212 protein-coding genes and 2 pseudogenes (1 of these 214 running past the window's edge) are annotated in these 228533 nt (G+C 72.2%); 66 read left to right on the plus strand and 148 right to left on the minus strand.

The window, feature by feature from the left end; all coding sequences use genetic code 11:
* Positions 1 to 365 precede the first annotated feature (365 nt).
* On the minus strand, positions 366 to 1529 hold the full coding sequence (locus HHX33_RS07380; RefSeq protein WP_111698244.1) for an acyl-CoA dehydrogenase family protein: 1164 nt from the start codon (positions 1527 to 1529) through the stop codon (positions 366 to 368).
* Between the two features lie 233 nt (positions 1530 to 1762).
* Here HHX33_RS07380 and HHX33_RS07385 point away from each other — a divergent pair, with 233 nt between their 5' ends.
* Positions 1763 to 3076, plus strand: a complete 1314-nt coding sequence (locus HHX33_RS07385; protein ID WP_182873958.1) for a UDP-glucose dehydrogenase family protein — start codon at positions 1763 to 1765, stop codon at positions 3074 to 3076.
* Positions 3077 to 3132: 56 nt separating this feature from the next.
* Here HHX33_RS07385 and purE read toward each other — a convergent pair whose 3' ends face one another.
* From purE to HHX33_RS07400, 3 genes are all read right to left on the minus strand, one after another.
* Complete coding sequence (gene purE, locus HHX33_RS07390; RefSeq protein ID WP_182873959.1) at positions 3133 to 3660, minus strand: 5-(carboxyamino)imidazole ribonucleotide mutase; 528 nt, start codon at positions 3658 to 3660, stop codon at positions 3133 to 3135.
* Complete coding sequence (locus HHX33_RS07395) at positions 3653 to 4798, minus strand: 5-(carboxyamino)imidazole ribonucleotide synthase (protein WP_182873960.1); 1146 nt, start codon at positions 4796 to 4798, stop codon at positions 3653 to 3655. Before HHX33_RS07395 ends, purE begins: the two co-directional genes overlap by 8 nt.
* A 142-nt stretch (positions 4799 to 4940) precedes the next feature.
* A complete protein-coding gene (locus HHX33_RS07400; protein ID WP_182873961.1) occupies positions 4941 to 5912 on the minus strand; it encodes a hypothetical protein in 972 nt (323 codons plus the stop codon).
* A gap of 238 nt (positions 5913 to 6150) precedes the next feature.
* Here HHX33_RS07400 and HHX33_RS07405 point away from each other — a divergent pair, with 238 nt between their 5' ends.
* Positions 6151 to 6822 carry a GtrA family protein gene (locus HHX33_RS07405; protein ID WP_182873962.1) on the plus strand — a complete coding sequence of 224 codons (672 nt, stop codon included), beginning with the start codon at positions 6151 to 6153 and terminating at the stop codon, positions 6820 to 6822.
* Between the two features lie 127 nt (positions 6823 to 6949).
* On the opposite strand, the gene HHX33_RS07410 is transcribed toward HHX33_RS07405, so the two are convergent.
* The 8 genes from HHX33_RS07410 to HHX33_RS07445 form a co-directional block, all read right to left on the minus strand.
* Positions 6950 to 8218 (minus strand): HAMP domain-containing histidine kinase, encoded by a 1269-nt coding sequence (locus HHX33_RS07410; RefSeq protein ID WP_182873963.1) that lies wholly within the window; start codon positions 8216 to 8218, stop codon positions 6950 to 6952.
* A gap of 36 nt (positions 8219 to 8254) precedes the next feature.
* Positions 8255 to 8923 (minus strand): response regulator transcription factor, encoded by a 669-nt coding sequence (locus HHX33_RS07415; RefSeq protein WP_030451323.1) that lies wholly within the window; start codon positions 8921 to 8923, stop codon positions 8255 to 8257.
* 274 nt (positions 8924 to 9197) lie between these two features.
* Positions 9198 to 9680, minus strand: a complete 483-nt coding sequence (gene bfr, locus HHX33_RS07420) for a bacterioferritin (protein ID WP_111698256.1) — start codon at positions 9678 to 9680, stop codon at positions 9198 to 9200.
* A 13-nt stretch (positions 9681 to 9693) separates the two neighbouring features.
* Positions 9694 to 9873 (minus strand): (2Fe-2S)-binding protein, encoded by a 180-nt coding sequence (locus HHX33_RS07425; protein ID WP_111698258.1) that lies wholly within the window; start codon positions 9871 to 9873, stop codon positions 9694 to 9696.
* Between the two features lie 171 nt (positions 9874 to 10044).
* Positions 10045 to 11130 (minus strand): S-(hydroxymethyl)mycothiol dehydrogenase, encoded by a 1086-nt coding sequence (locus tag HHX33_RS07430; protein ID WP_111698454.1) that lies wholly within the window; start codon positions 11128 to 11130, stop codon positions 10045 to 10047.
* 10 nt (positions 11131 to 11140) lie between these two features.
* Complete coding sequence (locus HHX33_RS07435) at positions 11141 to 12151, minus strand: adenylate/guanylate cyclase domain-containing protein (RefSeq protein ID WP_310741260.1); 1011 nt, start codon at positions 12149 to 12151, stop codon at positions 11141 to 11143.
* 251 nt (positions 12152 to 12402) lie between these two features.
* Positions 12403 to 12915: a PH domain-containing protein gene (locus HHX33_RS07440; RefSeq protein WP_182873965.1), complete on the minus strand. Its 513-nt coding sequence runs from the start codon at positions 12913 to 12915 to the stop codon at positions 12403 to 12405.
* A gap of 109 nt (positions 12916 to 13024) precedes the next feature.
* The gene (locus HHX33_RS07445) at positions 13025 to 13849 is read right to left on the minus strand and encodes a biotin--[acetyl-CoA-carboxylase] ligase (protein ID WP_182873966.1); all 825 of its coding nucleotides are present in this window, start codon (positions 13847 to 13849) and stop codon (positions 13025 to 13027) included.
* 310 nt (positions 13850 to 14159) lie between these two features.
* Here HHX33_RS07445 and HHX33_RS07450 point away from each other — a divergent pair, with 310 nt between their 5' ends.
* The 3 genes from HHX33_RS07450 to fdhD all read left to right on the plus strand — a co-directional run bounded on the left by HHX33_RS07450 (position 14160) and on the right by fdhD (position 17495).
* Positions 14160 to 15458, plus strand: coding sequence for a glycosyltransferase family 4 protein (locus HHX33_RS07450; RefSeq protein ID WP_182873967.1), 1299 nt, complete (start codon positions 14160 to 14162; stop codon positions 15456 to 15458).
* Positions 15451 to 16527 carry a glycosyltransferase family 9 protein gene (locus HHX33_RS07455; RefSeq protein WP_182873968.1) on the plus strand — a complete coding sequence of 359 codons (1077 nt, stop codon included), beginning with the start codon at positions 15451 to 15453 and terminating at the stop codon, positions 16525 to 16527. The genes HHX33_RS07450 and HHX33_RS07455 overlap by 8 nt, the downstream gene beginning before the upstream one ends.
* 62 nt (positions 16528 to 16589) lie before the next feature.
* The gene (gene fdhD / locus HHX33_RS07460) at positions 16590 to 17495 is read left to right on the plus strand and encodes a formate dehydrogenase accessory sulfurtransferase FdhD (RefSeq protein WP_182873969.1); all 906 of its coding nucleotides are present in this window, start codon (positions 16590 to 16592) and stop codon (positions 17493 to 17495) included.
* 96 nt (positions 17496 to 17591) lie between these two features.
* On the opposite strand, the gene HHX33_RS07465 is transcribed toward fdhD, so the two are convergent.
* The 4 genes from HHX33_RS07465 to HHX33_RS07480 form a co-directional block, all read right to left on the minus strand.
* The gene (locus tag HHX33_RS07465; protein WP_182873970.1) at positions 17592 to 20228 is read right to left on the minus strand and encodes a phosphoenolpyruvate carboxylase; all 2637 of its coding nucleotides are present in this window, start codon (positions 20226 to 20228) and stop codon (positions 17592 to 17594) included.
* Positions 20229 to 20307: 79 nt separating this feature from the next.
* Positions 20308 to 20778: a hypothetical protein gene (locus HHX33_RS07470; protein ID WP_182873971.1), complete on the minus strand. Its 471-nt coding sequence runs from the start codon at positions 20776 to 20778 to the stop codon at positions 20308 to 20310.
* A gap of 110 nt (positions 20779 to 20888) precedes the next feature.
* Entirely contained in the window at positions 20889 to 22445 is a 1557-nt protein-coding gene (locus HHX33_RS07475) for a hypothetical protein (protein ID WP_182873972.1), read from the minus strand.
* A gap of 79 nt (positions 22446 to 22524) precedes the next feature.
* Positions 22525 to 23289, minus strand: a complete 765-nt coding sequence (locus HHX33_RS07480; protein ID WP_182873973.1) for an ABC transporter ATP-binding protein — start codon at positions 23287 to 23289, stop codon at positions 22525 to 22527.
* 269 nt (positions 23290 to 23558) lie between these two features.
* Between HHX33_RS07480 and HHX33_RS07485 the strand changes: the two genes are divergently transcribed.
* The 5 genes from HHX33_RS07485 (at position 23559) to HHX33_RS07505 (ending at position 28798) form a co-directional block, all read left to right on the plus strand.
* Positions 23559 to 25148: an acyl-CoA carboxylase subunit beta gene (locus HHX33_RS07485; protein WP_111698458.1), complete on the plus strand. Its 1590-nt coding sequence runs from the start codon at positions 23559 to 23561 to the stop codon at positions 25146 to 25148.
* Positions 25145 to 25369 carry an acyl-CoA carboxylase epsilon subunit gene (locus HHX33_RS07490; protein ID WP_182873974.1) on the plus strand — a complete coding sequence of 75 codons (225 nt, stop codon included), beginning with the start codon at positions 25145 to 25147 and terminating at the stop codon, positions 25367 to 25369. Before HHX33_RS07485 ends, HHX33_RS07490 begins: the two co-directional genes overlap by 4 nt.
* A gap of 173 nt (positions 25370 to 25542) precedes the next feature.
* On the plus strand, positions 25543 to 26478 hold the full coding sequence (locus HHX33_RS07495; RefSeq protein ID WP_111698282.1) for an NYN domain-containing protein: 936 nt from the start codon (positions 25543 to 25545) through the stop codon (positions 26476 to 26478).
* A gap of 161 nt (positions 26479 to 26639) precedes the next feature.
* On the plus strand, positions 26640 to 28304 hold the full coding sequence (locus tag HHX33_RS07500) for a DNA-3-methyladenine glycosylase 2 family protein (protein WP_182873975.1): 1665 nt from the start codon (positions 26640 to 26642) through the stop codon (positions 28302 to 28304).
* Entirely contained in the window at positions 28301 to 28798 is a 498-nt protein-coding gene (locus tag HHX33_RS07505) for a methylated-DNA--[protein]-cysteine S-methyltransferase (protein ID WP_138460610.1), read from the plus strand. The genes HHX33_RS07500 and HHX33_RS07505 overlap by 4 nt, the downstream gene beginning before the upstream one ends.
* A 44-nt stretch (positions 28799 to 28842) precedes the next feature.
* On the opposite strand, the gene HHX33_RS07510 is transcribed toward HHX33_RS07505, so the two are convergent.
* The 12 genes from HHX33_RS07510 to HHX33_RS07565 form a co-directional block, all read right to left on the minus strand.
* On the minus strand, positions 28843 to 29844 hold the full coding sequence (locus tag HHX33_RS07510) for a hypothetical protein (RefSeq protein WP_396784355.1): 1002 nt from the start codon (positions 29842 to 29844) through the stop codon (positions 28843 to 28845).
* Complete coding sequence (locus tag HHX33_RS07515; protein ID WP_182873977.1) at positions 29832 to 30521, minus strand: hypothetical protein; 690 nt, start codon at positions 30519 to 30521, stop codon at positions 29832 to 29834. Before HHX33_RS07515 ends, HHX33_RS07510 begins: the two co-directional genes overlap by 13 nt.
* 111 nt (positions 30522 to 30632) lie before the next feature.
* A complete protein-coding gene (locus HHX33_RS07520; protein WP_182873978.1) occupies positions 30633 to 34541 on the minus strand; it encodes a bacterial transcriptional activator domain-containing protein in 3909 nt (1302 codons plus the stop codon).
* Positions 34538 to 34939 carry a pilus assembly protein TadG-related protein gene (locus tag HHX33_RS07525; protein ID WP_111698292.1) on the minus strand — a complete coding sequence of 134 codons (402 nt, stop codon included), beginning with the start codon at positions 34937 to 34939 and terminating at the stop codon, positions 34538 to 34540. Before HHX33_RS07525 ends, HHX33_RS07520 begins: the two co-directional genes overlap by 4 nt.
* 287 nt (positions 34940 to 35226) lie before the next feature.
* Positions 35227 to 35610 carry a TadE/TadG family type IV pilus assembly protein gene (locus tag HHX33_RS07530; RefSeq protein WP_165900496.1) on the minus strand — a complete coding sequence of 128 codons (384 nt, stop codon included), beginning with the start codon at positions 35608 to 35610 and terminating at the stop codon, positions 35227 to 35229.
* A gap of 179 nt (positions 35611 to 35789) precedes the next feature.
* The gene (locus HHX33_RS35690; RefSeq protein ID WP_310741261.1) at positions 35790 to 36221 is read right to left on the minus strand and encodes a TadE/TadG family type IV pilus assembly protein; all 432 of its coding nucleotides are present in this window, start codon (positions 36219 to 36221) and stop codon (positions 35790 to 35792) included.
* Positions 36222 to 36550: 329 nt separating this feature from the next.
* On the minus strand, positions 36551 to 36796 hold the full coding sequence (locus HHX33_RS07540; RefSeq protein ID WP_182873979.1) for a hypothetical protein: 246 nt from the start codon (positions 36794 to 36796) through the stop codon (positions 36551 to 36553).
* On the minus strand, positions 36796 to 37842 hold the full coding sequence (locus tag HHX33_RS35695; RefSeq protein WP_310741262.1) for a type II secretion system protein: 1047 nt from the start codon (positions 37840 to 37842) through the stop codon (positions 36796 to 36798). The genes HHX33_RS07540 and HHX33_RS35695 overlap by 1 nt, the downstream gene beginning before the upstream one ends.
* Positions 37839 to 38810 (minus strand): type II secretion system F family protein, encoded by a 972-nt coding sequence (locus HHX33_RS07550; RefSeq protein WP_182873980.1) that lies wholly within the window; start codon positions 38808 to 38810, stop codon positions 37839 to 37841. The genes HHX33_RS35695 and HHX33_RS07550 overlap by 4 nt, the downstream gene beginning before the upstream one ends.
* Entirely contained in the window at positions 38807 to 40126 is a 1320-nt protein-coding gene (locus HHX33_RS07555; protein WP_182873981.1) for a CpaF family protein, read from the minus strand. The genes HHX33_RS07550 and HHX33_RS07555 overlap by 4 nt, the downstream gene beginning before the upstream one ends.
* Before the next feature lie 64 nt (positions 40127 to 40190).
* Positions 40191 to 40994 carry a MinD/ParA family ATP-binding protein gene (locus tag HHX33_RS07560; RefSeq protein WP_307801657.1) on the minus strand — a complete coding sequence of 268 codons (804 nt, stop codon included), beginning with the start codon at positions 40992 to 40994 and terminating at the stop codon, positions 40191 to 40193.
* A gap of 1 nt (position 40995) precedes the next feature.
* A complete protein-coding gene (locus HHX33_RS07565) occupies positions 40996 to 41679 on the minus strand; it encodes a hypothetical protein (protein WP_182873982.1) in 684 nt (227 codons plus the stop codon).
* A 526-nt stretch (positions 41680 to 42205) separates the two neighbouring features.
* Between HHX33_RS07565 and HHX33_RS07570 the strand changes: the two genes are divergently transcribed.
* Entirely contained in the window at positions 42206 to 47134 is a 4929-nt protein-coding gene (locus HHX33_RS07570; RefSeq protein ID WP_182873983.1) for an FtsK/SpoIIIE domain-containing protein, read from the plus strand.
* A gap of 201 nt (positions 47135 to 47335) precedes the next feature.
* On the opposite strand, the gene HHX33_RS07575 is transcribed toward HHX33_RS07570, so the two are convergent.
* The gene (locus HHX33_RS07575; protein ID WP_111698308.1) at positions 47336 to 47608 is read right to left on the minus strand and encodes a WXG100 family type VII secretion target; all 273 of its coding nucleotides are present in this window, start codon (positions 47606 to 47608) and stop codon (positions 47336 to 47338) included.
* A gap of 322 nt (positions 47609 to 47930) precedes the next feature.
* Between HHX33_RS07575 and HHX33_RS07580 the strand changes: the two genes are divergently transcribed.
* On the plus strand, positions 47931 to 49694 hold the full coding sequence (locus tag HHX33_RS07580) for a biotin carboxylase N-terminal domain-containing protein (protein WP_182873984.1): 1764 nt from the start codon (positions 47931 to 47933) through the stop codon (positions 49692 to 49694).
* Between the two features lie 149 nt (positions 49695 to 49843).
* Complete coding sequence (locus HHX33_RS07585; RefSeq protein ID WP_182874170.1) at positions 49844 to 51247, plus strand: hypothetical protein; 1404 nt, start codon at positions 49844 to 49846, stop codon at positions 51245 to 51247.
* Between the two features lie 98 nt (positions 51248 to 51345).
* On the opposite strand, the gene HHX33_RS07590 is transcribed toward HHX33_RS07585, so the two are convergent.
* The gene (locus HHX33_RS07590; protein ID WP_182874171.1) at positions 51346 to 52233 is read right to left on the minus strand and encodes a CDP-diacylglycerol diphosphatase; all 888 of its coding nucleotides are present in this window, start codon (positions 52231 to 52233) and stop codon (positions 51346 to 51348) included.
* A 334-nt stretch (positions 52234 to 52567) separates the two neighbouring features.
* On the opposite strand from HHX33_RS07590, the gene HHX33_RS07595 reads away from it, so the two are divergent.
* Complete coding sequence (locus HHX33_RS07595; protein WP_182873985.1) at positions 52568 to 53854, plus strand: pentapeptide repeat-containing protein; 1287 nt, start codon at positions 52568 to 52570, stop codon at positions 53852 to 53854.
* 28 nt (positions 53855 to 53882) lie between these two features.
* Here the strand turns inward: HHX33_RS07595 and HHX33_RS07600 are convergent, their stop codons facing one another.
* Entirely contained in the window at positions 53883 to 55274 is a 1392-nt protein-coding gene (locus HHX33_RS07600; protein WP_182873986.1) for an NAD(P)H-quinone dehydrogenase, read from the minus strand.
* Positions 55275 to 55413: 139 nt separating this feature from the next.
* Here HHX33_RS07600 and HHX33_RS07605 point away from each other — a divergent pair, with 139 nt between their 5' ends.
* The 3 genes from HHX33_RS07605 to HHX33_RS07615 all read left to right on the plus strand — a co-directional run bounded on the left by HHX33_RS07605 (position 55414) and on the right by HHX33_RS07615 (position 58391).
* Entirely contained in the window at positions 55414 to 55866 is a 453-nt protein-coding gene (locus HHX33_RS07605) for a gamma-glutamylcyclotransferase (RefSeq protein WP_138460432.1), read from the plus strand.
* A gap of 83 nt (positions 55867 to 55949) precedes the next feature.
* On the plus strand, positions 55950 to 56747 hold the full coding sequence (locus HHX33_RS07610; RefSeq protein ID WP_396784362.1) for a purine-nucleoside phosphorylase: 798 nt from the start codon (positions 55950 to 55952) through the stop codon (positions 56745 to 56747).
* A 9-nt stretch (positions 56748 to 56756) separates the two neighbouring features.
* Positions 56757 to 58391 carry a phospho-sugar mutase gene (locus tag HHX33_RS07615; protein WP_182873988.1) on the plus strand — a complete coding sequence of 545 codons (1635 nt, stop codon included), beginning with the start codon at positions 56757 to 56759 and terminating at the stop codon, positions 58389 to 58391.
* Between the two features lie 164 nt (positions 58392 to 58555).
* On the opposite strand, the gene HHX33_RS07620 is transcribed toward HHX33_RS07615, so the two are convergent.
* The gene (locus HHX33_RS07620) at positions 58556 to 60946 is read right to left on the minus strand and encodes an ABC transporter permease (RefSeq protein WP_182873989.1); all 2391 of its coding nucleotides are present in this window, start codon (positions 60944 to 60946) and stop codon (positions 58556 to 58558) included.
* A complete protein-coding gene (locus tag HHX33_RS07625) occupies positions 60943 to 61677 on the minus strand; it encodes an ABC transporter ATP-binding protein (protein WP_182873990.1) in 735 nt (244 codons plus the stop codon). Before HHX33_RS07625 ends, HHX33_RS07620 begins: the two co-directional genes overlap by 4 nt.
* A gap of 98 nt (positions 61678 to 61775) precedes the next feature.
* Between HHX33_RS07625 and HHX33_RS07630 the strand changes: the two genes are divergently transcribed.
* Positions 61776 to 62384 (plus strand): response regulator transcription factor, encoded by a 609-nt coding sequence (locus tag HHX33_RS07630; protein ID WP_182873991.1) that lies wholly within the window; start codon positions 61776 to 61778, stop codon positions 62382 to 62384.
* Between the two features lie 48 nt (positions 62385 to 62432).
* Here HHX33_RS07630 and HHX33_RS37075 read toward each other — a convergent pair whose 3' ends face one another.
* The 3 genes from HHX33_RS37075 to HHX33_RS07645 all read right to left on the minus strand — a co-directional run bounded on the left by HHX33_RS37075 (position 62433) and on the right by HHX33_RS07645 (position 66355).
* Entirely contained in the window at positions 62433 to 64571 is a 2139-nt protein-coding gene (locus HHX33_RS37075) for a histidine kinase (protein WP_220501608.1), read from the minus strand.
* 120 nt (positions 64572 to 64691) lie between these two features.
* Positions 64692 to 65270 carry a PH domain-containing protein gene (locus HHX33_RS07640; RefSeq protein WP_182873992.1) on the minus strand — a complete coding sequence of 193 codons (579 nt, stop codon included), beginning with the start codon at positions 65268 to 65270 and terminating at the stop codon, positions 64692 to 64694.
* Complete coding sequence (locus HHX33_RS07645; protein ID WP_182873993.1) at positions 65267 to 66355, minus strand: adenosine deaminase; 1089 nt, start codon at positions 66353 to 66355, stop codon at positions 65267 to 65269. The genes HHX33_RS07640 and HHX33_RS07645 overlap by 4 nt, the downstream gene beginning before the upstream one ends.
* 137 nt (positions 66356 to 66492) lie before the next feature.
* On the opposite strand from HHX33_RS07645, the pseudogene HHX33_RS07650 reads away from it, so the two are divergent.
* A pseudogene (locus HHX33_RS07650) lies at positions 66493 to 67263 on the plus strand (RNA-guided endonuclease TnpB family protein); the annotation flags it as partial.
* 122 nt (positions 67264 to 67385) lie between these two features.
* Here the strand turns inward: HHX33_RS07650 and HHX33_RS07655 are convergent.
* Positions 67386 to 67739, minus strand: coding sequence for a cupin domain-containing protein (locus HHX33_RS07655; RefSeq protein ID WP_182873995.1), 354 nt, complete (start codon positions 67737 to 67739; stop codon positions 67386 to 67388).
* Between the two features lie 79 nt (positions 67740 to 67818).
* Positions 67819 to 69234 (minus strand): MFS transporter, encoded by a 1416-nt coding sequence (locus tag HHX33_RS07660; RefSeq protein ID WP_182873996.1) that lies wholly within the window; start codon positions 69232 to 69234, stop codon positions 67819 to 67821.
* A 102-nt stretch (positions 69235 to 69336) separates the two neighbouring features.
* Here HHX33_RS07660 and HHX33_RS07665 point away from each other — a divergent pair, with 102 nt between their 5' ends.
* A complete protein-coding gene (locus HHX33_RS07665) occupies positions 69337 to 69810 on the plus strand; it encodes a MarR family winged helix-turn-helix transcriptional regulator (RefSeq protein ID WP_182873997.1) in 474 nt (157 codons plus the stop codon).
* Positions 69811 to 69828: 18 nt separating this feature from the next.
* Here HHX33_RS07665 and HHX33_RS07670 read toward each other — a convergent pair whose 3' ends face one another.
* Positions 69829 to 70650, minus strand: coding sequence for a VOC family protein (locus HHX33_RS07670; RefSeq protein ID WP_182873998.1), 822 nt, complete (start codon positions 70648 to 70650; stop codon positions 69829 to 69831).
* 55 nt (positions 70651 to 70705) lie between these two features.
* Positions 70706 to 71887 carry an MFS transporter gene (locus HHX33_RS07675; RefSeq protein WP_182873999.1) on the minus strand — a complete coding sequence of 394 codons (1182 nt, stop codon included), beginning with the start codon at positions 71885 to 71887 and terminating at the stop codon, positions 70706 to 70708.
* Between the two features lie 58 nt (positions 71888 to 71945).
* Here HHX33_RS07675 and HHX33_RS07680 point away from each other — a divergent pair, with 58 nt between their 5' ends.
* The 3 genes from HHX33_RS07680 to HHX33_RS07690 are packed head-to-tail and all read left to right on the plus strand — an operon-like array spanning position 71946 to position 74181.
* Entirely contained in the window at positions 71946 to 72923 is a 978-nt protein-coding gene (locus HHX33_RS07680; RefSeq protein ID WP_182874000.1) for an ArsR/SmtB family transcription factor, read from the plus strand.
* Between the two features lie 30 nt (positions 72924 to 72953).
* A complete protein-coding gene (locus HHX33_RS07685; RefSeq protein ID WP_220498737.1) occupies positions 72954 to 73499 on the plus strand; it encodes a helix-turn-helix domain-containing protein in 546 nt (181 codons plus the stop codon).
* 52 nt (positions 73500 to 73551) lie between these two features.
* Positions 73552 to 74181 carry a LysE family translocator gene (locus HHX33_RS07690; protein WP_182874001.1) on the plus strand — a complete coding sequence of 210 codons (630 nt, stop codon included), beginning with the start codon at positions 73552 to 73554 and terminating at the stop codon, positions 74179 to 74181.
* Positions 74182 to 74204: 23 nt separating this feature from the next.
* On the opposite strand, the gene HHX33_RS07695 is transcribed toward HHX33_RS07690, so the two are convergent.
* From HHX33_RS07695 to HHX33_RS07735, 9 genes are all read right to left on the minus strand, one after another.
* A complete protein-coding gene (locus HHX33_RS07695; RefSeq protein ID WP_182874002.1) occupies positions 74205 to 75491 on the minus strand; it encodes a thymidine phosphorylase in 1287 nt (428 codons plus the stop codon).
* A 10-nt stretch (positions 75492 to 75501) separates the two neighbouring features.
* Positions 75502 to 75891: a cytidine deaminase gene (locus tag HHX33_RS07700; protein WP_111698348.1), complete on the minus strand. Its 390-nt coding sequence runs from the start codon at positions 75889 to 75891 to the stop codon at positions 75502 to 75504.
* Entirely contained in the window at positions 75888 to 77159 is a 1272-nt protein-coding gene (locus HHX33_RS07705) for an ABC transporter permease (protein ID WP_182874003.1), read from the minus strand. The genes HHX33_RS07700 and HHX33_RS07705 overlap by 4 nt, the downstream gene beginning before the upstream one ends.
* Positions 77160 to 77208: 49 nt before the next feature.
* Complete coding sequence (locus tag HHX33_RS07710; protein WP_182874004.1) at positions 77209 to 78339, minus strand: ABC transporter permease; 1131 nt, start codon at positions 78337 to 78339, stop codon at positions 77209 to 77211.
* The gene (locus tag HHX33_RS07715) at positions 78336 to 79871 is read right to left on the minus strand and encodes an ABC transporter ATP-binding protein (RefSeq protein WP_182874174.1); all 1536 of its coding nucleotides are present in this window, start codon (positions 79869 to 79871) and stop codon (positions 78336 to 78338) included. The genes HHX33_RS07710 and HHX33_RS07715 overlap by 4 nt, the downstream gene beginning before the upstream one ends.
* A gap of 102 nt (positions 79872 to 79973) precedes the next feature.
* A complete protein-coding gene (locus HHX33_RS07720; protein ID WP_165900500.1) occupies positions 79974 to 80999 on the minus strand; it encodes a BMP family lipoprotein in 1026 nt (341 codons plus the stop codon).
* Positions 81000 to 81339: 340 nt separating this feature from the next.
* Positions 81340 to 82581, minus strand: coding sequence for an amidohydrolase (locus HHX33_RS07725; protein ID WP_396784369.1), 1242 nt, complete (start codon positions 82579 to 82581; stop codon positions 81340 to 81342).
* A gap of 242 nt (positions 82582 to 82823) precedes the next feature.
* Positions 82824 to 83996: a glutamate--cysteine ligase gene (locus HHX33_RS07730; protein WP_182874005.1), complete on the minus strand. Its 1173-nt coding sequence runs from the start codon at positions 83994 to 83996 to the stop codon at positions 82824 to 82826.
* Positions 83997 to 84034: 38 nt separating this feature from the next.
* The gene (locus HHX33_RS07735; protein ID WP_220498736.1) at positions 84035 to 84241 is read right to left on the minus strand and encodes an SCO4848 family membrane protein; all 207 of its coding nucleotides are present in this window, start codon (positions 84239 to 84241) and stop codon (positions 84035 to 84037) included.
* A 93-nt stretch (positions 84242 to 84334) separates the two neighbouring features.
* Here HHX33_RS07735 and HHX33_RS07740 point away from each other — a divergent pair, with 93 nt between their 5' ends.
* Complete coding sequence (locus tag HHX33_RS07740; RefSeq protein WP_182874006.1) at positions 84335 to 85624, plus strand: D-alanyl-D-alanine carboxypeptidase family protein; 1290 nt, start codon at positions 84335 to 84337, stop codon at positions 85622 to 85624.
* A 52-nt stretch (positions 85625 to 85676) separates the two neighbouring features.
* Here HHX33_RS07740 and HHX33_RS07745 read toward each other — a convergent pair whose 3' ends face one another.
* Complete coding sequence (locus HHX33_RS07745; RefSeq protein WP_182874007.1) at positions 85677 to 86537, minus strand: SDR family NAD(P)-dependent oxidoreductase; 861 nt, start codon at positions 86535 to 86537, stop codon at positions 85677 to 85679.
* 122 nt (positions 86538 to 86659) lie between these two features.
* Between HHX33_RS07745 and HHX33_RS07750 the strand changes: the two genes are divergently transcribed.
* Positions 86660 to 87265: a TetR/AcrR family transcriptional regulator gene (locus HHX33_RS07750; protein WP_111698365.1), complete on the plus strand. Its 606-nt coding sequence runs from the start codon at positions 86660 to 86662 to the stop codon at positions 87263 to 87265.
* A 10-nt stretch (positions 87266 to 87275) separates the two neighbouring features.
* On the opposite strand, the gene HHX33_RS07755 is transcribed toward HHX33_RS07750, so the two are convergent.
* The 3 genes from HHX33_RS07755 to HHX33_RS07765 form a co-directional block, all read right to left on the minus strand.
* Positions 87276 to 88238: a YihY/virulence factor BrkB family protein gene (locus tag HHX33_RS07755; RefSeq protein WP_182874008.1), complete on the minus strand. Its 963-nt coding sequence runs from the start codon at positions 88236 to 88238 to the stop codon at positions 87276 to 87278.
* A gap of 55 nt (positions 88239 to 88293) precedes the next feature.
* Positions 88294 to 89307, minus strand: a complete 1014-nt coding sequence (gene trpS, locus HHX33_RS07760) for a tryptophan--tRNA ligase (protein ID WP_182874009.1) — start codon at positions 89305 to 89307, stop codon at positions 88294 to 88296.
* Positions 89308 to 89369: 62 nt separating this feature from the next.
* A complete protein-coding gene (locus tag HHX33_RS07765; protein WP_182874010.1) occupies positions 89370 to 90695 on the minus strand; it encodes a hemolysin family protein in 1326 nt (441 codons plus the stop codon).
* 161 nt (positions 90696 to 90856) lie between these two features.
* Between HHX33_RS07765 and galE the strand changes: the two genes are divergently transcribed.
* A complete protein-coding gene (gene galE, locus HHX33_RS07770; RefSeq protein WP_182874011.1) occupies positions 90857 to 91810 on the plus strand; it encodes a UDP-glucose 4-epimerase GalE in 954 nt (317 codons plus the stop codon).
* 56 nt (positions 91811 to 91866) lie between these two features.
* On the opposite strand, the gene HHX33_RS07775 is transcribed toward galE, so the two are convergent.
* Both HHX33_RS07775 and HHX33_RS07780 read right to left on the minus strand, forming a co-directional pair.
* On the minus strand, positions 91867 to 92718 hold the full coding sequence (locus HHX33_RS07775; protein ID WP_182874012.1) for a CARDB domain-containing protein: 852 nt from the start codon (positions 92716 to 92718) through the stop codon (positions 91867 to 91869).
* 96 nt (positions 92719 to 92814) lie between these two features.
* Positions 92815 to 94245, minus strand: coding sequence for an MDR family MFS transporter (locus HHX33_RS07780; protein WP_111698376.1), 1431 nt, complete (start codon positions 94243 to 94245; stop codon positions 92815 to 92817).
* A gap of 55 nt (positions 94246 to 94300) precedes the next feature.
* On the opposite strand from HHX33_RS07780, the gene HHX33_RS07785 reads away from it, so the two are divergent.
* Complete coding sequence (locus HHX33_RS07785; RefSeq protein WP_182874013.1) at positions 94301 to 94837, plus strand: PadR family transcriptional regulator; 537 nt, start codon at positions 94301 to 94303, stop codon at positions 94835 to 94837.
* A gap of 36 nt (positions 94838 to 94873) precedes the next feature.
* Here HHX33_RS07785 and HHX33_RS07790 read toward each other — a convergent pair whose 3' ends face one another.
* From HHX33_RS07790 to HHX33_RS07810, 5 genes are all read right to left on the minus strand, one after another.
* Complete coding sequence (locus tag HHX33_RS07790; protein ID WP_182874014.1) at positions 94874 to 97261, minus strand: serine/threonine-protein kinase; 2388 nt, start codon at positions 97259 to 97261, stop codon at positions 94874 to 94876.
* Positions 97262 to 97469: 208 nt separating this feature from the next.
* Entirely contained in the window at positions 97470 to 98216 is a 747-nt protein-coding gene (locus tag HHX33_RS07795; RefSeq protein WP_182874015.1) for a YwqJ-related putative deaminase, read from the minus strand.
* 253 nt (positions 98217 to 98469) lie between these two features.
* Entirely contained in the window at positions 98470 to 99687 is a 1218-nt protein-coding gene (locus HHX33_RS07800; protein ID WP_150930663.1) for an NADP-dependent isocitrate dehydrogenase, read from the minus strand.
* Between the two features lie 107 nt (positions 99688 to 99794).
* Positions 99795 to 100079, minus strand: coding sequence for a DUF3017 domain-containing protein (locus HHX33_RS07805; RefSeq protein ID WP_182874016.1), 285 nt, complete (start codon positions 100077 to 100079; stop codon positions 99795 to 99797).
* A 34-nt stretch (positions 100080 to 100113) separates the two neighbouring features.
* On the minus strand, positions 100114 to 101289 hold the full coding sequence (locus HHX33_RS07810; RefSeq protein ID WP_182874017.1) for a citrate/2-methylcitrate synthase: 1176 nt from the start codon (positions 101287 to 101289) through the stop codon (positions 100114 to 100116).
* Positions 101290 to 101469: 180 nt separating this feature from the next.
* On the opposite strand from HHX33_RS07810, the gene HHX33_RS07815 reads away from it, so the two are divergent.
* On the plus strand, positions 101470 to 102123 hold the full coding sequence (locus HHX33_RS07815) for an FHA domain-containing protein (RefSeq protein WP_111698390.1): 654 nt from the start codon (positions 101470 to 101472) through the stop codon (positions 102121 to 102123).
* A gap of 121 nt (positions 102124 to 102244) precedes the next feature.
* Here HHX33_RS07815 and HHX33_RS07820 read toward each other — a convergent pair whose 3' ends face one another.
* Positions 102245 to 103219, minus strand: coding sequence for a helix-turn-helix transcriptional regulator (locus HHX33_RS07820; protein WP_182874018.1), 975 nt, complete (start codon positions 103217 to 103219; stop codon positions 102245 to 102247).
* A gap of 95 nt (positions 103220 to 103314) precedes the next feature.
* On the opposite strand from HHX33_RS07820, the gene HHX33_RS07825 reads away from it, so the two are divergent.
* Positions 103315 to 103866, plus strand: coding sequence for a DinB family protein (locus HHX33_RS07825; protein WP_182874019.1), 552 nt, complete (start codon positions 103315 to 103317; stop codon positions 103864 to 103866).
* Here HHX33_RS07825 and HHX33_RS07830 read toward each other — a convergent pair.
* From HHX33_RS07830 to purN, 5 genes are all read right to left on the minus strand, one after another.
* Positions 103826 to 105619: a phosphatidylglycerol lysyltransferase domain-containing protein gene (locus HHX33_RS07830; protein WP_220501610.1), complete on the minus strand. Its 1794-nt coding sequence runs from the start codon at positions 105617 to 105619 to the stop codon at positions 103826 to 103828. The two genes, HHX33_RS07825 and HHX33_RS07830, sit on opposite strands and share 41 nt — an antisense overlap.
* A 124-nt stretch (positions 105620 to 105743) precedes the next feature.
* On the minus strand, positions 105744 to 106589 hold the full coding sequence (locus tag HHX33_RS07835; RefSeq protein WP_111698398.1) for a bifunctional methylenetetrahydrofolate dehydrogenase/methenyltetrahydrofolate cyclohydrolase: 846 nt from the start codon (positions 106587 to 106589) through the stop codon (positions 105744 to 105746).
* Between the two features lie 27 nt (positions 106590 to 106616).
* A complete protein-coding gene (locus HHX33_RS07840) occupies positions 106617 to 106772 on the minus strand; it encodes a hypothetical protein (RefSeq protein WP_182874196.1) in 156 nt (51 codons plus the stop codon).
* A 145-nt stretch (positions 106773 to 106917) separates the two neighbouring features.
* Positions 106918 to 108459 carry a bifunctional phosphoribosylaminoimidazolecarboxamide formyltransferase/IMP cyclohydrolase gene (gene purH, locus HHX33_RS07845; protein WP_182874020.1) on the minus strand — a complete coding sequence of 514 codons (1542 nt, stop codon included), beginning with the start codon at positions 108457 to 108459 and terminating at the stop codon, positions 106918 to 106920.
* The gene (purN, locus tag HHX33_RS07850; protein ID WP_182874177.1) at positions 108456 to 109166 is read right to left on the minus strand and encodes a phosphoribosylglycinamide formyltransferase; all 711 of its coding nucleotides are present in this window, start codon (positions 109164 to 109166) and stop codon (positions 108456 to 108458) included. Before purN ends, purH begins: the two co-directional genes overlap by 4 nt.
* A 166-nt stretch (positions 109167 to 109332) precedes the next feature.
* Here purN and HHX33_RS07855 point away from each other — a divergent pair, with 166 nt between their 5' ends.
* From HHX33_RS07855 to HHX33_RS07865, 4 genes are all read left to right on the plus strand, one after another.
* Complete coding sequence (locus HHX33_RS07855; RefSeq protein WP_182874021.1) at positions 109333 to 109737, plus strand: hypothetical protein; 405 nt, start codon at positions 109333 to 109335, stop codon at positions 109735 to 109737.
* 124 nt (positions 109738 to 109861) lie between these two features.
* On the plus strand, positions 109862 to 110188 hold the full coding sequence (locus HHX33_RS34935; protein WP_220501611.1) for a hypothetical protein: 327 nt from the start codon (positions 109862 to 109864) through the stop codon (positions 110186 to 110188).
* 3 nt (positions 110189 to 110191) lie between these two features.
* Positions 110192 to 110878 (plus strand): zinc-binding dehydrogenase, encoded by a 687-nt coding sequence (locus HHX33_RS07860; RefSeq protein ID WP_220501612.1) that lies wholly within the window; start codon positions 110192 to 110194, stop codon positions 110876 to 110878.
* 296 nt (positions 110879 to 111174) lie between these two features.
* Complete coding sequence (locus tag HHX33_RS07865) at positions 111175 to 111597, plus strand: MerR family transcriptional regulator (protein ID WP_182874022.1); 423 nt, start codon at positions 111175 to 111177, stop codon at positions 111595 to 111597.
* Between the two features lie 111 nt (positions 111598 to 111708).
* On the opposite strand, the gene HHX33_RS07870 is transcribed toward HHX33_RS07865, so the two are convergent.
* From HHX33_RS07870 to HHX33_RS07890, 5 genes are all read right to left on the minus strand, one after another.
* Complete coding sequence (locus HHX33_RS07870) at positions 111709 to 113340, minus strand: DUF6350 family protein (protein WP_182874023.1); 1632 nt, start codon at positions 113338 to 113340, stop codon at positions 111709 to 111711.
* A 219-nt stretch (positions 113341 to 113559) separates the two neighbouring features.
* Positions 113560 to 114429 carry a succinate--CoA ligase subunit alpha gene (gene sucD, locus HHX33_RS07875; protein ID WP_111698408.1) on the minus strand — a complete coding sequence of 290 codons (870 nt, stop codon included), beginning with the start codon at positions 114427 to 114429 and terminating at the stop codon, positions 113560 to 113562.
* The gene (sucC, locus tag HHX33_RS07880) at positions 114429 to 115610 is read right to left on the minus strand and encodes an ADP-forming succinate--CoA ligase subunit beta (RefSeq protein ID WP_182874024.1); all 1182 of its coding nucleotides are present in this window, start codon (positions 115608 to 115610) and stop codon (positions 114429 to 114431) included. Before sucC ends, sucD begins: the two co-directional genes overlap by 1 nt.
* Positions 115611 to 115766: 156 nt before the next feature.
* Positions 115767 to 116168, minus strand: coding sequence for a cobalamin B12-binding domain-containing protein (locus HHX33_RS07885; RefSeq protein WP_111698412.1), 402 nt, complete (start codon positions 116166 to 116168; stop codon positions 115767 to 115769).
* Between the two features lie 78 nt (positions 116169 to 116246).
* Positions 116247 to 116696, minus strand: a complete 450-nt coding sequence (locus HHX33_RS07890; protein ID WP_182874025.1) for a MarR family transcriptional regulator — start codon at positions 116694 to 116696, stop codon at positions 116247 to 116249.
* A 158-nt stretch (positions 116697 to 116854) separates the two neighbouring features.
* On the opposite strand from HHX33_RS07890, the gene HHX33_RS07895 reads away from it, so the two are divergent.
* Entirely contained in the window at positions 116855 to 117748 is an 894-nt protein-coding gene (locus HHX33_RS07895) for a hypothetical protein (protein WP_182874026.1), read from the plus strand.
* Between the two features lie 88 nt (positions 117749 to 117836).
* Here HHX33_RS07895 and pcrA read toward each other — a convergent pair whose 3' ends face one another.
* A complete protein-coding gene (gene pcrA, locus HHX33_RS07900) occupies positions 117837 to 120095 on the minus strand; it encodes a DNA helicase PcrA (protein ID WP_182874178.1) in 2259 nt (752 codons plus the stop codon).
* Positions 120096 to 120199: 104 nt separating this feature from the next.
* Here pcrA and HHX33_RS07905 point away from each other — a divergent pair, with 104 nt between their 5' ends.
* The gene (locus HHX33_RS07905) at positions 120200 to 120934 is read left to right on the plus strand and encodes a PIG-L deacetylase family protein (protein WP_220498733.1); all 735 of its coding nucleotides are present in this window, start codon (positions 120200 to 120202) and stop codon (positions 120932 to 120934) included.
* Here HHX33_RS07905 and HHX33_RS07910 read toward each other — a convergent pair.
* From HHX33_RS07910 to HHX33_RS07925, 4 genes are all read right to left on the minus strand, one after another.
* A complete protein-coding gene (locus HHX33_RS07910; protein WP_182874027.1) occupies positions 120924 to 121673 on the minus strand; it encodes a type II CAAX prenyl endopeptidase Rce1 family protein in 750 nt (249 codons plus the stop codon). The genes HHX33_RS07905 and HHX33_RS07910 overlap by 11 nt on opposite strands.
* A 148-nt stretch (positions 121674 to 121821) precedes the next feature.
* On the minus strand, positions 121822 to 122511 hold the full coding sequence (locus HHX33_RS07915; protein ID WP_182874028.1) for a neutral zinc metallopeptidase: 690 nt from the start codon (positions 122509 to 122511) through the stop codon (positions 121822 to 121824).
* Positions 122512 to 122568: 57 nt separating this feature from the next.
* Positions 122569 to 124029 carry a glutamate-cysteine ligase family protein gene (locus tag HHX33_RS07920; protein WP_182874029.1) on the minus strand — a complete coding sequence of 487 codons (1461 nt, stop codon included), beginning with the start codon at positions 124027 to 124029 and terminating at the stop codon, positions 122569 to 122571.
* A gap of 57 nt (positions 124030 to 124086) precedes the next feature.
* Entirely contained in the window at positions 124087 to 124725 is a 639-nt protein-coding gene (locus tag HHX33_RS07925) for a response regulator (RefSeq protein ID WP_111698424.1), read from the minus strand.
* Between the two features lie 146 nt (positions 124726 to 124871).
* Here HHX33_RS07925 and HHX33_RS07930 point away from each other — a divergent pair.
* Positions 124872 to 126152 (plus strand): annotated as a pseudogene (locus tag HHX33_RS07930) (RNA-guided endonuclease InsQ/TnpB family protein).
* On the opposite strand, the gene HHX33_RS07935 reads toward HHX33_RS07930, so the two are convergent.
* On the minus strand, positions 126124 to 127299 hold the full coding sequence (locus HHX33_RS07935; RefSeq protein ID WP_396784454.1) for a PspC domain-containing protein: 1176 nt from the start codon (positions 127297 to 127299) through the stop codon (positions 126124 to 126126). The pseudogene HHX33_RS07930 and the gene HHX33_RS07935 overlap by 29 nt on opposite strands.
* 143 nt (positions 127300 to 127442) lie before the next feature.
* Between HHX33_RS07935 and HHX33_RS07940 the strand changes: the two genes are divergently transcribed.
* From HHX33_RS07940 to HHX33_RS07960, 5 genes are all read left to right on the plus strand, one after another.
* Complete coding sequence (locus HHX33_RS07940; RefSeq protein WP_182874032.1) at positions 127443 to 129332, plus strand: PspC domain-containing protein; 1890 nt, start codon at positions 127443 to 127445, stop codon at positions 129330 to 129332.
* On the plus strand, positions 129322 to 129540 hold the full coding sequence (locus HHX33_RS07945) for a hypothetical protein (protein WP_111698430.1): 219 nt from the start codon (positions 129322 to 129324) through the stop codon (positions 129538 to 129540). Before HHX33_RS07940 ends, HHX33_RS07945 begins: the two co-directional genes overlap by 11 nt.
* 124 nt (positions 129541 to 129664) lie before the next feature.
* Positions 129665 to 130207, plus strand: a complete 543-nt coding sequence (locus tag HHX33_RS07950) for a PadR family transcriptional regulator (protein ID WP_182874033.1) — start codon at positions 129665 to 129667, stop codon at positions 130205 to 130207.
* Between the two features lie 59 nt (positions 130208 to 130266).
* Positions 130267 to 130986: an ABC transporter ATP-binding protein gene (locus HHX33_RS07955; protein WP_310741273.1), complete on the plus strand. Its 720-nt coding sequence runs from the start codon at positions 130267 to 130269 to the stop codon at positions 130984 to 130986.
* Positions 130983 to 133616: an FtsX-like permease family protein gene (locus HHX33_RS07960; RefSeq protein WP_182874035.1), complete on the plus strand. Its 2634-nt coding sequence runs from the start codon at positions 130983 to 130985 to the stop codon at positions 133614 to 133616. Before HHX33_RS07955 ends, HHX33_RS07960 begins: the two co-directional genes overlap by 4 nt.
* Before the next feature lie 23 nt (positions 133617 to 133639).
* Here the strand turns inward: HHX33_RS07960 and HHX33_RS07965 are convergent, their stop codons facing one another.
* From HHX33_RS07965 to HHX33_RS07980, 4 genes are read right to left on the minus strand one after another with little or no spacing between them, the layout of a single operon-like run.
* Positions 133640 to 134485, minus strand: a complete 846-nt coding sequence (locus tag HHX33_RS07965) for a sugar phosphate isomerase/epimerase family protein (RefSeq protein ID WP_182874036.1) — start codon at positions 134483 to 134485, stop codon at positions 133640 to 133642.
* 32 nt (positions 134486 to 134517) lie between these two features.
* Complete coding sequence (locus HHX33_RS07970; protein WP_310741264.1) at positions 134518 to 135351, minus strand: carbohydrate ABC transporter permease; 834 nt, start codon at positions 135349 to 135351, stop codon at positions 134518 to 134520.
* The gene (locus HHX33_RS07975; protein WP_182874038.1) at positions 135348 to 136226 is read right to left on the minus strand and encodes a carbohydrate ABC transporter permease; all 879 of its coding nucleotides are present in this window, start codon (positions 136224 to 136226) and stop codon (positions 135348 to 135350) included. The genes HHX33_RS07970 and HHX33_RS07975 overlap by 4 nt, the downstream gene beginning before the upstream one ends.
* A 25-nt stretch (positions 136227 to 136251) precedes the next feature.
* The gene (locus HHX33_RS07980; protein ID WP_182874039.1) at positions 136252 to 137577 is read right to left on the minus strand and encodes an ABC transporter substrate-binding protein; all 1326 of its coding nucleotides are present in this window, start codon (positions 137575 to 137577) and stop codon (positions 136252 to 136254) included.
* 366 nt (positions 137578 to 137943) lie between these two features.
* On the opposite strand from HHX33_RS07980, the gene HHX33_RS07985 reads away from it, so the two are divergent.
* From HHX33_RS07985 to HHX33_RS07995, 3 genes are all read left to right on the plus strand, one after another.
* Positions 137944 to 138945 carry an SIS domain-containing protein gene (locus tag HHX33_RS07985; RefSeq protein WP_182874040.1) on the plus strand — a complete coding sequence of 334 codons (1002 nt, stop codon included), beginning with the start codon at positions 137944 to 137946 and terminating at the stop codon, positions 138943 to 138945.
* A 73-nt stretch (positions 138946 to 139018) separates the two neighbouring features.
* Positions 139019 to 139918: a PfkB family carbohydrate kinase gene (locus HHX33_RS07990; RefSeq protein WP_182874041.1), complete on the plus strand. Its 900-nt coding sequence runs from the start codon at positions 139019 to 139021 to the stop codon at positions 139916 to 139918.
* Between the two features lie 11 nt (positions 139919 to 139929).
* Positions 139930 to 141021 (plus strand): LacI family DNA-binding transcriptional regulator, encoded by a 1092-nt coding sequence (locus tag HHX33_RS07995; protein ID WP_182874042.1) that lies wholly within the window; start codon positions 139930 to 139932, stop codon positions 141019 to 141021.
* Positions 141022 to 141056: 35 nt separating this feature from the next.
* Here the strand turns inward: HHX33_RS07995 and HHX33_RS08000 are convergent, their stop codons facing one another.
* Complete coding sequence (locus HHX33_RS08000) at positions 141057 to 142097, minus strand: sulfotransferase family protein (protein WP_182874043.1); 1041 nt, start codon at positions 142095 to 142097, stop codon at positions 141057 to 141059.
* Between the two features lie 122 nt (positions 142098 to 142219).
* On the minus strand, positions 142220 to 143101 hold the full coding sequence (locus HHX33_RS08005; RefSeq protein ID WP_182874044.1) for a CDP-alcohol phosphatidyltransferase family protein: 882 nt from the start codon (positions 143099 to 143101) through the stop codon (positions 142220 to 142222).
* Positions 143102 to 143255: 154 nt separating this feature from the next.
* Here HHX33_RS08005 and HHX33_RS08010 point away from each other — a divergent pair, with 154 nt between their 5' ends.
* Positions 143256 to 144845, plus strand: a complete 1590-nt coding sequence (locus tag HHX33_RS08010) for a stealth family protein (RefSeq protein WP_182874045.1) — start codon at positions 143256 to 143258, stop codon at positions 144843 to 144845.
* Positions 144846 to 144876: 31 nt separating this feature from the next.
* Here HHX33_RS08010 and HHX33_RS08015 read toward each other — a convergent pair whose 3' ends face one another.
* From HHX33_RS08015 to HHX33_RS08035, 5 genes are all read right to left on the minus strand, one after another.
* The gene (locus HHX33_RS08015) at positions 144877 to 146502 is read right to left on the minus strand and encodes a hypothetical protein (protein WP_182874046.1); all 1626 of its coding nucleotides are present in this window, start codon (positions 146500 to 146502) and stop codon (positions 144877 to 144879) included.
* Positions 146499 to 149654: a bifunctional glycosyltransferase/CDP-glycerol:glycerophosphate glycerophosphotransferase gene (locus HHX33_RS37080; RefSeq protein WP_182874047.1), complete on the minus strand. Its 3156-nt coding sequence runs from the start codon at positions 149652 to 149654 to the stop codon at positions 146499 to 146501. The genes HHX33_RS08015 and HHX33_RS37080 overlap by 4 nt, the downstream gene beginning before the upstream one ends.
* A gap of 123 nt (positions 149655 to 149777) precedes the next feature.
* Positions 149778 to 153656, minus strand: a complete 3879-nt coding sequence (locus tag HHX33_RS08025; protein ID WP_182874048.1) for a bifunctional glycosyltransferase/CDP-glycerol:glycerophosphate glycerophosphotransferase — start codon at positions 153654 to 153656, stop codon at positions 149778 to 149780.
* Complete coding sequence (locus HHX33_RS34940; RefSeq protein ID WP_310741266.1) at positions 153638 to 155464, minus strand: glycosyltransferase; 1827 nt, start codon at positions 155462 to 155464, stop codon at positions 153638 to 153640. The genes HHX33_RS08025 and HHX33_RS34940 overlap by 19 nt, the downstream gene beginning before the upstream one ends.
* Complete coding sequence (locus tag HHX33_RS08035) at positions 155461 to 157464, minus strand: glycosyl transferase family 2 (protein ID WP_182874049.1); 2004 nt, start codon at positions 157462 to 157464, stop codon at positions 155461 to 155463. The genes HHX33_RS34940 and HHX33_RS08035 overlap by 4 nt, the downstream gene beginning before the upstream one ends.
* Positions 157465 to 157682: 218 nt before the next feature.
* On the opposite strand from HHX33_RS08035, the gene HHX33_RS08040 reads away from it, so the two are divergent.
* Positions 157683 to 158426: a polysaccharide deacetylase family protein gene (locus HHX33_RS08040; protein WP_182874050.1), complete on the plus strand. Its 744-nt coding sequence runs from the start codon at positions 157683 to 157685 to the stop codon at positions 158424 to 158426.
* Here HHX33_RS08040 and HHX33_RS08045 read toward each other — a convergent pair.
* The 6 genes from HHX33_RS08045 to HHX33_RS08070 all read right to left on the minus strand — a co-directional run bounded on the left by HHX33_RS08045 (position 158365) and on the right by HHX33_RS08070 (position 166245).
* The gene (locus tag HHX33_RS08045) at positions 158365 to 159642 is read right to left on the minus strand and encodes an acyltransferase (protein WP_310741267.1); all 1278 of its coding nucleotides are present in this window, start codon (positions 159640 to 159642) and stop codon (positions 158365 to 158367) included. The two genes, HHX33_RS08040 and HHX33_RS08045, sit on opposite strands and share 62 nt — an antisense overlap.
* A 47-nt stretch (positions 159643 to 159689) precedes the next feature.
* Positions 159690 to 161237: a glutamine-hydrolyzing GMP synthase gene (gene guaA, locus HHX33_RS08050; RefSeq protein WP_182874051.1), complete on the minus strand. Its 1548-nt coding sequence runs from the start codon at positions 161235 to 161237 to the stop codon at positions 159690 to 159692.
* A gap of 42 nt (positions 161238 to 161279) precedes the next feature.
* A complete protein-coding gene (locus tag HHX33_RS08055; protein WP_310741268.1) occupies positions 161280 to 163004 on the minus strand; it encodes a GMC family oxidoreductase in 1725 nt (574 codons plus the stop codon).
* Positions 163001 to 164557, minus strand: a complete 1557-nt coding sequence (locus HHX33_RS08060; RefSeq protein ID WP_182874052.1) for a succinic semialdehyde dehydrogenase — start codon at positions 164555 to 164557, stop codon at positions 163001 to 163003. Before HHX33_RS08060 ends, HHX33_RS08055 begins: the two co-directional genes overlap by 4 nt.
* 143 nt (positions 164558 to 164700) lie before the next feature.
* The gene (locus tag HHX33_RS08065) at positions 164701 to 165600 is read right to left on the minus strand and encodes an alpha/beta fold hydrolase (protein ID WP_182874053.1); all 900 of its coding nucleotides are present in this window, start codon (positions 165598 to 165600) and stop codon (positions 164701 to 164703) included.
* Between the two features lie 69 nt (positions 165601 to 165669).
* Positions 165670 to 166245 (minus strand): TetR/AcrR family transcriptional regulator, encoded by a 576-nt coding sequence (locus HHX33_RS08070; protein ID WP_182874054.1) that lies wholly within the window; start codon positions 166243 to 166245, stop codon positions 165670 to 165672.
* 124 nt (positions 166246 to 166369) lie between these two features.
* On the opposite strand from HHX33_RS08070, the gene HHX33_RS08075 reads away from it, so the two are divergent.
* Both HHX33_RS08075 and HHX33_RS08080 read left to right on the plus strand, forming a co-directional pair.
* A complete protein-coding gene (locus HHX33_RS08075) occupies positions 166370 to 168340 on the plus strand; it encodes a beta-propeller domain-containing protein (protein ID WP_182874055.1) in 1971 nt (656 codons plus the stop codon).
* Positions 168341 to 168402: 62 nt separating this feature from the next.
* Positions 168403 to 169881, plus strand: a complete 1479-nt coding sequence (locus HHX33_RS08080; protein WP_182874056.1) for an AAA family ATPase — start codon at positions 168403 to 168405, stop codon at positions 169879 to 169881.
* 99 nt (positions 169882 to 169980) lie between these two features.
* Here HHX33_RS08080 and HHX33_RS08085 read toward each other — a convergent pair whose 3' ends face one another.
* Complete coding sequence (locus HHX33_RS08085; protein ID WP_182874057.1) at positions 169981 to 171738, minus strand: glycerol-3-phosphate dehydrogenase/oxidase; 1758 nt, start codon at positions 171736 to 171738, stop codon at positions 169981 to 169983.
* Positions 171739 to 171905: 167 nt separating this feature from the next.
* On the opposite strand from HHX33_RS08085, the gene nagA reads away from it, so the two are divergent.
* Entirely contained in the window at positions 171906 to 173048 is a 1143-nt protein-coding gene (gene nagA, locus HHX33_RS08090) for an N-acetylglucosamine-6-phosphate deacetylase (RefSeq protein ID WP_396784401.1), read from the plus strand.
* Between the two features lie 85 nt (positions 173049 to 173133).
* On the opposite strand, the gene HHX33_RS08095 is transcribed toward nagA, so the two are convergent.
* The gene (locus tag HHX33_RS08095; protein WP_182874059.1) at positions 173134 to 174249 is read right to left on the minus strand and encodes a GuaB3 family IMP dehydrogenase-related protein; all 1116 of its coding nucleotides are present in this window, start codon (positions 174247 to 174249) and stop codon (positions 173134 to 173136) included.
* Between the two features lie 33 nt (positions 174250 to 174282).
* Entirely contained in the window at positions 174283 to 175767 is a 1485-nt protein-coding gene (gene guaB, locus HHX33_RS08100; protein ID WP_182874060.1) for an IMP dehydrogenase, read from the minus strand.
* Positions 175768 to 176240: 473 nt separating this feature from the next.
* Between guaB and HHX33_RS08105 the strand changes: the two genes are divergently transcribed.
* Positions 176241 to 177245: a helix-turn-helix transcriptional regulator gene (locus HHX33_RS08105; RefSeq protein WP_182874061.1), complete on the plus strand. Its 1005-nt coding sequence runs from the start codon at positions 176241 to 176243 to the stop codon at positions 177243 to 177245.
* A 108-nt stretch (positions 177246 to 177353) separates the two neighbouring features.
* Positions 177354 to 177731: a DUF5319 family protein gene (locus HHX33_RS08110; protein ID WP_111699860.1), complete on the plus strand. Its 378-nt coding sequence runs from the start codon at positions 177354 to 177356 to the stop codon at positions 177729 to 177731.
* Here the strand turns inward: HHX33_RS08110 and HHX33_RS08115 are convergent.
* The 6 genes from HHX33_RS08115 to HHX33_RS08140 all read right to left on the minus strand — a co-directional run bounded on the left by HHX33_RS08115 (position 177692) and on the right by HHX33_RS08140 (position 183309).
* Complete coding sequence (locus HHX33_RS08115; protein WP_117408103.1) at positions 177692 to 177907, minus strand: hypothetical protein; 216 nt, start codon at positions 177905 to 177907, stop codon at positions 177692 to 177694. The two genes, HHX33_RS08110 and HHX33_RS08115, sit on opposite strands and share 40 nt — an antisense overlap.
* Positions 177904 to 178530 carry a sigma-70 family RNA polymerase sigma factor gene (locus HHX33_RS08120; protein WP_111699861.1) on the minus strand — a complete coding sequence of 209 codons (627 nt, stop codon included), beginning with the start codon at positions 178528 to 178530 and terminating at the stop codon, positions 177904 to 177906. The genes HHX33_RS08115 and HHX33_RS08120 overlap by 4 nt, the downstream gene beginning before the upstream one ends.
* Positions 178531 to 178840: 310 nt before the next feature.
* Positions 178841 to 179986, minus strand: coding sequence for a hypothetical protein (locus HHX33_RS08125; protein ID WP_220501614.1), 1146 nt, complete (start codon positions 179984 to 179986; stop codon positions 178841 to 178843).
* A 186-nt stretch (positions 179987 to 180172) separates the two neighbouring features.
* Positions 180173 to 181798 carry a chaperonin GroEL gene (gene groL, locus HHX33_RS08130; RefSeq protein ID WP_182874062.1) on the minus strand — a complete coding sequence of 542 codons (1626 nt, stop codon included), beginning with the start codon at positions 181796 to 181798 and terminating at the stop codon, positions 180173 to 180175.
* A 72-nt stretch (positions 181799 to 181870) separates the two neighbouring features.
* Positions 181871 to 182185: a co-chaperone GroES gene (gene groES / locus HHX33_RS08135; RefSeq protein ID WP_111699864.1), complete on the minus strand. Its 315-nt coding sequence runs from the start codon at positions 182183 to 182185 to the stop codon at positions 181871 to 181873.
* 281 nt (positions 182186 to 182466) lie between these two features.
* The gene (locus tag HHX33_RS08140) at positions 182467 to 183309 is read right to left on the minus strand and encodes an NAD-dependent epimerase/dehydratase family protein (protein WP_182874063.1); all 843 of its coding nucleotides are present in this window, start codon (positions 183307 to 183309) and stop codon (positions 182467 to 182469) included.
* Positions 183310 to 183445: 136 nt separating this feature from the next.
* Between HHX33_RS08140 and HHX33_RS08145 the strand changes: the two genes are divergently transcribed.
* The 3 genes from HHX33_RS08145 to HHX33_RS08155 all read left to right on the plus strand — a co-directional run bounded on the left by HHX33_RS08145 (position 183446) and on the right by HHX33_RS08155 (position 186257).
* On the plus strand, positions 183446 to 184012 hold the full coding sequence (locus HHX33_RS08145) for a MarR family winged helix-turn-helix transcriptional regulator (protein ID WP_259402269.1): 567 nt from the start codon (positions 183446 to 183448) through the stop codon (positions 184010 to 184012).
* Positions 184013 to 184044: 32 nt separating this feature from the next.
* Positions 184045 to 185244, plus strand: a complete 1200-nt coding sequence (locus HHX33_RS08150) for a class I SAM-dependent methyltransferase (RefSeq protein ID WP_310741269.1) — start codon at positions 184045 to 184047, stop codon at positions 185242 to 185244.
* Positions 185245 to 185402: 158 nt separating this feature from the next.
* Positions 185403 to 186257 carry a hypothetical protein gene (locus tag HHX33_RS08155; protein ID WP_182874064.1) on the plus strand — a complete coding sequence of 285 codons (855 nt, stop codon included), beginning with the start codon at positions 185403 to 185405 and terminating at the stop codon, positions 186255 to 186257.
* 12 nt (positions 186258 to 186269) lie between these two features.
* Here the strand turns inward: HHX33_RS08155 and tsaD are convergent, their stop codons facing one another.
* From tsaD to HHX33_RS08205, 10 genes are all read right to left on the minus strand, one after another.
* Entirely contained in the window at positions 186270 to 187304 is a 1035-nt protein-coding gene (tsaD, locus tag HHX33_RS08160; RefSeq protein ID WP_182874065.1) for a tRNA (adenosine(37)-N6)-threonylcarbamoyltransferase complex transferase subunit TsaD, read from the minus strand.
* A 65-nt stretch (positions 187305 to 187369) separates the two neighbouring features.
* Entirely contained in the window at positions 187370 to 187837 is a 468-nt protein-coding gene (gene rimI / locus HHX33_RS08165) for a ribosomal protein S18-alanine N-acetyltransferase (protein WP_396699482.1), read from the minus strand.
* A gap of 19 nt (positions 187838 to 187856) precedes the next feature.
* Positions 187857 to 188579, minus strand: coding sequence for a tRNA (adenosine(37)-N6)-threonylcarbamoyltransferase complex dimerization subunit type 1 TsaB (gene tsaB, locus HHX33_RS08170; RefSeq protein WP_182874066.1), 723 nt, complete (start codon positions 188577 to 188579; stop codon positions 187857 to 187859).
* Positions 188580 to 188622: 43 nt separating this feature from the next.
* Positions 188623 to 189177 (minus strand): class F sortase, encoded by a 555-nt coding sequence (locus HHX33_RS08175; RefSeq protein ID WP_111699868.1) that lies wholly within the window; start codon positions 189175 to 189177, stop codon positions 188623 to 188625.
* 2 nt (positions 189178 to 189179) lie between these two features.
* On the minus strand, positions 189180 to 189827 hold the full coding sequence (locus HHX33_RS08180; protein ID WP_182874067.1) for a hypothetical protein: 648 nt from the start codon (positions 189825 to 189827) through the stop codon (positions 189180 to 189182).
* A 237-nt stretch (positions 189828 to 190064) separates the two neighbouring features.
* The gene (gene tsaE / locus HHX33_RS08185) at positions 190065 to 190502 is read right to left on the minus strand and encodes a tRNA (adenosine(37)-N6)-threonylcarbamoyltransferase complex ATPase subunit type 1 TsaE (RefSeq protein ID WP_111699976.1); all 438 of its coding nucleotides are present in this window, start codon (positions 190500 to 190502) and stop codon (positions 190065 to 190067) included.
* A gap of 80 nt (positions 190503 to 190582) precedes the next feature.
* The gene (locus HHX33_RS08190; protein WP_182874068.1) at positions 190583 to 191635 is read right to left on the minus strand and encodes an alpha/beta fold hydrolase; all 1053 of its coding nucleotides are present in this window, start codon (positions 191633 to 191635) and stop codon (positions 190583 to 190585) included.
* Positions 191636 to 191661: 26 nt separating this feature from the next.
* Positions 191662 to 192807, minus strand: a complete 1146-nt coding sequence (gene alr / locus HHX33_RS08195) for an alanine racemase (protein WP_182874069.1) — start codon at positions 192805 to 192807, stop codon at positions 191662 to 191664.
* Between the two features lie 52 nt (positions 192808 to 192859).
* Positions 192860 to 194383, minus strand: coding sequence for an NAD(P)H-hydrate dehydratase (locus tag HHX33_RS08200; RefSeq protein ID WP_182874070.1), 1524 nt, complete (start codon positions 194381 to 194383; stop codon positions 192860 to 192862).
* Between the two features lie 136 nt (positions 194384 to 194519).
* Positions 194520 to 195380 carry a haloalkane dehalogenase gene (locus tag HHX33_RS08205; protein ID WP_182874071.1) on the minus strand — a complete coding sequence of 287 codons (861 nt, stop codon included), beginning with the start codon at positions 195378 to 195380 and terminating at the stop codon, positions 194520 to 194522.
* Between the two features lie 92 nt (positions 195381 to 195472).
* Between HHX33_RS08205 and HHX33_RS08210 the strand changes: the two genes are divergently transcribed.
* Positions 195473 to 195970 (plus strand): MarR family winged helix-turn-helix transcriptional regulator, encoded by a 498-nt coding sequence (locus HHX33_RS08210; RefSeq protein WP_182874072.1) that lies wholly within the window; start codon positions 195473 to 195475, stop codon positions 195968 to 195970.
* A gap of 132 nt (positions 195971 to 196102) precedes the next feature.
* On the opposite strand, the gene HHX33_RS08215 is transcribed toward HHX33_RS08210, so the two are convergent.
* Positions 196103 to 196453 carry a holo-ACP synthase gene (locus HHX33_RS08215; RefSeq protein WP_111699875.1) on the minus strand — a complete coding sequence of 117 codons (351 nt, stop codon included), beginning with the start codon at positions 196451 to 196453 and terminating at the stop codon, positions 196103 to 196105.
* 124 nt (positions 196454 to 196577) lie between these two features.
* Here HHX33_RS08215 and coaA point away from each other — a divergent pair, with 124 nt between their 5' ends.
* From coaA to HHX33_RS08255, 8 genes are all read left to right on the plus strand, one after another.
* A complete protein-coding gene (gene coaA, locus HHX33_RS08220; protein ID WP_310740339.1) occupies positions 196578 to 197501 on the plus strand; it encodes a type I pantothenate kinase in 924 nt (307 codons plus the stop codon).
* A gap of 10 nt (positions 197502 to 197511) precedes the next feature.
* The gene (locus tag HHX33_RS08225; RefSeq protein WP_182874074.1) at positions 197512 to 198441 is read left to right on the plus strand and encodes a DUF389 domain-containing protein; all 930 of its coding nucleotides are present in this window, start codon (positions 197512 to 197514) and stop codon (positions 198439 to 198441) included.
* Between the two features lie 78 nt (positions 198442 to 198519).
* Positions 198520 to 199461, plus strand: a complete 942-nt coding sequence (locus HHX33_RS08230) for an ABC transporter ATP-binding protein (RefSeq protein ID WP_111699878.1) — start codon at positions 198520 to 198522, stop codon at positions 199459 to 199461.
* Positions 199458 to 200324, plus strand: a complete 867-nt coding sequence (locus tag HHX33_RS08235; RefSeq protein WP_182874075.1) for an ABC transporter permease subunit — start codon at positions 199458 to 199460, stop codon at positions 200322 to 200324. Before HHX33_RS08230 ends, HHX33_RS08235 begins: the two co-directional genes overlap by 4 nt.
* Positions 200321 to 201274, plus strand: coding sequence for an ABC transporter ATP-binding protein (locus HHX33_RS08240; protein WP_310741270.1), 954 nt, complete (start codon positions 200321 to 200323; stop codon positions 201272 to 201274). Before HHX33_RS08235 ends, HHX33_RS08240 begins: the two co-directional genes overlap by 4 nt.
* Positions 201271 to 201987, plus strand: coding sequence for an ABC transporter permease (locus HHX33_RS08245; RefSeq protein WP_111699880.1), 717 nt, complete (start codon positions 201271 to 201273; stop codon positions 201985 to 201987). The genes HHX33_RS08240 and HHX33_RS08245 overlap by 4 nt, the downstream gene beginning before the upstream one ends.
* Before the next feature lie 106 nt (positions 201988 to 202093).
* Positions 202094 to 202324 carry a FitA-like ribbon-helix-helix domain-containing protein gene (locus HHX33_RS08250; RefSeq protein WP_182874076.1) on the plus strand — a complete coding sequence of 77 codons (231 nt, stop codon included), beginning with the start codon at positions 202094 to 202096 and terminating at the stop codon, positions 202322 to 202324.
* A complete protein-coding gene (locus HHX33_RS08255) occupies positions 202321 to 202713 on the plus strand; it encodes a type II toxin-antitoxin system VapC family toxin (RefSeq protein ID WP_182874077.1) in 393 nt (130 codons plus the stop codon). The genes HHX33_RS08250 and HHX33_RS08255 overlap by 4 nt, the downstream gene beginning before the upstream one ends.
* A gap of 100 nt (positions 202714 to 202813) precedes the next feature.
* On the opposite strand, the gene glmM is transcribed toward HHX33_RS08255, so the two are convergent.
* From glmM to rplM, 3 genes are read right to left on the minus strand one after another with little or no spacing between them, the layout of a single operon-like run.
* Complete coding sequence (glmM, locus tag HHX33_RS08260; RefSeq protein WP_182874078.1) at positions 202814 to 204199, minus strand: phosphoglucosamine mutase; 1386 nt, start codon at positions 204197 to 204199, stop codon at positions 202814 to 202816.
* 1 nt (position 204200) lies between these two features.
* On the minus strand, positions 204201 to 204722 hold the full coding sequence (rpsI, locus tag HHX33_RS08265; protein ID WP_111699884.1) for a 30S ribosomal protein S9: 522 nt from the start codon (positions 204720 to 204722) through the stop codon (positions 204201 to 204203).
* Between the two features lie 30 nt (positions 204723 to 204752).
* Positions 204753 to 205196 carry a 50S ribosomal protein L13 gene (gene rplM, locus HHX33_RS08270; RefSeq protein ID WP_111699885.1) on the minus strand — a complete coding sequence of 148 codons (444 nt, stop codon included), beginning with the start codon at positions 205194 to 205196 and terminating at the stop codon, positions 204753 to 204755.
* A 338-nt stretch (positions 205197 to 205534) separates the two neighbouring features.
* On the opposite strand from rplM, the gene HHX33_RS08275 reads away from it, so the two are divergent.
* From HHX33_RS08275 to HHX33_RS08285, 3 genes are all read left to right on the plus strand, one after another.
* Positions 205535 to 206263: a CAP domain-containing protein gene (locus tag HHX33_RS08275; protein ID WP_182874079.1), complete on the plus strand. Its 729-nt coding sequence runs from the start codon at positions 205535 to 205537 to the stop codon at positions 206261 to 206263.
* A 41-nt stretch (positions 206264 to 206304) separates the two neighbouring features.
* Entirely contained in the window at positions 206305 to 207504 is a 1200-nt protein-coding gene (locus HHX33_RS08280; RefSeq protein WP_182874080.1) for a hypothetical protein, read from the plus strand.
* A 919-nt stretch (positions 207505 to 208423) separates the two neighbouring features.
* Positions 208424 to 211252 (plus strand): hypothetical protein, encoded by a 2829-nt coding sequence (locus tag HHX33_RS08285; RefSeq protein ID WP_182874081.1) that lies wholly within the window; start codon positions 208424 to 208426, stop codon positions 211250 to 211252.
* An 8-nt stretch (positions 211253 to 211260) separates the two neighbouring features.
* Here HHX33_RS08285 and truA read toward each other — a convergent pair whose 3' ends face one another.
* The 31 genes from truA to rplD form a co-directional block, all read right to left on the minus strand.
* Complete coding sequence (gene truA / locus HHX33_RS08290; RefSeq protein WP_182874082.1) at positions 211261 to 212151, minus strand: tRNA pseudouridine(38-40) synthase TruA; 891 nt, start codon at positions 212149 to 212151, stop codon at positions 211261 to 211263.
* An 87-nt stretch (positions 212152 to 212238) separates the two neighbouring features.
* Complete coding sequence (gene rplQ / locus HHX33_RS08295) at positions 212239 to 212775, minus strand: 50S ribosomal protein L17 (RefSeq protein ID WP_182874083.1); 537 nt, start codon at positions 212773 to 212775, stop codon at positions 212239 to 212241.
* A gap of 146 nt (positions 212776 to 212921) precedes the next feature.
* Entirely contained in the window at positions 212922 to 213938 is a 1017-nt protein-coding gene (locus HHX33_RS08300) for a DNA-directed RNA polymerase subunit alpha (RefSeq protein ID WP_030508347.1), read from the minus strand.
* Between the two features lie 157 nt (positions 213939 to 214095).
* The gene (rpsD, locus tag HHX33_RS08305; RefSeq protein ID WP_111699892.1) at positions 214096 to 214722 is read right to left on the minus strand and encodes a 30S ribosomal protein S4; all 627 of its coding nucleotides are present in this window, start codon (positions 214720 to 214722) and stop codon (positions 214096 to 214098) included.
* A gap of 20 nt (positions 214723 to 214742) precedes the next feature.
* Positions 214743 to 215147 (minus strand): 30S ribosomal protein S11, encoded by a 405-nt coding sequence (gene rpsK / locus HHX33_RS08310; RefSeq protein ID WP_020542285.1) that lies wholly within the window; start codon positions 215145 to 215147, stop codon positions 214743 to 214745.
* 94 nt (positions 215148 to 215241) lie between these two features.
* Positions 215242 to 215622: a 30S ribosomal protein S13 gene (gene rpsM / locus HHX33_RS08315; RefSeq protein WP_111699893.1), complete on the minus strand. Its 381-nt coding sequence runs from the start codon at positions 215620 to 215622 to the stop codon at positions 215242 to 215244.
* A gap of 224 nt (positions 215623 to 215846) precedes the next feature.
* Positions 215847 to 215960: a 50S ribosomal protein L36 gene (gene rpmJ / locus HHX33_RS08320; protein ID WP_003956441.1), complete on the minus strand. Its 114-nt coding sequence runs from the start codon at positions 215958 to 215960 to the stop codon at positions 215847 to 215849.
* A gap of 46 nt (positions 215961 to 216006) precedes the next feature.
* Positions 216007 to 216228, minus strand: coding sequence for a translation initiation factor IF-1 (gene infA / locus HHX33_RS08325; RefSeq protein ID WP_030508344.1), 222 nt, complete (start codon positions 216226 to 216228; stop codon positions 216007 to 216009).
* Positions 216229 to 216477: 249 nt separating this feature from the next.
* Positions 216478 to 216930, minus strand: a complete 453-nt coding sequence (locus HHX33_RS08330) for a DUF1707 SHOCT-like domain-containing protein (protein WP_111699894.1) — start codon at positions 216928 to 216930, stop codon at positions 216478 to 216480.
* Between the two features lie 65 nt (positions 216931 to 216995).
* Entirely contained in the window at positions 216996 to 217838 is an 843-nt protein-coding gene (gene map / locus HHX33_RS08335) for a type I methionyl aminopeptidase (protein WP_182874084.1), read from the minus strand.
* Between the two features lie 86 nt (positions 217839 to 217924).
* A complete protein-coding gene (locus HHX33_RS08340) occupies positions 217925 to 218578 on the minus strand; it encodes an adenylate kinase (RefSeq protein ID WP_111699895.1) in 654 nt (217 codons plus the stop codon).
* Positions 218578 to 219885, minus strand: coding sequence for a preprotein translocase subunit SecY (secY, locus tag HHX33_RS08345; protein ID WP_182874085.1), 1308 nt, complete (start codon positions 219883 to 219885; stop codon positions 218578 to 218580). Before secY ends, HHX33_RS08340 begins: the two co-directional genes overlap by 1 nt.
* Before the next feature lie 181 nt (positions 219886 to 220066).
* Positions 220067 to 220522 carry a 50S ribosomal protein L15 gene (gene rplO, locus HHX33_RS08350; protein WP_111699898.1) on the minus strand — a complete coding sequence of 152 codons (456 nt, stop codon included), beginning with the start codon at positions 220520 to 220522 and terminating at the stop codon, positions 220067 to 220069.
* 2 nt (positions 220523 to 220524) lie between these two features.
* Complete coding sequence (rpmD, locus tag HHX33_RS08355) at positions 220525 to 220707, minus strand: 50S ribosomal protein L30 (RefSeq protein ID WP_111699899.1); 183 nt, start codon at positions 220705 to 220707, stop codon at positions 220525 to 220527.
* Positions 220708 to 220709: 2 nt separating this feature from the next.
* Complete coding sequence (gene rpsE, locus HHX33_RS08360; protein WP_030508336.1) at positions 220710 to 221342, minus strand: 30S ribosomal protein S5; 633 nt, start codon at positions 221340 to 221342, stop codon at positions 220710 to 220712.
* Positions 221343 to 221406: 64 nt separating this feature from the next.
* Positions 221407 to 221790, minus strand: coding sequence for a 50S ribosomal protein L18 (rplR, locus tag HHX33_RS08365; RefSeq protein WP_111699900.1), 384 nt, complete (start codon positions 221788 to 221790; stop codon positions 221407 to 221409).
* Between the two features lie 2 nt (positions 221791 to 221792).
* On the minus strand, positions 221793 to 222335 hold the full coding sequence (gene rplF, locus HHX33_RS08370; RefSeq protein ID WP_111699901.1) for a 50S ribosomal protein L6: 543 nt from the start codon (positions 222333 to 222335) through the stop codon (positions 221793 to 221795).
* 18 nt (positions 222336 to 222353) lie between these two features.
* Positions 222354 to 222752 (minus strand): 30S ribosomal protein S8, encoded by a 399-nt coding sequence (gene rpsH, locus HHX33_RS08375; RefSeq protein ID WP_111699902.1) that lies wholly within the window; start codon positions 222750 to 222752, stop codon positions 222354 to 222356.
* Positions 222753 to 222863: 111 nt separating this feature from the next.
* Positions 222864 to 223049, minus strand: a complete 186-nt coding sequence (locus HHX33_RS08380; protein ID WP_030451489.1) for a type Z 30S ribosomal protein S14 — start codon at positions 223047 to 223049, stop codon at positions 222864 to 222866.
* 2 nt (positions 223050 to 223051) lie between these two features.
* A complete protein-coding gene (rplE, locus tag HHX33_RS08385; RefSeq protein ID WP_182874086.1) occupies positions 223052 to 223636 on the minus strand; it encodes a 50S ribosomal protein L5 in 585 nt (194 codons plus the stop codon).
* Positions 223636 to 223935, minus strand: coding sequence for a 50S ribosomal protein L24 (gene rplX, locus HHX33_RS08390; RefSeq protein WP_133305957.1), 300 nt, complete (start codon positions 223933 to 223935; stop codon positions 223636 to 223638). The genes rplE and rplX overlap by 1 nt, the downstream gene beginning before the upstream one ends.
* A gap of 8 nt (positions 223936 to 223943) precedes the next feature.
* On the minus strand, positions 223944 to 224312 hold the full coding sequence (rplN, locus tag HHX33_RS08395) for a 50S ribosomal protein L14 (RefSeq protein ID WP_030508330.1): 369 nt from the start codon (positions 224310 to 224312) through the stop codon (positions 223944 to 223946).
* Between the two features lie 187 nt (positions 224313 to 224499).
* On the minus strand, positions 224500 to 224805 hold the full coding sequence (gene rpsQ, locus HHX33_RS08400) for a 30S ribosomal protein S17 (RefSeq protein WP_111699905.1): 306 nt from the start codon (positions 224803 to 224805) through the stop codon (positions 224500 to 224502).
* Positions 224798 to 225034, minus strand: coding sequence for a 50S ribosomal protein L29 (rpmC, locus tag HHX33_RS08405; protein WP_030508328.1), 237 nt, complete (start codon positions 225032 to 225034; stop codon positions 224798 to 224800). The genes rpsQ and rpmC overlap by 8 nt, the downstream gene beginning before the upstream one ends.
* Complete coding sequence (rplP, locus tag HHX33_RS08410; protein ID WP_030508327.1) at positions 225034 to 225453, minus strand: 50S ribosomal protein L16; 420 nt, start codon at positions 225451 to 225453, stop codon at positions 225034 to 225036. The genes rpmC and rplP overlap by 1 nt, the downstream gene beginning before the upstream one ends.
* Positions 225454 to 225455: 2 nt before the next feature.
* Positions 225456 to 226304: a 30S ribosomal protein S3 gene (gene rpsC / locus HHX33_RS08415; RefSeq protein ID WP_111699906.1), complete on the minus strand. Its 849-nt coding sequence runs from the start codon at positions 226302 to 226304 to the stop codon at positions 225456 to 225458.
* Complete coding sequence (rplV, locus tag HHX33_RS08420; protein ID WP_111699907.1) at positions 226304 to 226657, minus strand: 50S ribosomal protein L22; 354 nt, start codon at positions 226655 to 226657, stop codon at positions 226304 to 226306. The genes rpsC and rplV overlap by 1 nt, the downstream gene beginning before the upstream one ends.
* A gap of 33 nt (positions 226658 to 226690) precedes the next feature.
* A complete protein-coding gene (gene rpsS, locus HHX33_RS08425) occupies positions 226691 to 226969 on the minus strand; it encodes a 30S ribosomal protein S19 (protein ID WP_055506384.1) in 279 nt (92 codons plus the stop codon).
* 11 nt (positions 226970 to 226980) lie between these two features.
* Entirely contained in the window at positions 226981 to 227817 is an 837-nt protein-coding gene (gene rplB, locus HHX33_RS08430; RefSeq protein WP_111699908.1) for a 50S ribosomal protein L2, read from the minus strand.
* 130 nt (positions 227818 to 227947) lie between these two features.
* A complete protein-coding gene (rplW, locus tag HHX33_RS08435) occupies positions 227948 to 228250 on the minus strand; it encodes a 50S ribosomal protein L23 (protein ID WP_111699909.1) in 303 nt (100 codons plus the stop codon).
* Positions 228250 to 228533 carry the final stretch of a 50S ribosomal protein L4 gene (gene rplD, locus HHX33_RS08440; protein ID WP_111699910.1) on the minus strand. The gene runs 367 nt beyond the window's last position, so 284 of the gene's 651 nt are visible here — the last part of the coding sequence; its start codon lies off the right edge, out of view; it ends in the stop codon at positions 228250 to 228252. Before rplD ends, rplW begins: the two co-directional genes overlap by 1 nt.

A 228533-nucleotide genomic window follows, 5' to 3' on the forward strand; every position in this document is an offset into this window, starting at 1 on the left:
TGCGATCGGCTACCACCGCATCAACGGCGAGACCAACATCGCCCGCGCCACCCGACGCGCCAACCGCCGCCCACACGACCTCATCACCGCCGTGACCAGCAGCTACCCCACAACGCAATGACCCTGGGGGGGACGCCACACGGCATTGCGCACCTGCATGGCCAGGTCGAATCCGAGCAGCGCCCAGTACCAGCCCGACGTGATGGGGGGCGGCGCGACGATCGGGAAGGCGAAGAGCTCGCCAGGCCGTAACGCGCGGTACACCCCGGCGAACAGCGGGGGCCGTCGACTTCGCCGAGTCGTGCCGTTATAGGTAACAGACCCGCCTACTCAAGAGAGGAGACGGGGTTTTCGCTGCTCAGGGGTTACTTGAGGAGCTGGCGGGCCATGACCATGCGCTGGATCTGGTTGGTGCCCTCGTAGATCTGGGTGATCTTGGCGTCGCGCATCATGCGCTCGACGGGGAAGTCGCGGGTGTAGCCGTACCCGCCGAGGAGCTGGACGGCGTCGGTGGTGATCTCCATGGCGGCGTCGGAGGCGGCGCACTTGGCGGCGCTGGAGAAGAACGTGAGGTCCTTGACCGGCGTGCCGTTCATGGCCAGTTCCGACTTGGCCGCGGCGGCGTAGGTGAGCTGGCGGGCGGCCTCCAGCTTCATCGCCATGTCGGCGACCATGAACTGCAGGCCCTGGAAGTCGGCGATCCGCTTGCCGAACTGCTTGCGCTCCTTGACGTACCCGATCGCGTGGTCCAGCGCGCCCTGGGCGATGCCGAGCGCCTGCGCGGCGATGGTGATGCGGGTGTGGTCCAGGGTGGCGAGGGCGGTCTTGAAGCCGGTGCCCGGCTCGCCGATCATCCGGGACTCGGGGATCCGCACGTTCTCCAGGATGACCTGGCGGGTGGGCGAGCCCTTGATGCCCAGCTTCTTCTCCTTCGGCCCGAACGAGACGCCCTCGTCGTCCTTCTCGACCACGAACGCGGAGATGCCGCGGGCGCCGGCCGACGGGTGGGTCACGGCCATGACCGTGTAGTACTCCGACACGCCCGCATTGGTGATCCACATCTTGGTGCCGTTGAGCACGTAGTGGTCGCCGTCGCGCTCGGCCCTGGTCTTCATCGCGGCGGCGTCGGAGCCGGCCTCCGGCTCCGACAGGGCGTAGGAGAACATCGCCTCCCCGGCCGCGACCGGCCGCAGGTAGCGTTGCTTGAGGTCCTCGGACGCCGACAGCAGCAGCGGCACGGTGCCCAGCTTGTTGACGGCAGGGATCAGGGAGGACGAGGCGCAGGCGCGGGCGACCTCCTCGATCACGATCACGGTGGCCAGGGCGTCGGCCCCCGCGCCGCCGTACGCCTCGGGGATGTGCACGGCCTGCAGGTCGGCCGCGACGAGGTCCTTGTAGACCTCCCAGGGGAACTCCTCGTTCTCGTCCGCCGCCGCGGCTCGCGGGGCGATCTTCTCGTCGGCGAGGGCCCGGACGGTCTCCCGGAGCATCTCGTGCTCCTCGGCGGGGGCGTAGAGAGGGAAGCTCATGACGCCGATACTAGGACGTCCGACTGGAAAGTTACCAGTCGGTACAACAGCCTTCCTGACAGAGTGATCTGACAGGGGCCGTAATGCCCGAAGCGCCCGGGACGCATCGACCACCTGGGCATTTGGCCGTACCGTTGGGGCCAAGGCCGCGGTTTGCCCAGGTGGCTGCTCGGGCAGATGACAGGGCCGGTACCATGCCAGATCACGAAGAGTCGGCAAGAGGGGAGCCTGCCGTGCCGTACCGCCTCACCGTGCTGGGGACCGGCTACCTGGGTGCCACGCACGCGGCCTGCATGGCGGAGCTGGGCTTCGAGGTGCTCGGTCTGGACGTGGACGAGAGCAAGATCGAACGACTGCGGCGCGGCGAGCTGCCGATCCACGAGCCCGGGCTCGAGGAGGTCCTGCGCCGCAACCTCGACTCGGGCAGGCTGCGCTTCACCACCTCCTACGAGGAGGTCGCGAAGTTCGGCGACGTCCACTTCGTCTGCGTGGGCACGCCGCAGAAGAAGGGCGAGCGCGCCGCCGACGTCTCCTATCTCGACGCGGTCGTCGAGTCGCTGGCCCCCCACCTGGACCGCGAGTGCCTGGTCGTGGGCAAGTCGACGGTCCCCGTCGGCACCGCCGAGCGCCTGGCCGAGAAGCTCGTACGGCTCGCGCCCGCCGGCACACAGGCCGAGCTGGCCTGGAACCCGGAGTTCCTGCGCGAGGGCTTCGCCGTGCAGGACACCCTCAAGCCGGACCGGATCGTGCTCGGAGTGACCTCCGAACGGGCCGAGAAGATCCTGCGGGACGTCTACGCCCCGCTCGGCGAGGTGCCGATCGTGGTGACCGACTTCCCCACGGCCGAACTGGTCAAGTCGGCCGCGAACGCGTTCCTGGCCACCAAGATCTCGTTCATCAACGCGATGGCGGAGGTCTGCGAGGCCGCCGGCGGCGACGTCACGCAGTTGTCGGCGGCCTTGTCGTACGACGACCGGATCGGCGGCAGGTACCTCAACCCCGGCCTCGGTTTCGGCGGCGGATGCCTGCCCAAGGACATCAGGGCGTTCACCGCCCGGGCGGACGAACTGGGCGCCGGCCACGCGCTCGCCTTCCTGCGGGAGGTCGACGAGATCAACCTGCGGCGCCGCGCCCGGATGGTCGGCCTCGCCGCTGAGGTCCTCGGCGGCTCGTTCGACGGCCGGAGGGTGGCGGTGCTGGGCGCGGCCTTCAAGCCCGACTCCGACGACATCCGCGACTCGCCCGCCCTGTACGTCGCGGTGAAGATCGCCGAGCAGGGCGGGCTGGTGACGCTCTACGACCCCGCGGCCCTGGCCAACGCGCGGGCCGCCCATCCCCACCTCGGGTACGCCGGGTCGGCCCTGGAGGCCGCGAGCGGAGCCGAGGCCGTGCTGCTGCTCACCGAGTGGCGGGAGTTCGTCGCGCTCGACCCCGAGGACCTGGGGGCGGTCGTCGCCGCCCGGGTCATCGTCGACGGCCGCAACGCCCTCGACGCGGAGACGTGGCGGGGCGCGGGCTGGGACTACCGGGCGCTCGGCCGCCCCTGATCAGGCTCCCCGTACAGGGTCAGACTCCCCGTACAGGGTCAGACTCTCCGTGTGGGTCAGGCTCCCTGTGTGGGGTCGGACTCTCCGTGAAGGGCCGCGGCCTCGGCGCGGAGGCGCTCGCCCTTGGCGTGCGCCTGGTCGCGCAGGGCGACCTGGAAGTCCTCCATCCGCCGCCGCAGTCCCTCGTCGGCCGCGGCCAGGATCCGTACGGCGAGCAGTCCCGCGTTCCGGGCGCCGCCGACGGCGACGGTCGCCACGGGCACCCCGGCCGGCATCTGGACGATCGACAGCAGCGAGTCCATCCCGTCGAGATACTTGAGCGGCACCGGGACCCCGATCACCGGCAGCGGGGTGACGGAGGCCAGCATCCCCGGCAGGTGGGCGGCGCCGCCCGCCCCGGCGATGATCACCTTCAGTCCGCGCCCGGCCGCGCGGGAGCCGTACTCGATCATCTCGGCCGGCATCCGGTGCGCGGAGACCACGTCGGCCTCGAAGGACACGCCGAACTCGGCGACCGCCTCGGCGGCCAGGCGCATCACCGGCCAGTCCGAGTCGCTCCCCATGACGATCCCGACGTCAGGCATCCACGGGTCCTCTCAGGCAGGTGACGGCGTGGTGGGCGCGGGCCCGCACCTCGTCGAGGTCGGTGCCGAGGGCCGTGACGTGCCCGATCTTGCGGCCGGGCCGCACGTCCTTGCCATAGAAATGGATCTTGATGCCCGGGTCGTTGGCCAGCACGTGCTCATACCGGGAGTACACGTCCGGGTCGGGCCCCCCGAGCAGGTTGGCCATGACGACGACCGGCGCGGTCATCGACGGCGACCCGAGCGGCAGGTTCAGCACGGCCCGCAGGTGCTGCTCGAACTGGGACGTACGCGCGCCCTCGATCGTCCAGTGGCCGCTGTTGTGGGGGCGCATGGCCAGCTCGTTGACCACGAGGCCGGTCTTCGTGACGAACATCTCGACCGCGAGGAGCCCGGTCACGCCGAGGTCGCGCGCGATGGTGAGCGCGACGCGCTGGGCGTACGCCGCCTCCTCCTCGCCGAGACCCGGCGCGGGGGCGATGACCTCGACGCAGATCCCGTCCTGCTGGACCGTCTCCACGACGGGGTAGCTGACGCCCTGGCCGTGCGGCGACCGGGCGACCAGCACGGCGATCTCCCGCTCGAACGGAACGAACGCCTCGGCCATCAGGTCCACGCCGGTGCCGAGCGCCGCTCGCGCCTCTTCCGGAGACGAGCAGACCCACACGCCCCGGCCGTCGTACCCGCCGCGGACCGCCTTCAGCACCACCGGCCAGCCGTGCTCCGCGGCGAACGCCTCGACGCCGGCCAGGTCGTCGACGCGGGCCCAGGCGGGACAGGGCGCGCCGATCGCGGTGAGCCGCTCGCGCATCACCGCCTTGTCCTGCGCGTGGACGAGCGCGTCGGCGCCGGGGTGTACGGCGTGCCCGTCGGCGGCCAGGGCCCGGATGTGCCCGGTCGGCACGTGCTCGTGGTCGAAGGTGACGGCGTCGCACCCCTTGGCGAACTCCCGCAGGTCCGCGAGGTCGCGGTAGTCGCCCAGGTGGGTGTCCACGATGACCTTGGCGGCGCTCTCGTCGCGGGCGTTCGCCAGCACGCGCAACTCGATGCCGAGCGCGATCGCGGCCTGCTGGGTCATCCGGGCGAGCTGACCCGCGCCGACCATGCCTACGACGGGGCCCGCAACAGGGTCTGCCACGGGCCGGGAAGGGGAATCCTTCGGGCTGTTCACGACAGGTCAGCCTACCTATTGCCCGCGCGTAAGCCCGCCACGGCCCAGGCGTCAGCCCGCCCGATCATCCCGCCCGATTTTTCAGTCCGCGCCGTCACGGCCCGCTCCGTCAGCCGGAGCCCTCGGTGATGTCGGCCAGGACCCGTCGCATGCCCACGGTCCTCATCCTGTTGTCCCCGGCCACCCTGGTGGCGAGCAGCACGATCTCCGCACCCGTCACGGTCTTCGGCGCGCCGCCGGTGAAGGCGCGCACGTCGGACGCACCGTATCGCCGATGGGCGAGGGAGGAGCGCCCCGGGCCGGGCTTCTGGGTGAAGACGAGGCGCAGCGCGTGGAACACCAGGGCCCCGCCGTCCGGCAGGGCCAGCGCGCGGGCCGGCCCCTCGATGCGTACGTCGGTGGACAGGCGGTCGGGACGGACCCTGCCGGGAGCCCGGACCAGTTCGCCGAGCAGGTCGCGCATGGGGTCGCCGGAGACGAAGCGGACCCCGCTCACCCCCGCGGGATCGGTCAGGAAGGCGACATGCCGGGTGGACACGAGCCGAGCCCCGACCCAGGCGGCGTCCACGATCTCGCCCTCCGCCTCGGGCGCGTCGCCCGCGAGCGGGATCGGCCCGGCGCCGAGCCGCCACGCGCCGTCCGTGCGGACAAAGACGAAGTAGGCCGGGGTGGGCTTGCGGGCCAGGACGGCGAACCAGGGGTCGTCCTCGCCGTCCTCATGCGCGGGGATCAGGAACTCCGGATCCCCGTACGTGCCGAGGCCGGGCGCGGAGCGATCCTTTCGGCCCGCCGCGCAGACACGGCTCCCGATCGTCTTCTCCGCCCACGTCGTGAACCGCTCGATCCCGGCGCAGTCGCCGTCCTTCCAGGCCGCGGCGAGCTCGCCGAGCCCGCCGAAGGCCGCCTCGGCGTCGGCCCGGGCGATCTCGACCGCCGCCGGGGAGGTCTCCCCGGGATCGGCCGGGGTCTGCCGGGCGCCCTCGGTTCCGCACCCTGCGAGCAGGATCGCGAGCAGGGCCGCAGGCAGGAGGCGGCGGCGGACGCGGCTCGGCAGCCGAGCCCCGAAGGTACGACGAACCACGTTGAAGGCCCCCTTTCCACAACGGCACGCCCCGCGCGAAGTGATCCAGTGGGGCGAGAGCGTAGTGCGAAGAGTGCCGTCAAATACCAGATGACGGGATTTTCCATGAAATGTTCTTCGGCGACCTGCGGCGGAGCGGGGAGAGGTTGTGCTACTACCCTTGTTTGTGCCACCGGCGGGTAGCCTGAGAGGACCTCGCCGCCGACCAGGCCGCAGATCAGGAAGGACCGAGCGGGACGTGCAGTTTCTACGACGCGCCTACGAGCGGTTCGCCACGCTCATCCATGAGTTGATCAAGTTCGGAGCGGTGGGCGCGATCGCGTTCGTCATCGACTTCTTCGGCGCCAACCTGCTGACCTTCGGCCTCGACGTCGGCCCGATGAAATCCAAGGTCATCTCCACGGTCGTCGCCACCACCTTCGCCTACGCGGGCAACCGCTTCTGGACCTACCGGCATCGCCAGCAGAGCGGCCTGAGGCGGGAGTACATCCTCTTCTTCCTGCTCAACGGCATCGCGCTGATCCCCCCGATGATCACCATCGGATTCCGGACCTACACGCTCGGCATGCACGACCTGCTGAGCTACAACGTCGCCCAGATCATCGGCGTGGTCATCGGCACGTTGTTCCGCTTCTGGTCGTACAAGAAGTGGGTGTTCCTCGCGGTCCCGGAGCCGGTCGAGAGCGAAGGGCCCGCCGTGGGCGCCGGGGCGCTGGTCGCATCCGGCATGAAGGCCGACTCTCAGAAGACCGGCCCCCAGAAGACCGCAGCCGAGAAGACCGGCCCTCTGAAGGCCGGCCCGCAGAAGACCGGAGCGAAGACCGGCAGGAAGGCCCGGGCGAAGGCGGGAGCGAGGGCGGCCGTCAAGGCGGACGTCCCGGCGCAGCCCGACCCGATCACCGCCCGCTGACCGGTCTCCTCTTCTCCGGCTCGACCCGCCGCACTTCGGCCTGCCGGGTCTGCCGTCCTCGGCTTCACGCCGCTCCGGCTCAGCGCGCGTCCCGGGACCGCCCCGCGCTCCAGGCGTACGGACGCGGTCAGGCCGGGCCGGAGACCACGCGGCGACGGTCGTTGTCGCGGTCGTGACGCAGGAAGATGGCGAAGGTCGCCGGGCGGCGCTTGACGAGTTCCAGCCGGCCGCCGTCCGCGGCGACGAGGGCGCGGGCGAGGGTCAGCCCCAGGCCGGTGCCACCACCGCCGCTCACGTTCCGCTCGAAGACGCGCTGGCCGAGGGCCTCGGGGATGCCCGGACCCTCGTCGCCCACCTCGATCACCACGGACTTGCCCGTACTCGACGTGTTGATCGTCAGCACGCCGTCGCCGTGCTTCAGGGAGTTCTCCAGCAGGGTGGCCAGCACCTGGCTGAGGCCGCCCGTCGTGCCGAGGGCGTGCAGGCCGCGGTCCCCCGCCAGCACCAGCGACCGATGGGCCCGGCGGAACGCGGGCTCCCACTCGACGATCTGCTGGCCCACCACGTCGTCCACGTCGAGCGGCCCGGCCTGGGCGTGGCGCTGCCTGCGGGCCGCGGCCAGCAACTCGTCGATGACCGCCGTCAGCCGCTCGACCTGCACGATGGCGGCCTCGACCTCCTCGCGGACCACCTCGGGCTGCCCGGCCGCGGCGACGATCTCCTCCAGGCGCATGGTCAGCCCGGTCAGCGGCGTACGCAGCTGGTGGGAGGCGTCGGTGGCGAACTCGCGCTCGCGGGCGAGCAGGTCGGAGATCCGCAGCGCGCTGCGGTCCAGCACCTCCGCCACGAGGTCGAGCTCCGGAACGCCGTAGCGGTGCCGGCTGGGCCTCGCGTCGCCCGAGCCGAGCCGCTCCGCGATCCTGGTGAGATCTTGGAGCGGCAGGCTCAGGCGGCGCGAGGTCACGGTGGCCAGGGCGATCGCGGCGCCGAGCGCAGCGATCGCGAGCGCGATGATCAGCACCAGCCGCGCCCGGGTCTCCCGCTGGATCTGGGCCGAGTCGCGGCTGACACGCACGTAACCGTTCTCGGAGCGAGCCTCCTCGGTCAGGTCACGGGCCTCCGGCGGAGGCGTGCCGACGATGATCGGCGGGTTCCCGCGGACGTACACCTGGAGGTATCTGTCCGGGTAGTTCCGTGCGAGTTGCTCCGGACTGATCGGCTGCTGCTGGCTGACGGAATACTCCACCCCGATCAGCAGCCGGTTCGCCTCCGCATGCAGCTCCTGGGCGGCCTCGTCGTTGATCAACCGTACGACGACCACGCCCAGGGGCACGCCTAACAGCAGGACCGCGATCACCGCGACGAGCAGCATGGAGGCAAGCAGGCGCCGGCGCATGCGGCTAGCTCCTCCCCCGAAACCGCCCCACGGCCGCTACTCGCGCTCGAAGCGGAAGCCGACCCCACGAACGGTGGTGATGTAGCGCGGCTTGGCCGCGTCGTCGCCCAGCTTCCGGCGCAGCCAGGAGATGTGCATGTCCAGTGTCTTGGTCGAACCCCACCAGTTGGTGTCCCACACCTCGCGCATGATCTGCTCGCGGGTGACGACCTTGCCGGCGTCCCGTACGAGCACGCGCAGCAGGTCGAACTCCTTGGTGGTGAGATGCAGCTCCTTGTCCCCCATCCAGGCCCGGCGGGAGTCGGCGTCGATGCGGACGCCCTGCACCACCGGGGTCTCCGACGTTCCGCGCCGGAGCAGCGCCCGCACGCGGGCGAGCAACTCCGCCAGCCGGAACGGCTTGGTCACGTAATCGTCGGCCCCCGCGTCGAGGCCGACGACGGTGTCGACTTCGTCGACACGTGCGGTGAGGATCAGGACCGGAGTCCCGTGTCCCTCCGCGCGAATGCGGCGCGCGACCTCCAGCCCGTCCATTTCCGGCAGGCCGAGGTCGAGAACAATCAGGTCGACGCCCCCCGACAAGGCCCTCTCCAGGGCCTGCGGGCCATCCGGGCTCACCTCCACCTGATAGCCCTCCCGGCGCAGTGCGCGCGCCAGTGGCTCGGATATCGAGGTGTCATCCTCGGCGAGAAGTACGCAGGTCATGGTGCGATCGTAGGACCTTAAGCGATCGTTTCCCGGCTACAGCTCGCAGTTTGACTTGTCGTTGACTCATCAATTGACCTGGGCAAACACTGATAAATCCGGGATAGTCAGTACGGAAGGGCCGTGATCTTTCATGGCATTCTCCGCCAATTCGAACAGCCTCGGATCAAGGCGGATAACGACATGAAAAACGCCCGCCGAACCGATGTCGACGGGCGTTGTCCATCTGAATTCGCGAGTTTCGGCCGAGTCGCCGGCCGGGCTTCGGGCGGCCTCAGGCGGGTGACGGCGGCTCCGCGTACCGCTGGAGGTAGAGCTGCTCGCCCAGACTCTCCAGGAGGCCGAGCTCGGTCTCCAGGTAGTCGATGTGGTGCTCCTCGTCGGCGAGGATCCGCTCGAACAACGTGGCGGAGGTGATGTCCCCCCGCTCCCGCATGAGGGCGATCCCCGGCCGCAGCCGCTTGACCACCTCCACCTCAAGCTCCAGGTCGGCCTGGAGCTGCTCCCTCACGGTCTGGCCGATGTGGAGGGTGTTGAGCTTCTGGTAGTTCGGCAGGCCCTCTAAGAAGAGGATCCGGTCGGTGAGCTCCTCCGCGTGCCGCATCTCGTCTATCGACTCCGCCCTCGTCAGGGCGGCGAGCTTGGTGTATCCCCAGTTCTCCTGCAGCTTGGCGTGCAGGAAGTATTGGTTGATGGCGGTGAGCTCGGAGGTGAGCTGCTCGTTGAGCAGCGCGATGATCTCCTTGTCGCCCTGCATCGCGTACCTCGATCTATGCGCTGGTGACCAGGTCGTCTGACCGTTTCAGGATGGCACAGATCTTCCGGACGCATGACGCGCAGTCCCCCCCTGCGCCGGTGGCGTCCCGCACCTGACGCGCCGTCCGCGCCCCGGCGGCGATGCAGTCGTGCACCTCGTTCTCGGTGACCGCGCGGCAGATGCACACGTACATGGGTCGCCCTCTCAGGGATCATCAGCAAGGTAAGGCATACCTAACATAACCCACTTTGGTAAGGCTTGCCTACGTGATCCAGCGCACAGAAAGGGGCGGCGACCGGCGAACCCACGAACCCGGGAGCCGGAACGCCGCCCCTGTCGCCGAGGCGGGCGTCGTCCGAAGAGGTCAGAGCACCACGACGGAGCGCAGCACCTCCCCGCGGTGCATCTTGCCGAACGCCTCCTCGACCTGGTCGAGGGCGATGGTCTCGGAGACGAACCCGTCGAGGTCGAGCCGTCCCTGCAGGTAGAGATCGATCAGCATCGGGAAGTCGCGGCTGGGCAGGCAGTCGCCGTACCAGGAGGACTTGAGCGCGCCGCCACGGCCGAACACGTCGAGCAGGGGGAGTTCGAGGGTCATCTCGGGCGTCGGCACGCCGACGAGCACGACGGTCCCGGCCAGGTCGCGGGCGTAGAAGGCCTGCTTGTAGGTCTCCGGGCGGCCCACCGCCTCGATCACCACGTCGGCGCCGAAACCACCGGTCAGGTCGCGGATCGCCGCCACGGCGTCGGCCTCCCGCGAGTTCACCGTGTGGGTGGCGCCGAAGCGGCGGGCCCAGTCGAGCTTGCGGTCGTCGACGTCCACCGCGATGATCGTGCGCGCCCCGGCGAGGTTCGACCCGAGGATCGCCGCGTTGCCCACGCCGCCGCAGCCGATCACCGCCACCGAGTCGCCGCGCGTGACGCCCCCGGTGTTGATCGCGGCGCCGAGGCCCGCCATCACGCCGCAGCCGAGGAGACCGGCGACGGCCGGGGCGGCCGCCTGGTCGACCTTCGTGCACTGGCCCGCGGCCACCAGGGTCTTCTCCGCGAACGCCCCGATGCCGAGCGCCGGGCTGAGCACGGTGCCGTCGGCCAGGCTCATCTTCTGGACGGCGTTGTGGGTGTTGAAGCAGTACCACGGCCGACCCCGCAGGCACGCCCGGCACTGCCCGCAGACCGCCCGCCAGTTGAGGATGACGTAGTCGCCGGGCGCGACCTCGGTCACGCCCTCGCCGACCGCCTCGACGACGCCCGCGGCCTCGTGGCCCAGCAGGAACGGGAACTCGTCGTTGATGCCGCCCTCGCGGTAGTGGAGATCGGTGTGGCAGACGCCGCAGGCCTGCACGTTCACGACCGCCTCGCCGGGCCCCGGGTCCGGGACGACGACCGTCTCCAGTGTCACCGCCTCTCCCTTGCCCCGTGCCACCACGCCCTGGACTTCGTACGGCATGCCCCGCACCTCAACTCTCTCTGCTGGATCTCCTCAGAACATACGGCTCCACGACGCCGAGCCCGCGTGCGGGGCGGCGGCGCAGTTTCACGAGATCGACACCGGCCGCACCGGTGAGCGCGGCCGCCATCTCGCTGTCGGCGAGGATCGTGCCCGGCCGGGCGATGGCGGTGAGCCTCGCCGCCAGGTTCACCGTCGTGCCGAAGACGTCGCCCATCGCGGGCAGCACCGGGCCGTACGCCACCCCGACCCGCACGTCCGGCCCCTCGGCGTCCCGCTTGAGCTCGTCGAGCAGGTCGAGCGCGATCAGGGCCGCGGTGCGCGGGCCCGGGGCCGTGAAGAGCACCTCGTCGCCGAGCGTCTTCACCAGCCGCCCGTCGTGGGCGGCGATCACGTCGGAGGCCCGCGACTCGAACCCCTCGACCAGGTCGGCCAGCGCCAGCTCGTCCAGCTCCCGGGACACCCGGGTGAAGGCGACGAGGTCGGCGAACCCGACCGCGAGCCTCGGGCGGGTCGGGGAGGCGTCCCCGCCCGGCTCGCCGGGCTCGGCGAGACTGACCAGCCGGCTCGCGGTCGCGGCGAGCTGCGAGCGCCAGACGTGCACCAGCGTCCGCTCGAAGTCGGGCAGCAGGCGGCTGACCGTGTCCATCACCTGCCGGAGTCGCTCCTCGCCCGGCCGCGCCCCGGGCTCGATCAGCGCGTCCACCATGATCTCGGCCTGCCACTGCGCGAGCCGCGCGGTGTTGCGGCCGAGCGCGCGGGCCATCCGGATCACGGACCGCTCGTCGAGCATCTCCGCGTCCAGCAGGTCGCGGATGCGGTGCAGGGCCTCCAGGTCGGCGTCCGTGAACGCCACCGCGTCGTCGGCGAACGTCGCGAAGCCCAGAGCCCGCCAGATCCGGGCGGCGAGGTCCTGCGGGATCCCCGCCGCGTCGGCGACCTGCCGCCGCGTGTACACCGGCGGCGGCCCCAGGAACAGCCGCCGCATGTCGTCGGCGCCGGGCCGCCCGCTTGTCTCCACGTCTCCCTCCCCCGTACGGCACGTGGTCCGCACCGCTTCAGGTCGTGCCTGACGAATCATGCCCTGCTACGCGTGGCCCAGGCGGCGCCTCGCTGCGTTGTCGCCCCACCCACGAAGCTTCCTCGCAGGCTCGGAATCTCCGCGGGGCCCGGAGTCGTCGCCCGTAGCCTCCGGCTACGAGCTCCTCCTCCGCCTTGCGATGCATCCACCTGGATCCCCGCTCGCGACGGACAGCATTCGTCAGACACTCCCTAGTCCCCGTCGATGTTCCCGTCGGCGGCGTCCTCCACCAGCCGGAACAGCTCGTGCCGTACGCGCTGGATCTGGGGGATGTCCCGGTAGTCGATGTCGCCCTTCTCCGAGGCCGACTCGACCCGGAGCGTGCCACAGCCCAGGATGCGCTCCACGAACCGCTGGTCGGAGCTCACGCTGCTGACCTTGGCCAGCGGGATGTCGTCCTCCGACTTGTTCAGCACTCCGGTGCTGATGGCGAAGCGGTGCGAGGTCAGCGTGTAGGAGGTCGTCACCCAGCGCAGGTAGGGGACGAGCGTCCACAGGACCAGCGCCACGAAGGCGACCACGGCCACCGCGCCGCGGACGAGCCCCGCGTACTCGTAGTCGCCGGGAATGAGGATGAAGGCCGCGACGGCGGCGGCGAGGACGACGACGAAGGCGAGAACCGGCAGGATGAGCCGCTTCCAGTGCGGATGGAACGATAGAACGACCCGCTCGCCTTCGGCCAGATAGTGATCCGGGAGACCCATGGCGCAAATCGTGACACGATCCCGGGTCGTTCGCATGCGTTCGCCAGGCTAGTGCCGCGACTCCCGAGAATTGCCCGGGCGGCGGGGGCGAAGATCGGCGGGAGGGGCACTAGGAAGATCCGGGCCTGACGTGGACGACGTCGCCGGCGCTGAGGGAGTGCTCCCCGTCCTCGCCGCGGACGAGCAGGTGGCCCGCGGGGTCGATGCCGGCGGCCCGGCCGGTGATCACCCGCTCGCCGGGCAGTTCGACCCGCACGTCCTGGCCCACGGTCGCCGACCAGGCGAGATAGGCCGCGCGCAGGCCCGAGGCGTCCGGGTCGCCGTCCGCCGCCACCCAGTCGCGGTAGTGCGACTCGACCTCCCGCAGGATCGCGCGCAGCAGCGGGTCGCGGTCGGTGCAGGCGGCGTTCTCCACCGCGAGGGACGTGGCCCGTTCGACGGGCAGTTCCTCCTGGCGCAGCGAGACGTTGAGGCCCATGCCGATGACGATCACCTGGTCCACCCGCTCGGCCAGGATGCCGGCCAGCTTGCGCTCCCCGATCATGAGGTCGTTGGGCCACTTGAGCCGTACGTCCAGCTCGGCGATCCGCCGTACGGCCGAGGCGGCGGCGAGGCCCACCAGCAGGGCCAGCCAGCCCTGCCGGGCGAGCGGCACCTCCGGCCGCAGCAGCATCGAGAAGGTCAGCCCCGAACGCGGCGGCGCGCTCCAGGGGCGGCCGAGCCGTCCACGGCCCGCGAACTGCGCCTCCGCGACCAGCACGGCACCCTCGCCGGGGGTGTCCCGCACGGTCTTGGCGAGGTCGGCGTTGGTGGAACCGGTCCGCTCGACCACGCGTACGGACGACCAGAGCGAGCCGGGGCGCACCAGCGCCCTGGTCAGCGCGGCCTCGGACAGCGGGGGCCGATCGAGGTCGGCGTACGGCGAGTCGGGCACGCGTCCAGGCTATCGGCCGGGGGGCCGCCTCCGCCTCCGGGAAGCCACATCGGCGGCCCGCGGCCCCGATCGGCCCCACCGCGGGGCGCCGGGCGGCTTCACAACGCCGCCAGGCGGCCATGGAGCGGGTTCGGGCCGGACTTTCCGCGCGGGTTCCCCAGTCCGCTCCAGCGGGGCCATGGGTGGCTGCGGGGGATGCCGCCGCGCCCGTACGGCGGACCCGGGACCCGGCCGTGACCTGCGCGTTTGGGGGTTTGCCGGGGAGAGCCGCCGGGCACCGTGACGGCACGCGCCGCCCGGGGAGGTGAGCATGGCGAGGGGGATCCGCGTGGCCGTGGTCCACGGCCCCGGGCCCGCGCACCGCGACGGCGTCGGCGACTACGTCGAGCGCCTCGTCGGCGCGCTGGGCGGGGCCGGAGTCGACGCGGTGGGGGTGCCGGTGGGCACGCCGGACACCCGCTCCCCCCGGCAGTGGCTGCCGGCGACGCTGGCGGCGGCCCGGCGGGTGCGGCGGCTGCGCCCCGACGTGGTCCACGTGCAGTTCGCCCCCTCGGCCTACCGGTTCTCCGGGCTGCCGGGACTGCTCCCGCCCCTGCTGCCGGCCGGGACGCCGCTGGTGACGACCCTGCACGAGTACGGCTGGTGGGCGGCCCCCGGATGGGTGCCGGACGCCGTCTGGTGGCCGCTGGAGCGGGCCCGCCTGTGGGACCGGGAGACCGGGCGGCTCGTGCCCGCCAGCGCCCTCGTGGTCGTGACGAACGCCGCCCACGCCCGGCAGGTCCACGGCCGCATCGGGACACCGGCGGTGGAGGTGCCGCTGGCGCCCAACGTGGTCGACCACGGCGGCGGCGCGCGGGCCCGCGCGCGGGTGCGGCGCGAACTCGGCGTACGGCCCGGCGACCCGCTGCTCGCGTTCTTCGGGTTCGTCCACCCGGTGAAGGGCGTGCGTCAGCTGGTCGAGGCCCTGCCAGCGCTCCGCAGCGGCCGTCCGGGGCTCCGCCTGCTGGTCGTGGGCGGCTTCACGTCCCAGGCGCTGCCCGAGGCGGAGGCGCGGGCCTTCCGCGCGGAACTGGAGGCGCTGGCCGCGCGGCACGGCGTGGCGGACACGGTGACGTTCACCGGGCACCTGCCCGCCTCCCGGGTGTCGGAGCTCCTGCACGCGGCCGACGCGGGCGTGCTGCCCTTCACCGCCGGGGTCACGACCAAGAGCGGCGCGCTGCTGACGATGCTGGCGCACGGCCTGCCGGTCGCGGTCACCGTGCCGGACGAGCCCGACCCGGCGCTTCCCCTCGGGGAGGCCGTCGCCGTGATCCGGGCCCGCCGCGACGCCGCCGCCGTCGCGCGTGCCGTCGGCGCGCTGCTGGACGATCCGGACCTGCGGCGGCGGATGGGCGGGGCGGCCCGGCGGCTCGCCGCCCGCCACTCCTGGCCGGAGGTGGCCACCGCTCACCGCGCCCTCTACGAGACCCTGACGGGCCCGCGCCCAGACCTCCCCCGCCGCCTCCGGACCCTGTGCGAAGCCCTGACCGGCCCGCGCGGAGATCTCTCCCACCGCCTCCGGTCCTCGTACGCAGACCCGCGCCGAGATCTCCCCGGCCACGATGGGTGAGCCGTACCGGGAGATCCTGGTCGTCGACCTCCTCGGCGGCATCGGCGACCTGATCATGGTGCTGCCCGCCGTGCACGCCCTCGCCCGCCGCAACCCCGGGGCGTCGCTGCGGGTGCTCACCCACGAGCCCGGCGCCGCCCTGCTGCGCGAGGACCCCGCCGTCACCCGGGTGCTCACCCCGCGCCACGGCGAAGCGGGCGCCGAGCGGGAGGCCGTGGCCGAGGCCCTCGCGGACCGCCGCCCGGACCTGGCCGTCACGACCACCCGCTACGACGGCATCCCCGATCTCCTCGCCGCCTCGGGCGCCCGGTGCGTCACCGATCTGTGGCGTCGCCCGCCCGCCGATGAGCTGGTCGGTGAGCGGTACCTGCGGATCCTGCTCGCCGAAGGGCTGGTGCGGCCGGACGACCTCCGTACGCGGCCGGTCGTGCGGCTGACGGCGGACGAGATCGCGGACGGCGAGAGCACGGTCGGGCGGTGTCTCCCGCCCGACGCGGCCCGCCCGCCGGTCGTGCTGGTCACCGAGGCGGGCATGGACGTGAAGCGCTGGCCCGCCGCGCACTGGCGGGCACTCGCCGCGCTGCTGGCCCGCCGGGGCCATCCCCTGCTCGCGCTCCACACGCCACGTGCGCACCCGCCCACGGCCCGCGGTCCGGCGCTCGATCCTCCGTGCCCGGAGGTGGCGGTGCTGCCGCCACGCGACCTGCGGGGGCTCGCCGCGTGCTTCGCCGCGGCGGCGCGAAGGGGCGCCGTGGTCGTGGGCGGCGACACCGGCCCGCTGCGCCTCGCCGCCGCGTCCGGCGCCGCCACGGTCGGACTGTTCGGGCCGACCTGGGCCGAGAGGTACGGCGTCGCCGGAACCCGCGCGGCGGACCTTCAGGGGCTGCCGGGGTGCCCGCACCGGAGGCCGGTCGCGATCACGGAACAGCCGTGCTGGTGGACCGCCGCGTGCCCGTTGTCCCCGGCGGGCCCCGCCTGCATGGCCGACGTCTCCGTGGCGTCCGTCGCCCGCGCCGTGACCCGCCTGTGCGGCGGCACGCCCGCGCGCCACCCGGCGGGCGACGCCTGAGACAAGGCGTGGCAGGCTGCGTACGGGAAAGAGCGGCAGCCATGCCGGCAAGGAGGAAGCAGATGCGACGGGACGGCGGGGAGGGGCTGTCTGCCCGTCCGGGGCCGGTCACGCGGTTCCGCGTCCGGAGGGTGTCGGGATCGGCCGTACGCGACCGGCGGGACGATCTCGCCACCGAGGAACCACTGGAGATCCGGCTGCTGGCCGCGGGCGGCGACGCCCGTACGGTGGCGGTCACGATGCGGACGCCGGGCGCGGACTTCGAACTCGCGGCGGGGTTCCTGCACGGCGAGGGGATCGTCGGCCCCGGCGGCATCGCCGCCATCGGCTACTGCACGGACGAGGACCTGGACCCCGAGGCGCGCTACAACACCGTGACCGTGCGGCTCACCGCGTCCGAACTGCCCGACATGACCGCTGTCCAGCGGAACTTCCTGACGTCGAGCGCGTGCGGCGTCTGCGGCACGGCCAGCCTGGACGCCCTGCGCGACCGCTGTCCGGCGCCGGCCGTCCGCCCGCCGCTCGCCGTGTCCGCCACGACCCTGTACGCCCTGCCGGACCGGCTGCGCGAGGCCCAGGGGGTGTTCGGCAGGACGGGCGGGCTGCACGCCGCCGGGCTGTTCACGCCTGAGGGCGCCCCCGTGGCCGTACGGGAGGACGTGGGGCGGCACAACGCGGTCGACAAACTGGTCGGCTGGGCGCTGATGGGCGGCACGCTGCCCCTCGACCGGCACGTCCTGCTGGTCAGCGGCCGCGTCAGCTACGAGATCATGCAGAAGGCCGCGAGCGCCGGGATCCAGATCGTCTGCGCCGTCTCCGCGCCCTCCTCGCTCGCCGTCGACCTCGCCCGCGAGTTCGGCGTCACGCTCGTGGGGTTCCTGCGCGACGAGCGCTTCAACGTCTACGCCTGCCCGGAGCGGATCGACGTCGAGCGGGAGCCGGCGGTCCCGGTCCCTCCCCCGCCCTGACACGCCGTGACACCCCGCGGCCGCGGCCGAAGCCGCGGCAGGCCGACCGGCGCGCGGGCGTCCGTTTCCACCACGCCCGCACGCCGGACCGGCCGGTCAGCCGGTGTTCTGGAGGCCGGCGGCGACGCCGTTCACGCTCAGCAGCAGCAGCGTGGACAGGCGCTCGCGCTCCTCCTCCGACAGGTCGCCGGACGCCCGCAGCGCCGACAGCGCGCGCAGTTGCAGGTGGCTGAGCGCGTCCACGTACGGATCGCGGAGCTGCACGGCCCGCGAGAGGACCCGCCGGTTCTCCAGCAGGCGGTCGTGGCCGGTCACCTCCAGCACCAGCCGCCTCGTCAGGTCGTACTCCTCCAGGACCTGCTCGGGGAAGTCGCTCCGCCCGCCCAGCCCCAGATAGCGCGACGCGATGGCGCGGTCGGTCTTGGCCAGCGACATCTCCGCGTTGTCCAGCATCGCGGCGAACAGCGGCCACTCCTGGTACGCCGCGCGCAGTTCGGCCATCCCGCCGTCGGTGACCACGGCGGCCAGGCCGCTGCCCAGGCCGTACCAGCCGGGGAGGTTGACCCGGGTCTGGGCCCACGAGAAGACCCAGGGGATGGCCCGCAGGTCGTCGAGCGAGCGGGGCGCGCCGAGACCGCGCCGTGCGGGCCGTGAGCCGAGCCGCAGCGAGCCCAGCTCCTCCAGCGGACTGACCAGCGCGAACCACTCGGGGAAGCCCGGGGCCTCGGTCAGCGCGCGGTACGCGCGTTCAGAGGCCGAGGCGACGAGGTCGGCGAGCCGGCGGAACTTGGCCGCCGCCTCGGCCGTGCTCGACTCCACCGCCGAGGTGGACGCCAGCAGCACGGCGTTGGTGACCTGCTCGATGTGGCGCTTGGCGATGGCCGAGTGGCCGTACCGGGCGAAGATGACCTCACCCTGCTCGGTGACCTTGAACCGTCCGGCCACCGACCCCGGGGCCTGGGCGAGCACGGCGCGGTTGGCCGGGCCGCCGCCGCGGCCGAGCGCGCCGCCGCGGCCGTGGAAGAGCGTGAGCCGGACGTCGTTGGCCGCCGCCCACGCGGTCAGCGCCGCCTGCGCGTCGTAGAGGCGCAGGGTGGCCGCCGCCGGGCCGAGTTCCTTGGCCGAGTCGGAGTAGCCGAGCATGACCTCCATGCGCCGCCCGTTGGCGGCGAGGCGCTTACGCACCGGCTCCAGCGCGGCCATGCCCTCCAGGACCCTGGTGGAGTTGTCGAGGTCCTCGCCCGACTCGAACAGCGGAACCACGTCGAGCACCGGGGCGCGGTCGCCCAGGGCGTGCCGGGCGAGCTCGTACACGGCGGCGATGTCGTCGGCCGAGCGGGTGAACGAGACGACGTACCGGGAGCAGGCGGTCACGCCGAAGCGCTCCTGGATCCAGCCGATCACCCGGATCGTGGCCAGGACCTCCTCGGTGCGCTCGGACAGCGTGCCGGAGGCGATCTCCTGCAGCGCCGCCGCGTGGACGGCCGAGTGCTGGCGCACCTCCAGCTCAGCCAGGTGGAACCCGAACGTCTCCACCTGCCAGACGAGGTGCTGCAACTCGCCGTACGCCTGCCGTACGGCGCCCGCGCCGCGCAGGGAGTCCTGCGCGAGCCGCAGGTCGGCGAGCAGCTCCGCCGGCGCGCGGTAGGCGAGATCGAGGTCGCGGCGGCGGGTCGCGGCGATCCTGGCCGCCACGAACATCAGCCACTGGCGGTGCGGCTCCATCGGCGAGCGGGTGGCCATCTCCGACACCAGGTCGGGGTGGTCGTCCTCGGCCTGGGCGAGCGCGGCGCGCAGGTCGGCGGACGGCGGCGTGTAGGCGGCGGCCAGGGTCAGCGACCTGCCGATCCTGGTGGTGGCGTTCTCCAGCGCGATGAGCACGTGCTCGGCCTGGATCTGCATGGCCTCCCTGGTCACCTTGGCGGTGACGTTGGGGTTGCCGTCGCGGTCGCCGCCGATCCAGCTGCCGTAGCGGATGTACGCCTTGGCCTGCGGCTCCCGCGTCCCGGTGCCCGGGCCGAGCGCCGCGTCGAGCGACCGGTAGATCAGCGGCACCGTGCGGAAGAGCGTCTCGTCGAACGCCGCCATCGCGGTGCGGACCTCGTCCAGGGGGTCGAGCTTGGTGTGCCGGAGCTGGGCGGTCCGCCAGAGGAGGTCGATCTCCTCCAGCAGCCGCCGGTGGGCCTCCTCGCGCTCGGCGGCACCCCGTCCCGGCAGGTTGTACGCGTCGAGCTGCGCGCTGATCCGCTGGATGGCGGTGACGATCGCGCGCCGCCGCGCCTCGGTCGGGTGCGCGGTCAGCACCGGCCGGAACTCCAGCCCGTCGATCAGTCCCTGGAGGCGGTCGTCCCCGCGCAGCCGCTGGACGGCCTCGGCGAGCGACTCGCGCAGCGGCACGTCGTCCTTGTCGCGCTGCCGGAGCGTACGGACCCGGTAGTGCTCCTCGGCGAGGTTGGCGAGGTGGAAGTAGCAGGTGAAGGCGCGGGCGATCTGCACGGCGCGGTCGACGGGCCATTCGGCGACCAGGGCCGCGACCTCGTCGGCCGTCGTCTCCTGACGGCGCGCCGCGATCACCGCCTTCCGGAGCCGTTCCACGTCGGCGAGGAGGTCGGGGCCGCCGTGTTCGGCGATCACCTGACCCAGCAGTCCACCCAGGAGGCGCACGTCGGCGCGGAGTTCATCCGGCATCTCCGCTACGGCGTTGTGTCGTTCGGCAGGAGCGATGGCGGCCATGGTTGGAAGGCTAGCGAATGACTCTTCGCGCCCCGAGGGCGGTCTCACTTATTGGACTAGACCACTGAAAAGGGACAGATCAGATTGTCCCGAGCGCCTCGGCGGGGGTGCTGTCGCCCGCCGGGAGCCGCCTGAAGCGGAGGGTGAGGTGCTGGGCGAGCAGGCCGTGGGCCACCACGGCGGCGGCGAAGGCGACGATCAGGACGGCGATCGTCGTCAACCGGCTCTCGTCGGCCAGCAGGATCGTCTTCGCGTCGCTGAGCCCCGTCCCCGCGGCCATCATCCCGGTGACCACGGTGGTCACCCACCGGCCGGCGTGCCTGACCACCGGGCGCGCGGTCGCGGTCACCGCCGCGGGCACGGCCAGCACGACGAAGACGACGATGATCGCCAAAGTGCTCACCAGGGAGAAACCGGTCAGTCCGCCGATGGCCAGCGTGATCCCCCGCATCAGGAGGCGCGCCACCGCCCCGATGACCAGGCCGCTCAGCGCCGCCGCGGCCAGCGGCGCCCAGATCACGCGGCCCAGCCGCCTGCGGTCGTGCATCATTCATCCCCTTAGAACGGTCCAGACCGTTATAGGGACAGCCCATAACGCCCGCAACACCGCAAGGACTTCGCGACCGCTCTGTTACGTGACAGACGGGGCAGAAGACGCAGTCAGGTGGGGCGGGATACGGCGGCGAGGAGTTCGGGGAGCCGGGCGAAGCCGATGCCGGACGCGAGCCGGCGGCCCGCCCAGGCGACCGCCACGCCGTACGGCACCGCGAGCACGGCGACCCAGGTCGTGCCGAGCAGGACCGGCAGCGCGACGGGCAGCGCGAGCGCGGCGACGGCGAGCATCGTGGCGAAGGACGAGACGAACGCCTGCCCGCCCTGCCCGGGTGCGGCGCCGCTGAAGGCGTTGAGCCGGTCGGGATAGGTGTACGGGACGGTCACACTGGTGAGCGCGCCGACTCCCATGCCGACGCCGAGCACGCCCCACGCGGTGAGCGCGGCGGCGGGGGCCCAGGTGGCGTCGCCCGCCACCAGGGCGGCGGCCAGCGACGCCAGCGCCAGCAGCGGCACCGCGATGACCGCCATGGCGAGGTGCCGCCCGGCCAGGTCGGTGCGCAGGTCGCGCGGGGTGCCGAAGGCCACCGCGTTCATCCACAGCGACCTGCCGTCGATGCCGAAGGAGTTGGCCGACTGCAGCCCGATCACCAGGGCGGCCAGGCAGGCGGGGCCGATCGCGGACGTGGGGCCCGCCGAGACGCCGGGCCCGTGCAGGGAGAACATGACGACCGCGCTCACGAAGATCGCGATTATCCAGTTCACCCGGCCGCGCGGCTCCCTCCGGGCGTACTTCAGCTCCTTGGCGACGACGGCGCCGATCATGCCGCCCGGCAGGAGTCCGCCTGCCCACGACCGGCGCACCGACCCGCCGCCCTGGTTGGAGGAGTCGGGCCGCACCAGCGCGTGCCGCAGTGCGGTGATCCACAACCATCCCAGCACGACCACCGTCACCGCGACGGCGACCAGGTCGGCCACGCCGGCGAGCCCGCCGTCGGCGATCGCGTGCGCGGCCAGGCCGGGCGGCGTCCAGCGCAGGACGTCCGCCGCCGACGCCAGCATCCCCGCGGGGTCGGCCGCGAGCCTCTGGTTGAGCAGCAGGTTAGGCAACTGGGCGAACAGCACGCCGAAGACGGCGGCGACCGCGAGCACGTCGCGTCCCCGCCGGGTGCGCAGCGCGCCGGACAACGCGGTGGTCACCAGGCGGGAGACCACGATGCAGAAGGCGAACTGGAGGACCACCGCGGGCACCCCGAGCAGCACGCCGCCCGGCCCGTGGGCGAGCGCGACCACGCCGCCGGAGAGCGCGACCAGCGAGGCGATCGGCCACGGCCCGGCGACGGACGCGGCGAACAGTCCGGTCGCGAGCTGCCGGGTGGTCAGCGGGAACAGGGCCAGCCGGGCCGGGTCGAGCGTCTCGTCCAGGCCGAAGGCCATCAGCGGCACGACGATCCACCCGGCGGCGAACATCGCGAACGCCACCGGCACGACGTCGAGGGCGACGTCGTGCGGCGCGAGCCGTACGAGTGCGAACAGCCCGAACCCCGCGACCGCCATGACGACGGCGGCGAGCAGCGAGAAGACGAACCCGAGCTGCCTGGCCAGCTCGCCGCGCAGGCCCCCGCGGACGAGGCTGAGCTTCATCCGGACGAACAGCCACGTCATGACGCGCTCCCCCGTCCGACGGGCCGCGCGGTCAGGAGGCCCGCGTGCGGGGCGGTCAGGATGCCGGTGATCCGCGCGGTCAAGGGGTCGAGGTGCCCAGCCACGACAGGCCCTCCTCCCCGTTTCCGCGTGCGCCGACGAGGTCGAGGAACGCCTCGTTGAGGGTGCGGCCCCGCCGTACGTCGTCGAGCGGGCCCTGCGCGACGACGAGCCCGCCGTTCATCACCGACACCCAGTCGCACAGCCGCTCGACCAGGTCCATCACGTGGCTGGAGAAGACGACGGTGGAGCCCGAGGCGGTGTATCTGCGCAGCACCTCGGCCAGGGTGTTGGCCGAGACCGGGTCGACGCCCTCGAACGGCTCGTCGAGGAACAGCACGCGCGGGTTGTGCAGCAGCGCCGCGGCGAGGCCGATCTTCTTGCGCATGCCGGTCGAGTAGTCGACCACCAGCTTGTCCTGGGCCTCGACCAGGTCCATGACCCTGAGCAGCTCGTCGGCGCGCCTGCCTGCCTCGTCCAGGGGGATGCCGCGCAACTGGCCGCCGTACAGCAGCAACTCGCGGCCGGACAGCCGTTCGAACAGCCGCAGGCCCTCGGGCAGCACGCCGATCCGCGCCTTGGCGGCGACGGGATCGGCCCACACGTCGTGGCCGTCGATCTCGATCCGCCCGCCGTCGGGGCGCAGCAACCCGGTGATCATGCTCAGCGTCGTCGTCTTGCCCGCGCCGTTCGGGCCGACCAGGCCGGCGAAACCGCCCTTCGGCACCACCAGGTCGACCCCGCCGACCGCCACCTGCCGCCCGAAGCGCTTGTACAGGCCCTGCGTGCGTACGGCGTCACCCATTGCGCCCCCTCCTCCGCCGATGGTCGTGCGGCCTGGTCGTGCAGGCCCGGTTCTGAAGGCCCGGTCGTATGGCCGAACGAACGACACGCGGCCTCCGTTCCTCCTGGGACTCCGCCCAGGACTCTCCCAGGGCTCCTCCCCGGCTCTTTCCGGCCGCGCCCCGGCGCGACCTCGCGGTGCGAGTCTCGTTAACCTGTCGGCCATGGATTCGACGCGGCCCGGACCGGATCGCGGGACCCGCTGAGCATGCGAGGAACGGCGAGGTGACGATGAGCGCGGAACGCGCCCACGAGATCGATATCCACACCACCGCGGGCAAGATCGCCGACCTGGAGCGGCGCCTCGGCGAGGCGGCCCACGCAGGCTCCGCGCGGGCGGTGGAGAAACAGCACGCCAAGGGAAAGATGACGGCCCGCGAGCGGGTCGCGGCCTTTCTCGACGAGGGCTCGTTCGTGGAGTTCGACGAACTGGCCAGGCACCGGGCGACCGCCTTCGGCCTGGACCGCGAACGCCCGTACGGCGACGGGGTCGTGACCGGGTACGGCACGGTGGACGGCCGTCCGGTCGCGGTGTTCGCGCAGGACTTCACCGTGTTCGGCGGCTCGCTGGGCGAGGTCTTCGGCGAGAAGATCGTCAAGGTGATGGACCACGCGCTCAAGACCGGCTGCCCGGTGATCGGGATCAACGACTCGGGCGGCGCGCGCATCCAGGAGGGCGTGGTCTCCCTCGGCCTGTACGCGGAGATCTTCAAGCGCAACGTGCACTCCTCCGGGGTGATCCCGCAGATCTCGTTGATCATGGGCCCGTGCGCCGGTGGCGCGGTCTACTCCCCCGCGCTGACCGACTTCGTGCTGATGGTCCGGGAGAAGTCGCACATGTTCATCACCGGCCCGGACGTGATCAAGACCGTCACCGGCGAGGAGGTGACGTTCGAGGAGCTGGGCGGGGCCCACACGCACAACTCCCGGAGCGGCGTGGCCCACTACGAGGCGTCCGACGAGCAGGACTGCCTCGACTTCGCCAGGGCGCTGCTGTCGTTCCTGCCGTCCAACAACATGGACGACCCGCCGGCCTTCGAGGCGGAGGCGGTCCTGGAGACGACCGAGGACGACCGCGTGCTCGACACGCTGATCCCCGACTCGGCCAACCAGCCGTACGACATGCACACGGTGATCGAGCACGTCCTCGACGACGGGGAGTTCCTGGAGATCCACGCGGGTTTCGCGCCGAACATCCTGGTCGGCTTCGGCCGGGTCGAGGGACGTTCGGTGGGCGTCGTCGCCAACCAGCCGATGAGCTACGCCGGGACGCTCGACATCGCCGCCTCCGAGAAGGCCGCCCGGTTCGTCCGCACCTGCGATGCCTTCAACATCCCGGTGCTGACCTTCGTCGACGTGCCGGGCTTCCTCCCGGGCACCGACCAGGAGTGGAACGGCATCATCCGGCGCGGCGCCAAGCTCCTCTACGCCTACGCCGAGGCGACCGTGCCGCTGGTCACCGTCATCACCCGCAAGGCGTACGGCGGGGCGTACGACGTCATGGGTTCCAAGCACCTCGGCGCGGACGTCAACCTGGCCTGGCCCACCGCCCAGATCGCGGTGATGGGGGCGCAGGGCGCCGTCAACATCCTCTACCGGCGTGAACTGGCCGCCGCCGACGACCCGGACACGGCGCGGGCGAACTTCGTCGCCGAGTACGAGGACGCGCTGGCGAACCCGTACCTGGCCGCCGAGCGCGGCTACGTGGACGCGGTGATCCGGCCCTCGGACACCCGGGTCCAGATCGTCCGCGCGCTGCGGGCACTGCGCAACAAGCGGGCCGCCCTGCCGCCGAAGAAGCATGGGAACATCCCGCTGTGAGCACTCGCGAGCCGTACCTGGAGATCATCCGGGGGGACGCCACCCCCGAGGAGACCGCCGCCCTGCTCGCCGCGCTGCTGGCCCGGGCGTCGGCGCACGCCCCACGGGAGGCCCCGCCCGCCACCAGCGGAAACTGGAGGTACGCGGGGCGCGGCATACGCCCGGCGCTGCGGCACGGCCCGGGGGCGTGGCGCTCCGCCTTCCTCCCCGGCGCCCGGTGACCGGCAGCCGGGATCAGCCGAGGATCAGCCGAGGATCAGCCGGGGATCAGCCGGGGACCACAGCCTGATTACATCGACGGAACCGGGTGTCAACTGGCCCAAGAGTTGGGACTATCTAGAAAGCGGGGGAATATAGTCGCCTGATCATCTAGTGACGAGTCCTGGAGGACACCATGGCCATCCCGGACTTCAGCGCACATGGGATCGCCGCAAAGTATGCCGTTCTGGTGGACGTCGGTTACCTTTACGCCGCTGCCGGTGAAGTTCTCTTAGGCGCCAAGGAGCGTAAGGAGTACCGCGTCGCCGCGGACGAGTTGATCCAGTCGCTGCAGAAGCATGCTGTGGACCGCATCTCGGGTGAACTGCTGCGGGTGTACTGGTACGATGCCGCACGCGACCGGGTGCCCACCGTGGACCAGCGGGTGATCGCCCAGCTGCCCTGGGTCAAGGTGCGGCTCGGCAACCTGAACGCCCGTGGCCAGCAGAAGGGCGTGGACGCGCAGATCCGCAGCGACCTGGAGGCGCTCGCCCGGCATCACGCCGTGAACGACACCGTGCTGATCGCCGGTGACGAGGACATGGTGCCCGCCGTGGAGGCCGCCCAGGCGTACGGCGTTCGCGTCCACCTGTGGGGCGTCGAGCCGCCGTTCGGGACGAACCAGGCCGAACGGCTCGTCTGGGAGTCGGACACTGTCGAGATCCTGAGCGCCGACTTCCTGCGTCCGTTCTTCACCCGCGCTCCCGTGCCGGTGCCCGTCACGCCCGCGCCGTCGCCCGCCCAGGTCTTCGCGGGCCGCGCCAAGCCGATGCCGCCGAAGACGCCGGTCGGCCAGACCTCCAAGCTGGGCCCGGGCCGGCCCCACGTGGAGGAGGTCGGCGAGCACGTCGCGCAGAAATGGATACTGACCCGCGGCCGGGACAACATCCGCGACCTGCTGCCCGGCCCGATCCTGCCCACGGTGATCGACACCGAACTGCTCATCGAGGCCGAGAAGGAACTCGGCCATTCCCTGCGGCCCTATCCCGAGGCGCGCGTGTGGCTGCGCGACGGCTTCTGGGCCCGGGTGTACCGCGAGTTCGACCTCGGGGTCGGCATCTCCAGCAAGTGACACCGACCTCCCGTCCCGCGCGAGAGCATGGCCCGGCGCCGCACCGCCCGGCCTCGCGCGAGCGCGACCACTCCTGAGCGTTCGGCCTCGATGATTCGGTGTGACGTCCACGTCCGATTTCCGCGAGCCCGCATCGGTGGCCTGGGCATAACGTCGTGTGCGTGACCACCACCCGACAGCTCGACTTCGACGCGTGCTACCTGGCCGTGTCCGCCCGGGACTCCCGTTTCGACGGGCGTTTCTACACGGCTGTCACGACCACCGGCATCTACTGCCGCCCGATCTGCCCGGCCCGCACGCCCGGACGGGGAAACGTCCGCTTCTACCGGCACGCCGCCGCGGCCGAGGCCGCCGGATTCCGGCCCTGCCGCCGCTGCCGCCCGGAGCTCAGCCCGGGTGACCCCGGCTGGGACGTACGCGCCGACCTGGTGGGACGCGCGCTGCGGCTGATCGACGACGGCGTCGCCGACGACTCCGGCGTCGCCGGGCTGGCCCGGCGCCTGCACGTGACCGAGCGCCATCTCCATCGCCTGTTCGCCGCCGAACTCGGCGCCGGACCCCTCGCCGTCGCCCGCACCCGGCGGCTGCTGCTCGCCAAGCAACTGCTCACCGAGACCACTCTGCCGATCACTGACGTCGCGTTCGCCGCCGGGTTCGGGAGCGTACGGCAGTTCAACGCGGCCATGAAGGAGTCGTACGGCTTCGCGCCGGGCGAGCTGCGCAAAGGCAACGGGCCGGTCGGCGGCGGGGCCCTCTGCTCCCCCGCGAGCGGCCTGACCCTGCGGCTCGGCCACCGGCAGCCGTACGACGCGCAGTCGGTCCTGCGCTTCCTCGCCGCCCGGGCGATCCCGGGAGTGGAGACGGTCCGCTGGTCCGGCACGGACGTCGCGGCGTACACCCGAGCCGTCCCGGGCGGCTCGATCACCCTGCGGCCCGCCGCGGACCACGTCAGGCTCACGGTGCGGACCACCGAGGCCCACCGCCTGTCGCCGCTGGTGGCGCGGTGCCGCCGGCTGCTCGACCTGGACGCCGACCCGGGGGCGGTGCGGGAGATCCTCGGCCGCACGTCGCTCGCGCCACTGGTCGAGGCCCGGCCGGGCCTGCGGGTGCCGGGGGCGTACGACGGGTTCGAGGCGGCCGTCCGCGCCGTCGTGGGGCAGCAGATCTCGGTGGCCGGGGCGCGCACGCTGCTCGGCCGCATCGCCACCCGCGCCGGAACCCCCGCCGTCACGGACCCGGACTCCGCCGGCTCGGGCGGAAAAGCCCCCGGCCCGGAGCAGAACCCTTCCCCCGCCACCCGGAACACCACCGCCGCGGACCGGAACCGCGCCGACGAGGAGCAGGACCTTTCCACCGCTCACCGGAAGTCCTCCCTCACGGATCGGGAGCCCACCCCGGAGGCGGTGAACGAGATCCCGCTGCTGTTTCCCACCGCCGACCGGCTGGCGGACGCCGATCTGGACGGCCTCGGGCTCACCACCCGCAGGACCGCCACGATCAGGGCGCTGGCCGAGGGGGTCGCCTCCGGCGAGATCGACCTCGACGGCGCCGGGGACCCGGCCGACACCACGGCCCGGCTGCTGGCGATCCCCGGCATCGGCCCGTGGACGGCGAGCTACATCGCGCTGCGCGCGCTGCGCGACCCGGACGCCTGGCCCGAGGGCGACCTCGTGTTGCGCAGGACCATGGACCGGCTCGGCATCACGACCGGCGAGACCGAGGGGTGGCGGCCCTGGCGCGCGTACGCGGCGGTCCACCTGTGGAGCCACGCCGCACAGCCTCAGCCCACGATTCGTACTCACCAGATGGACGTGACGAACCGATGATCCTCACGCAGATCGTGCCCACCCCGGTGGGCCCTCTCGCCCTGCTGGCCCACGACGGCGCACTCGTCGCCGCGGGCTTCACCGCCGATCCCCGCGAGATGTACGCGCGGCTCTCGCCGTCGCTACGGGCCCTCCCCCTGCGGGAGGACGACCTGGGCGACGCGGCGCTGGCCGTCCGCGAATACCTCGACGGGAAGATCGACGCCCTCGACCGGGTCCCGGCCCGGCAGCCGGGCACGCCCACCAGACAGCGCCTGTACGAGGCGCTGCGCGCCGTGCCCGCCGGCACCACCGTGTCGTACGCCGTGCTGGCCGAGCGGGCGGGACTGCCGAGGACCGCCGCGCGGGCCGCCGGGTCGGCCTGCGCGCAGAACCTCGTCGCCCCGTTCGTGCCGTGCCACCGTGTGCTGCCCTCGACCGGCGGCTACGGCGGGTACTACTACGGCACGCCGGTCAAGGAATGGCTGCTCGCCCACGAGTCCGGCGTGGCCTGACGAGCGAGTGGCCTGACGAGCCGCCCGGTGAGCCGGGCGGCCGGTCACTTCTGGACGACGCTCTGGACCTCCCCCACGGGCACGTCGCGCTGGGCGTTCACCTGGACCGGCGCGTAGTTGAGCGGCGCGTAGATGAACGGGTCGACCGCACCGCCGCCGAGGTTCTGGCCGTTGCCGACGACGTTCCAGGTGGTCGTCACGGTGAGGGTGTAGACCTTGCGCGGCTGGTCGATCGACGCGCGCTTGTAGCGGACTCCGCAGGTGAAATCGCCACCCTTGACGTACGGATGGCCGGTCTGGCCGCAGCCGGTGGTGACGACCTCAGCCCGGTCGGGCGACGTCCCCGGCTTGATCGTCATGCCGTTCTTGTCCGGCGTGGCCGTGACGGTGGCGGACATGACCCCGGGCAGCGTGGCGGTGACGGATCTGGGGGCCTGGTTGGCCTGGTCCAGCCAGACCCATGTCTCCAGGTTCACGTAGCTCTTGGCGTCCGGGCTCAGCTTGATGGTCGGCTGGGGGACGGTCAGCGCGGCCCGGGCGAGCTGCGCGAGCTGCTCGAACGTGATGCCTCCTGCGGGTGTGTCCCCCTCCGGCACCCACACGAGCGGATCACGCCCGGACGCGCACGCCTCCCCCTTGGGGTCGCCCGCGTTGTAGCCGACTCCCCACCACGAGCCCTTCTCGTCGAGTTTGCTCGAGAACTCGCCGAGGTCCGGCCGGTAGTCGCCGCCCGTCTCCACCGACTCCTTCTTCTCCCGCACCTTGAGGTCACGCGCCTCCTGCGCCGACATGCTCGGCTCGTACCAGCACGGATTGGGCATCTTGTAGCCGTCGCTCTTGCCCCTGAGCCCGCTGCCGGACAGCGTGATCTTCGAGTTGGTGAGCTTGACGCCGGCCTTCCTGCCGTGCTGGAAGGCCTCGCCGTGCGGCCCGGCGCCCGGGTCCGCCGAGGCGGGCGGCGTGGCAAGCGGCGTGAGCACCGCGAGCATGCCGCCCGCCAGCAGGGACGTCACCGCGATTGTCGGTCTTGTAGTCAACGGAGGCACTCCTTAGCGCGCTCGTCCGGATAGTCCGCGTGGTGATACATGGCGATTCGCCAGGCGCCGTCGTCCCCGCGGCGCAACCCGGCGGTCTGCAGGAAGACCGCACGCGGGCGTTTCAGCCAGGCGGGCTGACCTGCCAGCGGGGTGCCCTCCTGGTCGGTCAGCCGTACGCCGGTCAGATCGACGCAGGCGTCCGCCTCGGCTCCTCGCCCCATGATCGCGGGCACGGTCAGGGAGTAGACCTTGGCGACGCCCCGGGCCGACTGCCTGTCCTTGAGGAATCCGTGAACCCATCTGTCGGCGTCACGGAAGGCCGACGACCCCGGGTCGATCCCCTTGGTGTACGACCGGTCCTCGCCGAGGGTGCCGACGGCCCGCCACTGGGCGGTGAAGTCGTCGGCGAACGCCTTGACCACGGCCGACCGCACCGGGTCGAGCCCCTGCGGCCAATCGATCTCGATCCGCAGGCCGGGCGCCGCCGTGATCACGCCGTCACCCGTCCCGTCACCCGTCTCGTCGCCTGTCACACCGGTCGCCGCACCGGCCGCGGCGGGCGCGGCCGCGCCGCCACCGGGGGTGAAGCCGTGGTCCGCGTCCGGCGCCGCGCAGGCCGACGTGAGCAGCGCGCAGGCCGACACGAGCAGTGTGGCCGCCGCCGTGGCGAGTCCCGGACGCGTCAAGGGGGTCCTCCGCAGTACGCGATCCCCCGCCGGTCCCACCCTAGAAAGGGTCGCCGGTGATGATCCAGCGTCATGCTCGAATCGGCATGGGTCGGGCATCAGGCGCTCCGCTCAGGCGAGACGTTGGGTTCGGAGATCAGGTGAGAGGGTGCGGCGCCAGTCGGGCAGCAACTCGTCGATGAGCGCCTCGGTCTCCGGGGCCATCCCACCGCCGTAGGGGTGGGAGGCCGCGCGGCGCACCAGGCCGTCGACGACCGCCCGCAGCCGGACCGGCTCCCCGGTCGCGTGCGAGGCGCGGAGCAGGTCACGCCACAACCCCTCGTCGTCGGCCGCGAGCAGCAAGCCGGCGCGGGCCGCCGCGACCGCGCCGTACGGGTCGTCGCGCCGCAGCCTGATCTCGCACAGTTGGTGCGCCGCGTCCGCCACCCAGGCCGTCACGTCGTACTCCAGCGGGTCGGCCGCCAGCCAGGCGTACCGGTCCGGCGGCCTGCCGCTCAGCAGCGGCCCGCGCACCAGCCGCAACGCCCGGTTCAGCAGGTCCTCTTCGACCTCGCCCGAGGAGGATGTCCCGGCCCACTCGCTCGCCTGCCGTACGAGGTCCTGGAACAACCGCCAGTCCGTACGGATCTCCGGCCCGAGCCGCAACCGCCCGGACCGGTCGGCGAAGAGGTGGGGACGCCCCTCGGAGTCGCGGCCGAGCCATTCGGCGACCCGGGCGATGGTGGCGTCGCGGACCGCGGTCTGCACGCCGCGCGGCCACAGCACCCCGGCCAGGACGACCGGATGCACGCCGTCGGGATGCGTGGCGAGGTAGACGACGAGTTCGTGGGCGAGGGCGGCCCGGCCCTCTTCGAGCGGATTCACCGGGCTGATCTCGATCGGGCCGAGGACGCGCACCTCGATGGCCGGCGGCTCCTCGCTGAGCCGCTCCGTCACGGGGGTGAGCGGCTCGCTCTCCTGCCGCAACGCCGTCCGGAACAGGCCGACCACCGCGTCGTAGTGCCTGCGCGGCAGCAGGTGTGCCTCGATGTCCAGGCCCAGGGCGTCGACGCGGGTCCGCCCGCCGTCGGTGATGTCCCACTTCCAGGTGGCGTGCGGCACCGCGCCCGCGATCACGAAGCCGGTCGCCGTACGGGTGCCCTTGCCGAGCAGCGCCAGCCGGCGCGCCTCGTCCTCGTCGGGCCGGATGGCCGACAGCAGGTAGTGCGGGGTGTAGGCGGGATCGGCCACCCGGCTGTGCACACGGCCGGTGAGCACGTCGCCGTCGTGCCGGCCGCGCTCCTCGAACTCGGGCAGCACCTCGGCCAGGCTGCCCGCCGTCCTGATCCGCTCGGGCGCGAGCAGGGCGAGCTCCTCGCCGAAACCGACGAGCGTGAGGCGCATGTCGTCGGACCAGCGGTTGGTGGCGAGTTCCACGGCGAGCGCGGACAGGGCGGCGACGGTGTGCGCGCCGGTGATCGCGATGATGCCGTGGGCGGCCTCCAGGTCGACCAGGACCCGGCCGCCCTGACCGGTGCCGAGCGAGACCAGTCCGGGGTAGGGCGCGGGCACCCCGGCGAGCACGTGCTCGTCGATGCGGCGCCCCTCGTGGGCCGGGAGCCGCCAGACCTGCCCGCCGTCGCAGGCCTCCCACGGCTCGGGCGCGTCCTGCTCGGCCGGGTGGATCCACAGGTCGAGGCCCCGGCTGGACAGGTGGACGGCGTAGATGGTGGGCGGCCGCCTGCCGGAGTCGGCCAGCAGGCGGCCGAGCAGCCGCAGGCCGATGTCGAGCATCCGGCTGCCGGGGGCGTCGGCGCCGAGGCGGATGGCGACCTCGGCCTCGGCGGCGTCTCCGCGTGGCCGTGCGATCCGCCGCCCGAACGCCCTGCGCCACAGTTGCTCCCGCCGCCTGCGGCCGAGCAGGGCCAGCAGCCCGGCCGCCGCCAGTGACGACGCCGCGAGGTAGTCGGCGAGCACCGGCCCGCCCCGCTGCCCGTCCTCACCCCGCCCGTCCTCACCGGGCCCGTCCTTCTCGGGCCCGCTTCCGTCGTGGTCGCCGGCCGCCGCGGCGGGTGCGCCGTGGGCGTCGGCCGTGGCACCGGGCGAGGGGGCGGACGACGAGGCGGACGGGGACGCGGTTGCGTGGTGACCGGGCGCCGTGGCCTCGGCGACGGGCCGGACATGCGTCCGAGGCTGCCCCTCCTCCCGCGCGGACCCCGCGTCGGGCTGGTCGGCCGCTCGCCCGGACGCCTGCTCGCTCGGGTGCTCGGTGGGTCGTGCCTCTCCCACGGCGGCCGGCTGGGCGGTGGTGGTCGTGATCGGCCGTGGCGTCCGTGACCCCTCGCCCGTCGCGTGCGCGTCCGGCGTGGTGGCCTTGCCGGTGGCATGCGCGTCCGGCGTCGTGGCCTTGCCGGTGGCATGCGCGTCCGGCGTCGTGGCCTTGCCGCTGTGTCCCGGCGAGTGCGCGCCGGTGGGATCCTGCGGCATCGCGGGCGGTGGCAGCACGACCCCCGGCTTGCCCGGCTGAGGGGTCACCCTGCCGGGCTCGTGCCGTGCGTCGCCCTGATGCTGAGCGGTGCCCTCCGGCCTCGGGGTGGCGGGCCCGGCCGTCGGTGGAGTGTGCCGCACGTTCCCGCCCGGCCCGGCCGGGGTGTCTCCCGAGCCCTGGTCGGGCAGCGTCGTGTCCCTTTCGCCACCGGCCGAGCCGCCGTGGGAACCGGTTCCGCCGGCCGAGGCGCGCGGGTCGGGCGTGGCGTGCGAGCGCTCCTGGGCGCCGCCGGCCGTGTGGTGGGGAGTGGGGCGGGGATGCGCGCGGACGTCGCCCTTGGTGTCCGCCTCCCCGGCGCCGCCGCCGTAACGGGTGGTGCCGTCGAGTTCGGCGGGGGCGTTCCGGTGCTCCCCGAGGATCTCCGGCCGGTCCTCGTCGACGGGCACGACGTGGACGTTCCTCGCGTCGTCCGGCATGTCGAGCACCCAACCGGGGCGGATGAGGTCGGCCATGTGGAGGCGACTGCCGTCGGGCTGCTCCTTGTGCTGGTTCAGCCGGTAGATCTCCGGATAGCGGCGCCCGTCACCCAGGCACTTGTCCGCGATCTCCCAGAGGCTCTCGTGGTGACGCCCGTGCGGGGGCTGCACCACGTAGACCTTCTTGACCTCCCTGGCGTGCAGGGCCGGCCGGTCCGCTTCGGTCTGGGGCACCGGCGCGGACAACACGGCGGCGACCGTCTGCGGCTTGATCACGACGGGCGCGCCCGCGCGGGCGATGGGCACCACCGCGGCGGTCGCCGTGAACAGCAGCAGGACGGCGCCGACGAGGCGGTTCGCGAGCGCCTGGGTGCCGCCCGACAGCGGCACCCGGGCCGGCATGCCGACCCGGCGCAGCCCCGCGTACACCTCGACGACCACGCACAGGAACAACTGCAACCAGGCCAGCCACACCAGGAGGACCAGGATCGCGATGACCGTTTCCGGGCCGACGTGGTCGGTGAACAGGTCGAGGTTCAGCAGGTCGCCGCTGATCGGCGGCCCGGCCAGCCTGAGCAGCGCGTACGGCACGCCGCCCACCAGGCCCACGAGCGCGATGAACGCCCCGATGCCGGCGAACACGTCCTTCGCCCCACGCCTGGGCCGCGACCGCGCCGTCCGGTCGTCGCGCCAGTGCTCAGGCGCCCGCTGCGGTGCCAGCACGGACGGCATGCCCTCGGGACGCGGTCGCGGTCCCCGGCCCGGGTCCTGACGGACGGTTTGGTAGTAGTCCTGGCCGGGAGCGTAGCCGGACGACTGGCCGGGAACGTGGCCGGACGACTGACCGGGAACGTGGCCGGACGACTGGCCGGGAGCCTGGCCAGACGACGGGCCGGGAGCGTAGCCCGTACGGCCGGGCACGCCGCGCGACGGCGCGGCGGCGCGGTCCGGCCACTGCGTCTGCCCCTGCACCTGCGCCTGGGTCTGCCCCTGCGTCTGCGCCTGTGTCTGCCCTGGCTTCTGTCCGGGGGCTTCGCGGGCGGAGTGCCGGCCCTGCGGTGTGGACCTGTCCGTCATTCCTCCCCCGGATCCGGTGCGGCCGTGGCCTCGGCCTCCATGTCGGAGCCGGCGAAGCCGAGCGCGGACAGGAAGAAGGCGTCCCAGTGGACCGCCACCCCCACCGTCACCTCCGCCTGGCCACCACCCACCGTGCAGTCGGTCATGCGTACGCCCTCCGCGTCGCGGTCCGTGGTGATCTCCTCGGCCCGGCCGCACACCGCGCCGTCGTCGGCGAGCAGGCGCACCTGACCGGAGGCCCGCAGGGTCTCCTCGTCGATCTGGTCGGCGGCGGCGCGGGCGGCCTGCTCGGCGATGTCGGCCGCCTTCAGCCGGGCGTTGATGGCCGCCCCGCCGTCGACGAGCAACCCGGCCAGCAGGAACACCGCCCCCGAGAACAGGACCACGAACACCGACATGGAGCCCCGCTCCGCCGCTCTCCGCCGTACGGCCCGGCGTGCCCGGTGCGCACGACGCGCACCTCCACCCGGTGATCCCGGCCGCAGGGCGGCGCCCGGCGCCGGGCCGGAAGCCGGTGCCGAAGCGGAGCACGATGCCGGGGCACGGCCGGATGCCGAGGCGACAGCCGATGCGGGGACGACAGCCGATGCGTGGACGACAGCCAGTGCGGGGGCGACGGCCGGCGCCGGAACAACGCCTGGCGCGAGGGCGGCGGCCGGCGGGGCGGCGGGGCGGGAAAGAGGGATCATTCCTGCACCCTCCGGAACCGCTCCAGCGGCACGACCGAGGTGCCCGACATCCGCTTGGCCGCGCCGAAGCCGAGGACGGCCAGATCGAGCTCGCAGGTCACGGTGGCGCGGACGACCGCGAGATGGTCGTCGGTGCTCATCTCCCACTCGGTGCCCGACATGTCGACCTCCGGGGAGCACTCGCCGGAGAGGGCCGATTCGGCGGCCTCCTTGGCGGCCGACTCGGCCTCCGACCGCGTGCGCTGCACCGAGGCGGCCCGCGCGGCGTCACGCGCCGCCCCGTTGACCTCTCCCTGCGCCTCCACGATCCGGCCCGCCGCGACCAGGAACAGCAGGAACAGCAGGAAGAGCGGGGCGAGCATGACCGTCTCGGCCGTCATCGAGCCCCTCTCTCCTTTCCTGGCGAGACGTGGAGTCCGGACGAGTCCTGGGGCCGGGGTGGAGCGGGAAGCCCGAGCGGAGCGGAGAGACAGAGCAGAGCGGAGAGACAGAGCAGAGCGAGGAGTCAGGGCGGAGCGGGGAGCCGAGGCACGGTTGGCGGCCGGGGCGGAGCGGAGCGTCATTCGCACCCCTCCGAGCCGTCGTCCGGGCGGAAGCACTCGACGGGCCCGCCGAAGCGCGAGGTGATGTGGATGGCCATCTCGGGCAGCAGCGGCACCACCAGTACGGCGTCGCCGGTGACCTCGATGCCCCGCTGGTCGCCCTGCTCCCAGGCCTTCGCCTCGGCGTCGCGCAGCAGTTGCGGGCCGATCGCCTGCACGATCTGCCGGGCCTTGCCCTCCGCGGCGTCCTGCCAGCCGTCGGAGGAGCCCGCCGTCCTGGCGACGCGCGCGCCCTCCCGCGCGGCGGCGTCGGCGACCTGACGGCCGTGGAACCAGAGCGCGACCTGGACGATCAGGAAGACGACCACCAGCACGATCGGCATCAGGATGGCGAGCTCGATCACCGTCGCGCCCCGCTCACCCCGCCGCTCGCCCTGCCGCCGCGGCACGGAGCCGTGGGGTCCTTCGGCACGCGACCATGGAACGGAGCCGCATGGCCCGCCGCCACGCCGCCCGGGTACGGACCCGCACGACCCGCCACCGCACAACCCACCACCGCACAACCCGCCACCGCACAACCCGCCACAGTGCCGCCTGGGTACGGACCCGCACAGCCTGCCACCGCACAACTCGCCACCGCACAGCTCGATGCCACTCCGTCCGGGATCGGAGCCGCACGACACGTCACTCAGCCGTCCGGGACCGGGCCCGCACGGCTCAGTGGCACGCCGGGGACAGGGGCCGCGTGGCACGCGGCCGCGTCCGCCCTGCACCCTGGTCACCCGCCGCCGCCGGCACCACCGCCGCCACCGCCGCCACCGCCACCCCCGCCGAAGCTGTTCTGGATGTCGGCCTGCCGTCCCTCGACCACCGTCTTGATCAGCGTGGCCAGGCCGAGCGCGACCCCGGCGATGATGGCGGTGATGATCACCCATTCGACCGCCGAGGCTCCTCTGGACGGAGCGTTCCTGGCGCGGTCGAGCCGTACGTGGAGCACGGCGACCAGATAGTGAAACCAGAGCATCAGGCCCCCAACATCTTCATGGCTGCCGGAAAGGTGAGGAAGATCACGAAACCCGCGCACAGCAGGAGCTGGGCGACGAGCATCGACTGGGACCGCTCGCCCGCCTTGCCCTCGACCTCCGCGAGCTCGCGGCGGCGCAGGGTGGCGGCCCGTGCGGTGAGTGACGAGCGCACCTTGGCGCCGTCGTCGGCGACCAGCCCGAGGGCGGCCGAGAGGTCCCGCAGCTCGTCGACGTTGATCTCGTCGCCGAGCTGGCCGAGCGCCTGCCACGGGGTGATGCCGACGATCCGGGCGTTCGCCAGTGCCTCGCGGATGCGCTCCATGGCCCAGTTCGCGCCGGGGGCGGGCCCGGCCGCGTTCCCGGCGCCGCTCGCCCCACCGCTCACGGTGCCGGTCGAGGCGCCGGCGACCGCGCCGCTCGATGCGCCGTTGAGCGTCCCGTTGAGCGCGCCGGGCGCGGCGGCGGGGCTGCCGACGGAGACCGCCATCATCAGCGCCTCCGGGACGCCCCGGCCGCCCGCGAGGTTCATCGCCACGAGGTCGAGGAAGGCCCCGACCGCGTGCCGGAAGTCCCGGCGGCGTACGGCGGCGTCCCGCTTGAGCTGCACGTCGGGCAGCAGGAAGAAGATCACGCAGACGATCAGGGCCGACCACAGCGGCACCTGCAGCGAGACCCCCCACTCCATCAGCGCCAGCCAGCCGACGAGCAGCGGAAACGCCAGCAGGCCGGAGACGCCCAGCAGCAGCTTCGTCGCCAGGAAGCCCTCGAACGACCTGCCGAGCAGCGCGAGGTCGGCCTTGACCGAGCGCGCCTCCCAGCCGCGGCTCTCGTAGAACCGGGCGAGCCGGACGCCGAGCGTACGGCGGAACTCGCTGACGTCCTCCTCCGGCGCGATCAGGGGAGCCCGCGGCACGCCCGTGCCGTCGCGGGCCTGGTCGAGCGCGGCGAGCCGGGCGAGCAGGCCGGGCCGGGGCGGGAACAGCGCCCGCAGCAACAGGAAGATCCCGAGCCCGAGCACCACCCCGGCGAGCACGGTATTGATCACGGCGTCCTCCCTTCGGCCGCGAGACCACCGACGGTTCCCCCGGTGGGGACCGGCCGCGTCTGGGAGCGGGTCTGCGGCGGAGAGATCTCGGCCCGGGGGTGCGGGGCGAGGATCCGGGCGGGCTTGTCGAAGCGGGCGAGCCGCCGCATCCACGCGAAGCCCGCGCCGAACAGGCCGGCCACGATGACCAGCACGGCCTGGCCGAGCACGGAGTTGTACTCCTCCACGTAGGACCGGTTGAACACGACGAGGGCGCCGGCGAAGACGAGTGCGGTGCCGACGACGATCTGCACGCTCTTGCGGGTGGACCTGCGCTCGGCCTCCACCCGGCGGCGCATGTCCAGCTCCTCGCGGGCGGAGACCGCCAGGGCCGACAGCACGTCGCGCAGGCCCGGCCCGCGCAGCCGGGAGTTGAGGATCAGCGCCGCCACGACGAGGTCGGCCGAGGTGTCGTCCAGCTCGTCGGCGAAGATCCGCAGCGCGTCGGAGAGCGGCATCCTCATGTGCAGGCGGTCGACCATCGACCGCAGATGGGGTTGCAGCGTCGGCGACGCGGCCCGGATCGACGAGGGGATGGCCTGCTCCAGGCCGGCCGCGCCGGCGATCGTGTCCCGCAGCGACTCGGTCCAGGCCGCCAGGCCCTCAAGCCGTCGCATCGCGGCCCGCTCCTCCGCCGCGCCGCCGGTGAGTCCGCGCCAGGCGATGACCAGCAGTACGGCGCCTGCCGCGATGACCGGCCACCCCGTCACCACCAGGACCAGCACCCCCGTGATCAGGGCGACCGCCAGCCTGGTGGACAGCGTGCGCAGCAGCGCCGTCCGCTTCGCCCTGCCGTCGGGGGCGGCGGGCCGGGGACGCACGCCGTACAGGGCCAGGGCGAGCAGGAAGATCCCGCCGCCGGCCATGGCGCCGGGCAGCAGCACCAGCGGGTCGAGCAGGTCCGGGGGCACGGGCAGCAGGCCGCTCATCGCCACGCTCCCATCGCCGGGTCGTAGCCGTGGGCGGCCAGTTCGTCCGCGCAGGAGATCGGGGCGTGCGGCACCAGGTAGCCGCCCGCCATCGCGAACACCTCCGAGGACAGCACCCGCCCGTCGCAGCCGGTGACCTCGCGCACGCTGGACACGTAGCGGCGCAGCGTGCCGCCCCGGTGGTAGTCGTTGCGCTTCTCGATGAACACCACGAAGTCGATGGCCCCGGCGATGAGCATGTGGGTGGCCTCGATGGGCAGCCGCTCCACGGCCTGCAGCGCGTAGGTCGCGATGCGGTTGAACACCTCCATGCTGGAGTTGGCGTGGATCGTCGACAGCGACCCGTCGTTGCCCTGGGTCATCGCGTTCAGCATCGTGACGATCTCGTCGCCGAGCACCTCTCCCACGATCACCCGGGAGGGGTTCATGCGCAGCGAGCGGCGCACCAGCTCGGCCATCGTGATCTCCCCCTGCCCCTCGGAGTTGGGCAGGCGGTGCTCGAAGGCCACCACGTTAGGGTGCAGCTCGGGGAACTGGTCCAGCCCCAGCTCAAGGGCGCGTTCCACCGTGATGAGCCGCTCGGTCGGCGGGATCTCGTTGGCCAGCGCCCGCAGCAGCGTCGTCTTGCCGGCGTTCGTCGACCCGGCGAGCATGATGTTCTTGCGCGCCGCGACCGCGGCCGTGAGGAACCTGCCCACCTCGGGGGTGAGCGTGCCGTTCCCGACGAGGTCGGAGAGGAAGACCTTGCCGAGGCGGGACCGGCGGATCGACAGCGCGGGCCGCACGGTGACGTCCATGACCGCCGAGAGCCGCGAGCCGTCCGGCAGGCGCAGGTCGAGCTGCGGGTTCGCGGTGTCGAAGGGCCGCGACGAGAGGCCCGAGTAGGCCGCGAGGATCTGGATCAGCTCGACCAGCTCCTCGTCGGACTCCGCGACGGGATCGTGCATGATCTCCTGGCCGTCGGCGTAGCTGACGAACACCCGGTCGCACCCGTTGATGTCGATGTTCTCGACCTCGGGGTCGTCCAGCAGCGGCTGGAGACGGCCGACGCCGAAGAGCGCGGCATGGATGCCCGCCGCGAGCGCCTCCTCCTCCTCGGCGGTCGGCGGCGTGCGCCCCACGCCGATCTCGCCGCGCGCGAACTCCTCCAGCACCTGGGCGATCAGCGCCCGGGCGAACTGCCGCTCGTCCTCCCCCGACATGGGCGGCAGGCCGCTCGCCTGGTCCAGCCGCCGCTGGTGCGCCAGGCGGTCGCCGACCTCCTGCCGGAACCGCTTCACCAGGCCGTGGTCCACGGTCCGCCGCTGGGCGTTCATGCCGCCCCCTCGCCCGGCCCGCGGGAGCGTCCGGTCCGCCCGGCGTGCCCGGCGGTCCGCGCGATCATGACCGCACCTCCGGGGCCCGTCGCGTGAACCGGCCGCCCGGCTGCCGCCGCGCCGCCTGCGAGTCGTCCTCGCCGCCCGCGAGGTGCGTGGCGAGGCGGGTGGCCAGCTCCCGCGCCGTACGGATCAGCATGCTGCGGTCGAGTTTGCCGCCCCACTGGCCGCGCAGCAGTTCGGCGCCCTTCGGGTCGTGCGCCAGGCCGCCGACGAAGGCGACGTCCCAGCCGGACACGATGCGCCGGATCTCCTCCAGCGACGTGCGGTACGACCGGGGGTCGGCGATGACGACGACGCCGGCCTTGCGGCCGAGCAGCGACAGCCGTTCACGCAGGTGGGCGACATGGTCGAGGCTGGCCCGCGTGAACAGCACCACCAGGTCGGCCTCGGCCATCAGGTCGTTGATAGGGGCGTGCAGCCCGAGGCGGCCGCAGTCGGCGAGCACGTCGGCCTGCGGCAGGGCGGCGAACGCCCGGCCGAGCGGCCCCCACAGCCAGGTGAGGCCCGCCGCCTGCTCGCCGCTGGTCAGCCCGGCCAGCACGTCGAGACCGCCGACGAGCTTCTGCGTGTGCTCGTACACGAGATCGGTGTGGAGCCCGCGCCGCGCGACCGCGCCGAGGCTGAGCAGGCCGCGGCCGGGGTTGAGCACGCTCCCGTCGGCCCCGGGCAGGCGGTAGGCGAGGTCGCCGCCGGACGGGTCGCACTCGGCCAGCAACACCGGGCGGGGCCACACCGCGCCGAGGGCCGTCGCCGCGGTGGTCACACCGGGCGCCCCCTTGTCGGCCGCGAGCACGATCAGCGCCACGTCACTTGACCCCCGGAAGCGAGATGAGGGCGATTTCCCCGCTGGAGGCGTACTGGGCGATGGTCGGCGCGATCGTGGTGTCGACGACGATCGTGACCAGCCCGCCGCCGGACCGTCCGGAGGAGATGCTCCCCACGCGGGCGGCGGTGGTCAGCACCTTCTGCTGGGCGGTGACGGAGCCGCGGCCGGCCGTGGGCACGTAGACCACCTGGACGATCTCGCTCCACCTGAGGTCGCCGGGCATCTGTCCCGCCTTGAGCGAGAGGCCGACCTTGGCCTTGCCCGGCCCGACCTGGTCGCTCGAATTCGAAGTCATCTGCTGGGTGAGCAGCGTGCCCGGCAACAGCGTCACCGCGGCGTACGTCTTGGCCACCTCGTCCTTGTAGCGATAGGCGACGTAGTCGATGCCGGTGTCGGCGATCTGCACCTCTCTGAGGGCCGACGCCGGGATGCGCTGCCCGGCGCCCACCTGCTGGGTGATCTGCACGGCGGAGACGCGGTCGCCGCTGCGCATGACCAGAAGGGTGGTGGCCAGCGCGCCGCCCAGGATGAGGAGGACGGCGAGCGCGGCGAGGGCGGGCTTGCGCTCCCTCGGCGGGACGGGCAGTTTGCGGGAGGCCGGTCCGGACAGGCCGGGCCGGGCCGCCGCGCGAGCGTCCTGCGGCGTCTTCTCGCTGATCCTCATGGGTGGGGGACCCCCAGGATGACGGCGCCCCTTCTGTTTTCGGGCCGCTTGATTGTAATTACGGTCTTACCGTTGCTCCGAATTCACTCCATTATGGCCAGCTCCCGCTGCCATAAGTGGCGCGAAGTGGCGACCCATGCTTATCCGTTAGGAATACGCCTGTCAACGGGAGTCGATCTATCGCCATATCGACACAAGGCTTTACTATCCCGACATTTCGTGATAGTAACTGACCACTTCTTCCCCACTTGTCACATGGTTCACAGGGGCATCTCGGGAAGCACGGCCGGGTCCGCGCCGGGCATCTCTCCCGGTCCGTCACACGTCGCCGGATGACAGACGCTTTTACCTATTCCGGGAAACGCCCAGATGAGCGGCGGGCGCGCGGCTACGGTGTCCCGCGGGAGAGCGCCCGGACCCGAGGCGGCACCGGAGCGGACCTCGGGAAAGATCTTCACGGGACCGCCCCGGGATGAAACGCTTTCCGGAGTTCTCCGCCGCACCACCGCCGTCTGGGAGTCTGCGCATGCGGGTTACGCTCACCGTGGTCACCGAGCACGGCCGCCGGGACGTGCTGGTCGAGGGAGAAGGGACCGCCACGGTCGCCGCCCTCACCGGCGCGCTCACCGCCATGCTGGAGGGCGCGTCCGCCCGGCCCGCCAACGTCGTACGGCTGCCGCGCGCCCGCGCGCCGTACGACATGGACCGGGACCGGCCCGCCAGGCCCGCCGCCGGCCAGGAGACGAGGCTCTGGGTGGACGGCCGGCCGCTCGACCCCGACGCGGTCGTGTTCGGCCTGCTGCGCGACGGCGACCTGGTGGCCCTGGACGGTCACGCCGCGGCCGCCACGGTGACCGAGGAGCCCGGCGGCCCGGCGGAGTTGCGCGTGGTGGGCGGGCCCGGCGCGGGGGTGGTCCACCGGATCGGGCTCGGCGCGCACACGGTCGGCGCCGATCCCGCCTGCGCGATCTCCGTGCCCGACCCCGGGATGCCGCCGGTCGCGCTGGTCGTCAGGCTCGCCCTCGGAACGGCCACCGTGGAGCCCGCAGGACCGGCGTCCGCCCCCGGCGGCGAACCGGTCGCCCGGCTGGAGGGCGAACCGGTCACCGGGGCGGTCGAGTGGCCCGCGGGCGGCATGCTCTCCTGCGGCGGCTCCGTGCTGTCCCTGGGCCCCGTGCGGCCCCCGGACGCCCACCTCGACGCGCTGCAGGACGGCGGGCTCGCCTACAACCGGCCGCCGCGCCTGCAGCGGCCCGAGCGGCAGCGGCGGTTCACGGTCCCGGCCGAGCCGAAGCGGGGCGAGGGCATGCGGCTGCAGTTGCTGGCCGCGATGCTGCCGGCCGTCCTCGGGGTGGTCATGGCCCTCGTCACGCACACGTGGTACTACCTGCTGATCGCGTTCATGACGCCGCTCATCATGATCGGCCAGTGGGTGAGCGACCGCAGGCACGGCAGGAAGAAGCACCGCCAGGCGATCAAGGCGTACCGCGAGCGGATGGCCGCCTTCGAGGCGGAGGTGGCCCGCGCGGTGCGGCAGGACGAGGAGGCCCGCCGCCAGGGCGCTCCCGACCCCGCCGAGGTGCTGCTCACCGCGACCGGGCCGCGCCGCCGCCTCTGGGAGCGCCGCGTGCACGACCAGGACGCGCTGCGGCTGCGGATAGGGCTGGCCGACCTGCCCGCCGACCTGGAGTTCGAGCCGGAGACCGGCACTTCCCCCGACGCGGCCCGGCGGGAGCCGCCCGTCTGCCACGACGTGCCGGTCGCGCTCGTCATGCGCCGCCTCGGCGTCGCGGGCCTGACCGGGCCGCGGGAGGTGGCCCTCGGCTGCGCCCGGTGGCTCGTCGGCCAGGCCGCCGCCCTGCACAGCCCCCGCGACCTGGCCGTCGTGGTGCTGTCGGCCAACGCCGACGGCGCCGAGCAGTGGAGCTGGGTCCGCTGGCTGCCGCACTGCGCCCCGGACGCCGCCCGCGGGGGCGCCCTGTCGTCCGACTGCGCCGCGCTCGTCGGCGCCGACCCCGAGGCCGCCGCGCGCCGTGTCGCCGAACTCACCGCCCTGGTCGCCGAACGCCTCGACAGCGAGAACGGCTCCGGCCCCTACCCGGGGGCGCCACGCGGCGCCCGCCTGTCGGGCGGCCCGGCCGGCTGGGACGACCTGGGGCGCGGAGGCGGGAACCGGTCGGCCGAGCCGGCCTTCACGACCTACGACGAGCGGCCGTTCGACGTGCTCGTCGTGCTCGACGGCGCGCAGGTGCTGCGCGGCCTGCCCGGCATGCCGCAGGTGCTGAGGCAGGGACCCCGGGCAGGGGTCTACACGATCGCGATCGACGACGACGAGCGGCTGCTGCCCGAGGAGTGCGCGACGGTCGTGTCCTGCGACCCCGCCGGTGGCGTACGGCTCCACGGCGGCGGCCTCGACCCGATCACGGGCATCCGCGCCGACCGGGTCTCGCCGTCCTGGGCCGAGCGCCTGGCCCGCGCGCTCGCCCCGCTGCGCGACGTCAGCCGCGAGGACCCCTCGGCCGCCCTGCCCGACGCGGTCCGCCTGCTCGACCTGCTGGACGTCTCGCCCGACCCCGCCGCCCTCGCGGAGCGGCAGGGCCGTACGACCCGGGCCCTGATCGGCGTGGGACCGGAAGGGCCGTTCGAGGTGGACCTGAGCAGGGACGGCCCGCACGCCCTGGTCGCGGGCACGACCGGCGCGGGCAAGTCGGAGCTGCTGCAGACCCTGATCTGCTCGCTCGCCGTGGTCAACCGGCCCGACGAGATGACGTTCGTGCTGATCGACTACAAGGGCGGCGCCGCCTTCAAGGAGTGCGTACGGCTCCCGCACACGGTCGGCATGGTGAGCGACCTCGACGGCCACCTGACCCAGCGGGCCCTGTCGTCGCTGGCCGCCGAGATCCGGCGCAGGGAGCGCCTGCTGCTCGACGCGGGGGCCAAGGACATCGAGGACTACCAGCGGTCGCGCGGGGCCACCTGGGTCCTCGGCAGCGGCGGCGTCCGGCGGACGCGCGGCGGCGGGATCTTCGCCGCGCCGGTGCCGGAGAGCGCCGGCAGCAAGAGGGACCTGCCGCCGCTGCCCCGGCTCGTCCTGATCATCGACGAGTTCGCCGCGCTGGTGGCGGAGCTGCCCGACTTCGTGGACGGCCTGGTCGACATCGCCCGCCGGGGCCGTTCCCTCGGCATCCACCTGATCCTCGCCACCCAGCGGCCGGGCGGCGTGGTCACCGCCGACATCCAGGCCAACACCTCGCTCAGGATCGCGCTGCGGGTGACCGACGCCCGCGAGTCCGGGGACGTCATCGACGTGCCGGACGCCGCGCACATCTCCCGGGCCACGCCGGGCCGCTGTTACGTGCGGGCGGGCTCGGCCACGCCGGTCGCCGTGCAGACGGCCAGGATCGGCGGGCGGACCCCCCATGCCCGGGTCCGCGGCAACGGCGCGGCCGACGGCGGCGCCGAGGACGTGCGGGTGCTCGACCTGCCCTGGCCCGCGCTCGGCCACCCCCTGCCCGCCCCGCCCGCCCAGGCGGGGAGCGGCACCGACCTGGCCCTGCTCGTGGACGCGCTGCTGGAGGCCGGGAACGGGCTCCCTCGCCAGCCCAGTCCCTGGCTGCCGCCCCTTCCGGACCGGGTCGTGCTCGACGTCGAGGCCGCGGCGGCGGGACGGTCGGGGTCGTCCGTGAGGTACGAGGGGGGCGCCGGGGAGACCGGCTCCGGGAGCGACCCGCTCGACGGCGGGGCGCTGGCGGCGGCGCCGCCGTACCGGCCGGGGATCGAGGAGGTGCCGCCGCTGCCGTTCGGCGTGACGGACCTGCCCTGGCGGCAGGGCCGGCGGGCGCTCGCGCTCGACCCGCGCCACGGCGGCCACCTGCTGATCGCGGGCGGCGCGCGCAGCGGCAGGTCCAGCGCGCTGCGGACGATCGCGGGGTCGATCGCGGCCGGCGCCTCCCCCGAGGACGTGCACGTCCACGCCGTCGACTGCGGGTCGGGCGCGCTGCTGCCGCTCGTCGCGCTGCCGCACTGCGGCGCCGTGGTCACGCGCGACCAGATGGACCGGGTGGAGCGCCTGCTGACCCGGCTGCGCGCGGAGGTCGGGCGCCGTCAGCACCTGCTGGCCGAGGCGGGGTACGCCTCGCTCGCCGAGGCGCGGGCCGCCGCCAGGTCCCGGACCGACACCAGGCCGCTGGCGGCCCGGGACCGTTCGGGCGTGGGGGCGCTGCCCTGGATGGTGCTGCTGCTGGACCGCTGGGAGGGATACGTCGCGGCGTTCGAGAACTACGACTACGGGCGGCTGGTCGACGCGTTGCTGCAACTGCTGCGGGAAGGACCGGCCGTGGGGCTGCGCGCCGTGGTCACCGCCGACCGGTCGGGCCTGATCGGGCAGATCTCCACCGTCTTCGACGACCGGCTGGTGCTCCGGCTCGCCGACCCCGCCGACTACGGGCTCGCCGGGCTGCCCGTACGCAACCTGCCGACCTCCATGCCGCCGGGCCGGGCCCTGTCGGTCGGCGACCACGGCCTGGTGGAGAGCCAGGTCGCGCTGCTGGGCGACGACCCCTCCGGCCCCGCGCAGGTGGCGGTCCTGCAGGATCTCGCCCGTACGACCGCGGCCAGGTTCGGGGGCACGACCGGGGGCACGACGAGCGGCGGGACCGGCGGCGGGACGGACGACGGGGAGGCGGGCCGCGCCTGGGTCTGGCCGTCGGAGCCCCCGCTGCGGGTGGACGCCCTGCCGATGCGCATCACGGCGGAGCAGGCGATGGACCTCGCTCCGGCGTTCGAGCCGCCGTCGGCGCTGTGGGCGCTGCTCGGCGCGGGAGGCGACGCGCTCACGCCGCTGGGCGTGGACCTGCAGGGCCAGGGCCCGGCGGCGGTGATCGCCGGACCGCCCCGCTCGGGCAGGTCGTCCACACTGGTCACGGCGGCACGCTCACTGCTCGCCCGGGGCACGCCGGTGCTCGTCGTGACCCCGCGCCGCAGCCCGCTGCGCGACCTCGCCGGGGCGTCCGGAGTGCTCGCCGTGCTGGACGGCAACGCCAGAAGCGTGACCGGGGGCGGCGCCGACGAGTTCGGCGGCCTGCCCGGCGCGCTCGATCCGCTGGCCCTGGTCGCCGGGCACGAGCGTTACGTGGTGGTCGTGGACGACGCGGAACTGATCTCGCCCGACTCGCCGCTCGGGCTGGCCCTGGACGAGATCCTGCGCACCGGCCGGGACGGCGAGCACGGCCTGCTCGTCGCGGGGGCCACCGGCGACCTGGCGACGGCCTACCGGGGCTTCGCGGCCGAGGCGCGCAAGGGCAGGACCGGGCTGCTGCTCAACGTGCAGAGCCCGGCCGACGGGGACCTGTTCACCGTGCGGCTGCCGCGTGGCGCCGTGGGCGGGCCTCCCGGGCGGGGCCTGCTGGTCATCTCGGGCACCGCGACCCCTATCCAGTGCGCCGTCCCCCAGTGACCCCGTGCCGTGCGTGGCCCTGTGCCCGACCCTGTGCCGGACGTCGTGCCGGACGTCGTGCCGGACGTCGCGTGGGCGGCGTCCGGTGGTGTGACGAGGACGGCATTTCGGGTCTTTTCTGGCCCGAAGGCCGTCCTTTTTTCGCGAATCGCCGGGCGCCTCGTCAGCCGAGGCGCCCGGCGAGAGATCGTGCGGATTTCGTCAGCGGGTGGCGGACTCGATGTTGCCGCGGTAGGTGGTGATGACCCGGGAGGCCTCGTTGAGCTCTTCCGCCATTCGCTGGAACGCCGTGCGGTAGCTCTGCCAGGCGTCGTGGAAGCGCTGCGCGCCGGGGCCGGTCCAGGCGGTGCCGACCTTGGCCGCCTCGCGGTCGAGAGCGGCCATCGTGGTGCGAACCTGGTCCGCCTGCTGGCTGAACTGCGCGGCCATGCCCTGCATCTCCGCGGGGTCGCCGCCGAGCAAGCTGTTACTCATTCAGTCACTCCTCCATCGACAAAGGGGCCGCCCTCACCGTAAAACGCATGTCAATCCTGTGAAGACCTTATGCCGAGCGGCTATATCGGAAGGCCAGGAGAATGTGGCTTTTCTGGTAGTTATTCCTCTTGGGCCGGGTCTTGCCAGGAGGCCTGGCGGGAGCCTGTGCGGCCGCGCGCCCTCCGAAGGGGGACGACTCCGGCGCCCCCTGAAAATCCCTGCCCGGCGTAGGTCAGGGGTGCCCCTGGGGCCCCCGGCGACGAGGCGGCACCTCTACACTCCCAGGCAGGGTTCGCGAGCGCTGAAGGGAAGGGACATCCCGGTGCAAAAGGTCCTGATCGCCAATCGTGGCGAAATCGCCGTACGGATCGCCCGGGCGTGCCGGGACGCCGGCCTGGCCAGCGTGGCGGTGTACGCCGACCAGGATCTGGACGCGTTGCACGTGCGGGTGGCCGACGAGGCGCACGCGCTCGGCGGGCAGAGCCCCGCGGAGACGTACCTCGACATCGCCAAGATCCTGGCGGTGGCGGCGAAGACCGGCGCGGACGCCGTCCATCCCGGCTACGGCTTCCTGGCCGAGAACGCGGCCTTCGCCCAGGCCGTGCTCGACGCCGGTCTGATCTGGATCGGCCCGCCGCCCTCGGCGATCGACGCGCTCGGCGACAAGGTCCAGGCCCGGCACATCGCGCAGCGCGTCGGCGCCCCGCTCGTGGCGGGCACCCCCGACCCGGTGTCCGGTGTGGACGAGGTGGTCGAGTTCGCCGGGCGGCACGGCCTGCCGATCGCCATCAAGGCCGCCTTCGGCGGCGGCGGCCGCGGGCTCAAGGTCGCCCGGACGATGGAGGAGATCCCCGACCTCTACGAGTCGGCCGTACGTGAGGCGGTGACCGCCTTCGGGCGCGGCGAGTGCTTCGTCGAGCGCTACCTCGACCGGCCGCGCCACGTCGAGACCCAGTGCCTGGCCGACCGGCACGGCAACGTGGTCGTCGTCAGCACCCGCGACTGCTCGCTCCAGCGCCGTCACCAGAAGCTCGTGGAGGAGGCCCCGGCGCCGTTCCTCACCGACGAGCAGCTCGGCCTCCTCTACTCGTCGTCGAAGGCCATCCTGCGCGAGGCGGGGTACGTCGGCGCCGGCACCTGCGAGTTCCTCGTCGGCCAGGACGGCACGATCTCCTTCCTGGAGGTCAACACCCGTCTCCAGGTCGAGCACCCGGTGACCGAGGAGGTCTCCGGCATCGACCTCGTCCGCGAGATGTTCCGCATCGCCGACGGCGAGCCGCTGGGGTACGACGACCCGGTGCTGCGCGGCCACTCGATCGAGTTCCGGATCAACGCGGAGGACGCGGGCCGCAACTTCCTGCCCGCGCCCGGCACGCTGACCTCGATGCGCGTCCCGTCCGGGCCGGGCGTACGCCTGGACGGCGGCTACGAGACCGGGATGAGCGTCCCGCAGGCGTTCGACTCGCTCGTGGCCAAGCTGATCGTGACCGGGGCCACCCGCCGGCAGGCGCTGGAGCGGGCGCGGCGGGCGCTGGCCGAGTACGAGATCGGCGGCATGCCGACCGTGCTGCCGTTCCACCGGGCCGTGGTGGAGGACCCCGCCTTCGCCGGCGAGCCCTTCTCCGTCCACACCCGGTGGATCGAGACCGAGTTCGTGAACGACATCCCGCCGTACGAGGCGACGGCGGAGGCGTCCGGCGAGCCGGCGGGACGCGAGCGGATCACGGTCGAGGTCGGCGGCAAGCGACTGGAGGTCGTGCTGCCCGCGGGGCTGGGTTCGTCCGGCCTCGGGCCGGACCGGCCCGAGCCCAGGAAGGCGGCGCCCAGGCGGTCCGGCGGGAGCGGCGCGAAGAAGGCCGCGGCGAGCGGCGACGCACTCGTCAGCCCGATGCAGGGCACGATCGTGAAGGTCGTCGTCGCCGACGGGGACACCGTCGAGCCCGGCGACACGGTCATCGTCCTGGAGGCGATGAAGATGGAGCAGCCGCTGACCGCGCACAAGGGCGGCACGGTCACCGGCCTGGCGGCCGCCGTCGGCCAGACGGTCACCGCCGGGACCGCGCTCTGCGAGATCAAGGACGCCTGACCCGGCCCGCGATCACGGCGCGGAGCCGGGTGACGACCGTACGGTGACCGTGCGGTGTGGTGCGGCGATGGGGAACGATAGTTCCCTGTGGAGGAACCATCGCGCCCTGCCGTTCGTCCAGTAGGGCGAAGGAGGCTTAAGCCGTGACCATGAAATCACCGCTCGGACGGGCAGGGGCCGCCCTGGCGGCTCTGTTCGCCGGGCTCTTCATCTCGCTCGCGCTCGCTCCGGCCGCGAACGCGGCGGCTCCGCCGGACCCGGCCACGGTCGTGGCGTCATGGAAGAACAGCAGTAATCCGCTGTTCGTCCAGCCCGGGTCGCCGCTCTCGTCCGACCAGCAGAGCAAGATCCGCAAGGAGCTGGAGGACTCGAAGGCCAAGATCTACATGGTCGCGCTCCCGGACGGCACCGTGACCACGGCCCAGGTGAGCACGTACATCCCGCAGCTGATGACCGAGCTCGACAAGGCCGGGCGGTCGCGGGCGACCGTGGTCCTGCTGGACGGCATGAGCCTGTTCGCCGGCTCCAACGACCTGCCGAAGAACGCCGCGGGAGCGCTGGCCCGGCTGTCCACCAACGCCAACAGCGACGTGGTCAGCGGCATGCAGGACTTCGTCAACCGGGTGAACCTGGTGCACGAGGGTGATGTGAAGGGCGCCCGGGGCACTGGTTCCACCGTCGGTGGTGGAGGCGGCTCGGGCGTGCTCGTCGGCATCCTGGGCGTGGCCGTAGTGGGAGGTGCCGGTTTGTGGATCATCGGACGCCGCAACAAGCGCAAGCGTGAGGAGCGCGAGGCCGCCGAGCTGGCCGCCGTGAAGCAGACGGTCGAGGAGGACGTCACCAAGTTCGGTGAGGAGATCACCGCGCTCGACGTCGACGTCAAGATGCTGCCGCAGGCGGAGACGACGGGCGACTGGCAGCGCGCGCTCGACTCCTACGAGCGGGCCAAGACCGAGCTGGACGGGATCAAGCGGCCCGAGGACCTGCGTACGGTGACCTCGACGCTGGAGGACGGCCGCTACGCGCTGGCGTGCGTCAAGGCGCGGGTGAACAACCAGCCGCCGCCCGAGCGGCTCCCGCCGTGCTTCTTCAACCCCCAGCACGGCCCGTCGGTGCGCAACGTCCGCTGGGCGCCCCCCGGCGGCGCGGTGCGCGACGTCCCCGCCTGCGCGGCCGACGCCGAGGCGGTGGAGCGCGGCTTCGACCCGCAGATGCGCGAGGTCATGGTGAACGGCCACCGCAGGCCCTACTGGGACGCCGGGCCCGCCTACCAGCCCTACGCGTACGGCTACTACGGCGGCTTCGGCGGCGACCTGCTGACCGGCATGCTCGTCGGCACCATGCTCGGCAACGCCTTCGGCGGCTGGGGCTACGGCGGCTACGGCGCCGGCTACGACTCCGGATACGCGGCGGGCGTCGAGTCCGGCGGCGGCAACGACTGGGGCGGCGGCGACTGGGGTGGCGGCGGTGGCGGCGACTTCGGTGGCGGTGGCGACTGGGGCGGCGGCAGCGACTTCGGCGGAGGAGACTTCGGCGGCGGCGGCGACTGGTAACGCCTGACGCGACATCGGACACGACCTCGGAAGGGGGCGGACCACGACGGTCCGCCCCCTTCGTCGTCGGAGACGTCCGGGAAGCGAGCCGTGACGGGTCAGGGATGCATGAGGAGCAACGGGTCGCAGGTGTCGGTCCCCGTCAGGTGGGGGTTGTTCGGGTCGACCAGGCCCTTCTCGCTGTTGACGATGTAGTAGCCCCCGGCGGGCCGAGGGATCACGATCAGCGTCTGGTACTGCATGAGCGACTGGGCCTTGGCGGTCGTCCCGCCGTGGCCCAGAGAAGCGACCAGCATGGCCCTGAGCATGGCGAAGAGGTTGTCGTGGTTGAATCCCGGCCAGATGAGCACCCGGTAGGTGTGCGGGATGATCCCGAGCTTCTCACTGAGACCCCGTACCGCCACGCGCGAGTCCGCCCAGTTCGCCACGGTCCAGGCGGCCAGGTTGTCCTGCGCGGCGAGGTCGTTCCAGGACTCCCGGCGTGCCCGTGCCATATGGATGTGCAACTGGTCGAAATTCCTGATCGCCTTCGAGTTGATCCCCAGCCCCACCGGGGTGGGAACCACGGTGGGAGTCTGGGTGGCGTAGTAGTCGGCGGCGCTCCAATAGTTCGGCGCGCTGCTGCCGCAGATCCAGGAACACTCGATACCGCTGATCCGCTCGGTGGGGACGAGAATGTAGTTGACGTATCCCTTCTTGCTCTTGGCACCGCCCATCACCACGTAGTCGGCGTGGTTCTGCAGGCAGGTGTTGTTGCTGTGGCACTTCTGGCTGCGCTGCCAGAGAGAGTCCGAGTCGGAGGTCTTGCCGCACTCCTTGGGATCGGGCCCCTTCACCAGGCTCGGCGGAGGCACCGCCAGGGCGTGCCCGGCGTCGGCGAGAAGGCCCGCACCCGCCAGCACGCCGGCGCCCGCCAGGCCGGAGAACTGGATGAACCGGCGTCGAGTCAGCTCGCTCGCCTCGTCGCCCGCCCGGTTTTCATGCATTACTACCCCCGATGACCCGCACCTTCACTCGGCCGGGTTGATCCCCGCCGGGCCGGCCGATAAAAGCCCCTGGAACAGCCTTGGATTTCCACGGGAGACATCGGGAAACTGCGGGGCGGCCGAGCGGACGCCCATTAGAATGAACCGTCACGAAATACCATGCGATATAGGGCGAAAACGACAGAAGCGAATATGTGCGCCGATTATCGTGGTATGAACCCGCGTCCCGCCCGGGTCGAAGCGGCCGTGGTCGCCCGTGAGACACCGTCAGCGACTTGCAAGCGGACGTAAAGAGCGCGTGGGAGACTCGGGGCGTTCCCCCAGGAGGCCCCCCTTGCGCCGTTTCGCCCCCCTCTTCGTCGCCGTCCAGGTCCTGTCGCTCGCCTTCCTGCTCGCGGCCCTCTTCCCGTCCCCGGCGGACGCCGCACCCGTTCCGTACGCGGCTGGCGCGACGGCGACGGGTGCGCCGTGCACGCCGGGCAGCGGCGTCAAGCTCCGGGGCAGGGACCTCACCGAGGGCGGCACCCTCCCCGCCAACCTGCGGTGCGCCGACCTCACCGGCGCCAAGCTCGACGGGGTGGATCTCACCGCCAAGGACCTGACCGGAGCCGTCCTCCGCAAGGCGTCGCTGAAGGAGGCCGACCTCGGCCAGGTCCATCTCGACTACGCCGACCTGCGCGGGGCCGACCTGTCCGACGCGGACCTCGGTCAGTTGCGGGCGAGGAAGGCGGACCTGCGCGGGGCGATCCTCACCGACGCGGACGCCGTCCAGGCCGAGTTCCCGCACGCCGACCTGACCGGCGCCGTCCTCACCCGGGCCGTGCTCACGCAGGCCGACCTCACCGACGCCACGCTCGTGGACGCGGACCTCAGAGACGTGACGCTCGGCCAGGCCAAGGCCCGCAAGGCCGACCTCACCCGGGCCAAGGCCGGCGGGGCCAAGCTCGGCCAGGCCCACCTGGAGCACGCCGTGCTCAGGAACGCGGACCTGTCGGAGGCGGAGTTCACCCAGGCCGAGCTGGACGGCGCCGACTTCCGGGGAGCCGACGTCGGCAGGGCGTCCTTCATCCAGGCGAGCGACGTGAACCTCACCGGCGCCCGCGGCACGCCCGTGAACCTGCCGGACGACGCCGTGGCGCCCGGCCGGACCGGCGATGCGGAAGAGGACGCCCAAGTCGGCGTGGACGACGTCGTACGCGACGACACCGGCGACGATCCCACCGTGCGCCCGGGCGGCACGCGGGGCCCGTCACCGGCGGTGATCCTGGTCGTCGTGAGCGGGCTCGGGCTGATCCTGACGCTGGGCATGTGGGGCGTCGCGCACCGGCGCAGGCAGCGCTTCGCGGCGGAGATGGCGGTGGTCAGGCACGCGGCCGAGGAGGACGTGACCCGCTTCGGCGAGGAGATCGACGCCCTCGACTTCGAGATGAAGATCAACCAGATCAGCGGCCCGTCGCAGGAGTGGCGGGCGGCACTGGACGCCTACGAGGCGGCCAAGCAGGCGCTCGGCCTCGCCCGCACGCCGTACGAGCTGCGGGCGGCGGGCGTGACCGTGGCGCGGGGAAGGGAGGCCCTGCGGCAGGTGCGGTCCCGGCTGCCCCACACGGGCGGAAGCCACTGAGCCTCGACGCGCTCAGACGCCGGACCGGTCAGATGCCGGCGGTCAGGGGCGACATGAGGCGGCGGGCCGCCTCGGTGATCGAGCCGGACAGCGACGGATAGACGGCGAACGTGTGGGCGAGCTGGTCCACGGTCAGGCGGTGCTGCACGGCCACCGACACCGCGAGGATCAGCTCCGAGGCGCGCGGGGCGACCACGACGCCGCCGAGCACGATGCCGGTGTTGGGCCGGCAGAACAGCTTGACGAAACCGTCGTTGAAGCCCTGCATCTTGGCCCGGGCGTTGGTGGCGAGCGGCAGCTTGACCACGTTCGCCTCGATCTCGCCTGACTCGATCTGCCGCTGCGAGATACCCACCGCGGCGATCTCGGGGTCGGTGAAGATGTTCGCGGCGACCGTGGCCAGCCGGATCGGCTGCACGGCCTCGCCGAGCGCGTGCCAGACCGCGATCCTGCCCTGCATGGCGGCGACCGAGGCGAGCATCAGGACGCCCGTGCAGTCCCCCGCGGCGTACACGCCCGGGGCGGAGGTCCTGGAGACCTTGTCGACCTCGATGAAGCCGCCCCGGTCGAGCCGCACGCCGTTGTCCTCCAGCCCGAGCCCGGAGGTGTTGGGCACCATGCCGACGGTCATCAGACAGTGGGTGCCCTCGGCCGTGCGGCCGTCCTCCAGCGTGACGACGACCCCGTGCTCGGTGCGCTTGACGGAGGCGGCCCGCGAACGGCCCATGACGTTCATGCCGCGCCGCCGGTAGACCTCTTCGAGCACCTCGGCCGCGTCGGCGTCCTCGTTGGGCATCATCCGGTCGCGGGAGGAGACCAGCGTGACCTCCGACCCCAGCGACTGGTAGGCGCCGGCGAACTCCGCGCCGGTGACGCCGGAGCCGACCACGATCAGGTGCCCCGGCAGCTCCTCCAGGTCGTAGAGCTGCCGCCAGCTGAGGATGCGCTCGCCATCCGGCTCCGCCCCGGGCAGCACCCGGGGGTGGGCGCCGGTGGCCACGATGACCACGTCGGCCCGGATCGTACGGTCGCCCGCGCGGACCACCTGGGGATCGACCAGCCGGCCGCGGGCGCGGATGACCTCGACGCCCTCGGCGGCCAGCCGGGCGGCGATGTCGCCGGACTGCGCCAGCGCCAGTTCCTTGACGCGCTTGTTCACGTTGATCATGTCCACGGCGACGCCGCCCGCGTCACCGTCGAGGCCGCCGTCGAAGCGGACCCCCACGGAGGCCGCGTCGAGGAGCGCCTGCTTGCGGGCGGAGGTGGCGATCAGGGTCTTGGACGGCACGCAGTCGGTGAGAACGCACGCCCCGCCGGGCCCTTCCTCCTCCACCACGGTGACCCGCGCCCCCAGTTGCGCGGCGACCAGGGCCGCCTCGTATCCGCCGGGGCCGCCACCGATGATCACGATCCTTGTCACATGCTCCATTGTCCCGCATCCTGGCTACGTATTCCCGGCGAGGGCCGCGTAACGGGTCAACTACTCGTATTTCTCTCGCCACACCCCATGCGCGCGCTACCCGTCCAACTTCGGCGATCTTGGATTAGGCTTGGGTGCCGTGCCTGTTTACGCGGCCTACGGCAGCAACATGGACCCCAAGCAGATGGCGGAGTGGGCGCCCCACTCGCCCATGCGAGGAACGGGGTGGCTCCCGGGCTGGCGGCTCACCTTCGGCGGCGAGGACGTCAGCTGGGAGGGCGCTCTCGCCACGATAGTCGAGGATGCCGACGAGCAGGTATTCGTGGTCCTGTACGACGTGCCGGAGTGGGACGAGCCGTCCCTCGACCGGTGGACGGGCACCGACCTCGGCCTCTACCGCAAGGTGCGGCTCCGCGTCGCGACCCTGGAGGGCGACGTGCTCGCCTGGTCGCACGTGCTCGACTCCTACGAGGGCGGCCTGCCCTCGGCGCGCTACATCGGCATCCTCGCCGACGCCGCGGAGAAGGCGGGGGCTCCCGACGACTACGTCACGGGGCTGCGCAACCGCCCCTGCAAGTCCCTCGGCGACTGACTCCGTCCGCGGCGGCGACCCGAGCGACAGAACGGCAGGTGGAGCCGCCGGACTCCGTCATGCCCTTCTGTACGCTCAGCAAAGTGACCCCTTATGACCTGGCGGCCGAAGCCGCGACCACGTTGAGGAACCTCACCGGCATCCCCTCCTTCGACGCCGCCCTCGTCATGGGCTCGGGATGGGTGCCGGCCGCGGACGCGATCGGCGAGACGGTCGCCGAACTCCCGGTGACGAAGCTGCCCGGGTTCACCCCGCCTGCGGTCGCCGGGCACGCCGGCACGGTACGCGCGGTGCGGACGGCGGCCGGGCTCAACGGGCTGATCTTCCTGGGGCGCACGCACCTGTACGAGGGGCGCGGCGTGGACCCGGTGGTGCACGGCGTCCGTACGGCCGTCGCGGCCGGGGTGCGCACGGTCGTGCTGACCAACGCGGCGGGCGGGCTGCGCCCGGAGACCCAGAAGGTCGGCGACCCCGTGCTCATCGCCGACCACATCAACCTGACCGGGAGCAACCCTCTCGTCGGCGCGACGTTCGTGGACCTGACCGAGGTGTACTCCAGGCGGCTGCGGGACCTCGCCCGCGAGGTGGACCCCTCACTGGCCGAGGGCGTGTACGTGGCCTTCCGCGGCCCGACGTACGAGACGCCCGCGGAGATCCGCATGCTGCGCACGCTCGGCGGCGACCTGGTGGGCATGTCGACCGTGCTGGAGGCGATCGCCGCCCGGGAGGCCGGGGCCGAGGTGCTCGGGATCTCCCTGGTCACCAACCCCGGCGCGGGCCTGGCGGACGAGCCGCTCAACCACGAGGAGGTCCTGGAGGTCGGCCGCGTCACCGCCGCCCGGATGGGCGTCCTGCTCGCCCAGGTCGTCGACAAGCTGTAGGGAGCACCCGTGACCGATCTCGTACGGCTCGCCCGCGAATGGCGTGACCAGGACCCCGACCCCGACACGCGGGCGGAACTCGACGCGATCCTGGACCGGCAGGATCTCGACGCGCTGGAGGACCGCTTCGGCGCCAAGCTGGAGTTCGGCACGGCGGGCCTGCGCGGCGCGCTGGGAGCCGGACCGAACAGGATGAACCGGGTGACCGTGATGCGGGCCGCCGCCGGGCTGGCCCGCGTGCTCGGACCGGGACGCCACGTCGTGATCGGCTACGACGGGCGGCACAAGTCCGACGTGTTCGCCGCCGACACGGCCCGCGTGCTGACGGGCGCCGGGCTGCGCGCGTCGGTCATGGCCGGGAGGTGGCCGACGCCGGTGCTGGCGTTCGCCGTCCGCCACCTCGGCGCGGACGCGGGCGTGATGGTCACCGCCTCGCACAACCCTCCCCAGGACAACGGTTACAAGGTCTACTGGGGCGACGGCGCGCAGATCGTCCCGCCGATCGACCAGGACATCTCGGCCGCCATCGACGCGACCGGCCCGGTGGACGCCCTCCCGCTGGGCGACGCCTGGACGACCCTCGGCCACGACGACATCGTCACGCCGTACCTGCGGGCGCTGACGGCGCTGCCGCTGGGCGACGCCCGCGCGATCTCGGTCGCGTACACCCCGCTGCACGGCGTCGGCGGCGCGACCGTGTCCGAGGCGTTCCGCGCGGCGGGCTTCGAGGTGCCGGTCATGGTCGGCCGGCAGGCCATGCCCGACCCGAACTTCCCCACCGTGGCGTTCCCGAACCCGGAGGAGCCGGGCGCGATGGACCTCGCGCTCGAACTCGCCGCCGCCACCCGCGCCGACCTCGTCCTGGCGAACGACCCGGACGCCGACCGGTGCGCGGTCGGCACGCCGCTGCCCGGCGGCGGCTACCGGATGCTGACCGGCGACGAGGTGGGCGGGCTGCTCGCCGAGCACGTGCTGCGCCACACCTCGGGCGGCGACCGGCTGGTCGCCACGTCGATCGTGTCGTCCTCGCTGCTCGCGAAGATCGCCGCCGATCACGGCGTGCGGCACGCCGAGACGCTGACGGGCTTCAAGTGGATCATGAAGTCCGGGCCGGGGCTCGTCTTCGGGTACGAGGAGGCGCTGGGCTACAGCGTCGGGTCGGACACGGGCCTGCCGGTCCACGACAAGGACGGCGTCGGGGCCGCGCTCGCCGTCGCCGGGATGGCCGCCGCGGCCAGGCGGGAGGGCCGCTCGCTGCTCGACCTGCTGGACGACCAGGCCCGCCGGTACGGCCTGCACGCGACCACCCAGCTGTCGGTCCGGGTCGAGGACCTGTCCCTGATCGCGAAGGCGATGGAGCGCCTGCGGGCCAATCCTCCGGCGCGGCTGGCGGGCCGGGCGGTGGAGTCGGCCGAGGACCTGTCGCGAGGGGTGGCCGGGCTGCCGCCGACCGACGGCCTGCGCTACCGCCTCTCCGGCGACGCCCGGGTCATCGTCCGGCCCAGCGGCACCGAGCCCAAGCTCAAGTGCTACCTGGAGGTCGTCGTGCCGGTCGGAGACGAGGACGTCGCGGAGGCGAGGGCACGGGCCGCCGCGGACCTGGAGGCACTGAGACAGGACCTCGCCACCGCCCTGGCCCTCTGAAAGGCTCCGCGCCACTCGCGTCCCGGGCCGGCCGCGCACCGGTGACCGGCCGCGCGGGTTCCGCACGAGCACGTTGGACGGCCCAGGCCCCTGCGACGTGACCCCCACCGGCGCCTCCGCCGGTGGGGCCGGTAGGCGCAGGGGCCGGGGGTTGAACGGCCCGGCTACTGGCGGGCGCCGATGGCCTCGGCCGGGCGGGCGCGCAGGGCGAGACGCGCGGGGAGGCTCGTGGCGACCAGGGCGAGCGCGGCCACGGCGGCGATCACCAGCGCGTAGCCGGCCGGAGGGACGTGCGGCAGGGCCGACCCGGTCATCCCCCTGCTGAAGGCCGACAGCGTGACCAGCGCGATGCCGGTCCCGGCGAGCACCGAGACGACCAGCGCGGTCAGGGTCTCCAGGCGGAGCATGCGCAGCACCTGCCGCCGCGTCGCGCCGACCAGACGGAGCAGGGCCAGCTCCCGCGACCGGTCCATGGTGGACATGGCCAGCGTGTTGACCACGGCGATCGCGCCGAACGCGATGATCAGGCCCATGGCCACGTAGTCGACCTCGGCGTTCGGCGCCCGCGTCCCGGTCCCCTCCGCCGGCGACACCACCGGCGCCACGGCCGCCAGGGCCTCACGCCGGACCGAGGGCGCCTCGACGAGCAGGGTGCCCGAGGGATCGTCGACATGGCCGGCCACCAGCGCGTACGGGAGGGTCAGGTCGCCGAACCCGAGGCCGCGCGAGTAGATCGCCACGACCTTCAGCTCCGCCGGGGTGCCGTCGCCCAGGGTGAGCCTGACCGTCTCGCCGGTCGACAGCCCGAGCCTGGAAGCCGCCGACTCGCTCAGCGCGGCCGACCGGGCGCCGAATCCGTCGAGCGAGCCGGACACGACTCCCAGGTCCACGGCCTGACCGATCGGCCGCTCGCCACCGTCGACGCCCTGCGCGCCGTACCTGTCCAGCCCGACGCGCACGGAGGTGCGCACCACCGAGGCGACGGCCGTCACGCCCGGCACGCGGCGCATCGCGTCCGCCGTCACGCCGCTCACCGTGTAGTCGGCGTGGGCACCGGCGGCGGCCTGTGTGGCCGAGGCGTGTCCCATCGTGGTCTGGGTGAACAGGATGGTGCAGGTCAAGGCCACCAGAAGGGTGAGCGGCGCCATCACGGAGGCCATCCGTCCCGGGTCCGTCCGCAGGTTGCGCGCCGCCAGGTGTCCGGCGCGCGAGGCGCGCAGCGCGACGCCGAGCAGGGCGCTCGCGGCGCGGGCGAGCACCGGCCCGAGCAGGGTGACGGCCGTCGTCCAGACGAGTGCGGTCAGCATCGTCACGGGGCTCGACGCCGCCTCGGTCTCCAGTCCCGACAGCACCAGCGTCAGCGCGATCCCGCCGGCGACGCACAGGACGCCCGCGACCGACCGGCCGAGGGGCAGGCCGCCCCCGCCCATGGCGGCCTCGCCGAGCGCCTCGACGGGACGGATCCGCGCGATCCGGCGGACCGACAGGCGGGTCGCGGCCCAGGCCGCCACCACGGCGGCGAGCAGGGCGGCCGCCGCCGGGAACGGGCTGATGATCAGACGCAGGTTCTCCGGCATGGCGCCCAGTTCGACGAACCGGCCGCGCAGCCAGAACCCGAGACCGGCACCGGCCGCCGATCCGACGACGCCGGCGACCAGGCCGACCAGCAGCGCCTCGCCGCCCAGCAGCCTGCGTACCTGCCCGGGCGTGGCGGCGACCGCGCGGAGGAGGGCGATCTCGCGCCGTCGCTGCCGGACCGCGAGGGCGGAGGTGCCGGTCACGACGAGGATCGCCACCAGCAGGGACGTGCCGCCGAGGGCGCCGCCCAGGCTGATCAGCCGCACCCGCGCCTGCTCCGCGTCGAGGAACTCCACGGTGCCGCGCCCGTCCCCGGTGTAGGCCACGAGACGGTCGGTCAGCACCGGCGAGACATCCACGTGGGGGAACACGCCGATCGCGGTCACCAGCCCCGGGCGCCCGGCCAGCCGGCGCGCCTCGGCCGTCGAGAAGAACACCGTTTCCTGGCTCGGCAGGGCCTGCGCCGTGACCCCCACGACCCGGTACGCCTCGCCTCGGACATGGAGAGCAGCGCCGACGGACAGACCGGAGCGGGCGTCCACGACCACCTCGCGGTTCTCACGCGGCGGGCGTCCCCGCGCGACGGTGAACGGCGTGAGCCCCGCCGACTCCCACCCGTGCCCGAGAGCGTGCCCGTTCACGGGGAACGTCACCTCGGTCAGCACCTCGGAGACGCCCGGCAGGCCGCGCAGCCGCGCGGCCGTCGCCTCGGGGATCCAGACCCGCTCCGACAGCGGCTTGGCCTTCGTCTTGACCTTCCCGGAGGACGCGGCCACGGTCTCGTGGACGTTCTGGTCACCCGCGACGATCAGCGGCGCGCCCGCGTAGCGCTCCGGCGCGACCCCGCCCCGCAGGCCGGTCTCCAGCAGCATCAGGCACGCGCAGACCAGCGCGGCGGCGCACACCAGCGCCACGAACGCCCCCGCGAACGCCGCCCCGCGGTGCCGCAGGGTCTTCAGTGCGAGTCCGGTGATCATGCCGCGTACGCCCCCAGCCTCGTCATGCGCTCGGCGACCTTCTCGGAGCTCGGCGCGGTCATCGCGTCCACGATCCGGCCGTCGGCGAGGAACAGGACGGTGTCGGCGTAGGAGGCCGCCACCGGGTCGTGGGTGACCATCACCACGGTCTGACCGAGGCCGTCCACCACCTCCCGCAGCAGCCGGAGCACGTCACGGGCCGTCATCGTGTCGAGCGCGCCGGTCGGCTCGTCGCCGAAGACCACCTGCGGCCGGGTCACCAGCGCCCTGGCGATGGCCACCCGCTGCTGCTGACCGCCGGACAGCTGGGCGGGGCGCTGCCCGGTCCGGCCCGCCAGCCCCACCCGCCCGACGATCTCCTCAAGCCAGGCCCGGTCGGCCCGCACCCCGGCCAGCCGCATCGGGAGCGTGATGTTCTCCAGCACGGTCAGGGACGAGACCAGGTTGAACGCCTGGAACACGAAGCCGATCCGCTGCCTGCGCAGCTCCGTCAACCGGGTCTCGTCCATGCCGGACAGCTCCGTGCCGCCCAGCCGCACCGAGCCGGAGGAGGGCGTGTCCAGCCCCGCCGCGCAGTGCAGGAACGTGCTCTTGCCCGAACCCGACGGTCCCATCACGGCGGTGAAGCTCCCGCCGGGGATGGTCACCGAGACCTCACGCAGGGCCGCCACCGCGCCCTGTCCCTTCCCGTACACCTTGCTGACCGCGTCAAGGCGGAGCACCTCTGTCATGTGCTCAAGCCTGCTGATCAGCGGTCACGCGTCCCAGAGACGGCCTCACCTCCTGCCCATGACCTCATCATGATCCGGACACTGGTAGACATATCCGCGTGATTCGCGTACTCCTTGCCGAGGACCAGCACGTCATCAGGAGCGCCCTCGCCGCCCTGCTCGGGCTGGAGGAGGACCTGGAGATCGTCGCGACCGTGGAGTCCGGGGAGGCGGCCCTGGCCGCCGCGCTGGTCCACCGACCCGACGTCGCCGTCCTCGACATCGACATGCCCGGCAGGCTGGACGGCCTGGCGGCCGCGGCCGAGCTCCGCACGCGCCTGCCCGCCTGCCGCGCTCTGATGCTGACGGCGTACGGCAAGCCGGGACACCTGCGCCGTGCCCTCGGCTCGGGTGTCGCCGGATTCGTGCTGAAGACGGCGCCGCCGGACGAACTGGTGGCCGCCATCCGCAAGGTCGCGGCCGGGGAACGGGTGCTCGACCCCTCGCTCGCGGTCACCGCCTGGGACCTGGCGGACAACCCGCTCACCCCACGCGAGGCCGACGTGCTCCGCCTGGCCGCCGCCGGCGCGGACGCCACGGACATCGCCGCGCGGCTCCACCTGGCCGCGGGCACGGTGCGCAACTACCTCACCGTGATCGTGACCAAGCTCAACGCGCGTAACCGGACCGACGCCGTGCGCATCGCCACCGAAGCCGGCTGGATCTAGCGGCCGGCTCGACCCACTGACTTGCTCGATTTAAGGGCGCGGCTCGATCTAAGGGCGCGGCTCGATCCGGATTCGCGCGGGCAGCGGCGCCTGGTGGGGCACGCAGGCGTCCAGCGTGAACCGGTCGCCGTCGGCGTGCGAGGTCAGCCGGCCGTCCAGGGCCGCGAGGCGGGTGGTCAGGTTGCCGATGCCCGACGACCCCCACCGCGTCTCCCCCGGCCGCGCGCCGTCGTTGCGCACCCGCAGCCGCAGCCCGCTCTCGTCGGCGCGCATGGTGATCGCGCAGTGGCGGGCCTCGCTGTGCCTGAGCACGTTCGTCACGGCCTCCCTGAGCACGGTGCCCAGCACGGTCTCGACCTCGGCGGGCAGGTCCGGCTCGACCGGCTCCACGGTCACCCGGATCCCGGCGGCCGACAGCACCGTGCGCGCCGACTCCACCTCGGCGGCCAGGGACAGCTCCCGCTGCTCGCCCGACACCGAACGCAGGTCCGCCCGCGCGCCCTCCGCCATGGCGACGACCTCCTCGATCCGCTCCCGCGGGCTCTCCAAGCGGCGGGCCAGCTCACAGGTCAGCAGGATCGCGGCCAGGGAGTGCCCGAGCAGGTCGTGCAGGTCGCGGGCGGCGCGCAGACGCTCCTCGACGATCGCGGAGCGGGCCAGGCTCTCCCTCGCGGCCTGGAGCTCCTTCACGATCTGGGCCAGGCGGAGCAGTGCGTAGACCACCAGCCCGGTGACGAGCGCGCTGATCGTGCTGTTGGCGAGGACGGGGGCGGGCAGGCCGAACAGCATCCCGGCCCCGGCGACGCTCGCCACGATCGCCGCCGCCGTCGGCCACGCGGCCCGCCGGGGGAACGCGAGCAGGACCGGCCCGGCGAGGAAGCCCGCCGCTCCGAGCCAGACGGGTCCGAAGACCGGAACAGGCGCGTACGTGAGGACCGCCATCACCCCGAGCGCCACCATGTGACGCCCGTTCACGGAGCGGAGCTGCATGACGACGATCACGGCGAGGCACGCCGCGGCCGGGACCACGAGGGCGCCGGAGAGCTGGAGCAGCGCCTTGACGCTGAAGCCCACGAGGACGGCCGCGAGCACCGTGACCGACACGGCGTACGACGCGTCGCCGGCGAACCTCGGCAGGAACCGGCGCCGCTCTCCCTCCGCCGGCGATTCCGGAGCACGGGCGTCGCCGGCGCCCGTCTCGCCCGGCGGCGCCTCGATGGAAGGACTGCGGGGAAGCGTCGCCTCCACCACGAAGCGTCCCGTGGGGGACAGACCGGTGGCGAGGGTGCCGCCCGCCTCCTCCAGCCGGAGCCCGTCGAAGTCGGGGCCCTCGGCGGTGCGGTGGCCGTCGTCGACGACACGCAGCCGCACCTTGTCCCCCTGCTCGCTCGTCTCGATGACGCACAGCCGGGCGGTGCCCCGCCTCAGCACGTCGGTGACGGCCTCGCGCAGCACACTCGCCAGCAGCGCCCCACCGGGGCCGAGGGGCTCGGTGTGGCCGCCGCGCACCTCGACGGCGACTCCCGCGACGTCGAGCATCGCCCTCGCCGTGACCAGCTCGGGAGCGAGGGACGTGGCGCGGTAGTTCGCGGAGGCGGCGCGGGCGTCGGCCAGTGCCGCACGCGCGGTGGCGGTCACCGAAGCCAGCACCTCGGCCGCGCCGTCGGGTTCCGCGAGCGCGCGGCGGCCGCCGTCGACGATCACCTCCAGGCTCCGCCCGAGGCCGTCGTTGAGCTCGGCCGCCAGGCGCAGCCGCTCGGCGCCCACGGCCGCGGCGGCCAGCGAGAGCCGGGCGGCGTGCATCTCGCCCGCGCGCTCCACGAGCCGGGTGAGACCGAAGACGACCAGCGCGACCAGCACCACGGTGATCGTCGCGTCGGCCGTCGCCCCGCCGCGGGCGGCGTCGATCAGCGCCGCGCTCACCACCACGAGCGGCGCGAGCACGCGCGCGGTACCACGATGGGCACTGGTCAGCAGCAGCGCACCGGCCAGGAAGCCCAGGATCCCGGTGGAGACGCCGCCGATGACGCTCGCCGTGTAGACGAGGGCGGCCTGCGCGGCGAGCAGCCACCACTTCCTGAGCTTCAGCAGGTAGAGGACCTGCACGCCGAACACCGCCAGCGCGATCGGCGCGCCCGCGACCACGTAGACGCTCGCGAGCGCGGCCAGCACAACGACGACGATCATCCGCGCCAGACGCACTCGGACCCCTTCGGCAAACGACGACCACCCCGGCGTCGCACGGGCATGCCGCGCGGCGCGCGCCAGGCCGCGGTGCGTGCTCCGCCCCCGCTCCCCGCCTCCTGATCAGGAGAGGACGACGGCGGCCACGACCAGCGCGAGCGCGGCGGCCAGGACGGCCAGGGCGGAGGGCGACCAGGTGACCCGGGTCTCGCCGGTGGACGTCTGCCGGCGCGACCTGCTCATCTCCTCAAGCTGCTGGGCCACCCAGTCGGCGTGGGTGCGTCCGCCCACGGCCGCCGTGGCCCGCTCGACGCGGTCCTTCGACGAGGCCGCCTTGACGGCCTGCCCGGCGGCCCTGGCCCGCTCCCGCGCCGTGGCCTGCGGTGTCCAGCAGCGTACGGCCGTCCCGCCCGACTCGATCACGATGGCGCTGGTCACCGAGAGGTCGTCGACGGCGTTCCAGGGGATGTAGGCGTTCCTGAGCACGTTGCGGACGCGGACCCCGCCCTCCTCGGCGAGGATGGCGGGCCGCAGCGCCATGACGAAGACCAGGGCCGTGATGACGCCGAGCACCGCCCCCGCGATCAGCGCGCTGGGCATCCGGCCGTGGGCGATCAGGTCCCAGGTGTTCCAGGCGGCGAACACCAGCCAGGCCCACCCGAAGATCCAGGCCAGCTTGGACCGGTAGATTTGCGGCTTCACGCGCCCTGCCGCATCCGTGCGAAGGCGGGCTTGATCACGCCGTTGATCAGCGCGAGCCGCTCGTCGAACGGGATGAACGCCGACTTCATCGCGTTGACGGTGAACCACTGCAGGTCGTCCCAGCCGTAGCCGAAGGCGTCCACCAGCTCCGCGAACTCCCGCGACACGCTGGTGCCGCTCATCAGCCGGTTGTCGGTGTTGACCGTCACGCGGAAGTACAGGCGGCGCAGCAGGCCGATCGGGTGTTCGGCGATCGACGGGGCGGCCCCGGTCTGCAGGTTGGAGGTCGGGCACATCTCCAGCGGGATGCGCTTGTCGCGGACGTAGGCCGCGAGCCTGCCGAGCTTGGCCTCGCCGTCCGCCGGCACCGTGATGTCGTCGATGATCCGCACCCCGTGGCCCAGCCGGTCGGCGCCGCACCACTGGATGGCCTGCCAGATCGACGGCAGTCCGAAGGCCTCCCCCGCGTGGATCGTGAAGTGGGCGTTCTCCCGCTGGAGGTACTCGAAGGCGTCCAGGTGCCGCGTGGGCGGATATCCGGCCTCCGCGCCCGCGATGTCGAACCCGACCACGCCGAGGTCCCGGTAGCGTACGGCGAGCTCGGCGATCTCCATCGAGCGCGCCTGGTGGCGCATCGCGGTGAGCAGCGTGCCGACCCTGATACGCGTGCCGCCGTCCGGTGCGGCCGAGCCGAGCCGGAACCCCTCCAGCACGGCCTCCACGACCTCGTCCAGCGACAGGCCCTGTGAGGTGTGCTGTTCCGGCGCGAAACGGACCTCGGCGTAGATCACGCCGTCGTCCGCCAGGTCCTCGGCACACTCGGCGGCCACCCTGACCAGCCCGGCACGGCTCTGCATGACCCCGACCGTGTGGGCGAACGTCTCCAGGTAACGCTCCAGCGACCCCGAGTCCGCCGCCTCCCTGAACCAGGCCCCCAGCTTGTCCGGGTCGTACGTGGGCAGTTCGTGTCCGCACTCCCGGGCGAGCTCCACGATCGTCCCGGCCCGCAGCCCGCCGTCGAGATGGTCGTGCAGGAGCACCTTGGGCACCCTGCGGATCTCCTCCAGAGTGGGCAACTCGTTCATCAAAGCCTCCGAGAAACCCCCGCCTTCGGGCGGAGGAGGAATCGGACTGCCTGCGGGGGCAGGGCAGGGATAGGCGTTTCGCCGCAAAGCGAACCGCTGTACGAATTCACGCGATCGTCAACTGATCGGGTGGCATGATGTGCGGCGTGGCGCAGACGGTGAAGCGGGCCTACAAGTACCGCTTCTACCCGACCTCCGCGCAGGCCGCCGAGCTTGCCCGGACGTTCGGGTGCGTGCGCCTGGTCTACAACAAGGCCCTTGAAGAACGTACCCGCGCCTACACCAGGGAAAGCGCCCGCGTCTCCTACGCCGAGTCCTCGGCCGCGCTGACGGCGTGGAAGCGCACCGAAGAGCTGGCGTTCCTGGCCGAGGTGTCCAGTGTGCCGCTGCGCAAAACCGCAGGCAGCGGCAATCGGGCCAAGGCCAGGGTGAAGGTCGCCCGCCTGTACGCGCGGATCGCCGACCGGCGCCGGGACTTCCTGCACAAGCTTTCGACTCGGCTCGTCCGTGAGAACCAAACGGTCGTGATCGAGGACCTGACCGTCCGCGCCATGGTCAAAAACCACTGCCTCGCTCGCGCCATCTCCGACGCCTCCTGGCGGGAACTGCGCTCGATGCTGGAGTACAAGACGGCCTGGTACGGGCGGGAACTCGTGGTGATCGACCGGTGGTTTCCCAGCTCGAAGCTGTGCTCGGCCTGCGGGACCCTGCACGAGGCGATGCCGTTGCACGTCCGGGAATGGGCGTGCGCCTGCGGCACGGTCCATGACCGGGACGTCAACGCCGCCAACAACATCCTCGCCGCCGGGCTGGCGGAGAGGTGAAACGCCTGTGGAGCTGGTGTAAGACCTCAACGAGAGCCCTCTCGGACGAGGCGACCGGCGGCGAAACAGGAAGACCAACCTGTGAGGGTTGGAATCCTCTCTCTTCAGGGAGGGGAGGATGTCAATCGCCCTCCTCACCGCGGTCGTACATCCGGCAATCCTATCCACGGACCCGGATCGGGCGGCCTGGCGAGATCCGCCGTCGCTCAGTCCTCGCGGTTGGCGGTGTCCGGGGAGAACGCGGGCAGGCAGACCGCCACGTACTCGGCGCCGGACGGCCCGGCGCTGTAGCGGATCTTCTCTCCCGGCTCGCTGGCGAACGCCTGGCCCGCCTCCACGACGGTCGTCCCGCCCTCGTGCTCCACGACGACCGACCCCTTGAGGACGAGCGTGTACTCGGCGAACGCGGGGGCCTGCGCGGGCTCGCTCCAGTCCGCGGGCGCCACCATGTGGGCGATGGAGACCTGTTCGTCGCCGCTGTTGACGCGGCCGACGTACTCGTCGATGACCTTCCCGCCCGGCACCGGCACCCGGGTGGGTCCCTCGATCTTCCTGACCATGCCGACCAGTGTCGCAGTGGGCGGCGCCCGCCACGAGCCCGGGGGCCCACGCTCCCCCGGGCTCGCATTGGCGAGGTGATCAGACGAGTTCCGGCACCGGTTCCTCCCTGGCCTCGACCGGCCGCCGGAACCGGAGCCCCGAGACGGCGACCGCCAGGCCGGCGAGGGCGAACCCGGCCGAGACCAGGATCGCGGCGCGGAACCGGGTGATCGGGTCACCGCCGTCCGCCCCCGCGGTGAGGACGGCCGTGACGATCGCCAGCACCACCGCGCCGCCGACCTGCCCGGAGGTGTTCAGCAGCCCGGAGGCGAGCCCCTGCTCCTCGTCGTCGACCCCGGCGGTCGCCTGGATGTTGAGCGAGGGGAAGGACAGCGCGAACGCGACGCCCAGCAGAAGCATGCCGGGCAGCACCATCGTGAACAGGCCGGGGTGCAGGTCCACCCGCAGGAACACCGCGTAGCCCGCGAGCAGCGCGACCGACCCCACCACGATGAGGCGCGCGGTGCCGAAGCGGTCGGCGAGCCTGCCCATCGTGGTCGAGCCGACCGCGACCAGCAGTCCGGCCGGAAGGAACGCCAGCGCGGTCGTCAGGGCGCTCCAGCCCAGCAGGTTCTGGAAGTACTGCATCGCCACGAACTGGAAGCCGACGTACGAGCCGAACAGGATGACCAGCCCGACGTTGGCCCGGACGAGCGGTGCGGAGCGCAGGATGCCGAGCCGGACCAGCGGGTGCCGCACCCTCCGCTCCAGCCGGACGAACAGGCCGACCAGGGCGGCGGACGCCGCCAGCGACACCACGGTGCGCGCCACGCTCACCTTGGGCGCCTCGACCACGGCGAAGACCATGAGCAGCATCGCGGCCGTGATGGTCACGGCGCCGAGGAGGTCGTGGCCGCCCTCCCCGCGCTCATCGCTCCGCTCCAGCAGGCGCGCCCCGGCCACCAGCGCGATGATCGCCACCGGTACGGGCATGAGGAACGTCCAGCGCCATCCGATCTCGGTGAGCACGCCGGACAGCACCAGCCCGAGTGAGAAGCCGCTGGCGCCGGAGGCGGTGAAGATGCTCAGCGCCCGGTTGCGGGCGGGTCCTTCGGCGAAGGTCGTGGTGATGATGGACAACGCGGCCGGCGCGGTGAACGCGGCGCTGACGCCCTTCGCGAAACGGGCCGCGATCAACAGCGTCCCGTCGCTCATCAGCCCGCCGAGCAGCGAGGCGACGGCGAAGAGGACCAGGGCCGACAGGAACACCCGGCGACGGCCGAGCAGGTCGGCGGTCCGGCCCCCGAGCAGCAGCAGACCGCCGTACCCCAGCACGTAACCGCTCACCACCCACTGCAGCGAGGTGGTGGTCATCCCGAGATCGGCCTGGATGGACGGAAGCGCCACCCCGACCATCGACACGTCGAGAGCGTCGAGGAACACGACGGCGCAGAGCACCGTGAGGGCACCCCACAGGCGGGCCCCCCAGCGCTCGTCCTTGGTGGAGGAAATCATGGGCCAGAACTTACATGCACGCGCATTCAATGCACAAGCATTTAATGTTGTTGCATGTAGTTTGCGTGGGTGGTATGGTCGCGCGCAGAAAGGCGGTCGCGCATGAACGACACCGACACCGATTTCGTGGTCATGGCCTGGCGCGCGCTGCTCGCCCGTCACGCCGAGGTGTCATGCGTCCTGGAGCGCGAGCTCAGCGACAAGCACGGGCTCGGAGTGAGCGAGTTCGAGGTGCTGGAGCGCCTCGCGGAGGGCCGGTCGTCCTGCCAGGAGCCGGGCGAGGTCAAGTTCCGCGTGCAGGGCCTCGCCGACCAGGTCCACCTGAGCCAGAGCGCGCTCTCCCGCCTCATCGCGCGGCTGGAACGCGAGGGACTGGTCGCCCGCGCCCTGTGCGAGGCGGACCGGCGCGGAGTGTTCGTGCACATCACCGAGGAGGGCCGCCGCCGGCACGCCGAGGCGACCCCCACCCACAGAGCGGTTCTGTCCGCGCACCTGTTCCCGCACCTCGTCGACGCCGGCTGCGCGAAACCGGCCGAGGACGCCGCTCCGGAGGACGCGACCTCCCGCCAGGCCTGACCGCCACGGGCGGGTCGGTCAGGCGGTGCCCGCGAGGGCCAACGGGACGCCGTCCGGGTCGACGAGCAGTCCGTCCGCCGCGACCCAGGCGCCGGACGCGACCAGCCTCCCGGCCTCCCTCCCGGGGTCGTCCACCGCGAGGGCGACGTGCCGGAAGCCGCGCCGGCCGGGGTCGGCCGTCCACGGGCTCGACGTCGTCGCCGCGGTGAACGTGAACACCTCCAGTACGGCAGGCCCCGCCAGCAGGTAGGTGATCAGGAAGCCCCGGGGATCCTGGTCCTGGGTGATCTGGCCGATCACCTCGTACCCCAGGGTGTCGCGGTAGAAGGCCAGCGCGGCGTCGAGCCCTCCCGACGTGATCGCCACGTGGTCGAAGACCGGCGGCGCCGTACGCGGCCTGCTCAGGGTGGCCAGCCGTTCGCGTTCGGCGAGTTCGGGCGAGGCGACGCGGTGATACCGGAGGTAGTTGTCGGTGATCTCCAGGTGCGTGCCGTCCGGGTCCTGGAAGAACGCGATGCGCACGCCGCCGACCGCGTCGAGCGGCGGGAGCGTGAAGGGCACCCCGGCGTCGCGTACGCGCTCGGCCCGCAGGTCGACGTCCCCGACCTTGAAGCCGATGTGCCGGATGCCGCGCTGGAGGTCGTCGTTCACCCAGCCGCCGAGGTCGCCGTCGCCCGTCTCGACGAGCTTGAGCAGTACGGGACCCGCCGTCAGCCAGGCCACCCCCGCCCCTCCGGCGGGGCCCTCCACCTCGGCGAGGTCCAGCAGGCTTCGGTAGAAGTCGAGCGAACGGGCCAGATCGGCGACGCCGATCTCGACATGCCGGATGTCCCTGGACACGTGCCTCCCTCCGTCACGGCCCGCCCCGGCAGCGCCGGTCACGAAGCCCTGATCTCTACGCACGTGAGACTTTCCCATATCTCTCCGGACGCAGGCCGGGCGCCAGGGCCAGCGTGACCGCGACGGAGACCGCGGCCATCGCGGCCATGGCGGCCGAGGCCGAGGTGAGCTGGGCGACGGAACCGGCGATCGCGGCGCCGACCCCCTGCATGGTCATCGTTCCGGACGACTGCAGCCCCAGCGCCTGCCCGCTCATCTCCTCGGGCGTGACGGCCATGAGGCGTTCCTGGAGAAGCAGGCCGGCCGAGTATCCGGCCGAGGCGAGCACCACGGCCGCGACCGCGAGCGGCAGGGCGGGGTGCAGGAGGAAGACCAGGTACGGCACGGCCAGCAGCAGCCGCAGCGGAGCGCTCAGCCGCTCGCGCCACCACTTCGGGACGAACCGCCCCACCAGGGTGTCTCCCGCGAGCATCCCCGCGGCGGCGGAGGCGAACAGCGTCCCAGCGTGCCGCGGATCATAGGCGACGTACAGCGACTCGCAGCCGACGATCAGTCCGTTGGGCACCCACAGGGCCAGGTAGAGATGACGGCGCGCCGGCGACGACCACAGCCTTCGATTGGTCCGCCACGTCTCGGCGGGCGAGGGCCGTCCCTGTGCCCGGGGCGGACGGGCGGCGAGCCCCCATCGGGCGACGAGGGCGGCGGCGAGGTCCAGCCCCGCCCCCACGAGCAGGGTGCCGCGCGGGGAGAGGGCGGTCACGAGCACGCCCCCGGCGGCGAAACCCACGATCTGCTGGACGCCGGCCGACATGTTGAGCACCGAACGGCCCAGCAGGTATCCGTCCCTCGGCAGGATCTCGTTGAGCAGCCCGAACCTGACCCCGCTGCCGAGGGACGCGGCGAGCCCCATACCGAGGACGACGGCGAACAGCGCCCACAGCGGCAGGCCGGGTACGGCGAGCACGACCGTGCCGCCGCAGAACACCAGCGCCAGGCCCGTCATCGCGGCGCGCGGGGGCAGCCGGTCGGCCGCCGACATCAGCGCCACCGCCCCGAGCACCTGGGAGAAGGACGCGCCGAACATGCTCAGCGCCGACAGCAGCGGCGACCGCGTCGTCCCGTACACGAGCGTGCCGAGCGCCAGGCCGCTCATGGTCGAGGCCGCCACCTGCGCGGAGGAGAAGGCGAACAGGGGTGTGAACTCGGGCGTGCGGAAGAGGTCCCGATAAGTACGCATGGCAGGACCTTTCATCAGCACCCCGCGTCGCCGTTACTGTTTCGCGGGGAGGCGAAACGTGGGCTGGTGGCTGGTGAACGCGGACACTCTCGCGGAGAGCCGGTTCGTCGTGTCCCCGCTCGCCGAGGCCACCGCCTGCCTGCTCAGCTTGGATAAGGAGTCGGCCCGGAACCCGGCGGAGCGCGCGTGGCTCGACGCGCACCTGCCCGCGTACCGCGCACACCTGGCCGGTGATCCGGTCACCGCGCTGCTGCTGAAGGCCGCGCGGGGACGCGGCTGGATCGCCGACTTCCTCACGCCCGCACCGTCGGGCGAGGGCGACGCGGTCTTCGAGGAGGAGGTGGCCCGCGTCCGCGCGACCCCGCCCGAGACCGCGCACGCCGACATCGAGGTGGCGCTGCGCGGGCCGCTGCCCGCTCCGCTGCGGCGTACGGACCTGCCCGAGCGCGCGGCGGACCTGCTGGAGTGGGTGTGGACCCGGATCGTGCTGCCCGACTGGCCGCGGCGACGGCGGATCCTGGAGGCCGACGTCGTCGCCCGCGCGGACCGGCTGAGCCGGGACGGCTGGGCCGCCGCGCTCGACGACATGCGGCCGGGGATGCGGTGGCTCGGCGCCGACCGGCTGCAGATCAACACCTTCGACTACCCGCCGAGGCGGATCGGCGGGGCCAGGCTGATGTTCGTCCCGGTCACGCCGCGCGAGGCGTGGGCCACCTGGGCCGACCGCCGCTACGCCCTGGTCTACCCCTGCTCCGGCGCACTGGCGGAGCCCGGCGGCCCGGCGGCCCCCGAGGCGCTGGGCAGGCTGCTCGGACCGGCGAGGGCGCGGGTGCTCGTGCTGCTCGCCGCGCCGAAGAGCACCACCCACCTCGTGGCGCTCACCGGCCGGCCGCTCGGGTCCGTCGGCCGCCACCTCAGGGTGCTCCTCGACGCCGGTCTCGTACGGCGCCGCCGCACCGGGCGGTCCGTCCTGTACTACCGCACGCCCCTCGGCGACGCGCTCGCGGAGACCGACACGGATTGTCGTTCGTTATAATGAACGTATGGTTCTTCTCAGAATGACATTGTGAGCGGGGCGGCGGCGGCGATCGGTGCGCAGATCCGACTGCGCCGGCAGCAGCGCGGGATGAGCGCGGCCGAGCTCGCCCGCCGGGCCGGTCTCGGCAAGGCGACGCTGTCCAGCCTGGAGGCGGGCACCGGCAATCCGACGATCGAGACGCTGGAAGCCGTCGCCCTGGCCCTGCACATTCCCCTGACCGACCTGCTGACCAGGGACACCGACGCCGGTCCCGTCCACCTGCCCTCGACGCTCGCGGCCGCCGACGGTCCGACACGCGAACTGCTGCGCCGCATCGGCAGCGGGCACAGCCTGGAGCTGTGGCGGCTGCGCATGCCCCCGCGCACCGACCTCGACGGCATCCCGCACGCCCCCGGCACCGTCGAACACCTGCTGGTCGCCGCGGGCGAGGTCACGGCCGGGCCGGCCGACGACCCCCGCCTCCTCGCGCCGGGCGACCTGCTGGCCTTCGCCGGCGACCGCCCGCACCGTTACAGCACCGGCGACGGCCCGGCGGACGTCACGGTCGTCATCGCCTCGCCCGTGACCGGCTGAGCCGATCGAATCCCCTCCACGGCCGGCCGGACCGGCCAGGAAGGACCAGCCCATGTCGTGGTTGCCGATACTCCCCCTGCTCGGCGTCTGGATCCTGGTTGTGATGAGCCCGGGTCCCGACTTCCTCATCGTGCTCAGACACTCGGCCGGAGGGTCACGGCGCAGCGGCGTACGCGTGGCCGCGGGCGTCGTCACCGGCATCGGGGTGTGGGCGATCGCCGGTCTGTTCGGCGTCACCATGCTCGTCCAGCGGTTCGAGTGGCTCTACACCGCCGCCCGCGTCGCCGGCGCGCTGTTCCTCGTCGCGTTCGGCGTCGCGACCATCCGGGCCGCCCGCAGGCGGTCGCCCCAGACCGACGACGAGCCGCCGGCCATCGCCGCGCGCCGTCCGGGCAGACTGCGCGAGTGGCGCGCCGGGCTGCTGACCAACCTCGCCAACCCGAAGGCTCTGGTCTTCTTCGGCGCCCTGTTCGCCAGCCTGCTCCCGCACCACGCGAACCTCGTCATGCGGGCGGTCACGCTCGGCGCGATGCTGGCCGTCGCGTTCGCCTGGTTCTCCGCCGTGGCCTTCCTGGCCGGCAGCCCGTGGATCACCAGGGGCTACGGGCGGCTGAGGAAGAGGCTCGACCTGCTCACCGGCGGCCTGTTCGTCGGCATGGGCGCGCTGCTCATCCCCCGCTGAGCCGGGCCGGAAGGCGCGGGAGGTCAGGCGGTGACGCGGTCGATGACCAGGGGCAGCAGGTCCGCGCCGCCGTCCACGCCGATCTCGTACGCGCCGTCGAGCGCCTGGAGGGCCCGGTCGAACCGGCCGGCCTCGTCGGCGTACAGGGTCATCAGCGGGGCACCGGCCCGGACCTCGTCGCCGGGCTTGGCGTGCAGGACGACGCCCGCGCCCGCCGACACCGGGTCCTCCTTGCGGGCCCGTCCGGCGCCGAGCCGCCAGGCCGCCACGCCGATCTTGAGCGCGTCGAGCGTGACCAGCGTGCCCGAGGCGGGAGCGGTCACCACGGCCGACTCGGCGGCCTTCGGCAGCGGCGCGTCCGGGTCGCCGCCCTGGGCGCCGATCATGCGCCGCCAGGCGTCCATCGCCGAGCCGTCCTTGAGCGCCTGCCCGGGATCCCGGGCGCCCGGCACGGCGGCCGCCTCCAGCATCTCCTCGGCCAGCCGCACGGTGAGCTCGACCACGTCGGCCGGGCCGCCGCCGGCGAGCACCTCGACGGCCTCCTCCACCTCCAGCGCGTTGCCGACCTTGAGGCCGAGCGGCCGGTCCATCGCGGTCAGCAGGGCGACCGTGCGCACCCCGGCGTCGGTGCCGAGCTCGACCATCGTCCGGGCGAGCTCGCGGGCGTCGTCCACGGTCTTCATGAACGCGCCCGAGCCAGCCTTCACGTCGAGCACCAGCGAGCCCGTGCCCTCGGCGATCTTCTTCGACATGATCGAGGAGGCGATCAGCGGGATCGACTCGACCGTGCCGGTGACGTCGCGCAGCGCGTAGAGCTTGCGGTCGGCGGGCGCGAGGCCCGCGCCCGCCGCGCACACGACCGCGCCGGCCGAGTGGATCACGCCGAGCATCTCCTCGTTGGACAGGGACGCCCGCCAGCCGGGAATCGACTCCAGCTTGTCCAGCGTGCCTCCGCTGTGCCCGAGGCCGCGCCCGGACAGCTGCGGCACGTACGCGCCGCACGCGGCGACCAGCGGGGCCAGCGGGAGAGTGATCTTGTCCCCGACCCCGCCGGTGGAGTGCTTGTCGGCGGTGGGCCGGTCGAGGGCGGACCAGTCCATCCGCTCCCCCGACCTGATCATGGCCTGGGTCCAGTCCGCGATCTCCCTGCGGTTCATGCCGTTCAGCAGGATCGCCATCAGCAGCGCCGACATCTGCTCGTCGGCCACCTCGCCGCGCGTGTACGCGTCGATCACCCAGTCGATCTGGGCGGCCGACAGCTCGCCGCGGTCCCGCTTGGCGACGATGACCTCGATCGCGTCGAACCCCACGTTTCCCCCTTTATCGCGAAAGGTCGTCTGGCCCGAAGGCGAACGGCAGGAAGTCCGCCATCCGCATCGGCCCGTCGGGCGTCTCCACCAGCAGATCGGCGCCGCCGTGCTCGAACAGCAGCTGGCGGCAGCGCCCGCACGGCATCAGCAGCTCGCCGTGGCCGTCCACGCAGGTGAAGGCCACCAGCCGGCCGCCGCCGCTCGCGTGCAGCGCCGAGACGAGCCCGCACTCGGCGCACAGCCCGATGCCGTACGACGCGTTCTCCACGTTGCAGCCGGTGACGGTGCGGCCGTCGTCGGCCAGCGCCGCCGCGCCCACCGGGAACTTCGAGTACGGCGCGTACGCGTGGGTCATGGCCTCGCGGGCCGCCTCGCGCAGCGCCTCCCAGTCGATGGTCATTTCGCCTGCCCCCTTCGGTACGGGACGCCGTCGGCCGCCGGCATCCGCAACCGCTGCGATGCCAGCGACAACACCAGCAGCGTGGTCAGGTGGGGGGTGAACGAGGTGAACTGCTCTGGAACGGTGTCCGTCAGGGCGAAGACCGCGAACACCGCGATCGCCACGACGCCGGTGACGAGCGCCGCGACTGCCCGCCGCTGCCGTACGAGCTGGTAGACCGCCACGGCGGCGAGCAGCAGCGCGACGACCAGCAGCAGCGCGTGCACCGAGATGCCGCCCTGGCGGAGCTGGAGCGCGTCGGTGTAGCCGAACAGCGCGGCGCCCCCGGCGAGCCCGCCCGGCCGCCAGTTGCCGAAGATCATGGCGGCGAGGCCGATGTAGCCGCGCCCGCCCGTCTGGCCGTCCCGGTAGATGCCGGCGGCCACCAGCGACAGGAACGCGCCGCCGAGCCCGGCGAGCAGGCCGGAGACGAGCACCGCGGCCCACTTGTAGAGGTAGACGTTCACGCCCAGCGACTCGGCCGCGACCGGCCGCTCGCCGCACGCCCGCAGGCGCAGCCCGAAGGGCGTGCGCCACAGGATGTAGAGCGACAGCGGGACCAGCAGGATCGCCAGGATCGTGAACCAGGACACGCCCTGGGTGATGCCCCGCAGCACGCCCGCGAAGTCGGACAGCACGAACCAGTGGTTCGCCTCGACGGTACGCAGCGGGTCGTCGAGGAAGCCCAGGCTCACCGTGCCCATCTTCGGCAGCGGCGGAGAGTTCTTGGTGCCGCCGCCCGGCATGCCGTTGAAGACGAGCTGGGACAGGTACTGCGTGACGCCGACGCCGACGATGTTGATCGCGACGCCGGAGATGATGTGGTCGACGCCGAAGGTCACCGTCGCGACCGCGTGGATCGCCGCGCCCAGCGCACCGCCGACCGCGCCGGCGAGCACGCCCGCCCACGGGCTGTGGAACTGGAGCGCGCCCCAGGCGCCGAACCACGTGCCGAGCACCATCATGCCTTCGAGGCCGATGTTGACCACGCCGGCCCGCTCCGACCACAGGCCGCCGAGCCCGGCGAGGCCGATCGGCACGGCGAGGCCGAGCGCGGCGCTGACCGTGCCCGCCGACGTGATGTCGTTCGCCCCGGTCACCAGGCGCGCGACCGACAGCAGCACCACCAGCCCGGCCAGCCCGAGCAGGAGCACCGGCGCCGACAGCCGGAACCGCCGCGCCGGAGGCGTCTCGACCGGGCGCTCGACCGGAAGGTCCGTCGCCGTCATGCCGTCTCCTCAGTTCCGTCCGCCGCGCCGCGTTCACCGATTCGCCCGCTCATACCGCCGCCTCCGCCCTGGGCGGCTCCGCCGGGGCGGCGAGCTGGCGGCTCACCCGGCGCTGCTCCGCCACGAGCCGGTACCGGTGCACCAGCTCGTACGCGATGATCACGGAGAGCACGACGACGCCCTGCATGATCTGGACGATCTCCTTGGAGATGTCGAGCAGCTGGAGCTGGTTCGACGAGTTGTCGAGGAAGCTCCACAGCAACGCGCCGACCGCCATGCCGACCGGGCTGTTGCGGCCGAGCAGGGCGATCGCGATGCCGGTGAAGCCGAGGCCGGCGGGGAAGTTGTTGCTGTACTTGTAGGAGGCGCCGAGCAGCTCCGGCATGCCGATCAGGCCGGCGATCGCCCCCGACATGACCATCGTGACGACGATCATCTTCTTCACGCCGACCCCGCTGGCCACCGCGGCCGACTCGGACTTGCCGGTCGCCCGAAGCTCGAAGCCGAACCGGGTGCGGTTGAGCACGACCCAGTACGCGGCGCCGAGCAGGATCGCGACCACGATGAACCCGTTGACCAGCACCGGCGTGCCCGCGACGAGCGGGATGCCGGGCACGTGCGCGTCGTCGGGGATCGGCCGGGTGCCGAGGTCGTTGCCGGTCAGCACGCCGAAGTGCTCGCTGACCAGCCAGGACCCGAGGCCGGTGGCGATCGCGTTCAGCATGATGGTCGAGATGACCTCGCTCACGCCCCGGTAGACCCGGAGCAGGCCGGCGATGGCGGCCCACAGCGCCCCGACGACCACCGCGGCGACGACCACGAGGACGATGTTCAGCACACCGGGGACGACGGCGGCGCCGCCGAGCCCGGCCGCGATCACGGCCGCCAGGCGGTACTGGCCGTCCACGCCGATGTTGAAGAGGTTCATCCGGAAGCCGACGGCCACCGCGAGCGCGGAGATGTAGTACATGACCCCGGTGTTGAGGATCATGACCATCGACCGCGGCTGGGTGCCGTAGTCCGCGAGCGTGGTGAACGCCTCCACCGGCTCCTTGCCGGCGACGAGCAGGACCACCGAGGTGATCAGCACCGCGAAGACGACCGCGACGACCGGCGCGGCCACGGCGAGCCAGCCGCCCAGCCGAACCCGGCCGAGCACCCGGTCGAGGAAGCCGTTCATACGCCCTCCCCGGCGCCGGTCATCGCCGAGCCCAGTTGCTCGGGCGTCACGTTCGCGGGATCGACGTCGGCGACGATCCTGCCGCGCAGGATCACCTTGAGCGTGTCGGACAGCCCGATCAGCTCGTCCAGGTCCGCGGAGATCAGCAGCACGGCCAGCCCGGCGGCACGCGCGGTGCGCAGGTGGTCCCAGATCGCCGCCTGCGCGCCGATGTCGACGCCGCGGGTGGGATGGCTGGCGATGAGCAGCACGGGGTCACCGCTCATCTCGCGGCCGACGATCAGCTTCTGCTGGTTGCCGCCGGACAGCGCGGCGGCGTCCACGTCGATCCCGGGGGTGCGGACGTCGTAGTCCTCGACGATCCGCCGGGTGTCGGCCCGCGCGCCCGCGCGGTCGATCCACGGCCCCCTGACGTTCGGCCTGCGCGTCTGGTGACCGAGGATGCGGTTCTCCCACAGCGGGGACTCCAGCAGCAGGCCGTGCCGGTGGCGGTCCTCGGGGATGTAGCCGATCCCGCCCGCGCGCCGTCTGAGCGTCGGCCACTGGGAGATGTCGGCGCCGCCGAGGGTGAGCGCGGCCACCTCGCAGGGGCGCATGCCCATGATCGCCTCGACCAGTTCCGCCTGGCCGTTGCCCTCGACGCCCGCGATGCCGAGCACCTCGCCCTTGCGGATGTCGAAGCTCACGTTCTCGACCACCGGCCGCCCGTCGCCGGTGCGCACGGTCAGGTCGCGTACGGACAGGGCGACGACGTCGGTGACGGTCGACTCGCGGGTCTCGGGGCTGGGCAGCGCGCTGCCGACCATGAGCTCGGCGAGCTTGCGGGAGGTGACGTCCTTCGGGTCCACGGTCGCGACCGTGGTGCCCCGCCGGATGACGGTGATCGCGTCGGCGACCCGCAGCACCTCGTCCAGCTTGTGGGAGATGAACAGGATCGTCAGTCCCTCGCGGACCAGGCCGCGCAGGTTGTCGAACAGCTCGTCCACCTCGTGCGGCACGAGCACGGCGGTCGGCTCGTCCAGGATCAGGATGCGGGCGCCCCGGTAGAGCACCTTCAGGATCTCCACCCGCTGGCGGTCGCCGACCCCCAGTTCCTCCACCGGCACGTCGGGGCGCACGCCCAGGCCGTACGCGTCGGAGATGTCCTTGATCTTCCTGCGCGCGGCGGCGAAGTCGAGGGCGACCCCGCCTCGGCGGGGCTCGCTGCCGAGCACCACGTTCTCCAGGACGGTCAGGTTGTCGGCCAGCATGAAGTGCTGGTGGACCATCCCGATGCCGGCGGAGATGGCGTCGGCGGGAGTGTGGAACCCCACAGGTGACCCGTCGACGCGGATCTCGCCCTCGTCGGGCCGCTGCATCCCGTAGAGGATCTTCATGAGCGTGGACTTGCCCGCGCCGTTCTCGCCGACGATGGCGTGGATGTGCCCTCGGGCGACGCGGAGGTGGATGTCGCTGTTGGCGACGACTCCCGGGAACCTCTTGGTGATCCCGGAGAGCTCTACTGCGGGTGCCGTAGCGGTGGCGACGGTAATGGCGGCCTCCTCCTCGCGGAGTGCCCGATGACGGTCAAGTGGTAGTCAGAGTAGAACAAAAGGGCCCGGGGCGGGTGCCACCGGGCCCCTTGATTGCGCAGGTCAGGAGCTCGGGACCGAGATCTCGCCGCTGATGATCTTCTGCTTGTACTCGTCGATCTTCGGCTTGATGTCGTCGATCTTGCCGCCGGTCGTGGAGTAGTCGACGCCGCCGGCCTTGAGGTCGTAGATGGCCGGACCGGCCTTGACCGTGCCGGAGGTGAAGTTCTTCAGGAAGTCGAAGACGGCCACGTCGACCTTCTTGATCATGGACGTCATGATCACGTCCTTGAAGTCGGCGTACGCCGGGAGGGCTGCCTGGTCGGAGTCGACCCCGATCGCCATCGCCTTGGCGGCCTTGGCCGCCTCGAACACGCCCCCGCCGGAGCCGCCGGCCGCCTGGTAGACCACGTCCGCGCCGGCGTCGTACATGCCCGTCGCGGCGGTCTTGCCCTTGGCCGGGTCGCCGAAGCCGCCGAAGTCCGGGGGCTGGGTGAGGTACTTGGTCTGGATCTTGATGTCCGGCTTGACGGCCTTCGCACCGGCCTCGAAGCCCGCCTCGAACTTGTGGATCAGCGGCACGTCGACGCCGCCCACGAAGCCGATGTTGCCCTTCTCGGACTTCAGCGCCGCCGCGGCGCCGACGAGGAACGACCCCTGCTCCTCGGCGAACATCAGGTTGGTGATGTTGTCGGCCTTGGCGGCGTCGTCGTCGACGATGGCGAACTTGACGTCGGGGAACTCCTTGGCGACCTTCACCAAGGGGCCCGAGTAGACGAAGCCCACCGCGATGACCGGGTTGTACCCGCCGTTGGCGAGCAGGCGCAGCCGCTCCTCCTTCTGGGCGTCGGTCTCCCCCGCCGTCGCCTCCAGTTCCTTCTTCTCGATCTTCAGCTCCGACTCGGCCTGGTCGAGGCCCCTGGCGGCGGCGTCGTTGAACGAACCGTCGCCGCGGCCGCCGATGTCGTACGCCATGCCCACCTTCGCGCCGGCGGCGGCGGGCGCGGAGGACGCGCCGGCCGTGGCTCCGGTGGTGGTGTCGTCGCCGCCCCCACACGCGGCGGCGGCCATGAGCAAGGCGCCACCCATGGTGGCGGCGGCCAGTCTGCTAACTCGATTGCGGAGCAAGGTGTTGACTCCCCTTCCGTTCCCCGCCGTCCCTCGTCGCACGCACGCAGGAACGCACGGCAACCCTGCACGGAAGATAGTTGTTTGACCTGCATAGACCAAACCCGCATACCACTCCGCAACATGTCCGTTATTGACCCCAGTCCGGGCTGTGACCCGGGGACAGCCTGGGAAAACTCGGTCATGCGGGCCGGACGATCACGCGGGTGGGCGGTCTGCGCGGCGAGGGCGGCGCGGAGGCGTCAAGCGGGAATCCGGGCGGTGCGGCAGGTCGGGACCCGCCACGCACCGCCCCGACGTGTCAGCGGTTGCCGCCCCACAGGGCGGTGAGCGCGGTGGCGGCGAGCACCTTGACGCCGATGCCGATGGCGCGCTCGTCCACGTCGAACTGCGGCCGGTGGAGGTCGACCTCGTCCACGACCCCCGGCGGGCGGGTGCCGAGCCGGGCGAGCGCGCCGGGCACCGATTCGAGGTACCAGGAGAAGTCCTCGCCGCCGAGGCTCTGCGGGGTGGGCACGGCCCTGCCCTCGCCGATGATCTGGGTGACCGCGTCGTGCAGCATCTGGATGCTGGTGGCCTCGTTCACCGTGGGCGGCGTGCCGCGCCGGTAGTCGATCTCGGCGTCCACGCCGTACGCGCAGGCGACCGAGTCGAGCAGCGCCTTGACGAGGTCGGGGGCCTGGTGCCAGGCCTCCTCGTCCAGCGACCTGATCGTGCCCTGGGCCATGCCGACGTCCGGGATCGCGTTGGCCACGGACCCGGCCGAGATCTGGCCCCACACGAGGCTGAGGCTGGACCGGGGGTCCACGCGCCGCGACAGCGCGGCCGGCAGCTCGGTGACGATCTTGCTGAGCGCGTAGACGAGGTCCACGGTCAGGTGGGGCCGGGCGGTGTGCCCGCCGGGGCCGGCCACCCGGATGCGCAGGCTGTCGCACGACCCGGTGATCGGGCCGGTGCGCAGGCCGACGTGGCCGGCGTCGAGGCGCGGGTCGCAGTGCAGCGCGAAGATGCGGTCGACGTCGTTCAGGCCGCCGTCGCGCATGACCTCCAGGGCGCCGCTCGCCACCTCCTCGGCGGGCTGGAAGATCAGCCGTACCCGGCCGGGCAGCGCGCCCGCGTCGGCCTGCGACGCCAGGAACAGCCCCGCGCCGATGACCATGGTGGTGTGCACGTCATGGCCGCAGGCGTGGCAGGCGTTCGGGTTCGTGGAGCGATAGGGGACGTCCTTCTCGTCCTCCATCGGCAGCGCGTCGATGTCGGCGCGCAGGGCGATCGTCGGCCCTTCGCCCCGGCCGAGGTCCACCCACAGGCCGGTCCCGCGGGACAGCGGGTGCGGCGTGAGACCGGCGTCGGTCATGCGCTCGGCGATCTTCTCCGTCGTGCGATGCTCGCTGAAGGCGATCTCCGGATGCGCGTGCAGATCGCGCCGGAACTCGATCAGCTCATCGTTGTGCTCGCGAAGGAAGTCCGCCAGTTGCCCGGCCAGGTCGGCACTTCCTGGCACGGCCGCGTCCGGCGTAGCGAGCTTCGATGAGGTGGCCACGGGTCTTCCCTTCTCCGGTGAGCCGTCCCGGCCACGGGTCATCGGATCGTCCATATGATCACTAAAAGTCATGAAAAAGCCCAGAAGGGTCGAGCGGGCGTGTCTCGCCTCCACCGACCCTTCATTCACAATCCTTCCATGCCGCGGCCCCTTGATACGGCGGATTGCCCAGTATTTACACCGGTCACCGCCTGTTGTCAGAACTGCGGCGAAGTTTCCCGGTACATCTCAGGCGTACCCCTTCAGGAGCCCGAATGCCCGGCGTCGCGGTTGGGGTTCGACGTCACGAACCTGTCCTCGGCGAGCTCGATGATCGTGGCATCGACCACGTCCTGGAGGCTCCCTCCGTCGGCGAGGATCGCCCGCTGGCGCTCGGAGGAGCTTCCCTGCTCCAGCACGTCGGTCACGACCGCCAGTTCCTCGGCACAGCCGAGCCGCTCGGCGACCGGTTCGAGTTCGCGCTGAAGTTCATACAATACGTCGCGCATCGGCGCCGTGGAGCCATGGTCGTCGGTGATCACGTCCGCGTCGAGACCATACCGCGTCGCGCGCCACTTGTTGTCACGCACCACCCACGCCGCCGGATGCGGCAGCGTGTAGCCCCGGTCGATCTGCTGGTCGAACTGCTGCACGAGGCACTGGGACAGCGCGGCGACCATGCCGACCTCGCGCGGCGTGGGGATGCCGTCGAACATCCGGATCTCGATCGTGCCGAAGTCGGGGTGCGGCCGGATGTCCCACCACACCTCCTTGATGCTGCGGATCGTGCCCGCCTTGATCAGCGTGTCCATGTACTCCTCGAACTCGGCCCAGTCGGCCAGCAGGTGCGGCGGCCCGGCGGTGGGCAGCGAGCCGAAGACGATGGCCCGGCTGGACGCCAGCCCGGTGTCCTGCCCGCCCCAGTAGGGGCTGGAGGAGGTGAGCGCGAGGAAGTGCGGGAGGTACGCCGCGAGGGCGTTGACGATCGGGATGACCTTGTCGCGCTCCCGGACGCCCACGTGGACGTGCACGCCGAACGTCTGGATGCGCCAGGCGAGCCACTGCATCTCCTCGACCAGCTCGACGTACCGCTGGTTGGGCGCGTAGACGGCGTCCCGCCAGTCGCTGATCGCGTGGGTCCCGGTGCAGGCGAGCGCGATGCCGCGCGGCTCGACCGCCTCGGTCAGCCGGCCGATGCTCTTGCGCAGATCCTGTACGGCCTCGGCGACCGTGTGGCAGACGTCGGTGATGATCTCGACCTGCGACTGCATCAGCTCGTGCATCGCCTTGGGCCGCTGGCCCTCACTGAGGTCGGGGACCGCGGCGAGCACGTCCCTCGCGTCCTGGCGCAGATGCCGCGTGTGCGTGTCGACGAGCTGAAGCTCCCACTCCACCCCGAGCGTCGCACCCCGCGAGGGATTGAACTCGATCGTCACCGCTTGCCTCCATCACTTGGTCGTGCCGGACAACGTCGTCAGAGGTCAGCCCTACCCCTCATCCATCCCCGCACGCCCACGGCCGCGAGCGTCAGCGCCAGGAGGATGTTCACCGCGATCAGCACCCCGTGGACGACATAGAAGGACGTCTTGTGCCCGTCGGCGAGGTTGAAGCCCAGGTTGATCCACTCGAAGATCATGAACGCGGCGAGCGCCACGAGAAAGGCGGAGACACGTCTCGTCATGCTCACAGTATCGACGGCTCTCCGCGTGGCCCCGAGGTCTATGGGGCATATGTCGCTTCATGCGAAAACAGTCGAGGCTAGGCTGAGCCACCTATGGGGACGAACCTACGGGCCCTCACCGCGGCCGGGGCGACGGCGGGGCTGCTGACGACGGCGCTGCTCGGCGCCTCTCCCGCCGCCGGAACGCGTGCCGTGCCGAGTCCGCCGGCCCCGCGGGCGAGCGGGACCGCGGCCGCCGGGACGACCGGAACGGCGGGGGCCGCCACCGTCGGCGGGGAACGGCTGGCCGGTCACGGCGTCATCGCGCCGGACGGTTTCAAGGCGCCGCCCAAGACCGAGTCCTCCGCCTACCTCGTCGCCGACGCGGACACCGGCGCGGTGCTCGCGGCGAAGGACCCGCACGGGCGCTATCTGCCGGCGAGCACCCTGAAGACGCTCACGGCCGTGACGCTGATCCCCAGACTGGACAAGAATCGCAAGATCAAGCCGAGCGAGAAGGCCTGCAACGTCGAGGGCAGCGCCGTCGGGATCGTCCCCGAACCGATCTACAAGATCGACGACCTCATGCGTGCCCTCCTCATGGTCTCCGCCAACGACGCCGCGGTCGCGCTCGCCGAGGCCAACGGCGGCCTGCCCAGGACGCTCGCCGACATGAACAGACAGGCGCGCAAACTCCAGGCGTACGACACGGTGGCCAAGACGCCGAACGGCCTGGACGCCCCCGGCCAGCGCAGCTCGGCGTACGACCTCGCCCTCATCGCCAGGGCCGGGCTGGCGATGCCGGCCTTCCGCGAGTACATCAGCACGAAGGTCGCCAAGTTCCCGGCGCCGAAGGACTACGGCAAGAAAAAGAAGAAGAAGCACCACGACGACTCCGACCCCAGTGAGTCTCCGGCGCCCGCCTACTACGAGATGGCCAACCACAACCGGCTGCTCGGGCGTTACAAGGGCATGCTCGGCGTGAAGAACGGCTGGACGTCGAAGGCTCTCGGCAGCTTCGTGGGCGCGGCCCGCCGCGACGGCCACACGATCATCGTCGTGATCATGCATCACCCCGGCGGCTTCTGGGAGGAGGTCTCCAAGCTGCTCGACTGGGGCTTCGCCGCGCGCAGCCGGGTCGCCCCCATCGGCGAACTGGTCAAACCGGTGCCCGACCCCGCGCCCTCGTCGTCCGCCCTGGCCGTACGGCCCACGCGGACGCCCGGCGCGGCGGACGGCTCGGGCGGTGACGCGCGCCGGGTGGCGGGCAAGGAGCCTGCCGCGGGCGGCTCGGGGATGGCCGTCCCCCTGCTCGCCGGTGGCGGCGCGCTGGCGGCGCTCGCCCTCGGCGGCGCGTACGCCCTGCGCCGCCGCCGGAGGACCCCCGGCGACACCGCCGGCTAGACGGCCCCTGCCGGACGGCGCCCGTCGAACAGCGCCCGTCGAACAGCGCCCGTCAGACAGCGGGAGGGGCGGGGATGGCGTGCTCGGCGGCGCGGCTGACCTCCTCCCACTGGGCCCAGGTCTCCATCCGCCGGCGGGAGACGTCGAAGGCCAGGTCGTAGGCCGTGCCGCCCAGCAGCAGCCGCAGCGGCGGCTCGTCGCTCCCGACGAGCCTCAGCACGGCCTCGGCGGCCAGCCGGGGGTCGCTGTCCACCGATCCCTCGGCCCACTGCTTCTCCAGCTCCGCCCGCAGGGGTGCGTAGTCAGGGATCGGCGTGGTCGCGGTCATGCCGCTGTAGAGGTTGGTCCAGTAGCCGCCGGGCTCGACGATGGTGACCCTGACCCCGAACCGCGCGGCCTCCATCGCCAGAGCCTCGCTCATCCCCTCCAGAGCGAACTTGCTCGCGCTGTACAGCCCCGTCGTGGGGAAGCCGCCGAGCGCTCCGATGCTGGAGATCTGCACGATGTGCCCGGACCCCTGGGCCCGCATGCGGGGCATTACGGCCTGACCGACCCACAACGCGCCGAAGAAGTTGGTCTCCATCTGGGCCCGGGCCTCGGCCTCGGTGAACTCCTCGATCATCCCCATGGACATGATCCCGGCGTTGTTCACCACGACGTCGAGCCGGCCGAAGCGTTCGGCCGCCCGGGCGACCGCGGCGAAGACCGCCGCGCGGTCGGTGACGTCCAGAGGGTGCACGAGCAGCCTGTCCTCGTGCCCGGCGGCCATGTCCTCCAGCGGCGCCACGGTCCGGGTCGCGGCCACCACCCGGTCGCCGTTGTCGAGCGCGGCCCGGGTGAACGCCCGGCCGAGGCCCCGCCCCGCACCGGTGATGAACCAGACCCGGCCCGACTCGTCGGTCGTCGTACGCATGCGGCTCCAATCGGATTGTCGATACTGGACGAGACGTCTCGTCTCGTTTGACCAATAGTGACGTCGCATCGGAAGCATGTCAAGACGGACCGTCTCGTCCCATTCTTGGTAGGTTCGGCGGCATGACGGCACAGCACGGCACGACTCCCGGCACGAGACGCCGCAGCGAGGCCTCACGGCGGGCCATCCTCACCGCGGCGTTCGAACTCGTCGGCGAGGTCGGCTACGCGAAGCTGAGCATCGAGGGGATCGCCGCCCGGGCCGGGGTCGGCAAGCAGACCATCTACCGCTGGTGGCCCTCCAAGGGAGCGGTGCTCTTCGACGCGTTCCTGATGCTCAGTGAGGGCGAGGGCGATTCGCCGGCGCTGCCCGACACCGGCGACCTGGAGGCCGACCTGAAGACGGTCCTGCGCGCCACGGTCGCCGAGCTGAACGACCCGCGGTACGACGAGCCCATGCGCGCGCTCAACACGGAGATCCCGCACGACCCCGCGCTCGCCGCGGCGTACGCCGAACGGCTCGACCGGCCGATGAAGGAGCTGAAGAAGCAGCGGCTGCGCAGCGCGCAGCGGGCCGGGCAGCTCTCCGGGGACCTGGACCTGGACGTCGCGATCGAGATGCTGTGGGGACCGCTGCTCAACCGGTGGCTCCAGCGCAGCGGCCCGCTCACTCCCGAGTACGCCGACACGGTCGTGGAGACCGCGCTCAAGGGGTTGCGCCCGCGTTAGAGGCGCGCGGTCACGCGGGACCGGTGGTGGGGGTGGTCGCGGGCGAGGGAAGCGGAGTGGGCTCGGGAGGCGGGCCGAGGGTGGCCGTCGCCGTCCACGCGGCGGCGTAGAGGATCACCCGGGCCGACAGGTTGATCCACAGCAGCAGCCCCACGACCACCGCGAACGTGCCGTACACCGGGTTGTGCAGGGTGCTGGAGAGGATCAGCGCGGCGAGCTGCTTGAGCACCCCGAATCCGACCGCGCCCAGCAGCGCGCCCTTGAGCACGACGAGGAACGGCTGCCCCGGTTTGGCCAGCCAGCCGAGGATGACCAGGAAGAGCAGCAGGTCGGCGACGAGGCTCGCGGCCACCCCGGCGAGCCAGACGCCGAGACCGGCGAGCGGTGAGGAGCCGAGGCCGAGCCAGCCGGCGACCGTGTTCGTGGCCCCGGTGGCGAAGCCGCTCGCGATCACCGAGGCGAGCAGGACGACACCCATGAGCACGAGCGCGACGAGGTCGCGCAGCTTGCCGACGAAGTAGTTGAGCGGCGGCTCGCAGGTCATCCAGACGGTGCGCAGGGCCCCGCGCAGCGCGTCCATCGCGCCCAGGCCGGCGTAGACCAGGCCGAGCAGGCCGATGAGCCCGGCCCGCGCCCGCGCCCCGGCGAGCTGGTCGATGTGCAGCTGCCCGGCGAGCCCGGGAAGCTGGCTGTTGATCGCCTCCGTGAGCGTGGCGAGCGCGTCCGGGCGGATCGTCACGACGTACCCGAACAGCGCGAAGGCCAGTGCGATCAGCGGGAAGAACGACAGGAACGCGAAGTAGGTGATGGCGCCGGCCAGCCGGTCGCCCGTCTGCACCTGGTAGCGCTGCACGGTCCGGATGAGATGGTCGAGCGCGCGGAAGCGGATCCGGTTGCGCTCGACCCACACTCGGCCCGTCGCCTTGACCGCGTCCACCCGCCGGGTGACCTGCTCGACGATCCCCAACCTCATCGCGGTTGTCTACCCCGCGGAGCGGGCTCGATGCCTGCTCGCGCAGGCGTGCCGGTCAGCCGAGGGGCGGGGACGGCAGCAGGCCGAGGCGCTCGCGCACCTGGGCCATCGTCTCGCGGGCCACCGCCCGGGCCCGGGCCGCGCCCGCGACCAGCAGCCGGTCGAGCTCGGCCTCGTCGGCCAGCAGCTTCTCCGTACGCTCGCGGATCGGGGCGAACGTCTCGATGACCGCCTCGGCGACCTCCTTCTTGAAGGTGCCGTAGCCCTGCCCGGCGAACCGGGCCTCCAGCTCGGGGATCGGCGTGCCGGTCAGCGCGGACTGGATCCGCAGCAGGTTGGTGACGCCCGGCTTGTTCTCCTCGTCGGCGACGACCTCGCTGCCGGTGTCGGTCACCGCGCGCATGATCTTCTTGCGCAGCGCGTTCGGCTCCTCCAGGACGTCGATGATGCCCTGCGGGCTCGACGACGACTTGGACATCTTCGCGGTCGGGTCCTGGAGGTCGGTGATCTTCTCGACCTCCTTGAGGATGTAGGGGTTCGGCACCTTGAAGGTCGGGCCGTAGCGGCTGTTGAAGCGCTGCGCGAGGTCGCGGCTGAGCTCCAGGTGCTGCTTCTGGTCCACGCCCACCGGCACCTGGTCGGCCTGGTAGATCAGGATGTCGGCCGCCTGGAGGATCGGGTAGGTGAACAGGCCGACTCCGGCCGAGCTCTCGCCGTACCTGGCGGACTTGTCCTTGAACTGGGTCATCCGCCCGGCCTCGCCCATGCCGGTCTGGCAGATGAGGTACCAGGCGAGCTCGCTGTGCTCGCGTACGTGGCTCTGGGCGAACACCGAGGCGCGCTCCGGGTCGAGGCCCGCCCCGAAGAGCTGGGCGGCGGCGACCCTGGTGCGGCGGCGCAGCTCCTCCGGCTTCGGGGAGACCGTCAGCGCGTGCAGGTCGGCGATGAAGAAGAAGGCCTCGTGGGTGTCCTGCAACGCGACGTACTGCCGGACGGCACCGAGGTAGTTCCCCAGGTGGAACGAGTCGGCGGTGGGCTGGATGCCGGACAGGACGCGAGCGAGAGCCATGGGGCAATTCTGTCAGGACTCCCGGGCTGCCCGCGACACACGCGCCGGGCCCCGGACGACCGTCAGACGGTCGCGGCCGGGGGCTCTTCGGCGGAGCCCTCCTCCGCGGGGGGATTGCGGGTGACGCGGACGCGGGAGACCCGGCGGCCGTCCATCTCGGTCACGGTCAGCGTGACGCCCGGCGCCTCCGCGACCTCGCCGCGCTGCGGCAGGTGACCGAGGAAGGCCATGACGTAGCCGCCCAGCGTCTCGTACGGCCCGCCGGGCAGCCGCACCGCCGTCTGCGCGTGGAACTCGTCCAGGTTGACCAGCCCGTCGACCTCCACGTCACCGGCGATCACCCGTACGGCGTCGCCGCTCTCGTCGTACTCGTCGCGGATGTCGCCGACGAGCTCCTCGACCAGGTCCTCCAGCGTCACGATGCCGTCGGTGCCGCCGTACTCGTCCACCACGATGGCGAGGTGGTGGCCCTCGTCGCGCATCTCGGCGAGCGTGGCGAGCACCCGCTTGCTGGCCGGCACGAGCTTGACCGGCCGGATCGGCACGACCTCGCTGATCGGCTCCAGCCGCCCGGTCCTGACCGGGTCGAGCAGGTCCCGGACGTGGACGAACCCGATGACGTCGTCGTAGGTGTCGCGGTAGACCGGGAAACGGGAGTGCGGCATGGCGGCGGCGAGCACCGCGGCCTCGGCGAGCGGCGTGTCCGCGGCCATGAACTCGACCTCGGTGCGGGGCAGCATGACCTCCCTGAGCTGGCGCTTGCCCGCCGCGAACACCTCGGCGATCACGTCGCGCTCGTCCTGCGTGAGTTCCTTGTGCCCCACGACCATGTCGCGCAGTTCCTCGGTCGTCATGGCCGCCCTGTCGGCGGACGGGTTGCCGCCCACCAGCCGTACGATGCCGTTGGTCGACTTCGACAGCACCCAGATCACCGGCCGCGACAGCGTGGCGATCCGGTCGAGCAGCGGGGCGGTCATGAGCGACAGGCTCTCCGCCCGCTGACGGCCGAGCCGCTTGGGCGCGAGCTCGCCGAGCACGAGGGTGACGTACGAGATGGCGAGCGTGACCGTCACGAACGCGGCAGGCGCGGCCACGTCCGGCCGCAGGCCCCACCCCTCCAGGACCGGGGCGAACTCCGGGCCCAGCGCGTCGGCGCCGAGGGCGGCCGACAGCACCGTCGCCACCGTCACGCCGACCTGGATCGCGGACAGGAAGCGGTTGGGGTCGCGGGCGAGCTTCTGCACCCGCGCGCCGCGGCGTCCCTCGCGGCTCAGACGGCGGATCTGGCTCTCCCGCAGGGAGACCATCGCCATCTCGGCCGCCGCGAAGAACCCGCCGATCAGGATGAATATGAGGACCAGGGCGATGGTCACCGCGACGTTGCTCACGTCAGTTGTCCGTTCGGGTGTCAGGCATGCCGGCCGGTCGCCGCGATCTCCGCGGCTCGCAGAGATTGCGGTACTGGTGGCATTTAACCCGCTCCTCAGGGGAAGCGCGTAAGCTAGGTCCCGGGCCTACATAATCAAACACTTTTGAACAGGAGTACACAGTGAAGCTGCTGGTTACTGGTGGAGCGGGGTACATCGGCAGCGTCGTGGCGGCGCAACTCCTGGAGCGCGGGCACGAGGTCACGGTGCTCGACGACCTGTCGACCGGGCACGCCGACGCGGTGCCGCCCGGCGCCTCGTTCGTGCAGGCGTCGATCACCGAGGCCGCGGGGGTGCTCTCCGAGGGGTTCGACGCCGTGCTCCACTTCGCCGCCAAGTCGCTGGTGGGCGAGTCGGTGGAGCATCCCGGCCTGTACTGGTCGAACAACCTCGGCGGCACGCTGGCGCTGCTCGACGCGATGCGGCGCACGGGGGTGGACCGGATCGTCTTCTCCTCCACCGCCGCGACGTACGGCGAGCCGGAGCGCACGCCCATCGTGGAGACCGACCCGACCCGGCCCGGCAACCCCTACGGCGCGTCCAAGCTCGCCGTGGACACCGCGCTGACCGCCTTCGCCGGCCTGTACGGCCTGGGCGCGGTCAGCCTGCGCTACTTCAACGTGGCCGGAGCGTACGGCGAGTATCGCGAGCGGCACGCGGTCGAGACCCATCTGATCCCCAACATCCTGAAGGTGGCGCTCGGCGAGCGGGAGTCGGTGAGCGTGTTCGGCACCGACTACCCCACCCCGGACGGCACCTGCGTCCGCGACTACGTCCACGTCACGGATCTCGCGGTGGCCCACCTGCTCGCCCTGGACGCCTGCGCGCCCGGGGAGCACCGGATCTACAACCTGGGCAGCGGCAGCGGCTTCTCGGTGAAGGAGGTCGTCGAAGTGTGCCGGGAGGTGACCGGGCACCCCATCCCGGTGACCACCGCCCCGCGCCGCCCCGGTGACCCGGCCGTCCTGGTCGCGTCGCCGGAGAAGATCCAGCGCGAGCTCGGCTGGAAGCAGGCGCACGGCTCCCTGCGCGACATGGTCGCCGACGCCTGGGCCGCCTGCGCCAAGCCGGTCTGAGCCGCCCGAGCCGGCGGCCCGCGTGATCGGCGGGCGGTGACGGCTCGGACGGCCGGTCAGGCGCGGCGCAGGGCGACGCGCATGCTGGCCTGGTTGTTGGCCGGGCGGCGGTCGCCGAACCGGCGCGAGTAGACGGTGGCCATCGTCGCCACGGCGTGCGAGGCCCGGGACGGCACCCGGAAGACCAGCTTGAGCAGTCCCCGCGACCCCGACCTGATCGGCGGCAGCGAGCAGCCGACGAACTGGCGGTTCCGGTGGCAGCGCGCCCCGGTCGCCGACAGGAGCCGGGCCTCCTGCGGCTGGAAGAACACGTAGGCGTCCCGGACGACCCGGGGCCCCCGGTTGCGCACCTCCGCCCGCACGGCGAACCAGTGCCCGGGACGGGTGTACCGGGTGGAGGAGCTGAACCGCATGGCCAGGTCGGCGCCCTCGTCGACCCTGGTCACCGTCTCGGCCGTGTTGTCGGTCTCGTCGTCGTCCAGCACCTCGGAGGTCAGGTCGGCCCGCGCGCGGAGGGGTCCGTGCGCGCCCGGCCGGATCATGCCCGTGATCGTCATGTCCCCCGAGCCGCCGGGCAGGACGTCGTCGGAGGAGCGGCAGACCACCTCGTTGCGGGCGGAGCCGGGCCCGCACTCGGCCACGCCGACGTTCAGGATCTGGAAGTCGCGGGGCAGCCAGACCCGCAGCGTCGGCAGCACCGCGTCTCCCGGGCCCTGGTTGTGCACGCTGACGTGGTAGGTCAGCGGCTGCCCGGGTTGCGCCACCTTCGGCGACGCGGTGATCCCGACCATGAGATCGGCGGTCCCCCACCGGCCCTGCGCCGGCGCCGCCCCCGGCGCGGCGAGCGCCGGGTGCGGCGTTCCGGCGACGAAGACACAGACCAAACCCGTGACGACCCTGCGACCCATGCTGCTCCCCCGAAAGCGTGAGATCAATTCAATCGTCCGGGCGGTCCCCGCGACCGCCCGACACGCCGCGCGCGGCCCCGCCGGGGCGGGGTGATCTCACGCCGTGACCAGGTCCTCCCGCGGTGCCGCGGACCGGTCGAGCCGCAGGTCGCGGTTGGGCAGCAGCGCGAGCGCGAGGAGGGCCACCACCGCGCCCGCGACCCCGAGCCAGGGGATCACCGTCGCGGTCGCGGCGGCGTGCGCGGCGGGCAGGCCGTGCGCCGGCGCCTCCCGGGTCACCACCGACGCGTACGCCGTGCCCGCGACGGCCAGTGCGACCGAGCCACCGATCTGCCGGAAGAACGTCAGGTTCGCGCTGGCCGTGCCGACGTACCGGGACGGCACGGACCTCTGGATCGCCACCGTCAGGCCCGAGAGCATGGGCCCCATCCCGAGACCGATCAGCGCCATCCAGACGACGAGCAGCGGTTCCGAGGTGCCGACGGCGAGGTTCGCGCACAACGTCGTGCCCGCCACCAGGAGAACCGTCGCGGCGACGAGCCAGGGCTTGTAGCGGCCGGTGCGGGAGATGAGCGCGCCGGTCACCGCGCTGCCGGCCACCATCGCCAGCATCAGCGGGTAGATGTGCAGCCCGGAGGAGGTGGCGCTGAGGCCGCGTGACTCCTGGAAGTAGCGCGGCAGGAAGACCACTCCCGCGTACATGCAGAACGCGGTGAAGAACGAGGCGACGTTGACCAGCGAGTAGGTGCGGTTCGCGAAGAGATGGAGCGGCACGATGGGCTGCTCCGCCCGGCGCTCGACCGCGACGAAGACCACGAGCAGCGCGAGCGACGCGGCGATCGGCCCGATCACCGGCCCGCTCGTCCAGGTGTGGCCGTCGACGCCCTTCTCGGTCAGCCCGACGAGCAGCGCGCTGATCGCGGCGCTGAAGACGGCGATGCCGAGGTAGTCGGGCCGCGCCCCGCCGTGCCCCGGCCGGTGCGGCAGCCGCCACACGATGATCGCCACCAGGACGGCGCCGATCGGCACGTTCACGTAGAAGGCCCAGCGCCAGCTCGCGTGGTCGGTGAACAGGCCGCCGAGGAACGGCCCGGCGAGGTAGCTCAGCGCCATGACCCCGCCGAGGGCGCCCTGCACGCGCCCGCCGCGCTCCGGCGGGAACAGGTCGACCACCAGCGCGAGCGACAGCGGCAGCAGCGCGCCCGCGCCCAGGCCCTGCAGGCCGCGGAAGGCGATGAGCTGCGCCATGCTCTGCGCGGCGCCGGACAGGATCGAGCCGAGCAGGAACAGCGCCACCCCGACCAGCAGGAGCGGCTTGCGGCCGTACGCGTCGGACAGCCGGCCGTACAGCGGGACCGTGATGGTCGAGGTCAGCAGATAGGCGGTGACCACCCAGGTGTAGAGGCCGGTGCCGCCGAGCTCGCCGACGATCCTGGGCAGCGCGGTGCCGACGATCGTCTGGTCGAGCATCGCGAGGAACATGCCGCCCAGCACGGCGAAGAGGAGGAGTCCGTTCTTGGATCGCATGTGTCGAAGGTGACATGTCAGTGCTTACATGTCAATACGGAGGTATAGTGGGGGCATGTCCCTGCGCATCGCTCTCCTCGGCCTGCTGACCGCGTACGGCTCGGCGAGCGGCTACGACCTGGCCAAATCGTTCGAGAAGTCCGTGGCCCACGTCTGGCAGGCCGGCCACAGCCAGATCTATCCGGAGCTCGCCAAGATGGCGTCGGACGGGCTGGTGACGGTCGAGGCGGAGGGCGCCCGGGGCCGCAAGATCTACACGATCACCGCGGAGGGCCGCGCCGAGCTGCGCGAATGGCTGCTCGGCCACGATCCCACGGGCCCGGCGCGCAGCGAGGTCGCGCTGCAGGCGTTCCTCGTCCCGCTGCTCGAAGCGCCGGAGGCGGTGGCCGTGCTGGAGCGGTTGCGGGCCCACTCGGAGCGGAAGCTGGCGCAGCTGGAAGCGCTCTGGACGGCCAAGCACTCGGCGCCCATCCCGGAGGGGACGGCGCGGGTCAAGTTCGGCAATCTCGCCCTGGACCTCGGGATCCGGCAGACCCGCATGGTGCTCCAGTGGGCGGACGACGCCATCGCCGAGGTCCAGGCCCGGTCCTGAAGCGCGCAGTCCTGACGGCCGACGCGCGGGCGGGACTCAGCGGCAGGAGAGCGGGGCCGGGGCCTTCCGTTCGGAGTCGAAGTCGACGTTGCCGAAGTGTTTGCGCAGCAGGCTCCGCATCGTGCCGTCGTCGTACAGGTCCTGGATCGCGCCCTCGACGGCCGCGCAGGTGCGCAGGTCCTTCCTGGGCAGTCCGACGGCGTACCGCTGGTCCCTCAGCCGCACGCCGAGCACCGACAGCTTCAGGCCCGTCTCCCTGTTCGCGAAGCCCGCGATGATCAGGTCGTCTCCGGGGACGGCGTCGACCTTTCCGCTGGTCAGCAGGTTCATGCACTCCGCGTAGTTGCCGGCCGGGACCTGCTCGACGTCCACCCTGCCCGCGACGAGGCGGGCCGTCGCGCTCCCGGCGGGCGCGCACATCCGGCGGCCGGCGAGGTCGTCGAGCCTCCTGACCCGCGATCCGGCGAGCACCAGCAGGTCGGCGTGGGCCGTGTAGTACGGGCCCGCGAAGGTGACGGCGTCGTCGCGGTTGTCGTCGTAGGAGTACGTCGCGACGACCATGTCCACCACGCCGTCGGCCAGGGCCCGCACCCGTTCGCCGACGCCGATCCGGTGGAAGGTGATCCCGCTCGCGGGGACCTTGAGACGCCTGGCGATGTACGTGGCGAGGTCGACCTCGAACCCGCTGGGTCCCGTCCCCTGCTGCAGGGCGACGCCCGGCAGGTCTCCGCGTACGCCGATGGTGAGCCGCCCGGTGCGCGCCACCTTGTCGAGCACGGACGTGAACGTGTGGCCGGGCCGGGGGCCGCTCGACGACGAGGTTCCCGCCTCGCCGGTCTCGCCGCCGACGCCCGGGAGGAGGCCCATCCCGTTCGCGACGAGCACGCCCCCACCGGCCAGGACGGCGAGCACGGCCGCGCACGCGGCGATCAGGAGGTTCCTGCGCCGGGACCGCCGGGACGGGGCCGGCCCGGGATCGTGCGCCTCCACCCGCCCCCCGCCGTGCGGCCCTGATCCGTGTGGCTCTAATCCGTGCGGACCCGACCCGTGCGGTTCCGAACCCTGCGGCCCTGATCCGCGCGGCTCTGATCCATACGGCCCTGATCCGTGCGGTCCGGTCTTCGCGGGCCTGGGCGCGGGGGCGGCGGCACCCGCGTCCCCGCCCGCGCGTACGTCGGTGCTGACCGCGGGCGACAGGAACGCACGGGCCGCCTCGGTGTCCCAGGTTCCCACGCTCACCACGGGGCCCGTGGCGTCCTCGTAGCGGTCGCTCCAGGCCGCGTCGTGAGCCACGTTACGGGCCGGGTTGTGGGCCGCGTTGTGGGCACCGCTGGGAGGGCCGTACCGGGCTCCGGCGGCGGAGTCGCGCGGGCCGCTGCCGGCCGCTCCCGTGAACCGGTGCGGGCCGCTTCGGGCGTCGCCGCCGGACCCGCCGTGCTGCCCGCCGTACGAGCTGCCGTGCTGCCCGCCGTACGAGCCGCCGTGCTGCCCGCCGTACGAGCCGCCGTGCTGCCCGCCGGGATGAGGGGCCGCGCGTCCGGCGAAGGGCCTGGCCGCGGGATCGGCCGCGTGCGCGGCGCCCTCGGAGAGCACCGTCGTGGACGCGTCGCCCGACGCCGTACGGCCGAGCAGGCGCAGCAGGATCTGGTCGGCGGTCGGGCGCTCGTCCGGCGACTTGCGCAGGCACGCCCGCACCACTCCGGCGAGCGGCTCGGGCAGCGCCGAGGTGTCGATGTCGTGGTTCAGGATGCGGTTGAGCACGGCCGCGATCGAGTCACCGCCGAAGACGACCGTGCCGGTCGCGGCGTACGCGATCGTCGAGGCCCACGAGAAGACGTCGGCGGGGGGCCCGACCTTGCCGCCGGAGATCTGCTCGGGAGCCATGTAGGCGGGCGTGCCGATCGCCCGGCTGGTGATCGTCGCGGTCGAGTCGAGGATGCGGGCGATGCCGAAGTCGACCACCCGGGGCCCGTCGACGGCGAGCAGCACGTTGTCGGGCTTGAAGTCGCGGTGGACGATCCCCGCCTGGTGGATGGCGGTGAGCGCGGTGGCCGTGCCGACGGCCAGGCGCTCCAGCGCCGAGCCCGTCACCGTCCCCCGCTCCTCGAGCGTCTCGCGCAGCGACCGCCCGTCGATGAACTCGCTCGCGATGTACGGCGTGTCGCCCTCCAGGTCGGCCGCCATGACCCGCGCGGTGCAGAAACTCGCCACCCGCTGGGCGGCCCGCAACTCCCGGGCGAAGCGGGACCTGGCGACCGCGTCGCCGCTGAACTTCACGTGCAGCAGCTTCACCGCGGCCTGCTCGCCCGCCTGGTCCTCGCCGAGGTAGACCACGCCCTGGCCGCCCTCGCCGAGACGGCCGGACAGCACGAAGGGACCGAGCCGGGTCGGGTCCCCCGGTTGGAGCGGCGCGATCTGCGGCATCCCCGTTCCCCACGATTCGGCAAAGTACCGGCCAGCAGAACTTTACGGCCCCCGCGCGGCGCTTCCGGTTCCCGATACCACGCCGTGACGTCAGGAAGTCGTGACAATGCGGCGAGCGGTCCCCATCCCCAAGTGACGGAAAAGGGCCGCCCGGAATGTCTCCGGGCGGCTCCCCCTCCTGCCGGGCGGCGGGCGAGCGGCGGCCGGGTCAGACGCGGCGCGCTCCGATGGTTTTCAGCCACTTGTCGCAGTTGCCGCAGGCCTTGCGGGGCTGCCACACCTTCTTGTCCCAGTTCCACGTCTCAGCGTGGAAGTACAGGTTCTTGCCCTGGACGTCGCTCAGGACCCGCGCCTTGATCTTGTAGAGGTACTTGTTCATCGCGTCGACCTCGGCGCAGTTGTCCACCGTCCACTCCTCGCCCTGGCCGACCTTGGCGAGGATCTCCTCCATGACCGGATGCTTCTCCGTCTGGGCGAGGTAGGGGTACGCGCCGCTCGTTCCGGTGAAGGTCTGCTGCGTGCCGAGGTCGGCCAGACCGGCGACCACCGTGCCCAGCCCGCCCTGCGTCCTGGTCGCCCTCTGGGCCTCCGTACGGGCCTTGGCGATGAAACGCTGGATGGCCTGCTCGGCCTCGAGCCTGTTCGCCTCGGCGACCACCCTGGCCTTCTCCTCCAGGTACCACGTGAAGCCGCCGTTCCAGTCGTTCTCGTAGACCCACGTGACGAAGGCCGCACGCGCCTCCGCCTCGGGTTTCGTCTGGCTCACGAGGGCGCTCTCCAGCGCGCCGAGCCTCTTCCACACCTCCTCGGCGGCCGCCTTGACGTCGCTGCCGATCGTCGCCGTCCTGAGCCACTGGCCGAGCTCGATGCGGGCCTTGCTGGCCCACTCCTTGACCTTCGTCGTGGGCACCGCTTCTTCGGCGGGATTGTGTGAGGCGTGCGTCGTCTCTGCCATCGCGATTCCTTCGTCGAGAGTCTTCGCCTGTGGTGGTCCGGCCCTCGACCAGGGTCGCCGGAAGCCGTCGGCGTCGGATTGCCGGGCGATCCGGATCCGATTGCCGGCGTACTCGCGGTTGTCCGGCGCGGCGGGAGGACGTCTCCCGGAGAAGGGCGTGACGGCCCACGGACGGCCCATGGACGCGAATCGGCCTCCGCCCCGACGGTGGCACCGCGGGCAGAGGCCGATTCTCCGTACCAGGCTCCTCGGGCTAGGCGGACATCTTCTTCTTGAGGTTCTCGTCGAGAGCCGCGAGGAAGTCCTGCGTGGTCAGCCACTCGGCGTCGCCGCCGACCAGGAGCGCGAGGTCCTTGGTCATCTGGCCGCCCTCGACGGTCTCGACGCAGACCTGCTCCAGCTTCTCGGCGAAGTCGATCACCTCGGGCTGGTTGTCGAGCTTGCCGCGGTGCTGCAGGCCGCGGGTCCAGGCGAAGATCGAGGCGATCGGGTTCGTGGACGTCGGCTTGCCCTGCTGGTGCTGGCGGTAGTGCCGGGTCACCGTGCCGTGCGCGGCCTCGGCCTCGACGGTGCGGCCGTCGGGGGTCATCAGCACGCTGGTCATCAGGCCGAGCGAGCCGAAGCCCTGGGCCACGGTGTCCGACTGGACGTCGCCGTCGTAGTTCTTGCAGGCCCAGACGTACCCGCCCTCCCACTTGAGGGAGGCGGCCACCATGTCGTCGATCAGCCGGTGCTCGTAGGTGATCCCGGCGGCTTCGAAGTCGGCCTTGAACTCGCTCTCGTACACCTCGGCGAAGATGTCCTTGAACCGGCCGTCGTACGCCTTGAGGATCGTGTTCTTGGTCGACAGGTAGACCGGGTAACCGCGGTTGAGGCCGTACCGCATCGAGGCACGGGCGAAGTCGCGGATCGACTCGTCCAGGTTGTACATCGCCAGGGCGACGCCGGAGCCGGGGAAGTCGAAGACGTTGAGCTCGATCGGCTCGCCGCCGTCCTTCGGGGTGAAGGTCAACGTCAAGGTGCCCTCGCCCGGCACCTTGAGGTCGGTCGCGCGGTACTGGTCGCCGAAGGCGTGACGGCCGACGACGATCGGCTTGGTCCAGCCGGGCACCAGCCGGGGGACGTTCGACATGATGATCGGCTCACGGAAGATGACACCGCCGAGGATGTTGCGGATCGTCCCGTTCGGGGACCTCCACATCTTCTTCAGGCCGAACTCCTCGACCCGCGCCTCGTCCGGCGTGATCGTCGCGCACTTGACGCCCACGCCGTACTGCTTGATGGCGTTGGCGGCGTCGATCGTGACCTGGTCGTCGGTGGCGTCGCGGTGCTCAATGCCGAGGTCGTAGTACTTCAGGTCGACGTCGAGGTAGGGAAGGATCAGCTGGTCCTTGATGAACTGCCAGATGATCCGGGTCATCTCGTCGCCGTCGAGCTCGACGACAGGGCCCGCTACCTTGATCTTGGGCATGCGTGGGGTTCCCCTTCTGGTCTGACTGGCCAGCACGTCCTTTTTGAGGCTCACTGGCCGTTGAGGCTATCGGACGGGTGTGGTAAGCCCGCGACGAGGTCGCGTTCCTACGAGTCGTGCAGGCGCAGCAGCATGAGCAGCGAGCCGGCCACGAGCGCCACGCCGAACGCCGCCAGCGTGATCGCGTCGGTCCGCCTGCCGCGGACCGCGAGCGCACCCGCCCGCCGGTCCGACGTCGCCAGCCGGGTGACGGACCCGGCGAGGAAGGCGCCTCCCATCACCACTCCGCCGGTCGACACCGGCGCCCCCAGCCCGATCGCGCCCAGCCCGGCGGCCACGCCGGCCGCCACCACCAGGTACGACCCCCAGGCCGTGCTCTCGCCCGTTCTCACGTCTCTCCCATGCCTGCCACCGCGGTCCTCCATGTCAGCGCTCACCGATGGGCGCCCATTTCTGGTCGCGCTCACCGATGTACTCGCTGTCGGGCCGGATCAGCCGGTTGTCGGCGTGCTGCTCGATCACGTGGGCGGTCCACCCCGACATCCGGCTGACCGAGAACACGGGAGTGAACAGATCCGTCGGGATGCCCAGGTAGTGGTAGACGGTGGCCGCGTAGAAGTCCACGTTCGGGTACAGGTGCTTCTCCGCGAGGACGACCTCCTCCATCTCCCGGGACATCCGGTAGTAGGTGTCGTCGCCGGAGGCCTCGGCCAGCTCCTCCGACATCCGCCGCAGGTGCGTCGCCCGGGGGTCCTCCGTCTTGTAGACGCGGTGCCCGAATCCCATGATCTTCTCGCCCGCCGCCAGTCTGTCCCGTACAGCCTGGGCGACGCCGCGCGGGTCCAGCCCTTCCAGCGTACGCATGACCTGCTCGTTCGCGCCTCCGTGCAGGGGCCCCTTGAGCGTGCCGATGGCGGCGACGATGGCCGAGTGCATGTCGGACAGCGTGGCGGCGCACACCCGGGCGGCGAACGTCGAGGCGTTCATGGTGTGGTCGGCGTGCAGCACGAGACAGGTGTCGAAGATCTCGGCGGCGCGCCGCTCGGGGCGCCGGCCGGTGATCTGGAGCAGGAAGTTCCCGGCGATGCTCAGCTCGGGATCGATCTCGGGCAGCGTCGCCCCGGTCCGCGCCGCGTGGTAGCGGGCGACCAGGATCGGCTGCTGGGCCGTCAGCCGCGCGGCCTTGCGCAGGTTGGCCTCGGGGGCGTTGGAATCCTTGTCCGGATCGTCCGCGCCGGCCAGGGAGACCAGCGTCCGCAGCGCCTCCATGGGCGCCTGCCTCTCGGCGATCTCGGGGATGTCGCGCTCGACGAGCGAGCCCAGGGTGCGGCCCCGCGCCAGTTCCGCGCCGTAGTCGGCGAGCTGGGCGCGGGACGGCAGCGACCCACGCTGGAGCAGGTGGGCGGTCTCCTCGAAGGTGGTGCGGCCGGCCAGGTCGTGGATGTCGTAGCCACGGTAGAAGAGCCGGCCCGCCTTGCCGTCGATGTCGCTCAGCGCTGTGGACGCGGCGACGACGTCGGCGAGTCCTTTGGTGGGCTTGTCTGCAACCTCTCGGGGGGTTCCACCCCCCAAGTCCCCCCCGTCCGAGGAAGTCTGCTTCATAGTATTTCCTCCGCTTATCTCCGCCCGAAGTCTACCCGTGAGCAGGGAAGAAGCCCCTCAAAGGCCCAGATCGATTTCAAGGGAGATTCTGCTTATGGCAAAGGCGATTCCCCCTCGCCACGGGTGGGTAAGCCGCATCTATAGAGAAAGTAACGGCGGGCTACCTGGGGAGGAACTGCCGTGGAGGGGCCGTTCATACGGATCGAGGACAGCGGCGAGGTGGTACCGCTGCGCCCCGACGTCACCACGATCGGTCGCGGCCGGGGCGCGGACATCCGGCTGGCGGATCCGAGCGTGTCACGGCTGCACGCCGAATTCGTGCGTCGCGGGCCCTACCTGTACGTCGTGGACCTGGGCCTGTCCCGCAACGGCACACGGGTGAACGGCAGGCCGATCGCCCGGAGGGTGCTGGACGACGGCGACGTCGTCTCCTTCGGCGCCGCCCGGGCCCGGGTCGGCGGGATCCCGCGTGAGGACCTCGCGCCCGAGGTCGAACTGCGCCGCGCCGCCGCGCCGGAACTGACCCGCCGCGAGGTCGACGTGCTCACCTCGCTGTGCCGCCCCGCCCTGTCGGACGAGGCGTTCGTGGCGCCGGCCACGGCCCGGGAGATCGCCGACGACCTGGTGGTCACCGAGGCGGCGGTCAAGCAGCATCTGCTGCGGCTCTACCAGAAGTTCCGCATCCCGGAGGGCACCAACCGGCGGACCAGGCTGGCCAACGAGGTCGTCGCCCTCGGCCTCGTGCGGCCCACGCCGGTCGTGCCGCCGCAGCGCGCGAGCGGCCCGGCCGAGCAGGAGCCGCAACGCGCCCCCGTAGGCCGCCGGGCCTCCTGAACCGGTGACACACCGGCCGCGTGGAAGTGGAAGCCGTCCATCCCTCGCGGCCGGTGGAGCGTTCCCAACCGGTCGGCGCCGCCACCCGATGGCGACAAAAAGTGATTTATGAGCGAATGGGCTAAGACGAGGGAAGAGTTTTCTCGCACCGGTTGAACCGGGCCCCCCACTCATGGATTCGGTCGATCAGTTCGGGCGGATGGATGACGCGGAAATCGGCGCCGACCACGCCCAGCGCCAAGGTCGGCCAGTCCAGGGAGTCCGCCGTCATCCGCATCCGGCAGTGCTCGTCGTCGATCTCCTCGATCATGCTCCACCTGCCGATCCGTTCACGCACGGTCACGGCCGGGGCATCGACCAGGACCTCCACCCGGTACGGCCGGGGCAGGTTGTCCCGGCCGGCCCGCACGAACTCGGCGGCGTCGGCGGCGGGCAGTTCCCGGGGCCGGAACCGGGAACCGGTGTGGTGGGGCGCGGCGAGCCGGTCGAGCCGGAAGCTGCGCCAGTCGTGCCGGACGAGGTCGTAGGCGACCAGGTACCAGCGGCGGCCGAGACAGACCAGCCGATGGGGTTCGACGTGCCGCTCGGTGTGCCTGCCGTCGGAGGCGGTGTAGGAGAAGCGGAGCTGTTCGTCGTCCCGGCACGCCAGCGCGACCGTGGTGAGCACGCCCGGGTCGACGCCCGCCCTGGCCGGGCCGTCCCAGCCGGCCGGCACGGTCATCGCGCGCAGCGCGTCGATCCGGCGTCGCAGCCGGGCCGGCATCACCTGCACCACCTTGGCCAGCGCCCGCACGGAGGACTCGGCGATGCCCTCCACCGCGCCCTGCGCGGCGGCCTGCAGTCCCAGGGCCAGAGCCACCGCCTCGTCGTCGTCGATCACCAGAGGCGGCAGTGCCGCGCCGGCGGCGAGCTGATAGCCGCCGTCCACGCCGCGCTGCGCCTCGACCGGATAGCCCAGTTCCCGCAGCCGGTCGACGTCCCGGCGCAGCGTGCGGACCGAGACCCCCAGCCGTTCGGCCAGTTCGGCGCCCGGCCAGTACCGATGGGTCTGCAGCAGCGACAGCAGCCGCAGCGTCCGCTCGCTGGTATTCGCCATGCCATGATTCTTCCGCGATTCAGGTCAGAAAGTGACCGGTGTGCCGCCTAGCGTGGGTTCTGACCGGCCATACAGGACAGCGAAGGCGGAGAACCATGAGCGAGACCACGACCGTCGGCGAGCCGACCACCCGCGACCTCACCGGCGAGCGCGCGGACCTGCTGGCGATGCTGGCCAAGCAGCGGCACTTCCTGCGCTTCACCACCCGTGACCTCACCGACGAGCAGGCCGGGCGGCGGACCACCGCCAGCGAACTGTGCCTGGGCGGGCTGATCAAGCACGTCACCTCGGTCGAACGGACCTGGGCGCGCTTCATCCTGGAGGGCCCGTCGGCCATGGGTGACTTCACCGCCATGACCGAGGCCGACTGGGCACGGAGGGCCGACGAGTTCCGGCTGCTGCCCGGCGAGACGCTGGCCGGTGTGCTGGCCGACTACGCCGAGGTCGCCCGCCGGACCGACGAGTTGGTCGCCGCCCTGCCCGACCTGGACGCCGCCCAGCCGCTGCCGAAGGCCCCGTGGCACGAGCCCGGCGCGTCGTGGTCGGCCCGCCGGGTGCTGATGCACATCATGACCGAGACCGCCCAGCACGCGGGCCACGCCGACATCATCCGCGAGTCACTCGACGGCGCCAAGAGCATGGGCTGACCCCCCGGCGAACCCGTGGCGGGGTCAGGAACGCCTCGGCCCTGAGCGCCGCGACGCCGATGCGCGGCAGGTCGCGCGACGCGGGGAAGACCAGGAACCGCGGCTCCCACACCGGCCGGAACTTGGCGTTGAACCGGTACAGCGAGTCGATCTGGAACCAGCGGGACAGGAAGACGAGGACACCGCGCCAGGCCCGTGACACCGGCCCCGCGCCCAGCCGCTCCCCCCGCGCCAGCGCGGCCCGGAACACCGCGAAGTTGAGGGACACCCTGGTCACCCCGAGCTCCGGCGCCGCCTCCAGCGCCCGCACGATCAGGAACTCGTTCAGGCCCGGATCGGCCCGCAGGTCACGGCGCATGAGGTCGAGCGACAGCCCGTCGCGTCCCCACGGGACGAAGTGCAGCACGGCCCGGACGTCCCCCGTCTCCTCCCCGCCCCTGGGCCCGGCCCCGGCGGCGGGAGGTGACGCCTGCGCCGGGCCGTGGGCCGTCACCACCACGCAACCGGCGTCGGCGGGATCGCCGAACCGGCCCAGCGCCATAGAGAAGCCGCGCTCGGCCGTGGTGCCGCGCCAGGAGACCGTCGCGGCGTGGATACGGTCCCGCTCGGCCTCGGTCAGGTCACCGGCCCGCCGTACGTGACAGGTGTAGCCGAGACGCTCCACCCGGTGGACCATCTGCCGCACGTTGCGCATGGCCCGGCCCTCCAGGGTGAATCCGGCCACCTCGACGACCGCCTCGTCGCCGAGTTCCAGCGCGCCGAGACCGCCTTCCCGGATCCACGCCTCGCCCCCGCTCTCGCCACAGCCGATCACGGCCGGGATCCAGGCGTGCCGCCGGGCCTCCTCCAGGAAGCGGCGGATGGCCCCCGGCCAGGCCTCGGCGTCGCCGAGCGGGTCGCCGCTCGCCAGCATCACCCCGGCCACGACGCGGTACGTCACGGCCGCCTTGCCGCTGGGCGAGAAGATCACACTCTTGTCCCTGCGGAGCGCGAAGTAGCCGAGCGAGTCCTGGCCGCCCCACTGGTCGAGCATGGCTCTGAGGCGCCGCTCGTCGCCGGGGGTGAGCGCGGCGGCCGGGCGCTCCGGCCGCAGCGCGAGGTGGATGGTCGTGACGGCGGTGAGGGCGCCGAGCCCGGCGAGCGAGGACGACACCAGGGCGCCGGCGTGCGCCGAGGCGTAGCCGACGGGACCGTCCACGCCCGCGAGGCCGAGGACGACCTGCCGCAGCCGGTCGCCCGGGCCGAGCCCGCCCGCGACGTCACGGGCGTGCGCGGCGACCAGGGCCCATCCGATCACGACGTCGAACGCGCCGAGCACGATCAGGTTGCCCAGGGCGCGCCAGCGGGAGCGTGGGTCGGGCAGGGCGTAGAACTCCGCCCTGCTCAGCAGCAGCACCCCGAACAGCAGCAGCGAGACCGACGCGGCGAGGGGGTGCCGCCAGCGCAGCGCCTCCAGGACGGCGCCCAAGGGCAGCAGCACCACCACCGCCCGCCAGGCCCTCGCCTTGCGCCGCCTGAGGGCGTGGGCCAGCATGATCAGCAGGATTCCGACCAGGAGAGAGGCCGTTTCAGCCAGTGTCGTGACACTACCTGGCAGAATTCCGGCGATCTCGCTGATCCTGCTCGTACGGAACCGCGGGACGACGCCGTTGACGATGTCCAGGGCCCCGATCAGCAGCGCGGCCCGGCCCGCCGCCGCGGGCACCCAGGGACGCGCGATCCTCGCCTGTACGGAGTGCGTCCGAACACTCACGATATGTGAGGATAGGTGACATCGGCGCCCGCGAAGCGGCGTGATTCCGATCCTTGCCCGGGTCCTTACGCCACCCGGACCGCGCCACCCGGGCCACGCCAGCCACCCGGGCCGGCCGGTGCCGTCACTGCCGCTCGGCGGCCTCGACGACGTTGGCCAGCAGCATGGCCCGGGTCATCGGCCCCACCCCGCCGGGGTTGGGAGCGACGAAACCCGCCACCTCGCGGACGTCGGGGGCCACGTCTCCGGCGATCTTCCCGTCGACCCGGGACACGCCCACGTCGAGCACGGCCGCGCCCGGCTTGACCATCTCCGCGGTCACCAGGTGGGGCACCCCGGCCGCGGCGACGACGATGTCCGCCCGGCGCACGTGGGACGCCAGGTCCTGGGTGCCGGTGTGGCAGAGCGTCACGGTGGCGTTCTCCGCGCGCCGGGTGAGCAGCAGGCCCAGCGGCCGGCCCACGGTGATGCCCCGGCCGACGACGACGACCTCGGCGCCCTTGATCGGCACGCCGTACCGCTGGAGCAGCACCACGATGCCGCGCGGGGTGCACGGCAGCGGGGCGTCGACCATGTGGACGAGCCTGCCCAGGTTGACCGGGTGGAGGCCGTCGGCGTCCTTGGCCGGGTCCATCCGCTCGATGAGCGCCTGGGTGTCCAGGTGACGCGGCAGCGGAAGCTGGACGATGTAGCCCGTGCAGGCCGGGTCGGCGTTCAGCTCGTCGACCGCGGCCTCCACGTCGGCCTGGGTGGCGGTGTCCGGAAGGTCCTTCCGGATGGAGGTGATGCCGACCTCCGCGCAGTCGCGGTGCTTGCCCGCGACGTAGATCTGACTGCCCGGGTCCTCACCGACCAGGATCGTGCCCAGCCCGGGGGTGATGCCCCGGTTCGCCAGAGCCTTCACCCGCTCCGCCAGTTCACCCTTGATCGTGGCGGCGGTCGCCTTGCCGTCCAGAAGCCGCGCGGTCATCGCACTCCCCAGTTCGTCCAGGTGGTTCTACTGAGCCCCCTCGCGGCGCTCGATGATCCGGCGGGTGAGAGGGATGAACTCCACGATCTTCCACCCGAGGTACGCGGCCAGGACCGCGATGGGCAGCAGCGCGAGGGGGCTGTTCCACACGCCGTTCATCAGGGCGAAAGAAGTCGTGAGCATGTCAACGGGCATGGAGGGACTCCGGGGGAAGAAGAGTGGGGCGTTTCAGGCTAACCGCACCACAAGGGTGATCGTGCCGTTTCCGCCCTTTCTGTCCCCCGAGTGCCCCTCCGATCGCGTCGCTCCCCCGCTGACCGTGGTCCGGTCAGTGGAAGAAGTGGCGGGTGCCGGTGAAGTAGAGCGTGATGCCCGCCTCCTTGGCGGCCTCGATGACCTGGTCGTCGCGGATCGATCCGCCCGGCTCCACGATCGCCTTCACCCCCGCCTCGGTCAGCACCTGAAGGCCGTCCGGGAAGGGGAAGTACGCGTCGGAGGCCCCGACCGATCCGGCCGCGCGCTCACCGGCCCGCGCGACCGCCAGCCGGGCCGAGTCGACCCGGTTGACCTGGCCCATTCCGACGCCGACGGTCGCGCCGCCGGTCGCGAGGAGGATCGCGTTGGACTTCACCGAACGGCAGGCCCGCCAGGCGAAGGCGAGGTCGGCCAGCACCTCGGGCGAGGCCGGCTCGCCGGCCCTGAGCTCCCAGCCGGACGGGTCGTCGCCGGGGGCGTCCACCCGGTCGACCGTCTGCACGAGGAGGCCGCCGTCGACGCGGCGGAACTCCGCGGCGTTCGCCGGCCCCGACGGGCAGGCGAGCAGCCGGATGTTCTTCTTCTCCCGCAGGATCTCCAGCGCGTCCGCCGCGAACGACGGCGCCACCACGACCTCCGTGAAGATCGGCGCGATCTGCTCGGCCAGCTCACGGGTCACCTCGCGGTTCACCGCGATCACCCCGCCGTACGCCGAGACCGGGTCGCACTCGTGCGCCTTTCGGTGCGCCTCGGCCACGTCGGCGCCCACGGCGATGCCGCAGGGGTTGGCGTGCTTGATGATGGCGACGGCCGGCTCGGCGAAGTCCCAGGCGGCCCGCCAGGCGGCGTCGGCGTCCACGTAGTTGTTGTAGGACATCTCCTTGCCGTGGAGCTGCTCGGCGTTGGCCAGGCCGTCCGTGCCGCCGGTGTAGAGCGCGGCTCCCTGGTGCGGGTTCTCGCCGTACCGCAGGGCCGCCTTGCGCTTCCACGCCGCGCCCATGAACGACGGCCACTCGCCCTCGGGGGCGTACACGTTGCCGAACCACGACGCCACCGCGACGTCGTACGCCGCGGTGTGCGCGTAGGCCGTGGCGGCGAGCCTCCTGCGCTCGGTCAGCGTGAAGCCGCCCTCCGCGGCCGCGGCCAGCACGTCGCCGTACGCCACGGGGTCGACGACCACGGCCACCGTGCCGTGGTTCTTGGCGGCGGCCCGGATCATCGCGGGGCCGCCGATGTCGATCTGCTCGACGCACTCGGCGTCCGAGGCGCCGGAGGCCACCGTGGCGGCGAACGGGTAGAGGTTCACCACCGCGAGCTGGAACTGCTCGATCTCCAGCTCCTCCAGCTGCTTGACGTGCGAGGGGTTGCCGCCGTCGGCGAGCAGACCGGCGTGCACCCGCGGGTGGAGGGTCTTGACCCGGCCGTCCAGGCACTCGGGGAAGCCGGTGAGCGACTCCACCCTGGTGACCGGCACGCCGTAGGAGGCGATCGCGGCGGCGGTGCCGCCGGTCGACACGATCTCCACGCCCGCGGCCTCAAGCCCCCGCGCCAGGTCTTCCAGACCCGTCTTGTCGTAAACGGTGATGAGCGCACGGCGGATGGCGATGCGGGTCACTTCGTGGTCCTTCCTGATGTCGTGCCCTGTGTCCGGTCCTGTGCCGGAGCCGGTTCTGCGACGGGCGCCGGGCGCCGCGCGGCGGCGGCCTGTCCCGCGGCTCGCGCCGTCCCCAGGCGTACGGTCCGCCCGGTCGTGGTCCAGCCCTCGCGGGCCATCCGGCCGACCATCTCGACGAGGAGGCCGCGCTCGACGGTCTTGATCCGCTCGTGCAGCGACTCCTCGTCGTCGCCCTCCCGCACCGGCACCGCCTCCTGGGCGATCACCGGCCCGGTGTCCACGCCCGCGTCGACCAGGTGCACGGTGCAGCCGGTGACGCGGACGCCGTACGCGAGCGCGTCGCGCACCGCGTGGGCGCCCGGGAAGGAGGGCAGCAGCGCCGGGTGGGTGTTGACGACCGGGAACGCGGCCAGCACCCGAGGACCGAGGATCCTCATGAACCCGGCGGAGACCACGAGGTCGGGCCGGTGCCCGGCGATGCGCTCCGCCAGGCTCTCGTCCCATTCCTCCCGGGTGGGGTGGTCGCCCACCCGCTCGACGAACGTGGGGACGCCCGCGCGCCCGGCCCGCGCCAAGCCCTCGATGTCGTCGCGGTCGGCTCCGACGGCCACCACCGTCGCGCCGTACGCGTCGTCGGAGGCGGCGTCGAGCAGCGCTTGCAGGTTGGTCCCCGATCCTGAGACGAGGACCACGAGCCGGAAGGACAGGGCGGAACTCCTTCGTGAGCTGGCTTCGTTTTGCAGGTGATTACCGGGAGATGGTTCCTTAGAGATGGTCGCTGCGTGGAGGGTGGGCCCTCGACGCAGCTAAAGCGTATCGGGCGCCGGCCATCAGGATTCACGACGGGCTATGCGAACGCGAGGCGAGGAGACCGTGACAACATCCCTTGAGACTTCGGCCCCCACGACGGGAGGACGCAGGGCGCTGGCCCTGGCCGTCACGGCCATGGTCTTCACCCTGCTGCTGCCGCCCGCGGGGCTGGCGCTGTCGGTTTTCGCGTTCATCGTGGCCGTCCGCGATCTCCGCCTGCTGAACCGCGCACGGCAGGGCATCGGCATGGCGACCGGCGCCGTGGTGCTGTCGACACTCGCGTTCGTCCTGGGCGCCGTCACGACGGCCTTCCAGCTCTACTTCTCGGCGGAGCTCAACGCCTACACCGAGTGCCGCAAGGGCGCGGGCACGGTGGCCGCCCAGCAGCAGTGCTCCGACCAGCTCATGCGGGCCTTCGAGGACAAGCTCGGCATCGCCTGGCCCGCCTCCGTCCCCGCCCCCGCCTGACGGCCCCTCGCCGAGGGCCGGGCGTTCCTCCGGTTTGCCCTTGACGTACGGGTCAGGGTTTACCGTCGCGGCGGCGTGCGGCGGGGCCGCACGGCCGCTCACGTCGTCGCGCGAGGAGAAGCCCATGTCCGAGACACCGCCCGGCACCGTACGGGAGATCAGGCTCACCGAGGTTCCGTCCGGTCTGCCCGGCCCCGAGCACCTGGCCGTCGTGGAGGTCCCGACGCCTGTGCCGGGAGCCGGTGAGGTCCTGGTCCGCAACCGCTGCTTCCAGGTCTTTCCGGCGCTGCGCACGTTGACGGCCGGGGGCGTGCCGGGCGCGCCCTTTCCGCCCCTGCGGCCGGGGGACACGCTGTTCGGCCCCGCCGTCGGCGAGGTCGTCACGGCCGGGGACGGCGCGAGCCTGCGGCCGGGCGACCTGGTCTCGCACTTCCAGGGCTGGCGCGAGTAGGCCGTGGTCCCCGACTCCGAGCCGCTGGACGGCGCCCTGCCCGACCCCGCCGCCTACCTCGCTCCGGGGGCCACGGCGTACGCGGCCCTGACGCGGATCGCGGGCCTGCGCCCGGGAGAGACCGTGTTCGTCAGCGGGGGCGCCGGAGGCGTCGGGTCGCTCGCGGGCCAGATCGCCCGCCTGCTGGGCGCGGCGCGCGTGATCGGCAGCACCGGCTCGGCCGCGAAGGCCGAGCGCATGACCGCCGAGCTCGGCTACGACGCGGTCGTCCTCCGCGGCGACGGTCCGATCGGCGCGCGGCTGGCCGAGGCCGCGCCCGACGGCATCGACGTGGTCGTCGACAACGTCGGCGGCGAGCAGCTCCGTGCGGCGGCCGACGCGGCACGGCCGGGGGCCCGCCTCGTCCTGGTCGGGACCCTGGCCACGCAGCTGTCGGCGGCTTCCACCGGCGCGACCGCCCCCGTGGAGCTGGACACCTTCCGGCTCATCCTCGGGAACATCACCCTTCGCGGCCTGACCGGCGTCGACGCGGCGACCACCGCGGAGTGGAGGGAGCGCTTCGGCGCCTGGCTCCGCTCGGGATCCATCTCCTTTCCGCACACGCGGATCCCGGGCATCGACCGCGCACCGCTGGCACTGCGTGAGCTCTTCGACGGACGACACGTCGGCACCGTCGTCGTGGAGCCGTGAACAACGCCGTGAACAACGCCGTGAACGACGCGGCCGAAGACGACGGGGCCCGGCAGTCCAGGAGCGCGCGACAGTGGTGATACGGCCGTAGGGGTGCGATCGTGATGACCGGGGCGAAACGACCGAGCGAGCGTGGCCAGAACGAGGCGGCCCGAGCGGTGCGGCCGGAACGAGGCGGCCGGAGCGGTGGGGTCGGAACGAGGCGGCCGGGGCGGCGCGGCCGTGACGGTGTGGCCGGCCCACGCGGTCGGAGCGGGGTGGCCACGGCAGGGCGCGAGGGCGGAGGCGGGACGGGCATGCGGATCGGCGACGCCGCGGCGGCGACGGGGACCACTCCGCGCGCCCTGCGCTTCTACGAGCAGCGTGGGCTGCTCCTCCCGCCGCGCACGGCGTCGGGCCAGCGGGAGTACGGCCCGCGTGAGATCGCCCGCATCCGCCTGGTGCGCCAGTTGCTCGCCCTCGGCCTGACCGTCGAGGACGTCGCCGGCTGCGCCGACCGCCTGGACCTGCTGGAGGGCGACACCCTCCCGCCGTACGGCTCCCCCGGCTGCACGGGCGGCACGGGGGTCGTCCAGCGCCGCATCGCCGCCCTGAACGACGAGATCGGCCGCCTGACCCGGCTGCGGGACCGCCTCGCCTCGACCGTCCCCGAGCCGGGGTCAGCACCCGAAACCGTGGCCGGGCCCATACCCGAGACCCTGGCCTGCCCGAGCCCGTGAACACGCTCGTGGGCGCGGCCGGAGGCATGGGCGAGCACTCCCTGGCCCGGCCCTCCGACGGCGGGCTGTCGTCCGTCAGGCGCGTCCCGCCGCCGGCCGGCCGGTGGGTCGTCAGTCGCGGTCCCAGGCGTAGGGGTCGACGTAGATGACGTGGCCCCCGCGGTCGTCGGTCTCGTCGACGATGTCCGTACGCGGCTTCGGGGCGGCGCCGGCGGGCGGTTTACGCGGCGGCTCCGGCCGGCCCCGCCGGGCGGTCATGTCGTCGAACGTCTCCGCGGTCGCCGCGGCGTGCTCGTCGGTCCAGTCGTCCCTGATCACGGGGATCGGCTGGGTCTCCGCCTCGGTGGCGTCCAGCCAGTGTCCCGGGAGATGGGCGCCCCGGGCCGGTCGCACCTTCCCGGCCGCCTTGGCGATCACGGCGCCGGCCTTCCTGACCGGCTCCGGCGGGGTCGCCGGCCGCCGGGAGATCAGCCACCAGTTGGCGATGCCGGCCGAGATTCCGGCGGCCACGCCGACCTCCAGCGCGACCGACAGCGCCACCTCCCAGGGGGAGGGCCCCACGGCGGCCAGCCCGGCCCCGCCGAGCGGCCCGCCCGACAGCGCCGCGAGCGTCCCCGCCGCGAGCCCGCTGGTGATCCCGCAGACGAAGCCCCACAGCGGCGCGGCCTCGATCGAGGGGGTCGGCGCGACGCGGGCCGTCACCACGCCCGCGACCGCCCCCGCGGCGAACGGCACAGCGATCACCGACATGACCCACGGAGGCGCGGTGCCGGACGGCGGCAGTGCGCCGAGCAGCGGCAGCATGGGAACCGCGCTCAGTTTGACCCCGGTGGGCGCGACCAGCGTGCCCGCGCCCACCGCGAAGCCGGGTCCCGAGATGTACGCCATTCCCCAGATCACGGCGTTGAAGAAGTAGAGGACCTCCAGGAGCAGGAGCAGCCCACCGCCGACCAGGCCGGGGCTGAGCACCTCCGACATCTGCTGGATCCGGGTGAAGTTCATCGCCACGGCCACGAGGACGAGCACCGCCCCGGCCGTGAGGAGCAGCGCGGTCGCGACGGCCGTACCCGCGACGAGCGAGCGCGGCCGCTCGGGCAGCAGGCGCAGCATCGACCGCCACGGCCCGATCGTGCGGGCGGTGGCCACCGATCCCGTGACGAAGGCCAGCAGCAGGTGGCTGACGAGCGCCTCCCCCGGGAACGGCTGCATGATCTCGTTGCGCGACACCAGGGCGATCACCCCGGCGAGCAGCGCGTACGGCGCGGCCAGCGAGATGCCGGCCTGGGCGATGAGCACGAGCTGGGCGCGGCGGCGGGCGTTCTCGACGTCGCGGGGGGTGCCCTTCGGCAGCCGGGCCGGCATCCTCAGCCGCAGGTCGGCGTCGCGTGCCATCCACAGGCCCGCCCGGTAGAGCAGCGCGCCGGGCAGGATCATGAGCCCGATGGGCAGCAGGCCCACCCGGCCGCCGGGGATCGCGAATCCGGCGTGGTGGGCGGCCAGCCAGAGCTGGCAGGCGGTGCGGAACACGCCGGGCAGGCCCTCGCCGAAGGGCCCCCGGGGGGCGGCCATCCAGCCGATGAGCGTGAGCGTGGTGAGCACGGCAATGCCGACGCCGAGCGTCCAGAACGCGGCCAGCATGCCGGAGACGGGAAGCGGACGGCGGCTCTCCTCGTCGTCGCCGGCGCCACCGCGACCGAGGACGGCGCGGGGACCGGTCCTGATTTGATCGAGAAGTCCCGTCACGCTACCTCATCATCCCAGCGCGGCCGCCGCACTCCACGTCGCCACGCCGTTCACCCCCACTCGAAATGGGATGATCTTGCAGTCGCCGCCCGCGGCGACTCCCCCTGGTACGCGTCGTGACCTCACGCAGGAGGCGTGAGGTCACGAACGGCGCCGGGAGGACGGCTGGGCCGCCGGAACCCCTGAGGACCCGGCGGCCCGCCCGTCACGACTCGTTGGTCACGACATGAGCTCGCGCATGAGGCGGGCGGTCTCGCTGGGAGTGCGGCCGACGCGGACGCCGACCTTCTCCAGGGCCTCCTTCTTGGCCTGGGCGGTGCCGGCGGAGCCGGACACGATCGCGCCGGCGTGGCCCATCGTCTTGCCCTCGGGCGCGGTGAACCCGGCGACGTAGGCGACGACGGGCTTGGTGACGTGCTCGTCGATGTAGGCCGCGGCCCGCTCCTCGGCGTCGCCGCCGATCTCGCCGATCATCACGATCGCGTCGGTCTCCGGGTCGTCCTGGAACGCCTGGAGCGCATCGATGTGGGTCGTGCCGATGACCGGGTCGCCGCCGATGCCGACGCAGGTGGAGAAGCCGATGTCGCGCAGCTCGTACATGAGCTGGTAGGTCAGCGTGCCCGACTTCGACACCAGGCCCACGCGGCCCTTGGTGGTGATGTCGGCCGGGATGATCCCGGCGTTGGACGCGCCGGGCGAGGCGATGCCGGGGCAGTTCGGCCCGATGATGCGGGTCTTGTTGCCCTTGGAGACGGCGTACGCCCAGAACTCGGTGGTGTCGTGGACCGGCACGCCCTCGGTGATGACCACGCACAGCGGGATCTCGGCGTCGATGGCCTCACGGACGGCCGCCTTGGTGTGCGCCGGGGGCACGAAGACGACGGAGACGTCCGCGCCCGTCTGCTCCATGGCCTCCTTGACGGTGCCAAAGACCGGCAGGCCCTCGTGCGTGACGCCGGCCTTGCGGGCGTTGACGCCGCCCACGACGTTAACCCCGGCGGCGAGCATGCGGCGGGTGTGCTTGGTGCCCTCACCGCCGGTCATGCCCTGAACGATGATCTTGCTGTTCTCGGTGAGCCAGATAGCCATTACGCACCTACCGCGGCGAGCTCGGCGGCGCGCTTGGCCGCTTCGTCCATCGTGTCGACCAGCTCGACGCGCGGGAGCGCGGCGTCGGCCAGGATCTGCCGCCCGAGAGCGGCGTTGTTGCCGTCCAGACGGACGACGAGCGGGTGGGTCACTTCCTCGCCACGGCTCTCCAGCAGCTTGAAGGCCGAGACGATGCCGTTGGCGACCGCGTCGCAGGCGGTGATGCCGCCGAAGACGTTCACGAAGACCGACTTCACCGACGGGTCGGACAGGATGATCTCCAGTCCGTTCGCCATGACCTCGGCCGAGGCCCCGCCGCCGATGTCGAGGAAGTTGGCCGGCTTGGGCCGCCCGGGGAACTCCTCGCCCGCGTACGCCACGACGTCCAGCGTGGACATGACCAGGCCGGCGCCGTTGCCGATGATGCCGACGTCGCCGTCCAGCTTCACGTAGTTGAGGTGCTTCTCCTTGGCGCGGGCCTCCAGCGGGTCCTCCGCGGCCTTGTCGACGTACGTCACGTGCTCCGCCTGGCGGAAGTCCGCGTTGTCGTCGAGGGTGACCTTGCCGTCGAGCGCCTTCACCTGGCCGTCGGCCGACAGGATCATGGGGTTGACCTCGACGAGCGAGGCGTCCTCGTCCACGAAGACGGCCCAGAGCTTCTCGATCAGCTCGGCGGCGCCGTCCAGCGCCTGCTGCGGCAGGCCGCCGGCCACCGCGATCTCGCGGGCCCTGGCGCGGTCGACGCCCGTCAGCGGGCTGACCGGCACCTTCGCCACCTTCTCCGGCGCGGTGTGCGCGACCTCCTCGATGTCCATGCCGCCGGAGGCGGAGCAGATCGCGAGGAACGTACGGTTGGCACGGTCGAGGAGGAAGGAGAAGTAGTACTCCTCCGCGATCTGGCTGGCCTCCTCGATCAGGACCTTGTGGACCGTGTGGCCCTTGATGTCCATGCCGAGGATCCGCGTCGCCTTGTCGTACGCGTCGGCGGCGTCGTCGGCCACCTTCACGCCGCCGGCCTTGCCGCGCCCGCCGGTCTTGACCTGGGCCTTGACGACAACGCGTCCGGTGAGCTGCTCGGCAGCCGCCCGCGCCTCATCCGCGGTGTGCGCCACGATTCCGCGCGGCACCGCGATGCCGTACTCCGCGAAGAGCTCCTTCGCCTGATGTTCGAACAGGTCCACGAGGGTCCGTCCCTTTTGATGTCCGAGGCCGGGCGCCGTCGTCCCGCCCGGCTATTCCGCGCAAGAAGCCTAGTCCCCGCGCGAGCATGGCCTTGTCATCGGGTCACCCGGAGCCTTGCCTTCAACCCTCGATTACGGCAAGGTTGGGCAAAATGCCTAAACGGTGGCGGGAACCGCAGAACGGACCCAGTCCACGATCTCCTGCGTCGTGGAGCCGGGCGTGAATATCCGCGCCACCCCCATCCGCTCCAGCTCGGGGATGTCGGCCTCGGGGATGATGCCGCCGCCGAACACGACGATGTCCTCGGCGTCCTCCTCGCGCAGCACCTCGAAGAGCCGGGCGAAGAGCGTCATGTGGGCGCCGGACAGGATGGACAGCCCGATGGCCGCCGCGTCCTCCTGGATCGCCGTCCGGACGATCTGCTCCGGCGTCTGGTGCAGCCCGGTGTAGACGACCTCCATGCCCGCGTCCCGTAGCGCCCGCGCCACGACCTTGACGCCGCGGTCGTGCCCGTCGAGCCCCGGTTTGGCGACGACGACCCGAATCCTGCCTGCCATGAAGACCTCCCAAATGGTGCCGCTGCCCGAAGCGTAACCGCCGGGGCGGCGAACGCCCCCTGCCCGCCGCGGCGCGGCTCAGCCGTCCGCCCGCGCCGCGCGCAGCAGCGCGCGCAGGCCGTCGACGAGCCCCTGCCGCTCCCCCGGGGTCATGGCCCGTACGGCCCGCGCCAGCGGGTCCTCCCCCCGCGGCAGGGCGGTCAGGGCGGCGGCGTGGCCGGCGTCGGTGACGCGGACGAAGACCCGCCGGCGGTCGCGCCGGTCGCGGACCCGCACCACGAGGCCCCGGTCCTCGACACGGTCGACGAGTTCGGTCGTCGCGGCCATGGACAGCCGCAACTGCCCGGCCAGTTCGCCCACCGTGAGCGGGCCGTGGGCGACCAGACGGCGCAGGACCGACGCCATGCGCGCCGTGACGTCGCCCTCGCCCACCGGCTGCCCGGACATCCGGAGACACCGGTGGACGGCGGGATAGAGCCGGGAGATCTCCTCGACGGCCGGCCTCTCCTCCATGCGGTCCTTTCGCATGCGAATTATTCGCCCGAAATAATAATCACCCCGCATACCCGCCCTTCATCTGCCATTTCACAGGAAATCTAGATTTCCGTGACTTGTCCGTGATCATGAACCACGAGGATTCCCGGGCCGCTCTTGATGATCAAGGGCACTTACGGGAGGAACCCCACGTGAAGCGAGCATTCATGGCGCTGGCGTGCGCCGCGACGGCCGCGCTCGTCGCGCCCGCCGTCGCCGCCCCCGCCCATGCGCAGACCCCCACGGGAAGCCGGGCGCGGCCCGCGAACCCGGTGGCGGCGCTCAAGAAGCAGTTCGTTCCCGGCCGCGGCGTCCGCGTCGTCTCGTCCGCCAGGTTGAACTACGGCGGCCTGATCGACATCAAGTCCGGCGCGAAGGGCGTCATCGGGTTCGGCCGGTCCGGGGTCGCGTCCTCCGACCTCACCACCAAGACCAACTACGGTGGCGGGCTGGGCGACGACGACGAGCTCAAGGGCCTCAACGACCCGATGCGGACCATCACCGTCGGCCGGACGGCGTACGTCTCCGGAGGCATCTACGCGGACCTGCTGCCCGACGGCAAGTCGTGGCTGCGCCTGCCCGGGCAGGACCCGGACGCGGCGCTGACCGGCCTCGGCGGCTTCGTCAACCCGCTCGACCCGCGTGCCCTCCAGGCGGTCCTCGCGACCACCAAGGCCAAGGGCGCGGGCGGTGTCGTCAACGGCGCGCGGACCACGCTCTACCGGGGCACGATCACGGTGAAGCAGCTCGCCGCGGCGGTGCCGTCGCTGCGCAAGGGCCTGCCCTCCAGCATGTCGAAGGGCGTGATCAGCTGGAGGCTGTGGATCGGCGGGGACCAGCTCGTCCGCAAGGTGTCCAGCTCGTTGACGGCGACCTTGAAGGTCAAGAAGACGAGCATCGGCATCGAGATGAGCAGCACGACCGCCTACGGCGGCTGGGGCGGGAAGGTCACGGTGAAGGCGCCGCCGAAGGACCAGGTCGCCACCACCTCGGACATCGACGGCAGCGTGCCGGACCTGCCGCAGGTCATCGACCTGGGCGACTGATCCGCGTAGGGACGCCCGCGGCGGCCGGGCTCCCGCCCGGCCGCCGCTCAGAGGCTCCCTGCCGCCGCTCAGAATGTCCTGCTGCCGCTCAGAGCTTCTCGATGGGCGCGTAGGCGAGCAGCAGGGTCTTCTCCCCGTCCCCACCGAAGTCGATCTTCACTCGGGTCTTCTCGGCGACGCCGTCCACGCTGACGACCGTGCCCAGCCCGAAGCTGTCGTGGGTGACGCGGTCGCCGGGCGACAGGCTCGGCATCTGACGGCCGCCCGCCTTGGGCGCCGGCGCCGTACGGGCGGAGGGGCGGGAGGTCGCGGCGGACCAGGCGGTCTTGCCGGGATCGCCGCGCCACTCGACCAGGTCGCCCGGCACCTCCGACAGGAAGCGCGAGGCCGGGTTGAAGGACGGCGCCCCCCACGAGGACCGCACCGCCGAGCGGGACAGGTAGAGCCGCTGCTTGGCCCGGGTGATGCCGACGTACGCCAGCCTGCGCTCCTCCTCCAGTTCCTTCGGGTCGCTGAGCGAGCGCATGTGGGGGAAGACCCCGTCCTCCATGCCCGTGAGGAAAACCACGGGGAACTCCAGGCCCTTGGCGGTGTGCAGGGTCATCAGCGTGACCACCCCGCCGTGCTCGCCGATCTCGGGAGCGCGATCGCCCGGGGGGACGACCCCCGCGTTCCCGCCCGGGATCTGGTCGGCGTCGGCGACCAGCGAGACCTGCTCCAGGAAGTCGACGAGCGTGCCCTCCGGGTTGTCCTCCTCGAACTCGGCGGCCACCGAGATCAGCTCGTTGAGGTTCTCCAGCCGGCTCTCGTCCTGCGGATCGCCCGAGGCCTCCAGCTCCGTGCGGTAGCCGGTGACGCGGAGCACCTCCTCCGCGAGGTCGGAGAGCGGAAGCTCCTTGGCCCGCAACTCCTCCAGCATCGCGACGAAGTCCCTGATCGCGTTGAGCGACCGGGTGGCCAGCCCTGGAGCCTCCCCGGCCCGGCGCAGTCCCTCCCAGAAGCCGATGCGCTCCCGGTTCGCGAACGCCTCGACCATCGCCTCGGCCCGGTCGCCGATGCCGCGCTTGGGCACGTTGAGGACCCGCCGCAGCGACACCGTGTCGTTCGGGTTGGCCAGGACCCGCAGGTAGGCGAGCAGGTCCTTGACCTCCTTGCGCTCGTAGAACCGCACACCGCCCACGACCTTGTACGGCAGGCCGGTGCGGATGAAGATCTCCTCGAAGACGCGGGAGGCGGCGTTCGTGCGGTAGAAGATCGCCACGTCGCCCGGCGTGACGTCGTGGTCGTCGCAGAGCCGGTCGATCTCCTGTGCGACGAACATGGCCTCGTCGTGCTCGTTGTCGGCCGCGTAACCGATGATCTTCGATCCCGTGCCCTGGTCGGACCACAGGTTCTTCGGCTTGCGGCCCTCATTGCGGGAGATGACCGAATTGGCGGCGTTCAGGATCGTCTGCGTGGAGCGGTAGTTCTGCTCCAGCAGGATCGTCCGGGCGTCCGGGTAGTCGCGCTCGAACTCCAGGATGTTGCGGATCGTCGCGCCGCGGAAGGCGTAGATCGACTGGTCGGCGTCGCCGACGACGACCAGCTCGGCGGGCTCGACGCCCTCGCGCACCACGTCGCCGTCGGCGGTGCGCACCTCGGGCCGCCCGACCAGCTCGCGGATCAGCGTGTACTGCGCGTGGTTGGTGTCCTGGTACTCGTCGACCATCACGTGCCGGAACCTGCGCCGGTAGTGCTCGGCCACCTCGGGGAAGAGCTGGAACAACGTGACCGTCAGCATGATCAGGTCGTCGAAGTCCATCGCGCCGGCCTCGGTGAGCCGCCGCTGGTAGGTGCGGTACGCCTCGGCGAGCGTGCGCTCCAGGTGCGTCGACGCCCGGTCGGCCGCCGTCTCGTAGTCGATCAGCTCGTTCTTGAAGTTGCTGACCTGGGCCGAGAACGACCGCGGCGGATAGCGCTTGGGATCGAGGTCGAGCTCGCGGCAGACCATCGCCATGAGCCGCTGGGAGTCGGCCTGGTCGTAGATCGAGAAGCTGGAGGAGAAGCCCAGCCGCTTGGCCTCGCGCCGCAGGATCCGCACGCAGGCGCTGTGGAACGTCATCACCCACATCGCCCTGGACCTCGGGCCGATCAGCTTGTCGACCCGCTCCTTCATCTCGCGGGCGGCCTTGTTGGTGAAGGTGATCGCGAGGATCTCCCCCGGCTGGACGCCGCGTTCCGCCAGCAGGTAGGCGATGCGGTGGGTCAGCACCCGGGTCTTCCCGGAGCCCGCCCCCGCGACGATCAGCAGGGGGCTGCCCTGGTGGGTCACGGCGTCCCGCTGCTGCGGGTTGAGGCCGTCGAGCAAGGGATGGGTGGCGGCTCCGATGGACACGTCCCTAGGGTATGACCGCCCACCGACATCCGGAGCCCACTCACCCGGCAAGGCCCGATTAAGGTAATTGCCGGACCATGAGGAGGTTGCCCGTGCTGGACGAGGCGGAAATCCGCAAAGTGCTGGTCGTCGTCGCGCACCCCGACGACATCGACTTCGGCGGGGCGGGAACGGTCGCCAGGCTGACCGAGGCGGGGGCCGAGGTCGTGTACTGCCTGGTCACCGATGGCGACGCGGGCGGATTCGACCGTCTGGTGGACAACGGCGGCATGGCGGCGCTGCGCCGGGCCGAGCAGACCGCGGCGGCCAAGTGCGTGGGCGTCGGCGACCTGCGCTTCCTGGGATACCAGGACGGGATGGTCGAGCAGACGCTCGGCCTGCGCCGCGACATCACGCGGGTGATCCGCCAGGTCCGGCCGGACCTGGTCGTCACCTCGACCCCCGACCGCAACTACGAGCGGCTCGGGCCGAGCCACCCCGACCACCGGGCCGTCGGCGGCGCCACCCTCGACGCGGTCTATCCCGACGCCCGCAACCCGTACGCCTTCCCCGAACTGCTCACCGACGAGGGCCTGGAGGCCTGGACGGTGCGCGAGGTCTGGCTGAGCGGCGGGATGGCCGTGAACCACTACGTCGACGTGACCTCCACAGTGGACCGGAAGGTCGCCGCCCTGCGCGCCCACGAGAGCCAGACCGCGCACATCCCCGACCTGGACGGCATGATCAAGGGCTGGCTCTCCGCCAACGCCGCCGCCGCGGGCCTCCCCGAGGGCTCGTACGCCGAGGCGTTCCAGCGGGTCGTCACCGCCTGAGCGGGGCGGCCGGGCCGGCGCTGCGGTCGTCCAGGCGGCGGGCGGCCCGGGCGGCGGCGTAGCCGAGGGAGTTCGTCGCCACGTGCAGCAGCGCGGGGGCGAGCAGACCGGCGCGGTGGCGGAGCCCGTGGAACACCAGACCCGCCAGCGCGGTGGACGCCACCGTCCCCGCCACCAGCCGCCCCGCCTCCGCACCGCCCCGGCGGCCGTCGCCCAGAGCAAGGTCCTCCCCCGCCGCCAGGCGTCCGAGGGCGGGGTTGGCCCACGCCATGTCGAGCGCGGGCAGCACGTGCCACACCCCGAACAGCGCGGCCGAGGCGGCGACCGCCGTACGCGCGGGCAGGACCCGGCCGAGCAGGGCCGGGAGCACGCCGCGGAAACCGACCTCCTCCAGCAGCACGGTCCCGAAGGGCACCTGGACCAGGGCCTCCTCCAGCACCCGGCGACGCGACAGAGACAGTGCCCGCTGGTCGTGGAACAACGGCCGGGTCCGGGGCAGCGCCACCCCGGCCGCGTACCCCGCGGCGACGGCGGCGGCGAGCGCCCCGCCCGTCGCGGCGCCCGCCCGGGCGTCCCGGAAGCCCAGCTCATGCCGGGTCAGCCCGGCCCGCCGGGCGATCAGCAGGAGCGCGCCGGTCGCGGCGGCGGACGTCACCGGGGCCCAGCGCCGGGCGACGCGGTTGTTGAGCAGGTTCGCCGCGGCGAGCACGCCGAGACCCGTCGCGATCGTCCGCCTCACGCCGTCCTCCACCGCCTTCGCACGTGCCCCGACATCACATCACGCCGCATCGCCACTGTGACCCGCCACGCTCCGCCCGCCGCGCCGCATCGTGCTCCGCCTCGCCGTGGGCCGGCCGGCATGCCCGTACGACGGATCAGGGCGGGGATCAGCAGGCCCCCACGCCCTCGTTGTAGCCCTGGGCGAAGTACCCCTGCCGCTGCTGCGGCGTGCCGTGCGCGTCCGGCGCCCACCAGGCGTCGGTGGGGTCACCGGCCGCTTCGAGGTTGACGAGCAGTTCCTCCTCGTCGCCCTCCTCGGCCCGCAGTGCCCGCGCCTGGATGAGGCCGCCGAGCGTGGCGCCCGCGTAGCAGTCGGCCTGAAGCTCCCGCTGCACGTTGTAGCGGAAGTCGTCCACGAGCTGGGCCTGGACCGCGTGCCCCAGTTCATGCGGGATCACCACGTAGACCGCGCCGTCGCCCATCTGGTCGTACATCCCCTTCAGCCAGGCGGCGTCGTAGGCGACGAAGTGCCCGTCCGGGCAGTAGAAGGCGTTCTCCGGCACGGCCGGCTGCCCGCCGCAGTCGGGACCGTCGTTCCCCTCGTACGCGACGAAGCGGGTGATCGGGCGGTAGGTCTCCCCGCTCCGGCGGAAGCGGTCCGCCCAGAACCACTCGGTGAGGCACCGGGCGAGCTTCACGTCGCCGGGGAAGTCGTCGCCGGTGCCCTTGCACGGCGTGGCCCGGGACGTCGTGTCGCCCTGCTGCGCGCGGTCCGGCGGAGGCGACCCGGCGAGCGTGCCGCAGGACGCGACCAGGGTCACCAGGAGGAAGAACGCGGCGAACGCTCGACGGGTCATTCCACTACTGATACCCCAAATATCGGGAAAAATTTCGCTAAAACCCGCCGTTAGTGGTCACGCACTCCAGAGGTGAACGGGCTCGTTGGTGTGCATGTGCTCCAGGTACCGCAGGGTCATCCGGCGCAGCGCCTCGTGGTCCCCGCCGAGCGCCCGGGCCGTCCTGACCTGCCAGTCCGCCCCCGTACGGCCGGTCACGCAGCGCCGCTCGATGATGCCGAGCAGCCGGTCGCGCTGGACCGGGTCGACCTCCCACAGGTCCAGCCCGTGATAGGCGAGGGGCAGCAGCCTCCGCAGGATCAGCTCGGCGGCGGGCACCTCCCCCAGGCCCGGCCAGTACAGACGGGCGTCGAGGCCGTACCGCGCGGCGTTGCGGAGGTTGTCCTCGGCCGCGGCGAAGGACATGCGCGTCCACACGGGCCGTTCGGCCGACGGGAGCACCCGCATGAGCCCGTAGTAGAAGGCCGCGTTGGCGGCGATGTCCGCGACGGTCGGCCCGGCCGGTAACACCCGGTTCTCCACCCGCAGGTGCGGGACGCCGCCGGCCACGTCGTAGACGGGCCGGTTCCAGCGGTAGACGGTGCCGTTGTGCAGCCGGAGCTCGTGCAGCCCGGGCACTCCGCCGCCGTCCAGGACCCGCCTCGGGTCCTCCTCCTCGCACAGCGGCAGCAACGGGGGGAAGTAGCGGACGTTCTCCTCGAACAGATCGAAGACCGAGGTGATCCACCGCTCCCCGAACCACACCCGGGGCCGCACGCCCTGGGCCTTCAGCTCCTCGGGACGGGTGTCGGTGGCCTGCTCGAACAGGCTGATCCTGGTCTCCCGCCACAGCTCCTTGCCGAACAGGAAGGGCGAGTTGGCCGCGACCGCCACCTGCGGGCCCGCGATGACCTGGGCCGCGTTCCAGTGGTCGGCGAACTTCTCCGGGCTCACCTGCAGGTGGAGCTGGACGCTCGTGCACGCCGCCTCGGGGGTGATGCTGTCGGCGTAGGTGTCGAGCACGTCGACGCCCTCGATGTGGAGGCGCAGGTCCTCGCCGCGGGCGGCGAAGATCTGCTCGTTCAGCAGCTTGTAGCGCGGGTTGGCCGACAGCGTGCCCTCGCTGACGTCGGACTCGCGCAGGGTCGGCAGGATGCCGACCAGCATGAGCTGCCCGCCGACGCGGGCGGCCCGCTCCTGCCCGCGGTTGAGGCGGCGCCGTACGGACTCCTCCAGCAGCCGGCTGCCGTCGCCGGACAGCACCTGCGGCGGCACGTTGATCTCGACGTTGAACTGGCCCAGCTCGGTGGCCCAGTCGGGCTCGGCGATGGCGGCCAGGACCTCGGCGTTCTTCATGGCCGGCTCGCCCCGCGCGTCGACCAGGTTCAGTTCGATCTCCAAGCCCATCAGCGGCCGTTCGAACTCGAACCGCGACCCCCGCAGCATCTCCGCGAGGATCTCCAGCGACAGCTTGACCTTCTCCCGGTAGCGACGGCGGTCCTCCCGGGTGAAGGACACGGAGGGTACGTCACGGCCCATGCCCGAAGCGTCGCACGCCGAGGGGCGATCACACCAGACGGGCCGACACGGACGGGGTCAGACCAGGCGCCTGGCGGTGGCCCACCGCGACAGCTCGTGCCGGTTGGAGAGCTGCAGCTTGCGCAGCACGCTCGACACGTGGGTCTCGACGGTCTTCACCGAGATGAACAGCTCCTTGGCGATCTCCTTGTACGCGTAGCCGCGCGCGATCAGCCGCAGCACCTCACGCTCCCGCTGGGTGAGCGAGTCGAGCTCGGGATCGATGGGCGGCGCCTCGGTCGAGGCGAACGCGTCGAGCACGAACCCGGCCAGCCGCGGGGAGAACACCGCGTCGCCCTCCGACACCCGGACGATCGCGTCGGTCAGCTCGGCACCGCTGATCGTCTTGGTCACGTAGCCCCGGGCGCCGCCCCGGATGACCCCGATCACGTCCTCGGCGGCGTCCGACACCGACAGCGCGAGGAAGCGCACCTGCGATCCCGAGCCGAGCACGCGCCGGAGCACCTCCTGGCCGCCGCCGCCCGGCATGTGCACGTCCAGCAGCACCACGTCGGGCGCCAGCTCGGCGATCGCCGAGACCGCCGACTCGACGTCCTCGGCCTCGCCGATGACCTGGATCGACGGGCCCAGCTCGGCCCGTACGCCGGACCGGAACAGCCGGTGGTCGTCGACGATCAGCACGCGTACGGTCTTCATCAAAATCCTCCGAGGGAACCCCCGCCTCCAGGCGGGAGAGGAATCGGACTTGCTACGAAGCAGGGTAGAGGCAGGCGTTTCGCCGCCAGGCGAACCGCCGAAGGAACACATGCGCGAGCCTTAACCGATCGTGCATGATGTGGGGCATGGCGCGGATCGTGAAGCGGGCCTACAGGTACCGCTTCTACCCGACCCCCGAGCAGGCCTGCGAGCTTGCCCGGACCTTCGGGTGCGTACGCCTGGTCTACAACAAGGCCTTGGAGGAACGGACCCGCGCCTACACCGTGGAAGGCCGCCGTGTCTCCTACGTTGAGTCCTCGGCCTCGCTCACGGCATGGAAGCGCAGCGAGGAGCTGGCGTTTCTCAACGAGGTGTCGAGTGTGCCGTTGCAGCAGGCGCTGCGGCACCTGCAGGCGGCGTTCGCGAACTTCTTCGCGCGCCGGGCCAGGTATCCCACCTTCAAGTCGCGCAAGAGGTCCCGAGCGTCGGCGGAGTACACCCGCTCGGCGTTCCGCTGGCGGGATGGCCGGCTCACGTTGGCCAAGATGCACGACCCGCTGGAGATCGCATGGTCGCGTCCGCTTCCGGAGGGGACGGAGCCGTCCACGGTGACGGTCTGCCGGGATGCGGCCGGGCGGTGGTTCGTGTCCCTCCTGGTGGAGGAGACGATCCGCTCTCTCGACCCCAGCGAGAGCATGGTGGGTGTGGATGCGGGGATCACGAATCTGCTGGCCCTGTCCCGCCAGATCCCCGGGTTGACCGACAAGGACGGCAGGGTCGCCAATCCCCGGCATGAGCGGGACAGCCGCAGGCGCCTGGCCAAGGCCCAGCGCTCGCTGGGCCGCAAAGCCAAGGGCAGCGCGAACCGGGCCAAGGCCCGGCTCAAGGTTGCCCGCATCCACGCGCGGATCACCGACCGCCGCCGCGACTTCCTGCACAAGCTTTCGACTCGGCTCGTCCGCGAGAACCAAGTGGTCGTGATCGAGGACCTGACGGTGCGGAACATGGTGAAGAACCACGCCCTCGCCCGCTCGATCTCGGATGCGAGTTGGAGGGAACTGCGGTCCATGCTGGAGTACAAGGCCAACTGGTATGGGCGGGAGTTGCTGGTTGTAAACCGGTGGTTTCCCTCTTCCAAGTTGTGCTCGGCCTGCGGGGCACTGGCTGAGTCGATGCAGCTGCATGTCCGGACCTGGCAATGCTTCTGCGGGGCGGTCCACGACCGCGACGTCAACGCTGCCAGGAACATCCTCGCCGCCGGGCTGGCGGAGAGGTGAAACGCCTGTGGAGCTGGTGTAAGACCTCAACGAGAATCCTCTCGGACGAGGCGACCGGCGGTGAAGCAGGAAGCCCGACCGGCGACGGTCGGAATTCCCTCCCTTCGGGCAGGGAAGGATGTCAAGATTCCCTCTTCATGGTCAGCATGACCTCGGTTCCGTCGCCGGGCTCGGTCCTGACCCGGGCGCTTCCGCCGTTGCGCTCCATCCTGCCGATGATCGACTGGCGGATGCCCATCCGGTCACCGGGGACGTCGTCGAGCACGAAGCCCTTGCCCCGGTCCCGGACGAACACCGTCACCTCGTCGGGCTCGACCTCGGCGTAGACGGAGACGACCGGAGACCCACTGTATTTGCACGCGTTGACCATCGCCTGCCGGGCGGCGTGGAGCAGGGCCGCCATGTTCTCGGTCAGCTCGCAGTCGCCCACGCAGACGACCTCGATCTGCACGCCGTGGGCGTCCTCCTCCTCCGCCGCGACCCGGCGTACGGCGGCGGCGAGGGTCGCGTCGGCGTCCTGCTTGGGCTGGTAGAGCCAGTTGCGCAGCTCCCGCTCCTGCGAGCGGGCGAGCCTGGCCACCTCCCGCGCGTCGTGGGCGTTGCGCTGGATGAGGGTCAGCGTGTGCAGCACCGAGTCGTGGACGTGGGCGGCCACCTCGGCCCGCTCCTCCTGCCTGATGCGCTCGGTGCGCTCCCGCTGGAGCTCCTTGACGAGCGAGGCGAGCCAGGGCGCGGCGATCATGAGCATGCCGCCGACGACCACCGCGGTGAAGACCAGCCCGGTCTTCGCCTTGGCCAGCTCACCGCTCGCGGCGAGGAAGCCGATCGCGCCCACGACGACGAGGAGCGCGCCGATGCCCGTGCGGACCCAGGTCGTGCTGACCTGCTTGACCGCTCCGGACATCCAGCGCTGCCGGCGTCCCGGGTCGGCCTGCTGCCACAGGATCAGCGCGCCGATGCCGCCCACGGCGATCGGCCAGGTGCCGAACCCGCCGGTGGACGCGCCGGTCAGCCAGGCGAAGGCCCCGAGCGTCAGCCACAGCACGCCGTACGCCGCGAGCTGTCCCCACTCGCGGGCGGGCTCGCGGCCTTCCACCTCCTCCTTGGGGGTGAACATCCACAGCGCGGCGTACGCCACGAGGCCCAGCCCGTCGACGACGGTGAGCAGCACGAAGGCGAGGCGCAGCACGACGGGGTCGAGCCGCAGCTGGGCGGCGGCGCCCTGGGCGACGCCCGCGACCACCCGGCCCGACACGGGCCGGACCATCCGGGGGAACGCCACGGGGGCGTTAGGCATCTCAGACATCTCGGAAAGCATCGTCACACGTCAGGGAGCATGGGCGCATCAGGGCATGCCCTGATGCGGTCCCTGGGGACTCGGGGACGGCTCAGGGGTTCCCCCGATGGCAGGGCCGCGGCGGACCCGGCCAGGATGGGACCATGACCGAGGCGCCATCCGCTCCCGCTCCCGACCCCGCCGGCCAGCCAGAACCCGAGAGGGTGCTGAGCCGCCACCGCGACGGCCGCGTGATCACAGGCGTGTGCGCGGGCCTCGGCAGGTACACGAGCATGGACCCGGTGCTCTTCCGGGTCGGGTTCGCGGTGCTGGTCCTCGCCTCCGGCATCGGCGTCATGCTGTACGTCGCGGCGTTCCTGCTGATGCGCCGGCCGGACGGCGGCCCCGGCCACCTGGAGCAGTGGACCCGGCGGATGTTCGACGCCGAGACCGTGCTCGCGTTGCTGGCGGCGGTCTTCGCGTTCGGGCTGATCATCAACGTGGCCTCGGGCGGCATCAACCGCGGCACGATCGTCGTCGGCACGCTGCTGGCCATCGTGCTGATGGCCGCGCACGCCCGGGGCGTCGACCTGCTCACCATGGCCAGGTCGATGCCGGAACGGGCGACCGGCCGGCGCGGCATGACCCGGTCCACCCCCGGGTTCGCGCCGTTCGCCCCCTTCGCGCAGGAGCCGTACGCCCCGGCGCCGCAGCCGGCCGAGACGACGGCGATGCCCGGAGCGTACGGCCCGCAGACGGCCGGGCGGGGGCCCGAGCCGTCCGCGAGCGCGACCCCCGAGGATGCCGCTGAGAACGGCGCCCAGGACACCGCCGTCCGGCGGTTCGCGTCGGAGCCAACGCGGGAAACGGTGACGGAACAGGTGCGGGACACCACGTCAGAGCCCGTGTCAGAGCCCGTGTCAGAGCCCGGGGCGGAGCCCACGGGGGACACCGTGACGGAGCCCGTGCGCGACGTGGACGCCGAGCATGGCGCGGGTTCCGCGGCACGGGCCGACGGCGACCCGCCGACCCGGGCCTTCGAGACTCCGGCCGGCACGGCCCCGCCGTCCGGGCCGGGCGCCCCGGGGTCCGGCCCACTCGACTCCGGCACACACGGCTCCGGGCCACACGGCTTCGGCGTGGGCGGGGGCCCCGTACCGCCGCCTCGGGCCGCGGACGGCTACCGGCGGCTGTCGGACCTGGCCCGCGAGGCGCGGGCGAGCGCGCGGGGCGACCTCGGCTCACCCGGCCAGGCGCCGGGCCGGGCCGCCGGTCAGGGGTACGGAAGCGGCGGTTCGCAGGGGTACGGCGCGGGCGAGCCTTTCGCGCCCCACGGCCCGTACACGATGCGGGAGCCGTACCGGCCGCTCGCCACGCCCTACGCGGCGGGCCCGTACGGGCCGCCCGTGGCCCCGCCGCCGCGGCCCAGGAAGCCCAAGCGTCCCAGGTCGTTCGTCAGCGGCCTCACGATATGCCTCGCCCTGATCGTTGGAGGGATCATGGTCACCATGCAACGGACCGGCACCGGCTCGGTCGGCCTCCCGGTCGTCGGCGGGGCGGTGCTCGTCACGATCGGCGCGGGCCTGCTCGTCGCCGCCTGGTTCGGGCGAGGCGGCGGGCTGGTCGCCGCCGGCACGATCGTGGCCCTCGTGCTGGTGGGAAGCACGACGGTCAACGGCATTCCCCGCAAGGTCGGCAGCTACGTCTGGCATCCCGTCACCGCCGTGCGGTCGCCCAGCACCTACGAACTGGGCATCGGCGAGGGCAAGCTCGACCTGAGCGACGTCCCGCTGAAGTCGGGCGCCCGGCTGAGGTTCGACGCCTCGGTGTCGCTGGGCCAGCTCACGGTGATCGTCCCGCCCACCGCGCGGATCGAGGTGTACGGCTTCACGAAGCTGGGCGAGGTGCGGATCGACCACACGGTCGAGGACGGCACCAACGTGCGGTTCGACCGCGTCCTGGAGCCCGAGACGCCCGCCAAGGGCGACGCGGCCACGATCGAACTGCACGTGAAGGCGGGCGTCGGTGACGTGGAGGTGCGCCGTGCTGCCTGACCACCACACCGATCCTCGTGCCCAGCGCCCGCGCCGGGTGCACCGTACGAGCTGGATGTGCCTGCTCTCGGGTCTGCTGTTCATCGGCATGGGCATCCGCTACCTGACCGGGCCCGACCCCGACGCGGTCGTGATGGCTCCCCTGCTCGTCGGAGGGCTGGGGTTCGCGGCCTTCATCGCGATCCTCGCGAAGGCCATCCGCCGCTGACCCCCTCCCGCTGACCTCACCTCGTCGACCCCGGGCCGGACTTCCCGCCCGGGGTCGAGGTATTTCACCGCCGATTCGGGGATCCGCTCGCCAGAAGCATACTCAGTATGCATACTGAGTATTCATGTCCGTACGACACGGCCTGCTCGCCCTGCTGAGTCAGGGCCCGCGCTACGGCTACCAGCTCAAGACCGAGTTCGAGGCGTCCACCGCCGACACCTGCCCGCTCAACATCGGGCAGGTCTACACGACGCTGTCCCGCCTGGAGCGGGACGGCCTCGTGTCCCGCGCCGGGGAGGACGAACAGGGCCGCGTCCGATACGCCATCACCCCCGACGGCCACGGCGAACTCGACAGGTGGTTCGCCAAACCCGTCTCCCGGGCCGACCGGCCCCGCGACGAACTCGTCGTCAAGCTCGCCATGGCCGCCACCACCCCCGGCGTGGACGTGGCGGCGGTCGTCCAGGCGCAGCGGTCCTCGACGATGCGGACCCTGCAGGAGCTCACGCGCGCCAAGCGGGGCTTCGACGCGTCCGCCGAGACCGCGCAGCGCCTGGTCCTCGATTCGATGATCTTCCAGGCCGAGGCCGAGCAGCGCTGGCTCGACCACTGTGAAGCCGTCCTCGGCGACCCCTCCGACTCCAGCCCAGCCAAGGAGACCACGTGACCGAGCGTGAGCCGTCCGCGTCCCCAGCGGACCAGTTACCCCGCCCGGACGGCGAGCCGATCGTCCGCCTCGCGGGCGTCGTCCGCGTCCACGGCGAGGGGCCGAACGCCGTACCCGCCCTGCGGGGCGTCAGCCTCGACGTGCGGGCCGGTGAGCTGGTCGCCGTCATGGGGCCGTCCGGGTCCGGCAAGTCCACCCTGCTCAACCTGGCGGGCGGGCTCGACCGGCCGACCGAGGGGTCCGTCCTCCTCGAAGGCCGCGAGCTGCGGGATCTGCCGCCCAAGCGGCTCGCGGAACTGCGCCGCAGGAGTGCGGGCTACGTGTTCCAGGATCTCAACCTCATCCCGTCGCTGACGGTGGCCGAGAACGTGGCGCTGCCGCGTGAGCTGGACGGCGCGTCCACGGCGAAGGCCCGGCGTGCGGCCCTGCGGGTGCTGGACGAGGTGGGCCTCGCGGACCTGGCCGACCGGTATCCCGACGACCTGTCGGGCGGGCAGCGCCAGCGGGCCGCCATCGCCCGGGCTCTGGTCGGCGAGCGCCGCCTGCTCCTCGCGGACGAGCCCACCGGGGCCCTCGACACCCGGGCGGGCGACGAGATCATCCAGGTGCTCCGGCAGCGCGCCGACGCGGGGGCCGCCGTGCTGCTGGTCACCCACGAGCCGAGGTACGCCGCCTGGGCCGACCGCGTCGTCTTCCTCCGCGACGGCCGGATCACCGACTCCTCCGACTCCGGCGGGAGAGACGGGGCCGACGGCCGGGGCATGGTGAGCGCCCGATGAGGGGCCTGCGCGCCGCGCTGCGGATCTCGCGCCGCACCGCCTGGCGTTCCAAGGGGCGCAGCGCGCTGATCCTCGCGATGCTCGCGCTGCCCGTCGCCGTCATCACCTTCACGCTGACCACGTTCGCCACCCTGTACACCGCTCACCAAGGGCACTATCCCCTGGGCCGGGCCGACGCGCTGGTGCAGGGCGCCCGCGAGTTGAGCGGCCTCAGGCAGAGCGCGTGGGGAGACAACGTCTCGCTTCGGCCCGGCACGAAGGCGACGCCGTACACGCGGGCGGAGATCGCCGGGTTCCTGCCCGGTAGCCGTCTGATCCCGGTGTCACAGCGGTCCATCCGTTATCTCGCCCCGGGAGGGTACGAGCAGGGACTCGTCCGGCAGGTGGATCTGCGCGACCCACTGTCCCAGGGCACCTTCCGGCTCGTGCGGGGCAGGCTTCCCGCCACTCCCGGTGAGGCCGTCATCTCCGCCCAGCGGCTGGACGAGCAGGTCAGGCCCGGCGTGACGCTCCTCGCGACGGAGGAACGACGCCCACTCAGGATCGTCGGCGTCGCCCTGTTCGCCCAGGTGTGGCCGATGCCCGACGTCGTCGCCTTCCCCGGCAGCCTGCCCGATTCCGGCTTCAGCTCCGGCAACCCCATCAATATGACGTACAGCTGGCTCGTGGACGCGCCGCGTCCGCTGTCGTGGCCGGACGTCCGCCGGCTCAACGCGCGCGGTCTCCTGGTCGCGAGCCGGGCCGTCGCCGACAGCGCCTCGCGGGAGACGCGGTTCGACCTGAAGATCGACTCTTCCACACTGCCGGTGCTCCCGTGGACCGGGATCGCGCTGCTGCAGGTCGTCCTCGCGGCCGGGCCCGCCTTCGCCGTCGGCCGGCGGCGCCGGGCCCGCGAGTTCGCGCTCGTGGCCGCCCAGGGCGGCTCCCCCGCGCAACTGCGGCTGATCGCGCTGGCCGACGGCCTGCTCTTCGGCGTCGCCGGCACCGTGACCGGGGGTGCGATCGGCATCGCGGCGGTGCCGCTCGCCACGCCCGCACTCGAACTGTGGGCGAATGCGCTGGTGGACGCGTTCACCGTCCCCTGGATCTCGGTCGCGCTGGTCGCGGCGCTCGGGGTCGCCGCCGGGGTGCTGGCCGCCCTCGCCCCCGCCCTCGGCGCGGGCCGTACGGACGCCGCGGCGGTGCTGTCCGGCAGGCGCGAGCGGCGCCGCGACCGCGCGGGGCGGCCGTTGCTCGGAGCGGTGCTCGTCGTGGCGGGCCTCGCGGCGACGGCGGTGAGCACCCGGCAGAGCCTCCACTGGATCGCCGCCTCGGCGCTGCTCACCCAGCTCGGGCTGGTGGCCCTGGTGCCGGCCCTCGTCCGAGCCGTGGGCCGGGCCGCCGCCCGGCTCCCCCTGCCGCTCCGCTTCGCCGTCAGGGACGCCGTACGCAACAGGGGCCGTACGGTGCCCGCCGTCGCCGCGGTGATGACCACGGTCGTGGTGCTCACCGCGACTGGCGTGGCCTGGCGGGCCTCGGCCGTCAGCCCTCTGCCGTTCCTGCGTGACCTGCCGCAGGGGCCGGCCGGATCACTCCAGGTCTCGGCGTCCGACCTCACTCCACAGCTGTGGGACCGGGTCCGGGCCGCCGTGGTGCGTGAACTGCCGGCGGGCGTGCCGCTGGTGGAAGGACGGGCTCTCGCGACGAAGACCGGCGTGCCGCTCGGCGTGACCCTGCCGGAGCCGGTCAAGTCGGAGAACCAGCAGGTCGTCTTCATGGAGGGCGGGAGCGGCGGGCTGCTGGCCGGAGACGAGAGCCTGCTGCGTTACGTGCTCGGCCGCGATGACCCGGAGGCGGTCGCGGCGCTCCGTGCGGGCAAGGCCGTCGTGCTCAATCCCGCCACCGTCCGCAAGGGCAGGATCAGAGCGGACGTGATCAGGCAGGACGCGCGGCCCCTGAACACTCCCGAGACGATCTCCCTGCCGGCCGTCGGGGTGCGGCCCACGGGGCAGGGCTGGGCGCGTGTGGTCGTCGCGCCCGAGGCGGCGGAGAAGGCGGGTTACGGCACCGTCACCACCCTCCTCGCGGTGAACCCCGCGGACCACCGGACGTCACCGGAGACGGCGGACCGGATCACCGCGGCCGTGGAGGCGATCACGCCGCACGCGATGGTCAGGCTGGAGACGCCGCGCGGTCCCGTGGACGACTCGGTGGCCCTGCTCGTGCTCGCCGTGGCGGCCACAGTGCTCGTGCTGGGGATGACCTTCGTCGCGACCGCGCTGGCCGCCGCCGAGGCGCGGCCCGACCTGGAGACGATGGCCGCGGTGGGGGCGGCTCCACGGACGAAGCGGGCCGTCGTCGCGGGTCAGGCCCTGGTGATCGCGCTGCTCGGCACGACCGTCGGAGTGCTCGCCGGTCTGCCGCCCGGCGCCGCCGCGACCCGGGCGCCGTCCGGGCTGTACCGGCCGCTGACGATGGTGCGGCCCGACGGGGTGCCCGTGGTCGTACACCCGCGGCCGCCGGCGCTCCTGCTCACGGTCCCGTGGTCACTCATCGCCCTGCTCGTCGTGGGGCTGCCCCTGCTGGCCGCGCTCGGCGGCGCCGTGTTCACCCGGTCGCGCCTGCCGCTCCCCCGGCGCAGGGTCACGTGACCTGACGACGGGGCGTCGCACCGCTACGCGCGTGGCGCGCCGGGGGTGAGCGCGTCGCGTACGGCGGCGAGGCAGCGTTCGACGACGGGGCGGGGGGCGAAGGCGTAGGTGCCGTCGCCGAACAGCTCGAACGTCATGTGGCCGTCGTACCCCCGGCGCGCGAACGCGGCGAGGTAGCCGGCGAGCGGCAGCTCACCGTCGCCCCACGCGAGGTGCCCCGCTGGGCGGCCGTCGATCAGGTGGACGTGGCGGACGCGGTCGCCGAGCGCGTCGAAGTAGTCGTCGACGCTCTCCCCCGCGACCGCCATGCTGACCGTGTCGAGCACGGCGCCCAGGTTCGGCGCGCCGACCTCGTCCAGCATGCGGGCGAGCGCGCGGGAGTCGTTCAGGAGGTTCGACTCCACCCGCTGCAGCGGTTCGAGCACGCACGTCACCCCGAAACCGGCGGCGTACGCGGCGATCTCGGCGAGCGCGTCGGCGGACCGGCGCAGGCCGATCTCCACCGGCTCGTCCTCGTGGCCCCGGCCGGGCGTCAGCAGCAGCAGTCCCGCGCCGAGTTCCGCGCACAGTTCGGCGGCGCGGCGGAACATCGCGATGCCGGCCGCGCGCAGCCGGGTGTCCGGCGAGGCGATGTTGACGGGGTACATCACCTGCTCGGGCGTGAGACAGCGCACCCGCAGGCCGCGTGACTCGACCCGGCGGCGTACGGCCCGGGCCTCGGCGTCGCTCACCCACGGCACGTGGAAGTGCGGGGCGACGCCCCACAGCTCCACCTCCTCGCGGCCGAGATCGGCGGCGTCGTCGAGGAACCGGTCGAACGGCAGGTGCTGGTAGGAGAAGTTCGATCCGGTGATCCGCGGGAAGGGCATCGGCGCTCCTGTCGCAGGGGAAGGTCGCGAGGTCATTTTCCGACTCCGTCGGCGAGGCCCTTGACGATGTACCGCTGGCCGACGAAGAACAGCAGCACCACCGGGACGGCGGCGATCGTCATGCCGGCGAAGACGACGGGGAACTCGGTGCCGTGCTTGCTCATCAGGCTCATCAGGCCGACGGGAAGGGTCTGCACGCCGGCGCCGCTGGTGAACACCATCGCGAAGAGGTACTCGTTCCAGGCGAACAGGATGTGCAGCAGGACCGTCGAGACGAGGATCGGCTTGCACATCGGGAGGGTGATGCGCCAGAACGCGGTCCACCGCCCGCAGCCGTCCATCTCGGCCGCCTCGTCCACCTCGCGCGGCAGGTCCAGCATGTACGCCCGGATGAGGAACGTGGTGAACGGCACCCGGAAGGCCGTGTAGAGGATGAGCAGCGCCCAGAAGCTGTTGTACAACCCCATCGACTGGAACATCTTGACCAGCGGGACCAGCGCCACGCTCGGGGCGAGCATCAGCCCGCCCAGGATCAGGCCGGTGACCGCCTTGCCGAACGGGATGTCCACCCGGGTCAGCCCGTACGCCGCCCACGCGCTGACGAAGACCGTGGCGACGGTCGACGTCACCGTGACCAGGATGCTGGTGGTGAGGTAGTCGCCGACCCCGCGGTTCCACGCCTTCTGGTAGCTGTCGAAGCTCCAGTGGGAGGGCAGCGCGAAGGGGTTGCCGAAGATCTCGCTGTTGGTCTTGAACCCGTTGACCAGCATCCACAGCAGCGGATAGACCACCACCACGGCGAGGCAGAGCAGGAACGCCCACAGCAGCAGGCGGGCGATCACCCCGAGGAAGCCGACCCGACTCACCACTCCACCCTTCTCCTGCGGGCGACCCACAGTTGTGCGACGGCGATGGCGAGCGTGACCACGAAGATGACCGTCGCGATCGCGGCCGCGTAGCCGAAGTCGTTGCGGACGAAGCCACTGCGGTACAGCCAGGTGCCCAGCACCTGGGTCGAGTTGTCCGGCCCGCCGCCGGTCATCACCATGACCTCGTTGAACACCTGGAACGCCCCCGAGATCGTGATCATGATCATCACGCCGGTCATCTCGCGTACCAGGGGAAGGGTCACGTGGAAGAACCGGCGGACGGGCCCGGTGCCGTCGATCGCCGCGGCCTGGTAGATCTCGCGCGGGATGCGCTGGATCGCGACCGCGAACAGCAGGGTCGAGTAGCCGAAGCCCTGCCACTGGCTCATCGCGACGATCGCCGGCATGGCCGTGCCCTCCTCGCCCAGCCACGCGTGCCGGAGCCCGTCGAGGCCGACCCCCTGCAGCAGGTGGTTGAGCAGCCCGAGGTTGGGCTCGTAGATGAAGTAGAAGAGCAGGCCGGCGACGGTGAGCGAGATCGCGCTGGGGATGAAGTAGACGGCCCGCAGGGCGCGCTGCCACCGCTCGCCGCGCACGCCCTCGATGAGCGCCGCGAGCACGAGCGAGCCGAACACCTGGAACGCGATCGACACCACCGCGTACAGCACGTTGTTGCCGAGCGACTTCCAGAAGACCGGGTCGTCCACGAGCTTGCCGTAGTTGGCGAGCCCGACGTACTTCTGGCTCCCGCTGAAGATGTCCCACTTGAGCGTGCTGAACCCGAAGTTCTCCACCAGCGGGAAGTACACGAACACCCCGACCAGCACGAGGGCGGGGACCGCCCACGCGAGCCCGGCGGCCCGTCTGCTCATGGCGCGCACCGGCCCGTCCTCCCGGCTACTTCGCCGACGCCGAGGCCTGGCGCACGCTGTCGAGCACCTGCTCGGGGGTCTTGCTCCCGGTGATCAGCGCCTCGCCGCCGGACAGCCACGCGTCGGCGACCTCGGGGACGGTGACCGTGTCGAGCCACGCGGCCAGCTTCGGCGACTTGTTGACGAGCTCGATGCCCTCGAAGACCGCCTTGCTGGAGGTCTCGGGCGTGACGGCTCCGACGACCGTGCTGGGCTGGCCGTACGGCGGCGACGAGAGCGTCTGCGCGTTCTTCGTGCTCGTGACGAACTTCATGAAGTCGATGGCGAGCGGGATGCGCGGCGAGGCGGCGTTGACGAGGTAGCCCTCGGGAGAGCCCTCGACGATCGAGGGGTCGCCGGCCGCCCCCTGCGGCGCCGGAAGCTGGAAGATCCCGAAGTCGTCGGTGGCGAGCTTGCCCTTGGCCGTCTCGTTGTCGAACTCCAGGATCTCCTGGTAGTACATCGCGGACTTGCCGTCGGCGAACGCCTCCTGGGCGGAGGTGTAGAGCACGCCGTTGGTGCCGCTCTTGGTGTCGGTGCAGGTGTCGACCAGGGTCTTGAACCGGCCGAGGGCCTTCGTGTAGCCGGGGTCGTCCAGCTTGGCCGTCGTGGGCTTGAGGTCCGCCTCGAAGGCGGCCGTCGGCACGTCGTACGCGAAGAGCTGCTGCAGGTAGTGCAGGGCGGGCCAGCCGTCCTTGTTGCCGAAGGAGATCGGCTCGTATCCGGCCTTCCGCAGCGCCGCGCAGCTTCCGACGAGTTCCTCGAACGTCTTCGGCACCTGGACCCCGGCCTTGGCGAACGCGGCCTTGTTGTAGCCCATGAACTTGCCGTTGCCGTAGAGCGGGATGCCGTAGTTCTTGCCGTCGTAGGCGAAGGCCGACAGCGCGCCGGGGCTGAAGGTCTTGCCCCAGTCCGTGCCGGGGCCGATCACGCCGGTGAGGTCGGCCGCCCGGCCGCCGCGGACGAAGTTCTCGGCCCAGTTGCCGGTCCACGTGAAGTAGACGTCGGGCAGGGCGTTCGAGGCCGTGAGCGTCTTGGTCTTGTCCTTGATGCTCTGGTCGGTCTCCTGGATGAGCTGGATCTTCACGCCGGGATGGAGCTTCTCGTACTCCGCGGCCAGGCCCTCGAAGTACGGCTCAAGGGGCTCTCCGGCGAACTTCGTGAGGATGCTCAGCGTGCCCGAGTACTCGGGGCTGGCGGCGGCGTCGGCCGCGGGAGCCTGGTCCGCCTGGCCGCCGCCGGTGCAGCCGGTCAGGACGAGCACCGACGTCCCGGCGAGCGCCGCGAACGCCGTCAGTGCACGAGGGCGCATGGGCTTCCTTTCTCTCGGGGGTCTTCTCGAGGTCCTGTCTGGATCTCTTCGGGAGAGGAGGGACCGCCGGTGCCTGGGCACCCGAGATCCGCCGGGACGCGCCGCCGGCACGACCCGTTCAATGACGGGTGACTGTACAGAGCATGTGATACCGGTACCAGACCTCAGCGGGAAGATTTTTTCTCCCGAGTGGCTACCGGTCTCTTTGATATCGATAAAACAGCAGATCACAGCATCAACAGCGATGAAAATCCACCCCGGTGTTGACTCCCGCCCAGTACGTGTGCCAGCGTCACCTTCTGCGTGAGACCGGTATCAGGCAGGATGGCGCCCCGGTCCGCGGGCAATCCCGAAAGGACGCGAAGCATGCTCGGATTCAACGAGCCGGAATTCCTCTCCCAGATGGCGAGCGCGGTGGCGTTGCGGCCCCAGATCGAGGAACTCGTCGATCGGCTCGTGGACGAGGGATTCGACAACCTCTACCTGGTCGGCGCCGGCGGCACCTACGCGCAGATGTGGCCGTACGAGCGGCTGGCGCGGCAGCGTTCCACCTTCGACGTGCGCGCGGTCATCGCCGCGGAGCTCATCGCGGCGGGCGAGGCGGCGCTCGGCGAGCGCTCGGTGGCGGTCTTCACCTCGGCCTCCGGCACGACCGACGACACCGTGCGGGCCATCGACTACTGCAAGGCCAGGGGCGTCCACACGGTTGGCATGACGGGCCACCCCGACTCGCCCGTCGCGCGGAACGTGGACACCGTGCTGCTCACCGAGCCGAAGGCGTGGCCGTTCGACCCGCAGATGCTGGTCTTCATGACCCGGCTGCTGTCCCGGCGGGGCGAGTTCGAGGGCTACGAGAAGCTCGCCGCCGAGCTCGACAGGCTCCCGCAGATCCTGCTGGAGGTGGCGAAGCAGGCCGAGCCGGTCGCCGAGAAGTTCGCCGACGACCACAAGGACACCGGCTACTACTTCCTCGTCGGCGGCGGCAACCTGTGGGCGTACACCTACCTGTACTCGATGTGCGTCCTGGAGGAGATGCAGTGGTTGCGCACCACGCGGGTGCACAGCGCCGAGTTCTTCCACGGCTCGCTCGAACTGCTCGAAGCGGACACCAGCGTCATCGTGTTCCAGGGCGAGGACGAGGCGCGGGGGCTCACCGAGCGCGCGGCGAACTTCGCCAGGCGCGTCTCCAAGGACGTCACGGTCTTCGACACCAAGGACTACCCGCTCGACGGGATCAGCCCCGAGTTCCGCGGCCTGCTCGGTCCGCTGGTCCACGACGTGGCGACGGGCCGCGTGAGCAAGCACCTGGAGAGGGTGCGCGACCACTCCCTCGAACTGCGCCGCTACTACCGCGTCATGGACTACTGACCGTCATTCCCCCGTCCCGGGCCTCCGCCGTGCGCCGTGCACGCGCGGGGGCCCGCCCCTCAGGAGCACGTCCATGAGAGTCCTCGGCTTCGGCGACAACGTCGTCGACCGGTTCGTCGACCGCGGCATCGAGTATCCCGGCGGCAACAGCGTGAACGTGGCCGTCTACGCCCATCGCCTCGGCCTCGACGCCGCCTACCTGGGCGTGTTCGGCGACGACGACTTCGGTGACTTCCTGCGCGCGTCGATCGCCGCCCAGGGCGTCGCGATCGACCGCTGCGTCGTACGGCCCGGGGAGAGCGGCGTCTCGACCCTGCGCGTGGACGACGGCGACCGGATCTTCGTCGGCTTCAACGGCGGCGGCGTCACGACCAGGGAGCCGATCGTCCTCGACGACGCCCTCCTGCGGTACGCCTCCTCCTTCGACCTGGTGCACTCCAGCGTGTACTCCGCCGCCGAGAGCGAACTGCCGAAGCTGGCCGGGCTGGACACGCTGGTGAGCTACGACCTGTCCAGCGAGGACGAGTTCCGCACCCCGGCGTACCTCGACCGGATCTGCCCGCACGCCGACCTGGTGCTGCTGTCGTGCTCGCACCTCGACGAGGCCGCCACCCGCGCCCTGCTCGCCGACGCCGTACGGCGGGGCGCGGGGCTCGCGCTCGCCACCCGGGGCGAGGAGGGGGCGATCGCGCACGACGGCCGGGTCACGCTCGCCGCCCCCGCGCAGCGGGTGGCCGAGCCCGGCCTCATGGTCGACACCATGGGCTGCGGCGACGCCTTCCTCGCCGGGTTCGTGGTCCACCTGCTGCGCGCCGGCTGGCGGACCGCGGCCGCGCCGGGACCGGACGCGATCGCGGGCGCCCTGCGCGCCGGCGCGCGCTCGGCCCACGACCAGTGCCTCGTCGAAGGCGCCTTCGGCCACGGGCGGCCCGCCGTCGCTAGCATGTGGTCATCTGGTGATGGCGAGAAGTGAGGACTCCGGCCATGCCGACTGACCGGGGCCAGGCCGCCGGCCGGCCGACGATCTCCGAGGTGGCCGCCGAGGCCGGCGTCGGACGGGCGACCGCCGCCCGCACGCTCGGCGGTTACGGGCACGTCAGCCCCGAGTTGCGGGGGCGCGTGCTCGCGGCGGCCGACAAGCTCGGCTACCGCGCCAACGCGCTCGCCCGCAGCATGTCGACGGGCGTGAGCCACACCATCGGGGTGATCGTCGCCGACATCGGCAACCCCTTCTTCGCCGGAGTGGTGCGCGGCATCTGCGACGCCTCACGGGCCGGGGGCTTCGACACCATCGTGCTGAGCACGTACGAGGACCTCGACGAGGAGGTCGCCGCCGTGAACGTGCTGATCGACAAGCGCGTCGACGGCATGATCATCGCGTCCGCCGCCGTCGGCGGCCGGGACGTCGGCCACATCAAGGAGGCCCTGAACCGCGGCGTTCCCGTCGTCCTGGTCGACCGGGCCGTCCCGTCGCTCGACCTCGACGCGGTCGTCATCGACAACCGCGACGCGGCGCGCGAGGCGGTCGAGCGGCTGATCGCGGCGGGGCACCGGCGGATCGGCTTCGTGTGGGGACCGCCCATGGAGCGGCCGCCCGCGACCCGCCGCGAACTGCTGGAGGCCGCGTCCCGCAACCTGTGGACCGACGGCGAGCGCCTGCGCGGCTACCTGGACGCGCTGGACGACGCGCGGATCCCCTTCGATCCCGGCCTGGTGATGGTCGGCCGCAAGGTGGAGGAGCGGGTCACCGAGGAGGTCGCCCGCATGCTCGCCCTGCCCGACCGCATCACCGCGCTGTTCTGCACGGAGACCGAGGCGGTCACCGGGGCCCTGCGCGCGCTGCGGGCCGCCGGCCTCGCCTACCCGCGCGACGTCGCCCTGATCGGGTTCGACGACAGCGCGTGGGCGGCGGTCATGGACCCCCCGCTCACGATGATCGAGCAGCCCGTGCACGACCTCGGCGCGAAGGCGGCCCAGGTGCTCCTCGACGGCATCCGGGGCGTCGAGCCGGTCCGGGAGACGCACACGCTGCGCTCACGCCTCGTCGAGCGCGCCTCCGTCGCCCCTCCCCCGTGAACCCGGCGCCGTGATCCCGCCGCCGCCTCAGGGGATCAGGCGCGGAGCAGTTCGGGGGTGCGCTGCTGGGGCAGCCCGGCGAGCCGCCGCTGGCCCTCGGTCAGCAGGGCGGCGATCGGCCCCGGCTCCCGCAGCCGGGTGAGCCGGTCGCGGTTGTACTTGCGCTGCCGCGCGGCGCGGCGCTTGCTCACCGCCGCCTTGTACGCGCCGACGTGGTCGCGGTCGGCCCTGCGCGCGCCGCTCAGCTCGTAGCCGTACGCGGTGAGCCGCTCCCCCAGCACCTCCTCGCACAGCGAGATCTCCCATGACTCCAGCCGGGCGGCCCACTTGCCGGAGTGGGCGGTGGTGACCTCCCCGTGCGTGTTGCTGTGCCACACCTTGTGCCTGGGAACGGCCAGCTCGGCCACGTGGCGGGGCTCGCACATCGCCGGGTCGTAGTCCTCGCCGAGGAACACGCACAGCTTCTTGAGCTCGGTCTCCGGGTCGGCGGTGAGGTCCTCGTAGCGCAGCTCGTAGAAGGTGCCGTCCGGCAGCTTGCGCGCGTTCCGCCGGCCGAAGTCGACGGCCTCGGCCCAGTTGGCCATCGCGTGCACGGCGTCCTCCTTGTACCAGGGCATCTGCTTCAGCGAGGCCACGCAGTCGCGGCCGTCCCGGACGAGGTGGACGAACTGCGCGTCGGGGAACATCCGCATGAGCATCTCGACGTGCCGGTAGTAGCTGGGCCGCTTGTCGCCCCAGCGCGGCTTGCCGAAGCGCTCGGCGTAGCACTTGAAGACCATGCCGATGACCGAGCCGAAGCTGCCCGGGCCGAGCATCGCCGCCTGGACGAAGTCGGGCCGGCTCAGCCCGAGCTCGTGGAACTTGGTGGTCCGGCCCTCGGCGATCCAGCCCGCCAGGCGGCGCCGGTTGTCGGCCAGCCGCATGTCGCCATACGCGCGGCGGGAGAAGTAGGCCGGGACGAGGAACCGCGTCTCCGGCGGCACGGCGACGCGCGGGTGCGAGTGCAGCATGAGCTGGAGCATGGTGGTGCCGGAGCGCGGGCAGCCGACGACGAAGACAGGCCTGTCCGAATGCATGAGATCAATCCCCCGTGAAGAAGTTGCCAGTCGTACGGCCGCCGCCCTCCCCCGGGCGGGTCCGTGACGCGGGTCCCACGGCGCGTGCCGTGCGAACGTGTGGAGCCGGCCGCCGGGGCCGGTCAGATCATGATCTTCTCGCGCTCCGCGGCGGTGTCCGGCACCTGGCGGGCCGCCAGCCAGACGCGGTAGACGAGGCTCATCTCGAAGACCAGCAGCAGCCCCCCGGCCACGACGGAGACCGGCACCAGGGCCCGGGCCCCGAGCAGCGGGCCCACGACGAAGACCGCGGCGTGGAACTCGATGCCGCTCATCATGTGCGTCCGCACCCGCCGCCGCACCAGGAAGACCCGGAACCGGTCGTACCAGGGGAAGCGGGCGTGGAACGCCTTCTGCAGGTCGACGACCGTGGCGCCGTCCCCGGACGCGGCCTCGCCGGCGGCCCGTTCGAGCTCGCTGCGCGGCCGGGCGCGCAGCACGCTCTCGGCGAGGACGCACTGGCCGTCCAGGCGCGACTCGACCAGTGCGCGGGTGGCGTCCTTGACCCGCTTGAGCTGCGGGCCGTTGATGTAGCGGAACAGGTCGAGCACGACGACGCCCACCGCGGCGAGCACGAACTCCGGGTCTCCCGAGCGGGAGTACTCCCCGAACCCCCAGCCGAAGGCGCAGCAGACCACCCGCACCCGGTCGCCGACGTAGTCGAGCCACAGCCCGAAGGGCGTCCCCGTGCCCTTCAGCCTGGCGATCTTCCCGTCCATGCAGTCGACCGTGAAGCTCAGGTAGAACAGCGCCGCCCCGGCGACGAGCATGCCCTCCGCGAAGGCGGCCGCCGAGGCGAAGCCGACCAGCATGGACAGCCTGGTCAGGCCGTTCGGCGTGATAGAGGTGTGGTTGGCCGCGAGCAGCGCGAGTCGGCAGGCGAGCGGATCGACCATGAAGACGGTCCACCACGAGTCCCTCGGCTTGCGCGTCGCGAGGATGTCGTTCAGCGTGAAGCCCCCCATGCAGGCAACAATGACTACAAGCGGTAGCCGTTCGCCTGCTCTTCTGTAACAGAGAGGGCATCTCGTTGCCACTTCTTGACCGCCACCCGAAGTAGGTAAACCATCCCCCAATCCGGTGGCCGATCCGTTACAGTGCGTGTCCGAGGGGGAGACCATGCCCGTTGTCACGTTGTACCGGCGGCTGCAGGGGCGGTTGCGCGGGCGGCTGCCGGCCGTGGAGCCCACACCGAAGACCGCGCTCATCCGGGCCGACGCGAGCCCGCTGCAGGCCCAGCGCGAGACGCTGGACGTGGTCTGCGCCCTGCTGGCCGAGGCCGCGGTGCCGTACTTCTGCGTGCGCCCGCTGCCCGACCGCCCGCCGGTGGTCGCGGTGCCCGAGGAGGACCGCGACCGCGCGCTCGCCGCGCTCGCCGCCGGCGTCCACCCGCTGTTCGCGGCGCGCCAGCCGTACGGCAGGCCGGGGGCGCGGGCCCACGCGGACGCGGGGCGGATGCGCCCGGTGCGGCGGGCCGCGCCGCTGCTCGGCGACGCCAGGGTCGTGCGGCTGGCCATGTACTTCGCCAGCCCGTCGCGGACGCTCACGCTCGGCCCCGAGAGCGGCCTCGACCTGGAGTTCTGGGCCCGTGAGGGCGACGACCTGGTCGGGCCGCGGCCCAACCCGGCGTGCGACCGCGTCCCGGCCGGCGGCCCGGCGGCGGAGGGCGGCGAGGAGCTGTTCCTGCCCCTCGCGTGCCCGGCCCGCCGCGCCCGCTCCTACCGGACCCGGCCGGAGTTCCTCCGGCGGCTGCTCGACGACATCGACTTCCCGATCGACGCCGTCTACACGTGGGTGGACGGCGCCGACCCCGCCTGGCGGGCCCGCCGCGACCAGGCGCAGCGCGAGGAGGCGCGGCGCGTCGGCGGCCCGCTCAGCGAGATGGCGACCACCGAGGCGCGGTTCACCAGCAGGGACGAGCTCCGCTACTCGCTGCGCTCCCTGCTGATGTACGCCCCCTGGATCAACCGGATATGGATCGTCACCGACGGCCAGACGCCCCCGTGGCTCGACACCACCCACCCGATGGTGTCGGTGGTCGACCACAAGGAGATCTTCACCGATCCGTCGGTGCTGCCGGTGTTCAACTCGCACGCCATCGAGACCCAGCTTCACCACATCGAGGGGCTCAGCGAGCACTTCCTGTACTTCAACGACGACTTCTTCCTGGGCCGGCCGCTGGCGCCGCGGACGTTCTTCGAGGGCAACGGGATCACCCGGTTCTTCCCCAGCACGGTCCACGTGCCCTTCGGCCTGCCGGAGACCGAGGAGTCCCCGGTCCACGCGGCCGGGATGAACAACCGGCGGATCCTGGAGGACCTCAGCGGCCGCACGATCACGCAGAAGCTGAAGCACGTGCCGTACGCGCTGCGCAGGTCGCTCATGTACGAGATCGAGGAGCGGTTCGCCGCCGAGTTCCAGGCGACGGCCCGCAGCAGGTTCCGCACGTCGCGGGACATCTCGGTGGTGTCCTCGCTGGCGCACTACTACGGCTACCTCAGCGGGCGGGCGGTTCCCGGCCAGGTCGACTACACGTACGTGGATCTCTCCCTGCCCAAGACGCCCGCCCGGCTGCGCCGCATGCTCGCCCGGCGCAGGCACGACGTGTTCTGCCTGAACGACACGTCGCCGACCGACGACGAGCAGGACGCGCTGCTGGCGCGGTTCCTGGAGGCCTACTTCCCGACCCCGGCGCCGTTCGAGCGGTGAGCCCGGCGGCCCCTGCCGCCTCCCGCCGCCGTCACCTTCCGCCCCGGCCGTCTCTCCCGCCGCTCGCGCCGAGGCCGTTCGCCCGGGTCTCGTCGCGCGCCTCGTACCTCTCGGCGTAGAGGCCGCGGAAGGTCCGGCGCCCGGCTGGGACGAACGCGCGGGTCACCACGTCGAGCCGGCGACCGGCCAGTCCCGCCTTGCCGGTGTGACCGACGACCCAGAGCGTGCGCAGCCCCGAGATACGGGCGGCCAGCAGCCGCGGGCCGACCTCACGGCCCGCGAAGCTGCCGTCCCGCTCCGGCGACCGGGCCAGCGCGACGTCATCCAGCCCGCCGAAGACGGACGGGTAGACCGTGGCGTACTTCCTGACCTTCGGGGGCACGAACAGCACCCCGTCTCCCGGCCGCGCGGCGGCGGCGAGCAGCGCCAGGACCGGGCGCGGGTCGTCCTGCCTGCCGTCCGGCCCGCGCGTGGCGAGTTGCCCCGGCACCGACAACCCGATCCAGGCCGCCAGCGCGGCGACGGCCACGCCGGTGGGCAGCGCGGCGATCCCCGCACCGGCCAGCAGCGCCGCCGCGGGAACGCAGCAGAAGACGTACCGGAAGACGTACACGGGATGAGCGGCCCAGGACGCCGCCAGCAGCACCGCCGCGGGAACGAGCAGCCACGGCAGGGTCACCCGCACCAGGGCCGCGTGGGCGGCCCGTGTGGCGCGGAGGCCGCCGGCCAGGCCGAGGACGAGGCCGAGGAGTGCGAGGGCCCAGGCCAGCGGGGCGACCCCGAGCGCCGTGAGCGCGGCGGCGAGCGGCGCCGGTGGGGCGAGGCCCGGCCGGGGCGGCGGGGCGGTCGTGCCGAGGTCCCCGAACATCTGGACGGCGAGCCGCCCCACGTCGGCCGCCTCGGGCCGGCGGATCCAGCTCACCTGCCCGCCCTGCCGGGAGCCGAGCCAGGCCAGCGGCGCCACGGCCGCCGCCGACGCCGCGGTCGCACAGGCCCATCGCGCGAGCGGTCCCCGCGACAGGACCACGACCACGCCGTGGGCTCCCACGATCAGGAACGCGAAGAGGTTGAGGTAGGCGAGGGCGGTCAGCGCCAGCGCGTATCCGGCCAGCGCCGCCGGGGTGGGCGACCGCAGCACGCGCAGGAGCAGCAGCGTCACGCCGACGGCCGCGGCCGTCGTCATCGGGTACGGCCGCGCCTCCTGAATGTATCGGGAGAAGATCGGCATGAGGGCCAGGAGCGACCCGCCGTACAGGCCCGCCCGGGGAAGGCCGAGCGCGCGGCCGAGCGCGCCGGTCCCGGCGGCGGCCAGCGCCCCCGCGAGGACCGACGGCAGCCGCAGCGCCGCCTCGGCCGTGCCGGAGACGCCGACGACCATGTGCATCAGCCCGTAATAGAGGCCGTGGACGGCGTCGACCGACTGCAGCAGGTGGGTCATCTGCGCGAGGGTGCGGACGGAGGCGCTCACGGTGGCCGCCTCGTCACGCCACAGCGGCGGGCCGCCGAGGTCCCACAGCCCGGCGGCGAGCGCGAGCGCGGCCGGAGCCCCGGTGACGGCCCAGGCGCCGGCCTTCTCGCGCGGCGATCGCGCCGGCCCCCGAGGCGTGGGCCTGGAGGCGTCCCGCGCGGCCCCGCGTCCGCCGGTTCGCCCGTTCACGGCAGCATGCGCGCGACCACGCGCGCCGAGGCGTGCCCGTCGTCCCAGGGGCAGAACCGCTGGGCGAACTCCGCATAACGCGCCGAGAACGGCCCGAGGTCGCCGTATCGCAGCACGTCGAGCAGGTCCGCACCGGTCCTGACGACCGGCCCGGGGGCCACGGCCTCGAAGTCGAGGTAGAAGCCGCGTACCTCGTCCCGGTAGTGCTCCAGGTCGGGGGTGAAGAACACCATCGGCCTCCCGGTGCAGGCGAAGTCGAACATCGCCGACGAGTAGTCGGTGACCAGCACGTCCGCCGCCGCCAGCAGATCGGCCATATCCGGAAATTTCGAGACGTCGCGGACCCGATGGCCGAGACCCTCGGGGATCGCCAGGTGCCGCGCCACCAGATAGTGGGCCCGTACGAGCAGCAGGTCGTCGTCGTCCAGCGCCCGGGCCGCCCGGGTGAGGTCCAGGGCGAGCCGACCGGCGCCCTCCGGCTCGTCGTCCCGCCACGTGGGCGCGTAGAGGACGACCCGCCGGTCGTCCGGCACGCCCAGCCGCCGCCGCACAGCCCGGGCGCGCACGGGGTCGAACAGCACGTCGTTGCGGGGGTAACCCGACTCCAGGACCTCCCCCGCGTAGCCGAACGCGCGGCGCAGCGCGGTGGTCGCGAACGGGCTCGGCGACAGCAGCAGGTCCCAGGTCGCCACCTGCCGGGTCAGCTCCGCCCGCGGCGCCTGCCGCGCGTACGGCATGCCCTCCAGGTCGAGCCCCAGCCGCTTGAGCGGCGTGCCGTGCCACGTCTGCACGACGGTCTGGCCACGCGGCTTGTGGTACCACCCCGGCTGCGTACGCCGGTTGGCCACGACGAAGCGGCTGGTGCTCAGCGCCTCCTCGTGCTCGCGTGAGCCGTGCAGGACCAGGCGTACGCCCGGAGGCACCGTGAACTGCCCGTCCCTGGTGACCCAGACGATCTCGACGTCGGGGTGACGGCGCGACAGTTCCTCGGAGACGGCCCGGGGGTTGCACGAGTACTGGCCGCCGCCGTAGCTGTCGAAGACGGCCGCGTTCCGCAGTTTCGCGCGTCCGCCGGTCCGGCCGCTCGCCCGGGACCGGGCCGCGGCCAGGCGCCTGCGCGTGGCGTACGGCCCCCGTTCGTGCGGGCCGAGGGCCGGCCGCACCACGAGGCTGAGCGCGCCGTCGCGGGCCGTACGGAAGGAGACCTCGTGCAGCCCGGCGACATGCGGCCGGGGCGGGTCGGCGATCAGGGCCGGGCAGAGCCGGACGCGCTCGTCCCCGGCGAGCACGCGCCAGGTGCCGCCGCCGAGCGGCAGCCCGTCAGCCGTCCTGCCTATCACGGCCGTCCATCCGCCCTCGTCCTGGCGGACCGGCCAGGAGTGGTGTTCGGCGCCGCGGTCGAGGGTGATCTGGCCGCCGGGGAACCGGCCCGGCCCCTCCAGGACCGGTTCCCCCGCGTCCGTCCAGCGCACGGCGCCGACATTCACCACGCCGGGGTCGGCGAGCGGGCCGTCACCCGGCACGACCTGGCCGCCGCACACGCCCGGGCCTCCGGGTCCGCCCGCGCCGGTCCGGGCGCCCGGACCGGCGGGCCGGCCGTCATCGGCGTCCGCACCGGCCGTGAGGGTGAGGCCCCGCTCGTACGTGAGGGAGACCCGCACGCCCGCGACGTCGAAGACGCGCTCGCCGGGGGCGCCGGTCGCCCTTCCGGCCCTGGTCACGCCCCGCGCCCGGACCATGGCGTGCAACGTCCATCGACCGGCTCCGGACGCCGAGGCCGCGCGGAGCGCGTCCAGGTCGATCTCGGTGACGAAGCCGGAGTCGTCGTGGCACACGACCGACTGGCGGGAGTCGGCCGTCACGTCGGGGCGGCGGACCCGCCGTACGGGCAGGGCGATCCGCTCCTCCCCCCGCTGGAGCCACAGCTCCGTCCGGCTGTGCCCGCTGTCCAGGTGGGCGATGTACGCGTGGCCGGTCAGCAGGAGCCCGCCGCCCGACGGCCGTACGTCGTCGGCGCGGGCGGTCAGCCGCAGGTCGCGGGTCGCGTCGAACAGCGAGCGCGGCACCCGCGGATCACGGCGGAAGGGATAGTCGAGATACCAGCGGCGGCGGACCAGCCCGCGCCGGAGCACTCCCCGGTGCCTGATCTCCGACTCCGCGAACCGGTGCAGCTCCGCCAGTTCCCCGGTCATGCCGTGGGCGGCCAGGAAGATCTGCAGCCGCCTCAGAACCGGCAGCCGCTCCATCGCCTCCCGGTCGAGCCGGGCCAGCGCGTCGGCGAGCCCCGCCGGAAGCCGCCCGGGGGCCGCGCGCAGCACCGCCGCGAGGTCGGGCCCCTCCGCGAGGCGCAGGTCGTACGTCGTCCGCAGGCTCGGGGCGTGCCGGGCGAGCAGGTCGGCGACGTCCAGCATCGCCCGCAGGCGGCGCAGCGGGTCGGCCTGCGGGCGGGGCCCCCGGGTGAGGCACACCACGTCGCCGAGCACGTCGGCGGAGGAGGACAGCACGTGCGCGGGGATCGTCACCGGGAAGTCCTCACCCAGCCCCTCGGGAAAGGCGAACCGGTGCCGGTTCCAGAACTCCCTGCGGAACACCGTGCCGCCCGCCCGCGGGTCGTCCAGCAGCTTCGGGTGCCGGGTGATGTGCGTACGCAACCGCGCCGCCAATCCCGCCGCGGATCCCGCCGCCGATCCCGCTGCCGAGAACGCCCCCGACGCCGTCGCGTCCGTCTCCGAGCCGGTTACGGAACCGGTCGTACGTCCCGTTCCCGGGCCTGTGGCGGCCCCGCCGGACGCGTACGGGCTCCAGCGGCGGATCCTGCCGCAGGCGAGGTCGGAGCCGGTGTGGTCGAGGGCGTCGACCAGCGTGCGGTAGGCGTCGGCGGGGACGACGGAGCCGGGGTCGGCGAAGGCGAGATAGCGGCCGGTGGCGAAGGCCGCGCCCGCGTTGCGAGCCGCGCCCGGGTCGTCGCCGCCGTCGCCGAGCGCGAGAAGCGTGAACCGCGGGCCGGGGGCCCGCAGACCCTCCGGCCGCCCGGCGAGGATCACCTCGATGTCGTCGAGAGTCTGGTCGTGCAGGGACTTGAGGCACTCCTCGGCGTGTTCCTCCCCGCCGTGCAGCGGGACGACCACCGAGAGCCTGGGAGGCGCTGTCACGCCGTCAGGATGCCGAGGTGCGGCGAGGCGACACCCCGCCGATCTCGATTGCCTTACGGTTCCTTGGCAATTCCTTGACCATCCGGCCCGATCGGCGGGCGCCGGATGCCGCCATCGCCGGGCTCAGCGGAGCACGAGGTCCACGAGCCGGGCGGCGGCGTGCCCGTCGATCGCGGGACGGTACCTGCGGAGGAACGCGCCGAGCGCGTCCCGGTGCTTGTCGGCGATCTCGTCCAGGCGGGTGAGCGCCTCGGCCACCTCGTCGGCGCCGCGCAGCGTCGGGCCCGGCGCCTCCGGATGGAGGCACAGGTCGTGTGGCGCGCCGGGGTGGAGGAGCATGGGACGCCCCGTGACCGCGAACTCGACCATCGCCGCGACGTCCCCGGTCACCAGGACGTCGGCGGCGAGGAACAACTCCTGCGGATCCGGATGGCCGGTGACGTCCACGACACCGCCTGCCCCTCCCCACGACCTCCGTCCGGGATCGGTGGCCCCACCGGAGGACCCGATGGGAGAGCCACCCGAGGAGCGCGCGTGAGAACGGGCGAAGGGCCGGGCGGCGGCCGGCGACGGCCCGCGGACCAGCAGTACGCAGTCGTCCGGAAGGGCGGCGGCGAGGCGGGCGGGGTCGAGCGCGACGTGCTCCCCCGGCACGTACAGCACGGCCGTACAACCCTCCCGCAGGCCGAGACGGCACCGCACCTCGGCGGCGCGTTCGCGGGCTCCGGGGCCGGCCAGCAGGTCGTCACCCGGCAGGCCGGTCTCCAGGACCTCCCCCTCGAAGCCGGACGTCCGCCGCAGCCAGGGCGTCCACCAGGGACCCGGGCTGACGAGGTGGGTCCACTGGTCCGCCCCGAAGTCACCTCCGGGGCCGTCCTCCGTGCCTTGCGGCCATCCGGTCGCGTGACCCGCGACGCCGTCCCCCGGAGTAGCCACGGAGTCGTCGGCACAGGCCCTCCGTCCGGCGCCCGCGACGCCGTCCCCGGCGTCGGCCGCGCAACTCACGGCGCCGGGCGGTCGCCCGGCGGCGGGCATGGCGAGGGGCGCGGCGGCGGGGGTGGCGAGAGCGAGTGCGGTCACCGGGCCCTGCCAGGTCTGGACCACCACCTGACCCGGCCTGCGCTCGAACCAGGCGGGCAACGGCGCGTCGGTGACGATGTAGCGGCACCGGGCGAGGGCCTCGTAGTGCTCCCGTCCCAGCGTCCGGACCGGTTCGACGTCGTCCGGGAGGGCGACCTGACCGTCCCGCACGCTCCACAGCAACGGCAGGTCCGTCCCGCGCCGCCGCAGTTCCTCGCACACCGCCCTCGGGCTGCCGCCGAAACGCGTGCCGCCTCCTCCTTCGAACAGGACGGCCTCCCGCAGCGGCCGTCCCCGCATCTGCGGGTACGTCCGCGTGCGCAGCGTCCGCTGGGCCTTCTTCCCCCGCTCGTCGGCGGTAAGGTCGCCGCTGACCGTCAGTACGGCGCGGCCCGGACCCGGCACGACGATCCCGAACGTACGGCGGGCCGTCTGGTGGATCGCCGGCACGTCGGTGTCGAACTCCAGCGGCAGGTCCACCGGCTCGGCCCGCTCGATCGGCCCCAGCGGCTCCCCAGGCGCTGTCGGTTCCAGGGGCGCGATCGGCCTCAGCGGCACGACCGGCACGACCGGCGCAAGTGGCCCCAGCGGCTCCGGCGAACCCGGCCGTCCGGAGGCCCCGGCCGACGCCTGGGGGTCCGGAACCGGGCGGGCGCGGACCGACAGCGCGTACCGCCCGCGTGGCAGCGGCAGCCGCCCGGCCGGGCCGGCGACCTCCTCGGGCGTGAGCCGCGCGCGGAACCGGGTTCCGGAGCCCTCGATCGGCAGCGACCACTCGCCGTACCCGGTGAGTACGGGGTCGAGCGCGGTCACCACCAGCGCGGACACCTCGTGCGGCACGGCGAACCCGCCCTCGACGAGCAGTTCGCCCCCTCCTCCTCGCCCGGCGGGCAGCCACTCGGCGAGGTCGGCGTAGGCCGCCATGGGCTGGTCGCGCAGCACCAGGCCGCCGGTCCGGTCACGGAACACGACGATCTCCCGGCCGGCCAGGCCGTACCGGCCGAGGGGCACGTCGTCGGCGACGGTCACCGGCGTCGCCTCACCTCCCGCGGCCCGCACCTCGACCTCCCAGCACGTGTACGGCACGGCGACCTCCGGCGGCACCGCATGGCGGGACGCGGGCAGCAGGTCGCGTAGATCGACCACGGCCTCGAACGTGCGCCGGTCGACGTTCACGGGGTACGTGCGGGGAACGCCTCCGGGGCGCCGGGTGACCTGGAGCACCGGGCACGGGCCGAGGTCGTTGACGACGTGTCCCACCAGCCGCAGGCGGCCGTCGCGTACCTCGCCGGTGACCACCCGAGCGGTCTCCCGTCCGGCGCGCAGGACCAGGTCGCCCGTCTCGCCGAGCAGCGGGGCGACGTAGTGGTCGGAGTTGGCGCTCCGGTAACCCGCCTCCTCCGCCATGGCCGCGGCGGCGCGCGGATCGGACAGCCGCCCGCGCCGTACGACGCCCCGATGGAGGACCCGGAGCTCGACGTGCCACCGTCCGAGCCTGCCGGGCCGGGCGAGCGCCGCGGGGTCGATCGTGATCCGGAAACCGCCCCAGTCCCGTTCCGCGCCCTTCGCCGACACCCGGGCCCTGGTGACGGCGGCCGGGACCCGGATCCGGCGGCCGGTCCGTTCGTGGACGAGCGCGGCGAAGACCTGCTGGTGGATGCGCCGGGTCGGACGGAGGTACGGCGGAGCCGTGCGGCCCTCGACCACGAGCGCGCCGTCCTCCCACCGGATCGCGTCGATGCGGTGCCGGGGGACGAGTTCGTCCCTGGCCCTGGTGACGGCGGCCGGGATGACGCGCGCGGAGTCGCGCACAGAGTCACGCACAGAGTCACGCTCTGAGTCGCGCGCGGAGTCGCGCGTGAGGGGGACGTTCAGGTGGTAACCGCCCATCCTGCGGACGAGCCGCCGGTCGGGCTCCACCTCCCGGTCCCAGGCGAGGACGTCCAGCAGGTCGGCCAGGCGGCGTTCCCGGACCAAGTGCCACTCCACCCGCCGCAGGGCGGGCAGGTCGTCGAGGACGCACTGCGCCACCTCGTCGAGATAGCGGCCGGCGAGGTCGAGGAAGTGGTCCTGGAAGGCGGGGGACCCCTGGTCGAGCACGTCCAGGAAGTTCGTCAGGTCGGCGTCGAGAACGGCGTGGTCCCAGGCGTGGATGTGCGCGGTGAAGTTGTGCTCGCTCAGGAAACGGCGCACCTCGGTGACGGCGGCGAACCGGCCCTCCAGATGCCCGGCCCGGGTCTTGTCCTGCGTGATCGAAGGGGCGGCCGAAGGAACCGCCGAGGGACCGCCGGCCTCGCGCCGCCGCCAGAGGTAGACCGGGGCGGGCAGCACGTCGACCGACCGCGCCAGGAAGTGGGCGCGCAACGCCACCGCGATGTCCTCGTACAGCACGCCCTCGGGAAAGGCGAAGCCGTGGGCGTCCCAGAACGACCGGCGCCAGAGCTTGTTGGTGACCAGCCGGTCGCGCAGCAGCGCGTGCCTGCGCGTGATGTGGGTGGCGTCCGCCGCGTCGGCGAAGACGGGCCGGTGCATGGCCGACTGGCGGGCGCCCCGGCCGTCCAGCCGCAGCACGTTGCCGGTGGCGAGGTCGGACCCGGTCCGCTCCAGGGACGCCAGGAGGTATTCGAGGGCGTGCGCGGGCAGCAGGTCGTCGCTGTCGAGGAACATGAGGTGGTCCCCGGTCGCGTGGCGCACCCCCGTGTTGCGTGCCGCGCCGAGCCCGGCGTTGGCCTGCCGGACCAGCCGGAACCGCGCGTCCCTCGCGGCGAATCCGGCGGCGATGCCGGCGCTGCCGTCGGGCGATCCGTCGTCGACCATGACGACCTCGACGTCCTCCCAGGTCTGCGCGGCGACCGAGGCCAGGCAGGCGGCGAGGTACGGTTCCACGTCGTAGATCGGGACGATCACACTGATGCGGGGCACGGGCGGTCCTTTCGCACGAGGGCGCGCAGGCGCCGGCGCAGCAGGCGGGCGGTGCGGCGCAGCGGCCGTGCCCCAAAACGACGGGCCCCGAAACGACGGGAGCCGGAACGGCGGAGCCCGAGACGACCGGCCCAGGAACCTTCGGACCCGGAAGGGCCCGACCCCGAACGGCCCGACCCGGAACGACCGGACCCACCCGTCCAGGCGCGGCCCGGACCAGGTGGGGCGGCGCCCCCGGCCTTCCCCGTGCTCCCGGCACCACCGACGCCATCGGCGCTCCCCGCACTCGCCACGCTCTCCGCGGGCAGGAGCCCCCACTTGTCGCCGGCGTCCCACACCGTGCCGAACATCTCGTGGATGAGGTCGTCGAGGTCGTCTCCCGGCCGGGCGCAGCGGCGGGCGCGGGTGACGGCGGCCGTGCGCTCCAGCCGGGCGTGGACGACCTCGCCGTCCTCCCGTTCGTCCAGGGCGAGGGAGACGATCCCCAGCCGCTGCCGGTCGGCGTGCTTGACGACCGCCCCGATGGTGCCGCGCGACGGGACCCAGCCCGGCGGGCAGTGGAAGCGGAACGGCACCGGGAAGCAGTCGTCCGGCACTGTCTCCCGGAACCGGACCCGGGGCTCGCCCTCGTAGCAGGCCAGCATCAGGCGCAGGTCGAGCGACGGGTCCCCGAGGGGGTCCCGCCGCCCGCCGCGGAGCCGGCCCCACGGCCCGGTCACGGTCACCCGCACATCCGGCAGGCGCCCCGCGAGCACGCCGTCGACCGTCGCCCTGACCTCCTCGAACGAGGCGTCCTCCGCGTCGACCACGACCTCGACGTACGGCACGAGGTAGGTGCGGTGGGGATGCCTGCGCAGCCAGCGGAAGACGGGCACGCGTTCGGCCAGGTAGGGCCAGTTGTGCCGCTTCACCTCCGGCTCGCGGCGCATCACCGTCGAGCGGCCGAGGTGCCAGCACCTGGCCCGGCGGTCGGGCACGAAGACGGCCCCCGCCTGGGCGAGCCGGTAGCCCAGTTCGGTGTCCTCCCCGAGGACGAGCGACGCGTCCAGACCCCCGGCGGCCCGCAGCAGCGCCGCGGGCAGCGACGCCGTGGCCCCGACCATGACGGAGAAGGCGGTGAAGCCCGCCGCGCGCAGGTCGTCGGTCTGGTCCCAGCGCCCCTCGGTCCACTGCGGGGTGGTGTCCTCCTCGGCGAACAGCTTGTCCACCGTGCCCGCCTCGACGGCGGCGAGCACCTCGCTCGCCGGGATCTCGTCCAGGCCCGGCACGAACCTCAGGTGCCCGAGCACGACCAGGTGGTCCGCGAGGTGGTGCCAGCGCATCTGGGCCTCGACGTGCTCGGGGAACAGCACGAGGTCGGCGTCGAGATAGAGGATCACCTGGCCCTCGGCCGCCTCGGCCCCGGCCGCGCAGGCGCTCGCCCTCCCCCACGCCCCGTCGCGCGGGCGGACCACCCGCAGCCGCTCCGGCACCGGCCAGGCGGAGGACACGGGCCAGGCGTCGGGCGAGGGCCAGGCGTCGGGCGAGGGCACAGCGCAGGGCGCGGTGGAGGGCCCGGTGGACGGCTCAGCGGACGGGACGGATGGCGGCGGCGCGGGCCGCTCGCCATCGTCCACCACCACGACCTCCGTCAGGTGGGCCGGGTAGGTCTGCCGGGCCAGGCTCGCCAGGGTCAGCGGCAGCGTGTGCTCCGCGTGGTGGGCGGGGATGACCACGCTCACCGTGAGCGTGGGGGTCCACTCCCCCGGCGCCGGCGGCTGCCCGAGCACCCCGTAGTCGTTGAGCGGGATGCGCACGCCCCCCGTCACGTCCTCACCTCCACCCGCCATTGGGCACCGTCCTTCATGAGTCCGTTGAAGACCAGCCCGCGCCACTGCTCCTGGTAGGACGCGAGGAACGACTGCACCGGCTGGCGCCAGGTGTGGCCGTACGCGCTGCGGCGGCGCAGTACGTAGCCGAACCCGTGGGTGCGGTAGATCCGGCCGCCCGCCGCCTCGACGGCCTGCAGAAGCTGGCCGTCGACCGTCCTCGGCAGCGGCCGGAAGCCGCCGGCCGCCTCGAACGCGGCCCGGGTGACCAGCATCGTCCCCCCGGCCACCAGCGGCGCGAAGCGCTCGGTGCCGATGCACCGCCTGATCGTCACGTCGAGTTGCTCCAGGTAGACGAACTCCGCGGCCGACCCGACCAGGTCGGCGCCGCTGTAGAGCCGGGCGAGCAGGAGATCGGCGAGGTGGTCGGGGCCGTACCAGTCGTCGTCGTCCACCTTCGCGAGGTACGACCCGGACGCGGCGGCCGCCATCCGGTTCAGGACCTCGCCGAACGGCGTCGTCGCGGGCGCCTCGATCACGGTGACCGGCAGCGGCGTACGGGGAAGCGGCGCCTCCCGCGCGGTGAAGCCGTGGAGCCCCACGATCAGTTCGGCCGTCACGCCGCGCTGGCGCTCCATCTGCTCGAACGCGAACGGGAGCATCTCCGGGCGGCGGGTGCAGAGCAGGATCGACACCCGTGGTGCCGGCGGCCCGGACAGGCCGGCGTCCGCGGCGAGCCGCCGCCAGCACGCGACCGAGCCGTGCTCGCGCAGCGCGGTCCTGCGCAGCCGGATGCTGATCTCCTCCCGGCGCAGGTCGGACGCGAGCGCCTCGGGGGTCACGGCGGCGAGGGCGGCGGTGAGCGGGGGGCCCAGCGCCTCGTCACGCGCCGGGTCGGGCTCGGTGAGCACCGGGATCCCGGCGGCCGCCAGCGCGGCCACGACGCGCGCCACGACCGGCGCGGGCCCGGCGGACGCGGGTCCGGCAGAGGCGGCCGGCACCGCGACCCCCCGGACGTCGCGCAGGCGGGCGACGTCCACGTCCGTGACGCGCCCGCCGGGCGGCAGCCGTACGAGAGTGGTGGGGCCGCAGGTGACGGCGAACCCGTCCCGGTGCGGCGTGAGCTCCGCGACTCCTTCCTCGGGGTGCGGCCGGAACCCGATCGGGTTGACGACGGCCTCGTCCACCGGTGGGACGCGGGACGCGCCGGCGCGCACCAGCACATCGCAGCCGGGGGCGTCGCGGCGGTCCGGCACCGGGCCGTCAGCGGGCGCGAGGGTGGCGTTGGCGTCGCCGGGCCGCCAGTCGGCCGCGTCCGCGCCCGCCAGCCCGGCCACGGGCGTGGTGGTGCCGGCCGCGCCGAAGAGGCCGTACGCGACGTGGGCCAGAATTTCCCCGGCGTCGACGGGCTCGGAGAAGGCGGCCTCCAGGTGCCAGCCGCGCCCGCGGCGGGCGACCCGCAGCCCGGTCAGCAGGCGCCAGCAGGGGGCCTGCCCGGCGGCCGGCAGCGGCCGGCCCGCCCAGGGCGGCACGTCCGCCACGGCGATCCGCACGCGCGGCGCCCGCGGCAGCAGGACCCGCAGCGGCACGGCCCTGCGCAGGTCGGCCGGGGACCGTGCCGCGAGCACCACGCATCCCGTCTCCCGCACGGGCCCGGTCTCCGGCACGGACACCGTCTCCCGCACGAACGCTGTCTCCCGCACGAACGCTGGCCCCCGCACGAACGCTGGCCCCCGCACGGACGCGCTCTCCGGCAGGGACGCCGTCTGCTGGGAGGGCGCGGTCTCCGGCACGGGCACCGTCCCCCGCACGGACGCTGCCTCCCGCAGGGACGCCGTCTCCTGTGCGGGCACGGTCTCCGGCGCGGGCGCGGGGACGGGAAGATGCTCCAGCGGCGTCCACGGGCCGGAGAAGCCCTCGACGAGGCGGCCGAGCAGCGACGGACAGGATTCGAACCCGATCCACGTCCCCCACGCCGACCGGGTGGCGGCTCGCCTCACCCGCCCTCCTCACGCTGCGCGGTTCCTCATCCGACCGGCCCAGCATCGCGAACCGCACCCGTGCGGGTGCCGCCTTAGTCCCTTCCTTGGCCGAAGGTTTAATCCTCCCGCCGGGTCCCGGCGCGGGGTTCTCACACGAGACGTAATCGGACTGCAACGGAGGAAGTGGCACGAGACGCGTTACGATGCCGCGTTGTAGATTCCCGAGGAGTACCCCCATGGCCGTACGTCGTCTGATCCCCCTCGCGGTCGCGTGCGCCCTCGCGACGGCCGCCGCCCTCCCCGCCCACGCCCACGCTCGCGCGGCCCGTGAGCCGTTCTGCGCGACCCACAAGTGCATCGCCCTGACCTTCGACGATGGTCCGGGGCAGTACAACCAGACACTGCTGAAGACCCTCGCCACGTACAAGGCGAAGGCCACGTTCTTCCTGATCGGCTCCGAGGTGAAGAAGCACCCGAAGCTCACCCAGGCCATCGCCAAGGCCGGTCACGAGATCGGCAACCACTCGTGGGACGGCAGGTATCTGACCGAGCTCACGTACGCCGAGATCAACAAGAAGATCGGCGACACCCAGCGGTTGATCACGAAGACGACCGGGAAGGCGCCGGTGGTCTTCCGCGCGCCCGGCGGGCTGCGCAACGGCGGCGTCGAGGAGCTCACCGCCAAGTTCGGGCTCATCCAGATCCCGGGCACGACCGCCACGAAGGACTACATCAAGGACTACCGGAACGTGGAGTTCCTCACCTCACGCGCCCTGGAGATCGCCGGGGAGGGCGAGGTCGTCCTGATGCACGAGACGGTCAAGGAGACCGTGGAGTCGATGCCGAAGGTGCTCAAGGAGCTGACCGCGCAGGGCTACCACTTCGTGACCGTGTCCACCCTGCTGGAGGGCGAGGAGCTCATCCCGGGACAGGTATATCCCGACCCGACGCGTGACTCGATGACGATGACCGTCGAGTGAACCGCCGGCCCAGGCGCTGGGCCGGCGACTCCACGAAACGGTAGGTCAGCCAGCTCAGCGTGAGCGTCCCGGCGAGGTAGCCGAGCGTGATCGCCGCCCGGCCGGGGTCGGTCACCGACTTCAGGTCCCCGACGAGCGCGTTGAGATACCTCAGCAGCGGATGGTGCAGCAGGTACACCGAATAGCTGATCAGGCCGAGCCAGGTCAGCACACCGGGTACGCGTCTGCCGCGCAGCGCCATGCCGATCGCGAACGTCACCCCGGCGAGCACGATCGTGGTGATCCACACGTCGGGCTGCACCCACCACCAGCCGGCCTGCACCGACCACACGGGCGCGGCGGCCACGAGGACCGCCGCGGCCACGACCGGGCCGAGCCCGGCCGTGCCCCGCTCCCAGCGGTACAGCGCGGTCCCCGTGAACATCACCGCGAGGATGGCCGCGCCGAACCACGGCACGAAGCTGCCGAACAGCAGCAGCACGAGCGCCATCAGGCCCAGCGCGTACGCCGCGGCCGTGCGGAACCGGCCGATGATCAGGCAGGCCAGGCCCGCGACGAAGACCACGCAGCCCGCGACGGCCGGCCAGTGACCCGGCAGCAGCGGCGCCGAGAGCACCAGTCCGGCGACGACCGCGACCACCCCGAAGACGATCGCCAGCGCCCCGCTGCGCCGGTGCATCCCGCCCGCGAACAACGCGGTCACCAGCAGGTAGAACACCATCTCGTACGACAGCGTCCACATCGGGTCGGCGACGGCGCCGACGTGGACGACGTCGAGCAGCATGCTCAGGTGCGCCGCCACGGCCGAGGGGTGGCGGGGCACCTCCTGGCGCACCGGCACCCAGATCGCCATGACCAGCACGACGGCGATCACCAGCAGATAGAGCGGATAGAGGCGGAAGACCCGGCTGATCCAGAACGCGCCCACGTCGCCCCTCTTCTCCAGGGATGCGGGGATGATGTACCCGCTGACCAGGAAGAAGACCAGCACGCCGTACATGCCGAGGCTGAACCAGTAGGGGCGGAGCGACGGCATCACCCAGGGCAGCGCGTGCTCGGCGACCACCGCCATCGCCCCGATCCCGCGCAGCGCGTCCAGCCAGGCCAGCCGACCGGCCCCGGCAGGGCGTTCGGCGGCCTGTTCGGCAGGGCGTTGCGCAGGGTGCAGCGGTGGCGTGGTGCCGGGCCGCGGGGTCTCGCGCTCTGTGGCAGTCACCGCGCCACACTATCCGGCCGCGCCGGATTCACACCGGTTATTACCGGTCACTCCCATTCAATGGTGCCCGGTGGCTTGCTCGTCACGTCGAGCACCACCCGGTTGACCTCCCGCACCTCGTTGGTGATCCGGGTGGAGATGCGGGCCAGCACGTCGTACGGCACCCGCGACCAGTCGGCGGTCATCGCGTCCTCGGAGGTCACCGGGCGCAGGACGACCGGATGGCCGTAGGTGCGGCCGTCGCCCTGCACGCCGACCGAGCGGACGTCGGCCAGCAGCACGACCGGGCACTGCCAGATGTCGCGGTCGAGACCGGCGCGGGTCAGCTCCTCACGGGCGATGGCGTCGGCCTCGCGCAGCAGGTCGAGGCGCTCGCGGGTGACCTCGCCGATGATCCGGATGCCGAGGCCGGGCCCGGGGAACGGCTGTCGCCAGACCATCGCCGGAGGCAGGCCGAGCTCCTCGCCGGCCCGCCGCACCTCGTCCTTGAACAGCGTGCGCAACGGCTCGACCAGCTGGAACTTCAGGTCGTCGGGGAGCCCGCCGACGTTGTGGTGGGACTTGATGTTGGCGGTTCCGGTGCCGCCGCCCGACTCCACGACGTCCGGATAGAGGGTGCCCTGGACGAGGAAGTCCACCGGCCCGTCGGCGATGATCGCGCGGGCCTCGTCCTCGAAGACCCGGATGAACTCCCGGCCGATGATCTTGCGCTTCTCCTCGGGGTCGGTCACGCCCGACAGGGCCTTGAGGAAGCGCTCGGAGGCGTCCACGACCCGCAGTTTGACGCCGGTGGCCTCGACGAAGTCGCGCTCGACCTGCTCGGCCTCGCCCTTGCGCAGCAGGCCGTGGTCGACGAAGACGCAGGTCAGCCGGTCGCCGATGGCCCGCTGGACGATCGCGGCGGCCACGGCGGAGTCGACGCCGCCCGACAGGCCGCAGACCGCCCGGCCGTCGCCCACCTGGGCGCGCACGGCCTCCACGGCGTCTTCGACGATGTTGAGCATGGTCCACGAGGGGCGGCAGCCGGCCGCCTCCAGGAAGTGCTTGAGCACCTGCTGCCCGTGCTCGGAGTGCAGCACCTCGGGGTGGAACTGCACGCCGTACAGGCCGCGGGAGGGGTCCTCCATCGCGGCGACCGGGGTCGCGGAGGTGGCGGCGGTGACGGTGAACCCGGCCGGAGCGCCGACCACCGAGTCGCCGTGCGACATCCAGACGGTCTGCGCCACGGGCAGCCCGGCGAACAGCAGGCCCTCCCTGAGGACCTCGAGTGAGGTCCCGCCGAACTCGGCGGCGCCGGTCTTGGCGACCTCGCCGCCGAGGGCCCTGGCCATGGCCTGGAAGCCGTAGCAGATGCCGAAGGTCGGCACCCCGGTCTCGAACAGGCCGTCCGGCACGGGCGGAGCGCCCTCGGCGTACACCGACGACGGGCCGCCGGACAGGATGATCGCCTTGGGCTTCCTCTCCAGCATCTCGGAGACCGGCATCGTCGAAGGGACGATCTCGGAGTAGACGTGGCACTCACGCACCCGTCGCGCGATCAGCTGCGCGTACTGCGCGCCGAAGTCCACGACGAGGACGGTGTCGAAGTCGGACACTGGAAGGGACCCCCAAGAAGGCTGCGAGGCGGTGACGACAGTCTATCGGCGCGGTGACGCGCCCCGCCCGCGCCCGCCGTGGGTGACGCCGGCGATCGGCAGGCGGAGGGCTCCCGGCGCGGCGGCGGGCACCACCGGCCTGACCGGCCGCACCGGCGCGACCCGCCGGTACGGCGAGCCGGGGGCGGGACGCGGGTCGGGCTCGCCCTTGTTGGGCCACAGCGCCATCGCCCGCTCGGCCTGGGCGGTGATCGTCAGCGAGGGGTTCACGCCGAGGTTGGCCGAGACGGCCGAGCCGTCCACGACGTGCAGGCCCTCGTACCCGTAGACGCGGTGGTAGGGGTCGACGACCCCGGTCTCGGGCGAGTCGCCGATCGCGCAGCCGCCGAGGAAGTGCGCGGTCGCCGGGATGTCGAAGAGGTCGAGCCAGGAGCCGCCCGGCAGGCCGCCGATCTCCTCGGCCGCGAGGCGCACGGCCCGGTGCCCCGCGGGAATCCAGGTGGGGTTGGGCTCGCCGTGGCCCGGGCCCGCCCTGAGCCTGCCGCCCCTGAGCGAGAGCGTGATCGAGTTGTCCTTGGCCTGCATCACCAGGGCGATCACCGCGCGCTCCGACCACCTGCGGTGGTTGAACAGCCGGAGCAGCAGGTGCGGGCGGCGCAGCGCCGCCCCGAGGAACCCCAGCCAGCGCGGGGCCCGGCCGCCGCCGTCGACCAGCAGCGTACGCAACAGGCCCATCGCGTTGGAGCCGTCGCCGTACCGGACCGGCTCGATGTGCGTCTCGGCGTCGGGGTGGATCGAGGAGGTGATCGCCACGCCCCGGTTGAGCTTCGCACCCTTGGTGTCCGGCCGCTCGAACCCGAGCAGGGCCTCGGAGTTCGTCCTGGTCAGCGCGCCGAGCCGGGGGGAGATACGCGGCAGCGTGGTCGCCCTGAGCCGGTGCAGCAGGTGCTGGGTGCCGTACGTCCCGGCGGCGAAGACCACCTGCGCGGCGGTCAGGGTGCGGGTGCGCCCGAACGGGCCGGTCCGCCGCACCGTGATCGCGTAGCCGCCCTCGATCGGGCGCACGCCGGTCACCGTGGTCTCCGGGTGGACCCTCGCCCCGGCCCTCTCGGCCAGGTGGAGGTAGTTCTTGGTCAGCATGTTCTTGGCGCCGTGGCGGCAGCCGGTCATGCACTCGCCGCACTCGACGCAGCCGCGGCGGCGCGGTCCCACGCCGCCGAAGTAGGGATCGTCGACCTCGGCCCCGGGCTCGCCGAAGAACACCCCGACGGGGGCCAGGCGGAAGGTGTGGCCGACGCCCATCCGCTCGGCGACCTTCTGCATGACCTCGTCGGCGGCGGTGACGGTCGGGTTCTCCACCACGCCGAGCATCCGCCTGGCCTGGTCGTAGTACGGCCCGAGCTCGGCCTTCCAGTCGGTGATGTGCGCCCACTGGGGATCGCGGAAGAACGGATCGAGCGGCTGGTAGAGGGTGTTGGCGTAGACGAGCGAGCCGCCGCCGACCCCGGCGCCGGCCAGCACCATCACGCCGTTCGTCCCGCGCAGGACGTGGATGCGCTGGATGCCCCTGAGCCCGAGCGCGGGGGCCCACAGGAAGTCCCTGACCCGCCAGGAGGTCTTCGGCAGGGTCGTCTCGTCGAACCTCCGGCCGGCCTCCAGGACGCCGACCGTGTAGCCCTTCTCGCTGAGCCGCAGCGCGGCCACGCTCCCGCCGAACCCCGACCCGATCACCGCGACGTCGTAGTCCAACGCCCTGCCCTTTCTCACTTGAGGTGCAGGCGCTTCATGGTCTTGAGCAGCCCGGCGAGCGTGTCGGCGTACCTCTCGTAGGTCATGCCGAGGATCGGCTCGAAGCCCAGCCAAGTGGCCTGGCTGGCCACCGTCTGCACCTCGGTGTACTTCAGCAGGCCCTCCGAGCCGTGGCGGCGGCCGAGGCCGGACGACTTCATCCCGCCCATCGGCGCGTCGTAGGACGCGTACGCCGAGGCGTACCCCTCGTTGATGTTGACGGTCCCCGCCTTGATCCGGGCCGCGAGACGGCGGCCCCGCGCGACGTCCCTGGTCCAGATCGACGCGTTCAGCCCGTACGCCGTGTCGTTGGCCGCGTGGACCGCCTCGTCCTCGTCCCTGAAGCGGTAGAGCGACACGACCGGCCCGAACGTCTCGTCCCGGCAGACGGCCATGTCCTCGGTGACGCCCTCCAGGATCGTCGGCTCGTAGAACAGCGGGCCGAGGTCGGGGCGGGGCCGGCCGCCGGTCAGCACGGTCGCACCCTTGGCGACCGCGTCGGCGACGTGCGCGGAGACCGCGTCGACCTGCCGCCGGTGGGTGAGCGAGCCCATCTGGACGTCCCAGTCGAGACCGGCGCCGATCTTCATGTTCTCCGCCGCCCGGACGAACTTGTCGCGGAAGGGGTCGGCGACCGACTCGTGCACGTAGAGCCGCTCCATGGCGATACAGAGCTGCCCGGCGTTGGTGAAGCAGGCCCTGATCGCACCCTGGGCGGCCACGTCGAGGTCGGCGTCGTCCAGCACGACCATCGGGTTCTTGCCGCCGAGCTCCAGCGAGCAGCCGACCAGCCGCCTGGCCGCCTCCTCGGCGATCCTGCGCCCGCCGCGCGTCGAGCCGGTGAACGCGACGTAGTCCGCGCCGTCCAGCAGCGGATCGCCGACGTCCTCCGGGTCGCCCAGCACGACCTGCCAGATGTCGCGCGGCATGCCCAGCTCGGCCAGCAGGTCGATGGTCCACAGCGCGGACAGCGGCGTCTGCGTGTCCGGCTTGTGGACGACGGCGTTGCCCGCGATCAGCGCGGGCACCACGTCGGTCACCCCCAGGGCCAGGGGGTAGTTCCACGGGCTGATCACCGCGACCACGCCCTTGGGGTGACGCAGCTCGGCCGCGCGCGTGGCGATCGGGAAGATGCCCTGCCTGCCCTGCGGCTCCAGCAGGCCGGGGGCGCGCCGCGCGAAGTAGAGCGCGCAGCCCGCCACGTCGAGGAGCTCCTCGTACGCGTGCCGGCGCGCCTTCCCGGTCTCCCACTGCACGACGTCGAGCAGCTCACTGCGGCGGTCGAGTATCGCGTCGTGCAGCCGCAGGAAGGGCTTGATCCGCTCACGGACCGGCAGCGCCGCCCACGCCTCCTGCGCCGCCCGGGCCCTGTCGTACGCCGCGCGGACGTCCTCGGGCGCGGAGATCGGGACCTCGGCGAGGAGCTCGCCGGTGAAGGGCGCGAAGATCTCCCGCGTCTTACCCTCGGAGGAGACGTGTGTGAGAATCCGCTCGACCATGGCCGCGTCGAGCAGCCGATTCATGGCACCCATGCCGGAAGAATATTCCGGAGGACCGCCTCTGGCTACCGGTAGGTAATGACCCGCACGCTGCGGCGGAGGTCCGGCGCCCGGATCCGTCCGCGCGATCACCCGCCTACCGACCGGCGGGTGATCGCGGAAGATTCGCGCGGGATTCAGGCGTCCAGCACCTCACGGAGCCGCTCGCCGAACTCGGTGGGGTGGGTGCTGAGGCCGGTGTGCCCGCCGGGGAAGTGGACGAGCGGCGTGCCGAACCGCTCGGCCAGGAAGGCAGCGGGGCGGTAGGGAAGCTCGCCGGCCGAGTCCGCGCCGGCCGCGAGCACGAGCCGGTCGGACAGAGCCTCCAGGCGGTCCACGTCCGGGGTGTAGGCCATGAAGCTCGGCACGATACGCCCGAGGAAGTAGGGCATGTCGGCCATCGTCCGCTCGACCCGGGCCGCCGCCTCAGGCGGCAGCTCAGCGGGCTTCGGGGGGTCGACGGGGGCGTCCACGGCGGCTGTGCCGGCTGCATCGGCGGAATCGGCGTCGGCGGGGTCGGCGGAGTCGGCACCGGGCCGCCTGAGGCCGGCCGCGAACACCGCGGCCGCGGGCATCAGCCCCTCCCGCTGGAACGTGTCCCGCACGCGGGCGAGCAGCGCCCGGTGCTCGGCGGCGTCCGGCAGCACCTCCACCACCGGCGGCTCGTGTGCCACCACGCGTCCGACCCGCTCGGGATGGGTGGTCAGCAGGTGCAGCGCGACGATCGCGCCGGAACTGCAGCCGGCCACGCGGGCGGGCGCGTCCGGGGACAGCAGTTCCAGCAGCCGGAACGCGTCGTCGGCGTGCTGCGCGACCCGCTGCTCGGCCTCCGGGTCGTCGAGCGGGCTGCGGGACAGGCCGCGCGGGTCGTAGGACACGACCGTGTAGCCGGTGGCCAGGTCGTCGGCGACGCCGTCGAAGGAGGCCGCGCCGCCCGTGCCGCCGGGGATCAGCAGCAGGAGCGGGCCCTCGCCGCGCACCTCGTAGTGCAGGGTGGCCCCGTCCACGCGCAGGTGGCCGATGGTCGGGCTGGTCATGCGGGTCTCCTTCGTCGCGTCCGGCCGGTGGTCAGGACGGGGATGGGTGGTCAGGACGGGGGCCGATGGTCAGGACGGGGGCCAGTGCGTCAGAAGGGTGTGCAGGGCGTCGAGACAGCGGACCCAGGAGTCCTCCGCCGGGCGGCTGTGCGCGAACCCGCCCGCGGCCTCGAGGCTGGTGAAGCCGTGGAACGTGCTGCGCATCAGCCGGACCGCGTCGGTCAGGTCGGGTTCGTCCAGCGCGTAGGCCCGCAGCATGCTGTAGGTCAGCTCGACGGCGCGTCGCGGGCCGGCGGCCCGGGCCACGAGCTCGGGATCGATCTGTATCGGGATCTGCGTCGCCGTGTAGCGGCCCGGGTGGTCGCGGGCGTACTCACGCCAGGCGTTCGCGTACGCCACCAGCGCGTCCTTGCCGGCCCGCCCGGCGATCGCCGCCGCGATGCGGACGGTCTTCTCGTCCGCCGCCAGCAGCGCGATCCGCCCGCGCAGGTCCTCCAGGCTGCGGACGTGCGCGTAGAGGCTGGCGTCCTTCACCCCGAGCCGCCGCGCCACGGCCGACATGGTCACGTGCTCGAGCCCGACCTCGTCCGCCAGTTCGGCGCCGGTGAGCGTCACGCGGTCCGCCGTCAGCCCGGCCCGTGCCATACGCCCGCCACCCTTCTCTTCCTAGCCAATTTCCTAATAAGCCTAGACTATAGCTTGGGGCCCAAGCCGGAGGAAGCTGTTTCGGCCCGTCGAACCGGGGCCGGACGTGATCCGTCTATGGGGCATGAGGACATCGATCCGTACGGCGGGCGTGCTCGCCGCCCTGCTCGCGACGGGAGTCACGGGCTGCGCGGGCGGCCGTACGACGCAGGACCCCCCGCCGTCTCCGGTGGACCTGACCGGGAAGGTGCGGCTCGTCTCGTACACGGACTGCGCCGAGATGACGGACGGGCTGCGCCGGGCCGCCGCGCGGAACGTGACGCCCTGGGGCTTCGGCGACGCCATGCTCTTCGCGGCCCGCGAGGACGCGAGCGCGGCGAAGCAGGCGACGCCCGAGCAGTCGTTCTCCACCACCAACACGCACGAGGCGGGCGTGGACGAGCCCGACCTGGTCAAGACCGACGGCGACCGGGTGATCACGGTTACCGGGGGCGTGTTGCGCGTCGTGGACGCGCGGACCCGGCGGGTCACCGGGACGCTGCGGCTCGTCGTCGGCGACCAGCCGTGGGCCGAGGCCGACCTGCTGGTCCATGGCGACCGCGCGCTCGTGCTGTTCCAGGGCGGGGTGATCCCGTTCGGGGCGAAGGCCGCGGCCCGGGTCGGTCCCGGCGGCCCGAGGTACGTGCTCGTGGACCTGTCCGGCGAGCCACGCGTCCTCGCCGCGATGACCGCGCACGGGCAGCACGTCGACGCCCGGCAGTCCGGCTCCATGGTGCGGCTCGTCGTCCGGTCCCAGCCGGAGATCGCTCTTCCGGTGCCGAAGGAGGGCGCGTCGGAGCGGGAGATGCTCGACGCCAACCGCCGGGCCGTGCTGGCCGCCCCGGCCGACGCGTGGCTGCCGTCGTACGAGATCGAGACGGGCGGCGGCGAGACCGGCGGCGCGGGCCGCACCGAGCGGGTCGGCTGTGACCGGATCAGCCACCCCGACAGCTTCACCGGCACCTCGATGCTGACCGTCCACACGATCGACCTGGCCGCCGCCGCGCCGTTCGGTTCGACGTCACCGATCGCGGTCGCGGCCGACGGCGACACGGTGTACGGGACGGCGGGCAGCCTCTACGTCACCAGCAATCCGCAGTGGTGGACGGCCCGCCCGATCGACGTGGTGCCGGTCCCGGAGACCTCAGGGGCGGAAGCCTCGGAGGCCGCGCCCACGCCCACCGCGCCGCCCGAGCGTACGGAGGTGCACCGCTTCGACGTCTCCGGCCCCGGCGCGCCGCGTTACGTCACGTCGGGTTCGGTGCCGGGACGGCTGCTGAACCAGTACTCCCTGTCGGAGTACGACGGCCGTCTGCGGGTGGCGACGACCAGCGGCGCCGAGGTGTTCGGCGCGAGCCCGAGCACGAGCGAGAGCGGCGTGTACGTGCTCGACGCCGGCACGCTCGCCCCGACCGGCTCGGTGACGGGTCTCGGCAGGGGCGAGCGGATCTACTCGGTGCGGTTCATGGACGACCTCGGCTACGTCGTGACCTTCCGTCAGACCGACCCCCTGTACGCGCTGGACCTGCGTGATCCGGCCGCGCCGAAGGTGACGGGCGAACTCAAGATCACCGGTTTCTCCGCCTATCTCCACCCGGCGGGCGAGGGACGGCTCATCGGCATCGGCCAGGAGGCGAGCGAGGCGGGCCGGGCGCTCGGCACCCAGATCTCGCTGTTCGACGTCGCCGACCCGGCCGCGCCCGCGGTGCTGTCGCGGTTCCACCGGAAGGACTCCGGCTCGGAGGCCGAGTGGGACCCGCACGCCTTCCTCTACTGGCCCGCCACCGGGCTGGCCGTGCTCCCGCTGCAGAGCTGGGCCGGCGGCGAGATCGCGGAGAGCGCCGCCCTCGCGCTGCGGGTCGGCGACCGGGCGATCACCGAGCTGGGCGTCGTGACCCATCCGAAGCCCGCCGCGAAGAAGGGCTTCGCCCCCGACGGCCAGGGCATCCGCCGTTCCCTCGTCATCGGTGACGACCTGTGGACCCTCTCCGGCGCCGGCCTCAAGGTCAGCGACGCCGCCACCCTGGCCGACCGGGCGTGGATCCCCTTCGGCTGACGGCGCCCCTGTCACTGAAATACGGTTAAGCGAACCGTATTTCAGTGGCGGGGTGAACGCTTGTGGTAGCCAAACCGGGACACATCTTCGATCGGGACTGGGAGTGGGAGGCACTGACCTCCTTCGCGACCGGCACCCAGGCAGAGGTGGCCTTCGGCGTCGTCAGCGGCCGCCGCAGACAGGGAAAGACCTTCCTGCTCAAGAACCTGGCCGAGGCCCTCGGTGGTTTCTACTTCGAGGCGACGGAAGGCACGGAGATCGAGCTGCTCCGCCTGTTCGGCATGGCCTTGGCCAGACACACCGGCTCCCCGGTGGGTTACCCGTTCGCGGACTGGCGGGACGCGCTCACCTTCTTCTTCTCGCTGGCCGAAGACGGCCCGAAACCACTGATCATCGACGAGTTCCCGTACCTGATGAAGGCCAACCCGGCCCTGCCGTCCCTGCTCAAGCAGGAGATCGACCTGCGTGGCCGCACGCACGGAGGCACGAGCAACGCACGGGTGCTGATCTGCGGCTCCGCGCTGTCGGTCATGGGCAAGATCCTCTCCGGACAGGCGCCGCTGCGGGGCCGGGCCCGCCTGGAGCTCGTGATCCAGTCGCTGCCCTACCGGGACGCCGCCGCGTTCTGGGGTGTGCCGGACGATCCGCACCTGGCGGCGATGCTCCACGCGATCGTCGGCGGCACCCCGGCCTACCGGGACGAGTTCGTCCAGGGCGACCGGCCGGAGTCGGTCGAGGACTTCGACCGATGGGTGGTCCGTACGGTCCTCGACCGGAGGACGTCGATCTTCCGGGAAGGCCGCTACCTGCTGGCGGAAGAGCCCGACATCCGCGACCCCGCCCTCTACCACTCCGTTCTCTCCGCGGTCGCGGCGGGGAACAACACCTGGGGCGGCATCGCCGGCCACATCGGGTACAGGTCCTCCGACATCGCCCACCCGCTCAACGTGCTGGAGGACTGCGGGCTGCTGGTCAGGGAGAAGGACGCCTTCCGGTCGGGACGGACGCGGTACCGCATCGCGGAGCCGCTCATCACCTTCTACCAGGCGATCATGCGTCCGGAGTGGTCGGACCTCGGCCTCGGCCTCGCCGAGGAGGTCTGGCGGCGCTCCCGGCAGCGTTTCCTGTCGAAGGTGATGGGGCCGCACTTCGAGACGCTCTGCCGGGAGTACGCGTTGCGCCACGGCCGGGAGCACTTCGGTGAGGGCGGCATCGGCGAGGTCGCGGCCGGCACGGTGGCCGACCCCGTGGCCAGGACCCAGATCGACGTGGACGTGGCCGTCCTCGGCCCCGCCTATCCCGGCGAACCCCGGACGGTCAGGTCCCTGGGCGAGGCCAAGTGGGACAAGCTCATGGGTGTCCGCCATCTGGAGCGCCTTCGCCGGGCCCGCGACCTGCTGTCGGCGAAGGGCTACGAGACCTCCGGAACCGTGCTGACCTGCTACAGCGGCGCCGGCTTCGACGACGACCTCCGGGCCGAGGCCGCGCGGGACCCCGCCGTCCTCCTCGTGGACCTGCCGGCGCTGTACGGGCGCGCCTGATCGGCGAGGTCGGGCACTCGCCGGCGCGGCACGGACAGGGCCGGCCGGGCGTGGCACGGACAGGGCCGGCCGGGCGTGGATCCCCTTCTCCTGAGAAAGTCAGGCGGTCCCGGGCGCCTTCGCGAGGTCGCGCGGAGGCGCGACGGGGACGATCTCCGGCGCGCCGAGGCGGATCGCGTCGGCCTCCTGGTCGGTGTCCTGCTCCTGGGAGGCCCGCTCCGCCTCGACCCGCTTGGTGTAGTACTCGACTTCCCGCTTGACCTGATCGGCGTCCCAGCCGAGCGGGCCGGCCATGAGTTCGGCGGCCTCCTGGGCGACGGCGGTCCCCCGATGGAAGGTCTCGATCGAGATGCGGGTGCGCCGGGTCAGCGCGTCGTTGAGGTGCCCGGCGCCCTCGTGCGTGGCGGCGTACACGATCTCCGCGCGCAGGTAGTCGTCCGCGCCGTCGAGCGGGCGGCCCAGCGAGGGGTCCTGCTCGACGAGCGCCAGCACCTCGTCGATCAGCGAGCCGTACCGCTCCAGCAGGTGCTCGATCCGGGCCACGTGCAGCCCGGAGGACCGCGCCAGGCGGTGGCGGGAGTTCCACAGGGCCTGGTAGCCCTCCGCCCCGGCGAGCGGCACCTGGTCGGTGCACGACGGCGGGACGCGCTGGTCGAGCCCGTGCGCGACCGCGTCCACGGCGTCCGCCGCCATGACGCGGTACGTCGTGAACTTGCCGCCCGCCACCATGACGAGCCCGGCCACGGGGTGGGTGACGACGTGCTCGCGCGAGAGCTTGCTGGTCTCCTCGGACTCCCCGGCCAGCAGCGGGCGCAGCCCGGCGTACACGCCCTCGACGTCGTCCCTGGTCAGCGGCACCGAAAGGACTGAGTTGACCCGGTCGAGCAGATAGTCGATGTCGGTGCGGGAGGCAGCCGGGTGGGCCTTGTCGAGCGTCCAGCGGGTGTCGGTGGTCCCGACGATCCAGTGCCGGCCCCACGGGATGACGAACAGCACGGACTTCTCCGTACGCATGATCAGCCCGCTGAGCGAGTGGATGCGGTCGCGCGGCACCACGAGGTGGATGCCCTTGGACGCGCGCACGTGGATCTGCCCCCGGCCGCCGACGAGCTGCTGGATGTCGTCGGTCCAGACGCCGGTGGCGTTGACGACCTGGCGGGCGCGCACATCGAACTCCGCGCCCGTCTCCAGGTCGCACACGCGCACCCCGGTGACCCGCTCCCCCTCGCGCAGGAACCCCACGGCCTGCACCCGCGAGGCGACGTGCGCGCCGTACGTCGCGGCGGTGCGCAGCATCGTCATCACGAAGCGGGCGTCGTCGACCTGGGCGTCCCAGTACTGCACGGCCCCGGTGAACGCCGACCTGCGCAGCGAGGGGGCGACCCGCAGCGCCTGGCGCCGGGTGAGGTGACGGTGGCCGGGCACCCCCCGGGTGAGGCCGAAGGAGAGCCCCAGCGTGTCGTACAGGACGAGCCCGGCACCGATGTACGGCCGCTCCCAGCCCTGGTGCGTGAGCGGGAACAGGAACGGCACCGGCCTGACCAGGTGCGGCGCGATCCGCCTCAGCAGCAGGGACCGTTCCCTCAACGCCTCTCTGACCAGGTCGAAGTTGAGCTGCTCCAGATAGCGGAGCCCGCCGTGGATCAGTTTGGAGGACCGCGACGACGTGCCGGAGGCGAAGTCGCGCGCCTCCACCAGCCCCACCGAGAGCCCGCGGGTCGCGGCGTCGAGCGCGACGCCCGCCCCGACCACCCCGCCGCCGATCACGACCACGTCGAGTTCCTGCGCCGCCATCCGCGCCAGGGCGGCGGTCCGTTCCTCCGGACCGAGCCGCCCCGTCCCCATCCTCGCCGTCATAGGGCTCCCTCTGTACGCCCTTCGCCTCTGCCGTGGTAAATCTACCCGCCGGTAGTTACCCCGGAATCCCCCTATGTCCCACCCTTCTGAAGGATCTACCGAGGCGCCGGGGACCCCAGCCCATGCGGTGACACCCCGCGCGGCGGGCGCGGGCCGTACGCGGAAGGATGGGCGGCATGAGCGTGACTCTCTCCGATGCCCGTGTCGTCACTCCCGACGGCGTCCACGACGGCTGGCTCACCATCGAGGACGGCAGGATCACCCACATCGGGCGCGGGCAGGCGCCTCGCGACGGGTACGGCCTGGGCGGGCGCACGGTCGTCCCCGGCTTCGTGGACATCCACAGCCACGGCGGCGCGGGCGGGAGCTTCCCGGACGGCGACCCGGAGACCGCCGCCGAGGCCGCCGCCCTCCATCTGAGCCGCGGCTCGACCACCCTCGTGGCCAGCCTGGTCACCGCCGCGCCCGGCACGCTCGCGCGGGCCGCGTCGGTGCTCGCCGACCTGTGCGAGCAGGGCCTCGTCGCCGGCATCCACTTCGAGGGGCCGTACATCGCGAGGTCGCGCTGCGGCGCGCACGAGCCGACGCTGCTGCGCGAGCCCGACGTGGCGGAGTTCCGGGCGCTGGTGAAGGCCGGGCGGGGCCATGTCCGGATGCTGACGATCGCGCCGGAACTGCCGAGCGCGCTCGACGTAGTGAGGGAGGCCGTCGCCGAGGGCGTCGTCGCCGCGCTCGGCCACAGCGACGCCACCTACGAGCAGACGCTCGACGGCGTCGAGGCGGGCGCGACCGTGGCGACCCACCTCTACAACGCGTTGCCGCCGCTGGGCCACCGCGCGCCCGGGCCGGTCGCGGCGCTGCTGCAGGACGAGCGGGTGACGGTCGAACTGATCAACGACGGCGTCCACGTCCATCCGGCCATGCTGCGCCTGGCCATGGACGCAGCGGGCGCGGACCGCACCGCGCTGATCACCGACGCGATGGCGGCGGCGGGCATGGGCGACGGACGCTATCCGCTCGGCCCGATGACGGTGGACGTGAAGGACGGCGTGGCCCGCCTCGCCGAGGGAGGCGCGATCGCCGGGAGCACGCTCACCATGGACGTGGCGTTCCGCCGTACGGTGCGGGAGGTCGGGCGCTCACTCGTGGACGCCGCCCGGATGGCCTCCCTCACCCCCGCGCGGGTCCTCGGCCTGGACGGCGAGACCGGCTCGATCACCGTCGGCAGATACGCCGACCTCGTCGTGCTCGACGAGGACCTGGGCGTCGCGGGTGTGATGAAGCGGGGCGTCTGGGTCCGCCGCCCCTGACCGAGCCCACCCCGCGCAGGCCCTTATTGAGTTCGGAGAAGCCGAGGGCCGGGCCGCACTGCGGCCCGGCCTCCCTGGCGACGGCTCAGCGCTGGGGCGGCGCGACGACGACCTCGACGCGCTGGAACTCCTTGAGGTCGGAGTATCCGGCCGTGGCCATCGTGCGCCGCAGCGCGCCGAGCAGGTTCATCGAGCCGTCGGCCAGCGACGACGGGCCGTGCAGGATCTCCCGCAGCGTGCCGATCGTGCCGAACTCGACGCGCTTGCCGCGCGGAAGCTCGGGGTGGTGGGCCTCCGAACCCCAGTGGAAGCCGCGGCCGGGGGCCTCGCTGGCCCGGGCGAGCGGGGAGCCCACCATCACGGCGTCGGCGCCGCAGGCGATGGCCTTGGCGATGTCCCCGGAGCCGCCCATGCCGCCGTCGGCGATGAGGTGGACGTACCGGCCGCCCGACTCGTCCATGTAGTCGCGGCGGGCCGCCGCGACGTCGGAGATCGCGGTGGCCATCGGCACGACCACGCCGAGCACGTTGCGGGTGGTGTGTGAGGCGCCGCCGCCGAAGCCGACCAGCACGCCGGCCGCGCCGGTCCGCATGAGGTGCAGCGCGGCGGTGTACGTCGCGCAGCCGCCCACGATCACCGGGACGTCGAGTTCGTAGATGAACTGCTTGAGGTTGAGCGGCTCGGCCCGGCCGGACACGTGCTCGGCGGAGACGGTCGTGCCGCGGATGACGAAGATGTCCACGCCCGCGTCGATGACGGCCTTGTGGTGCTGCACCGTCCGCTGGGGCGACAGCCGTACGGCGGTGGTGACGCCCCCGGCGCGGATCTCCTCGATCCGGCGGCCGATCAGCTCGTCCTTGATGGGCGCCGTGTAGATCTCCTGCAGCCGCCTGGTCGCGGCGGCCCGGTCGAGGGTGGCGACCTCCTCCAGCAGCGGCGCCGGGTCCTCGTAGCGGGTCCAGAGCCCTTCCAGGTCGAGCACCCCGAGGCCGCCCAGGCGGCCGATCTCGATCGCCGTCGCGGGCGACACGACGCTGTCCATCGGGCTCGCCACGAGCGGAGAGTCGAAGCGGTAGGCGTCGATCTGCCAGGAGATCGACACCTCCTCCGGGTCGCGGGTGCGCCGGGAGGGCACGATGCCGATCTCGTCCAGCGCGTAGGCCCGCCGCCCGCTCTTGCCGCGCCCGATCTCCTGAGTCATATCGCCTTTTCTTCCGTTTCTTCCGGTACTGGCCTATCGCCGATGGTAGTTCGGGGCCTCGACCGTCATCTGGATGTCATGCGGGTGGCTCTCCTTGAGCCCGGCCATCGTGATCGGCATGAGCTGCGCCTTCTCGTGCAGCTCCTCAATCGTCCGGGAGCCGGTGTACCACATGCCCTGCCGGAGGCCGCCGACGAGCTGGTGGGCCACCGCCGCGGCCGGGCCGCGGTAGGGCACCTGGCCTTCGATGCCCTCGGGGATGTACTTGTCCTCGCCGGACACGTCGGCCTGCGCGTACCGGTCCTTGCTGAACGACGCGCCGCCGCGCTCGCGGTTGCGCACCGCGCCGAGCGAGCCCATGCCGCGGTACGACTTGAACTGCTTGCCGTTGATGAAGATCAGCTCGCCGGGCGACTCCTCACAGCCGGCGAGCAGCGAGCCCAGCATGACCGTGTCGGCCCCGGCGGCCAGCGCCTTGGCGATGTCGCCCGAGTACTGCAGGCCTCCGTCGCCGATCACCGGGATGCCGGCCGGGCCGCAGGCCAGCGCCGCCTCGTAGATCGCGGTGAGCTGGGGCGCGCCCACACCCGCGACGACCCGGGTGGTGCAGATCGAGCCGGGCCCCACGCCCACCTTGACAGCATCGGCGCCCGCGTCGACCAGCGCCTGCGCCCCCGCGCGGGTGGCCACGTTGCCGCCGATGACGTCGACCCGCCCGTTGTTGGCCTTGACCTTGGCGATCATGTCGCACACGCCGCGCGAGTGCCCGTGCGCCGTGTCGACGATGATGACGTCGGCGCCCGCCTCGATGAGGGCCATCGCGCGCTCCTCGGCGTCGCCCGCCACGCCCACCGCGGCGCCGACCATGAGGCGCCCGTCGGCGTCCTTCGTGGCGAGCGGGTACTGCTCGCTCTTGGTGAAGTCCTTGACCGTGATCAGGCCCTGGAGGCGGCCCGCCTCGTCCACGAGGGGAAGCTTCTCGACCTTGTTCTGCCGCAGCAGCCGGAAGGCCTCCTCGCGGTCGACGCCCACCGGAGCCGTCACCAGCGGCATCGGGGTCATGACGTCGCGCACGGCCTTGCCCTGGTCGCTCTCGAAGCGCATGTCGCGGTTGGTGACGATGCCCACGAGCACGCCGTCCGCGTCGGTGACCGGGACGCCGGAGATCCGGTAGGTCGCGCACAGCCGTTCGACGTCGGCGAGGGTGTCCTCGGGGGAGCAGGTGACGGGGTTGGTCACCATTCCCGCCTCCGACCGCTTGACCAGGTCGACCTGCTGCGCCTGCTCCTCGATGGAGAGGTTGCGGTGCAGTATGCCGATCCCGCCCTGCCGCGCCATGGCGACCGCCATGCGCGCCTCGGTGACCGTGTCCATCGCGGCCGAGACCAGCGGGATGCGCAGCGTGACGTTCCGGGACAGCCGGGTCGTCGTGTCGGCCTCGCCCGGCTGCAGGTCCGAATAGGCGGGAACGAGGAGCACGTCGTCGAACGTGAGTCCCGGTTCGGTGAACTTGGCCATCTGACTGCACCCTCCTGCCCTGGATCCCTCGCCAGACCCGAGGTCAGTCTAGTGGCCGCCCCAAACCGCACCGGGCACACCTGTCAAGGGGGACGGCACAAAAAGTGGGGGGACCGGATTCCGGTCCCCCCACTCAGGGCGCGTCCCGCCCGCCGCACTCGTCGAGCCCCCCTCCGCGCCCGGCCGAGGCGGCGTTCCGGTTAACGCTGCGTTAAGGATGCGTCACGCAGCGTCCATGCGCAATGTCGCAAGTTGCAACTGCACAAAGATGCATTCCCCGCTATTTTGAAGATCCACCCGGAACAAATACAAACCATCGCATTCATACATAAACAATCGGGCGCGGTGATGCCGAATGTGCGAACGGAACGGACAACACGAAAAGGCCGGGCTATTCTCACGGCCCGAGGCGTGACGGGGATGTGAGCGGGGGGTTCGCGCTTCCGGCCAGTGCGACCACCGACGGAGCGAGCATGAGTACGACGGGAAACGCCACCCCGCGGACCGGCCCATTCGAAAGCCTCGGGCTCTCCCCCGGCCAGGCGGCCCTCTACGCGGCCGCGCTCCGCCTCCACCGGGCCACCCCGGCCGAGCTCGCCGAGGCCGTCGACCGGCCCGCCGCCGACGTGCTCGACGCCCTCGACGCCCTCGTACGGCTCGGCGCGGTCGACCGGTGGCGGGAGGAGGTCGTCGCGCGGCATCCCGCCGCCGTGATCGGGCGGCTGCTCACCGAGCGGCTGGACCGCATGGCGCGGGAGAGCCGGCGGCTCGACGAGATGATCGCGGCGGCCGGGCGCCTGACCCGCCACTACGACACCGGGCGCGACTGGCGGGGCGGGGGGTTGCCGGTCGAGCCGGTCAGCGGCGCCGACGCGCTCTACGAGAGCGTCATCGGCCACGCGCTGCAGGCGCCTCCAGCCGATCTGGTCATGGCGGTCCCGGACCACCGCACCGTGGTGCGCTTCGCCGACGCCCACAGCGCGCAGTGGATCCGGGCCGCCGCGGACGGCGTCGTGCGGCTGCGTGCGATCGTCCCGCACGCCGCTCTGTCGTCTCCCGCCGTACGGGAGATGTATGAACGGTTCACGGCGGCGGGGGCGAATCTGCGCGCGCTCGACGAGGTGCCGAGCTGGTTCCTCGCGCTCGGCGACGGCACCGCCTGGCTGCCCGCCCAGTGGGGCGTTCCCCTGCCCGACAACGCCTACAACTGCTGCGTCGTCCGCGCCCCGGCTGCGGCGGGAGCCCTGCGGGCGCTGTTCGGGGAGCTGTGGGCCCGGGCCGCCCCGATCTCCCCGCACAACGGCGCCCGGCAGGTGCTGCGACTCGCCGCGCAGGGGCTGTCCGACGACGCCGTCGCCCGCTGTCTCGGCGTGTCAGTACGCACGGTACGGGCCAGATTCGCCGAGGCGATGGCGGAGCTGGGCGCCCAGTCCCGCTTCCACGCCGGGGTCGAGGCGGCCCGCCGCGGCTGGCTGTGACCCGGCCGCGGACCCCGCCGCGAGGCACGCTGCCGGAGCGAAGGGCCTGACGAGCAGATGAGGCGCACTTTCGCTCCTGGAGGGGGCCGTGGTCATAAGGTGGGATGCGTGCTGGAAGACGTCCCCCGCGACCCGTTCGCGGATGACCCTGACGACCCCGCGGCGGAGCTCGGGTCGGCTGACGACGTGGAACCGCTGACGCTCGCCGAGCGCGACGAGGCACTGACCGATCTCGCCGACGTGGAGGTCTTCCGTTCCCTGCTCGAACCCCAGGGCGTGCTCGGGCTGGTCCTCGACTGCCCCGAGTGCGGCGAGCAGCACTACTTCGACTGGGACCTACTGCGCGGCAACCTGCGCCAGATGATCGACAACGGCCGGCCGCAGGTCCACGAGCCCGCCTTCCAGCCCGATCCGTCCGACTACGTGAGCTGGGAGTACGCCCGGGGCTACGTGGACGGCGTGATCGACACGGAGGAGAGCCGCTGACTGTCCACGTCGGCGACCAGGGCGCCGAGCAGCCGGAGGGCCGCGTCGGTCCCGCTCAGGGCCTCCCGGCGGGCGAGGGCGTCGAGGAGGGCGTCCGTCCGCGTTACGTCGCCCTCCATGTCGGCATCGCCGTACGACCCGGGAAGGCCCGCCGTACGACGACGTTTCATGGTCACGCAATCGACTCCAGCTCGGCCAGCTGCCGGAGCCTGGCGAGCGCACGATGCTGCGCGACCCGGACGGCACCAGGGGTCATGCCGAGTACATTACCCGTCTCCTCGGCGGAAAGGCCCGAGACGACCCGCAGGATGAGAAGCTCGCGCTGGGTGTCCGGCAGCCGGGCCAGCAGGTCCCGGGCGTGCTGCGCCTCGATGTAGCGCACCACGGTCTCCTCCGGCCCCGGGCCCTCGTCGGGCCCGTCCGGCAGGTCCTGCGTCGGCACCGCGGAGCGCACCGAACTGCGCAACGCGTCCGCCACCTTGTGCGAAGCGATGCCGAACACGAACGAGGCGAAGGGGCGGCCCATGTCGCGGTAGCGCGGCAGCGCCGACAGCACCGCGATGCACACCTCCTGAGCCACGTCGTCGGCGATGTGGTACTGACCGGAGACCCTCCCCAGCCGGGCCCTGCAGTACCGGACCACCATCGGGCGCAGTTGTCCCAGCAGTGATTCGATCGCGGTGCGATCTCCTTGTACGGCAAGGCTGGTCAGTTCCCTGAGGTCGGACTCATCCGATCTCGTCGCAAGCCTTACCCCAGTTGCGGCGTCGGCGACGCATCCCTCGGTCACGTTAGGCATGATGCCCGCCGCGATCGTTCATGTCGTCATGGTTAACGGCTACGGATTGGTCACATTGACGCGGTGATAACCCTTTGTAATCAATCGATCACGAGACCGTTGGAACATTCCAACCAGAATGACCAAAACGAGAGATATATACCGGATGCCTTGACAGGTAATAAGAAGTATGCGGCGTCTGCCTATTGCCGCGCGGCGCCTCCGGCGCGTACGTCACCGGTATGGACCGCACCGGCCGGGCGCGCCCCCGCCGGGGAGCCGGCGCGTACGCCCCCGGTATAGACCGCGCCCCCCGCTCGGGCGCCGGCCCTCATCGGAGGGTGGAGGAGACCACCCTGGGCGCGCGGCCGGCGCCGAGGTAGAAGACGCCGGGGAAGCCGCGCGTCTCGAACTGCCCGCTGACGTTGCGGCGCAGCGTGGAGTGCTCGATGCGCAGCGTGCCGCTGCGGTCGTTGCTGACGAAGAACACCGCCCCGCCGCCCTCGTTGGCGTGGTTGCCGGTCATCAGCGAGCCGGCGATCCGGATGGTGTACCTGTTGCCGTCCGCGTACACGGCCCCGCCGTTGCCGCCGCCGGGGGTTCCGGCCTTGGCCGGGTTGGCGCCGCGTCCGACCGCCCGGTTCCCGATGAAGACGCTGTTGAGGATCTGCCAGGACACGCCGATGCCGCTCAGCGCTCCCCCGTTCGAGCACACGCCGTTCTCGAAGGTGCTGCCCGCGACGTACACCGGCAGGTCGTGCCACTGGTCCAGCACGCGGATCGCCGCGCCGCCGAGGTCGGGGCCGGTGCGGTCGCAGCGGTTGCGGACGAACCGCGAGTTGACCACCGTGAGCCTGCCGCCGCGGGCGAAGACCGCGCCGCCACCGCCGCCGTCGGTCCTCTCGCCGGTGGAGTCGCCGTCGGCGAACGTCAGGTTCTGCAGGGTCAGCGCGGGTGTCCGCTGGTCGTCGCAGTGCGAGGTCGTCCACACCTGGGCCCGGTCACAGGTGTTCATGTAGAGGATGCGCCGTCTGCCCGTGCCGCTGAGCGTCACCTTCCCGCCGCCGTCGACGACGACGCGGGCGCTGGTGTTGCGGACCTTCGCCGTGGCGGTGAGCCTGATGGTCACCGGGCGGGGGCCGCAGGAGAAGGTGATGACGCCGCCGCGGGCGACGGCCCTGACGAAGGCCTGGGAGGTGCAGCTCGCGGGCGTGCCCCGGCCGACGACGGTGGTGGGGCGCGAGACGTCCGCGGGCCGCGCCTCGGGCGGCACGGGCACCTTTCCTCCGAGGCTCCCCGCCTGCGTTCCCCCGAGACTCGCCGCCTGCGCCGGTACGGATTCCGCGACGGCGGGCGGAGCCGTCAGCCCGGCCAGTGTCAGCCCGGCCAGCGTCACCCCGGCCAATGTCGCCCCGCGAACGGAGAGACCGGCACCCGGCACCAGCGCGGCGGCAAGAGTCCTGCGTCCGAATCGCACGCCGACGATCGTATTGACCCAGATTCGGCAGATAGGCGGTTTCGGGGAAACTCCCGGAGAAAGCGCGCGCCCCGCGGTCCACCCGTGAGGGCGGCGCGGGGCGCGGTTGCCGATTCGATCGGTCGACTCTGCCGAGCGGCTCCCGATCGATCGCCTTCGATCAGGGACCGTCGATCAGGCCGTCGATCAGTGGCCGTGACCGTGGCCGTGACCGTGCCCGCCGGCGGCGGCCGGGGCCTCCTCCTCGGGCTTGTCCACGACGAGGGCCTCGGTGGTCAGCAGCATGCCGGCGATGGACGCGGCGTTCTGCACGGCCGAGCGGGTCACCTTGACGGGGTCGATGACGCCCTGGGCCACCAGGTCGCCGTACTCGCCGGTGGCGGCGTTCAGACCCTCGCCGGCGTTCAGCGCGGCGATCTTCGTCGTGACGACGTACCCCTCCAGGCCCGCGTTCTCGGCGATCCAGCGCGCCGGCTCGACCAGGGCCTTGCGGACGATCGAGACGCCGGTGGCCTCGTCGCCGGTCAGGCCGAGGTTGTCGAGCTCCTTGGACACGTGCACGAGCGCGGAGCCGCCACCGGAGACGATGCCCTCCTCGATCGCGGCGCGGGTCGCGGAGATCGCGTCCTCAAGGCGGTGCTTCTTCTCCTTCAGCTCCACCTCGGTCGCGGCGCCGACACGCAGCACGCAGACACCGCCGGCGAGCTTGGCGAGGCGCTCCTGGAGCTTCTCGCGGTCCCAGTCGGAGTCGGACTGCTCGATCGCGATCTTGATCTCGCGGATGCGGTCCTCGATCGCCTGGGCGTCACCGGCACCGTCGACGACCGTGGTGGTGTCCTTGTTGACCACGACGCGGCGGGCCGTGCCGAGGACCTCCAGGCCCACGTGCTCCAGCTTCAGGCCGATCTCCTCGCTGACGACCTGGCCGCCCGTGAGGGTGGCGATGTCCTGCAGCATTGCCTTGCGGCGGTCGCCGAAGCCCGGAGCCTTGACGGCGACGGAGGTGAAGGTGCCGCGGATCTTGTTGGTCACCAGGACGGCCAGGGCCTCGCCCTCGACGTCCTCGGCGATGACCAGAAGCTGCCGCTTGGTCTGGGCGACCTTCTCCAGCAGCGGGAGGAAGTCCGCGATGGAGGAGATCTTGCCCTGGTGGATCAGGACGTACGGCTCCTCGAGCACCGACTCCATGCGCTCGGGGTCGGTGACCATGTAGTGCGACAGGTAGCCCTTGTCGAACTGGAGGCCCTCGGTGAACTCCAGCTCCAGGCCCATCGCGTTGGACTCCTCGACGGTGATGACACCGTCCTTGCCCACCTTGTCGAAGGCCTCGGCGATCAGGCCGCCGATCTTCGCGTCCTGCGCGGAGATCGTAGCGACATTGGCGATCTCCTTCTTGTCCTCGACGTGGCGGGCGCTGCCGAGCAGCCGCTCGCTGACGGCCTGCGCGGCCTTGTCGATGCCGCGCTTGAGCGACAGCGGCTGCGCGCCGGCCGCCACGTTGCGCAGGCCCTCGCGGACCATTGCCTGGGCCAGGACGGTCGCGGTGGTGGTGCCGTCACCCGCGATGTCGTTGGTCTTGGTCGCCACCTCCTTGGCGAGCTGGGCGCCCAGGTTCTCGTACGGCTTCTCCAGCTCGACCTCGCGAGCGATGGTGACACCGTCGTTCGTGATCGTCGGGGCACCGAACTTCTTGTCGATGACGACGTTGCGGCCGCGCGGGCCGAGGGTCACCTTGACGGCGTCGGCGAGAGCGTTCACACCACGCTCGAGAGCGCGCCGCGCGTCCTCTTCGAACTCCAGGATCTTCGGCATTCAGGTCTCCTTGTGAGCACGTCGGAGCCCCGGGTACGTGGACCCGGGGCTCCTCATGGCTTGCGCGGCCTACTACTTCTCGATGATGGCGAGCACGTCGCGAGCCGAGAGCACCAGGTACTCCTCGCCGCCGTACTTGACCTCGGTGCCGCCGTACTTGCTGTAGAGGACGACGTCGCCCTCCTTGACGTCGAGCGGAATGCGCTTCTCGCCGTCCTCGTCCCAGTTGCCCGGGCCCACGGCGAGCACGCGGCCCTCCTGCGGCTTCTCCTTGGCGGTGTCCGGGATGACCAGGCCGGAGGCGGTGGTCTGCTCGGCCTCAAGCGGCTGGACCACGATGCGGTCGCCGAGCGGCTTAACGGGAACCTTGGTGGCGGTCGTCACGATCGGACCTCCCCTTCAGATTGCGATGAATGAGCTGAAGAGGCGACCAGCGGCCTGCCGTCGCGGGTGTCAGACCTGTCTCGTCGCTGTTGGCACTCTCAATGGCAGAGTGCCAACACGAAACAGTATGCAAGTGGCGCGTGACAGTCAACACGAACCCGCCCCGCAGGTCAGACCCACCTCCCGGCAACGCGTCCGAGAGCTCCCGTTCAGCCCTCCGCCGCCTGCGCGTCACCACCGCGACCCCCGGCGCCCCACGGCGGCGACTCCGGCCCGCGGGCCGGTCAGGCGCGGGTGGCGTACGAACCGGAGCGGACCTCGTCGACGAGGCCGGGCCTGCTGGGGCTCCAGCCGAGGTCCTTCCTCGCGAGGTCGCCGCTCACCACCTGGCTCAGGGCGAGGCCCTCGGCGAACGGGCGGCCGAGCACCTCGCTCGCCTCGTCGATCGGCCACGGCACGGCCTTCCCGCTGCGGCCGGCGGCCGCGGCGGCGTCGGCGACGCTCACCGCCTCCTCGGCGACCGCGTGGAAGAGGCTGCCCGGCGCGGCCTTCTCGATCGCGAGCACGATCAGGTCCGCCAGGTCGTCCACGTGTACGGTCGACCAGGTCGGCGCCGGGCCGCCCGCGTGGACGTACCTGCCGTCCTCCCCGCCGGGGGCGGCGAGCAGGGCGGGGATTCCCGCGCCCCGGCCGTAGACGACGCCGGGCCGGACGACGACTCCGCCCCCGTCAAGCACGAGCCTCTCCACCCGCGGCCGGTAGCCGGACAGGGCGATCGGGTCGACCGGGGCGTTCTCGTCCGCCGCCTCGGTGGTGGCGCCGAGCACCCACACGCCGCTGATGTAGACCAGTCGCGCGCCGCCGCCGGCCAGCGCCTCGATCGCGGCGACGTCCACCGCCTCGTCCCCGACGGGGTTCGCGGCGTGGACGACGACGTCGATGTCGGAGGTCACCGCCTTCGCGAGCGTCTCGGGCTCATGGAGGTCGCCGTGGCGCACCTCGCCGGGCAGGGCGGCCTCGCGCGGCTTCGGCCGGACCAGCGCCACCACGTCGTGCCCGTGCTCGGAGAGCCGCTCCGCGAGCGCCGACCCGATGTACCCCGTCGCGCCGAGAAGCAGAACCTTCATCGTTTCACCTCTAAAATTTCGATGTCTGACTTTTCGATTCGGAGGCTAGCTTAGGAGGGGTCGACATTTCAACGTCGAAGTAAGCGTTACGATGAGACGAGGAGGAGCGGCGGGTGGACCTTCGGCCGCGCGCATCATGGACGACAACCTCATGAACGGCACCACCGGGAACGGCACCGGGAACGGCACAGTAGACGACGCCGTGAACGACGCCGTCGACCAGATCCTCAGCGGCTGGGCCCGGGTGCGTCCGGACGTGGACTGTTCGGCGATGGGCGTCGCCGGGCGGATCTCCCGGGCGTCCCGCCTGTTGGAGAAGGGCGTCAAGGAGCACTTCGCCCGGTACGACCTGGAGCCGTGGGAGTTCGACGTGCTCGCCACCCTTTTCCGCGCCAACTTCGAGCACCGGCTCTGCATGGGCGACCTCGCCGCCGCCGCGATGGTGAGCTCGGCGGCCCTCACCAACCGGGTGGACCGCCTCACCGCCAAGGGGCTGGTGCACCGGGAGGTCTCGCCGTCGAACCGCCGCATGGTCCTGATCACCCTCACGGACCGGGGCCACGCGATGGTCGACGAGTTGCTGGAGGGCCACGTGGCCAACGAGGACCGGCTGCTCGCCGGTCTCACCCCGGAGGACCGGGAGCAGCTGTCCGGCCTGCTCTGCAAGCTGCTCGCCTCCCTCGGCGACGTACGCACCTGCTGAGAGCACCGGCCGCGGGCGATAGCGTCGCGAGCGTGGACCTGGAAGCCTTCCGCATGCTGCTCGCCCCCGCCGGACGCGGGGCCCTGGACGACGCCGCGAGAATCCTCGCCGACGGCGCGGACCCGGTGGCGGCCGCGAGCGCGCTGCGCCGATCCCACTCCCCCGAGCTCACCGCCGCGGCGCTCACCCAGGCGTCGCTGCGGCGGCGTGCCGAGGCGAAGTTCGGCGCCGACGCCGCCGTCATGTACTTCACCCCGCACGGACTCGAGCAGGCCACGCGGCCCGAGGTCGCCGCCCACCGCGCCGCCAGGATCAGCGCCGCCGGGATCGGCGCCGCCGGAGTGGGGCCGGGCGTGCTCGACGTCTGCTGCGGCATCGGCGGCGACCTGCTCGCGCTGGCCCGCGCGGGATACTCGGTGGACGCGCTGGACCTCGACCCGCTGACCGTGGAGATCGCCCGTGCCAACGTGGCGGCGCTCGGCCTGTCCTCCCTGGTGACCGTGCGTACGGCGGACGCCGCGGCGGCCGGCCCGGCGGGGTACGACCTGCTGTTCGCCGACCCGGCCAGGAGGGGGGCGAGAGGACGGACGTTCGACCCGATGGCCTACTCCCCCGCGTGGCCGGTGGTGCTCGACCTGGTCGCCCGGGCTCGGGCCGCCTGCCTGAAGACGGCCCCCGGCATTCCGTACGAGTTCATCCCGGAGGGCGCCGAGGCCGAATGGGTGTCGTACCGGGGCGAGGTGAAGGAGGCGGCCATCTGGACCGGGATGGGCACGGGCGGCCGCCGCGCCACCCTGCTGCCCTCCGGCGCCACGCTCACGGCCTCGGGCGCGGAGGCGGAGACCGGGCCGGTGAGCCGGTATCTCTACGAGCCCGACGGCGCCGCCGTACGGGCGCACCTGGTCGCCGAGGTGGCGGCCCTCGTGTCGGGCCACCTCGTCGATCCGCGCATCGCCTACATCACCGGCGATCGGCTCGTGCCCACGCCGTGGGCGGCGTGTTACGAGGTCACCGACGTGATGCCGTTCTCGCTCAAACGGCTGCGCGCCGCGCTGCGCGAGCGCGGAGTCGGCACGGCGACGATCAAGAAACGTGGATCCGCGGTCGACGTCGAACGCCTGCGGAAGGACCTGCGACTGTCCGGGAACGAGTCCGTGGTGATAGTGCTCACCCGGATCGAGGACCGGCCCTTCGCGCTGCTTTGTCAGCCTGTGACCAGCCAGAAGGGCTGAACTCCCGGCAATTCACCGGCAATCATCGCCTTTCTCAGTCCACGCCTGATGGCTGCGGGTCAGGGCCTAAAGTTGGCCGTCGGGCAGTGCCGCCTGCTCGTTCGTCTGCGCGAGACCGGGCCGAACCCACGTTTCGGCGAGCTGAAGGAGCATTCTCGGTGGAGCATTCCAGCCACAACCTCCTCCAGGCGGGCAGCCAGACCGCCATCTCCGACCGGATGCGCGAACTGCTCGCCCGGGCGGCCCAGGACCACGTCTACGAGCAGCGGACGCAGGGCGCCGCGCTCGACGACATCCGCCAGCGGCTTGAGGGCATGGAATGGCTGCTCCGCGAGGTGCGCGAGCGTGAGCTCGGCGGCCTCGGCGCGGCGCTGGAGGCGATCACGCAGCGGCTCGACGACCTGGCGGCCCGGCCGCCGGCCTGGGCCGAAGGTCTCGCCCGGCACGTGGAACTGCTGCGCGGCCACGTGGAGGAGGCCGGCGGCCGGACGCAGGGGCTGGCCGACCGGATGACGGAGTTCGCGCACCGGCTCGGCAAGTTCCAGGGCGGCATGGAGGCGGCCGCCGGGCGCTTCACCCGGCTCGACAAGGCCCTCACCTCGCTCACCGAGCGGACCGAACGGCTGGAGGCCGTGGTGATCGAGCGGCTGGACGGCGTGACCGCCAACGTGGCCGGGCTGAGCGCCGGAGTGGGGGACGTCGCGGCGAGCGTGGACGAGATGAGCACGACCCTGGCGGGCATGAACGCCGACCTCACCCTCACGGCGGGGGCGGTGGCGCCGCTCGCGGAGGCGGTGCGGAGCAGGCCCGACCGCGAGCAGATCGCCGAGACCGTCTCGGACGCGGTCACCCGCGCCATGGAGCCCGCACACGGCGACGTGGCCCGCCGGCTGGCCGCGCTGGAGGAGACCATGCTGGCGCTCGCGGAGGTCCTGCTACGCCCCGCTCACAGCTCTGCTCACGGCTCGGCCCACGGCCCCGCCCACGGTCACACCCGCGACCGCACCGACTGACCCCGTCGTCTCTCAGACGTGGACGACGGTGATCGGGAGGGACGAGTCGGCCGGGATCCGCAGCGTCGAGGGCGAGGCTCCGGCCGCGACCAGGTCGGCGCCGAGCGCCGCCACCATCGCGCCGTTGTCCGTGCACAGGCCCGGCCGCGGCACCCGCAGGCGCACCCCCGCCGCGTCGCAGCGCTCCTGGGCCAGCGCCCGCAGCCGCGAGTTGGCCGCCACGCCACCCCCGATCAGCAGGTCCTTCACGTCGTAGCGGGCACACGCCTGCAGCGCCTTGCGGGTGAGCACGTCCACGACCGCCTCCTGGAACGACGCGGCGACGTCGGCCACCGGCACCGGCTCGCCCGACGCTTCACGGGCCTCGACCCACCGGGCGACGGCCGTCTTCAGGCCGGAGAAGGAGAAGTCGAGCGTGCCGTCGTCGTACTTGCCGCGCGGGAAGGCCATCGCCGAGCCCGAGCCCTCGCGGGCCGCCCGGTCGATGTACGGCCCGCCGGGGAACGGCAGCCCCAGCACCCGGGCCACCTTGTCGAACGCCTCGCCCGCCGCGTCGTCCACGGTCGAGCCGAGCGAGATCACGTCCTGCGCGACGTCCGGCACGAGGAGCAGCGAGGAGTGCCCGCCCGACACCAGCAGCGCGATCGCGGGCTTGGGCAGCGGTCCGTGTTCGAGCTGGTCGACGGCGACGTGCGCGGCGAGGTGGTTCACCCCGTAGAGCGGGACGCCGAGGCCCAGCGCGTACGCCTTGGCGGCGGCCACGCCGACCAGCAGCGCCCCCGCGAGACCCGGGCCCGCCGTCACGGCGACCGCGTCGATGTCGGAGAACCGCAGCCCGGCGGCGGCCAGCGCGCTCTCGACCGTCGGCGTCATCGCCTCCAGGTGCGCCCGCGAGGCCACCTCGGGCACCACCCCGCCGAACCGGGCGTGTTCGTCCATGCTGGAGGCGATGGTGTTGGCCAGCAGCGTGTGGCCGCGGACGATGCCCACGCCCGTCTCGTCGCAGGACGTCTCGATCCCCAGCACGATCGGCTCGTCGCGCCCCATAATGACCGCTCCCTTTATAGTTCCCCGCCCGCTCCGCAGTCCGGACACCGGCGCGCCTCGCCGGATCACTCGCTGGTCGCAAGGTCCTTCGTCATCGTGATGGCGTCCGTACCGTCCTCGTAGTAGCGCCTTCGCAGGCCGAGGCGGCGGAAGCCGAACCGCTCGTACATCGCCTGTGCCGGGGGGTTGTCCGCCCGCACCTCAAGGAACACCGAGGTCGCGCCGCGCCGGGCCGCCTCGGCGAGCAGCCCGTCCATCAGCGCGGCGCCGACGCCGGCGCGGCGGTGCGCGGCGAGGACGGCGATCGTCTGCACGTCCGCCTGATCGGCCGCCACCGCGAGCCCGGCGTACCCCACGACCCGCCCGTCCACCTCGGCGACGAGGTAGTGCCGGGTGCGCGGCTGGTCGCGCAGCTCGCCCCGCATCATGGCCTCGCTCCAGGCGTCCGCCGGGAACGTGGTCCGCTCGATCTCCATGACGGCGGGCAGGTCCTCGGCGGTCATCTGACGCAGGACGGCCTCCGCCTGCCTCACGGCGTTCTCCCGGCGCGGGTCACGCCGTCACCCGCTTCGGCGCGCCGGGCACCTGCGCGTCGGGACGCCGCAGGTAGATGGGCCGCGGCGGGCCGAGCACGGAGAGCTCCCGCGCCTTCTCGACGGAGTCGACGCGCCCCTCGGGCACGCGGGCGATCTCGGCCGCCTCCTCCTCGCTCAGCGTGGCGAGGCGCCCGGCCGCCAGGGCCGCGAGCGCGCCGGCCGACGGGTGCAGCGGGCCGCGTGTCCGGTCGGCGCCGATGACGTCCGCGTACATGGCACCGCCCGCGCCGATCACCGGCAGTTCTCCGGGCAGGTCGTGTGGCCGGTCCACGCGCGGCCCGTCGAGCCGCGTGCGCGAGTCGCCGTACCGGGCCCAGAAGACCTCCTTGCGGCGCGCGTCGGTCGCGACCAGGAAGGGCCCGCTCTCCTCCACGGCGTACGCGAGGGCGTCGAGCGTGCACACCCCGAACGCCGGGACGCCCGCGGTCAGCGCCAGCGCCGTCGCCGTCATCAGGCCGACCCGCAGGCCGGTGTACGGCCCGGGTCCGGTCCCCGCGACGATGGCGGTGACGTCCCTGAGCGTCGCCCCTGACTCACTCAGGACCTGCTCGACGGCGGGCGCGAGAAGCTCCCCGTGCCGGCGCGCGTCGATCGTCGTCGACTCTGCCACCACACGCTCGCCGTCGTGCAGCGCGGCGGTGACGGCGGGAGTGGCGGTGTCGAAGGCCAAGACAAGCACGAAGGTCAAGCGTAGTCGCTCTGCGCAGGCGCCCGGACACCCGTCAGGCGGAGCGGACCAGGGAGGCGTAGACGATGACGTTGTCGCGGTACTCGTGCTGTTTCCAGTCGAAGTCGCCGCCGCAGGTGATCAGGCGCAGTCCGTCCTCGGTGTAGACGCGCTCGGCCGGGAAGTCGTTCTTGGGCACGCGCTCCACGGAGTCCACGCGGTAGGAGGCGGTCTTGCCGTCGCTGCGCACCACCTTGACGACCGCGCCCTCACGCAGGTCGCGCAGGCGGTAGAAGACGGCGGGAGCGGTCTTGGTGTCCACATGGCCGATGATCACGGAGGCGCCGGGGTCGCCCGGCACGGCGCTGCCGGTGTACCAGCCCGCCGTGGCCGGCTTGTCGAACGGCGGCAGCTCCACGTCGCCCTCGTCGGAGAGGCCGAGCTTCATCAGCGGCGCCTTGAGGCGCAGCGCCGGGATGTCGATCCGCTTGGGGACGACGGAGGTCCTGACCTCCGCCTGGTCGCCCGTGTCCCCGCCCCCGGTGATCACGGCGAAGACGAGCCCGGTGACCACCCCGGCGACGATCACCCCCCGGGTGGACAGCGCCAACGTCAGGCTCCGGAGCGCCTGCGGGCCACCCCGACGCCGACGCCGAGCGCGGCCAGCAGCACGACGACGGTGACGCCCACCGGCGGACCGGACGCGTCCTCGGGGCCTCCGGCGGCCGTGCCGCCGCCGCCCGCGTGCGGGGCCCTGGTGGGAATCCTCGTGTGGTCCTCGGTGCGGTCGGGCTCCTCCTGCGGCGCCACGATCCGGAACGACGCCTCGCCGACGTCGTTGGTGGCCTCGCAGCGGACCTGCACGCGGTAGCCGCCCGGCTTCGCGCCGGACCGTACGGTGGCGCTGCCGGTCACCAGCGGCATGGCGGTGGCCGAGGCCAGGGTGCCGGACTTCGCCGGCGGCGGCACCAGCGTGACGAGCCCCGTGAACGCGTCGGAACGCGCGGTCGCGCGGTATTCCGGACCGCCCTCCGACAGGGGGCAGCGGGCGGTGACGCGGACGCTCCTGGTCGCGCCTCCGGTGATCCGCTTCGGCTCGATCGTCACCCGGACGTCCTGCCGCGCGATCGAGACGAGCGGCGTCGGCAGGGCCGGGGTCAGCGTCATGGTCGGTTCGGCCTGCACCGAGGCCTGCGCGGTGCAGCCCATCGCCCCGACCATGAGGGCTCCCGCGACGGCGACCTGCGTGACCCTGCTCAACGGCACACCTCTTCCACCCAGGTCCCTTACCCAGAAAATCCTGACCGATTCATGACCGAGGATCTTCCGTCGCCCCGATGATCCACAGGATCGCGGACGGGCGTCAAGGACTGCGTGGCGGACCGGTCTGAATCGCGCACGGACGACGCCCGGCTTGTCCCCGGGCGTCCTTGTCGCACGTCAGAGTCTGGGTTGCGGTCGTTTGTGGCGAGAACGGCCGCGCTCGGCGGAGGCGGCTCAGGCGAGGGAGACGGCGGACCACCGCGGGCCCACGCCGGACAGCCGTACGAGCCGCTCCTCGCCCTCGGCGCCGCGCTCGATGTGGACCTCCAGGCGGTCCTCCGACAACCCCTCGACCAGGCCCTCGCCCCACTCGACCACGGTGACCGACTCCTCCAGCGAGGCGTCGAGATCGAGGTCGTCCACCTCGGGGAAGCCGCCGAGCCGGTAGGCGTCCACGTGCACCAGCGCCGGCCCGCCCGACAGGGACGGGTGGACCCTGGCGATCACGAAGGTGGGCGAGGTGATCGGCCCGCGCACCTTGAGGCCCTCCGCGAGGCCCTGCACCAAGGTGGTCTTCCCCGCGCCGAGCGGCCCGCTCAGCACGACCAGGTCTCCCGGCCCGAGCAGCGCGGACAGCCGCGCGCCCAGCGTCCGCGTCTCCTCGGCGGTCACAGCCCGGAACTCGGCGGTGCCGAACTCAGCGGTCCGGAGCTCGTCAACCCCGGACGCGGCGGCCCGGGACTCACCCGTCGTCACGTGTTCTCCCTCTCGGCTCGCTTCAGCAGCTCGCGCAGCGCCTCGTTCACGGCGTCGGGCCGTTCGAGCTGCACGAGATGCGAGGTCTCCGGCACCGTGGTGAGCTGGGCGGTCGGCACCGCGGCCGCGATCGCCCTGCTGTGGTCGAGCGGCGTCAGCCAGTCGCCCTCACCGACGATTATGGCGGTCGGCACCTTGTTCAGCACGTCGAGCGCGGTCAGCTTGTCGTGCGACATGAGCGCCGGGTAGAAGTCGGCGATCACCTCGGAGGGAGTGGCCCGGATCATCGACTCGACGAAGTCCACGACGGTCGGGCTGACGCTCTTGGAATCGCCGAACGCGAGGTGGCGCAGCGCGAGGAACGACAGGTCGGTGCCTGCCTGCCGGCCTCGGTCGACGAGCGCGCCGCTCCGGCGCATGACCGAGACGGCGGGCGGCACCGCGAGGTTGACCACCTTGGAGACCAGGGCGGGCAGGCCCAGGGTGATCTCGGCGAGCTTGCCGGCCGAGGTCGCGATCAGGGACACACCGCGGATCTTGTCCCCGAACAGCTCGGGCCGCCGCTGCGCCAGAGCCATGATCGTCATTCCGCCCATCGAGTGGCCGACCACCACGCAGGGCCCGGGGACGAGCTCGTCGAGCACCAGCGCGAGGTCCTCACCGAGCCGCTCGATCGTGCAGTCGCTCGCGGGCGCGCGCGCCGACAGCCCGTGGCAGCGCTGGTCCCACACCACCAGGCGGTAGGAGTCGCGCAGGACGCGCCGCTGGTAGTGCCAGGAGTCGGAGGACAGGCAGTAGCCGTGGCACAGCACCACGGTCAGCGGCGCGTCCTCCACGCCGTCGACCTCGGCGTGGATCTGGAGGCCGTCGGAGGTGGTGAGCGTCACCGGCCGTCCGCGCAGCTCGCCGAAGGGCTCGCCCGCCTCCAGGTCGGGCCGCAGGCGGATGCGGCCCACGGCGTACCTCTTGGCGAGCGTGGCCGCCGCCACCCCCGCCGACGCCGCGCCGAAGACCGCGCCGGCGATCCCGACCTTGCGACGTGTTCTCATGCCTGCCCTCCTCGCAGCCGCGTTGCTCAGCGTCCGTCCGTGTGGACGCGAGGCACGCGGGATCCGATCCTCGTCACGATCTCATGAGTAATCGTGCCCAGGGAATCCGCCCACTCCTGACAAGTCGGCTCGCCATCGTCCCCGGGACCGAAAAGGATCACTTCGTCTCCCGATTCCGCCGCGTCGTCGCCGAGGTCGATGACGAACTGGTCCATGCACACCCGGCCGGCGATCCGCCGTCGCCGGCCCGCCGCCAGCACCTCCGCCCGGTTGGTCCCGTTCCGCAGAATGCCGTCCGCATACCCGAGAGGAACGAGGCCAAGCGTGGTCCACCGGTCGGTGACGTACAGGTGCCCGTACGACACGCCCGTCCCGGGGGCGACCCGCTTCACGCTCGCGAGCCTGGCCGTGAGGGTCATCGCGGGCCGGAGCCCGAAGTCGCCGAGCTCGGGGATCGGGCTCAGCCCGTAGATCGCGATGCCGGGGCGGACCATGTCGTACCTCGCCTGCGGCAGCGTGACGGCCGCGGCGGAGTTGGCGATGTGCCGGACGGCGTCGCCCGGCACCCCGGCCTTGTCCGCGACGGCGAGCGCCTCGTCGAACGTGGCGAGCTGGGCGTCGACGGAGGGATGGCCGGGGATGTCGGCGCACGCGAGGTGCGACCAGACGCCCGCGATCTCGACGGCGCCGCTCGCCCGCGCGGCGAGGGCGTGCTCGACCAGCCACGGCCAGTCGGCGACGGTGGCGCCACCCCGGGAGATGCCGGTGTCGATCTTCAGGTGCACCCGGGCGGTGCGCCCCGTCCGGCGGGCGGCCGCGACGATCTCGTCCACGACCCAGGGGGCGCCGGCGGACAGGTCGACGTCCGCGAGCAGCGCCGCGTCCAGCGGCTCGCCCGGTGTGATGAGCCACGACATGACCGGCGCCGTGATCCCCGCCTCGCGCAGCGCCAGCGCCTCGCGTACGAAGGCGGTGCCGAGCCGGGCCGCGCCCGCCTCCAGGCACGCCTCCGCGACCGGCACCAGGCCGTGCCCGTACGCGTCGGCCTTGACCACGGCCATCATCTCGGCGCCGCCCGCACGCTCGGCCAGCAGCCGCACGTTGTGCCTGATCGCGGACAGATCGACCCGTGCCTCAGCCGGGGTGGCCGCACCCGCCGTCGAGAAGCTCATTTTCCCAGTGTGTCAGGTGGACCCGGGTGGATGCGCCGATGGACACCGCACGTCAGAGCATGCGCAGGGCCTCAGGGATCGCCTCGGCGACGTCGAGGGCGGCGATCGGAGCCTCCCCGCGCCTCCCGTCGCCTCCGCCGTATCCGGCCGCGGCGCCGCCCCTGGCGGCGATCCGCGCGGCCAGGCCGTGGACGTACGCGGCGCACGAGGCCGCGTCATATCCGGACAGGCCGGCGGCGAGCAGGGCGCCCGTGATCCCGGACAGGACGTCGCCGGTGCCGCCCGTGGCGAGCCAGGGCGTCCCGGTGGTGTTGACCCGCACCGGCCGGTGCTCCTCCGCGACGAGGGTGGTCGAGCCCTTCAGCAGCACCGTCGCCCCCAGCTCCGCGGCGGCCCGCCGCACGTGGTCGAGCCGCCCGGCCTCGATGCGCTCCCTCGGCACGCCGAGCAGCCGCGACAGCTCGCCGGCGTGCGGCGTGAGCACCGTGGGGGCGGTCCTGCGCAGCAGCGTCCGGTCCTTGGCGACCAGCGTCAGCCCGTCGGCGTCCACCAGCACCGGCACGTCGGCCGCGAGCACGGCGCGGGCCACGGCGTGCGCCTCCGGGCCGGTGCCGAGCCCGGGCCCGAGCACCCACGCCTGCACCCTGCCCACCTCGTCCAGCAGGCCCTCCGGCGCCGACGGGTCGAGCACGGTCGTGACCGCCTCGGGCCAGCGGGCCCTGACCAGCCGCACCGGCTCGGCCGTGCTCGCGAAGCGGACCATGCCCGCGCCGGCGCGCACCGCGCCGCCGGCCGAGAGCACGGCGGCTCCCGTGTACGTGTCGCTGCCCGCGGCGATCCCGACGACCCCCCGGCGGTACTTGTCGCTCTCCGCGCCCGGCCGGGGCAGCAGACCGGCCACGTCGTCGCCGGTCGGCGCGGCCACCTCGGGGTCCGGCAGGTGCGGCCCGAGGCCGATGTCCACCAGCTCGACCGATCCCGCGTGGGAGGCTCCCGGATCGACGAGCAGACCGGCCTTGTAGGCCCCGAACGTCACCGTCAGGTGCGCGCGGACCGCCGGTCCCTCGACCCGTCCGCTACTCGCGTCCACCCCGCTCGGCACGTCGACCGCCACGACGAGACCGGCGGCCCCGGCGGTCAGCTCGGCGAGCGTGCCGTACGGCTCCCGCAGCGCCCCGCCGCCTCCGATGCCGACGAGGCCGTCGAGCACGACGTCGGCCCGCGCGAGCAGGTCACCGGCCCGTGCGGCGTCGAAGCGACCCGCCCGGCCGCCGGCCGCGAGCAGCGCGGCCAGGCCGCCCTCGTGGGCGCGCGAACCGGCCAGCACGGCCTCCACCCGGGCTCCCCTGCTCGCCAGGCGGGCCCCGGCGTACAGGGTGTCGCCGCCGTTGTCCCCGCCGCCGGCCAGCAGCGCCACGTGGGAGCCGTACACCCGGCCGCGCACGCCCTGGAGCAGGTTGGCGCAGACCATGGCGAGCCCGGCGGCGGCCCGGCTCATGAGGGTCCCCTCGGGGAGCCCCGCCATGAGCGCCGTCTCGGCGGTCCGGATCTGGTCGGAGGTGTAGGCGGTCCGCATGCGTCCGACCGTAGCCTCCCGCGACCTCGATCGCGATCACCGGGCGAGCCACCGCACGCCCGGGACGGCGGGCACGGACAGCGGGACGGTGGGCACGGACAGGGGAACGGGCCGCCACCGCACGGACGGCGGTCGCTCAGACGGTCAGGCCATGCCGCTCGGCCCATGCGCCGATCGCCGCGGCGATGGCCTCGGGCCGGTCCTCCGGCGCGTGATGGCCGGCCGGGCCGCAGTGCTCGACCTCCAGCCCCGCGATGTTCTCCGCACACCAGGCGGCCGTCTCCGGCCCGATGAGCAGGGTCGGGGAGGAGTCGAAGGTGAGCAGCAGCTTGGGGACGTCGTGGCTGCTCGCGAGCCACCCTCCGTACTTCTCGACGCGCTCGGCGACGTCGGCCGGCTCGCCGTCGAGCGGCATCGAGCGCGCCCACTCCAGCAGCGGGCGGCGGCTCTCCCGCGTGGAATAGGGCTCCAGGTAGGGCCGCATCTCCTCCGCGCCGAGGGGCGTCAGCACTCCTCCGGTGAAGGCGGTCTCCACCAAGAAGTTCCGGTCGAGCACCAGCGACTCGCCCCCGGGGCCGCGGATGGTCTCCGCGCGGGCGCGGGGCGCCTCCCCGAGCTCGCTCCACGACATCGGCCGCACGATCGTCTCGAAGAAGGCGACGCCGCGGACGCGGCCAGGGTGGCGGGCCGCCCAGTCGAAGGCGAGCGACCCACCCCAGTCGTGCCCGACGAGGATCACGTCCTCCAGCCCCAGCCGCTCGAACCACGCGTCGAGGTAACGGGCGTGGTCCGCGAACCGGTACGGCACAGCGGGCTTGCCCGAGCGGCCCATGCCGATGAGGTCGGGGGCGAGCAGGCGGGCGCCGGCGCGGATCCGGGGCAGGACCTCGCGCCACAGGTGGGACGAGGAGGGGTTGCCGTGCAGGAAGACGATGGGAGCACCACTGCCGGTCTCCTCGAAGTACATCTCCGAATCGAGCACCTTGATCGAAGGCATGGAGGTCCTCAGCTTTCGTTCGTCAGACTAACGTTAGTGTTACGAACAGATTAGACCGTTAGTCGGACTAACGCAATCGGTAGGATGGCCGCATGAACAGCAGCGAGCCCGACCCGGCCTCCCCCGCGGCCCCGCCCATGGACGGGAGGACCGGCCCGGCCCGGTTGCGGAGCCTGCCGACCCGCCTTCTGTCGCTGGCGGCGACGCACTCGGACCGGCTTGTCAACGAAGGGCTCGCCGCCGACGACGCCCGCAAGTGGCACTACGCCGTGCTCGCGACGCTGGAGGAGTCCGGCCCGGCCAGCCAGGCCGAACTGAGCCGCCGCACCGGCATCTACCGCAGCGACCTGGTCGCCGTCATCAACGAACTGACCGATCGGGGCCTGGTGGAGCGTGCGCCGGACCCCGGCGACCGGCGCCGCAACGTCATCACGGTGACCGAGCGGGGACGCGCCCGCTTCGCCCGGCTCGACGAGCTGATCACCGAGCTCGAAGACGTGGTGCTGGCCCCTCTCAGCCGGCCCGAACGCGACCAGCTCGCCGGGCTGCTCGCCCGTCTGGTGGACCACCACGGGCGCCGGGACGGGTGACGGCGCCGCGAAGGGCCTCAGGCTCCCGTTCAGGGCTCCTGTTCAGGACCTCCGCTCGGCACAACCGCTCAGAACTCCCGGGCATTGCTCCCGGCCAGGGCTTCGCGCGCCTGACTTCCGCGCGGCTCGCGCTCAGGACTCGGCGATCACGTAGGCGACGGCCATGCCGCCGTCGTGCGACAGGGAGACGTGCCACCGGCGCACGCCGAGGCCGCGCGCCACCTCGGCGGCCCTGCCGGTGAGCCGCACCTCGGGACGGCCGTGCGCGCCGCGCACCACCTCCGCGTCGAGGTGCCCCAGGCCCGGCGGTCCCCCGAGCGCCTTGGCGACCGCCTCCTTGGCGGCGAACCGCGCCGCCAGCGACTCCGGCGGCAGGACGGCCTCGGCCTCGGTGAACAGACGGCGCCGCAGGCCGGGCGTGCGCTCCAGCGCCGCGCGCAGACGCGCGACGTCGACCACGTCCACCCCGATGCCCACGATCACCCCGCCAGCGTACGGGGAGTCATTCCTTCCCCGTCACGCGCGAAAGTAATCCATCGATTTTTGTCCACAGGCTGTGCACGACCCCGCGCGGACGCGGTGCACGGCCGTGGCTACGCTTGCCGACGTGGCAGATGGGGACCCGTACGTCGAGCTCAGCCGGGAGCAATGGCGTGACCTGCGCAGGAACACGCCGCTCACGCTCACCGAGGCGGAGCTGCGGGAACTGCGCGGCGTCCACGACCCGATCGACCTGTCCGAGGTCACCGACGTCTACCTGCCGCTCACCCGGCTGCTGAACCTGCACTTCACCGGCTCGCGGCAGCGCGGCGCCGCCGTCGGCGCGTTCCTCGGCGAACACGGGACGCCCCCGCCGTACGTGCTGGGCATCGCCGGCAGCGTCGCGGTCGGCAAGTCGACCACGGCCCGGCTGCTGCACGCGCTGCTCGCCCGCTGGCCCGAGCACCCCCGCGTCGACCTGATCACCACCGACAGCTTCCTCCACCCCAACAAGGTGCTGGAGGAGCGCGGCATCATGCACCGCAAGGGCTTCCCGGAGAGCTACGACCGGCGGGCGCTGGTGGGCTTCGTGGCCGACGTGAAGGCGGGCCGTCCCTCGGTCGAGGCGCCCGTCTACAGCCACCTGGAGTACGACATCGTGCCCGGCGCGACCCACGTCGTCGACCGGCCGGACATCCTGATCGTGGAGGGGCTCAACGTCCTGCAGCCCGCGCCGCCGGACGCCCTCGCCGTCTACGACTACTTCGACTTCTCCATCTACGTGGACGCCCGGATGGAGGACATCCGCACCTGGTACGTCGAGCGCTTCCACAAACTGCGCCGTACGGCCTTCGCCGACCCGAAGTCCTACTTCCGGCACATCGCGGCGCTCTCGCACGAGGAGGCGACCACGTTCGCCGAGAACGTCTGGCGGGACATCAACGAGCGCAACCTGGTGGAGAACATCGCGCCGACGCGCGAGCGGGCCGGCCTGATCCTCCACAAGGGCTCCGACCACTCGGTCACCCACGTCCGGCTCCGCCGTACCTGATAATCGTCCGGTGCTGCATCTGCGGGTGATCGCCCCTTATGAGCGTACGGACCGGGTCGTCGAGGCGCTCGACCGCGCGCCGGGCGTCACCAACGTGGTGGTCCTGGCCAAGGCGGCCCGGCGGCCGGAGGGCGACGTGGTCCTCGCCGACGTCGCCAGGGAGGCCGCCAACGCCGTCATCGAGGACCTCAAGGCGCTCGGCCTGGAGGAGGACGGTTCGATCACGGCCGAGGAGATCGAGCTGTCGATCTCCCGTGGAGCCGTCGAGGCGGAGGAGCGGGCGCCCGGCGAGGGCGACGACGCGGTGGTGTGGGACCAGTTCGAGGCGCGGGTCGCCCTCGACAGCCGCATCACCTGGGCCTTCCTGGCGTTCCTCACCATCGCCACGCAACTGGCGGCCATCGGCGTGCTCATCCCCTCGCAGATCCTCATCGTCGGCGCCATGGTCCTCGGCCCGGAGTTCGGCGCGGTGGCGGCGGTCTCCTTCGGCCTGCTGGGCCGCCACTGGCCGCTCATCGGCGCGGCGGTCCGCACGCTCGCGGTCGGTTTCGCGGTCGCGACCGCCGTCACCCTGGCCTGCGCGCTGGTCTCGCGCGGGCTCGGCATGATCACCCCGGACATGCTCCGGCACAACGACGAGGTGCACTTCATCGTCAAGCCCGACCGGTGGTCGTTCATCGTGGCGCTGCTCGCCGGGGCCGCCGGCGTGCTGTCGATCACCGCGGGCAAGTCGTCCGCCCTGGTCGGCGTCTTCATCTCGGTCACCACCGTCCCGGCGGCGGGCTACATGGCGGCGGCCCTCGCGCTGGGCCGCTGGGACGACGTCGGCGGGTCGGCGCTGCAGCTCGTCGTCAACATCGCCGGGATGGTCGTCGCCGGGACGCTGACGCTGTTCCTCCAGCGCCGCCTGTGGACCCGGTACGGCGGAAGTCGCGCGTGACAGGCATACCTGAGACGTAGATCGGCTCCTCCATCAGACGGAGGCCCGGCGGCCACCCCGCCGGATAGGGTGCCAGTCATGACAGCGAGCGCGACTCCCTGCTTCGCGACCGAGGGGCTGACCAAGCGGTTCCCCCGCGTCACGGCGCTCGACCACCTCACCGTCGCGGCCGGGACCGGCGTGACCGGCCTGGTCGGCGCCAACGGCGCGGGCAAGTCCACCCTGATCAAGATCCTGCTCGGCCTGGTGCCGCCCACCTCGGGAAGCGCCTCGGTGCTGGGCCTGGACACGGCCACCCAGGGCCTGGAGATCCGGCGGACCGTGGGCTACATGCCCGAGCACGACTGCCTGCCCCCGGACATCTCGGCGACCGAGTTCGTGGTCCACATGGCCCAGATGTCAGGCCTGCCGCGCACCGCGGCCCGCGAGCGCGCCGCGGACACGCTGCGCCACGTCGGGCTGGACGAGGAGCGCTACCGCCCGATGGGGGGCTACTCCACCGGCATGCGGCAGCGCGTCAAGCTCGCCCAGGCCCTCGTCCACGACCCTCGGCTCGTCTTCCTCGACGAGCCCACCAACGGGCTCGACCCGCAGGGACGCGACGACATGCTGGCGCTGATCCGGCGGGTCGGCACCGAGTTCGGCATCAGCGTCCTGGTCACCTCCCACCTGCTCGGCGAGCTCGAGCGGGTGTGCGACCACGTGATCGTCATCGACGGGGGGCGGCTGCTGCGCTCCTCGGCGATCCGGGAGTTCACCCGGGCCGAGCAGACGATCGCGGTGGAGGTCGAGGAGGGCCAGCGGCAACTGGCCGACCGCCTCACGGGCGGCGGCGAGACGGTGGCGGTGCAGGGCAGGCTGCTGACGGTGCAGGTGTCGCCCGACGACCCCGGCCGCACCTACGACGCGGTCCGTGACGCCGTCAGCGACCTCGGCCTCAGCCTCCTGCGGCTGGAGCAGCGCCGGGGCCGCATCGAGGACGTCTTCAAGGAGTCCACAGCCAAGGAGCCGGTGGCATGACGATCGAGCCGACGGCGGTCATCCACGACATCGGATACCGCCACTACGACGGCGTACGGCTCGGGCGCGGCCGGGCGACGCTCGCCCTCGGCGTGCAGAGCCTGCGCGGCGTGTTCGGGCTCGGCCGCACGATCCGCGCCAAGATCATGCCACTGCTGCTGGTCGCGATCATGCTGATGCCGACGGTCGTGTCGATCGGTGTGATGGCGCTCGCCAAGCAGTTCGTCATGCCCTATTCGCAGTACGCCGTCTTCATGCAGGCGGTGATCGCCGTCTTCCTGGCCGCGCAGGCGCCGTACCTGGTCGCGCCGGACCTGCGGTTCCGCGTGCTGCCGCTGTACCTGTCCCGCCCGCTGACCGTGAACGACTACGTCGTTGCGAAACTGGCCGCGCTGGCGGTCGCGCTGTTCTGCCTGATGGCGCTCCCGATCACGATCGAGTTCGTCGGCGAGATGCTGATCGACATGCCGATGCCGCTGCACACGGGCGACTTCCTCGGCGCGCTGGGCGGCACGGTCCTGCGCGCGGTGCTGCTGGCCGCCCTGGGCGTCGCGCTGGCGTCGTTCACCCCGCGCCGCGGCCTCGGGGTCGCCGTGGTGATCGCGTTCTACATGTTCACCGCCGCCGTCTCCGGGCTCTTCTACGCCGTGCTCGCCTCGACCGGCCGGGACGACGTGGCCCCCTGGGCCCTGCTCCTCAACCCGTTCTTCCTCGTCGACGCCGTCCAGTCGGCGCTGTTCGGCACCGATCCGGCGACCGGCGAGGGGTATCCCCCGGGTGTCGCCTCGTGCCTGATCCTGCTGGCCGTGATCGCCCTGGCCGTGACGGGCGTCCTCCTGCGCTACCGGAAGGCGGCGTCGTGACCACCACGAGTCCCCCCGTGACCACCCGCCAGGGCGTGCTGGAACTCGCCCAGGTCTCCCGCTGGTACGGCAACGTCGTCGCGGTCAACGACGTCACGATGACGATCGGGCCCGGGGTCACCGGCCTGCTCGGCCCGAACGGCGCCGGCAAGTCGACGCTGCTGCACATGATGGCCGGGTTCCTCGCGCCGTCGAACGGCACGGCGACCCTCGACGGCCGACAGATCTGGCACAACCACGACATCTACCGGCAGATCGGCCTGGTGCCCGAGAAGGAGGCCGTGTACGGCTTCCTCACCGGCCGGCAGTTCGTGCTGTCGGCGGCCCGGCTGCACGGCCTGCCGTCCCCCGCGGACGCGGCCCGCCGGGCCCTCGACCTGGTGGAGATGACGGAGGCCTCCGGCCGCCGCATCGAGACGTACTCCAAGGGCATGCGACAGCGCGTGAAGGTCGCCGCGGCCCTCGTCCACGACCCGCAGGTGCTGCTGCTGGACGAGCCGTTCAACGGCATGGACCCGCGGCAGCGGCTCCACCTGATGGACCTCGTCCGCCGGATGGGCGAGGAGGGCCGGACGATCCTGTTCAGCTCGCACATCCTCGAAGAGGTCGAGCGGGTGGCCCACCACATCGAGGTCCTGGTCGCCGGACGGCACGCCGCGTCGGGGGACTACCGGGAGATCCGGCGGCGCATGGCCGACCGGCCGCACCGGTTCCGGGTCAGGTCGAGCGACGACCGGCGGCTCGCCGCCGCGCTCATCGCCGATCTGTCCTCCAGCGCCGTATCGCTGACGGAGCAGGGCATCGAGGTGCAGGTCACCGACTTCGCGCGCTTCACCGCGCTGCTGCCCAGGACCGCCCGCGACCTCGACGTCCACCTGTGGCAGGTCTCCCCCACCGACGAGGACCTGGAAAGCGTCTTCTCCTACCTCATCTCCGGGAGCGCCCGATGAACACGGTGGTGGCCGACATCACGTACCGGGCCATGCTCGGACGCAAGCGGATCTGGCTGCTGGTGCTGCTGCCGGTGGCGCTCGTCGCGATCGCCGCGCTGCTCAGGCTCCTGAACGGCGAGTCCGAGCAGACGGCGGTGACGCTGATGAAGACCTTCGCGATCGGCACGATGCTGCCGCTGCTCGGTCTGATCGGCGGGACGGGCGTCATCGCCCCGGAGATCGAGGACGGCACGATCATCCACCTGCTGTCCAAGCCGATCTCCCGTCCGGTGATCGCGGTGACGAAGTTCGTGGTCGCGGCCTCCCTCATCGCGGTCTTCGCGGCGGTCTCCACGTTCGCCGCCGCCTACCTCCTGACCGGCACGGAGTCGGGCGTCGCGACCGGGTTCACGCTCGGGGCGCTGTTCGGCGGGGTCGCGTACGCGGCGGTGTTCCTGCTGCTGGGCGTGCTCACCCGGCACGCGGTCGCGATCGGCGTGATCTACGCCCTCGTCTGGGAGGGCGTCGTCGGCGGCTACGTGCCCGGAGCGCGCAAGTTCTCCATCCAGCAGTGGGCCCAGTCGCTCGCCGACCAGATCTCCTCCTCGGCCTTCTTCTCCACCGAGGTGACGCTGGGCTTCGCCGTACCGGCCATGGTCATCGTCACCGTCGGGGCGGTCCTGTGGACCGGCCAGCGCCTGCGCTCCCTCTCCCTCACCGGCGACGACTAGCTCGGCCAGGACTCCGCCCGCCTGCGGCGCAGCGTGCCCAGCACCACCGGCATCCTTCCCTGAGCCACCTCGCGCCGCCCCAGCGCTGTAGCGCTAGAATAGCGCTATGGCGACCATCCAGATTAGGAACATTCCGGACGAGGTGTACCTGACGTACAAAGCCCGCTCCATGCGTGCTCACCAGTCGCTGCAGGAGTATCTGCTCGCGAAGCTGATCGACGATGCGCGCCAGCCGACCTTGGACGAGATACTGGACAAGGCGGAGGCGAACGCGGCAGACGGGATCGAGACGAGCGACATACTCGACGAGCTCGACAAGGGCCGGAACGTCCATTGATAGTCATCGACGCGAGCGCCCTGGTCACAGTCCTCGTCGAGAAGGGATCGTCGGGGCGGGCCCTCCGGAAAAGATTGAGAGGCGAGGCGCTCGCGGCGCCGGCCCACATCGACGCCGAGGTGCTCTCGGTGCTCCGAGGACTGACTCTGTCCGGCAAGCTCGACGTGAAGCGTGCGGAGAAGAGCCTGGGACTGCTGGAGGCGATGCCGTTGACCCGGGCACCGCTGACAGTTCACCTGGGCAGGAGCTGGCAGCTCAGGGGCAACTACAGCGCCTATGACGCGCTTTACCTCGCTCTGGCGGAATCCCTGGCCTGCCCGCTGGTCACCAGCGATGCGCGGATCGCGAAGGGCGGCGGCGTGCGGTGCCAGATCGAGGTGTTCTCCTGACGTGAGGAACCCCGCCGGGCGGGTGCCCGGCGGGGTCCTCGGAGTGTCGTGGTGTCAGGCGCGTCAGCGCGCCGTACGCACCGGCAGGGGTCGGCAGGGGTCAGCCGCAGACCTCACGGACGACCCGCGCGAGGCGGTCCGCCACGGTCCTGGCCTGCTCCTGCGACGCGGCCTCGACCATGACCCGGATCATGGGCTCGGTGCCGCTCGGCCGGATGAGCACCCGGCCCGTCTCGCCGAGCCCGGCCTCCGCCTCCGCCACGGCCGCCCGCAGCTCGGGCGCCGAGGCCTTGGACTTGGCCACGTCCCGCACGTTGACGAGCACCTGCGGCAGCTTCGTCATCACCGACGCCAGTTCGCCGAGAGAGCGGCCCTGCCGTGCCACCTCCGCCATCAGGTGCAGCGAGGTGAGCAGGCCATCGCCGGTCGTGGCGTGATCCAGCATGATCACATGACCGGACTGCTCGCCGCCGAGGTTGTAGCCGCCGTCCTGCATCGCCTCCAGGACGTACCGGTCGCCGACCGTGGTCTCCACCACGGACAGGCCGGCCTCCCGAAGAGCGATCTTGAACCCGAGGTTGGACATCACCGTGGCGACGACCGTGTCCTTGGCGAGGCGGCCGTCGGCGTGCATCGCCAGGGCCAGGATCGCCATGATCTGGTCGCCGTCGATCTCCTCGCCCTCGCCGGTCACCGCGAGGCAGCGGTCGGCGTCGCCGTCGTACGCGATGCCGAGGTCGGCGCCGCGTTCGACGACGGCCTCCCGCAGGGGAGTCAGGTGGGTCGAGCCCACACCGTCGTTGATGTTCAGCCCGTCGGGTGCGGCGCCGATGGTCTCCACGGCCGCGCCCGCGCGCAGCAGCGCCTCCGGGGCGACCATGTGCGCCGCGCCGTGCGCGCAGTCGACGACGATCCGCAGCCCGTCGAGACGGTGGGGCAGGGTGGTCAGCAGGTGCGAGACATACCTGTCCGCCTCGCCGTACGCCTCCCGGACCCGGCCCACGGCCGGGCCCACCGGGCGGTCCCACTTCTCCCCGAGCCGCTGCTCGATCTCGTTCTCCACCACGTCGGGCAGCTTGTAGCCGCCCCGCGTGAAGAACTTGATGCCGTTGTCGGGCGCGGGGTTGTGCGACGCCGAGAGCATGACGCCGAGGTCGGCGCCCAGGGCGTTGGTCAGGTATGCGACCGCCGGGGTGGGCAGCACACCGAGTCGCAGGACGTCCACGCCGGACGACGCGAGGCCGGCGACCACGGCGGCCTCCAGGAACTCTCCTGAAGCCCGCGGGTCCCGGCCTACGACGGCGATCGGGCGGCCGCGCCGCCCGACACTGGCGTGAAAAGCCCCGGCGTCTCCGAGCACGTGCGCGGCGGCCACGGACAGATCCATGGCCAGTTCCGCGGTGAGGTCGCGCCCGGCGACCCCACGTACCCCGTCGGTGCCGAAGAGGCGCCCCCCGGAGGAGGCGCCTACGGGCTCCCGCGACACGTTAGCGCTTGCTGTACTGCGGAGCCTTGCGGGCCTTCTTGAGGCCGTACTTCTTCCGCTCCGTGGCGCGGGCGTCACGGGTGAGGAAGCCGGCCTTCTTCAGCGGCGGGCGGTTGACCTCGGCGTCCAGGATGGCGAGCGCGCGGGACAGGCCCATGCGCAGGGCGCCGGCCTGGCCGGTCACGCCACCGCCGTCGATGCGGGCGATGACGTCGAACGCGTCCTCGGCCCCGAGGACGACGAACGGCTCGTTGACGAGCTGCTGGTGCACCTTGTTCGGGAAGTAGTTCTCCAGCGAGCGGCCGTTGATGGTCCACTTGCCGGTGCCCGGCACGATGCGGACCCGGGCGATGGCCTCCTTGCGGCGGCCGGTGCCGTACGAGTTGCCCGTGGTGACGGGCTTGCGCGCGGCGCCCTCGCCGGCGGGGGCCGACTCGGTGGTGTACTCGGAGGGGAACTCCTCCGGGGAGTAGTCTTCCGGCTCGCCCTCGACGAGCGTCTCGATACCGGTGGGCTCGGCCACGGTTCTCCTCTTAACTTTCCTGGCTCGCGATTACTGGGCGATCTGGGTGATCTGGAAGGGCACGGGCTGCTGGGCCTGGTGCGGGTGCTCGGCACCGGCGTAGACCTTCAGCTTCTTGGCCATCTTCCGGCCCAGGGAGTTCTTGGGAAGCATGCCCCGGACGGCCTTCTCGACGGCCCGGTCGGGACGCTTCTCCATGAGCTCGCCGTAGCTGACGGCACGCAGACCGCCGGGGTAACCCGAGTGGCGGTACGCCTTCTTCTGCTCCAGCTTGTTGCCGCTGAGAGCGACCTTGCCGGCGTTGATGACGATGACGAAGTCACCCGTGTCGACATGCGGGGCGAAGATCGGCTTGTGCTTCCCGCGGAGCAGGGTCGCCACCTGACTGGCCAGCCGGCCGAGCACGACGTCGGTCGCGTCGATGACGTACCACTGACGTTCGACGTCGTTGGGCTTCGGTGAGAACGTGCGCACGGCAGTGCCTTCTGTCGGAATGTGAACTCTCGGTAGGTTGCGCAGGCACGGCGACAACCTCCGTCTCCACATGTACGGGAGAAGACGCCGGACGCGCCGTGCACCGGTCTGCGGGCAGACCGATCCACACACAACGAACTCGCAGACTACCGCCCTCGTTCCGCGTGGTCAAAACAGCGGCGGGAGGGGGTGTCTGGAACGACACAATTGAACGTTCATCAAATCCATCCCCACGCGCCCCTTCTTCCCCCATACCGCAGGTCCCTATATTTGGCTGCGGCATGTGGCAGACCCCTCACAAAAGGAATACCCTTCGGGGCCCCTTCCGGGTGACTCAGATGGGTTTGCTGGCATGCGCCGTCGCCGTTCTTCTCACCGGCGTCGTCATCGGCCGGGTGACCGCCGCCGCGGACCGCGCCGGGAGCGTCTACCTTCGCGAGTCGCACCCGGGGCCGCCGTCCCCCCGTGTGGAAGCCCTCGCACCGGCGCGGCGGGACCGGCCGCCCCTCGATCACGTGCGGCGCACCGAGGCGCCCCAGGTGACCACTGAGACGACTCCGGTGCCCAGGGCCCGGCGGGACCGGCCGTCGACCATGATCGGCGGCTCCGGCGGCGGCTCCTCGTACACCACGCTCACCCCGGAGACGGGTGGGGAAGGCGGCTCCTACGGCGGGGACCCGATGCGCTTCGCCTCGATGGAGGCCGAGCTCGTGCGCCTGGTGAACGTCGAGCGCCGCAGGCACGGATGCCGGCCGCTGCGCGTGGACCCCCGCCTGGTCGGATCCGCCCGCGCGCACTCGGAGGAGATGGCGGCGGGCAACCGGTTCCGGCACACCTCGCCGGGGGGAGCCACCCCCTGGGACCGCATGGGCGCCGCGGGTTACCGCGACGGCGGGGCCGAGACGATCGCGCGCGGCTACGACACCGCCGAACAGGTCGTACGCGGCTGGATGGCCGGGCCCACGGACCGCGCCACTCTGCTCAACTGCCGCCTGGTCGCGACCGGGGTCGGCGTGAGCGCGGGCCCCGGAGGCCCCTGGTGGACCGAGGACTTCGGTTATTCCTGACCCTTCCTCATCTGTCCAGATCGCCGACTAATCTCAGCGCCATGGGTTATCCCGGCGACCAGCAACCACCTCGCCAGCCACACTTCCCCCCCGATCCCCGCAGGCGGGACCTGCCGCCGTACGGGGCCGGGGACGACTCGTCCCGCTCCCCCTCCCGCCGCGAGGCGCCCTACGGCGGCGAGCAGCCTCCGTACGGGAACCGCGAGCAGCCCACGAACGCGGGGCGGGAACAGCCCCCTTACGGGAACCGCGAGCAGCCTCCGTACGGGGGACGGGAGTCTTCGCCGTATTCCGGCCGCGACCAGTCGCCGTACGCCGCGCCCCGGGAGGCCGGGGCACGGGAAACCGGACCGCGGGAGGCAGGTCCGGGCGGGCCGGGCGGGCGGTACGACGCCAGGAGCACGCCCTGGGCCGGCGAGATCGGCCCGGACCCGGACCAGGAGAACCGGGAGATGCGGCGTGAGGCCCCCATGCCGCGAGTGGCGCCCCCGCCGGAGCCCCAGTGGGACCCTGACGACCGGGGTCCCCTGTGGCGTCGTCCCTGGGTGCTCGGCCTCGCCCTGCTGGCCCTGATCGGCGCGCTCCTCACCGGCCTGTGGTACGCCGCCCACAACGAGGAGCCGCCTGCGCCGGACCCGGGCCCCGCGACCCGTCCCGCACCGCTCGTGTCCGACCGTCCGATGACCAAGTACGGCTACGCGGCCTCGCGGGCGACCGACAAGAGCCCGCTGTCGCTGCGAGAGGTCTTCGGCAAGCCGAAACCGGTCAACAACAAGCGGGCGTACGTCCGCACGGTGACGCGCAAGGAGAAGAAGTGCGCGGACGGCGTCACCGGCGAGAAGATCACCAAAGCGCTCAAGACGGGCGGCTGCACGCAGTTGCTGCGCGCGAGCTTCGCGGACGCCAAGGGCACGATCATCGGCACCGTGGGGGTCGCCAACCTCAGGACCTCGGCGATGGCGAAGAAGGTCGCCTCCGCCGGAGCCGGCGACGAACGCAAGGACTTCCTCAAGCCGCTCCCCGGCAAGGACGAGGCCACCAAGCACCTCGGCAGCGGCGAGGCGTCCGCGGGAGGCTGGACTTACGGGCACTACGCGGTGCTGTTGTGGTTCCAGTTCAAGGACGGCCACAAACCCACCAAGAGCGAGCTCAAAAAGCTGTACCAGGCGGCGACGGACGTCACCGACGCGTCTGTTTACCCTGCCCTCGACACGCGTGCGCTCACCGGCGGCCCCAGCTGAGACGACACGTTCACTGAGGTGAGCGCGGCGCGGGCACGTCCGGGGAGGCAGACCGAAACACCCATGGAGGCACGCCGATCGGGTCCGCGCCGTTACGCTTCCGGCTATGCGTGGCAAGGATTCCGGTTCCGAGCACGAACATGACACGGCGTGGGCGCACAGCGAGGCGGACGCCGAGGGCTCGGCGGCGGCACCCGCGACGCCACCGCCGAGCTTCGGGCAGACGGCTGCGCCCGGCCACGGCCGGCCGCAGCCGGACGAGGACACCGCCTGGGCGCCCGACGCCGCCCGGGCGGCGGGCGAGGCGAACCCGTGGACGCCGCCGACCGTCCCCTATCCCACCCGGTACGGCTTCCAGGGCGGCCTGCGGGCGCCGGACGGCTACGACGATGACGACCCGGAGAACACGAACAGGTTCAGGGCCATCCCGGCCCATGACACCCCACCGGCCGAGAGTGGGGGCGTGCCCCCGCAGGGCGCATATCCGCCCCCGCCGGGTACTCATTCCGCCCCTCCCGGCGCTTACTCCGCTCCTCCCGGGCCGCCCGGTGCCTACTCCGCTCCACCCGGCCCCCAGCCCGGCGCTCACCCCGTCCCTCCTGGTCCGCACAGCTCGCATGGCCCCCAGCCCGCCCCGCCCGGCGCTCACCCGCTTCCGCCCGGCCCCCATCCGGGCCCCCAGCCGGGCGGACAGTCCGGCCCGTACGGTGCGCACCCTCTTCCGCCGGGGGCGCAGCCCGGTCTGCCCGGCCCACAGCCCGGCCTGCCCGGTATTCGGCATGTCCCGCCCGGTCCTCAGCCGGACGCCGGGTCTCTCCCCGCGCCGCGCCGCCCGGGCGACGCAGAGGAGGACCTGGGCCGGCCCGGTCCCGGCGGTCCGTACGCGGGCCAACACCCCGGCCCGCAGACGGATCCGCGGATGGGGCCGTACGCGGGCGGTCCGGCGGCGCCGCACCCGGAGCCGGACCTCGGCTGGGTCCCGCGGCAGCCCGCGCCGGGGGCGGACCTGCCGCCGTGGCAGCAGAGCGGCGGCACACCCCCGTGGCAGCCTCCCGCCCAGGCAGGGCCACCGGCCTGGCAACCTCCCGCGCAGGGCGGGGGCACACCTCCTTGGCAGCCTCCTGCTCAGGGCGGGCCACCGGCCTGGCAGCAAACGGCCCATCCCGGTCCGGTCCCACCCCAGCAGAACCCCGGCACCCCCGGATGGCAGCCTTCGCAGGAGGCACAGCCCCCGTCGTCGTGGCAGCCGCCGCAGGAGTCCCAGGCGCCCTGGTGGCGGCAGGTGAGCCCGGACGGGACGCAGGCGTACCCGCCGGAGGCCCCGCGATCCGACGAGCCCTCACCCGGGGTGCCGTCGTTCGCCGCGTGGACCCCGGGCGCTACGGAGGAGCAGCCGGCGGAGGACGCGACATGGACGCCCGGAGACCCCGGTCAGCCGGGAGCCCGGAGCGCGACCTCTCATCCGGCCCACCCGGGCGACTCTCGGCAGGCGCAACCGGCGGAACCGGCGCGGGACGTCAGCGGCGGCGCCGCACCCGTCCCCTCGCCGCCCCGGGACACGCCGGCCGATTCCATGCCCACGCGTCCCGGCGACGCGCTCCCGGCGCCGGACGAGCCGGGCGACGCGTACGGCGAGGCCCACGCCTCCTCCGCCGCGCCCGTCCGCCCCGGGGAGCCCGGTGACATACCCGTGTGGCCGCCGAGGCTGCCGGGTGAGCCGGATCCCCAGGGCGAGGGCCGGGCCGGGACCTCGTGGCCGCCCTCAAGCGTCTACCGCGGCTCTTATGAAAGCGGCGAAAACGACCCGTCAGGCGGCCACGACCGCGATCAAAGCGGTGACCGGGACGGCGGGAGCGGATCGGCCGGCGCCTCCGCCGTCACCGAGCGAACCGGCGGTTCGGGTGACCAGACCAGCGCTTCCGGCGAGCACGGTGCGGAGGCCGCGGCATCCGGTGAGCAGGCCGCAGTGCCCGGCGAGCTGGGTGGGCGGGCCGGTCGGCACTCCGGCGGGTCGGGCGACCAGCACCAAGCCGCCGGACCAGGCGACGCCCCCGGGCATGCGGACGGCTGGACGGGCGACGCGTCCGGTGAGTCGAGCGGGCCGGGCGACCAGCACCATGCCGCCGGACCAGGCGACGCCCCCGGCCGTTCGGACGGCCCGGCGGACGACGCGGCGGGTCACGCGGCGGGTCACGCGGCAGGTCACTCGGCAGGTCACTCGGCGGAGGGCGCTGTCACCCTGCCCGGTGATCCGGGCTCCGCCTCGGGCGGCGGGGACGCCGCGCCTCCCACGCCGTACCCCGATCGCGCCGGCGACCGGCCGTCCTCCGAAGGCCCCCATGGCACCCTGCCGCCCGGAGCCTCCGACGACGGCGCGGGTGCCGCACCGGGCCCGTACGCCCTTCCGGGCGGGCCGCCCGCGGGCTTCGGTGCGGAGATCGCCCAGGCGGTGACCCCGATCGAGGGATTCCAGGTGCCGGGCGGACCGTACGAGCCCGGCCCGCAGGTCGCGCACCCCGGGCAGCACGTCACGAACCACGACCAGGGTGACCCCTACGGCGGCCCGCAGCCCTCCCCGCAGGAGGGGACGTGGCCGATGCCACCGCCGTCCCCCGAGAGCCCCTACGCCCCGCCGTCGCAGCCGCCCGGCCAGGCGCCGAACCACCTCCCGGGCCAGATCCCCGGCCAGTTCCCGGGCCTGCCTCCGGGCTACGCACCGTCCGGAACGTCCCCCGGGGACGCTCCGCCCGCCGCGCCGGACCCCGGCACGGCACCATACGACGCGCCGCCCGCGAGCCCGTCCGAGACCGGCGACGCTCCGCGGGCGGCCTCCCCCGACACCGATTCAGGACAGATGCCAACGACCTCCCCTACAACCGGCTCCTCAGCTCAGCCGAACGGCGAGACCCCGTTCGCGTTCACGCCGGTGACCCCGGCCAAGGCGGGCAGGCCCGCCCCTCCCCCCGGCTTCGGACCGGCCCCGGCCGCCCCCGGCGGCGCACTGCCCGCGACGCTCGGGTCCACCGCCCCTCCCGCCCAGGGCGGGAAGGTCAAGCGGATCCTGATGATCGCCGGCGCGGCGGTCGTCGTGGGCGCGATCGGCACCGCGGCCTACTTCGCGTACGCGGGCGAGCCGGACAGCGGCCCGCCGCCCCGCACGGCGCCGACCGGCGCCGCTCCGTCCTCCGTCGCGCCGCAGCCGAGCACGGCGGCCGCCTCCACCATCCTGGACACGGAGCAGACCGACCCCCGGACCCTCAAGCCCGGCGAGGCGTTCCCCGACGAGAAGGTGACGCTGGACGGACGCACCTACCGCCGCGTCAAGATCGACGTGACCGACGACTGCGGCAAGGCGGCCACGGGCGCGTTCGCCACCGCCCTCACCGAACAGCAGTGCCGGCGGGTGCTCCGGGCCACGTACGTGGACGGCAAGCGCGACTACGCGATCACCGCGGGGATCGCGGTGCTGCCCAGCAAGGTGGCGGCGCTCACGGCGGACCGGGAGAAGAACCTCGGCGCCAACGTCTGGTTCCGCGGCCTGAACGGCACGCAGGCGAGCGGGGCCGACAAGGTGACGATCTCCGGCGGCTACGCGGCGGCGACGGTCTGGGGACGCTACATCGCCTTCAGCTACGCCACCTACGCCGACGGCCACACGCCGGACGCCAAGGACAAGGACCTCGGCCCGATCAGCGGCGCCTTCCGCGACCACATGACCAAAATCATCCAGAAGCGCGCCACCCGCTGAGCCCGGCTTCAGGCGGTCGGCGTACGGACCCGGCGCGTGGCGGCGGCGCGCCGGGCCAGCTCCCCGGGCTCCGGGTAGCGCACCTCCTCCAGCGTCAGCCCGTGCGCGGGCGCGACGTGCACCCCGGAGTCCCGTACGGCTCTCGCCAGCACCTCGCCGGGCCACCCGACGGGCCGCCTGCCCTCCCCCACGGTCAGCAGCGAGCCGACCAGCGCCCGGACCATCGAGTGGCAGAAGGCGTCGGCGACCACGGTGGCGAGCAGGATCCCGTCCTCGCCCCTGACCCAGTCGAGACGCTGCAACTCGCGGATCGTGGTCGCGCCCTCCCGCCTCCGGCAGAACGCGGCGAAGTCGTGCTCCCCCAGCAGGCGGGCGGCGGCGGCGTTCAGCAGGCCGACGTCGAGCGGGCGGGCGTACCAGAGCACCTCGCGCCGCCGCAGCGGGTCGACCCCGCCCGGCGCGTCGCCGACGCGGTAGCCGTACCGGCGTGACAGCGCGGAGAAACGGGCGTCGAAGCCCTCGGGTGCCACGCTGACGGCGTGAACCCGCACATCGGGGGGCAGGACACCGGCCAGCCGCCGCGTCAGCGTAGCGAGCAGCTCAGCGCCGCGCTCACGCCACGCCTCCTCCGGGTCCTCGGGGGCGGGCTCGCGCCCGGACGCGAACGCCACGGTCGCGGCGAGCGGCACGTCGACGTGCGCCACCTGTCCCCGCGCGTGGACGCCCGCGTCGGTGCGGCCCGCGACGGTCAGCGACGGCGCGGGGTCCAGGCGCAGGATCCGGCCGAGCGCGTCCTCGATCTCCCCCTGCACGGTCCGCCGCCCCGGCTGCCGGGCCCATCCCGAGAAATCGGTGCCGTCGTAGCCGAGGTCCAGCCTCAGCCGTAGTTCTCGCTCCACGACATCCCTCGTACCGGTCCGGAAAACGAAGAACGGGCCCAGCGTCCCCCGGAAGGGAAACTGAGCCCGCTCACGGAGCCTGTGGGATCAGGCCTCGTCCTTCTTCTCACCCTGCGCCGTCTCCTCCGACGACTCGGCGGCGGCCTCGGGAGCCTCGGCGGCCTCGTCCTGCGCCGCGGGCGTCTCCTCGGCTTCCGCCTCCACCGGAGCGGCGGCGGGCGCGGCCTGCGCGGCCGGAGCCGTACGGGTGGTCCGCACCGGGTTGAGCTGCTCGGTCACCAGCTCGATGATCGCCATGGGAGCGGCGTCGCCCTTGCGCGGGCCGAGCTTGGTGATCCGGGTGTAGCCACCGGGACGCTCGGCGAACGTCGGCGCGATCTCGGTGAAGAGGTGGTGGAGGACGCCCTTGTCGCGGACGACCGTCAGCACCTGGCGACGGTTGTGGATGTCGCCCTTCTTCGCCTTGGTGATCAGCTTCTCGGCGAGCGGGCGGAGGCGCTTCGCCTTGGCCTCGGTGGTGCGCACCCGGCCGTTCTCGAACAGCGCGGTGGCGAGGTTCGCCAGGATCAGCCGCTCGTGGGCCGGGCTGCCGCCGAAGCGGGGGCCCTTGGTGGGCTTGGGCATTTCATGCTCCTCATGGATAACCCGCCCCGGCCGTGTCAGGTACCGGGGTCGGGCCGACCGGCGTGCCGGTCGTGACTGTCATCGCCGTTTCGTGCCGCCTCGCGGGGCGGCACGAAACGGTGGTGCCACTGCTCGAAGACGAGCGATCAGTACTGCTCGGTCTCGATGAATCCGCCGTCCTCGTCGTCGTACCCGCCGCCGGCCACGGCGGAGGGGTCGAACCCGGGCGGGGAGTCCTTGAGAGCGAGGCCCATCTCGTGCAGCTTCTGCTTGACCTCTTCGATCGACTTGGCGCCGAAGTTGCGGATGTCCAGCAGGTCCTGCTCGCTGCGGGCGACGAGCTCACCCACGGTGTGGATGCCCTCGCGCTTGAGGCAGTTGTAGGAGCGAACCGTGAGGTTGAGCTCCTCGATCGGCAGCGCCAGGTCGGCCGCCAGGGCGGCGTCCGTCGGCGACGGGCCGATGTCGATGCCCTCGGCCTCGACGTTGAGCTCGCGAGCCAGGCCGAACAGCTCGACCAGGGTCTTGCCGGCCGAGGCCACCGCGTCGCGGGGCTTCATGGACGGCTTGGTCTCGACGTCGAGGATCAGGCGGTCGAAGTCCGTGCGCTGCTCGACACGGGTGGCCTCGACCTTGTAGGTGACCTTGAGGACCGGGGAGTAGATCGAGTCGATCGGAATCCGCCCGATCTCCTGGCCCGGCTGCTTGTTCTGCGCGGCGGAGACGTAGCCGCGACCGCGCTCGACGGTCAGCTCCATCTCCAGCTTCGCCTTGCCGTTCAGCGTGGCGATGTGCAGGTCGGGGTTGTGCACCTCGACACCGGCCGGCGGCGCGATGTCGGCCGCGGTCACCTCACCGGGACCCTGCTTGCGCAGGTACATCACCACGGGCTCGTCGTGCTCGGAGGAGACGACCAGCGACTTGAGGTTCAGGATGATGTCGGTGACGTCTTCCTTGACCCCGGGCACGGTCGAGAACTCGTGCAGCACGCCCTCGATGCGGATGCTGGTGACGGCCGCCCCCGGGATGGAGGACAGCAGCGTGCGCCGCAGCGAGTTGCCGATGGTGTAGCCGAAGCCCGGCTCCAGCGGCTCGATGATGAACCTGGACCGGTGCTCCTCGAGCGACTCCTCCTGGAGGCTCGGGCGCTGTGCGATGAGCATGTGGTTACTCCTGACCGGGATCCCCCGTGTCGCTCCGAACGAGGGGTCCCTCGGTTACGGCGACGCCCGCTATTTGACGCCGCTCGCCTACAACCAATGATGCCGTACGGCCGGGAATGCGCCGGGCCGTACGGCGTCACGAGGTCGCCGGGCTCTGTTACTTCGAGTAGAGCTCGACGATGAGCTGCTCCTGGACCAGCGTGTCGATCTGCTGGCGGACCGGGAGCTGGTGCACGAGGACGCGCAGGTTCTCGGCGGATGCGCCCAGCCAGGCCGGGACGGTCTTGTCGCCGGCGGTCGCGCGGGCCACCTCGTACGGGAGCAGGTTGCGCGACTTCTCGCGGACCTCGATGATGTCGTGCTCGCGCACGCGGTACGACGGGATGTCGACCTTCTTGCCGTTCACGAGGAAGTGGCCGTGGCGCACCTGCTGGCGGGCCGCGTCCCGCGACTCGGCGAAGCCGGCGCGGTAGACCACGTTGTCGAGACGGCTCTCCAGGATCTGGAGAAGGTTCTCACCCGTCTTGCCGGCCTTGCGGTTGGCTTCCTCGTAGTAGTTGTGGAACTGCTTCTCGAGGACGCCGTAGATCCGGCGGGTCTTCTGCTTCTCACGGAGCTGGAGCTGGTACTCCGACTCCTTGGGACGGCCGCGGCCGTGCTCACCCGGCGGGTACGGGCGGATCTCGATGGGGCACTTCGCGGACTCGCACTTCTTGCCCTTGAGGAAGAGCTTCGTCTTCTCACGACGGCAGAGCTTGCAGTCCGGACCCGTGTAACGAGCCATTTCTCTCTACTCTCCTGAGCTCAGACGCGGCGGCGCTTGGGCGGACGGCAGCCGTTGTGCGGGACCGGGGTCACGTCCTGGATGGACCCGACCTCGAGGCCGGTCGCCTGCAGCGAACGGATCGCGGTCTCACGGCCGGAACCGGGGCCCTTGACGAAGACGTCGACCTTCCGCATGCCGTGCTCCATGGCGCGGCGGGCGGCGTTCTCGGCCGCCATCTGCGCGGCGAACGGGGTGGACTTGCGGGAGCCCTTGAACCCGACGTGGCCGGCGCTGGCCCAGGAGATCACGTTCCCGTTCGGGTCGGTGATCGAAACGATCGTGTTGTTGAACGTGCTCTTGATGTGGGCGTGCCCGTGAGCGACGTTCTTCTTTTCCTTGCGGCGCACCTTCTTCGGTGCGCCCTGGCGGCTCTTCGGCGGCATTTAAGCGCTGTCTCCTGGAATGTGGCTGCTTGCCCCATCCCCTGGACCTTCCAACCGGTGTCACCGGCGAGATCCTCGGGCCGGGGCCTAAGGACTACTTCTTGCCGGGCTTCTTCTTGCCGGCGACGGTCTTCTTCTTGCCCTTGCGGGTGCGCGCGTTCGTCTGCGTCCGCTGACCGTGGACGGGCAGGCCCTTGCGGTGCCGGATGCCCTGGTAACAGCCGATCTCGATCTTGCGCCGGATGTCGGCCTGGACCTCGCGCCGGAGGTCACCCTCGATCTTGTAGTTCGCCTCGATGTAGTCACGCATCGGGATGATCTCGGCGTCCGTGAGCTGGTGGACGCGCAGATCGGGGCTGATTCCGGTCGCGTCAAGGATCTCCTTGGCGCGGGTGCGGCCGATTCCGAAAATGTAGGTGAGAGCGATCTCCAGCCGCTTGTCGCGGGGGAGGTCGACGCCAACCAGGCGAGCCATGGTCGGGCATTCTCCTTCGATGTGGCGGAGGTCTTACGCCTCGCTTCCCCTCCCATGCCCGGGCGAGGGCCCCGGCCTCCGACCGGGGGTCTCCCGCGTGGTACGGCTTTCGCCGCCTGCGCGGGTGCGAGACGCGACTACAGTGTTCGGCCCTCACGCGGGTCGAGCCCGTCACGTGGACGGACTCACCTGCGGGCCTGGTGGCGACGTGTCTGAGCGGAAACTCAGCCCTGGCGCTGCTTGTGGCGCAGGTTGTCGCAGATCACCATGACGCGACCGTGCCGGCGGATCACCTTGCACTTGTCGCAGATCTTCTTGACGCTCGGCTTGACCTTCATAGTCCTTATTCGTTCCGCATACGGGCCCGTCCACAGACGGAGGGGCCTACTTGTACCGGTAGACGATCCGCCCACGGCTGAGGTCGTAGGGGCTCAGTTCCACGACCACCCGGTCATCGGGAAGGATCCGGATGTAGTGCATCCGCATCCGCCCGCTGATGTGGGCCAGGACCTTGTGACCGTTGTCGAGCTGCACCCGGAACATGGCGTTCGGGAGCGACTCAATAACAGTGCCCTCAATCTCGATGGCGCCGTCTTTCTTGGCCATGGCCCTCGCGTTTCGCTGATCGGATCGTCAGAGGCTTCGGAACACTAAGCAGCCGCGACCTTCGGGCGCTTCCAGAGAGCGGCGACCAGCCAGGTCGCCTGAGCGCGAAAGGTCATAGTGAACCGACAAAGGAGTGTACGACAACCCGGGCCGAAATGCGAAACGACGGCAGGGGTCCCGACACAACCAGATCACAGCCTACCCCGGCGAGGGCGTACGGCCAACGCCCGGCGGGACGCCGGGCGCGGATCAGCGACGCCGCCGGGGCTTCGCGGCGACGCCGATGAGAGTGCCGGCGAGGAGGACGGTGCCCCACGGGCCCATGACCCAGAGCGGCCAGGGATAGACGAAGTGCCCCGAGGTGACCCCGATGGTCAGCCAGACCATCCAGTTCACGGCGGTGATCCCCGCCCAGCCGGCCCACGCCGCCTTCAGCGCGGTCCGCGCCTTGTCGTCACGCCGGGCGGGCAGGGGCCTGTCGCTCTCCGCCGCCGCGGCGGCGGGCAGGCGGTGCAGGTCGATCTCGGGCAGGTCGGCGGTCAGCGTGGCCAGTTCGCCGTACGTGCGGCTCCGGTAGAGCTGCTCAAGCCGATCGTTGAACTCCTCGACGCTGAGCCTGCCCTCGGCCACGTGCTCCCGCAGAGCCGCGGCGACCCGGTCCCGGTCGCCGTCCGAAGCCCGCATCTCGGGCGTAGCCGCCATCACCATCTCCCGGTCATCGGAACGTTACGCCCCATTATGGTTCACGCGCCGTCCCGGCGGGCCGATCAGGGAGTGGTGTCTCCGGTCTCAGGGGTAACCCCTGCCTCCGCCCGGGGGAACCGCGAGGCGCCGCCGTCGAGTGCGGTGAGCACGAGCGGGCCGTCCTCCGTCACCGCGACGCTGTGCTCGAAGTGGGCGGAGGGCTTGCCGTCGATGGTGACGACCGTCCAGTCGTCGTCGAGCACCCGGGTCCTGTCGGTGCCGAGGTTCACCATGGGCTCGATCGCGAAGCACATGCCCGCCTCGAACTTGGGACCGCGCCCGGGACGGCCGTGGTTGGCCACCCAGGGGTCCATGTGCATCTCCGTGCCGATCCCGTGCCCGCCGTACTCCTGGGGGATGCCGTAGCGGCCCTGGGAGCGCACGTAGCGCTCGACCTGGAAGCCGATGTCGGACAGGTGCCCGCCGACCCGCAGGGCGGCGATGCCGCGCCACATGGCCTCCTCGGTCACCCGCATGAGCTCGGTCAGCGCCGGGTCGACCGCTCCGATCCCCACGGTGATCGCGGAGTCGCCGTGCCACCCGTCGAGGATCGCGCCGCAGTCGATGGAGATGATGTCGCCCTCACGGAGCTTGCGGCGGTCGGTGGGGATGCCGTGGACGACCTCGTCGTTCACCGAGGCGCAGATCGTGGCGGGAAAGCCCTGGTAGCCCTTGAACGACGGGATCGCGCCCTCGTTCCGGATGGCCTCCTCGGCGACGACGTCGAGATCCAGCGGCGTCATGCCGGGCTGCACGGTCGTCCGCAGCAGCTCGAGCGTACGGGCGACGACCAGGCCGGCCGCCCGCATCTTCTCCACCTGCGCGGCGCTCTTGAGCTGAATGCCGTGTCTGTTCTTCTTGAACACGTAACGCACCCCCTCTCGAAATTGTCCCATATAAGCCTGAACGCCACCCCATGATGTGGGGTGGCGTTCCCGGCCGTGGTAACGACTCAGTCGGCGAACCGCCGCAGCGCCGACATCGCCCGTTGCGTGATCTCCTCGACCGGGCCGGTCGCGTCGACGCCCTGGAGGATGCCCTCGTCGGCGTAGAAGGAGATCAGTGGCGCCGTCTGCTCCTGGTAGACCTCCAGGCGCCGCCTGATGGTCTCCTCGCGGTCGTCGTCCCGCTGGAAGAGCTCGCCCCCGCAGGCGTCGCAGACGCCCTCCGCGGCGGGCGGGTCGAACACCAGGTGCCACACCTTCCCGCAGGAGCGGCAGGTGCGGCGGCCCGCCAGGCGCCGTACGACCTCGTCGTCCTCGACGACCAGGTTGAGGACGACGTCCAGCGTGGTGCCGAACTCCGCCAGCATCTTCTTGAGGACCTCGGCCTGGGGCACGTTGCGGGGGAAGCCGTCGAGGAGGAAGCCCTCCTTGGCGTCGTCCTCGGAGAGCCGGTCACGGACCATGGCGACCGTCACCTCGTCGGGGACGAGGTCGCCGCGGTCCATGTACTCCTTGGCGAGCCTGCCGAGCTCCGTGCCGCCGGAGACGTTGGCACGGAAGATGTCGCCTGTCGAGATTTTCGGGATCGACAGGTGCGATGCGATGAACTGGGCCTGCGTCCCCTTACCCGCTCCGGGGGGCCCTACCAGGACGACGCGCACTATCTCAGGAAGCCCTCGTAGTTGCGCTGCTGGAGCTGGCTCTCGATCTGCTTGACCGTGTCCAGACCCACACCAACCATGATCAGAATGCTGGTCCCTCCGAACGGGAAGTTCTGGCTCGCTCCGGCCACCGCCAGCGCGATGATCGGGATGAGCGAGATGACACCCAGATACGGAGCGCCGGCGGCCGTGAGCCGCGTGAGCACGTAGTTGAGGTACTCGGCGGTCGGCCGGCCCGGACGGATGCCCGGGATGAACCCACCGTACTTCTTCATGTTGTCAGCCACTTCCGGGGGGTTGAAAGTGATGGACACGTAGAAGTACGTGAAGAAGATGATCAGTAGGAAGAACACGGTCATGTAGATCGGGTGGTCGCCCCGCACCATGTTCTGGGCCAGCCACTCGATCACCGCGTTCGGCTGGCTGCTGTTGCCGAACAGCGTCACCAGGAGCTGCGGAAGGTACAGCAGCGACGAGGCGAAGATGACCGGGATGATGCCGGCCTGGTTCACCTTGAGCGGGATGTAGGTCGAGGTGCCGCCGTACATCCTGCGGCCGACCATCCGCTTGGCGTACTGCACCGGGATGCGGCGCTGCGCCTGCTCGATGAAGACGACGACGCCGATCATCACGACACCGACGACCATCACCACGACGAACTTGAACGGGCTGAGCCGGTAGATGTTGATCAGCTCGGACGGGAAGACGGCGATGACCTGGGTGAAGATCAGGATCGACATGCCGTTGCCGACGCCCCGGTCGGTCACGAGCTCGCCCAGCCACATGATCACCGCGGTACCGGCGGTCATCGTGACGACCATGGTCACGAGGGGGAAGATCTCCTGGCTGAGGAGGACCTGCTCCTTGCAGCTCGGGAAGAGCTGCCCGCTGCGGGCCAGCGCGATGAACGCGGTCGACTGCAGCACCGCGAGCCCGATGGTCAGGTACCGCGTGTACTGCGTGATCTTCGCGGTGCCCGCCTGGCCCTCCTTCTTCAGGGCCTCGAGCCGCGGGATGACCACGGTCAGCAGTTGCAGGATGATGCTGGCGGTGATGTAGGGCATGATGCCCAGTGCGAAGACTGAAAGTTTCAGCAGGGCTCCGCCGCTGAACAGCTGCACCATCCCGTAGATGTTGCCGGCGTCCCCTGCCTGGGCCTGGTCGAGACACAGGGCGACGTTCTGGGCGTTGACGCCCGGAGTGGGAAGCACCGAGCCCAGCCGGAACAGCGCGATGATGCCCAAAGTGAAGAGCAGCTTCTTGCGCAGGTCCGGCGTCCGGAAAGCCCGGGTAATCGCGGTCAGCACGGTCCCTCCTGCGCGCCTGTGACGCGGTAACGGTCGGCGATGGCCCGCGAGGCGTCCATCGACGAAACTTCTTGCCAAAGAGCTTGTTCGGCCACGGTCGGAGCCGTGTGCCAGGCGAACTCTAACGCACTACGGGCGCGGAGGCTCATAACGAACCTCCGCGCCTCGTGCAGCCTCATGCCTACAGCTCGGAAACCGAGCCACCGGCCGCGGCGATCTTCTCCTTCGCGCTGGCGGAGAAGGCGTGCGCCTGCACGTTCACCGCCACGGAGATGTCACCGGTGCCCAGCACCTTCACGGGCTGGTTCTTGCGAACCGCGCCCTTGGCCACCAGGTCGTCGAGCGTGACGTCGCCACCCTGGGGGAACAGCTCCCCGAGCCTGTCCAGGTTGACGACCTGGTAGGTCGTCTTGAACAGGGAGTTGGAGAAGCCCTTCAGCTTCGGCAGCCGCCGCTGGAGCGGAACCTGGCCACCCTCGAAGCCCGGCATCACGGAGGTGCGGGCCCTGGTGCCCTTGGTGCCGCGGCCGGCCGTCTTGCCCTTGGACGCCTCGCCGCGGCCCTTGCGGGTCTTGGCCTTGTTGGCGCCGGGGGCAGGACGGAGGTCGTGGATCTTGAGCGGAGCGTTCTCGGTCATGACTAGTCGACCTCCTCAACCTCGACGAGGTGCGACACCTTGGCGACCATGCCCCGGATCTCCGGGCGGTCCTCCTTGACGACGACGTCGCCGATTCGCTTCAGGCCCAGCGAACGCAGCGAGTCACGCTGGTTCTGCTGGCCACCGATCTTGGACCGGGTCTGAGTGATCCTCAGCCGTGCCATCGTCAGCTCACCGCCTTGGCGGCCGCCGCGGCCTCGGCGAGACCCTCCGCGCGGGCCTTGAGCATCGCCTTGGGAGCGACGTCCTCGATCGGCAGGCCACGGCGGGCGGCGATCTCCTCGGGCCTGCTGAGGCCCTTCAGAGCCGCCACGGTGGCGTGCACGATGTTGATCGGGTTGTCCGAGCCGAGCGACTTGGACAGCACGTCGTGGATCCCGGCGCACTCCAGGACCGCGCGCACCGGACCACCCGCGATGACACCCGTACCGGGCGAGGCCGGACGCAGGAGGACGACGCCGGCGGCGTCCTCGCCCTGCACCGGGTGCGGGATCGTGCCCTGGATCCGCGGGACCTTGAAGAAGTGCTTCTTGGCCTCCTCGACGCCCTTGGCGATCGCCGCGGGCACCTCCTTGGCCTTGCCGTAGCCGACCCCGACGAGGCCGTTGCCGTCGCCGACGATGACCAGCGCGGTGAAGCTGAAGCGCCGGCCGCCCTGGACGACCTTGGCCACACGGTTGATCTTTACGACGCGCTCGATGTACGAGACGCCCTTGTCTGCGGCGCCACCGCGGCGGTCATCACGACGGTCACGCCGCTCGCCACCGCCGCCGGCACCGCGACGCGGAGCTGCAGCCATCAGTGGTTCCTCTTCTCGTTGCTCTTGGGACGGGCCGCCGGTCGCGGCCTCCGGACCGGAGCCATCAGAACTCCAGCCCGCCTTCACGGGCGCTGTCCGCGAGAGCGGCGATGCGCCCCGCGTAGCGGTTGCCACCACGGTCGAACACGACGGCGGTGATCCCGGCGCTCTTGGCCCGCTGAGCGAGAAGCTCGCCGACCTTCTTCGCCTTCTCGGTCTTGTCACCCTCGGACCCGCGCAGCGAGACGTCCATGGTGGACGCGCTCACCAGCGTGTGGCCCTGGGTGTCGTCGACGATCTGCACGAACAGGTGACGCGTGGACCGGTTGACGACCAGACGCGGACGCTCGGTGGTGCCGAACACGTTCTTGCGGACGCGGTTGTGACGGCGGGCCCGGGAGACCGTGCGGGCGGCCGTGTGCTTGCCGAACGCAGTCTTTCCAGCCATGCCTACTTACCAGCCTTTCCGACCTTGCGGCGGACAACCTCGCCCTGGTAGCGCACGCCCTTGCCCTTGTACGGGTCCGGCTTGCGCAGCTTCCTGATGTTGGCGGCGACCTCGCCGACCTTCTGCTTGTCGATGCCGTCCACGTGGAACAGGGTCGGCCTCTCGACGCGGAAGGTGACGCCCTCGGGAGCGTCGATGATCACCGGGTGGCTGAAGCCAAGCGAGAACTCCAGCTGCGTCGGGCCCTTGGCCGCGACGCGATAACCGACGCCGACGATCTCCAGCGTCTTCGTGTAGCCCTGCGTGACGCCCGCCACCATGTTGGCGATGAGCGTGCGGGACAGACCGTGCAGCGCCCGGACCCGGTTCTCGTCGTTCGGGCGGGAGACGGCGATGTTGCCGTCCTCACCGCGCGAGACCTCGATGGGCTCGGCGACCGTGTGCGTGAGCGTGCCCTTGGGTCCCTTGACCTGGACCGCCCGGCCGTCGATCGTGATGTCGACACCCGCCGGTACGGGGATGGGCAGCCGTCCGATTCGCGACATGCTGGGTTCCTCCCCTCGTTACCAGACGTAGGCGAGGACTTCCCCGCCCACTCCACGCTTGCTCGCCTGCCGGTCCGTCATGAGACCGCCGGACGTCGAGATGATCGCGACGCCCAGACCGCCCAGAACGCGGGGCAGGTTGTCCTTCTTTGCGTAGACCCGCAGACCGGGCTTCGACACCCGGCGCAGGCCGGCGATGGAGCGCTCGCGGGTGGGGCCGAACTTCAGCTCCATCACGAGGTTCTTGCCAACCTTCGCGTCCTCGACGCTCCAGCCCTGGATGTAGCCCTCCTGCTGGAGGATCTCCGCGATGTGTGCCTTGATCTTCGAGTAAGGCATGCTCACGGTGTCGTGATAGGCCGAGTTCGCGTTCCGCAGACGCGTCAGCATGTCTGCGATCGGGTCGGTCATCGTCATGGCCGGTGGCCTTCCTCACCGCGGTTTCCCCGATGGGACCTTCGGTGCGGTCGTGGGCGCTGTGGTCAGCGCCCGGTTGATAAGACTTCTGTACGGCTGGCCCGCGAGGGCTTACCAGCTGGACTTGGTGATGCCGGGCAGCTCGCCCCGGTGCGCCATCTCGCGGAAGCACACGCGGCAGAGCCCGAACTTGCGGTAGACAGCGCGGGGACGGCCGCAGCGCGAACACCGAGTGTACGCCCGGACCTCGAACTTCTGCTTGCGCGCTGCCTTGACCTTCAGCGACGTCTTCGCCATGATCAGGCCTCCTTGAAGGGGAAACCGAGGAGCTTCAGCAGCGCCCGGCCCTGCTCGTCGTTCTTCGCGGTGGTCACGACCGTGATGTCCATGCCCCGCTGCCGGTCCACCTTGTCCTGGTCGACCTCGTGGAACATGACCTGCTCCGTGAGACCGAAGGTGTAGTTGCCGTTGCCGTCGAACTGCTTCGGCGACAGGCCCCGGAAGTCCCGGATACGCGGCAGCGCCAGGGACAGCAGACGGTCGAGGAACTCCCACATGCGGTCGCCGCGCAGCGTGACGTGCGCGCCGATCGGCATGCCCTCGCGCAGCTTGAACTGCGCGATGGACTTGCGGGCGCGGGCGACGGCCGGCTTCTGGCCGGTGATCGCGGTCAGGTCGCGCACGGCGCCCTCGATGAGCTTCGAGTCGCGAGCGGCCTCGCCGACGCCCATGTTCACCTTGATCTTGGTGATCGTGGGCACCAGCATGATGTTCTCGATGCCGAACTCCTCGCGCAGCTTCGCGATGATCTCTTCGCGGTAGCGCTGCTTGAGGCGCGGAACGGTGCGCCCGGTCTCAGTAGACGCGGTAGTCGTGGCGGTCATCAGCTGTCCTCACCCGTCGCCTCGGCGTCGCCCTTCGCGGCGGCCTTCTTCTCGGGCTTCTTCTCGTCATCCTTGAGCTTCTTGACGTTGCTCACGTGGATGGGAGCCTCCATGGTCTGCACGCCGCCTTCCTTGGCGCCGCGCGGTCCCTGGTTGGTGACCTTGGAGTGCTTCTTGATCATGTTGACGCCCTCGACCACCACGCGCTCCCTGTCGGGGTACGCGGCGATGATCCGGCCCTTGGCGCCCTTGTCCTTGCCGGCGATGACCTGGACGAGGTCGCCCTTCTTCACGTGCAGCTTCGGCATCACAGCACCTCCGGCGCGAGCGAGATGATGCGCATGAACTTCTTGTCGCGCAGTTCACGGCCCACCGGGCCGAAGATGCGGGTGCCCCGCGGGTCGCCGCTGTCCTTGATGATGACCGCGGCGTTCTCGTCGAAGCGGATGTAGGAGCCGTCGGGGCGGCGGCGCTCCTTCACGGTGCGCACCACGACAGCCTTGACAACGTCGCCTTTCTTAACGCCTCCGCCGGGAATGGCGTCCTTCACCGTGCCCACGATGATGTCGCCGATTCCCGCGTAGCGCCGACCCGAGCCGCCGAGCACGCGGATGCAGAGAATCTCCTTAGCACCCGTGTTGTCGGCGACCTTGAGCCGCGACTCCTGCTGGATCACGTCTACTCCTGTGTGTCGTGCCGGTTCTCACCCTGTGGTGAGCCTGGCCGAACCCGATGTGGTCTTTTTCCCCCGGCGACAGCCTGTGACCGCCGCCGCGGGCGGACCGGGCCGATGGACGGCCCCGCCCCTTGGACACCGTCGTGGGGGGTGGTCTCCCACCCCCCACGAGGCGCGTCTGTGTGTGTTACTTGGCCTTCTCGAGGATCTCCACGACCCGCCACCGCTTGGTGGCGGACAGCGGCCGGGTCTCCATCAGGAGGACGCGGTCGCCGACGCCGCAGACATTCTGCTCGTCGTGGGCCTTGTACTTGGTCGTCCGACGGATGACCTTGCCGTACAGCGGGTGCTTGACGCGGTCCTCGACGGCGACGACGACGGTCTTGTCCATCTTGTCGCTGACGACCAGGCCCTCACGGGTCTTGCGGTAGTTCCGCGCCACGGTGGCGTCGGTGCTCGCGTCGGTGGTCTGGGTCTCGGTTGCTTCAGACATCGCTCGGCTCCTTCTCGACCGTGACGATGCCGAGCTCGCGCTCGCGCATCACGGTGTAGATACGGGCGATCTCGCGGCGGACGGCGCGCAGCCGCCCGTGGCTCTCCAACTGCCCCGTCGCCGACTGGAAGCGGAGGTTGAACAGCTCCTCCTTGGCTTCCTTCAGCTTCTGGACCAGGACCTCCTGGTCCTCGACACGCAGCTCCGCGGCGGTCAGACCCTTAGCCATCACGCCTCACCCACTTCACGCTTGACGAAACGGCACTTCATGGGGAGCTTGTGCATCGCGCGCCGCATGGCCTCGCGGGCCACGGGCTCGGCGACGCCGGAGAGCTCGAACATGACACGGCCGGGCTTGACATTGGCGATCCACCACTCCGGAGAGCCCTTACCGGAACCCATGCGGGTCTCGGCCGGCTTCTTCGTGAGGGGGCGGTCCGGGAAGATGTTGATCCACACCTTGCCGCCACGGCGGATGTGCCGGGTCATGGCGATACGAGCGGCCTCGATCTGGCGGTTGGTCACATAGCTGTGCTCAAGCGCCTGGATGCCGAACTCGCCGAAGACGACCCTGGTGCCGCCCTTGGCGGCGCCGCTGCGGTCGGGCCGGTGCTGCTTACGGTGCTTGACCCTGCGCGGGATCAGCATGGTCAGCTCCCTTCAGCACCCGGCTGCTCCGCCGGGCCGGTCTCGGGGGCGGCCTGCGCGGCCGCCTCGGTCCTGGGTGCGCGGTCGGGACGACCGGCACCGCCACGACGAGGACGGTCGCCGCCACCGCGACGGGGACGGTCGCCCGCGCCACCACGACGGTCGTCGCGCTCACGACGCTGGCCCGCACGGGCGCCGGCCGCGGCCGCCTCCCGCTCGGAACGGCTGGTCGGAGCCTCGCCCTTGTAGATCCACACCTTCACGCCGATCCGGCCGAAGGTGGTACGGGCCTCGTAGAAGCCGTAGTCGACGTCCGCGCGGAGCGTGTGCAGGGGCACGCGGCCCTCGCGGTAGAACTCCGAGCGCGACATCTCGGCGCCGCCCAGACGGCCGGCGCACTGCACCCGGATGCCCTTGGCGCCGCTCTTCATGGCGGACTGCATGGCCTTGCGCATGGCCCGGCGGAACGAGACGCGGCTGGACAGCTGCTCGGCCACGCCCTGCGCGACGAGCTGTGCGTCGATCTCGGGGTTCTTCACCTCGAGGATGTTCAGCTGGACCTGCTTCTTGGTCAGCTTCTCCAGGTCGCCGCGGATGCGGTCGGCCTCCGCGCCGCGGCGGCCGATGACGATGCCCGGCCGGGCGGTGTGGATGTCGACCTGGACGCGGTCGGTCGTACGCTCGATCTCGACCTTGGAGATGCCGGCCCGCTCCATGCCCTTCTGCAGCATGCGACGGATCGCCACGTCCTCGGCGACGTACGACTTGTACAGCTTGTCGGCGTACCACCGGCTCTTGAAGTCGGTCGTGATGCCGAGGCGGAACCCGTGCGGGTTAACCTTCTGGCCCACTAGCGGGTCCTTCCCTTCGGCTCGCGGGACTCCACGATCACGGTGATGTGGCTGGTCCGCTTGTTGATCCGATAGGCACGACCCTGGGCGCGCGGGCGGAAACGCTTGAGGGTCGGCCCCTCGTCGACCCACGCGCGGCTCACGAAGAGCGTCTCCCGGTCGAGCTTGAAATTGTGCTCAGCGTTCGCGATCGCGCTCGAGAGCACCTTGTAAACGGTCTCGCTCGCCGACTGGGGAGCGAACTGCAGCACGGCCTGCGCCTCCGAAGCGGGCAGCCCGCGAATGAGGTCCACCACACGGCGGGCCTTCCGGGGCGTGTGGCGCGCGAACCGCGCCTGTGCCCTGGCTTCCATCGCTTTCTCCTCTAACTGCTGGCTTGAAGGCGCTTACCGCCGGCTGCGGCGGTCTTCCTTGACGTGGCTGCGGAACGTCCGCGTGGGGGCGAACTCACCGAGCTTGTGACCGATCATCGAGTCGGTGACGAACACCGGGACGTGCTTACGGCCGTCGTGCACGGCGATCGTGTGGCCGATCATGTCGGGCACGATCATGGAGCGCCGCGACCACGTCTTGATGACGTTCTTGGTGCCCTTCTCGTTCTGGGCGTCCACCTTCTTCTGCAGGTGGTCGTCCACGAAGGGACCCTTCTTAAGACTACGTGGCATATCGGCTGCTCCTACCGCTTCTTCCTCTTGCTCCGACGACGGATGATCAGCCGGTCGCTCGGCTTATTCGGCTGGCGCGTGCGGCCCTCGGGCTTGCCCTTCGGGTTCACCGGGTGGCGACCACCGGAGGTCTTGCCCTCACCACCACCGTGCGGGTGGTCGACCGGGTTCATGGCGACACCGCGGACCGTGGGGCGCTTGCCCTTCCAGCGGTTGCGGCCGGCCTTACCGATGTTGATGTTGGACTGCTCGGCGTTGCCCACCTGGCCCACCGAGGCCCGGCACCGCACGTCGACCTGGCGCATTTCTCCGGACGGCATACGCAGCGTGGCGTACATGCCCTCCTTGGCGAGCAGCTGGATCTGCGCGCCGGCGCTGCGACCGAGCTTGGCGCCGCCACCGGGGCGAAGCTCCACCGCGTGGATGAAGGTACCGGTCGGGATGTTGCGCAGCGGCAGGCAGTTGCCCGGCTTGATGTCGGCCGTGGGGCCGTTCTCGACCTGGTCACCCTGCTTGAGGCCGGCCGGGGCGAGGATGTAGCGCTTCTCGCCGTCGGCGTAGTGCAGCAGCGCGATGCGGGAGGTGCGGTTCGGGTCGTACTCGATGTGCGCGACCTTGGCCGGGATCCCGTCCTTGTCGTGGCGGCGGAAGTCGATGATCCGGTAGGCGCGCTTGTGCCCGCCTCCCTGGTGCCGGGCGGTCACCCGGCCGTGGACGTTGCGGCCGCCCTTGCTGTGCAGTGGGGCAAGCAGCGACTTCTCCGGCGTGCTGCGCGTGATCTCGGCGAAGTCCGAGACGCTCGCGCCGCGCCGACCCGGAGTCGTCGGCTTGTACTTACGGATGCCCATCTTTTTCGTTCATCCTTCGTCGGTTCGTACCGGTCGGGGTCCGCCTCACGGCGGTCCCCCCGGTGCTCTCTTTCCCGGGGCCGGTCCCTCGCACGGTGGCGAGGGGCCCCTCTCCCCGCTGCGGCAGGTGCTAGCCGATCTGACCGAAGATGTCGATCCGCTCGCCCTCGGCCAGGCTCACGATCGCCCGCTTGGTGGTCGGGCGCTGGCCGTAGCCGTACTTGGTCCGCTTGCGCTTGCCCTGGCGGTTGATCGTGTTCACGCCGGTCACCTTGACGCCGAAGATCTGCTCGACGGCGATCTTCACCTGCGTCTTGTTGGCACCCTTGCGCACCAGGAACGTGTACTTGTTGTGCTCATCGATCAGGCCGTAGCTCTTCTCGGAGACGATCGGCTTGAGGATGATGTCACGCGGGTCGGCGATCTTCTGCATCAGGCCTCTTCCTTCCCGCTGTTCGCCAGACGCGCCACGACCTGGTCGTAGGCCTCACGGGTGAAGACCACGTCGTCGTGGCAGAGTACGTCGTAGGTGTTGAGCTGCCCCGAGTCCAGCAGGTGGACCTCGGGGGCGTTGCGCAGGCTGAGCCAGGTGAGCTCGTCGTTCTCGTCGACCACGACGAGAACGCTGCGGGCCTGCGTGATCTTCCGCAGCGCCTCCAGGGCGGCGCGGGTCCCGGGCGTGTCACCCGTGACCAGACCGCTCACCACGTGGACGC

The organism is Microbispora sp. H10670 (assembly GCF_014161385.1).
GTDB classification, from domain to species: domain Bacteria; phylum Actinomycetota; class Actinomycetes; order Streptosporangiales; family Streptosporangiaceae; genus Microbispora; species Microbispora triticiradicis.

Excerpts from the sequence above, each read along its gene's own strand:
- HHX33_RS08065 (WP_182874053.1), bottom strand. The coding sequence starts at position 165,600 with ATGACCAGCCCGACCATCGGCCACCTGCGCGTGGACGGGGCCACCCTG.
- HHX33_RS08005 (WP_182874044.1), bottom strand. The coding sequence starts at position 143,101 with ATGGGGGGCTTCACGCTGAACGACATCCTCGCGACGCGCAAGCCGAGG.
- HHX33_RS07785 (WP_182874013.1), top strand. The coding sequence starts at position 94,301 with ATGTCCCTGCGCATCGCTCTCCTCGGCCTGCTGACCGCGTACGGCTCG.
- HHX33_RS07885 (WP_111698412.1), bottom strand. The coding sequence starts at position 116,168 with ATGGCAGGCAGGATTCGGGTCGTCGTCGCCAAACCGGGGCTCGACGGG.
- HHX33_RS08075 (WP_182874055.1), top strand. The coding sequence starts at position 166,370 with ATGAGGACATCGATCCGTACGGCGGGCGTGCTCGCCGCCCTGCTCGCG.
- nagA (WP_396784401.1), top strand. The coding sequence starts at position 171,906 with ATGGGCGGCATGAGCGTGACTCTCTCCGATGCCCGTGTCGTCACTCCC.
- HHX33_RS08205 (WP_182874071.1), bottom strand. The coding sequence starts at position 195,380 with ATGCCTTCGATCAAGGTGCTCGATTCGGAGATGTACTTCGAGGAGACC.
- HHX33_RS08190 (WP_182874068.1), bottom strand. The coding sequence starts at position 191,635 with ATGAGAACACGTCGCAAGGTCGGGATCGCCGGCGCGGTCTTCGGCGCG.
- rplP (WP_030508327.1), bottom strand. The coding sequence starts at position 225,453 with ATGCTGATCCCGCGCAGGGTCAAGCACCGTAAGCAGCACCGGCCCGAC.
- HHX33_RS07565 (WP_182873982.1), bottom strand. The coding sequence starts at position 41,679 with ATGAGGATCAGCGAGAAGACGCCGCAGGACGCTCGCGCGGCGGCCCGG.
- HHX33_RS08120 (WP_111699861.1), bottom strand. The coding sequence starts at position 178,530 with ATGCCTAACGTGACCGAGGGATGCGTCGCCGACGCCGCAACTGGGGTA.
- HHX33_RS07775 (WP_182874012.1), bottom strand. The coding sequence starts at position 92,718 with ATGGGTCGCAGGGTCGTCACGGGTTTGGTCTGTGTCTTCGTCGCCGGA.
- HHX33_RS07995 (WP_182874042.1), top strand. The coding sequence starts at position 139,930 with ATGCCGACTGACCGGGGCCAGGCCGCCGGCCGGCCGACGATCTCCGAG.
- HHX33_RS07735 (WP_220498736.1), bottom strand. The coding sequence starts at position 84,241 with ATGACGAGACGTGTCTCCGCCTTTCTCGTGGCGCTCGCCGCGTTCATG.
- rpmC (WP_030508328.1), bottom strand. The coding sequence starts at position 225,034 with ATGGCTAAGGGTCTGACCGCCGCGGAGCTGCGTGTCGAGGACCAGGAG.
- rplQ (WP_182874083.1), bottom strand. The coding sequence starts at position 212,775 with ATGCCCAAGCCCACCAAGGGCCCCCGCTTCGGCGGCAGCCCGGCCCAC.
- HHX33_RS07570 (WP_182873983.1), top strand. The coding sequence starts at position 42,206 with ATGCGGGTTACGCTCACCGTGGTCACCGAGCACGGCCGCCGGGACGTG.
- rplE (WP_182874086.1), bottom strand. The coding sequence starts at position 223,636 with ATGACCGCCACGACTACCGCGTCTACTGAGACCGGGCGCACCGTTCCG.
- HHX33_RS08070 (WP_182874054.1), bottom strand. The coding sequence starts at position 166,245 with ATGGCACGGGCCGGGCTGACGGCGGACCGCGTGACGCTCACCGGCGCC.
- HHX33_RS07540 (WP_182873979.1), bottom strand. The coding sequence starts at position 36,796 with ATGCTCTGGTTTCACTATCTGGTCGCCGTGCTCCACGTACGGCTCGAC.
- HHX33_RS07450 (WP_182873967.1), top strand. The coding sequence starts at position 14,160 with ATGGCGAGGGGGATCCGCGTGGCCGTGGTCCACGGCCCCGGGCCCGCG.
- HHX33_RS07430 (WP_111698454.1), bottom strand. The coding sequence starts at position 11,130 with ATGCCGTACGAAGTCCAGGGCGTGGTGGCACGGGGCAAGGGAGAGGCG.
- trpS (WP_182874009.1), bottom strand. The coding sequence starts at position 89,307 with ATGGCTCTCGCTCGCGTCCTGTCCGGCATCCAGCCCACCGCCGACTCG.
- HHX33_RS07865 (WP_182874022.1), top strand. The coding sequence starts at position 111,175 with ATGCGGATCGGCGACGCCGCGGCGGCGACGGGGACCACTCCGCGCGCC.
- HHX33_RS07965 (WP_182874036.1), bottom strand. The coding sequence starts at position 134,485 with ATGCCCTTCCCGCGGATCACCGGATCGAACTTCTCCTACCAGCACCTG.
- HHX33_RS07835 (WP_111698398.1), bottom strand. The coding sequence starts at position 106,589 with ATGACCGCGCGGCTTCTGGACGGCAAGGCGACCGCCGCCACGATCAAG.
- HHX33_RS07840 (WP_182874196.1), bottom strand. The coding sequence starts at position 106,772 with ATGCTCACGACTTCTTTCGCCCTGATGAACGGCGTGTGGAACAGCCCC.
- HHX33_RS07700 (WP_111698348.1), bottom strand. The coding sequence starts at position 75,891 with ATGACCATCGACTGGGAGGCGCTGCGCGAGGCGGCCCGCGAGGCCATG.
- HHX33_RS08285 (WP_182874081.1), top strand. The coding sequence starts at position 208,424 with ATGGGGCCGTACGCGGGCGGTCCGGCGGCGCCGCACCCGGAGCCGGAC.
- tsaD (WP_182874065.1), bottom strand. The coding sequence starts at position 187,304 with ATGGGGCGCGACGAGCCGATCGTGCTGGGGATCGAGACGTCCTGCGAC.
- rpsS (WP_055506384.1), bottom strand. The coding sequence starts at position 226,969 with ATGCCACGTAGTCTTAAGAAGGGTCCCTTCGTGGACGACCACCTGCAG.
- HHX33_RS07625 (WP_182873990.1), bottom strand. The coding sequence starts at position 61,677 with ATGACAGAGGTGCTCCGCCTTGACGCGGTCAGCAAGGTGTACGGGAAG.
- HHX33_RS08060 (WP_182874052.1), bottom strand. The coding sequence starts at position 164,557 with ATGGGTGCCATGAATCGGCTGCTCGACGCGGCCATGGTCGAGCGGATT.
- HHX33_RS07425 (WP_111698258.1), bottom strand. The coding sequence starts at position 9,873 with ATGTACGTGTGCATCTGCCGCGCGGTCACCGAGAACGAGGTGCACGAC.
- HHX33_RS08010 (WP_182874045.1), top strand. The coding sequence starts at position 143,256 with ATGCCCGTTGTCACGTTGTACCGGCGGCTGCAGGGGCGGTTGCGCGGG.
- HHX33_RS07585 (WP_182874170.1), top strand. The coding sequence starts at position 49,844 with ATGAAATCACCGCTCGGACGGGCAGGGGCCGCCCTGGCGGCTCTGTTC.
- rplW (WP_111699909.1), bottom strand. The coding sequence starts at position 228,250 with ATGCAGAAGATCGCCGACCCGCGTGACATCATCCTCAAGCCGATCGTC.
- HHX33_RS07790 (WP_182874014.1), bottom strand. The coding sequence starts at position 97,261 with ATGCCGCAGATCGCGCCGCTCCAACCGGGGGACCCGACCCGGCTCGGT.
- rpsK (WP_020542285.1), bottom strand. The coding sequence starts at position 215,147 with ATGCCGCCGAAGAGCCGCCAGGGCGCACCGAAGAAGGTGCGCCGCAAG.
- HHX33_RS08200 (WP_182874070.1), bottom strand. The coding sequence starts at position 194,383 with ATGCGGACCGCCTACACCTCCGACCAGATCCGGACCGCCGAGACGGCG.
- rpsH (WP_111699902.1), bottom strand. The coding sequence starts at position 222,752 with ATGACGATGACCGACCCGATCGCAGACATGCTGACGCGTCTGCGGAAC.
- HHX33_RS07520 (WP_182873978.1), bottom strand. The coding sequence starts at position 34,541 with ATGACGGACAGGTCCACACCGCAGGGCCGGCACTCCGCCCGCGAAGCC.
- rplB (WP_111699908.1), bottom strand. The coding sequence starts at position 227,817 with ATGGGCATCCGTAAGTACAAGCCGACGACTCCGGGTCGGCGCGGCGCG.
- HHX33_RS37075 (WP_220501608.1), bottom strand. The coding sequence starts at position 64,571 with ATGATCGTCGTCGTTGTGCTGGCCGCGCTCGCGAGCGTCTACGTGGTC.
- HHX33_RS07755 (WP_182874008.1), bottom strand. The coding sequence starts at position 88,238 with ATGAGGTTGGGGATCGTCGAGCAGGTCACCCGGCGGGTGGACGCGGTC.
- HHX33_RS08210 (WP_182874072.1), top strand. The coding sequence starts at position 195,473 with ATGAACAGCAGCGAGCCCGACCCGGCCTCCCCCGCGGCCCCGCCCATG.
- HHX33_RS07455 (WP_182873968.1), top strand. The coding sequence starts at position 15,451 with ATGGGTGAGCCGTACCGGGAGATCCTGGTCGTCGACCTCCTCGGCGGC.
- HHX33_RS08235 (WP_182874075.1), top strand. The coding sequence starts at position 199,458 with ATGACGATCGAGCCGACGGCGGTCATCCACGACATCGGATACCGCCAC.
- rpsE (WP_030508336.1), bottom strand. The coding sequence starts at position 221,342 with ATGGCTGCAGCTCCGCGTCGCGGTGCCGGCGGCGGTGGCGAGCGGCGT.
- HHX33_RS07470 (WP_182873971.1), bottom strand. The coding sequence starts at position 20,778 with ATGATGCACGACCGCAGGCGGCTGGGCCGCGTGATCTGGGCGCCGCTG.
- HHX33_RS07465 (WP_182873970.1), bottom strand. The coding sequence starts at position 20,228 with ATGGCCGCCATCGCTCCTGCCGAACGACACAACGCCGTAGCGGAGATG.
- HHX33_RS08040 (WP_182874050.1), top strand. The coding sequence starts at position 157,683 with ATGGCCGTACGTCGTCTGATCCCCCTCGCGGTCGCGTGCGCCCTCGCG.
- HHX33_RS08230 (WP_111699878.1), top strand. The coding sequence starts at position 198,520 with ATGACAGCGAGCGCGACTCCCTGCTTCGCGACCGAGGGGCTGACCAAG.
- HHX33_RS07960 (WP_182874035.1), top strand. The coding sequence starts at position 130,983 with ATGAGGGGCCTGCGCGCCGCGCTGCGGATCTCGCGCCGCACCGCCTGG.
- HHX33_RS07890 (WP_182874025.1), bottom strand. The coding sequence starts at position 116,696 with ATGCGAAAGGACCGCATGGAGGAGAGGCCGGCCGTCGAGGAGATCTCC.
- HHX33_RS07800 (WP_150930663.1), bottom strand. The coding sequence starts at position 99,687 with ATGCCCAAGATCAAGGTAGCGGGCCCTGTCGTCGAGCTCGACGGCGAC.
- groL (WP_182874062.1), bottom strand. The coding sequence starts at position 181,798 with ATGCCGAAGATCCTGGAGTTCGAAGAGGACGCGCGGCGCGCTCTCGAG.
- infA (WP_030508344.1), bottom strand. The coding sequence starts at position 216,228 with ATGGCCAAGAAAGACGGCGCCATCGAGATTGAGGGCACTGTTATTGAG.
- HHX33_RS07935 (WP_396784454.1), bottom strand. The coding sequence starts at position 127,299 with ATGCCTAACGCCCCCGTGGCGTTCCCCCGGATGGTCCGGCCCGTGTCG.
- HHX33_RS07530 (WP_165900496.1), bottom strand. The coding sequence starts at position 35,610 with ATGACGGCCGAGACGGTCATGCTCGCCCCGCTCTTCCTGCTGTTCCTG.
- HHX33_RS08250 (WP_182874076.1), top strand. The coding sequence starts at position 202,094 with ATGGCGACCATCCAGATTAGGAACATTCCGGACGAGGTGTACCTGACG.
- HHX33_RS07495 (WP_111698282.1), top strand. The coding sequence starts at position 25,543 with ATGGCCATCCCGGACTTCAGCGCACATGGGATCGCCGCAAAGTATGCC.
- HHX33_RS07745 (WP_182874007.1), bottom strand. The coding sequence starts at position 86,537 with ATGCGTACGACGACCGACGAGTCGGGCCGGGTCTGGTTCATCACCGGT.
- rpmD (WP_111699899.1), bottom strand. The coding sequence starts at position 220,707 with ATGGCACGGCTGAGGATCACTCAGACCCGGTCCAAGATCGGTGGCCAG.
- HHX33_RS07950 (WP_182874033.1), top strand. The coding sequence starts at position 129,665 with ATGTCCGTACGACACGGCCTGCTCGCCCTGCTGAGTCAGGGCCCGCGC.
- HHX33_RS07660 (WP_182873996.1), bottom strand. The coding sequence starts at position 69,234 with ATGATTTCCTCCACCAAGGACGAGCGCTGGGGGGCCCGCCTGTGGGGT.
- rplR (WP_111699900.1), bottom strand. The coding sequence starts at position 221,790 with ATGGCTGGAAAGACTGCGTTCGGCAAGCACACGGCCGCCCGCACGGTC.
- HHX33_RS07475 (WP_182873972.1), bottom strand. The coding sequence starts at position 22,445 with ATGACGTGGCTGTTCGTCCGGATGAAGCTCAGCCTCGTCCGCGGGGGC.
- rpmJ (WP_003956441.1), bottom strand. The coding sequence starts at position 215,960 with ATGAAGGTCAAGCCGAGCGTCAAGAAGATCTGCGACAAGTGCAAGGTG.
- HHX33_RS08105 (WP_182874061.1), top strand. The coding sequence starts at position 176,241 with ATGAGTACGACGGGAAACGCCACCCCGCGGACCGGCCCATTCGAAAGC.
- HHX33_RS07740 (WP_182874006.1), top strand. The coding sequence starts at position 84,335 with ATGGGGACGAACCTACGGGCCCTCACCGCGGCCGGGGCGACGGCGGGG.
- HHX33_RS07525 (WP_111698292.1), bottom strand. The coding sequence starts at position 34,939 with ATGTCGGTGTTCGTGGTCCTGTTCTCGGGGGCGGTGTTCCTGCTGGCC.
- guaB (WP_182874060.1), bottom strand. The coding sequence starts at position 175,767 with ATGGCCAAGTTCACCGAACCGGGACTCACGTTCGACGACGTGCTCCTC.
- rplF (WP_111699901.1), bottom strand. The coding sequence starts at position 222,335 with ATGTCGCGAATCGGACGGCTGCCCATCCCCGTACCGGCGGGTGTCGAC.
- HHX33_RS07480 (WP_182873973.1), bottom strand. The coding sequence starts at position 23,289 with ATGGGTGACGCCGTACGCACGCAGGGCCTGTACAAGCGCTTCGGGCGG.
- HHX33_RS08145 (WP_259402269.1), top strand. The coding sequence starts at position 183,446 with ATGGACGACAACCTCATGAACGGCACCACCGGGAACGGCACCGGGAAC.
- HHX33_RS07620 (WP_182873989.1), bottom strand. The coding sequence starts at position 60,946 with ATGATCACCGGACTCGCACTGAAGACCCTGCGGCACCGCGGGGCGGCG.
- HHX33_RS34935 (WP_220501611.1), top strand. The coding sequence starts at position 109,862 with ATGTCCGAGACACCGCCCGGCACCGTACGGGAGATCAGGCTCACCGAG.
- HHX33_RS07505 (WP_138460610.1), top strand. The coding sequence starts at position 28,301 with ATGATCCTCACGCAGATCGTGCCCACCCCGGTGGGCCCTCTCGCCCTG.
- HHX33_RS08380 (WP_030451489.1), bottom strand. The coding sequence starts at position 223,049 with ATGGCGAAGACGTCGCTGAAGGTCAAGGCAGCGCGCAAGCAGAAGTTC.
- HHX33_RS07645 (WP_182873993.1), bottom strand. The coding sequence starts at position 66,355 with ATGAACGAGTTGCCCACTCTGGAGGAGATCCGCAGGGTGCCCAAGGTG.
- rpsD (WP_111699892.1), bottom strand. The coding sequence starts at position 214,722 with ATGGCTCGTTACACGGGTCCGGACTGCAAGCTCTGCCGTCGTGAGAAG.
- HHX33_RS07820 (WP_182874018.1), bottom strand. The coding sequence starts at position 103,219 with ATGGCGAATACCAGCGAGCGGACGCTGCGGCTGCTGTCGCTGCTGCAG.
- HHX33_RS07655 (WP_182873995.1), bottom strand. The coding sequence starts at position 67,739 with ATGGTCAGGAAGATCGAGGGACCCACCCGGGTGCCGGTGCCGGGCGGG.
- bfr (WP_111698256.1), bottom strand. The coding sequence starts at position 9,680 with ATGCAGGGCGACAAGGAGATCATCGCGCTGCTCAACGAGCAGCTCACC.
- HHX33_RS07675 (WP_182873999.1), bottom strand. The coding sequence starts at position 71,887 with ATGCGTACTTATCGGGACCTCTTCCGCACGCCCGAGTTCACACCCCTG.
- HHX33_RS07985 (WP_182874040.1), top strand. The coding sequence starts at position 137,944 with ATGCTCGGATTCAACGAGCCGGAATTCCTCTCCCAGATGGCGAGCGCG.
- HHX33_RS07665 (WP_182873997.1), top strand. The coding sequence starts at position 69,337 with ATGAACGACACCGACACCGATTTCGTGGTCATGGCCTGGCGCGCGCTG.
- fdhD (WP_182873969.1), top strand. The coding sequence starts at position 16,590 with ATGCGACGGGACGGCGGGGAGGGGCTGTCTGCCCGTCCGGGGCCGGTC.
- HHX33_RS07905 (WP_220498733.1), top strand. The coding sequence starts at position 120,200 with ATGAGGAGGTTGCCCGTGCTGGACGAGGCGGAAATCCGCAAAGTGCTG.
- HHX33_RS07915 (WP_182874028.1), bottom strand. The coding sequence starts at position 122,511 with ATGACCCGTCGAGCGTTCGCCGCGTTCTTCCTCCTGGTGACCCTGGTC.
- HHX33_RS07575 (WP_111698308.1), bottom strand. The coding sequence starts at position 47,608 with ATGAGTAACAGCTTGCTCGGCGGCGACCCCGCGGAGATGCAGGGCATG.
- HHX33_RS07440 (WP_182873965.1), bottom strand. The coding sequence starts at position 12,915 with ATGGGTCTCCCGGATCACTATCTGGCCGAAGGCGAGCGGGTCGTTCTA.
- HHX33_RS07825 (WP_182874019.1), top strand. The coding sequence starts at position 103,315 with ATGAGCGAGACCACGACCGTCGGCGAGCCGACCACCCGCGACCTCACC.
- rpsQ (WP_111699905.1), bottom strand. The coding sequence starts at position 224,805 with ATGTCTGAAGCAACCGAGACCCAGACCACCGACGCGAGCACCGACGCC.
- HHX33_RS07990 (WP_182874041.1), top strand. The coding sequence starts at position 139,019 with ATGAGAGTCCTCGGCTTCGGCGACAACGTCGTCGACCGGTTCGTCGAC.
- sucD (WP_111698408.1), bottom strand. The coding sequence starts at position 114,429 with ATGGCTATCTGGCTCACCGAGAACAGCAAGATCATCGTTCAGGGCATG.
- HHX33_RS07705 (WP_182874003.1), bottom strand. The coding sequence starts at position 77,159 with ATGACGGCGACGGACCTTCCGGTCGAGCGCCCGGTCGAGACGCCTCCG.
- HHX33_RS07720 (WP_165900500.1), bottom strand. The coding sequence starts at position 80,999 with ATGGGTGGCGCCTTGCTCATGGCCGCCGCCGCGTGTGGGGGCGGCGAC.
- rpsM (WP_111699893.1), bottom strand. The coding sequence starts at position 215,622 with ATGGCTCGCCTGGTTGGCGTCGACCTCCCCCGCGACAAGCGGCTGGAG.
- HHX33_RS07780 (WP_111698376.1), bottom strand. The coding sequence starts at position 94,245 with ATGCGATCCAAGAACGGACTCCTCCTCTTCGCCGTGCTGGGCGGCATG.
- HHX33_RS07415 (WP_030451323.1), bottom strand. The coding sequence starts at position 8,923 with ATGACCTGCGTACTTCTCGCCGAGGATGACACCTCGATATCCGAGCCA.
- HHX33_RS08085 (WP_182874057.1), bottom strand. The coding sequence starts at position 171,738 with ATGACGGCGAGGATGGGGACGGGGCGGCTCGGTCCGGAGGAACGGACC.
- HHX33_RS07485 (WP_111698458.1), top strand. The coding sequence starts at position 23,559 with ATGAGCGCGGAACGCGCCCACGAGATCGATATCCACACCACCGCGGGC.
- HHX33_RS07795 (WP_182874015.1), bottom strand. The coding sequence starts at position 98,216 with ATGGCAGAGACGACGCACGCCTCACACAATCCCGCCGAAGAAGCGGTG.
- rplV (WP_111699907.1), bottom strand. The coding sequence starts at position 226,657 with ATGGAAGCCAGGGCACAGGCGCGGTTCGCGCGCCACACGCCCCGGAAG.
- HHX33_RS08300 (WP_030508347.1), bottom strand. The coding sequence starts at position 213,938 with ATGCTCATCGCACAGCGCCCGAGCCTCCAGGAGGAGTCGCTCGAGGAG.
- HHX33_RS08095 (WP_182874059.1), bottom strand. The coding sequence starts at position 174,249 with ATGACTCAGGAGATCGGGCGCGGCAAGAGCGGGCGGCGGGCCTACGCG.
- HHX33_RS07980 (WP_182874039.1), bottom strand. The coding sequence starts at position 137,577 with ATGCGCCCTCGTGCACTGACGGCGTTCGCGGCGCTCGCCGGGACGTCG.
- HHX33_RS07925 (WP_111698424.1), bottom strand. The coding sequence starts at position 124,725 with ATGAAGACCGTACGCGTGCTGATCGTCGACGACCACCGGCTGTTCCGG.
- alr (WP_182874069.1), bottom strand. The coding sequence starts at position 192,807 with ATGAGCTTCTCGACGGCGGGTGCGGCCACCCCGGCTGAGGCACGGGTC.
- HHX33_RS07810 (WP_182874017.1), bottom strand. The coding sequence starts at position 101,289 with ATGAAGCAGACTTCCTCGGACGGGGGGGACTTGGGGGGTGGAACCCCC.
- HHX33_RS07690 (WP_182874001.1), top strand. The coding sequence starts at position 73,552 with ATGTCGTGGTTGCCGATACTCCCCCTGCTCGGCGTCTGGATCCTGGTT.
- HHX33_RS07975 (WP_182874038.1), bottom strand. The coding sequence starts at position 136,226 with ATGAGCAGACGGGCCGCCGGGCTCGCGTGGGCGGTCCCCGCCCTCGTG.
- HHX33_RS07920 (WP_182874029.1), bottom strand. The coding sequence starts at position 124,029 with ATGGGCCGTGACGTACCCTCCGTGTCCTTCACCCGGGAGGACCGCCGT.
- HHX33_RS07555 (WP_182873981.1), bottom strand. The coding sequence starts at position 40,126 with ATGAACGCCCAGCGGCGGACCGTGGACCACGGCCTGGTGAAGCGGTTC.
- HHX33_RS08275 (WP_182874079.1), top strand. The coding sequence starts at position 205,535 with ATGGGTTTGCTGGCATGCGCCGTCGCCGTTCTTCTCACCGGCGTCGTC.
- HHX33_RS08280 (WP_182874080.1), top strand. The coding sequence starts at position 206,305 with ATGGGTTATCCCGGCGACCAGCAACCACCTCGCCAGCCACACTTCCCC.
- HHX33_RS08000 (WP_182874043.1), bottom strand. The coding sequence starts at position 142,097 with ATGCATTCGGACAGGCCTGTCTTCGTCGTCGGCTGCCCGCGCTCCGGC.
- HHX33_RS07710 (WP_182874004.1), bottom strand. The coding sequence starts at position 78,339 with ATGAACGGCTTCCTCGACCGGGTGCTCGGCCGGGTTCGGCTGGGCGGC.
- HHX33_RS07590 (WP_182874171.1), bottom strand. The coding sequence starts at position 52,233 with ATGCATGAAAACCGGGCGGGCGACGAGGCGAGCGAGCTGACTCGACGC.
- rplO (WP_111699898.1), bottom strand. The coding sequence starts at position 220,522 with ATGACCGAGAACGCTCCGCTCAAGATCCACGACCTCCGTCCTGCCCCC.
- HHX33_RS08140 (WP_182874063.1), bottom strand. The coding sequence starts at position 183,309 with ATGAAGGTTCTGCTTCTCGGCGCGACGGGGTACATCGGGTCGGCGCTC.
- HHX33_RS08245 (WP_111699880.1), top strand. The coding sequence starts at position 201,271 with ATGAACACGGTGGTGGCCGACATCACGTACCGGGCCATGCTCGGACGC.
- HHX33_RS07550 (WP_182873980.1), bottom strand. The coding sequence starts at position 38,810 with ATGAGCGGCCTGCTGCCCGTGCCCCCGGACCTGCTCGACCCGCTGGTG.
- HHX33_RS07750 (WP_111698365.1), top strand. The coding sequence starts at position 86,660 with ATGACGGCACAGCACGGCACGACTCCCGGCACGAGACGCCGCAGCGAG.
- HHX33_RS08330 (WP_111699894.1), bottom strand. The coding sequence starts at position 216,930 with ATGGCGGCTACGCCCGAGATGCGGGCTTCGGACGGCGACCGGGACCGG.
- HHX33_RS07940 (WP_182874032.1), top strand. The coding sequence starts at position 127,443 with ATGACCGAGGCGCCATCCGCTCCCGCTCCCGACCCCGCCGGCCAGCCA.
- HHX33_RS07410 (WP_182873963.1), bottom strand. The coding sequence starts at position 8,218 with ATGCGCCGGCGCCTGCTTGCCTCCATGCTGCTCGTCGCGGTGATCGCG.
- purE (WP_182873959.1), bottom strand. The coding sequence starts at position 3,660 with ATGCCTGACGTCGGGATCGTCATGGGGAGCGACTCGGACTGGCCGGTG.
- HHX33_RS07380 (WP_111698244.1), bottom strand. The coding sequence starts at position 1,529 with ATGAGCTTCCCTCTCTACGCCCCCGCCGAGGAGCACGAGATGCTCCGG.